Genomic DNA, 230,686 nt, shown 5'->3' with positions numbered 1-230,686 from the left:
AACAGGTCTGGACAGCGGCTGCGGATTGCGTCCACCACCATGAGGGAAATTCTGGCTCGGTTTTCCAGGCTGCCGCCGAATTTATCGGTGCGGTGGTTATTAAGCGGGGAAAGGAACTCATGAAGCAGCCATCCGTGGCCTCCATGAACCATAACCATCTCCACACCGCCCAGATATGCGATTTCCGCAGCATCGGCAAAACGTTTTACTATGTAGTTTATGGTTTCCTCGTCCAGGGCAGTGTAATCCTTGCCAAGGTGTCCGGGGGCATCGCTGGGAGCCCAGATGGGACCGTCATAATATTCCGGGTTGGCACGGCCGCCGGGATGAAGGATCTCGATGGCGGGAATTGCATTATGGCGTTTGATGGCATCGGTAGCCAGGATTAAGGATGGCATAACCTCCGGATCGTCCAGAGCCAGGCACAGCAGATGGGAGATACCGGTTTTCAGATCGATGCGGGCCTCACCCATGTTGATAATGGCGGCTCCGCCTTTTGCCTTGCGTTCAAATATGGCAATATTGTCCGGGGTGAAGTGAGCCTGTGGCGTCAGGTTAGACACCGATACAGGAGCCGCTTCAATTCGGTTTTTTAATACGGTGCGGCCTAGCCGCAGAGGCTGGAAGAGCTGTGGATATGGACTCATATCAGTTCTCCTTTCACGTGACCCTCGTTTCATTGGCCGAGGGTATATTGGAATAATTTGATTGCGGCACAGAAAAAAGCTTATTGATATTATAATTGGGTAAAGCGAAAAAGTAATTCAACAATTCTGACGAATAATTTAATAATTTTGACATTTGGAGGAAGGCTGATAGCCCCCCCTCCACCCCCCCGTCCGCTGATGTACAGAGCCGCCTTCCCACCACAACAATCCGATAAGCCCCTCTATGGGCTTGTGTTCACATCTAAAATTTGATAAAATTTAAACAAATAGATTGATTTAAAAAAACTGTAACCCAGATGCCGGTTTTACCGGGAAAGGTAGGTAGATGTTGTGGATAAAACAAAAATGATTCCCATGTCACTGGACTATTGGAAAGGTTATATCACGCTGTACCACGTGCTGGCCTGCGAGCTGTCTTACAGCCTGATCTACAACAATATCCGCCCGGACAAGGTGGGAGATGCCCTGGCTACCGTAGGCCTGGACACGCTCCCGAACCGTTTTCTTTTGATCCAGGTGGATGACTACTATAATTTCAGCAGCAAGATGCATATCACTCAGGAATTTTTTCAAAAGACCGCCCTTATCAACATGCTTCGGGAAAGTATGGACCATATGGGCCTGAAGGGATTTATGGCCAATCTGGTAGGCCTTGACAAGCTGATCTGTTTTTTATGCTGCCCGGAGTGGGAGGGGGCGGAGATTTATTCTCACCTGTCCCGCGTGGCGGAGGCATTAAAGAAAGAGATCAGGACCAGGAGCGCCTATACCATTTCGGTCTGTATCAGTCAGCAGTGCTGCCGGCTCGGACAGTATTCCCAGATGTATCCCCGTATGGATCTGGCTCTGAATAAGAGCTATTTTTCCGGTAAAGAGGTCACAATGCTGCTGGAAAACATGGAGTTGGAGATGAAGGAGCCTGAGGAGGTTGACTTAAACCGGTATTATCCCGAACTGCTGGCTGCTTTTGCCAGGCGTAACCGTGAGCAGCTGGAAGGGGTGCTGCAGGAGATGGTGCGCGCCCTTCTGGAAGGAAGGACGCGGCCGCAGAAAGCAAAGGTGGAAATGCTCCGTCTGGTGCAGCGTATCGGAGATTACTGTGTGCGGTGCGGCGTGCCGGAGAACTGGATGCAGCGCAGAAGTGATACGGCCATGTCCCGTATTCTCTCATGCAGCTTTGTGGCGGATACGAGGAGCTGCTTTCTGGAGTTTTATGACGAGGTGACCCAGGCATTGGAGGAACACGGCTCCGACGAGGAATATTCGTTCAAAATACCGGTGTCCGAATACATAGACACTCACTATATGGAGAATATCAGGCTGGGATATCTGGCGGACATGATGGGATTCAGCGAGGGGCATTTTGCCCGGATTTTCCGGAAAGAGTTCGGCGTGACATTCGTCCAGTATCTGACGGAGTGCAGGATCCAGCGGAGCAAGGAACTGTTGGCCGATACCTGTATCCCCATTGAACAGATTGCCTACCGGGTGGGGCTGAACAGCTACAGCTATTTCTGCACCTGCTTTAAACGATCCTGCGGCATGTCCCCCGGCGCGTTCCGGGCCAGCGCGGCCTTACAGGGTGAGAGAGAAGAAACAGAGGAGGACGAGACAGCTTGTCAGCCTATTAAAAGTTGATTTTTTGAAATAAAATGTTTGAAAATTGAATAACATTTGATGCGGTAAGTTGTTAGTATGTACATATTGGCACAGAGAAAAAAGCGAATTTTTAAGTACAGAAAATTTGACGGGGCGGATTTTATCCGCTCCTGGATTATGATGCTTCAGACTGATACCCTGAAGAGAAGAGGAGGCCATTATGTCCAATTATCCGCATCTTTTTGCGCCCATCCGCGTGCGCAATGTTTACATTAAAAACCGTGTTGAATCGGCTCCCATGTCCGCCAGCGGCGAAGTTCCGTTCTATACCCGCGAGGCCTATGAGATGTACAATTCCATCGCCAAGGGAGGCGCCGGTATCGTCACTCTGGGCGAGGCAGGCGTTCACAGCCTGACGGATCATGCCCATCCCGCTATGCCGCATTTGGATGACGAGAATCTTCTTCCGACCCTGATTCAGACCGTGGATACCGTACATAAGTGGGGAGCGCTTGCATCGATTGAGCTGACCCATTCCGGCTGCCGCGCCAAAGGAGCGTTCCTGGCCGAGGGCGGTTATGTCATCGGGCCGAGCCCCATGGAGGAAAACCTCTATGGAGATAAGGTCATTGAGATGGATGAAGACATGATGAATGAGATTGCCGACGCCTATGCGCAGGCCGCCTATATGGCCGAATTTGCAGGCTGTGATATGGTAAATATCCATGGAGGCCACGGCTGGCTCATCAGCCAGTTCCTGTCCGACTTAAATAACCACCGGACCGACCAATACGGCGGTTCCATCGGGAATAAAGCCCGTTTCCCACTGATGATCGTAGACCGCATCCGGCAGAAATGCCCGAACCTGATCATCGAATTCCGCTTAAGCGGCGTTGAAGAGACAGAGGGTGGCATTACCATTGATGAGACCGTGGAATTTGCCAAAATGCTGGACGGAAAGGTAGATATTATCCACGTTTCCGCAGCCACCTTCCACGATACGGGTTCCGCAGCCCGCATGTTCCCGACCGTGTTCTATCCAAGAGGCTGCAACGTAGAAAATGCGTCAAAAATTAAAGCCGTAGTGAAAAATTCACTGGTGTCCGTTGTGGGCGGAATCAACGATCCTGAATTTATGGATGCGGCCCTTGCCGAGGGTAAGGCCGACTTTGTAGTAGTGGGACGTCAGTTTATCGCCGATCCCGACTGGGTTGTGAAGGCGCGTACGGGCAGAGCCGATGAGATCAGCAAATGTATCCGCTGCGAGACATGTATCAGCGCCGGATTCATCCCTCATGTTCCGTTCTCCTCCGGTGTACTCCGCTGCAGCGTTAATCCTACATGGGGACGCGAGTATGAGAACACCCGCAAAGAGGAAAAACCGGAACGGCTGAAAAAAGTACTGGTAGCAGGCGGAGGCCCGGGAGGCATGGAAGCGGCGATGACGGCGGCACGGCGCGGCCATACGGTGATTCTCTGTGAGAAGAGCGATCATCTGGCGGCCAATCTGGACTACGCAAAACAGATTTCATTTAAACATGACATTGTGGATTTCCTGAAATCCATGGTGGTAAGAATCCAGCGCACCCCGAATCTGGAGATCCGTCTTGATACGGAAGTGACCGAGGAACTGATCCGCGCCGAGAAGCCGGATGTAATTATTGCGGCCTGCGGTTCCGAACCTGTTACGCCGCCTATTCCAGGACTGGACCGCCCGATTGTCCACCACATTACCGACCTCTACAGAAAACATCTTTCCATAGGGAAAAAGGTTGTAGTGATCGGCGGCGGCCTGGCAGGATGCGAAGAGGGCCTTGGCCTTGCCTGGGAAGGTCATGACGTCACCATCGTGGAAATGAAGGATGGCCTGGCAAAAGACGCTCCTTACATCCACTGGCGCCATCTGCTTACCAAGCTGAATGAATCCGTTCACTCCTACTGCTCCGCCAGGGTTCTTTCCGTGGAGGAGAACGGTGTGAAAATCGTGGATGCCGAAGGTACGGAACAGCTTTTAGAGGCCGACACCGTCCTGGTTGCCGCCGGTATGCGCGGCACTTCCGAGCGCTTCGACAGCTGGCACGAGCTGGCCGATGAAGTGATTGTTGTGGGCGACTGCCGCAAAGCTTCCAAGATTCTGGAGGCCATGAGAACCGGTTACTGTGCCGGAATGACAATATAAAAATCTTTTGAAATAACCCGTAGGTACCGCATATAAGCGGCGCAGATGATGATGAAAGGGCCGGACTTTGTTTAACCGCAAAGTCCGGCCCTTTTGACGGCTGTCAATGAAGGTCTGCTAATGAAAGTCCACCAATGAAAGTCCCCAATGAAAGTCCCGGCCATCCCAACCGGCAAATCAAAGAAATTCCCTAAATAATATCCAAAAAAATTGCTAAAAATCAAAAATATATCTTGACAAATCTGTACAATGCATATAATATAAAAATACATTAACGTTAATGTGAACGTTAATGTTGGGTGTGGCAGAACACCAAAAAACAAATGTATGGGAGGAAAACAAATGAAGAAATTAGTTGCGGCATTATTAGTATCAAGTATGGTACTGGCTACGGCAGGGTGTTCATCTAAGACAGAGGCACCGGCACCGACAGAGGCGCCTAAGACAGAGGCACCGGCAGAAGCCGGCGGCGAGACAGAAGCAGCAGAGAGTAAAGAAGCAGGAAAACAGTACGAGATTGCTTTCAGTTTAAAGACAGTTACCAACGATGCATTCCAGAGCGGAATTGCAGATGCGATTAAGTCGAATGTTGAGGCAGCAGGCCACAAGTTCACACTGGTTACGGCCGGTGACGAGACCGCAGTATCCGCACAGGTAACACAGATTGAGGATTTAATTGCTAAAAAAGTGGATGCCATCATCGTTAACCCAATGGATGCCAATGCAGTCGTACCGGCTCTCCAGAAGGCAAAAGACGCAGGTATTCCGGTTGTCCTTGTAGACAGCACAATCGCTGAGGGCAACGAAGATTTATATGTCACATATGTAGGTACGGACAACTATGCAGCAGCCAAACTCGGCGCAGAGAAGCTGACGGAGAAACTTGGAAACAAGGGAAAAGTTATTATCGTCAGAGGCGCTAACGGTAACTCCGTAGGCGATGCCCGTGTCAACGGATTCAAAGACGGCCTTGGCGACGGAATCGAAATCGTAGGCGAGCAGCCAGGCGACTGGAGCAACGACGTGGCAAAACAGGTTACGGAGAACATGCTTCAGGCAAACCCGGAAGTAGACGGTTTATTCACAGCATCCGACGTTATGCTGGACGGTATCCTTCAGGCAATGGACGATGCAAAACGTGAAGGCATCCAGATCATGAGCTTCGACGGTTCCGACGATGGAAAAGCGCTGATCGAAGAAGGCCTTGTACTTGGTACAATGGCACAGTTCCCGGATCATATGGGCAAGATTGCCGTTGATACCCTGGTTGGCGTATTAGACGGAACAACCGATGCGGCAAGCGTTGACAAATACATCGACTCCGGTACAGAGTGTGTTACCGCAGAAAACCTTAAATAATAAAGGAACGAAGTAAGTACAGGAATGAAGTAAGTACAGGATAGAAGTAAGTACGGGATAGTGGAGGAGGTGCTGCAAAATTCTCAGGGAAGCAACAGGCTGAAGAATTTTACAGCACCTTTTCTTAAAAGCAGCGGTTGCAGAGTGAACCATAACTTTGCAAGGACTCTGCATTAATCAGGGTAACAGTTCATGCTGTCTGAACTGTTACGAATCAGGAAAGGTATGGGAGTAGTGAAGGATAAAAATCTGAGAATTTCAAAGAAAACAATGCTTATCATTGGTGCAGTCTTACTTTTTTTATTGTTGGGTCGCAGATTCCAAACTATCTTACAGTCAGAAACATTTTAATGTAATAAGACAGAGTTCCATTGTCTCACTGGTGTCTTACGGTATGACCATGGTTATCATTGTTAAGGGAATCGACCTGTCGGTCGGTGGGATTATTGCATGCTGCGCTATGATAAGCGGATTAATGATGAAGGGCGGATGCCCGATATGGCTTTCGATTGCCGCAGGTTTACTGGCGGGCGCCCTGATGGGATGGTTTAACGGCGTTATGGTTGAAAAACTGGAAGTGCCGGCTTTTATTACAACTCTGGTGGTTGGACAGGTGGCAAGCGGAATTGCCCTTATGTTAAATGGAGGCGGCTCCCTGGGCGGCTTCCCGAAAGAATATGTCAATATCGGAAACGGAACACTCTTAGGAATGCCAATTTCTAATTATATTACATTTATCTTCTGTATCGTGTCGGCCCTGATCATGGGACGGACCCGCCTGGGAACTTACATCTATGCCCTCGGCGGCAATGATATGGTGGTGAAGCAGCAGGGAATCAGCACTGCGAAAATCAACTATTTTGTCTTTGCATTTTCCGGCTTCTGTGCGGCGGTGGCGGGGATCCTCCTGAGCGCGCAGATGAATACGGTCCACCCGACACAGGGAGGAACTTATCAGCTCGATGCCGTTGCGGCCTGTGTCATCGGCGGCGTCAACATGGCAGGCGGGGAAGGCAAGGTTTATCTGTCTCTCGTAGGCGCCCTTCTCATCGGTTTCCTGAGGAACGGCCTGAACCTTTACGGACTTCATCCGTTCTACCAGAACCTGGTGATTGGATTTATTATCATCGTGATTGTGGCTGTATCCATTTACAGCCGTAACCGGAAGATAGAAGCTGCCAAGGTATTCTAATATAGATTGCGAAGGGAAGAAAAATGGGTAAAGAACAAAAAACTATGGAAAATAATAAACAGGCGCTGAGGATGTTTGTGAAGAAGAATGGCAGCGTTGTTGTTTTTGCAATTCTCTGCATCGTGGCTGCCATATTTGTTCCCAGATTTGCTTCTGTGAACAACTTTCTTCTGATTATCAAGCAGTCGGCCATTCCGGTTATTGCCTGTATCGGTATGACGATGGTACTGATGACCGGCGGCATCGACCTGTCGCTCGGCTATACGATAGGACTCAGCTCCACGATTGTCGGCATGCTTGTAAAGACTCATGAAATGGCGTATCTGCCGGCGATTCTCATCACTTTGGGAGTCGGAGTGGTCATCGGCCTTATCAACGGTTTCTGTGTGCAGGCCATTAAAGTACCGGCATTTATCACGACCCTGGGAACCGGATACATCATTTATGGAATAGCAGAAATCGTAAGCCACGGCGAATCGGTAAACCGTCTGCCGAAGGGATTTCTGGCAATCGGTAAAACAGAGGTGCTTGGAGTTAATACAACGGTAGTGATTACCGCAGTAATCTGTCTCGTATTTTTTTACATATTGCATATGTCCACATTCGGCAGGAACCTGTCGGCATTCGGACTCAGTGAACCGGCCAGCCGTCTGAGCGGCGTGGCGACGGCGAAAATCAACGTGATGGTTTATGTAAACTGTGCAGTGCTCGCCAGCCTCGTGGGAATCCTCCTTTCCATCGACGTCAACTGTGCCCAGCCGACCATGGGCGGCGGAAATTATACGTTCGAAGTCATCACGGGCGCGGTGCTTGGAGGCGCCAGCCTGTTTGGCGGTGTCGGTTCCGTTGTGGGCGCGCTCTTCGGAGTCATGACGATTAAGGTAATCGGTAACTGTATCAACCTGATGAATGCGGCTTACTACCTCTATGACGCAATCATGGGAATCATCATATTAGCTGCGATTGTTTTTGAGAATATCAAGAACAGAAAGCTGTAAGGAGTCGATCAGATGAGTAAAACCATTTTAAGAATGGATCATATAACAAAATATATTTTTGACGCCTACGGAAAACCGATTCGGGGGACGGATGTAAAGATTCTGGACGACGTGCATTTTGACATGTATGAGTCAGAGGTGCATATCCTGATTGGTGAAAACGGCGCGGGCAAATCCACCCTGATGAAAATTCTGGGAGGCATCATTCCCCAGGACGGAGGGGAGATGGAGCTGTTCGGGCAGAAGGTAAACTTCTCTAACCCAAGGCAGGCCGAGGCCATGGGCGTCGGCTTTATCCATCAGGAACTCAACCTGTGCCCGAACCTGAGCGTTGCGGAGAACCTGTTCCTGGGAAGGGAAATCACAGGCAGGGGAAATATCTTCAGCAACAAGAAGGAGATGTATGCCCAGAGCCGGAAGATGCTGATGAAACTGGGATTTGACATTGATCCTCAAATCCTGGTGCGCAACCTTTCCACGGCGCAGCAGCAGATTGTGGAAATTGTAAAGGCCATCTCCTATGATTCGAAGATTATTATCATGGATGAGCCGACGGCCAGCCTGACGCAGGCCGAGATTGACCATTTGTTTGAAATTATCAGGGATATGAAGAAACAGGGAATCAGCATTATCTATATTTCCCACCGTTTCGAGGAGTTAAAAGAGATTGGGGACAGGCTGACGGTGCTCCGCGACGGCTGCTATGTCGGAACGATTGATATGGCAGAGTTCAGCCATGACAAGGTAATCGGCATGATGGTCGGAAGAACTTTAAACCAGATGTATACCTGCGCCCACGTGCCGCAGGACGAGGAAATCCTCAGAGTGGAAAACCTTAAGATCGCTCCGAACACCGAGCCTCTGAGTCTCTATGTGAAGAAAGGCGAGGTTGTGGGAATCGGAGGGCTGGTGGGAGCCGGAAGGACGGAAGTGGCCAAGAGTATTTTCGGCGCACGCAAATTCTACGGCGGTAAGATTGTCTATAAGGGGGAGGAAGTAACAAAACCGGCCCCGAAAGAGATGATTAAAAAGGGACTGATGTACCTGACCGAGGACCGCAAGATTGAAGGCCTGGTTCTGCGGATGGATATCGAACAGAATATTACCCTGGCCTCCCTGTCGGAAATGTTTAAGAACGGATTTATAAAGAGGGGACAGGAGCACGAAGTATCCGAGGAAAAAATAAAGGAACTGAATATCGTATGCACGTCCGGCCATCAGCTTGCCAACACGCTGAGCGGCGGAAACCAGCAGAAGGTGGCCCTGGCGAAATGGCTGGCCAGCCATCCGGCTCTGCTGATACTGGATGAACCGACAAGGGGGATCGACGTCAATGCGAAGTCGGAAATTTATCAGATCATCGACGATCTGGCGAAAAAGGGCGTTGCCATTCTCATGATATCCTCCGAACTGCCGGAACTGATTGGCATGAGCGACAGGATTTATGTGATGAGGCGCGGAACCATCTCTGCGGAGCTGACCGAGCGTGATGATTTCCAGCAGGAAAAAATCTTATCATACACAATTTGACGGGCCATGCGAAAGGAGCTTAAAAATGAAAAAACTGATGGTTAAAAATATATTGGACAGCGATTTTTCCGTTTATGGAAGATGCGTGAATCTCCTGTCTCCGTCTTCTCCCTGTATCGGCGAGAAACCGATCCGGTTTTACAGGGATATGATGCCCCTCGGAGGCAATGAGACACTCTCACTGTCCGTGACGGCGGTGGAGCCGATGAAAATGATCGTGGATGTGCTGGAGTTCCATTCCAATACAGGAGAATGTTTTCTGAGTTTGGATGGGGACACCTGTATCTGCGTTGGAGCTGCGACCGCGGACCCGTACCCGCAGGCAGAGACGCTGGAGGCATTTTTTGTACCTTCCGGGACCGCGGTTTACATCCATCCCGGCGTATGGCACTATGCACCGTATCCGGCCGGAGAGCATCCGATCCACTCCCTGGTGATGCTGCCTCAGAGAACCTACGCCAATGACTGTTATAAGTGTGAACTTAAGGCGGATGAGGTAATGGAACTGGAGATTTAAAGACGGAATGGAAAAAACGGGCGTAATATTTGATATAAAGCAATTTGCGGTATTTGACGGACCGGGCATCAGAACCACCGTGTTTTTAAAGGGCTGTCCTCTGCGCTGCATGTGGTGCCACAACCCCGAGGGGCTGTCGTTTGCCCCCCAGCTTATGGTGTCGCCAAACGGCTGTACGGACTGCGGGAGCTGCCGCCTGGTCTGTAAGCACCCGGACGGCTGTATTCTCTGCGGAGACTGTGTCAGAGCCTGCCCGGCGCGGCTCAGGAAGATCTGCGGGGAGCGCATGACCGTGGAAGAGCTGACCGGAAAGCTGCTACGTGACCGGGAATACCTGGAAATGCAGGGCGGAGGGGTTACTTTTTCCGGCGGGGAGCCGACGGGGCAGCCGGAATTTCTTCTGAATTGCCTGAAAGAACTGCGTACAATGCACCGTGCGGTTGAAACAAGCGGATACTGCAGGACCGATATTTTTAAGAGTATTATGGATGAGCTGGATTATATCATCATGGATATCAAGATTGTGGATGATGAGAAACATAAGATTTACACCGGAGTGAGCAACCGGATGATCCTTGAGAATCTTGAACAGGTTAAGAAAAGCGGGAAACCGTTCCGGATCCGGATTCCTGTCATTCCCGGGGTCAATGATACAGAGGAAAACTACCGTCTGACGGCGGAGCTTTTAAAAGGAGCCGAAAAACTGGAAATGGTGGAACTTCTACCCTATCACAAAACGGCAGGGGCCAAATATGGCATGGTGGGGCGCGCCTACGCCCCGGATTTTGATGTCGACAGGGAACCGGTCCTTGAGACATCGGCTTTTGAAAATGCGGGAATCTGCTGCCGTAAGATGTAGACCGGACAGCGGTTACCGATGAAGTTAGGAGGAAAAGATGACAGCATATATAGAAAAATTGCTGGAACGTTTTATCGTAGAAAAGGATCAGAAAAAATACCGCGACACTCCGGACGATCCGAGGGCCCTTGCAGCCGGTTTTGAGGAGGAAGGACTCCCGGATCTGGAACGGGCGGTGAGAAGACTGGCCTTTATGCTGAAAGAGGAACGTCCAATTGTATATCCCGATGAAAAAATTGTCCTGCTCCGCACAAGAACCACAGTGCCGGAAATCTTTACGGAATGGGAATATGAAGAGATAAAAAAAGAGCATTATATCCACGAGCAGGGGAAGGTGTGCAATATTAACCCCTCATACAGCATGCTGATTGACGCCGGTTTCGACAAAAAACGGGAGGAAATCAGGGAGGCTCTGGCAGAACCGGAGCTTTCACAGGATAAAAAAGAGTATCTGAACGCGCTGATGACGGTTCTTAACCTCATTGAAGAATTTGCAGGGCGGTACAGGGAAGAGGCCGAGCGCGTCGGAAACACAGAAGCGGCAAAGGTATTTGAAAGAATCCCCTCCAAAGGGGCGGAAAATTTCAGGGAAGCGCTCCAGTTTCTCCGTCTGCTCCATTACTGCCTGTGGTGCAGTTTTAACTACCACAATACCTTTGGCCGGTTTGACCAGTACATGTATCCCTATTTTAAAAAAGATATGGAGAGCGGGCTGATTGACAGGGAGCAGGCCCTCGAGCTGGTGGAGGAATTCTTTATCTCCTGTAATAAGGACAGTGATCTCTATACGGGGATGCAGCAGGGAGACAACGGGCAGAGCATTGTTCTTGGAGGGTTGAATCCGGACGGCACGGAGAGCTATAATGAACTTTCTGATCTCTGCCTTCAGGCCAGCCTGGAACTGAAACTGATTGACCCTAAAATCAATCTCAGGGTAAATAAGAATACGCCTCTCGATATGTATGAAAAAGGTACCCGCCTGACCAAACAGGGACTGGGATTTCCGCAGTATGCCAATGATGATGTGATTGTGCCTGCCCTGAAACGCTGGGGATATGAGGAGGAGGACGCCTATAATTATGTGGTTGCCGCCTGCTGGGAATTTATTATACCGGGAACCGGAATGGATATTCCCAATATAAACGGCCTGTCCTTTGCCCATGCGGTGATTTCCAGCATGGAAAGACTGCCGGAATGCAGTACGTTTGAGGAATTCATGGAGTTTGTAAGGGAGAAAATCATGGCTCAGGCGGACGAACTGATCGCCGGGGTTAAGGATGTTTATATGGAACCTGCGCCGCTTATGAGCCTGATGATGAAGGACTGCATCATCACAGGCCGCGATGTGTCGAAGGGCAATAAATACAACAACTATGGCTTTCACGGCACCGGCCTCTCCACCGCGGTGGACTCTCTGGCCGCCATCAGGAAGTACGTGTTCGAAGAGCGGAAATTTACCGCGAAAGAGCTTAATGAGATGCTGGCCGTTGACTTTAAGGGATATGAGACGGTGCAGAATATGCTCCGTTATGAGGCTCCGAAGATGGGCAATGACGATGACCGGGTGGACGGCCTCGCCGTGACGCTTCTGGACTGGTTTGCCGATTCCCTGGAAGGGAAAAAGAACGACAGGGGCGGCATTTTCCGGGCAGGAACCGGTTCGGCCATGTACTATATCTGGCATGCAAAGGACGAAGTGACGACTCCCGACGGAAGAAAGAAGGGGGAATCCCTGGCCTGCAACTACTCGCCAAGCCTGTTTACCCGCCTGGACGGTCCGGTATCCATCATTAAATCCTTTGCTAAACCGCACCTGGTACGGGTTGCCAACGGCGGACCGCTGACCATAGAGCTTCATGATACGCTGTTCCGTAACGACGACAGCATCCGCAAGGTTGCCATGTTTGTAAAGAGCTTCATGGACATGGGAGGCCACCAGATGCAGATCAATGCGGTCAACCGCGATAAGATGGTGGACGCTAAAAAACATCCCGAAAATTACAGGAACCTGATTGTCAGGGTCTGGGGATGGAGCGGATATTTTGTGGAGCTGGATGAGGTTTATCAGGATCACATTATAGAGCGTATGGAACTTTCGATGTAAAAAGCAGCAGGGATAAATTAAATGAATGAGGCGCTTGTGCCCGTCCGGAGGAATTCATTAACTTGATGTTCCGGGTGAGAACAAGCGCTTTTTTGCGTGGAGTGGAAGAGAATGGTATAGAAAATATCAGAGTTACTTACGGCGTTTCAGAAAATAATGTATGGATTGGCAGCAGCTCAGTCTATAATAGTTCCTGAAGTACTTTTGATACGTTTTATCCGGCGAAGAAAAGAATCTCAGCAAGTAAAATCAAGCGGCAGCTTTCCCGCTCCATTATAATAAACGCAGAGCAGTTGAAACAGGGAGAACAGACAAATGTACGAGTGGCAGAAGCAGATACAGATAATCGTGGATGAAATTGACCGGTGTATTAAGAATTATAACGACGAAGCTTTAACGCTGCGTTTCCTTTCCAGAAAGCTGGGGTATTCCGAATTTTACACCACAAGAAAATTCAAAGAAATATCGGGGATGCAGTTTCGGGATTATCTGAGGCTCAGAAAACTGGCCTTTGCATTAAAGGAGATCCGGGACAGTGAAAAGAGCATTTTGGATATTGCTTTTGACTATGGTTTTTCATCACATGAAGCTTTTACAAGAGCTTTTAAGGGAACATACGGCGTGACGCCGAGCGAATATCGTAAAAAGCCAAGGCCTGTTGTCCTCCGTACAAAAATCAACCTTTTCGACCGCTACTTTTTAGGATTTGGAGAGATTGGCATGATAAGACCGGACGAAGATATCAAAACGTATTTTGTAACGATCCCCGCACACAAATTTCTGTATATTAAGAATTATGAGAGCAACGGATATTGGGATTTCTGGGAAAAGCAGAGCCGCATTCCGGGGCAGGACTACGAGACGATCTGCGGTCTGCTCGACAGCATTAAGGGCAAACTGGATGATGACGGCGGGAGCGAGGCAAACAGCGGCAGCGGACAGATTATGGCGTATATGAATGATCCGGAGGGCAGGCTCTGCGACTGGGGATTCCCGCGTACGGAGTGCTTCGGCGCGCGTCTTCCCGCCGACTATAAGGGTGAAGTGCCGCCTCAGATGATTCTGGCGGATATACCCGAGGCCGAGTATGTCGTTTTTGAACACGGGCCGTTCGATTATGAGCAGGAAAACCGCAGTGTGGAAGAAAAAATTGAAAAGGCCATGGCGGAGTTTGATTTCAAAGGCACCGGATATTCCTTTGATACGGACACTCCCGGCAGATTACTTTATTTCTATCATAACCCGGAACAGTTTTGGAAGTATATCAGGCCGGTGCGTCACCGGTAAAAAAGGGCCGATTGGAGCGGTTATATAAAGCCGTTCCAATTGGCCCTTCTGATTCTTTTTCTTTCTTTTTATCCTTCCGGAATGTGAAAAAACATACCGCAGAGTTTTCTATTCTGACTCTTTCACGTCGCTGTCTCTATTTTTCCCTTCCATATACGGCGTGATATCATGGCAGGAAAGGAGACAGGCATCCCCTGATTCCCAATGGATAAAGGAGGCGTCCGCCAGTGACCAGACATTGAGTAACGGGTTGAACACTTCCATCGTGCGGTTAATCGTCGTACGGATATCGCGGGCCGGACAGCGTTTACACGGCTCTTTATGATTAAAAAATGCCTCATAGCAGGGAGTGCCCAGCGCCGACTCGGGTGCAAGCGTGCGGGTCTTTGCGTTAATGTATTTGAGCGCATAGGTGTCCGGATCGATCACATAGATCCAGGAGTTCTGGTTATCGAGCACCATCTGGAGGTTTTCAGCCATAGTCACCGCCCGGTCCTGGGCGCGCATTTTTAACAGGAAGGTGGATAAAAGCTCTGATATAAAGGTCAGAGCGTCAATCTGAGCCTGTGTCCAGATCCGTTTTTCACTGCAGTCGTCAAAGCCCACAAAACCCGAAAAATGGCCGTCATTGCGGATTGCGCATTGCAGCAGGGACTGGATGCCCTGGACGTTCAGCATCTCAAAAAGCCTGGGCGGCAGGATAGAGACATCGGGGCAGTAAAAAACGCCGTTCTCGTTAAAGAGATCGCTGTACTTTCCGTCCAGATAAGAGTCATAGACAACATGCTGCAGATTAGCGATCTCGGGAGAGATCCCTTCATTGCACCATTCAAAGGTATTAGCGCAGCAGAAGCCGTCACCGAATTCCTCGAAAATATAGACACGGCTGACATTATATTTGCGGCCGACCATTTCGAGGATGGAATAGATCGCCATCTCCAGGTCTCCGGCGGCATAGAGCATTTTAAATGCCTGCTGGATAATGCCGTATGTGACCAGGTTCGGGGAGTCGTCCGACTCGATCCGGGTGCTGGCCGTCATGCCCTGTCCCGAGCTACGAAGGAATGCGTTTGTGACAACCGATTTGTCAAACATGGAAAACCGGTTTTTCCCCTGCAGCTTGGCATGGTAAAGCGCCTGGTCGCAGGCCTGGAACAGCGTCTGGTAATCTGTGCCGTCGTCCGGGAAACAGGAGATGCCGATGCTGCAGGAAAGGCGCGTATCCTGCAATTCCTCGGTGAGGCAGTTGTGAAATGCCTCGATGACTCTCCGGGCCCGCGCCTGTATGGCCGGGACGTCGGAAAAGTTGTAGACAAACACGAGGAATTCATCTCCGCCAATCCGGGCCACAATATCTTTGGTACGGAACAGGCGAAGAAGCTGGGATGAGATCTCCGTCAGTACGGCATCACCGAACATGTGGCCGTAAGAATCATTAATCTGTTTGAAGTTGTCCAGATCGATAATCATCATGGCCGATCGCTCCGCCTGGCTGTGGTTATCCAGAAGATACTGTATTTTACGCCAGCCGGCGCTCTTGTTATACAGCCCGGTCAGCGCGTCCCGCTCCGCCTTATCGGTCAGTTCCTGTGTCCGGCGTTTTTCGGCGTCGATATCGAGTATAACGCCGACCGCTGTAATTGGCTCGCCGGCGCGGTTAAACTGGGTGGTTGCGCGCACACGGCACCAGATATAGCGGCCTGCCGAATTGGCTATGCGCAGCTCCGTCTCGCCGTAAGGGGTACCGTTTTCGATACTCGTAAGCAGGGACAGAAGCTTTGGAATGTCATCCGGGAAAAAGTGGGAGGCCTGCGGAATCTGTGTGCGGACACTCTCGGCTATCGGTTTATAGCCAAACTTTTTCTCCCAGTTGGGTGAATAGTTAATATTGCTTCCCGCGACATCCCATTCAAAAATAATGTCATTAGTCTGATCAAGGATAATCTGGTGGCGTTCCATGGTCAGCCGGAGCGCTTCCTGGGCCTGCATTACCTGGGTCATATCGGTCAGGACGCAGTTCAGGTATTCTGTTCCATCTTCATCAATGGACAGTCGGCATTTATCCAAAACCCAAATAATGCGGCCGTCCTTTGCCGTGACACGGTATTCCAGTTCAATCGACTGTCCGGCCAGGAGCTGTTCTTTAAAACGTGCCATTACTGCTTCCCTGTCGTCGGGATGAATCATGGCAACATAGCGGCTGTGGAACCGGTCACGGATCTCTTCACGCGTGTAACCCATCAGATTCAGAAAACCCTGATTGACGTCACGTATCGTGAACCAGCGGTCGTTGATACACTGAGTTATGGCGACCATCAGGTTCTGGATGGCGTCAATCTCCTTGGAGTTACCTTTCTGGCACGGAGTTTTTAGTGTCTCGCTGCCTGTCTCCTTCCAGACGATTAAAATTCTGTGAGAATGAGGGGACTGAATATTTACGCGGAGGATCACCGCCTCATACCACAGATAAGTTCCGGTGGCGCGGTGGAGCACCCGGTATTTCCTGGTGCGTTTGAGCAGGCCGTTGTCGACAAAATCGTGTATGTATTCCGCACTTGAACTCGAAACAATGGCCCTGTCGTCCGGATGCACAGATTTTTCTATGAAGTTGCGGAGGGAATCGCGGTAATTGTCACCGTGGCGCAGTGAGTCGAAGTCTTCGCCGGCTATGTACACCAGATGGTAGATTTCCGAGCTTAAATCTACCTCCATGACTGTGGCGCCAAGGCAGCGCAGCATGGCGGCATATTTCATCTGGCCGAACTGCTGGGTGTCCTGTTCCTCCGTCTGCTGAAGCTGAGGCGGCGTCTCCAGTTTTTTCAGATCCATTTTAGGGGAATGGCCGTCGGCATAGCTGTGTGTCAGCTCTACAAACTGTTCCCTTGAGCTTTTGAAGCATTCCAGCAGTCTGGGAGAAAAAGCGCCGCATTCTCCATTCAAAATCATCGTATAAGCTTTTTCAGGCGTAAATGCCTTTTTGTATACACGGTCGGTCGTCAGGGCGTCATAGGCATCGGCGATGCCGGCCGCCTGGGCGCAGATAGGGATGCTGTCTCCCTTCAGCCCGTCGGGATAGCCGCGGCCGTCCCAGCGCTCATGATGGTAGCGGCAGATTCTGTAGGCGTAGCGCAGATATTCCTTGTCATCCATGCGATCGAGCCCCTCCAGAATTTCACAGCCCTTTTCGGAGTGGGTTTTCATAATCCTGAATTCCTCTGCGGTGAGAGGTCCCGGCTTATTCAAAATGGCGTCGGGAATCGATATTTTACCTATATCGTGCAGCGCCGATGCGCTGGCGATCACATTGATGATGCGTTCATTTAACGAATATTCGGGATAGCTGCGCATGATGTTTTCAAGAAGTATCTTGGTGAACATACGGATGCGCAGAATGTGCTGGCCGGATTCCACATTCCGGTGCTCCACGACGGAGGAGAGAGCATCCATCAGGACATCCTGTGATTCGCGCAGCTTTATGGCCTGGCGTTCTACAAGATCTTCAAGGTGCTCTCTGTGAAGGTTCAGCTCTATGGCATTCTGTACCCGCCGTTTGACGACATGCGGTTCAAACGGCTTCATCACAATATCCGAGGCGCCGAGATCAAAGGCGCGGACCTCGCTCTCCATAGAATCTTCTGCGGTGATGATTATGACAGGGATATTTTTTAAAAGGCCGGCTCTGCTCATGTCCGCCATAACCTCAAAACCGTCTTTGACCGGCATAATAATGTCCAGCAGCAGGGCGGTAATGGAATCACGGTACTGGTGCAGCAGAAGCAGGGCCTGTTCCCCGTTTTCAGCCTCCAGAATATTGTAGTCCTTTTCGAACAGGTTCCGGAGGATGGCACGGTTTATCTCTACATCATCCACAATTAAAAGTGTGTTACGGTTCATATGGAGTTTCTCCTCTTTAGCCCCGCCTTCTCTTAATCACTTTCAGACGGGTAAATTCTTCACGGTCTTTTTCTTCCAGTGAGTTCGTAATGTTACGGACGAGACTGCTGTAAGACGGGATGGTAATATTTTTCAATGCGTTGGCCCGTTTCTGGGTTTTCTTAATGCTGGCGGCCAGGCGGTAGGCGGAATTCTCCACCATGGACAGCCGGATGGTCAGCTCTTTTACCCGTTCGAATGCGGCGCGCGCCTGATCCAGGGATTCTTTTGTGCTGTAGAAGGCATAGGAGGGAGGTTCTCCCTCCGCCTTGTGAAAACGCACAAGGGGAATCTCCGTTCCCATAATGCTGCGGGCCTTTATCTCGATGGAGTCCTCAACCGGGATAGACTCCCCGGCCTCCTGGACATAGCTGATGCCCAGCTCGATATTGGCCTTCTGCAGACACTTATAGGCGGTCTGGAAGGTGACGTCGATTTCCGACTGGATGTCTTTGGCCTGGTCGATCAGGGCCATCAGCTCCCGGATCAGGATGTTCCTCTTTTTATCCATCAGCTCATAACCCTGGCTTGCCAGGGCCAGGGAATTTTTGGCCAGTATGAGGTTTCCCTTTGTGGGGAATGTATTTGGATTCATAATTAATACCTCCTGTGAGCTGCAGTGCGTTTATTACTGTCCGCTGTCGGCCGGTTTGTAGTACTGATCCAGCACCTTGGTGTCGATACGGTCGAGTTCCGTTCTCGGAAGCATGCCCAGAAGTTCCCAGCCGATGTCCAGTGTCTTTAGTATGGTCCTGTTTTCATGGGGATCCTGGCCGATAAACCGGGTCTCAAACTCTTTACCGAATTTCAGATACAATTTATCAATCGGCGACAATTCGTCCTCGCCGATAACCGAAGCCAGGGCTCTTGCATCGCCGACTTTGGCGTAGCAGGAGAACAGCTGGTTGGCCACGTCCTGGTGATCGGCCCTGGTAAATCCTTCGCCGATGCCGTCCTTCATCAGTCGGGAGAGGGACGGGAGGACGCTGACGGGAGGGTAGATGGACTGTCCCTGAAGCCCGCGGTCTAAAACAATCTGACCCTCGGTAATATAGCCGGTCAGATCGGGGATCGGATGGGTGATATCATCGTTCGGCATGGTCAGAATCGGGATTTGCGTCACGGAGCCGCTGATGCCCGCCACAATGCCTGCGCGCTCATAAATGGAGGCCAGCTCGCTGTACAGGTATCCGGGATAACCTTTACGCGACGGGATTTCTCCCTTGGAGGAGGATACCTCTCGCATGGCCTCTGCAAACGACGTCATATCCGTCAGGATAACCAGGATATGCATATGCTTTTCGAATGCCAGATACTCCGCCGTGGTCAGGGCGATCTTTGGTGTGATCAGACGTTCCATAACGGGATCATTGGCAAGGTTGATAAAGGTGACGACATGATCGGAAACGCCGCTCTCCTCAAAGGTCCGGCGGAAGTAGTCGCCGACCTCGTATTTTACGCCCATGGCCGCAAATACGATGGCAAATTTCTCTTTGGAGTCATCTCCGAGGGAAGCCTGCTGTACGATCTGTGCGGCAAGCTGGTCGTGGGGAAGTCCGTTGCCGGAGAAAATCGGCAGCTTCTGTCCGCGGATCAGGGTAGTCAGGCCGTCGATGGCGGAGATTCCGGTCCTGATGTAGTTTCGCGGATATTCTCTGGAAACCGGGTTAAGCGGTTTTCCGTTGACGTCCAGCCTGACGTTGCCTGGTACGGGACCGAGCCCGTCGATGGGCTGGCCGATTCCGTTGAAGGTGCGTCCCAGCATCTCCTCCGAAACGATAATTTCCATCGGATGGCCGGTCAGTCTGGTGTGGGTATTGCGGAGGGCCATATTTTCCGTGCCTTCGAATACCTGTATGATGGCTTTTTCGCCATAGAGTTCAATGATTTTTCCGAGTTTGCGTTCCTGCCCGCCGACGCTCATCTCCACGATCTCATCGTAAGCGGCATTCTCAACGCCATCCAGTATTACCAGAGGTCCGTTAATGGAACTGAGCCCTAAATATTCAATTGCCATAATAAAGTCCCTCCTTAAGCGTTCCGCTCCACGACGTCGTCGTAGAATTTGTCGATTGCCTCGCGGTATCCGTCAAAAAGATCGAGGCGGTTGTTGGGAACGTCGTATTTGATTGATATGATTTTTTCAAAAATATTATCCTGTTTTAAGATGGACATCGGCATCCCCATCCCTATCAGGGCGCGGCAGCGCTTGAAGAGATAGAGGATGATTTCCATCATCTTAAACTGCTTTTTCATCGGCACGCAGGTGTCCTCGGCATGAAACGCATTCTGCTGTAAAAAGCCGAGGCGGATGACCTTGGCGATTTCCAGCACCAGTTTCTGATCGTCCGGCAGGACGTCGCTTCCGATCAGCTTGACGATTTCCATCAGGCTGTTCTCCTGGGTCAGGATGTAGACGAGCTGGTTCCTGTAGTCGATAAACCGCTTATCCACGTTTTCCGTGTACCAGGGAGCCAGATCGGTCAGATACTCCGAATAGCTGGTCAGCCACTGGATAGCCGGGAAATGTCTGGCGTACGCCAGGTTTTTATCGAGTCCCCAGAAGCAGCGGACAAACCGCTTGGTGTTCTGGGTGACGGGTTCCGAGAAATCTCCGCCCTGAGGGGAAACCGCTCCGATAATGGAGACGGAACCCTCCGTACCATTTAAGTTTTGCATCATTCCGGCCCTCTCATAGAAGGCGGAAAGACGGGATGCCAGATAGGCCGGGAAACCTTCCTCGGCAGGCATCTCTTCCAGACGGCCGGACAGCTCTCGAAGCGCCTCGGCCCAGCGGGACGTGGAGTCGGCCATAATCGCAACGTGGTAGCCCATATCGCGGTAATATTCCGCCAGGGTAAGTCCCGAGTAGAGACTGGCCTCACGGGCCGCTACCGGCATGTTGGAGGTATTGGCGATCAAAGTGGTCCGGTCCATCAGAGGATTGCCGGAACGGGGGTCGGTCAATTCCTGGAATTCCTCCAGAACCTGGGTCATCTCATTGCCGCGCTCTCCGCAGCCGATATAGATGATAATGTCCGCATCGGACCATTTGGCAATCTGATGCTGGGTCATGGTTTTTCCTGTACCGAATCCACCGGGGATACAGGCCGTACCGCCTTTTGCAAGGGGAAACAGGGTATCCAGGATACGCTGGCCGGTGATAAGCGGCCGGGATGCCGGATAACGCTTGCCTACGGGCCGCGGAATACGGATCGGCCATTTCTGCGCCATCGGGAGTTTGAGCTCCGAACCGTCCTGACGCCTGAGAGTGACAAGCGGGTCGTGTATCGTGTATTTGCCGTCGGGAACAACGTCTATTACCGTTCCTTCTATGCCCGGAGGGATCATGACTTTGTGGACAATGGCCCTTGTCTCCGGAACTTCGGCGATGATGGAGCCCTGATACAGCGTGTCGCCTTTTTTTACCGTAAGGCGGGTATCCCACAGTCTGCCGCCGTCCAGCGATTCTACGCTGACGCCGCGGTCGATGTAGGCGCCGCCTGTTTTTTTGATTTCCGTCAGTGGGCGTTCGATTCCGTCGAAAATATTGGTGAGGATGCCGGGAGCCAGGATGACCGATACGGGAGAACCGCTTCCGCTTACGCACTCGCCCGGTTTGATGCCGGATGTTTCCTCATATACTTCGATGGTGGTCCTTTCGCTGGTGAGGCCGATGACCTCCCCTACGAGCTTTTCGGTCCCGACATAGACCAGTTCGTTCATTTTAAAGCCCGGATCGCCCTTCAGGTAGACGATGGGACCGTTGATTCCGTATATAATGCCTGTGCGTTCCATCTTATCTGCCTCCTAACCGGAACTGGAATTTCTCGGAGATCTCTTCCAGTTTCGTTTTAAATGAATTGTCTATCAGGATGTTTTTGGACGGAATGACGGCGCGGATACCACCCAGAAACGTGGTATCGCTCAGCTTTATATCCGCCCCGGTATGAAGCGCGATGCGGTTGAGCTTGTCGGCGTCCGACGGATCGAGATAGACGGTCATCGGAGCTTTCTGGGCGAAATCCATCGCCTTTTTTACCTCCGACTCAAGAAAATGCTGATAGTCGGCGGAATCCATGAAGAGAGCCAGGCGGTTGCGCAGCTCGCTGATCAGCATGGTCTTAAGCTCTTCCTGCTTTTTGCTGTATTCGCGTTTGATGTTAATCTGTTCAATGGACAGCTGTTTGTTGATGTCGTGTTCGATTTTTTCAGCCTCGGCGGCCACCTGCATGTCGGCCTGACGGCGGGCGTCCCTTTTATGTTCCTCCAGAATGGATCTTAAGGAGGCGGTATAATCGGCCAGCATCCTGTCGCTGCGCTCTGTGGCATCCCCGTAACAGAGGGATTCAAAATGTTCCAGTTTTTCTTCTATGGTCAAGTATGTTCACCTGCTTTCCAAGTACTGCGCTAGAGTTTAAGACCAATGGCCTCATTGACATAGGCAGTGATAAAGTCCGGCTTGCGGCCGGTTCCGTGACGATCGGGAATTTCCACAAAGAGCGGGAAATTATGTTCCAGCCTGACACGGTTGATAAGGTCGGGAAAATCGCGCCCGAATTTTTCGGTCAAAAGCACGATGCCGATCTCCTTATCGGCGAGGACTTTATCAAGCGCCTCTTTTACTTCCTGCTGTTCATGGACAACAACACCCTCCACGCCGGCAAGGCGCATTCCAGTGAGGGTGTCGATGTTGTCGCTTATCAGGTACATCTTCATTATAATTTACCCAGGATCATGAAGGAGATGATCAGTCCGTAGAGGCAGACACCTTCGGCAAGGCCGGCGAAGATGAGGGATTTACCAAAGATGGAGGAATCCTCACTGATAGCGCCCAACGCGGAGGAGGCAGCGGCGGAAACGGCGATACCGCCTCCGATGCCGGAAAGTCCGGTGGAGAGAGCGGCTGCGATGTAGCCCATACCTGCGGCAGCGCCTGCAGCGGTCCCGGCGGCTTCCTCAGCGGCATATGCGTTGCCGGAGAACATCAGGACGGACGCGGTGATGAGTGTTCCGAAAAACAGTAATACATTGACGCCAAGGGCTCTTTTGTACCTGCCCCTGGTCTTTTCACCTGCGGCAAATGCGCCGAAGGGAACGGCAATACTTAAGATGAGTGCGGCGGCTAATAAGATTTTGACTGTTAATGACATAATAGTAATCCTCCATTATTTTTATATTACCGGTGAAGGGCTTTCTAAGGGCATCCAGCACCGTTTTCAGTGTTCAGGCTTTTCTTTTACCGGCCTCAGGCTTTTCCGTAAGGGCGGAATTCACGTCCGCTGCCCTTGTAGAAACGGCTGAAGATTTCATAGTATTCCAGTCTCAGTACCTGGATTCCGACAATCAGTCCCTCCATCGCGCAGACGAACAGGTTGCCAATAATGACGACGGCCCAGTTTGGAGCTCCTGATTCGGCTCCGGCCAGCATCATGACGACTTCCATCATGGCCGCATGGCTGACGGCAAACGCGCCGACACGGACAAAGGACAGGGTGTTGGAGAAGTAGCTGAGCAGCATCTCAAACATTTCAAAGAATCCCTGGACAAAGAACATGGCACGGGACTCCGAATGTTTTCCGGCCTGTTTTTTGACGAGCGCTGCCAGCGGTTCCTTCAGGAAAATGATAATTAACGGTATTCCGAACATGACAGCCAGCACGCCGGCGGCGGGAAGTGTTTTTCCCATCATGAAGAGAACGACAACGGCCAGAACGCTTCCATAGAAGACAAGGCCGGCCAGACCGTTGGTATCGAACCAGGATTTTTCCGGATCCTTAAAACGGATCGAATTAATGATGTTCAGTATCATGGTCAGCACGATAATTCCCATTCCCAGGGCGACTGCGACGATAAATACGGTGTTGAGCTTTCCAATAAACGGCAGGTTCATCATCTGGGCGGCAGGCCGCAGCCAGAGCGGATGGAGGATATCTTCAAATCCGAAGATACTGCCAAACAGGAAACCGAATATGGTGGAAAAGAATCCGCAGCAGGAAATAACGGCGGCCAAATCCATCTTTTTCACGCGGTAGAGCGCATATCCGCCGCACAGGAGGAGCAGTCCCTGCCCAACGTCGCCGAACATGAAGCCAAAGAGGAAGGAGTAGGTGACGGCAATCAGGATCGTGGGATCGAGTTCTCCGTATGCCGGAAGTCCGTACATCTTAATAAACATCTCAAACGGGCGGAACAGTTTCGGGTTCTTCAGCTTCGTAGGCGGAGGAGTGAGCAGGTTGTTGTGATCATCCTCCACGAGGCAGAATGTCTTATCATCCAGCTCTAATTCTTTACGGAACTGATCGGCATCCCGTTCCGTCATCCATCCGCAGAGGATGTAGAACGTGTTGACGTCGTGGTTTGTACATGCGGCCAGTTTCCTCACGTTAAAGTTCGTGTTGTAGGAGTTGAGCTTTGTGTAAGCGTCCAGGATGTCCTGCCTGTTGTCTTCCAGGATCCGGTTGATTTGCTGATTCGTTTCCGCAAGTTCGGATTCTGCTTTCCGGATCTCTTCCTCCAGGGCGTCGATGGCCTCACCCGGCGTTCCGTTATATTCATCCGGCACGATAAAACGCTCAAAGTGAAGCGATGTGTAAATGGCGTCGATTCGTTTGGAGATGACGGCCGGTACAAAGTAGACGATGGAAACATAATTTTCATCCTCATGGCATTTGTAGAGGATGGTATCTAACGATTCATAGACGACCTTCTCAAATTTTGCATAATATTCCCGCGGGATCCGGCCGAACCGGAACCTGATGTGCTGGAAATGCAGAATCGACCTGATATCGTAATCCAGTTCCCTGAACGGAAGGATTTTATTGTGGGAAGTCCGCAGCGTATCCAGTTCCCCTTCCAGTTTTGTCTTGTTCACCATAAAATCCGCCAGGGCTTTATCGACCCGGATGACCGTCTCAGACGCCTTTTCTATGGAAATATCCCTGCTGTCCGGCAACAGAGTTCCCTTTGCCGGTGTTTCCGCGGTTTTGGCCGGACCACTCGTTTTCAGGGAGCCGACCAGGCGGGAGGCTCTTGTAAAGAGCTCTTTGTAGGGATTGATTTCAATATAAGGGCGGAGGTCTTTTACGGTTTTCAGCTCGGACAGAGCATTCTCAATCTGAATCTCATATTTACTGAGATACTGATTGACAACCCGGTCAATATCTTCTTTGGGACCGGTTATGCTTAGAAATTTCATTTTTTCTATCACGTCGCATTCCCCCCTGTTTCATGTTTTTCTATAATATCCAGAATTTCTCCGGCATCAAGGCGATAGCGGATTCCTTCTATAACTGTAATGATTTTCCTCAGCTCTTCCTCTTTGAAATACAGGTAGGAGTAGAGCGAGGCAATGGAGTACGGATTCCTGGCGGCGGCCGTCCTGTGGATGTGGGCCAGTATCACGTCGTAGAGGATTTCCAGGTTTGGCTTTTCATCTAGCGCGGCCTGTTTGGTCTGGGAACCGTACCATGTTTCCGAAAGCGCGGAAAAATATTCATCCATGCTTTCGGCGGCAATCAGCTGTTCAAGCTGGCTGTTTCGCAGGCGGTAACGGATGGGGATGAGAAGCTTTTTCACTTCCGCCCCCGGGATGGTGTAATACCGCTTGGTCCTGTAAATCCACTGAAGGTTCAGCAAATCCAGTTTTGTTCCGAATCCCTGCAGGATGGTCTCCTGTTCCCTCTTCGGAATATTCTTTTTAATCGCTTTCCAGGTGACATTGAAGTAATAGAGATCCAGCGCCATCTCATAATCAAAGTGGCCCCCGTCACCGGAATCGCGGATGCGCGCCAGCAGCGGGTAATAAACCGTGCCCTCCAGGCTGTCGATGAACTCATCCGTTGTGGCGGCCGTGCCGATGGCTGCCAGATCCAGTTTGGAATGGGAACGGAAAAATTCCTCGTATCGGGACAGGCCGACCGGAACCGGCTGATGGGCCGCCGCATTCCTCAGGCAGCTCTTCATGATATCTATCTCGAAATGCATAAAATACAGCTTGAAAAAACGCCTCTGTTTTATGTTTGAAAAACGGTACAGCCTGGCGTAATCCCTGTACAGGGAACCGGCCAGGAGCCGTTCAATGGTTCCCCGGTGCAGATCCTCACTGTCCATATCGGGGAACACGCCCGAATAGGCCGGAAAGCCGCGTAAAAATTCTACCGCTTCCGGTACGCTTTCCAGTCCGGCCATGGCCTGGTACTGATCCCTGGTGAGGAGCTGTCCCGTCATGGCCCGGACCTTGGTAGTCAGCCCGCTGTAGGCCAGAAGTCCTCTCATAAGAATCACGCTCCTGTCATTTCTTTAAATAGCTGTTCCACATAGGTCTGGCTCTGGCACTTATAGTGGTTCTCCAGTTTCTGAATCATATGTTCCGCCCGGCTTCTCTGGCAGGACAGCTTCTTCTGCATCTCGGCTTCCATGGAAGTCCGGACTTCGGCAATCCGCGCCTCGGTCTCAGCTTCCAGAGCCTGATTAAATTCTTCCGTCTCTTTATGGATCTGATCCGCAATATCCTTTTTCCGGGCAGCGGCATCTTCCATAATTTTTACGGCTTTATTTTCGATTAAAGATATTTTTCCTATAATCCGGTCCATTTAAGGCACCTCCTGTGGTTATTATAAACTTGTGCCACGTTATTGAAACTATTATACGCATAAATGCAGGAAAGAATCCGGCAGGAACAAAGGATTCTCACCGTTTCCAACAACAAAAAGCACGCCTGGCGGACTTTTCATTGCCACTCAATAAAAAAACCATAGCAGAATCGGGAAATTCCGCTATGGTTCTTGGACAATCAAAATAAAGAATCAATATCAGCCAATGGAATCCTGTCTTCTGTCATTCAGTTATTGGGTGACAGGTGCGAGGTATTCCTTTGCAACGTAAGCGTCCTGGCCGTTGTATCTGATAATACACCATCTGTCATCATGATCACGCACATATTCAACTTCTGCATCCCTGGCCAGCTGTACAACGATTCTTCCGTCTGTAGCAGGAGTGGCCCGAACATTTAACGTGTCGGCATTGACTTTGTATTTTACAGTTGCAGCCTCTGTTGTCGGTTCTTCAGTTGGGGTCTCTGTTTCGGTCGGTACCGGATCCGTCATTTCTGTCGAGACAGCCGGTGCAGTCGTTTCCGGGGCCTTTTCTTTTCCCGGGTGAATCATCTTGATGATAAAAATTAAAACTACAATAATAGCAATCAGTAAAAGTGGTTTGATAATGCTTCCGGCATCGAAGGAAGGACCGGAAGACTGCACCCTGCGCCGGCTGCCTGTGCCGCTTCGGGAGGATGACCGCCTGTGCTGGGGTTCGTCGCTGCGCCGTCTTGCAGATGAGGCCTGCGCCGGTTTGCGCCGTTTCTCGCTGTAATCGTTGGCGAAGGTGTATACCTCCTGTGAAAGAAGATGGTGGGCCTGGTTGGCATTGTAGGCGCTGTTGTCTTCCTCGTGGATGGCCTTGTTGCCAATGGTCCTGATCTTGTGGTAATGTTCGCAGGTGGTCTTACTGATAATTCCGTCATCGTACAGGGCGTCAATCATATCAATGAGATTGCCCTCCATAACACCCGATTTGTCACAGAGGCACTTTACCATAAACTCAAGTGTCTGGCGGGCTTTCACCATCGCCATGTTATATTTTTTCTGCCCGATAAGGCGTTCCGTATCCCGTACTCCGCTTTGGATCTTATCCCAGCTGTTTGTGCCTGGATTGTCTGTATTGTTCATAGGCCGTCTCCTTTGTATCAGTAATGCTTAAGTCTTAATTAACCCTATTATAATATATAGGAAAATTTTATGCACCTATATTTTGAAATAAATTTATAAAATTAGGAAAAATGTAATATATATCTTAGAATTATTGGAACAGTAGCAGAATTTACAGATTAACTTGCATAAAAATGACTGAAATGGTAAGATAGTAAAATAAAAAGAATGAAAAAAACAGGAAAAAAAGATGTAAAGAACACCGGGAGGAAACAGTATGAGACTACGCCATATACCGGGCGCAGAGCAGATGATAGAGGAAAGCCCCTTCGTAATTCAGAAACCGGAAGAGCGGAAGGGAAAGTGGCATGAGGTTTTTGGGAATCACAATCCGATTTATATAGAAGTAGGCATGGGCAAGGGAAAATTCATTATGGAGCTGGCCCGGACAAACCCCGAGGTTAACTATATCGGCATAGAGCGGTATTCGACCGTAATGCTGAAAGCGCTCCAGAAGAGGGAGCAGCTTCAGCTGTCCAATATTTATTTTATGTGCGTTGACGCTAAAAATATGGCTGAAATTTTTGAGCCGGGCGAGGTCGCCAGGATTTATCTGAATTTTTCCGATCCGTGGCCCAAGGACAGACATGCGAAGAGAAGACTTACATCGCCTCAGTTTATGGAGGTATACGATAAAATTTTGAGCAGAGACGGCAGAGTGGAATTCAAGACGGATAACAGGGGACTTTTCGACTATTCCCTGGAATCGGTGCCTGAAGCGGGATGGAAGATCCTTGAATCTACATTCGATCTTCATCACAGTGAGATGGCGGAAGGAAACGTAATGACCGAATATGAAACAAAGTTTGCGGCAGAGGGAAAACCAATCTGCAAGCTGACGGCTGTCAGATAGTATACGAACCAGAGAAAGCGCGCCATAAGAGCTGACGGTAATCTGCATGCGGTGAATCAGCATATAATGTAGCAAACAGCAGACGGCAGGTGTGCAGAATGAGTATGAAGGCCAGAATTACCCGTGAATTGTCGAAGGCGACCAGTGATAAAACGGAGCTTAATAAAACCGTTTTGAAATGGAAAAAGCATTTTGACGAGGTGGGTAAAGTGATAGACACTGACAGAAAAAAGAAGAAGTAGGAGGAGCTGCGAATGGAGACAAGATTTACGAGTGAGAATTTTGAAACAGAAGTTTTAAAATCAAATATACCGGTGCTGGTAGATTTTTATGCAGACTGGTGCGGCCCATGCAAACTGATGGCGCCCGTAGTCGAACAGCTGGCCAGTGAATATGATGGCAGGATAAAGGTCGGTAAAGTAAATATAGACGAGAGCGCGGATCTGGCTATGAAATACGGAGTCATGTCAATTCCTACCCTGATCGTATTCGGCAAGGGCCAGGTAATCCGGAAAGAAGTCGGAGTACAGACAAAAGCGACCATCGTGAAGGCGATTAACCAGGCTATCTGATGACTGCGCCGGCCGGTACGGCCGCGATTGGAATGATAAAACTGAATAAAGACCAATAGAAAGATCAATTTTGGAGAGGGTGTTACGAGATCACTTGAGAAGAGTGGAGGAGTGACACCTTCTTTTGTGTGAGGGATTGACCTTGTTTTAGTGAGGAGGAGGAACTGATTTATGACACTGATTCAGTTAAAGTATGCGATCACAGTCGCCGGTGCGAATTCAATGAATGAGGCATCCCGGCTGCTTTTTATCTCACAGCCCAGCCTGTCGGCCGCCATCCGGGAGCTGGAGGACGAGATAGGCGTGGAACTGTTCAAAAGGACGAACCGCGGCGTTTTCGTTACGCCGGAGGGGGAGGAATTTATCGGCTATGCCAGACAGGTGGTCGAGCAGTACCAGCTGATTGAGACAAAGTATGTGTCCAGGGAGAGTACGAAAAAGAAGTTTAGTGTTTCCATGCAGCATTATACATTTTCCGTCAATGCCTTTGTGGAGATGGTCAGGCAGTTTGGAATGGATGAGTATGAGTTTGCGATTCATGAGACAAAGACGTATGAGGTGATCGAGGATGTAAAGAATTTTAAGAGTGAAATAGGAATTCTGTATATCAACGATTTTAACCGCAAGGTTCTGACAAAACTGTTCCATCAGTTTGATCTGGGATTCCATGAGATACTGAAATGCAGCATTTACGTCTATATGTGGAAGGGACATCCGCTGGCAAAACGGGAGCTGATTACGCTTCAGGAGCTTGAGGAGTATCCATGCCTCTCATTTGAACAGGGCAGCTATAATTCCTTTTATTTTGCGGAGGAAGTTCTCAGTACTTACGATTATAAACGGTTGATCAAGGTCAACGACAGGGCTACAATCTTAAACCTGATGGTGGGGCTGAACGGTTACACGCTCTGCTGCGGCATTATCTGCGAGGAATTGAACGGCACGGATTTCTGTGCGGTGCGGCTGGACAGCGACGAGGTTATGTCGATTGGGTATCTGGCGCGGAAAGGGATGGCTATCAGCCCTTTGGGGCAGAAATATCTGGAGGAGATTGCGAAGTACAGAGATAAGGCGCTGCGGTAGGCGCAGGGCAGAAGAAAATAAAAAATCGTGGTAACAGGCAGCTGGCTATAGGATTATCCTATAACTGGCTGCATTTTTTATGAATTAGCGCAACGATCAGGGAGGTGATATACTGTGATGCATCAGAAGAGAGACGGTTTTTTGGAAAACGTCTCAGGGCAAGAGGGGGAATGGAACGTGATACGGTTTGAACATGTCAGCAAAGAGTATTCCTCGCGGAGCAGCGAGGTTGTGGCGGTGCGGGATGTGTCTCTGGAAATAGAAAAAGGTGAAATATTCGGTATTATCGGATTCTCCGGCGCCGGTAAGTCCACACTGGTGCGTTGTATCAATCTGCTGGAGGTACCAACCAAGGGAAGCGTTTATTTCGCCGGCGTGGATTTGACAAAGGTGAGCGCCGGGGAGCTGCGGAATTACCGCCGTAAGATTGGAATGATTTTTCAGCAGTTCAACCTCCTGGAGCAGAGAAATGTCATAGACAATGTCTGCTATCCTCTGGAGATTGCCGGAGCCAAACGGAACCAGTGCAGGGAACGGGCAAGGGAACTGCTGAAGCTGGTGGATTTGGAGGAAAAGGAAAACGCCTATCCGGCGCAGCTTTCAGGAGGGCAGAAGCAGAGAGTGGCGATAGCAAGGGCTCTTGCAACCGAGCCGGAAGTGCTCCTCTGCGATGAGGCAACCAGCGCGCTGGACCCCATAACAACGAGATCAATTCTGGAACTGCTGAAACAGATTAATGAGCGTCTGGGTGTCACAATTGTGGTAATTACCCATGAGATGAAGGTGGTGCAGCAGATTTGCACAAGAGTGGCCGTAATGAACGGCGGGAGCATCGAGGAGACCGGCACGGTCCGGGATGTCTTCCTGAATCCGAAGACGGAGACGGCCCGCAGGCTGATTCTTCCGGACAAAACGGGCCTGGAGGAGACAGATGGGAAACATGTGCTCCGGATTGCATTTGACGGCCAGTCGGCGTCGGAACCCGTTATCTCGGCTCTCAGCCTGAACTGCAATGCAATGGTAAGCATTCTTGGGGCCAACACGGAAAATATCGGCGGCAAGGCCTACGGCCAGATGCTGATTGAGCTGCCGGAGGACAGGGAAAAAGTAGAGAAGATACAAAAGTATCTGAAGGGACATCATATTTATTTTGAGGAAGGAGGTGCAGAGGCATGAGCCGGGAAATGATTCTGCTTTTATTAAAAGGAACGGGGGAAAGCCTGTATATGACATTATTTTCTTCCGCTATGGCCTATCTGTTTGGAATTCCTCTTGGAGTCCTCCTCTATGTGACGGACAGCGGGGGGATTTGCAGAAACAGGAAGATAAATGCCATTGTGGGCGTTGTGATCAACTTACTGCGTTCGGTGCCTTTTCTGATTCTGCTGGTAGCAATTCTGCCGTTCACGCGGTTTGTGGCAGGAACGTCGATAGGTTCTACGGCTACGGTGGTGCCGTTAATAGTTGCGGCTACGCCCTTTGTGGCACGGATGGTGGAATCTTCGCTGAAAGAAGTTAACTCCGGCGTGATTGAGGCGGCCAGGGCCATGGGCTCCTCGCCAATGCAGATTGTACGCAAGGTACTCATTCCCGAAGCGGGACCCTCCCTGCTGGTGGGAAGTACAATAGCCGTTGCCACCATTCTCGGATATTCAGCCATGGCGGGATTCACCGGAGGCGGAGGCCTGGGGGCAATCGCCATCAACTATGGATACTACCGTTACCAGTCGGGGACAATGCTCGTCACAGTTGCGCTGCTGGTTGTTATCGTCCAGCTGTTCCAGGAATTTGGAATTCGGCTTGTACAGCGGGTGGATAAGAGGAGCCGGTGATAAGGCGGGACAGCAGAGACCGAGCAGCAGGAACAGAATAGCTGAGGCAAAAGAACAGAGATAGAGCAGCATAGAAAGAACGGTAAAAGTAAAGAGAATTAGTCAGAAGCCATACAACAATAAATCATTAAAATAAATGAACAATTTAGAGGAGGAGAAAGATTATGAAAAAGGGATTAATTGCAGTATTAGCAGGAGTTTGCGTAGTATCAACAGCTTTGTCCGGCTGTGGAAGGCCGGCCGCCGCAAGTGAGAAGGATACGGTCATCAAAGTAGGGGCAAGCGTAACGCCCCACAGTGAGATTCTTAATGCCGCAAAGGAAGAATTAAAATCCAAAGGCTATGATTTGGAAGTTGTGGAATACAATGATTATGTTCTGCCAAACACGGCTCTGGAAAACGGAGAGCTGGATGCCAATTATTTTCAGCATCAGCCTTACCTGGACAATTTCAATGAGGAAAATAAAACACATCTTGTGTCGGCTGTAAAAGTGCATTTTGAGCCATTTGGCATATACGGAGGAAAGACAACCGATTTGAAGGCGTTAAAAGAAGGCGCGATTGTTGCCGTTCCCAACGACACCACCAATGAGGCCAGAGCGCTGCTGCTTCTGGAGGCTCAGGGGCTGCTGACACTTAAGGAAGATGCCGGTCTTACGGCGACGGCAGTCGACATCAGGGAAAACCCGCTGAACCTGGAAATCAAGGAACTGGAAGCGGCACAGTTGGCCCGCTCCCTGCAGGATGTGGATATTGCCTGCATCAACGGAAATTATGCTATGGAAGCCGGGCTAGAAACAAAAGATACTCTGGCCGTTGAGGCATCCGACTCACTGGCAGCCCAGGCTTATGCCAATATTCTTGCGGTAAAAGAAGGAAACGAGAACACGGAGAAGACAAAGGCTCTGAGCGAAGCGCTGACTTCGGATACGGTTAAGAAATTTATCAATGAAAAATATGACGGAGCGGTGGTGCCGGTATTCTAAATAAAAGGATAGTGAAATATGGCACAGAAGATGATAAAGAGCAGCTGTAAAGAGGGAGGGACGAGTGTTTCCTGCCCTCTTTACAGTTGTAAGGTTCAAGAGCCGAAAATGGGAGAGATTTAATTTAATATATAATTTGGACATGTTTTTTACAAAATTTTTAAAAAAGAGGTTGACATTTTATGATGATTGAGATAGAATAATTCATGCGTCACAAAAAGTGACAAAACAACAATAAATACGCGCCTTTAGCTCAGTTGGTAGAGCAGTAGACTCTTAATCTATTTGTCCAGGGTTCGAGTCCCTGAAGGCGCACTGAAGAGTACTGATTTTGTAGACTGAGAGCTACGGGGTCGGTGCTTTTTTTTGCGTTGTAATAGCAAGGGATTTGAGGGATTATGGGAATTGTTACTATTTATAAAATAAATGGTTAAGTAAAAAGCAGAACAGCAATTTAGCGATTTAAAGTGCGTGTGTTGCAAATATGTTGCAGATTTAAAAAAACTTATTGAACCTTTATTGCATTCCTAGCTATTATGTACGAAACCAGGGATGCTTGTAAAGAATTCTATCACGACATAAATATCATATTAAAAGTTCTGGCTAAAAATGTTTTAAAATAGCAGATTAATATCACGCATCCAGTAAACAAGTGAGAACCCCCTAGTTTACGGTAGCTCAAGAACGCGGAGTGTACAGGCTATCGTTTCTTGCATAACTAAGATAAATAGCATATAATATAGATAGAAAGATGTGTAAAGCAAGTATCAAATGGAAAAACTAATGTAGAGGCCTGATTTGTGGAAAGGAGCAAGATGTTTATGACACAATTACGAGAACAGGCAATAGAAATGATAAAGGAAATACCGGAAGACAAAATTATATATGTAGTAAATATATTAAAAAATGTTCGGGATTTATCAGAGCAGCCGAAGAAGGATCAGACGCTGGAAAATGATAGACAGATTCTAAGGGAGCAGTTGGAACAGTATCGGGGAAGGCTGCCCAAGGAGTTTGATTACAAAAAGGAGTTGGCAGAGGCGAGGGATGAAAAATATGCAGATTTTGCTTGATACGAATGTTCTTATAGATTATCTGATGGCGAGAGAGCCATTTAAAGCAAGCGCTGAATATATTTTGAATGCCTGTATTGCAAATGAGATAGAAGGATGCATAGCCGCACATAGCATATCAAATCTTTTTTATATTTTAAGAAAATCATATACGGTTGATGAAAGACGAGATATGCTCAGTGTGCTGTGTAAGATACTTCCAGTGGCGGGCATTGATGACGCTATGATTCAGCGCGCGCTGCAAAACAAAGCGTTCGATGATTTCGAGGACTGCTTGCAGATGGAATGTGCTATAAGTGTTAAAGCTCAATTTATTATTACAAGAAATCTTGCAGATTTTAAATACTCTACGATTACTGCCATATCGCCGGATGAGTTTGTCAGTAAATATATGCGGAAGTAGGTTAAAATTTTTGCTAATTTCTTTGCAAATTAAAAGTATTAGATATAGAAAAAGAACATTTTATAGAGAGTATCTGAAGAAAAGGGGCTAAAAAAACTGATTTGGAGAAGAAAAATCCGATGACGGAAATTTTAAGCTATTTGTCCAGGGTTCGAGTCCTTGAAGGCGCACTGAGAAGTGTTGGTTTTGCAGAATGAGAGCTGCGGGGGGCGGCGCTTTTTTTATGCGTGTAATATCAAGGGTTTTTAGAGAACACGAGAATAGCTACTGTTATTTGCTCGCTGACTGCAATATATTAACCTGTCTATTATTCTAGGGCAGAAGTATGCAGTGACGGAGTATTGCCCTGAAAGGTTGACCGACTATATAAAAAGAATGTTGGATCAATATAGGGATAATCCTCAGGGGAGAATCTCGCAGCGGATGAGACAGGAGGCTCTAAATAAGATTAGCGATGCCCCGAAAAAGCAGATATTATGCCAGTTGAGTATGTGAAAACCAGGGAACTGCTGTGGAGGAGTGAAAGTAAGGAGATCCTGTCCGAATAAAACATATTTGCACATCTCATTTTGGACGGTAATACAAGGAACCACAGCAGAAAAATGTTGCAATCTTGTTGCAAATTAAAAAATAATAATACGAAATCAAACGGATTATATGGCCGAAGCTGAGAAAAAACACGGAAAAATACGGTAAAAAAATATGTCAGAACTCTTAATCGATTTGTCCAGGGTTCGAGTCCCTGAAGGCGCATTGAAAGTACTGGCTTTGTAGACAGAGAGCTACAGGGGCGGTGCTTTTTTTATGCTGTAATAACACGGAATTGGGGAAAAGTGAGAATGGTTCCTGTTTACAGAAAACACCAATGCAGTCGACCGGAAGAGTTGATCGATTATACAAAAAGAATGCTGGATCAATATGGAGAGAATCCGTAAGAGAAAATCTTGCAGCAGATGAGACAGCAGGACTCTGTATGGGCATCTTTAGCGGTGTGCTGAAAAAAGCCTGTATTATACCGGCGGGTATGGACAGCTATGACAAGAACCGTGTAAGTATCCGCATGAATATCACAGTATCTTTCCGGCCATCCTGAACGTATATCAACAAATCTAAAAATTCCAGACAAAAAATCATATTCTCACAACCAGACGAAAATGGTATAATGAACCGAAAAGGCGATAAAACACTCGGCTCCGAAGGAGGAATGCGCCTTTGTTACAGGGATAAAAGTTTGGGAAGGAGGCCCCCCATGAATATTGTATCAGGTGAAGGCGAGAGCCGGGAATTGCAAAAGTCTTCAAAAACGGATACCGATGTTTTAACCGGGACGATTTTAATTGATAAAGATTACCGTATCATTTACTATAACGACTATGCAAAAGAAATTCTTTCTGCCGAGGATGATGCAATTTCGCATCAATCGGTAAAACGTTTTCTCGGCAAGTCATTTTTTCTGCCGGACGAGCCGGACGGAGAAAAGACGTTCCACTATGAGATACAGGGCCGGCAGGTATTTGTCACCGTGTCCAGGTGGGCCTGCGGGGATGAAAAAGACGGGCCGACCTATCTGATTCTGCTGCTTCTGGGAGCAAAACCGTCACAGAACGAGATGGAGGAGTACGCCAAAAAGCATGTGCTTCAGGACTTACAGGAGATCATAGAGGCATCCTTTGACGGAATTCTGGTGACGGATGCCGAGGGGAATGTGGAGATCGTGAACCAGGGATATGTACATAATACGGGCATCACGCGGGAGGAGCTTTTGGGGCGGAACATCCTGCATCTGGTCAATCCCGTATGGATGAAACAGTCGGTGGTGGGAATGGTGCAGGAGAAAAAGGAAACCGTCTCTCTCCAGCATATGACCAGGAACGGGAAATCAATTATCGTGACTGGCACGCCGATCTTTGACGAGCAGAAGAATATCAGGAAAATAGTTGTAAACTCCAGGGATATATCGGAAATTTATGCCCTCAGTGAGAAACTGGAATCAGCCAAAAAGATGGAAGAGATCTACATGCAGAGGCTGAAACAGCAGGAGGAGCGAGGCGAAACGGCCGACGATGTGGTCATCGTCAACCAGGACATGCAGAATGTGTTCCGCCTGGCCAAAAAACTGGGGAATTTTAACACAAACGTTCTGCTTACCGGGGAGTCCGGTGTGGGCAAGGACGAGGTGGCAAAATTCATTCATAAAAACGGCCTGCGTTCCACAAAGCCCTATGTAGCGGTTAACTGCGGGGCGGTACCGGAAAATCTGCTGGAATCTGAGTTGTTCGGATACGAAAGCGGAGCCTTTACAGGAGCCCTCAAATGCGGCAAAAAAGGTCTTTTTGAGCTGGCGGACGGCGGCGTGCTGTTTCTCGACGAGGTTGCGGAGATACCGCTGAGCCTGCAGGTTAAACTGCTGCGGGTGCTGGAGAACCGGGAAATCATGCGCCTCGGGGGAACGAAGCTGCTCCCCCTGAACGTGAGAATTATCGCCGCAACGAACCGGGATCTTCCCGCTATGATTAAGAATGGAAGTTTCCGCGAGGATCTCTATTACCGTCTCAATGTGGTAAATATCCGGATACCTCCCCTCCGCGAGCGTAAGGATGAGATTCCGCTTTTCTGCCTGAAATTTGTCCACCATTATAACAGGCAGTATGGGGAAAATAAGAAGCTGACCTATCCGGTTATTGATGAATTCCAGAAGTACTCCTGGCCGGGCAACATAAGGGAATTAAAGAATGTGATAGAGAACATGTTTGTGCTGTCCGACGGCGAGTATCTGCAGGTCAAGGATATCCCGTGGAACTGCAGGAGGCAGAAGGTCCAAAACAGTTATGAAGGCGTATCGCTGGAGGAGGCGGTAGAGGAGGTGGAGAGAGCGCTTCTGAAAGAGGCCAAAGAGAAATTTCACACGACCCGCCAGATTGCCGAGTATTTAAAGGTGAATCAGTCCACGGTAGTCCGGAAGCTGAAAAAATACCGGCTGTGATGCCTTCCTGCCTGTAAAGTCCGCCAACAGAACCAAAAGAAGTACGGACGGAGCAGAGATACCATCCAACAGAATAAAAATTCCAATTACCAGTATGCCGTTAGGCGTCTTTATGCAAGAATGCATCAAAGATGCAAAACGGCATCATTTTTTTACCTTTTTTCTCTTTTAGAACATGTCTTATAAGAATATTTTATTCAAAACAGGCCCACAATCCATTTTTTACGTTTCCTTTTGTCCCAATACGGCTCTATTTTAAGGAGTATTTAAGACGAATAAACAAATAAAAAGCAGAAAACCAAACTAATTTATCAAAAACTGTAGATTCCGGCACCGAAAATGAAACAGATGGCACGGAAATTGCTTTTAAGTAAAGCAGAAAAGGGAAAGGAGTTTACAGTATGACGTCAAAAGAAATGCTGAACCAGCTTTTGGAACAGCATTATCAAAACGCGATGGAGGCAAAACGGCAGGGGCGGCTCGTAGCCTGGGCAACTTCGATATCACCCCAGGAGCTGTTGGAGACTATGGATATCGCCGTAGTTTACCCGGAAAACCACGCGGCTGCCATCGGAGCCAGGAAATGTGCTCTGGATTTGCTTGAACATTCTGAGGCCAACGGCTACTCGGTGGATATTTGTTCCTATGCCCGGGTGAACCTGGGCTACATGGAGGTACTCAGCAGCCCGGCGGGAGACATTCCACTGCCGGATCTGATCTTCTGCTGCAACAATATATGTAATACAGTGCTGAAATGGTATGAGAATATTGCAAGGGAACTGAATATCCCGATGATTATCTTCGACCTTCCGTTCAACCATGAATATGAGGTGACGGAACAGAACGTGCGTTATATAAAAGGCCAGCTTACGGATGCCATCCGGAAACTGGAACAGCTGACGAAAAAAAGTTTTGACTATGACAGATTCCACGAGGTTATGAAAATATCATCGGAGACGGCCAGATGGTGGAAAAAAGCTTCGCTGATGGCCAGGGCGAAACCATCCCCCCTAAATGGGTTTGATTTATTCAACTATATGGCGGTCATTGTCTGTATGCGGGGCCGGAAAGAGGGACTGGAACTTTTTAAACTGTGGGTTAGGGAATTAGAGGAAAAACAGGCGGCCGGGCTGGGGCCGTGGAAGGATCAGGAAGAGAAGATCAGGATCTTGTGGGATGGAATCGCATGCTGGCCGTATCTCTCATCCACCTATAAGACACTCAAGAAATACGGTATCAACTTAGTGGCGTCCACGTACCCGGACTCCTGGACTATCCTGTATGAAGCCGGAGACTTAGACGGAATGGCCCGCGCCTACAGTTCGAATTATGTTAACCGGAATCTCGATTTTGGAGTGGACAACCTGTCGGAACTGGTGAAAGAGTTTTCAGTAGACGGCCTGATTTTCCATTCCAACAGAAGCTGTAAACTGATGGATTTCAGACAGTTTGAAGTGGAGCGCCGTGTAGTGGAACGAACCGGAGTGGCTGCGGTGGTTTTTGACGGCGACCAGACGGATCCGAGGGCCTTCTCCCTGGCACAGTTTGAGACCAGGATTCAGTCCCTGGCGGAGACCATAGAGGAGAAAAGGAAAGGAGGTGTGCAGAATGGGGGAGTTTGAACAATTGATTCATAAGCTGTGCCGGGCGGCCGATCATCCGAAGGAGGCCATTCTGTGCGCCATGGAAAGGAGAGGGAGAAAGGCAGTGGGCTGTTTCCCGGTCTACACGCCGGATGAGCTTGTGGACGCCGCGGGTTTCCTTCCGGTCGGAATGTGGGGAGGCGGGGAAGAGACACCGCGGGTGGGGCAGTATCTTCAGCCCTTCTGCTGCTCTGTCATGAAGGCAAACATGTCCCAGGCTCTGAGCGGATCCTATGACATGCTCTCGGCTGTCCTGATTCCCACATTTTGTGACACCCTCAAGTGTGTCTGTGAGAACTGGAAAGCGGCCATACCGCATATTCCCGTTTTCCCCATGGTCTACCCGCAGAATATTGAGAGCGCCGTCTCTGCGGAGTATCTGGAAAACGAACTGATGAGAATCAGGGGAAAGCTGGAGCTTCTGTCGGGCCGGATAATCAAAGAACAGGAACTCGTGGAAAGCTGGAACAGGTTTGAGGCATGCCGGGCTGAAATGAGGGAGTTTACCGCATTAGCTGCGTTACATCCGGACGTGATTGGCATCGGCACCAGGCATAAGATTCTGAAAGCATACTATTTCATGGATAAAACGGATTACAGTGAGACGCTGGCCGCTATTAATGATAAGCTACGTCAAAGAGCAGCGCCTCCTGCCGGGGATTGGATCCGGGTGGTGGCAACCGGTTTGATGCTGGAACCGGATGCGGTTATCAATGCGCTGGAGAAAAATGGGATCTGCATCGCGGCAGATGATTTGTCTCAGGAGTCCAGAAGTTTCCGCATTCCCGGAACAGGGGAGGGCACTATTCTGCAAAGGATGGCCGCGCGGTTTCTGGCACAGAGGGGCGATCCGTTCCTCTGTGAACAGCAAAAGAGCAGGGGAAGCCGCCTGACTGAACTGGTAAGGCGAACGCAGGCGGATGGGGTTCTGATTGCCATGATGAAATTCTGTGAACCGGAGGAGTTTGATTTTCCCGTCTACAAAAAAGAGCTGGAACGGGAGGGAATTCCTTACCTGTATATCGAGCTGGAACAGTCGATGAGCTCCGCGGAAAGTGTCGGGACAAGAATAGAGGGATTCGTGGAAGTGTTGAATGAAAAGCGGGAGCAGCAGGGAGGTGTGAAATGAAGATAAACAATGTAACTGTGATTGGATGCGGCACGATGGGAAACCAGATTGCCATGCAGGCCGCTCTGTGCGGATACAGGGTCAAAAACTACGACTTAAACAGGGATATGCTACAAAAGGCCGAAAAGTTCGCAGGTGATTGGTTTGCCTCCAGAGTTCTAAAAGGAAAAATGGCACAGGAGACCGCGGAGGAGGCACAGAGCCGGCTGGTATTTACCGACTGCCTGGAGGAAGCGGGGGCGGGGGCCGATTTGGTGATTGAGGCGGTTCCCGACATCCTGAAGATTAAAAAACAGGTTCTGGGTGCGATAGACCGCTATACGCCGGAGCATACAATCTATGCAAGCAACAGCTCCTATATCGTGAGTTCCCTGTTTGCCGATGCGGTACAGAGGCCGGATAAGGTTGTAAATTTCCATTTTTTCAATCCGGCTCTGGTAATGCAGCTTGTTGAGATTGTAAAAGGGCCGCATGCGTCCGGGGAGACAATCGACACCATGATGGAGTTTGCGGTCTCGATTAAGAAAACTCCGGTACTGGTGAAAAAAGAGATTTACGGGTTTGTGGTGAACCGCATATTCAGCGCCGTGACAAAGGAAGCGTGCTATCTGCTGGATCAGGATATCGCATCGGCGGAAGATATTGATCTGGCGGTAAGAAAAGGGCTGAACCACCCGCTCGGGCCGCTGGAACTGCTGGACATGACGGGAATCGATTTGGAATACCACGTTCTGATGGAACGTTACCGGATGACCGGGAATCCCGCGGATAAACCGTCCGCCGCAATCGTGGAGCATTTTGCAAAGGGAGAGTACGGCAGAAAGACGGGAAAAGGTTTTTACCGGTATGAAGCAAACGAGGAGGACGGTTGAGAATGGGGCGGTTTATCAGACTGGAAATAAGGGAACATATCGCCTGGCTGTCAATCGACCGTCCTGAGGCATATAATGCGCTGTCAAGGCAGGTGGTGGACGAGCTGGACACGGCTCTCGACCGTGCGGCGGCAGACCGGAATATCAAAGTTCTGGTGATAAAGAGCAGGAAAAATTTTGCATCGGGAGCCGATATCAGGGAGATGGCGGATTTGACTCCCGGGGAAGCGCTAAACTTCTCTTTTGGCAGCACATTCGACAAGCTGGCCCGGATGAAAATCCCAACAGTGGCGGCCATTGAGGGATTTGCCCTGGGCGGCGGCATGGAGCTGGCCCTGGCCTGTGACTTTCGGATTGCCTGTGCGGATGCAAGGATGGGATTTCCGGAAATTACGCTGGGAATTATGCCGGGAGCCGGAGGAACCTTCCGTCTGCCGCGGCTTATCGGCGAGGCAAAGGCAAAAGAACTCATTTATCTGGGAAAGCAAATCACCGCGAAAGAGGCTCTGGATATCGGCCTTGTGAACCGGGTGGAAAATCGGGACTGCTTCTGTGATTCGGTGGAAAAGCTGGCGGAATGTTTAAGCGCCCAATCCGGTGCGGCATTGGCGGCGGTCAAACAAACGATAGAAGAAAACCTGCGGGAGCCGGATTTCGGGAAAGCGTCGGACAGGGAGCGGAAGAACTGGGCCGCGTTGTTTGCAGGGCCTGATCAGAAAGAGGGAATGAACGCTTTTCTCGAGAAGAGGGCGCCGGAATTCCGGTATTGAAAGAAAACGAGATAAGAGAGGGGAGGACGAAATGAGAAGTGTAGTAATTGTGTCGGCGTGCAGAACACCGATCGGAGCGTTGGGAGGAGCCTTCAGGAGCCTGGGAGCGCTGGATTTGACAATCCCGGTGATGCAGGCCCTGATTAAGAGGAGCGGCCTGGATGCGGCACTGCTTGACGATGTGATCTGGGGATGCAACTACCAGAAGACGTATAAGGAGAACAATCTGGCCAGGGTGGCTGCGGTGAAGGCCGGACTTCCGGTCACAGTGCCGGGAATTACGGTACACCGCAACTGTACCTCGTCGATGTCCTCGGTGCAGCTTGGATTTTATCAGATTATGGCCGGTGAGGCGGATTTTATCATGGCCGGAGGCACCGAAGTGATGAGCAATGCCCCGCATATTGTTGAGGGCGCGCGCTGGGGGAAAAAACTTGGCAACTTTGAAATCCGTGATTCCATGTGGGATTCACTTACCAACCTGGGAGTCGGGCCTGCCATGGGAATTACCGCGGAAAACCTGGCGGAGCGGTATGGCATCACCCGCGAAGAACAGGATGAACTGGCCCTGCTCAGCCAGCAGAGGGCGTGCCGTGCCATCGATGAAGGGAAGTTTCAGGCTGAGATTATCCCCATCGAAGTAAAGGGGAAAAAGAAGACGGTTCTGGTGGAGCAGGATGAATATCCGAAGAGGGACGCATCCCTGGAAGGGCTGTCCTCACTCCGGGCCTCCTTCAAGGAAGGGGGAACCGTGACGGCGGGCAATGCGTCGGGAATGAACGATGCCTCCTCCGGCGTTATCCTGGCATCCGAAGAGAAGGCAAGAGAACTCGGCCTCCCGCTCCTGGCCCGCGTCCTCTCCACGGCTACGGCCGGGGTGGAGCCCGACATTATGGGAATCGGGCCTGTCGGAGCCGTGGCAAAAGCGCTTGGAAAAGCCGGACTAACGCTTCAGGATATGGAACGGGTGGAGATCAATGAGGCGTTTGCGGCCCAGTATCTGGCCTGTGAGAAGGAGCTTAAGCTGAACCGCAATATTACCAACGTAAACGGCAGCGGAATATCACTGGGCCATCCGGTGGGAGCCACAGGTACGCGGATTATCACATCGCTTGTCTATGAACTTCTGCGGGAAAAGAAACGTTACGGCCTGGCATCGGCCTGCGCCGGGGGCGGCATGGGAACCGCGGTGGTTCTCGAAGCACTGAAAAATGAGGATCCGGGCCGCTTAAAAATGAAGAGCAGGAGGAGTTTTTAAATGTACAAGATGAGCGAGCTTAACGTCCGCTATCGGGAAAAGCTTGTAACGGCAGAGGAGGCGGTGAGAGCCGTCAAATCGGGAGACCGAGTCCACTACGGGCTGTTTGGTGGAATTGTGCGGGAGCTTGACCAGGCGCTGGCCCTGAGGACGGAGGAGCTTACGGATGTCACGGTCTATGCCACGATATGGGGAAACGGATACATACCGGCCATTTTACAGGCGGATCCGGGGGCGGAGCATTTTCACTACTGTAATACTCATTTCAGCGCATTGGACAGGAAGATGAATAAGGAGGGGGTATGCTGGTTCGTCCCGGTGCAGTTCCGTGAAAATCCGAAGCTGTTTGCCGAAAATGTGGACGGCGGAATTGATGTGGCCATGTTCCAGGTGGCTCCGATGGATGACTACGGTAATTTTAATTTCGGGCCGCAAATCGCGGAGTACTGGGGAATTTTAAAAAAAGCAAAAACCGTGATTGTGGAAGTAAACAAAGACATGCCGGTCAACCATGGGATGCAGAATGTGATTAACCTGAGCCGGATTGATTACGTGGTGGAGGGCAGGGGCTATCCGTTAAACTACCTGGAAGCGAAACCTGCGACGGATGTGGAACTGAAAATTGCGGAACACATCGTGCCACATATAAAAAGCGGAAGCACGCTGCAGCTTGGAATTGGTGGGATCCCAAACACCATTGGAGCCATGCTGGCCGAATCGGATGTGGAGGATCTGAGCGTCCATACGGAAATGTTTGTGGAAGCCTATTTAAAGCTTTATCAGGCCGGCAAAATTACCGGCAGTAAAAACATTGACAAAGGAAAAATGGTATACACCTTTGCCAGCGGCAGCAGGGAGCTGTTTGAATTTATCGACAACAATCCCATCACATGCGTGGCTCCTGTGGACTACGTCAACGACATAGGGGTAATCGGGAGCATCGATCGGATGGTATCCATCAACAGCTGCCTGCAGGTGGATCTCTTCGGCCAGGTCAACTCCGAGTCATCCGGCTGGCAGCATATCGGCGGCACGGGGGGACAGCTCGACTATGTTCTGGGAGCCTTCCACTCAAAAGGCGGGCAGAGCTTTTTATGTACTCCGTCGGTCCGGATTTCAAAGGACGGAAAGAAAGAATCCCTGATCCGGGCGAGACTTCCGGAAGGCAGCATTGTATCGGTACCGAGAAGCGCGGTTCATTATGTGGTGACCGAGTATGGGGCGGTCAATTTAAAGGGAAAGACCACCTATGAGAGGGCGGAGCTTCTTATATCCATCGCACACCCTGATTTCAGGGAGGAACTGGCTAAGGAGGCAAAACGTATGGGGATCAGCCGGGTGAGCAGCCGGGTTTTGGCATAAGGAAGAGTATTTAGTAACATTATTTATCGGCAAATCTATTACAGGGGGTAAAAGATATGACAGTTTACACAGTTTTAACAGATTTCGCATTGGCATCCTTTTTAATCTTGATCGGACAGCTTATCCGTGCAAAGGTGCCGTTTATCCAGAAGTATTTTATTCCGTCCAGTCTGATGGCAGGGTTCCTGGGACTGTTTGCTGGCAAGGAAATGTTGAACATTCTGCCATTCTCCGACTCAATGGGTTCTTATACCAGCGTCCTGATGATTGTAATTTTTGCTGCAATCGGCATTAACGGATTTACAATCAACAAGGGCGTTTTGAAGAGAGAAGCGGAACGCGTGGTGGGATACGGCCTGTACAAGGGGGCGCAGAGCGCTCTCCAATGGTGGCTTCCAGCGTTAGTAGGGGTGCTGGTCATCTCCAAAATCTGGCCGGATATTAACTACGGTTTTGGGCTGCTCCTGGCGGCAGGCTTTTTAGGCGGACACGGCACGGCGGCCGCGGTCGGGACAACGATGGCCGAACTGGGCTTTGCCGACGCCCCGGATCTTGCGATGACATCGGCTACGGTCGGCATTCTTGCCGGCGTGTTCGGCGGACTGATTTTTATCAAGTGGGCGACGGCAAAGGGCTATACCCAGTATATAAAAAGCTTTGCCTACCTGAGCGGTGATTTGAAAACAGGCATGGTCAGCAGGGAGAACCAGGAAGAGATGGGAAGAGATACGGTTTCCTCGATCGCGCTGGATCCGCTGTGCTGGCACTTAAGCCTTCTGATGGTTCCTACGGGACTCGGCTACCTGTGCAGCAAGCTGGTAAAAAGCTATTTTGCCGTCAATATTCCAAACTACGCCTGTGCGTTTATCCTGGCTCTGCTCTTCTTCTGTGTAGCCGGAGGGCGGACGGACAGCGGAATCTATAAATATATAGATAAACGTGTTAATACGCGAATCAGCGGAACATGCACCGACTACCTTGTATTTTTCGGCGTAGCCGGAATCAAGATACCGATTATTGTAAAATATGCGGGACCGCTTCTGGTTCTGATGCTGTTAGGTATTTTTATTGTCTGGTTCATTCTCCGCATCCTGGGGCCGGCTATGAACCGCGACAGCTGGTTTGAACGCTCCATCTTTGTGTACGGATATGCAACCGGCGTATTTGCAATCGGTTTCCTTCTTTTGCGCATTGTGGACCCGGAAAATGAATCCAAGACACTGAACGATACGGCATTCACCACCCCGTTTCTTACCCCGGTGGAAACCTTTGTATGGGCAGCGGGCCCCGCAATGCTGATGGGAGGCCAGCACTGGCTGTTTATCGGAATCTTTGCCGCCATGTTCTTCGGCCTTATCTTTGCCGCGATGGTAATGAAGTGGTGGTATATAAAAATTCCATTATCCGAGAGAAAGGCAATTGTGAATTACAGCGTTGATGAGAAGGATCAGGAAAGCGCGGAAGCTTAGCAGGCTGTGCTGCCGGATGCGGGGCGGATTTCCACCCGCGTCCGGCGGCATCTGTCATGGAAAAATAACGGAACAGTTTTAAGATACAGGAGGAGCAGCTATGAGAATTGAAACACATCCGATCATTGGAAAAATAGAGAAAGGCCGGATGGTTGAATTTGAATTTGACGGTAAAAAGATAAGCGGCTATGAGGGTGAACCCATTGCAATGGCTCTTAAGGCCGCCGGAATTCAAATTCACAGGTATACGTCAAAGAAACATAAACCGCGCGGAATCTTCTGCGCCATTGGAAGGTGTACGGACTGTGTCATGATCGTGGACGGAAAACCGAATACCCGTACGTGTGTGACTCCACTGGAAGAGGGAATGAAAGTACAGACACAGTACGGCGTCTCAGCGAAACCGGAGGAGTGAAATTATGAAGAGATATGAATTAATTGTAATCGGAGCCGGCCCTGCCGGCCTTTCCGCCGCGATTGAGGCGGCCAAACAGAACATGCAGGTGGTTGTGTTTGACGAAAACGCCCGCCCCGGCGGCCAGCTTTTTAAACAGATCCACAAGTTTTTCGGCTCGAAAGAGCATAAGGCAAAAACGAGAGGTTTCGTCATTGGGGAAGAACTGCTTGCACAGGCGGAGGAATCGGGGGTGGAAGTGGTTTTGAACGCCACCGTAATCGGCCTTTACAGGGAAAAAGAAGTCTGCGTCATGCATGACGGGCAGATTGTACATTATAAAGGAGATAACATTATTGTAGCAGCCGGGGCGGCGGAAAACATGGTGACATTCCGCGGATGGACGCTGCCGGGAGTCATCGGGGCAGGGGCTGCCCAGACGATGATGAATCTTCACGGCGTCAAACCGGGAGAACGGGTCCTGATGGTGGGTTCCGGCAATGTGGGGCTGGTTGTCAGCTTCCAGCTTCTTCAGGCGGGATGCAGGGTAGTGGGCGTCATCGATGCGGCAAAGAGAATCGGCGGCTACGGCGTCCATGCGGCAAAACTGGCCAGAACGGGCGTACCATTTTATCTTTCCCACACAATAGTGGAGGCGGAAGGGGATGATCATGTCACGGGAGCCGTGATAGCGGAAGTGGACGAAAAGTGGCAGACCGTGCCGGGAACGGAGAAACATCTGGAAGTGGATACAATCTGCATCGCTGTAGGGCTGTCCCCAATGTCCCAGCTCGTACGCATGGTGGGATGTGAGACGGTGGATGATCCTGGCAGCGGAGGAATTGTGCCGGTATGTAACGAGTACGGTGAAACCTCAATTCCCGGAATTTTTGCGGCCGGTGATGTGGCGGGAATCGAGGAGGCCAGCTCTGCGATGATACAGGGAAGAATAGCGGGGCTTGGGGCGGCCGAGAGAAGCGGCTACCTGGACAAAGACAGGATGAGCAGAAAATTCGAGGAGGCCAACGGCTCCCTTTACCAGCTCCGCCAGGGAATGTTCAGCCATGCCAATAAGGGACGGACCGATCTTACGGAGACGGATGAGGGGTATCCGCTTTCCTCATGCCTGTTGTCGAAGGGATATGTAGATGATTCTGAAATAACGAAATTTCCCGGCGCGTCCTATAAAACCTCCGGGATTCATCCGGTTATTGAATGCACGCAGAATATTCCCTGTAATCCGTGCCAGGATGCCTGCCGGATTGGGTGTATCAAGGTGGGAGAGACCATCACATCGCTGCCGGAGGTGAGGAAAGACGTCAAATGCGTGGGATGCGGAATGTGTGTCGCCAACTGTTCCGGCCAGGCAATTTTCCTGGTTGACGAAGATTATGACAATGTTCATGCCAGTATCACAATTCCCTATGAATTTTTACCGCTTCCGGAGAAGGGCGCGGTGGGAACGGCTCTTGGAAGGAGCGGGAATAAGTTGTGCCGGGCTGTGGTGTCGGAGGTCAGGGCCGTAAAGGCGATGGATCACACGAACCTGGTTACAATGCTGGTTCCAAAGGAATTTGCGGGCACGGCGCGGTTTATCGAATTTGAGGAGGTGTAGCAGGATGGAAACTATCATGGATCGTTCAATTGATTTAGGGGAATTGATTCCGCAGCCGGATGACGATGTCATTGTCTGCCGGTGCGAGGAAGTGACAAAAGGTGAAATCCGGCAGGCGGTTCACGACGGCATGCGCACATTGAATGAGATCAGACGGTATCTGCGGACTGGCATGGGACTCTGCCAGGGACAGACCTGCGGAAAACTGGTGCAGTCCATTGTAGCGCGGGAACTCGGGGTAAGACCGAGGGACCTGGAGATGAATACCGCAAGGAGTCCGGTGCGGCCGACGGAAATGGGCGTATACGGGAACGAGGTAATTGAACAGGAGGCGGAGTATGAAGCATAATGCACAAGTGGTAATAGCCGGAAGCGGCCTGGTGGGCTGTTCCGCGGCCTATTATCTCTGTAAACAGGGCATCAAACCCATTGTTCTTGAGAAAAAAGAAATTGGACACGGCGGCTCCAGCCGCAATGCCGGAGGCGTCCGCCAGTCGGCCAGAGATCCCAGGGAACTGCCGATGGCAATGTACGCGGTACAGCATATCTGGCCCGGCCTCTCCGAGGAATTGGGAATCGATATTGAATATAAGCAGAAAGGAAATCTCCGGCTCGCCAAGACGAAGGAGCACATGGCCATACTGGAAAAAACGGCTGTAAAGTGCCAGGCGCTGGGACTGGAGATGACCATGCTGTCGGGGGAGGAAACGAGAAAAATTAACCCCTTCATGTCCGATGAGGTGATTGGATCCAGCTGGTGCCCGACGGATGGACATGCTAATCCGCTCCTGACTACACTTGGATATTATAAAAAGGCCAGGGAGATGGGAGCCAGGTTTATTACCGGGGAAGAAGTTGTTTCTCTTAAAAAGGAAAGAGGGAAAATATCCGGCGTGGTTACAAAAGGCAATGAATATGGGGCGGAGCAGGTGATCGTTGCAAGCGGGTTTGAGAGCAGGGAGATTCTGAATACGGTGGGAATCGATATCCCAATGCGCAAAAAGCTTCTGGAGAGTCTTGTGACGGAGGAGATGCCTTATATGTTTGACGAGATGCTGGGCGTGGCCACCTCAGATTTTTACGGCCATCAGACGAAGCACGGTTCCTTTGTCTTTGGCGGCGGCGCCGGCTTTGGCAATTACTTTGATTTTCAGAAGGAAACAATGGCTACCAGCATGACCCCGCCTGTAATCTGCCGCGGCGTCCTGCGATATTTCCCCATGCTGAAGGAACTGAAAGTGGTGCGCGTCTGGGCCGGGTGGAAGGATGAGAGTTCCGACGGCATTCCGGTGATTGGCCCGGTTGAGGAAGTGCCGGGACTCTATACGGCCTGCGGTTTTTCGGGACACGGTTTCGGTATTGCCCCGGCGGCGGGAATGGAACTTGCTAACCTGATTGCCAGCGGAAAAAGCGTTCTTGATTTGAGCGAACTCAGATATAACCGTTTTCTGCCGGCCAAATAGAACGGAGGAAACATGATGAAAGAATTTACATTTAACCTTCCTGTTAAAATCTTCTTCGGGGAGGGAATCAGCCGGGATTTATCGGATCTGGCACGCCGTTACGGGGCCTCCAGGGTTATGCTGGTAACCGACCGGGTAATCGGTAAGACAAAAGGATTTGCCGCAATTGAGGCAGGCCTGAAAGAAAATGGAATACAGACCGTGGTTTACGATGAAACGGAGCCGGAACCGCCGGTGGATGCGGTGGACAGGGCGGCTGCCGTCATGAGGGAGAGCGGCTGCCAAATGGCCGTTGCAGTGGGCGGAGGAAGCGCCATAGACAGCGCCAAGGCAATGTGTATGCTGTGCACCAATGAAGGCTCCGTAAGGGAGTATCTGTTCGGTGGAAACCGCACAGTGGAAAACCGTCCGCTTCCGCTGGTCTGCGTCCCTACAACGGCAGGGAGCGGCAGTGAAGTGACGGCATCCAGCGTGATTTCCGATCCGGAAAGGGGAATTAAGCTGTCCATTACCCACGAATGGCTGATTCCACTGGCCGCGGTAATCGATCCCGTGATGCATAAGGATATGCCTCCCGTCATAACGGCTTCCACGGGTATGGACGCTTTGACACATGCCATAGAAGCGTATGTTTCCAGGAACGCGGAGCCTCTGTCGGATGCGCTGGCCCTCGCCGCCATCCGCCTGATAGCCGAGCATATCAGGACCGCAACATACCAGCCGGACTGTATGGAGGCCAGGTCGGGTATGGCTCTTGCAAGTGTGATGGCCGCCGCATCGTTTGTGAACGCCGGACTGGGGGCGGTCCACGGAATTTCCCAGGCCATGGGCGGAGTCGCCCACGTTTCCCACGGGATCGGCAATGCCCTGCTCCTGCCGTTTGTCTGCGAGGCGAACCTGCCGGGCAATATGGAACGGTATGCACGGATCGCCGCTCTCCTGGGAGAAAAAACGGAGGGACTGCCGGTCCATCAGGCTGCTGGACGGTGCGTGGAGGCAATTCACCGCATGCTCAGGGAACTGAGACTGCCTGCGGCGCTGCACGAGGTAAAGGTGACGAGGGAGATGTTCCCGGAGATTGTAAAGGGAGGCATGGCATACCGGCTGATGCCGTTAAATCCGGTGCCTTTAAAGGAAGAGGATATTTATTCGATTCTTGAGAAGGCTTTTTAGGGTTTAATTGAGATGCGGGGACGCCTCTGTAAGACGGCGGACGGGGGAGTGGGGTGGATGGATGAGTCTTCAGTCCCGGCGGTTGGTTGTGGTGAGGGGGAATCCGGAGAAAGACTTTCCTGCGGGGACACGCTTTCGCTTGTGAAGCGCACAGCGGATGCTAAGCTCGAAAGGACCTCGCTAAGCACCGGCGGGCTTCAAGGTCTCCCTCCGGAAAGTTTTTCTCCTCCTTCCCCCGGCAGGTTATCGATGGGACTGAAGACTCAGCGAAGGGGGTTGCCCCGTCCGCCGGCTTCAGGGGCTGATTGTCTCTTTCGTCAAGTGTGGAGGGAGGTCTTGTCACGGCCACTATGTAGTCGTGAACCTTTTACCTTTTGAAGGTATTTTGGGCTGAATTCAGAGAGAAATCCAAAGCTAAATTTTACGATTGCTCTAAAAATTCAATGGTTATTCCAGGATAGGTCAGGCGCTAAAGTTTAGACTCATCAATTTAATACCATACAGGAGCATTTTCCTGGAATCCGGGGAAATGTAGTGGCAGCGACAGTACCTCCCCTCTTGAAGGGATAGAACAAATCAGCGGCCGCAGGCCGGGATTCGGGATGGCGAAAACCATCGCGTCTTCAGTCCCGGTCCATAACCTTCCCGGATTCCCCACCCGCGACAACCTACAGCCCGGGACTGAAGACTCATCCCCTCCCTCTCACCATCCCGAATCCCGGCCATCCCGGCGGCGTTCTCATTCCTCAATTACCCCCCTTTTTATAATCCCGCCATCTTCTCCATCGGCTTTTTCAAGAAATGATTAAACAACGCGATAAACCGCCCCACCCCGACCATGGCCAGCAGGGTACCGACCCCGATTGCCGCAATCTCTCCGGCGGCCAGATAGCCGAGGAGGGAGGACAGAATGACACAGGCTCCGTCGAGCACGTTCTTGCCGAAACCGACACCGCGGTGCAGGGCATAGCCGGTTGCCTGGGCCATTCCGTCGCCCGGGTTGGGAACCAGCTTCATGTTGACAGTCATAACAACACCCAGGGCGGTGATGATAATGGCCGCCAGAAGCAGAATGAGATTCTGCCACAGGGTGGAGTAAGTGATGTTCAGGATATCACTGAACAGATTCAGAAGCATGCTGAACAGGAAACTGACCGGAATCTGCAGTAAATCCAGCCATGTTCTGGCGCTGCCCTTAAGTAAAAATTGAAGACCCACAAAAACGGAGTAAACCGCAAAGGTCATCATTCCGAAATTCAGGTTCCATATGTAGGAAATGGTAAATGGGATGGAGATAATTGGGGATACTCCCAGACCGGTTTTGGTATTCAGCGTGATGCCGGCGGCCAATACCACCATTCCTATGGCGTAGATAAGGATACGGAAACACCACGCATGTTTCTGATTTGTGTTCATAATAGTTCGTTCTCTTTTCCTGCTATTCTTTTGTGCGGAGCGCGGATCGGGAGGCTTTTTCATTAGAATTTTGTCCCGAACAGCGCCCTTTTCCCTTTATTCTAGTATCTTCCGCATGATATTTCAAGATGTTAATCTCACGGTTTTAAAAAACGGCCCGCGGTGACCGGCAGTGTGTTTCACAGGCAATAAATGCTTAGCGCGATATTACCTGTGAAACATAACCGGATTGCTTCGGATTCTCTACGTAAAATAAAGAAAGGCTTGACATTGTCATACCGTATTGTTATCATTAAAGTATAAAATAATACAATTAAAATACAAAAAGAGCGGAGCTGAGACAATGGAGACGACCAGTAAGAAAAAAGGGCCTTTATATTATACTGTGAAGGAAGCGATAAAAGAGCAGATCCGTAAGGGGGAGCTGAAAAAAGGGGAAGTGATCCCGACTGAAAAAATGCTCTGTGAAGAATATCAGGCAAGCCGGGTTACCATCCGCAGGGCGATAGAAGAGCTGATAGAGGAGGATGTCCTGGAGCGGGGGTTTGGCAAGACGGCGACGGTGAAATTTGATAAGGTGCCCAGAAAAGTGAATAATCTTACCAGCCTCCAGGAGGAGATGGAAAAGATCGGGGTAAAATGCACCTCCTTTATCCTGAATTCCGAGATAATGGAGGCCCCGCTGGAGGTGGCGGAGGAGATGAAGCTGCCGGAAGGCGAAAAAGTGATGAAGATTGAACGGCTCAGATATGCCAATGAAAAGCCGCTCTGCTATCAGGTGCTTTATCTATCGGAGCGCCTGTGCGGCGCGCTGGAACCGGCCAGGCTCGTTTCCCAGTCACTGTACAGAATTCTTGAGCAGGAGATGGGGATACGGATTAAGAGGGCGGATCAGGTCATCCAGGCCGTGATGTCGACATACCGCATTACCGCGCTTTTGGAGCTGCCGGCACAGACAAGCATGCTGTTTGTCAAAAGAATCGCCTATACGGAAGCCGAGGAATGCCTGGAGTATTCGGAGAGCTTTTATGTGGGTGACAGATATAATCTGACGATGTCGCTTTTCAGGGAGATATAACCCGGGAGGTTTGAAGATGAGGACGATACTGGTTGTAGATATCGGAACAAGCTCGGTGAGGACGGTACTGACGGGGGAGGATCTGGAAATCCGGTCCATGGTGCAGCGGAAGCGCACCGCCGGAATCTGTATGGATGCCGAGGTAGAATGGGAGTTCATCCGCAGCATGATAAAACAGCTTTCAGAAGAAAACAGGGAGATGCTGGAAGTGAATCCGATATCTGCCGTTGCCGTATCCGCCCTGGTAGGCTGGGTTGGGGTGGATTGCAACGGAGGGGCGCTGACACCCTGCTATACATACATGCACCGGGAGCGGAGAATGTTCGAGGAAATGGCGCCACGGATTGATGTAAATGAAGCATTCCAGATCTGCGGCAGAGCGCCTGCGCCGGAATGGCTGGCCTATAAGCTGCGCCGCCTGAAGCGGGAGCAGCCTGCGCTCTATGGAATGATAGCATCGGTAATTTCACTTAAGGATTTTATTAATATGAAGCTTTGCGGGCAGACGGCTCTTGATCATACGTCGGCCGGCTATACGTTTCTGTACGATATCAGGAAAGGCGGCTGGAGCGAAAAGCTTCTGGAAAACTTCCAGGCCGATATGGATAAACTTCCGGGACTGAGAAGACCGTGGGAGCGGCTGGGAACATTGAAACGGGAGCTGGCGGAGCAGTTTGCATTTTCCGGTGAAATTCCCGTAGTCACGGGGAGCTGTGACGGCTCCACGGCGGTTCTGGGAGCCGGGGGAGTGCGGGAGAAAACCGCGGTGAGTGTGATGGGCACGACAGACGTATTTTTTCTGGTGGCAAAACAGTGGAGTTGCAAGGAGAGCAGGGGACTGATAGTCAATCCCCACGTAATTCCAGGATACTGGCTGATTGGCGGTCCTATGGGAATGTATGGAGGCACAGTTGACTGGTACATGAACCAGATTATCGGGGAGCGGTTGAGCCTGGATGAGATGACGCTGCTGGCGGAGCAGCTGGAGCCGGGATGCTCCGGACTGACCGTGCTGCCGAACCTGGCCGGCGAGCGGGCGCCTTATTGGCATCCGGAGAGTGTCGGAACCCTTGTGGGACTTACCAGGGAACACCGGGCAGAACATATTTTCCGTGGAATTATGGAGGCAAATGGATATGACTGCCGGGAAATTCTGGAGCGGGCGGAAGAGATGGGGGCGGAATGCACGGAGATAGCCGCCATCGGCGGAGGCGCGTTGAATTCCCTGTGGCTCACAATAAAGTCGGAAATCACAGGAATACCCGTACGGAAATCGGAGGTGACGGAAGCAACGGTTGCGGGGAGCGCAATGCTGGCGCTGTATATGCTGGACGGAAAGCTGCCCGAAGGAAGGCCGCACAAAAAGGAGTGGTTTGAGGGAAACGGGAAGCAGAGGGAACAATACCGGACGGAGTATTTAAAGTTTAGGGAAAGACGGGAATTGGTGGAAAAATTATATAGTATATAGACTAAGAAAGACCGACGGAAACGCCGGAATGCATCTAAAAGCTCCTGTATGGAAAGATACAGAGAGCTTTTTTTAATATCAGATGTAATATGCCGCTATGCTGCCGCGTTCGACGCGCGAATCTGGAATGGAGCGCGCTGCGATGAATGGGAATTATGCCTCTTGATGCCTGAAAGTTATTGCTTTTCAGGCGTCAAGAGGCATAATACTTGACATGATAGTACAAATACAATATAAATACAAAGAGCTGTTTCGCATCGTCAAAACAAAAAACATATAAATACAAAAAGAAAACAAAATTGGAGGTATTGCACAAAAATAAAAAGAATATATATTAATATTGTATATTTACACGAGGCAAAAAAGAGGATATTATATACAATATAAATACATTTTGAAGGAGGAATCGAATGGAGACAAATAATGTATGGAGAGATATTACAGATCCAAGGCTTGCAGAGACTATGGACGATCTGGAAGAAGGGCTGAAAGACCCAAAATTTGAGAATATCACAATTCCGGAACATTTTGGTCCGGTGCGGGAGATGATCGACGACCATAAGATAAAACGGTATGCATTTGAACTGGATGATTATCTCCCCTGGTCAATGGAAGAGAAAGAGAATCCGTTCGGAAAGGAGAGGATTGCACAGGCGGGCCTTCTCACGAACGATATTGTCCAGCTTTTTACACTGGCATACCGCGGGAGCAAGGTAATTGGGCTCCATACCGAGGCACAGCTCTGGTTTAAGAACCCGGCGAAACTCAACGAGGTGGTAACGCTGGAAGGAGCTTACACGGATGCCTATGAACGGCGGGGACAGGGGTATGTGGTTCTGGAGGCCGGGGTAAAGGGAGAAGACGGCCGGGAGATTGTACGCTACCGCGGAGTGGAGATTTTCCAGACGACGCCGGGCAATATTGCCGGAAGGGCGTCGGCTTCACCGGATAAGAAGGTGAGCGGTGATGTGCCGGACGGCTCCAGATATATCCTGGAGGCTCCGGAAGACTTGAAGTGTGGAGACGCGCTGGAGCCGTTGAAGAAGACGATAACCGCGGAGCAGGCGGCGGTGTTTTCCAGGGTTGGGGAATTTGTCATTAATATCCATAACAATCTGGAGACGGCGAGAGTCGGAAACCTGAGAATCCCGATTGTGCAGGGAGCTCAGTTCTTCTGTACGCTGACGGAGCTGATGACACACACATTTGGCGCTGACTTTTTTACGGACGGCTGGCTGAGAGCCAAGTTTATCGCCCCGATCAAAGTGTTTGAACCGTTTGAAGCGGCAGGAATTGTGACGGGAGTCTATCCGGCGGAGGACGGAAGGAAAAAGGTGGAGCTGGAAGTTTGGGTGAGAAGAGGTTCCGACAACCGGCTGGCGGCAATAGGGTGGGCCAGTTGTATAATCTGACGGAAGATAAGAAAGGGGCAGAATATGGGAGAAATGTTGCGCGGAGGAGAACTGGTAGTTAAGGTTTTGGAAGAGTTCGGGGCAAGAGTGGTGTTCGGGGTGCCGGGAGGACAGACGCTGTTTGTGACCGATCCGCTTATGGACACGCCAATCCGCTTTGTACACACAAGACACGAAAATGGGGCGGCCTGCGCGGCCGACGGATGGGGAAGGATGACCGGGGAGCCGGGAATTTGCCTGGCCACCACGGGGCCGGGAGCCACAAACCTGATTACAGGAATCGGGGGAGCGCTCAGGGACTCCAGCCCGATGATAGCGCTGATATTCCAGAACCGTCTGCCGGATGCGGGCAAGGGAGATGCGCAGGAATGCGATCACGAACTGGTCTTTACCGGGATTTGCAAAAAATACATTCCGGTGCGTGACGTCACATCGGTCCAGTGGGCAATGCGTGAGGCATACAGGGTGGCAAAAAGCGGAAGACCGGGGCCGGTAGTAGTCGATCTGTACAGAGATGTAATTGAGAGCCAGAGGGCGGAGTACGTTCCCGAACGGCCGGAGCAGTATTGTATCAAAGCAGACTCGGTGGCAAACGGGGAGACAATTCGACGTGCGGTGGACGAGATGAAAGCGCATAAAAGGATATGCATCTGGGTAGGAAATGGTGTAAAACTTGCCGGCGCATCAAGGGAAGTCATGGAATTATCAAGGCGGCTCTGCGCCCCGGTGGTCTGCACCTATAACGGAATCGGTGCGATTGACAGTGGATTCGAAAACTTTGCAGGCCCCAGATCCAGGCATGGAAGCAGGGTGGCCAGGACGGCAATTGAAGCGGCGGACTGTGTAATTGTGGCAGGTTCCTCTTTGACCGCAATCAGCACAAACCGCTGGGAGATTTCTGCAAAACATGTGATCCAGTTTGACATTATACCGGAGAGCATCGGCAGGCATTATCCGGTGGAAGTCGGGGTGCCGGGAGACGCTGCACGCTCCATCAGAAAAATCCTGGATTGTCTGGAGGAAGAGGGATACCATGGGGATCCGGCTTTCCTGAATGAGATACTGGCCAAAAAGGAGGCGTGGACGAAAGAGGTATACAGCGGCAGTATCACGGATACCGCCGCGACACCCGTACCGCCCATCGCTCTTCACATGGAACTGGAGAAGGTTCTCCGTGAGGGCGGCGTGTTTGTCGTGGACGCCGGCAATCCGGGAGCCTGGACGCATCTGACCAGATTTCCCAAAAACACCACATACATGAAACCTGTCAATTACGGCAATATGGGATTTGCCCTGGGAGCCGCCCTTGGATGCAAGGAGGCGTGTCCGGAGAAAGAGGTGATTGCCCTCCTGGGTGACGGTTCCCTGGGAATGACACTGGGAGATTTAGAGACAATCGGAAGGGAAAAGCTGCCGATTATCATTCTTCTGGTCAACGATTCGGCATACGGAAATATCCGCCAGGAGGAGCTTTATAAAATGGGGGAGAACCGGTATACAGGGGTGGATTTCCCGGATATCGATTATCTGGAAGTGGCGAAAGCCCTTGGGGTGGATGGATGCATTGTCAGAAAGGCGGAGGAAATCCCAGATGCCTTTAAGGCGGCCAGGGAGTCAGGGAAACCTTACATGGTCGAGGTGAAACTGGACGGTTCCTACTCGGTGTGGCCGGAGGCATTTTAAATAAGTAACACTGAAAAGAAGGTAAGATAGAGAGGAGAAGGTACATGATGAAAAAAAGAATGGCGGCAGCGGTTATGGCGGCGGCACTGGCGGCAGCGGTGCTCGGCGGATGTGGGGCAAAGGGGTACCCGTCCAAAAATGTTACGGTAATATGTCCGTATTCGGCAGGGGGAACAACGGATTTGACTATACGCGGAATGTTGGATGCAATTCCGGAAAAAACGCTCCCTTCCAACGTGAACATGGTGGTTTCCAACGTGGCCGGAGGCAGCGGGATCGTGGGGACGAGCCAGCTTTTATCAAAGGAATCCGACGGATACACAATCGGTGTGGTAAACTGCGACCTGATTTTAAACAATGTACTGGGAAATACGGATATTACCTATGAAGACTTTACACTTTTAGGCTGTATCATGGATGACATCAACATCCTGATTGTACGTGCGGATGCCCCTTACCAGACGTTTGAAGAATTTGTAGCTTACGCAAAGGAACATCCCGGCGTAGCGATTGGGGACAGCGGCGCGGGAACCATTCCAAACCTTGCGACAAAGGCGCTGAACCGGCATCTGGGAACGGAATTTAAGTCGGTCTCTTATGACAGCGCGGCTCCCAGTGTAATTGCGGTGGTGAGCGGGGAAATCCCGGCGGCTATCTGTGCGACACCGGCCGCCATGGGACAGCTCCAGGCCGGAGAGATCAAGGCCATTGCCGTGACGAGCACGGAGCGCAGCGGCTACATGCCCGATGTTCCCGCATGGAATGAAAGCTTTTCGGAGCTGGATGGAATCGAGGTACCGGTGTGGGTGTTTATGGCGGCCAAAAAGGATATCCCGGATGAGGCCAAAACCTTCCTGTCGGATGCCATTGCAAAGGCAGTCATATCCGACAAATTTGCCGAGACGAGAAAGAATTTCTATATGGAGGCCTCTGATTTTGACAGTGAGCAGGAGATGCTCGATTTCGTTAAGGAACAGTACGAGCTGTACAAATCTCTGGTGGAAGACTGACGGGCAGGATAACCTGTTCTTACAGAGTGCCGGATAGGACGGGGCTGGTTTTCCAGCCCCGAAACTGAAAATGCGGGGTGACTGAATGAAAAAATATAACTTGATTGCCGCGGCTGTCTTTGCACTGATTGGCATGGGGATGATCGTGACTATCAGAGGATTTGAATATAACGGCCTGTCTGAAATTGGAGCCGGATTCTGGCCGCGGGTCCTGGGAGTACTGATGATACTGCTCTCGGCGGCATATGCGGTGGAAACGCTATGTGATAAAGAGGAACCGGTGGTTATTGATTTTAAATCGGAGGGGCTGCGGCGCGTCTACGGCATGTGCGGGATTCTGCTGGGCTTTGCAGTCCTTATTAAGGTCCTGGGATTTTTCTGCGGGGCTGCATTTTTTATTCCGTCGTGTATGTGGGTGTTTGGAGAGAGGAGTAAAAAGAAGGTTTTTGTAATCACGGCGGGGGTGGTCCTGTTTGTGTATGTGGTCTTTGTCGCGCTGCTGCAGATCGGGCTGCCGCGCGGTTTTCTGATGTAGAGGAGGGATAGAATGGAGTTTTTTATTTCAGCGCTGGGGGAAGCGGTTCAGCCTCTGAACCTGCTTGTCATGCTGGCGGGAACCTTTGTCGGAATCGCGGCAGGAGCCATGCCGGGGCTTTCGTCGGTTATGGCTCTGACAATCATGACGCCTTTTACATTTTCCCTGGGAGGAAATTCGGGGTTTTTAATGCTGCTCGGTATCTTCTGCGGCAGTATTTATGGAGGTTCAATCACCGCAATCCTGATTAACACACCTGGAACTGCCAATTCCGCCGCCACTTGTCTGGACGGCTATCCGATGGCGAATAAGCTGGGGCAGCCGGGCAGAGCCCTTGGGATTTCCACAATGGCCTCTACCTTTGGAGGTCTGTTCAGCGCGGCGGCCCTGTTTTTTACGGCGCCCCTCCTCGCAAAAGTGGCGCTTCAGTTCGGTTCTCCCGAGTATTTTGCCATTGCGGTGTTTGGAATCAGTATCGTGACGGGAATCTCATCCAAATCGATTATTAAGGGGCTGATTGGAGCAGTAATCGGGCTGGCTCTGGGAACAGTGGGGATCGATGCCATCACGGGTACGCCGCGCTATACATTCGGCAGCGCTTATCTGACGGGCGGAATCAGTTTTGTACCTCTCCTGATTGCACTGTATGCCTTTTCCCAGGGACTTAAAAATATGCAGTCCGGGGAGGACAGCGTCTCGGTGGGAAAAAAGGTGAAGCTCGATCACGTCCTTCCAAATAAAAGAGATATTAAAAGGACATTTCCTACGATCCTCGGGTGCAGTGTGATCGGTACCATCATTGGGGCAATACCGGGAACGGGCGGTGATATTGCCTCCTGGTTCGGATATACACAGGCAAAACGTTTCTGCAAACACAGGTCAGAATTCGGTAAGGGGGCTCCTGAGGGGATAGCGGCGCCGGAATCCGCCAACAACGCAGTTTCGGGAGGCGCGCTGATTCCGCTCCTCACTCTGGGAATTCCGGGGGACGCAGGAACTGCGGTCATGCTGGGAGCGCTGATGATGCAGGGAATTATTCCCGGGCCGCTGCTTTTTAAAGAGCAGACGGAGAAGGTCTACATCATTATTATCGGCCTGATTTTTGCTAATATTATGATGTGCCTCCTGGGATATGGAGGCCTGAAGCTTTTTGCGAAAATATCCTCCATCCCATCGGTGATTCTAACTCCGGTTGTGTTTATTTTCTGCTTTGTCGGGACCTATGCGCTCAATAACAATATTAACGATATTTATTTTATGATGATTGCGGGGATAGCCGGATTTATCCTTCTGAAGCTGGACTTTGCCATGCCTCCGGTGATATTGGGGCTGATACTGGGAACCAAGATCGAGACAAATCTGGCTAAATCGCTGGCAATCTCGGACGGAAGTTTCGCAATCTTTTTTACCAGGCCGATTTCCTGCGTTCTTTTGGTTGTTGCAGCCATTTCTCTGCTATCACCACTTTTGGTGCCGCTTATCAGGCGGGCGGCGGGGAAGACGGGAGTTGATAAGGCGGGTTAACGGGAAAAAACAATAAAAGGGAGGAAGTACTTATGAAAGGTGCATTGGACGGCATACGCGTGATTGACCTGTCTAGAGTGATTGCAGGACCTCATTGTTCCATGATCCTGGGTGACTTTGGCGCGGATGTCATCAAGATAGAGAAAAAAGGCGAGGGGGATATGGCCAGGGGCTATGCACCATATTTTAACGGTGAGAGCACGTATTTTATGACCCACAACAGAAATAAACGGAGCATCACCCTGGATTTCAGGAAACCGGAGGCTCATGGAATTCTCATCGGACTTCTGGAAGGGGCCGACGTGCTGGTGGAAAACTTCCGCGCAGGAACGCTGGAAAAGATGGGACTGGATCCGGAGGAACTGCTGAAAATAAATCCCCGGCTGATTATTACAAGGCTATCCGGATTCGGCCAGGACGGCCCATATAAAAACCGTGTCTGCTTTGATGCCGTGGGCCAGTCGATCAGCGGCCTGATGGATATCACAGGGGAACCGGATGGAAAACCGACGATGGTAGGGACTTATATCTGCGATTTTACCTCCGGGCTGTATGGGGCGATCGGGACTCTGGCCGCCCTTCAGGCAAGGCAGCGGACCGGGAGAGGGCAGGTGGTGGATGTATCCCTGCTTGATGCGGCCAGTTCGCTGACGCATTCCGCGGTAATCAACTACTTTGAACTGGGGGAAGTGATGAAACGTAACGGAAACCAGGACCGAGCCTCCTATCCCGCCAATTTTTACGGGACAAAGGACGGCAGGATGGCATTTATTCATGCGGGTCAGGATGGGGCCTTTGCCGGATTGTGCAAGATGATTGGCAGGGAAGAAGTCCTTGAGGATCCGGAATACCGCCTGCTTGCAGGGCGGTGCCGCCACATCAGGGAGTGCGATGAGATGGTAAAGGAATGGGCGAAGACAAAGGAAATGGATGAGATCCTCCGGTGCTGCGAATCGTATGGGATACCGGCGGCGAGGGTGAATACAATCGAGGAGATGGTCCAGGACGAGCAGCTCCATTACAGGAAAGTAATACGCCAGGTGGAACATCCCGATTATGGTACGATCACGATGAACGGGCCTGTGGTAAAAATGTCTGAGACACAGCCGGATATATACCGGGTGCCCCCGGCGCTGGGGCAGCATAACCGCGAGGTTTACCGGGAACTGCTGGGACTTACGGAGGAAGAGATTGAAAGGCTTGAGGAGGAAGGGGTTATTTAGGAGGATTTATTTCCTGGAAAATACAGCCTCCATGGGCAGTGTGTTGCTGCGCGGGCCCTGCAAATTCAATTGTACGCTTAATAAATTCAATGTAAAAGGCCCTGTTTTGCCTGGTTTTCCCCACTTGTATAGAAAAAAGTTATTGAAAGCAGCCTGAATCAAAGAAAATACCGTTTCTCCGAAAAAAACATCGATTTGACGAAGGGAAAGCGTTGTAATATGCTTGAGACAGAATCGTTCCTGTATGGGAAAAGGAGAAAAATTACCTGGTTACCAGAACCGCATACAGAGTCAGAAGTTAGTTTAGAAACCGGAAATACATAGAGGACAGGAGGAACGTATGAAAGCAGCAATTGAAGAATTTAGAGTAAGACCGGCGATTTGTAAATACAGGACCGCAGAGGAATTTGCCGCCGGCCTGGAACTTGGGGAAGGGGATCTGATCCTCACAAATGAACCGGTCTACCGCCCTTATTTTGAAAAACTGAAGCTGAACTGCGACGTATTATATCAGGAACGGTATGGCGCGGGAGAGCCGTCGGATGAGATGGTGGAGGCCATGGCCCGCGACCGGAAAGGGGAGTATAAACGTATCATTGGAATCGGCGGGGGAACCGTAATCGATATTGCAAAACTGTTTGCCCTGAAAACGCTGTCTCCTGTCGCGGAGCTTTATGATGGCATAATCCGGCCCGAAAAGGCCAGGGAACTGATACTTGTTCCTACAACCTGCGGTACGGGGAGCGAGATGACCAATATCTCCATACTTGCGTTAATCTCGAAAGGAACGAAAAAGGGACTGGCAAACGATGCAATGTATGCGGATCAGGCAGTGCTGGTGCCGGAGCTGTTGGAAAAGCTGCCGCCCTATGTGTTTGCAACCAGTTCCATTGATGCCCTAATCCATGCGGTGGAGTCGGCGCTGTCCCCGAAGGGGAATGAGTTCACCCGGCTTTTTGGATATAAGGCAATGGAAATGATTTTGAAGGGATATAAAAAAATCCTCGAGGAAGGAGAGGGAGCCAGGACAGAGTTGACGGATGATTTCCTGACGGCAAGCTGCTTTGCCGGAATTGCATTCGGAAATGCAGGCTGCGCCGCGGTCCATGCGCTGAGCTATCCTCTGGGAGCCGCCTTTCACGTTGCACATGGGGAGTCCAACTACGCTGTTTTCACAGGGGTCATGAATCATTATATGGAACGCAGGACGGATGGAGAGATTGCCGTGCTGAACCGTTTCCTGGCCAATATTTTGGACTGCCGGGAAGGGGAGGTATATGAGGAACTGGAAAAACTGCTGGGATTGCTTCTGCCCAAAAAGGCCCTGCATGAATACGGCGTACCGCGTGAAAAACTGGCCGAATTTGCCGACTCCGTCATGGAAAACCAGGGCAGGCTGATGGCCAATAATTTTGTGGAGATAAACCGGGAGCAGGTTCTGGAGATTTACAACAGACTGTATTAGGGAGAGAGAAATGCTTTATTCCCAGAACTCTCTATCCCCAGAATCCTTTATCCGTAGAAAACCACTACCCCTTGCATATTAGAAGGGAATCCTGCTATGATTTAGACAGAGGATTCCGACAACAAAGGTTGATGTAAACAACCTGAACGATCTGTAAAAAAGCGGATGTCTGAACATGGGCACCCGCTTTTTATTGATTGGCAATGAAAAGTCCGCGAAGCGTGCTTTTCGTTGTTGATTATTACAAGATTCCTACAATATTACTGGCAGCAGGAGGTAATGGCCTATGGAGCCGATAGAACGAATTATAAAACTCTCAGACGAACTGGAAAACAACACAATCTCCATCCGGCGCAGGATTCACCGGAACCCCGAAACGGCCTTTGAGGAGTACGAGACGAGCGCACTGGTGGCAAAAGAGCTTAAACGCATGGGAATACCCTATGAAAAAAGTCCCGTGGAACCCGGTATTGTGGCGTGTATCGACAGCGGAAGGCCGGGAAAACTTCTGATGCTGCGGGCGGATATGGATGCGCTGCCCATCGGTGAGGAGACAGAACTGCCCTTTAAATCGGAAAAGGAAGGAATCATGCACGCCTGCGGGCACGATGTGCATACGGCCAACCTTCTGGCCGTGGGAGAAATTCTCAGCAGAATGAAGGACTTCTGGTCTGGCCGGGTAAAACTCGTATTTCAGCCGGGGGAAGAACGGGGCGGAGGCGGACGCAGAATGATAGAACAGGGACTGATGGACGAACTGCCGGATGCCTGCTTCGGCCTGCATGTAAATCCGACCGAACCAGGACAGTTTCTGGTTGGTACCGGGTATCTGACCTCCTACTCGGACGGCTGCCATATCACGGTCCACGGAAAGGCGGCTCACTCTTCCGCGCCCCAGGACGGAGTCGACGCGATCCAGATTGCCGCCAATATTGTAATGGCGCTGAATACCATCGTGTCGAGAAACATAAGCCCCATGCAGCAGTCAACCCTGAATGTGGGCCGGATTTCCGGCGGCCGGGCAGGAAATATCGTGGCCGACCGGGCCGAGCTCTTCTGCATGATGCGGAATGCGAGAGAAGAGACAAGAGAAGTCATGTTCCGCCAGATTCGGGACATTTGTACGGGGATAGCGGCGGCCACCGGCGGAACATGCAACGTGGACATCAATCCCGGCTATCCGGCCATTTACAACGACGGCCCCCTGACGGAATTCGTCACGTCGCTGATGGGTAAGTATACCACCGAACTCTACGGCGGAATCATGGAGCAGATTCCAGAGCCCGCTGTGTTGACGGGAAACCGACAGGCGCTGACAGCCGAAGATTTCGGTTTTTATTCCCGAAAAGTGCCTTCCTGTTATCTGCAGCTTGGCACGGGGAACTTCGCCCCGGCCCACAGCGGACAATTCATGGTGGATGAAACCTATATCAAACTGGCAACCAGGGCAATGGCGCTGGCGGCATATGAGTTTCTAAGTTAAGAAGAGAGGACGCCTCTGAAAGACGGCGTACTTATTCCTCCCGTAACAGTTCAGACAGCACGGTCAGCGCAGTAAATGCGCAGACCTATCTGAACTGTTACTTCCTCCCTCCTTCCACACAAAGTAGTTGCGATAACCGCTTGTCTATTCCCACCATTAACGTTAAACTAATAATAAGAATTGTTTGGGAGGTGTCATATGGCATACACAATCTATGCAAGGATGAAAAGGGCGGGAAAACAGAAAAAAGAAGATCTGCTTCCGGTCCCTTTCGAACTGGGAAGAAAGCCGGACACGGTGCGGGAACTTCTCACGGAGCTGGTGAGTCTTTCCGTAAGACAGTATAACGGGCGGAAGGATGAGGGGCAGGTACTTTCATACCTGACAAAGGAGGAAATCGGCGGACAGGCCGCGGCGGGGAAGGTTTCCTTCGGCCTTCGGGGAGGCAGTGACGCGGATCCCGGGAAAGCGGTGGATAATGCGCTGCAGTGCTTTGAAGACGGAATATACCGTGTGTTTGCCGGCGAGGAGGAACTGACCGGCCTGGAGCAGGCGGTTCCGTGGGGAGCAGGCGAAGACGGGGAACCTGTATTCACATTCATAAGACTTACGATGCTGTCGGGCTGGTAAGGAAAGGGGAGGATTAGATGGCGGAATATACATATCAGACAAGACGCAAAATGACGGAAAACTGGATCGACGGAGCCAAGGCGAAGGCGCACGCCCTTTCCGACAGGGAGAAACAACTGCTTCCCGGAATGGCATATTATTCCGTGCCCCAGGAACCGCAGAGATGGATGAGGGAACAACTGCAGAGCGGCAGATACGGAACCCTCAGCGAGCTTTATAAAAGTGAACTTCGGGGACTGGTGTCGGTCTGCGTGCCGGAACATCTGACCGAAGAATTTTATTATGCCCTGGATCAGATGAACCAGTTCCAGATGACGGCCGGGTGGTACAGGCGCAGCGTGCGTTCAAAGAGCTATGTGCCGTTTGTATTCCAGAGCATCAAGCTCCTCTGGGCCTATTCGAGGCTGGATTTTTATGGGGCATCACTTGCCGGGGTCCTGACCGGACAGGTGGATCCGGAGATTTACGACCATGCCAGATCGGAGCATTTCAGTTACGCGGGAATGCTGGCGGCCGGAATTGACCGGGGAGATGCGGACATAATCCGCGCTGTGGAAGATATTCTGATGGGGGAAGGAAATACTTTGATGATCAGCCATGAGCTGATCCGCGGAATCGTCATGAGCAAAAGCAGCAAACTCTATGAGGTGCTCGGCAAATTTCTTTTGGCGGCGCGGCTTCAGGAGGGAGCGAGGCAGGCGGTTTGTGAAACCATGGATGCCGGCCGCCCCGAGGCATTCCTGCATCTGTTTGCGGTAATTGAGGAAAATGATCTGGTCCGCTATTCTTCCATCAAGCGGGCCGTCAGCACCTGGATCGGCATTTTCGATGAAAAAAGCATCGATCGCATTACGGAAAAGCTGGTGCGCCTGATGGGGCGCTGTCTGAGAGATGAGGCGGCTTGCAGGGAACAGCTCGAAAGCAATGATTCCGTGGCGATTAGCTGCGGTCTGTGGGCGCTTGGATTCTACGACGCGGACCGGGCGGTCGAAGCGATGCAGAAACTGATCCGGGAGGGAACGAAGAACCAGAAGATGACGGCCTCCTATTTTAACCGCTCCCTGCAGTATGCACATCTGAAGAGAAAAGCGGCGAAAGAGGCTATTTTAAGCTGGCCGGAGGATCTGGAACTGGTGGCCTGTTTCCTTCCGGGCTTTATGGACAATACATACGGCGATTTCCGGGCGCTGATCGAGGAGAAGGACGGGAGATCCTATTTCCAGCTCCGCGACGGCAAAGTCAGAAAACCGGACGTAAAGCCGGTAACCGATCTGTTTGAGAATGAGGAGGAGGCCAGAAAGATTTACGGCCTGTTCCGGGACATTCTGAAGCGGATTCCAAAAAAGGGGCTGGATTTAAACCCGTGCATCTTTCCATGGTACCGTGTAACCATGACACAGTCCGACATTGCGGTCAGGATGTGTCTGATTGCCTGGATGCTGCAGGATGAGGCGTATCTGGACGAGGCGGCGGGCCTGATCCCGATGGTCGGCCAGGGCGGTTCATCCGGAGCTTCCCGCGCTGCGGCCGCCCGCGTGCTGTTATACCGGCCCAAGTCCCAGGTGAGGCGGGACATCCTCTTTGAACTGCTCCACAACCCGGAGGAGTATACGATGCAGTCGGCGTTTCTTCTGGTGGAGGATATGAAACTGGCGGCGGAGGATTACCTGAAGATCGAACAGAACCTGAAATATAAGAAGGGGAGGGCCGGAGTGCTGAAACTTCTCAGAAAGCAGGAACCGGCCGCGCTGCAGGCCTCCGTCGGCAGGCTGATTAAGACAGGGTCTGAAGAATGCCGTATGGGAGCTCTCGACCTCGCCCTGCAGATCAAGAAAGAACAGCCCGCGGAGTTTCCCGCCGTCAAACCGCTTTTGCAGGAGCTTACGGAGCCTACGGGGCGCGAGCAGGTGCTGCTCAGCGAACTGCTGGGGGAGAAAAGTGAAGCTCAGGATATCTTAAACACGCCTGGATACGGGCTCTACGATACGGACAAAGAATGGATTCTGCCGCCCGTGGACATAGATGAAAAACAGGCATCAACGCTGTTTGCAAATGGAGAAGGCGCCTGCATCCGTATTCTGAACCGGTTAAACGATCTGATCGAGGAAAAGAAGGAGCTGGAATACACCAATGCCTGGGGCGTGGAGATGCTTCTGGGCACAAAGCTGGAAAACTGCCGGTGGATCCACGGGGATCCCGATGCAGAACCCCTGGATGCCCTGCCGTTCCGGGAAATGTGGGAAGAATTTTACAGGAATGAAATTAAAACCCCGGAAATGCTGCTGGAGCTTTACCTTTACCAGAAGTGCCGCGCCCAGAGAGGATCTTATGAGAGGAACATTGAGCTCTATAAGAAGGTTTTCGGCAGCGGCCTGATAAAGAAACCGCCGTTTAAGGACCTGATCCAGGGACTGAGATGCGGCGCGCAGGCCAGGACGGTGATTGACGCACTGTATTCCCAGTTTGTGCCGGACGGACTCAAAGCCCGCTTTGGCCTTATCGGGACGGCGAAGTTTCTTTCTGTCCTGGATAAATCCAATGCCCTTTACGAGTGCGAGGAAAAAGCGTGGAACGGCACGAAAGAAAAGTATACGAAACGGGCCGCGGATCTCCCTGTGTTTGAGGAAATGCGCTGGTGGCTGTCCCTGGTGGATGAAAAGGACTGGGGAAACGCCTTCACGCTTCGTTTTAAGCTTCAGGAATTCTACGGAAAGATCAAAGACAGAGAAAAGTTCCGCCGCTACGACAGGGGGAGGACCGGCTATCTGGGCCTGTCTGACTATGTACAGTGCTATGTGAAGGGAATTTGGGATAAGGACCTTTTCTATAAATCCGTATTCAGTTTCCTGGACATGAAGAGCCTGCTGGGGCCGGTCAGCACGGTGGAGCAAAAAGGAGCCGTGTCGTCGAGGGATGCCCGTGTGGGGGAACTGAACGCATTCTTCGGGCAGGGTGTAATAAAGCCGGTGGACGGAAAATATCACTTCGACCAGATTGGGGATGAAGTCCCGGCAATGAAGCTGGCGCATGAGATTTACCATGAGACGGTTCCTCTGGTTCTTAAGGTGGAGTTAAAACGCGGGGAGCAGGAGACGCCGTTTTCCGGGTATGTCTCCTCGATTCGTGTGATTTACGGCATAGATTTGATGATTCAGATTCTGACAGCGCTGGGCAAAGAGACATTACAGAGAACCGGAGGATATTATTCCAATATCGGCGACCGGAAGATGGTTTTAAGCCATCTGCTTAAGGTATGCCGCCCGAAACCCGGGGAGACGGCAAAGGATCTGAAAAAGGCGCTGAAGGGAACAGATATCACGAAAAAACGTCTGGTGGAGCTGGCGATGTATGCCCAGCAGTGGATACCGCTTTTAGAGGAGTACCTGGGACTTCCGGGATTCCAGAGCGGATGCTATTACTTTATGGCCCATACCGGCGAACGTCTGGATGAATTTACCACATCCATGATTGCGAAATACACTCCCCTGACGCCGGAGGAGCTGAGGGACGGGGCCTTTGACATCCACTGGTTTTTTGAGGCCTATGATAAACTGGGTGACAAAGAGTTTAAACTTCTGTACGATGCGGCAAAGTATTCCTCCACGGGAGCGGCCCATGCCCGCGCCAGGAAGTATGCCGACGCTGCGCTCGGAAAAGTGGATAAAGAAACGCTGAAAGCGGAAATTACGGACAAGAGGAATAAAGATCTGCTGATGAGCATCGGCCTCCTGCCACTGGCCGGAAATGAAAAGAGCGCCAGGGGGAAAATCTCAGAACGCGATAAAAAGAAACGGGAAGAAGATCTCCTGGACCGCTACCAGTTTATCCAGAAATTCCACAAGGAGAGCAGGAAGTTCGGCGCGCAGCGCCGGGCCAGTGAGGGACGCGCCGTGGCACTGGCGCTTCAGAACCTCAGTGTAAATGCGGGATTCACGGATGTGACACGCCTGACGCTCAGGATGGAAAACCGTCTGGTAGAGACGATGGACCGTTATTTTGACTGGAACAGCCTCGATGATGTGGAACTGAGGATCCTGGTGGATGAAAACGGCAAGAGCAGCCTTCAGTGCGGAAAAGGCGGGAAACTGCTCAAATCGCTCCCTGCAAAATATAAGAAAAATGAGACGGTTCTGGAATATCAGGAAGTCAACAAGAAGTTAAAGGAGCAGTACAGCCGCACCAGACAGATGATGGAACAGGCCATGGAGGACAGGACGTCCTTCGAGGTGTGGGAGTTTTTGGAGCTGGCTAAGAATCCGGTGGTAAGGCCGATAGTAACGCCTCTTGTGATGATGGCCGCAGAGGATGCCGCCGCAGGAGACGGAGGAAATCCGGATGCGGGAATCCGGCTGGGCTTTTTGAAAGAGGAGGGGCTGGAGGACTGGTCCGGCGCCATAACGCCTTTGAAACCGGATGAGAAGATTCTGATTGCCCACCCGTCCGATCTCTACAGGGAGGGGCACTGGCACGAATACCAGAAGATGCTGTTCGACAGGCAGATAAAGCAGCCGTTTAAGCAGGTGTTCCGCGAGCTGTATGTGAAGCTCACGGAGGAACTCGATAAGGATGATTCCAGGATGTTCTCGGGCAATCAGATTCAGCCGCAGAAGACGGTCGGCGCGCTGCGGAGCCGCCGCTGGGTTGCCGATTATGAGGATGGGCTGCAGAAGATTTACTATAAAGAGAACATCGTAGCCAGGATTTATGCGATGGCCGACTGGTTTTCACCGAGTGACGTGGAGGCTCCTACCCTTGAGTGGGTGGTGTTCTCCGACAGGAAAACATTCAGGCCCCTCAAAATCAGGGAAATTCCCGACGTGCTTTACAGTGAGGTTATGAGAGATGTGGATCTGGCGGTCAGCGTTGCCCATGCCGGAGGCGTGGATCCGGAGACCAGCCACTCTACGGTTGAGATGAGAAAAGCCATTGTGGAATGCAATCTGGAGCTGTTTAAGATTAAAAATGTGCGCCTTGAGGGCAGCCACGCCTTGATCGACGGAAAACTGGGCCAGTACACGGTACATCTGGGAAGCGGCGTCGTCCATCAGATGGGCAACGCCATGCTCTTTGTCGTACCGGTCCATTCACAGCAGAGAGGCCGTATTTTCCTTCCGTTTATTGATGATGACCCGAAAACGGCCGAGATTTTGTCAAAGATACTGTTATTTGCCGAGGATACGAAAATTAAAGACCCAAGTATTTTGGAACAGATCCGGTAGCGGCTGCAGTCTTATTCCAGCCATGGTCTCAGAACAGGGCCGGCCAGTACGATCAGGGGAAACAGGATTCCGATTATGTGGAAATAAACAATAAACAGAGTCGGTGGATTTTCATAGCCCGGAACATAGATGTACGATGGCAGATCCGGTGTAAAAAAAAGATCAACATGGTCTCCGGCTTTCAGCGGACATTTTGAAAAGGAGGAGGGTGAGGTCACCTTAAATACGGAGCCTTCGGCAAAGAACTCATATACGGGAGCATAGGAAACGTGCCCATCACTGCTCGCCTTTCTCTCAATAGAAACCACCTCTGCGGAGGCCGGGGCCGTTGCAAGCCGCCGTCTTTTGTCATAACTGTATTTCATGGCGGCGCCTATGGCGAGAAACACCGGCGGTACAAGAACGGCTGCGATGTCCGCATAATACCGGTTGGGTATTCCCTGTCCGGCCTGACGCAGGATGATGGCTCCGATGACGCAGTAGAAGATGGGCCAGAACAGAATCATAGGGCCGGGACGCACTTTCAGACGGGGATCCGTCCATCCTGCCCTGCGGATGACTCCGCTGTTCATTTTTCGCTCGCGTTCCCTTTTACGCCTGAAAACAAAGGCTAAAATAAAAGCGGAACCCGCAAAACATAAGATTGTGACAACTGCGATAAAGATAATTAGTGTTGTTTGACTCATAAAACCCTCCGGTATGCAGGAAGTATACCAAAACTCAGCGCTCCCAGCTTTCTGCTACAGATATAGTAGTTACTTATTTGGACATAACTTCTGTTTCTGATTTTTATTTATATTCTATCTTAACATACTGGTTAATGCTGATAAAAGGAAAATTTTTTACAGTTGGAGATTGAATTACTTAGCAGATAGAAGATATATGATAATAACTGAATGCTGCCAGGATGTAATATTGAGTAGTTTACTATGGACACTTGGAAAAATTTGTTTAACCTAATAAATAATAAGATAACAATGACGGGAGGAGAAGGATGAAGGTAACAATTGCAATTGATTCACTGAAGGGCAGCCTGACTTCCATGGAAGCTGGAGAGGCGGCCGCGGAGGGCATCAGGAGAGTATACAGGGATGCCGATGTTTGTGTGCGTCCCCTGGCCGACGGAGGAGAGGGGACCGTACAGGCCCTGGCCTGCGGAATGGGCGGAATGCTCAGGAAAGTCACCGTTACCGGGCCATTAGGGGAGCCGGTGGACTGTGAGTACGGGATTATTAAGGAGAGCAGAACTGCGGTTGTCGAGATGGCCGGAGCAGCCGGAATCACCCTTGTTTCAGACGCGGAGCGCAATCCACTCTATGCGACTACATACGGAGTCGGGGAAGTAATCAGGGATGCAATTGCAAACGGCTGCAGGAGATTTGTCGTGGGAATCGGAGGAAGCGCCACCAATGACGGAGGCGTGGGAATGCTGCAGGCGCTGGGATACGGTATCCTGGACGGAGACGGCGCACAGGTACCCTTCGGCGCCGCCGGTCTTGAAAAAATCACATCCATCACCGATGACAATGTGCTGCCGGAACTTTCCGAGTGCACGTTCCGGATTGCCTGCGACGTGACGAATCCCCTCTGTGGGGAACAGGGATGCAGCGCCGTGTTCGGCCCCCAGAAAGGTGCTGATCCGGATATGATCCGCCGTATGGACGGGTGGCTGATGCGGTTCGCCGCGCTTGCGCAAAAGAAATTTCTGAATGCGGATCCGAATTATCCGGGAACGGGAGCAGCCGGAGGCCTTGGGTTTGCATTCCTCGGCTTCACAAACGCGGTTCTGGAATCGGGAGTAAAGATTGTGCTCGATGAAACCAGGCTGGACGAATACGTCAGGGATGCCGATATCGTCATCACCGGCGAGGGCAGGCTGGACGGTCAGACCGTGATGGGAAAGGCTCCCATCGGAGTGGCCCGGACGGCAAAGAAGTACGGAAAAACGGTTATTGGATTGTCCGGTTGCGTGACCAGGGACGCGGTGGCCTGCAATGCGGAGGGAATCGACGCATTTTTCCCGATTCTGCGGACCGTGGTGAGCCTGGAAGAGGCGATGGAGACGGAGACGGCAAGGCGGAATCTGGCGGATACGGCGGAGCAGGTGTTCCGGCTGATTCATGCCCTGAAAGATTGGTAGTCGATATACTGCATACGGGGTGCCGCGGATGTCCCATGCTACCGTAACAACTGTTACCACCATAAAAGCCAATACCGGCCGCTGCTGTTACGCAGGGCCGGTACTGGCTTTTATGGGTTCAAAGTTCAGTGAGTTTGGCTGCCCCGGTATTCGAGGGTCCATGGACAGCCTTAATAAGGATAGGTTGAATATAATGTAAAGGCTTATAAAGCCAGTTTACCAACAGCTTTTTCTGCGGCTTCAACAAATTCGCCGTCTTTTAATAATTTGAAGATCTTGTTCATGTCTTTGTAGATAGCGCGGTCTGTTTCCATGAAGGATACTTCGCTGCGTACCAGGTCATAAACAGCCTTTGTGCCCTTGCCGAGTTTGTCAGCGCCCTTGAAATCAGCAGCCTGTGCGGCACAGATAAGCTCGATAGCCAGTACATGCTCCGCATGGTCGATGATGGTTGCTGCCTTACGGGAAGCGATGGTACCCATACTTACATGGTCTTCCTGGTTGGCGGATGTCGGGATGCTGTCAACGCTGGCCGGATGAGCCAGAACTTTATTCTCGGATACGAGAGCTGCCGCAGCGTACTGTGCAACCATGAATCCGTCGTTGATTCCTTCTTCTACACATAAGAAGCCAGGAAGTCCGCTGAGCTGCGGGTTAACAAGGCGCTCAATTCTGCGCTCTGCAACGTTTGCAAACTCTGCCATAGCGATTCCCAGAGTATCCATAGCGATAGCAACAGGCTGTCCGTGGAAGTTTCCACCGGAGAAGATGTCGCCGTTATCCGGGAAGATAATTGGGTTGTCTGTTACGGAGTTGATCTCTGTCTCGATTACGCCTCTTACATAGTCGAGGGCAAGGCGGCTTGCGCCGTGAATCTGAGGCAGGCAGCGTAAGGAATAAGCATCCTGTACACGGATCTGTCCCTGTCTGGTTGTCAGCTTGCTGTCCTGTAAAAGCTGAAGCATGTTGGCGGCAACATCAACCTGGCCCTTGTGAGGACGAACCATCTGGATTCTTGGATCGTATGGGTCGATAATGCCTTCCAGGGAATCTACGGTAAGGGCAGAAGTGATATCTGCCATCTTTGTTAAAATTTCAGCGTCATGGATTGCCAGGCTGGCTACGCCAAGCATAGCGCAGGTACCGTTGATTAAAGCCAGGCCCTCTTTTGCTTTTAATGTAACTACGGGGATTCCGGCTGCTTCCATTGCTGCGCGGCCTTCCATTACTTTACCCTCGTATTCTGCTTCGCCTTCTCCGATCATCGGAAGAACCATATGAGCCAGTGGGCACAGATCGCCGCTGGAACCTACGGAGCCTTTCTCCGGGATAACAGGATGAACGCCCTTGTTGAGCATGGCAATCAGAGTCTCTACGGTAGATAAACGGATACCGGAAAATCCTTTAGCCAGAGCATTTACACGCAGCAGCATGATAGCTCTTGTAACGTCCTGCTTAAATGGATCGCCTACGCCAACGGCGTCGGATAAGATCAGGTTTAACTGCAGTTTGTCCAGTTCATTTTCAGATATTGCCACATTTACGAATTTACCAAAACCGGTGTTAAGTCCGTAAATAACTTTCTTTTCTTCAATGTTTTTCTCTACGATATCACGGGAGATCTGAATGTTTTTTTTGGCCTCTTCGCTTAAGCCCACTTCTGCCTTATTGCGGGCAATTTCTACTACCTGATCAATTGTCAGGCTGTTGCCGTCCAGAAAAATCATAATATGTAAACCCTCCAATCACATAATTTGCCGCTTTGGCGGCCGTTCGTTGTTTTGATGTTTTTAGTCTACACCCTGGCTGTCGATAAACTGTCGATGCCGGAGCCTGTACTAGATTATATTCTATTTTTTTCTAAAACAGAAGCAAATATTTTATCGTCGTTATTCAGGCGGTTAATGGAAAGTTTTACTTCGTAATTCTTTACAAAAATAAGTTGTGTTTTGTTGCGAATTTGTGAGATATGCTTTAATATTGTATAGGGAACATTCAGACACGACTTGGGGAGGGCTTACTTGATGAAGGACGTTACTGTAGTATTAATGAACACACCATCAGTGATGGTGGATGGAGAGAAGAAAGTATTTCCATACAGGAAAGTCGAAGGCCTATTCTATTACATATGTGTAAGAAAAAGAATAACGAGGGATGAAGTGATCGGGATTTTCTGGGCGGATTGCGATGAGACCAGCGCCAGGAAAAATCTGAGGGATGCGCTGTACCATATCAAAAAGATTGTAGGCCCGGATATTATCAGCATGGACGGCAATGTCTTTATTTCGCTGAATCCGGAACTTCATATAAAAGTGGATGTGGACGAGGCCAGGGCGAATATTCTGGAACATTATGACGGGGAGTTTATGAGCTTCTTCTATGTAAAGAACTGTCTGGAATTTGAGAACTGGATGGATGATTATAGAAGAGAGCTGAAGGAACATTATATTAAAGCAGCTGAGCATAAAGCAGAGCAGGCCATTCACGACGGCGATACTTCAGAGGCGCTCCGCTATGCGGGAAAGCTGGTTGAAGTTTTGTTTCTGGATGAAAGCTTTTACAGAAAGATGCTGACATTCCTGATGGGGGAGGGGGAGTATTCCTCGGCAATATCCCTGTACCAGAAGTTTGCACTGGCGCTTAAGCAGGATCTGGAGGAAGAGCCGGAGGCGGAAACAAAGGCTCTGATGGATAAGATTCTCAAGCTGCGTAAGAAGATTGCAGAGCATCCGGTGAAGGAACAGCAGCTTTTCATGGGACGCCAGAAGGAACTGTACGGAATATATGAGAGTATTCAGAAACACAGGGTGAGGGGCAAGGATTCCGGAGAGAATTTTGTTCTCATCTCGGGAGAGGCCGGAGTTGGGAAGACGGCCCTGATGGGGCAGCTGCGTATGCTTCTGGAGGAGGAAAACCATACCGTATTTTCTTACTGCTGCTGTCCGTCGGAGTCGGATCTGTATCTGAAACCTTGGAACGATATTTTAAACCAGGTGCGGGAATTCTGCTTAAAGCAGCGCAAGGATTTGAAGACTCTGGAATATTTTATTTCCAAAGAGGTGACGGATTACAGAATTTTCGCCACCCAGTACGGAATACATATGGAAGATATGCTCCGGACCTTCTGCCGGGATTTCGGCAACTCGGAGATTATTATTTTCCTGGATGATATCCAGTGGATGGATTCTTCGAGTATCCAGCTTCTGAACAATATGCTGTTCCATCTTAGGGACTGCCCAATTTTTATTGTAGCGGCCAGCAGGCTGGAGACGGGGAAAGAGATTCAGGATATGGAAGTTTCCCTCATGAGGGAGGGCCTGATCCGGGAACTGAAATTAAAACGGTTTACCCTGGAGGAGACGAGAGAGCTGATTGAGGCGCAGGCCCATGAGCTTCTGGGAGATCCGGATAAACTTGATAAAATATATGAGTATACGGATGGAAATGCACTGTTCCTGACCGAGCTGCTCAAGATATTGAAGGATAATGACGGGGGTATGATGACGGATAATCCGCTGACTTCCAAGATGGTCAGCATCATCCAGAGCCGTTTGATGAGGCTGACGGACGAGGAGCAGAATCTGCTTAATGTGATGTCTGTTTTCTACCATGAAGTGACGATAGAAGATATTCAAATTCTGTATCCCGAAGCAGAACTCCGGATCTACGATCTTCTGGAAGGTCTTCTGGCGCGCCAGATTATCTATGAGAAGGTGGAAACGTCGGCTATTACCTATCAGTTTACCCACAGCCTGATCCACAACTATGTCCAGTCGAAGATTTCGGCGGGCAGAAAGCAGATTTACCACAGGCAGGTTGCCGGATATTACGAGCAGAAATATAAGGAGACAGGGGATATCACCCTGATGCCGGAACTGATCTACCATTTCGAAAATGCAAAAGACTTGTACAAAAAATACGAGTACAAGCTGGAATACTTTAAAGAGTTTTTCTCCGGCACCCAGGAGATCTATCCGGTGATGTCATCCAGCTTCACCGACAAATTCTTCTTCCCGGATCTGGATTCCAGTGAAAACGTGCTGATTCCTCTGGCGGAGGAAATCAGGGCATTGCCGAACCGGGATCAGAAATACCAGGAACTCCGTATGAAGGTGGAATATCTGATTGGAAGGTATGATCTTTCGAGCGGAGACTACCAGTATGGCCTCCGCAATATGAATGCCTGTATTGAGGCGGCCAAGATACTAAAAAGTTCCAGATATCTGATGGACAGCTATCTTCAGATGATTTATTATGCGATTCAGGTATATGACTTGGATATGATGAAGGAATATGTCGGGTACTGTTCGGAGCTTCTGGATGAATACCATTATCCGGAGTCCACATCCTATATGATACAGCGCCTCACCGCGCTGTACTACAGCAAAACCCAGCAGTACGATAAGGCGGCCGAGCTTCTGGAAACCCTGATTCCAAAACTGGAAAGACTTCAGATGGATCCGTCCTGTATGGCGGGACTGATCGCCTGCTATAATTACCGCGGTGAAATCTATATGAAGCTGGAAGACTGGGAAAACGCACATACCTATATCAGCAAAGCCCTCTCCTTCAGCCATGCGGCGCCCCCGACGGCAGGACTGGGAATGTCGTTTACCAATATGGGAATCATCCTGTACAGAATGGATAATTATGACAAGGCCTCTGAATACTTCGACAAGGCCAGGGGATGTTTCCAGAATCTTTCCATCCAGTGGGGACGCGCGAAAGAAGAGGCATACTCTGCGCTGCTGGAACTGAAACTGGGCAAAACAAAGAGTGCGCTGGTTCGTTATAAGTCGGCATGTAAATATACAGACAAAGACTACAGCCCGAATACACTGCTTATGCTGCAGACCGTTTACGACCAACTGAAAGAAATACCGGCTTTGGACGTTCCGGAACCGCCGAAGATTCCGGCAAAGAAAGTTAAAACGGTATAACCATACCGGCCGGATATACCCGGCATTGTAAAAACAGAATCATCTAAAAAATAGAAAAAAGAGGAAATTCAGTCTGACCAGGCAATGGTCTAACTGGATTTCCTCTTTTTTCTAGTACTATAATACCACAAAAACGCCTTTTTTTCAAGACTTGTAATGCATCTGCACCGGGCGTATAATGAGCAGCTACAATACATTTTGCCAGATCCGGACCAAAAAGAGAGCCAAATCTGGAACCGTTAAGAGAAGAGGAAAGGGGGACATATGGAGGAACGGATTTTTGAGGTAATGCAGCTTAAGAACGCGGAGGAAGAGATTGCCGGACTTCTGGCATGCAGTGAAAAGACAGGGGAGTACGGCCTGACTCTGACCAGAGAGGAGGCGGCGGAGCTGGTGGCAAGCCGCAATGACAGTCTGAAGAAATACCGCCGTGTGGAGTTTGGCAGGGGAATGCTGGATAAGCTGGTATATACATTCTGCGATTCCGAGTATATAAACAGCGACAATTACCTGGAAACTTTGGAGGAGCTGCAGGAACTGTTCTACGAATTCAGGAACGAATCGGGCGACCAACTCAGTGACGACGAACTTCTGACATTCATGAAAGAGCAGTTTGAGGGCGTCTGTTACGGCGATCTGGAATATCTGGGCGGAACCTGCCTGGAACGTTTCGCCGCGTCGGTGAGAGCCGGATATACCGGATTTCGGAGCACACAGGGGAAAGGAGAGTATGAGGCTCTTTCTTCAGAACAGAGATGGGACAACGAACTGTATATGAAAGTTTTAAAAGAACAGTTCTGGGAGTAATGGCAGCGGTTCTGCCATGGTTAATTTTGTTGCAGTTTGGCCGAAGGCTGGACTGTAACGAGTAACACGAAAGGAGTATGGTATGGAATATGAGATGGCGCAGCTTCTGGAGCTGACGAAACAACTGACCGAACAGTACACGTCAAAAGATATGAGTTCAATTACGTACGAAACAGCGGGAAGACTGATGGAGGCGGTCCTATACTGCATCAGGGAAGACAAATACCGGGAAGAATCCGCGCTCCCGGGAAGACAGATGCCCGCAGAACAGGGAATATTGGATGCCGCAGCCTCTTATGCAAGAGGCTACAAAGCCGTATTGGGCAAGGTGAACCGTGCAAGGGGAATCTACGGAATGTTGATCGGCGGTTTCGAAGACTACGGCTGCATCAATTACAGAGACACGATAACCAGAGGAATCCCCGGATTCTTCGTAAAATATGACGCCAAATACTGTCCTCAGGATCATATCCTGACCCTGGACTATCCCGTCATAGGAGGCAACGCCATCAAAAGAGGAGAGCACACACTCTGCGGAATCGATTTAATCTACGAATACCTGAAAGGTATATGGTCGGAAAAGCAATTCATGGCCCACTTCGGCAGACAGGAGATCATAAACCTGATGCATTCGCTCTACGGCGAATACGAATCCCTCTATCTGGACAACCTGTGCGAACCGGTCCTCCTGAACGCCGCAGGCTGCCTGATTGCCCAAAAACCGGTCCAGACCCTGGAAGTAGGCCGGGACGGCCTCTGCCTCCTGGAAAACTACTTCGAAAACTGCACCACCGTCCAAATAGCCGCCAAACTACAACCCTACATCCTGGCCCTGACAGAAAACACAGAATGGTTCCGCCAGACCCCCACCCTCTACGCCCACAGCATAGAAAACGCCATAAAACACAAAAATCTGGAATCACTCTTCCAGATTTAAATCTCCCCCGGAAAAACGAGGCAGCCAGCCGTTTCAGGAACAGGGCGGGCCGATCCCTTCCCTGGTCTTCAGTCCCGCCGACACGCTGCCCGGGGGGAAGAAGGGTGAAAACATTCCGCAGGGGACCTTGGAATCCGCCGGCGCTTAACGAGGTATTCCACGAGTTTAGCACCGTTGTGCATTCCACAAGCGGAAGCGAGTCCCCGGAGGAATATTTTCAGCCCTGATTCCCCCTGCCGATACCCTTCCCAGGACTGAAGACCCGCCAACAAACTCCCCCCGCCTGTCCCCCTCCTGTAAACAGCCCTCATTTTTCCCCACACAAAACGGGGAGAGAAACCTATCACAATTTCTCTCCCCATATATAATCACCATTTTAAAGAACTGCAGCTTTCCGGCTCCCGGTACGCCGCATTGTATTTATCACCAAAGAGGGTTTTTAGAAATATAACTGATCCATTGAGAAGGTATGTGTTCTCAGATAGAACTTAAGAACTTCTTCCAGAGCGTAAACAGGAACCGGTCCTACCAGCTCGCAGTCCTCAACCAGGATGCCGTACTGGGATGCCTCGGATTTGATGGTCTCAAATACGCGGTGGATTGGTGTCTTCTCATAGTTTGTCAGGTTCATGGAAACCTGAACGATTCCGCGCTCTTCCAGAGGAAGGGCGATGGCGCGTACGTTCTGATATCCGCCGGCAGCGCCTCTGACCGCTTTTACAATCTGTTTTGCGATAGCGATATCAGCTGTTTTTAAGTTTACGTTGAAAGCTACAAGCGGGAAACGTACGCCGGTAACGGTAGCGCCGCTCTTGGCATTGAAGTCCTTAGGTCCTTCATCCGGAACCCATGCGGGATCTTTCATACGCTCACAGAGAGCCTCATATTCGCCCTTACGGATGCGTACCAGGTTCTTTCTCTCTTCGCAGGTAGCTGCGTCTTCGTAGTAATATACCGGAACGCCCAGTTCGTCACCCAGGTATTTTCCGAATGCTCTTGCAACAACCAGAGCCTCGTCGATCGATACATCTTTTACAGGGATAAATGGAACAACGTCAACAGCGCCGATACGTGGATGGCTTCCGATGTGTTTTGTCATGTCGATCAGCTCGATTGCCTTTGTTGCCAGGCGTTTTGTGCCGGCTAAAACAGCCTCAGGGCTTCCCTTGTAGGTAAATACGGTACGGTTGTGGTTTGCATTGGAGTTGATGTCCATTACATCAACTTCTTCTCCGTCCAGAAGAGCGGCTTTAACCTGCTCGACCAGATCCAGATCCTTGCCTTCGCTGATATTAACTTCAGCCATTAAAACTTTCATTACTTTTCCTCCTGATTTCTTTAATTCATGGCGTATGTAATTACACACATCTATTTCAAAGGGGCATTACGCCTCTGAAATGACTTTTACATCATTCCCTTTCCGAGATCTGCCATTGCGTCTTCCATTTCCTTTGTTCTGGCTTCGTCCTTAATCATGGACAGGTTGGCCTGAATATTTAAAACACAGCCCTTCACGCCGGATTCGGACAGATATTTTGCGCTCATAAGGTCGGAGAGGCAGGCAGGGTTGGAAGAACCTTCCAGGCGGCATACCAGATCGTAAACTCTCTTATTGTTATATCCGTTGTTCTTCGGAACAAGTGCAGCCTGGTAAGCGGCGTCACGGACAGCCTGTTTTCTCACTTCTTTTTCTTCGTCTGTGGATTTTGGAAGAGCGAAAGCGTCTTTAATCATGCAGTAAGCTTCCGTGTCCTGCTCGGATCCTTTTAAAAGAGTCTGGGCGAGTTTATCCAGTTCCTCGGACATAGCCGTGTATTCTTCTACGGTGAGATTAACCGGTTTTGCCATGGAAAGTTTTGCAACCATGGATGCCATACCGGCAGCCATAGCTCCGGCCAGAGCGGAAGCGGAACCGCCTCCTACGGTAAAGTCATCTGAATCAACAACCTTGTTAAATACATCTAAATACATAAAATGCCTCCCTGAGCCGCTACTTTGCCTTTTTTGATGATCGTTTCGATCGGATTGCGGCCATATTTGTAAATTAAATCTTCGTAGGTGTCTGTGTCGAGAATTAAGAGATCCGCCATCTTACCAGGGGTAAGAGAACCTCTGTCTTTTAAGCCCATTGCCTTGGCGGCGCCTTTTGTTGCGGCGCGCAGCGCTTCTTCCGGAGTAAATCCATGCTGCCTGCAGGCAAGCACAAGAATAAAGATCATGGATTCGCACCAGCATCCGGGACAGCAGTTGGTAGCAAGGCCCAGATCCATTCCAATTTCTAACATTGGGCGCGGGTTAACCTGTTTTGCATGGTTTACGGCAAAATCGGTGCCTACCAGTAAAACTCCGGTAACATCGGCATCCTTCAGCTTCTGGAATACGCTCACCGGTGTGTAGTTCAGATGATCGGCTGACAGCATATGCATATCGGCAGCCAGATCGGAACCGCCTATATAAGAGTAGGCGTCGGTGTGAATTCGTGGAGCCAGTCCATAGTCGCGGCCAGCGACCAGCACAGTTTCACATTCCTTTGCCGTATAATGTCCTTCGTCACACCAGATGTCGTTGCAGCCGGCCAGTTTCTCTTCGGCCACGCGCGGAATCATCTCTTTGCAGAGAAGATCTATGTAATCCTCTTTTTTCATTCCTTCCGTCCAGCCATGGGCTCCAAGGAAGGTGGAGAAGATATCCAGAGGCAGTTCTGCGTTTAACTCACGGTTTACCTCCAGCATGCGGATTTCGGATTCCATTGTCAGGCCGTATCCGCTCTTTCCTTCAAGAGTAGTGGTTCCGTTCATGAACATATTTTCCAGACGGCGTTTCGTCTGTGCCTTTAATTCTTCTTTCGGAAGGTTCACCGTCATGTTGACGGAGGCATAGATACCGGTCGGGATTCCTTTTTTAACCAGAGTTTCCGGATTGTCATCCGTAACGGAAATGGAATAAGCGGCTACTCTGGAACCGCCGAATGTCACGTGGGTATGGCAGTCGATAAAGCCTGGCAGTACGACCTTCCTGGAAGCGTCGATGGTTTCCACATCGGTGCCTTCGGATTTCAGTTTTTCAGCCAATTTGTCAATCTCCGCCGCTTTGCCGGCGGCCTCGATCAGACCGTCACGGATCAGGACGCTGCCGCCTTCGATCAGGCCAATATCGTTATTACGATCGCCTTCCATGGTCAGAAGCTGCCTGGCGTTTCGGATCAGGAGAACTTTTTTACTGTTATCCATTGTGATCTCCTTTCATAAATAAAACAGTTTACATAAATCAAAGGTATAAAAAAACACAATCAGGAGGGCACATAAGTACCCTTATGAACCCTCCTGCAATGTACATTTCTGTACGATTATCTGATATATTCGCCTTCTGGAGCAAATGTAACCTTATCGGCCGGCTCCCACCAAAGCGGAATCTTGATGCTTTCGCCGCCTGCAATCTTGCCGATTCCGTTGCAGACATCTTTTGCAGCCTGGTATCCGGACTGAGCGTGACGTACAACACCGATACCGGAGTCAACTGTCAGAGCTGCGTCAAGTCTTACATCAGCTTCTTCTGTACCATCAGCGATCATGGTAACACCTGTATGTACAGCCTCACCCATGGAGTAGTTAGCCTGGATAGCGATCAGGTCGCAGCCGGCTGCACAGTTTAATAAACCATTTAAGTATGGCCAGTCAGAGATGTAGTCTCCGCCATCTGGCATGTTCTCGGACTCGAATGTCGGGTTAACGATAGAACCGGAGTCTAAGTTATCTCTGGAGAATGCTACCGGGCCCTTTACCTCGCCCTTCTTGATTAATTCGTTAACAGCAAGACCGAAACGTCTTCTTTCGCCAAAGCCCATGTAGCAGATACGTGCCGGAAGAGCCTCGATCGGAAGGTGTTTTCTGGCCAGGTTGATCCATCTCTCAACGAGTTTGTCACCCTTGCAGATTTCAAGTGCCAGGTCATCCAGACGAGCAAGGTCAGATGCCTCACCGGAGATACAGGTCCAACGGAAAGGTCCACGGCCTTCGCAGAACAGTGGTCTGATGTATGCTGCTACGAAACCTTCAATCTGTTTTGCTTCTTTCTCAGGCATACCTGCATCGATACACTCTTTACGAATGCTTGTGCCGTACTCAAATGCTTCAACGCCGCGTTTTTTGAACTCGATCATAGCGCGTAACTGACGCTGCATTGTCTCACGTGCTGCTGCAAGATAAGCTTTTCTGTCTTTTCCTCTGAATACGTCAGCCTCTTCTCCTGTGTATCCTGATGGGATATAGGAAATCGGGTCGTGGCAAGGACACATTTCTGTAACTACGTCAGGAAGGAAGTTCTTAGCAAGAGCCTCTTCGTAAACGTCTGCAGCGTTTCCAACAACACCGATGGAGATCGGGTCATCTTTCTCTATATGCTCTTTAGCGATAGCGATAGCTTCGTCTAAAGAACGAACCATCATATCCATGTAGTTCTTCTCGATACGTCTCTTGATAACTCTCTCGTCAGCATCAACAAGGATAACTACTGCGCCATGCATCTTGCCAGCCCATGTCTGGTTTCCACCCATGCCGCCTGCACCAGCTGTTAAGAAAATCTTGCCGTGCATGTCATTATCCCACTCTTTTTTAAGAGCGATAGCTGTCAGAGTCTCAAATGTTCCTTCGATAACGCCCTGTGTACCAATGTACTCCCAAGGAGCAGCTGTGTACTGTGCGAAGATTGTAAGGTTCTTATCCTGGAGGTCGTAGAAACGCTCCCAGTCAGCTTTCATAATATTAGTAGTAGCCATAACAACACGTGGAGCTAATTTGTGTGTTTTGAATACTGCAACCGGCATACCGGACTGGATAACCAGTGTCTCATTGTCTTCAAGGTCTTTTAAAGACTGAACGATTGCATGGTAGGATTCCCAGTTTCTTGCACATTTTCCGTTGCCGCCGTAAATAACTAACTGCTCTGGAATCTCTGCGTTCTCCATATTGTTCTCAAGCATTCTTAAGATGGTTTCCTGTTTCCAGCCTTTACATCTTAATTCGCCACCTCTCTGAGCTTTTACGGAATAGTAGATTTCCGGTTTTCCTTCCTTTGGTGCATACATGTTTCCACCGTTCATTGACATAGCTAAATTCCTCCATTTCTTTTTGTTTGTTTTTTGATTTCTACACCCTATGTAGTATTGTTTCTTTCTGGCCGTTTACGCTATTGGCATTTCGTAAGCGGCGCTTGTTTGTATCTGATGGTTCAAGTATATGTACAGGCAGTCGAGGAAATGTCGATGTTTTGGGGGAAATAGCAAGATGTTAAAAAAAATTTTTAAATTGGGGTATTCGACACTTTATCGGCGGACTGACACTATACTGGACGTAGTTTTTTAAAACCTTGTTTTCCCTTGATAATAAAAGGGTAAGACATAATCCTCTTAATGAATTGTGGATAGGAACGGATGACTGCTTAAAAAAAGAAAGCGGGGCTGTTGCCGTTCCGGCGTTCTATTTCAAGTATCTTCTTAATATAAAAAATCGAAATAACGGATGTTTACTGAGGCTGTAGGGAGCCGACGGTAACAAAGGGGATCCGTTCTTTCTATTAAATGGAAGTTTACGTTGAATTAAATTTTGCTTTTTGAGTGTGAAAAAGGAAAAGCGGATTAGTATGAAAGCCGGATCGAGATAGACACAGTTTAAGAAGAGGTGTAAAGAGGGAGGTGTTCTTAAAGAAAAGTGAAAAGAATAAACTGATACAAAGGGGTTAGCTGCAAATACACGGATGCCGTACAAGCGGCACGCTGGTGGCCGGGTTTAAACGGTATTTGAGCCTGGTGAGATTCTGTTGATGAAAAGTTGACGAAGTAATGAAAGAGGGGTATTCAGTTATGGCTGAAAATGAAAAGAAGAAAAGATTCCAATTACCACACATTTATCTATTATTACTTATCATTATTTTTGCCTGTGCAATTGCAACCTGGATTTTGCCGGCAGGTGAATTCGAACATACGATTAATGATGCCGGAATCGAAGTAGTAGTTCCCGGAACATTCCATATTGTTGAGTCTACACCGGTAGGGCCTTTTGCTGCTTTAAAATCGCTCTACGGCGGCATGCTGAACGGCGCGGGCGTTATCTTCTTCGTATTTATTTCCTATGCATCAATCGGACTTATTATTCAGACCGGTGCTTTTAACGGTCTTGTCGCATTCCTTCTGAGGGTTCTCAAGGGAAATATGAGAGCGGTTATTATACCAATCTTCATTACAGTGATTGGTGCGGCCTCCTCAACGATTGGTATATTTGAGGAGACGCTGCCCTTTATCCCTATTTTTGTCGGCATCGCGATAGCGATGGGGTACGACGCCCTGGTGGGAACCGCCATCGTAGCACTTGGAGCCGGGCTTGGTTACAGCGGGGCATTTATGAACCCATTTACCGTTGGTATGGCACAGAGTATTGCGGGACTTCCCCAGATGTCGGGAACCGGATACAGAATTTTCTGCCACGCCATGATGATCGCGGTGGCTTCCATATACGTTATACGATATGCATTAAAGATACAGAAGGATCCGACTCAGAGCCTCGTTTATGGAGACGATTTCAGCCATATGACTATGGACACTTCGGATCTTGAAAACCATCCTTTCGGTATCCGTGAGAAGCTGGTACTTTTCACACTGGTAGCCGGTATCGCAGTCATTGTCTGGGGGTCTAAGACACAGGGATGGTATTTTGAGGAGTTAAACGTTATTTTCCTTCTCATGGGTGTTATCAGCGCGATTATTATGGGCTGGAAACCAAACGATATTGCCGACAGGATTGCCCATGGATTTACAGATATCGCCATGGCATGTCTTATGATTGGACTTGCACGCTCAATTCTTGTTGTGCTGCAGTCGGGCCACATTATTGACACAGTGGTATATGGCGCATCGATTCCGCTGTCCTATCTGCCGAGCTGGCTGTCATCGATTGCCATGCTGCTTGTGCAGACGGTACTGAATTTCCTGATTCCGTCGGGTTCAGGCCAGGCCGTAACCAGTATGCCTATCATGGCTCCGCTCTCGGATCTGATCGGCGTTTCACGCCAGACGGCGGTTCTTGCATTCCAGTTCGGCGATGGTATTTCCAATATCCTCTGGCCGACCGGTTTTGCTCCAATCCTCTGCGGTATTGCAGGCCTTAAGCTCGATAAATGGTGGAAATGGTTTGTTCCGCTGTTCCTGCTAATCCTGCTCACTCAGGCGGTTCTGATGGCGCTTTCAGTAGTAGTTTGGGCATAAAAGACGGTTGACACATGATGTACAGCAAATAACAGAAGTTTTATTTTAATTTAAGGATACATATTCAGGAGGTATAGATGTGAACGACATTTTAAAAGAAGCCCAGGAGCTGCAGCATAAAATAGTAGAGTGGAGAAGAATTCTTCACCGTTACCCGGAAACAGGATTGGTGCTTCCAAAAACAGCAGATTTTGTGACAAAGCAGTTAACGGCGGCCGGTATAGAATACCAGACATATAAGAACCACTCGGGAATCACGGCGGTGATTGGCAAGGGTACGGGGAAAACCATTGCGATCAGAGCCGATATGGACGGTCTGCCAATCAAGGAAGAGACGGGACTGACATATGCTTCCGCGAATGAAAATATGCATGCCTGCGGCCATGACGCCCATACGGCGATGCTCATTGCAACGGCAGTGATGCTTAAGAATCATGAGGATGAACTGAAGGGGAAAGTCAAACTCATATTCCAGCCGGCCGAGGAGGGTCCGGGAGGAGCCGAGCCAATGGTAAAGGACGGAGTGATTGAGGACGTGGACGCAATTCTGGCGCTGCATGTCGGCTCCATGTTCGGGGCCTTTACAAACGGCGATATAGCAGTAAGCTACTCCAATACTACGGCGGCGGACGATCAGCTTTTGATCAAGATACAGGGCTTTGGAGGCCATGGTTCCGTACCTCATGAGTGTATCGACCCAGTAGCAATTGCCGCACTCATTATAAACAACATTCAGTATATTATCAGCCGTGAAGTGGCGCCGGCCGAATCTGCGGTAATTACTCTTGCCAGCGTCGAAGCGGGCAGAGGCGCCTATAATATTATCCCGGAAACGGCAGTGATCAAGGGGACGATCCGCAACGGTTCACCGGTGGTAAGAGAATTTGTACTGAAAAGAATCGAAGAGATAGCCAAAGCAACTGCCCAAATGATGAGGGGAAGCTGCACGGTTGAGGTGCTGGACGGATACCCGGCTCTGGTGAACGACCGGGCAATGGTGGAGAGCTTCTTAAAGTCGGCTAAAAAGCTTGTTCCAGAAGAGGAAATCCACATCGCAAGTCATGGAATGATGGGAGGGGAGGATGCGGCATTTTTCTTCCAGGAAGTGCCCGGCTGTTACTTTTTCCTGACAAACCACGCTCCATGTCCAGCTGACGGCAAGGAGTACGGGGCTCACCATCCAAAATTCTGTCTGGATGAGGATGTATTCTACAGGGGACCGGCATTATTTACACAGGCAGCAATGGACTGGCTCGAAGAAAACTAGATTTTAATACTTAGATTCTGCCTAAATTCTTTTAAAATGGAAAGCACCGCCGCGGTGTGGATAAACAGGGCGGCGGTATGAGAAATTATTTATAAAGGCGTCGTGCCCCCGGAACAGGGACATGGCGCCTTTAAGAATTCAGGAATATAAATACCGGAAATATCGTCATAAGGAATATCAACTTCAGAGTTTCCGTCATCAGAAGTTTTCCGCAGCTTTTGATGTATTCTCGTCACCGGGTCCCGGTTCGGTGCTGAGATAATCAAACTGTTTCATATCGATGTCTGTAAAAGCCAGATCGAACTTAAATGTGATGTTGTCTCCCCTGAATTCGAGGCGTCCGGGACCTTTATCGAGGCTGATTACGGTATTGATTCGTATCTTTTTCTGGCGTGTACGGCTGGTATCCAGGATTACGGCCTCTTCGCCCCCGGAGTTCACATATACAATCTGGACGGCTCCGGAAAGGGAACTTAATTTGCCTTTGAATGTAACCTCCGTATTTTCTGAGGGAGTCATGTAAAGAATATCAGAGGCGCCGCTTACCCTTGCCTTACCTGTAAGTGTGTATTTGGCGTCCTCGCCCTTTGCCGTAAAATCGTTATAATAGCTTCCCGTGCTGAGCGTAAGGCCGCTGCAGGAGGTGAGACAGATAAACAGGATGAAGCAGGAAAACGACATAACTACGTGTTTCATAATGGATTCTCCTTTCTGAAGAGGGAAATGCGGAGGCGGATGTGTACTGCTTAATTATTTTAACGAGGTACACTTTTGTTTTCCTTCATAATCGTATTATGTACGGGAGTGAAAGGGCTGAATCATGTAAAATGCCAGAAAATCATAATTGGTTGTAAATTTATTTTCCCCGTGTTACACTATGATTTATCAGGTCTTTTCGGGGTATAATAGGAAAAACGTTATTGTCCGCACCATTGATGGGGAACGGCATTCCAGCGGACGGTGACCAATAAACAACGATACGGGAGATGGCGCCATGACAGCAGAAGATAAGACAGGAATTAAGAAAAAGAATGATATGATAACAGGACATCCGGGAAGGAGCCTGTTGTTTTTTGCCCTTCCGATGATACTGGGCAATCTGTTCCAGCAGTTTTATAATATTGTGGACTCGATTGTGGTGGGAAAATTCGTCAGTGAAGAAGCGCTGGCGTCGGTCGGAGCCTCCTATGCAATCACCAACGTTTTCATCGCGGTCGCCATAGGCGGAGGCGTGGGAAGCGCGGTGATTATATCCCAGTTTCTGGGAGCTGGAAGAAGCGGGAAGATGAAAACAGCGGTTTCCACAACGCTGATTAATTTTCTCGTTATCAGCCTGATTTTAGGCACGGTAGGACTCATTGGGAACGACTGGATTCTGCATCTTCTGAAGGTACCGGCCAATGTATTCAAAGATGCCGCCGACTATCTGAGAATTTATTTTATCGGACTGCCTTTTCTTTTTATGTATAATGTGCAGGCTTCCGTATTCAATTCCCTCGGCGATTCGCGTACACCGCTGTATCTGCTGATTTTTTCATCAGTTTTGAATATCGTGCTGGATTTGGTGTTTGTGATCCGGTTCGGATTGGGCGTGAAAGGCGTGGCTTATGCGACTTTGATCGCGCAGGGCATATCGGCCGTGATTTCTTTTGGGCTTCTGCTGCGTAAAATTAAAAAATATCCTCATGAACGGCAGGAATTCCACTTTTACGACGGAAAAATGCTGCATTCCATGACCAGAGTCGCAATACCGTCGATATTGCAGCAGTCGATTGTCAATATGGGAATCCTGCTGGTCCAGTCGGTAGTTAATACATTCGGTTCGGCGGTTATGGCCGGTTACTCGGCGGGAACCAGGATAGAATCCCTGGCAATCGTCCCGATGACGGCGGTCGGAAACGCCATGTCCACGTTCACGGCCCAGAATATGGGAGCCGGCAATGTAAAGCGCGTCAAAGAAGGTTACCGCTTCTGCTATATTATACTGGGATGTTTTGCGGTGATACTGTGTGTATCCATCCAGCTTTTCGGGCACTCCTTTGTGTCCGCTTTCCTGGACGCGGATGCCAGCAGCGCGGCCTTTGAGACTGGAATGTCTTACTCGGATTTTATCTCGTTTTTCTTTATTTTTATAGGTCTCAAGATGACGACCGATGGACTTCTGCGCGGGTCGGGCGATGTGGTGGCTTTCACAATTGCCAATCTGGCCAACTTAAGCATCAGGGTGTTTGTCGCCAATTATTTTGCTCCGAGGTATGGAGTCGCATTCGTATGGTATGCCGTGCCGATCGGCTGGGCGGTTAACTATATCATTTCTTTTTCCTGGTATCTGACCGGACACTGGAGCCGGATACGGCTGGTCGGCAGGAAGGGCGCCGAAGCAGGGGGCAGCGAAGGATAGCGGTGTGTCACAGCAGACAATTACAAATGAGAGGAACAGGAGGTACAAGATGAAAGAAAAATCGTATATGCTGGCAATACCGGGACAGCAGGAACCGGAGGGCCGGATGGAAGTACTTGGACGGCTTAAAAATGCACCCGACTTCCGGGTGATCACGGCGGACATGGAGGACGAGGGGAATATCGGACTGACGGTTGAATATGGCGGCAGCCGGTACAGAGCCCTGATTTATCCGACTGATTTCGAGCTGCCGGAATTCTACCGCTGCCAGCACCTTTTCCCTGATGTGGATATAGAGGCGATGGAGAATGCCGAGGGAGGCCTGGCCGTGGAAATGATGTTCGGGGAGGATGCCCTGGCGTCCTATCATCTCCAACTGAAGATCATCCACGCCGTTCTTCCCGATGCTGTGGCGGTTCTGGACGACAGCTCGGAGAAGATTCTTTCCGGCCATTGGGTGGCTTTGGCGGCCGTGTCTTCCGTGCCCCCTGCGCCGCGTTATATTTATACGGCTCAGGCCGTGTCGGGAGATGAGCCGATTGTCTGGCTCCATACGCATGGGCTGAACCGCTGCGGGATTTCGGAGCTGGAAGTCCTGAATTCCACGAAGGAAACCTACAACAGCCATTACAATGTTCTGGAGACAATGGCAAACCGTCTTCTGGAACTGGAAGAGCCGCTGGAACCGAAGGAACCGTTGTACCTCGCCAGATTGACCGACCGCGCGGCGCTTATTACGACACTGGTTCCCTGGAGCGAGGCAGTGGAGCTGTATGATGATGATATGCTGGGAGGCAAAGACGACAGAGCCGAAGGACATAATGAGAATACCAGCGCCATCTTTACATATAAGACGAAAGACGACTATGAGGAGGGAAAATACTCACCGATTTCCATATACGACGAGATTCTTGAGAAAAATCCGATCTACTGGATCTCCACATCGGAGACGGAGCGGATGAAAGCGCTGGCGGCCGAGCGGATCCCTTACATGCTCCGCGCCCTTCAGGATAAGGAAAACCACATCCTGATTAAGATTGGCCTCACCATTGACGAGGAGTATCAGGAGGATAATAACACAAAGGAACACATCTGGTTTGAGCTGCTTGAAGCGAAGGACGGAACACTGACGGGCAAGCTGACGCAGGAGCCGTATTATGTAAATGGTATGCATCAGGATGATATCGGGACTTATACGCTGGATGATTTGACGGACTGGATTATTTTCACGCCCAAGCGGAGAATCACACCAGATGATGTGTATATTATGGATTTGGAAGAGAAAGAGTAAAAGGTAATTGCCATGGAATTCTGGACGGCAAGTGCAGAAAAGTAGCGATAAAGAAGCTGTCATATGACAATAAATAATGGAAGAAATGGAAAAAAGCCGGCGTCCACTCCGATCTTTACGGGGGGACGCCGGCTTTTAGCAGTTTTATTTGCTATTTACTAATACGATAAATAGTAACAAAGTTATTTTATTCCGGAAGGCAGTTATCCAGGCTCCTGTTTAGAACGCTCCGGGCGCCAGTTTCATCATATCTTCAGGAATTCTGCCCTGTTCCCGTTCCACCACCTCATAAACGACCACATCCGGTTTATATTCCTCCAGCATGGAGGTGTCGAATGCCTGCCAGTGGTAGAAATCCGTATATTGGAAGTATTTGTTCAGCGTCTGTGAAAGAGAGTATCCGAAGGAGTCACGGTACACTGCGACCCGGCGCGGATCGGGCGCTCCCGGTGTGACCAGGTGGGTGATGTTGCCGTCTCCGTTTACGTCCTCCCTGGTTGTTTCCAGTTCGTCATAGTAACCACTTATGGCGGCAAAAGTGTCGTCGGTCCGCGATGCAGGCATGTGGAACAGTTTTCCCAGATCTCCGACACCGGAGGGGAGGTAGGATACGGTCACATCATCTATGGATACCGGAGTCCCTCCCAGCGCCTCGATCAGCATCTGGTTTGTCACAAAACCGGCGGCATCGTTCCAGTGGGTGTCGGTCTTAAAGTACCACTTATAATCCCTGTTCTCCTGAAAATAGGGAGCCGGGTCAATGACTGTCACGCTGCTGTGCTCCTTAATATAGGAAATCAACTCTTCGGAACGCGTGGGAGAACTGAGCTGACGGCAGCTGTCGGGAAGATATTCCCTGTATACAGACTCCTTGCTGGGCGGGAGTACGAGCAGAAATTCGATCCCCTGCGATTCGAAATAGTCGGCTGCTGTCTGAATGTGCGCAGTGATGGATTCCAGAACGGGCTGTGGATACCGGTTGATGCCGAGACAGTCGGCTATCGACGAACCGGCCGTATAGAAATACCATCCGTCTTTTCCCTTCAGCACCTGCGTGGAATCAGGATAATCGAACAGATCCAGATTCAGCCTGGCATTGAGAGACAGAAAACGGTTCCGAAAGGCGGCGTGGTCATTGATATAACTGTCCATTTCGGATGGAAAACGTTCCAGATTCTCAGCGGACAGCACCGGAAATTCTGCAAGCGTACGGTTCTCATCACTTCCGGCGTCCGATTCATTTTTCATAAGTGGAAACAGCAGGTTGGGGGCCAGAAGGCACAGCCAGAACCCGGCAATCATTATGATCTTTTTGTTCATAAACAAAACTCCTTATATCAGAACTTATCAGAACTGGAAATAAATAAACGCGGTATAGGTGCTGCTTACAACGACCAGAGTGGACAGGAATAAGAGCACGATCATCACGGCAATATCTCCATAGGATACGGATTCTTCATCAAAAATATGGGCCTTAAACCGGGGAAACAGAGCCTGTACCGGTCCGCACAGGAGAATTCCCAGGGCGGCGAGGAACAGAATCTTGTTGTTGGCAAAGAGTCCCGCATTCCAAAGACCCCGGGTGGGGCGGATCATGGCTTTTGCAAGGTTAACGGCAACGGTCATGCTGGGAGCGCGGAACAGGAGCCAGCCGAAGACAACCACGATCATTGCATACAGATGGTTAAGAAATTTAAGCGGGTTTTTATCCAGCAGCTTTTTCAGCCAGAGCCGTTCCGACAGGATAAAAATACCGTGGTAGATTCCCCAGATAATAAACGTCATGCTTGCGCCGTGCCAGAGGCCGGTTGCCAGGAATACGATAAAGAGGTTTACACAGGTTCTCGGAAGTCCTTTCCGGTTGCCGCCGAGAGGGATATACAGATAGTCCCTGAACCAGGTTGACAGGGAGATATGCCATCGTCTCCAGAACTCGGTTATCGAAGAGGAGAGATAGGGATAATTAAAGTTTTCCTCATAGTAAAAACCAAAAATCCGCCCCAATCCGATTGCCATATCCGAATAGCCGGAAAAGTCGTAGTAAATCTGAAGGGTGTACAGAATCACGGCCAGCCAAGCAGTGACGGTCCCCATCTGCTCCGACGGTACGCCCATAATATAGTCGACGGACTGGCCGAATGTGTTGGCCAGCAGAACTTTCTTCGCAAGGCCGTATACAAACCGTTTGATTCCGTAAAACTGCATGGAAAGCGTCTCCGTGCGGTCCGTAAGCTGTCCGGCGATCTGGTGGTATTTTACAATGGGTCCCGACAGAATCTGCGGGAACAGGAAGATGTAAAGCGCCATGTGAAACAGATTTTTCTGCGCCGGGCTTTTGCCGCGGTAGACATCGACCACATAGGAGATGGCCTGGAAGGTATAAAAAGAGATACCGAGGGGAAGGACGATATTTCTCAGAGGGAAAAGTTCCGTTCCGGCAAGGCGTCCCACCGTTGTCACAAAGAAATTATAATATTTAAAATACCCGAGGATACCCAGGGTAATTAAGGCAAATACCGCCACGGTCAGTTTCTTAAGACCGGTGCGGCTGCCTGCAGCGTCCAGGCATAGTCCGGCCGTATAGCACAAAAAGACTGTAAGGAGCACTAAAAGCAGATAACGCGGTCCGCCCCATCCGTAGAAGATGAGGCTGGCCGCGAAAAGGACAATATTTTTAGCATTCCTGCCCGGAACCAGGTAGTATAGAAACGCTGTGGCCGGCAGGAAGAACCAAAGAAATACAAGGGAACTGAATAACATAATAATACCGCCTTTTGTATATTATCTCAGAATGTTTTTGTTACGGGTTGTCCGCCGGAGGCTCCGGCGTCTTAGCGGGTTTCGGAGGTTTGGATTTTTCCTTGATATCGAAAGATAACTGTGCTTTAAACAGATCACCATCAATATAAATTTCAAAACTGCCTTTCTGAAGCTCGGTCAGGCTCTTGGCAATGGACAGGCCCAGTCCGCTTCCTTCCGTCGCTCTGGCCACATCGCCGCGTACAAAACGTTCCGTCAGCTCATCGCCGCGGATATTCAGCGGATTGGCCGATATATTTTTAATGGTGAAGACAACCTGTGGGGGAAGTATCAGTCCCTCCTCGTTAATACGCAGATTATCCTTCGTAATATCGATGTAAATACGGCTGTTTTCCATCGCATACTTAAACGCGTTGTTATAGAGGTTTTCCAGAACGCGCCACAGCCTGCGTCCGTCAGCTTCTATCAGCAGTGTTTCCTCGGGGGCGGTGGTGATGAGTTCCAGATGACGGCTGGCAAATTTCTCCTCAAACTCCCCGTTTGTCTGATAGACCAGCTCGATAAAGTCAATATCACTGATTTCCAGCTTCAGATTACCGGAACTGGCCTTCGACGCCTCCACCAGATCTTCCGTCAGCGTCTTCAGACGGTTGGATTTCTGTTCCAGAACGTCCAGGTAGCGGAGGATTTTTTCATCCTGGATATTTTCACGCCGTATCAGTCCTACATAATTGATGATGGAGGTCAGAGGCGTCTTGATATCGTGGGATACATTGGTAATCAGGTCCGTTTTCAGGCGTTCGCTTTTAACCTTTTCCTGAAGTGCGGATTCCAGGCCAAGACTGATATTGTTGATATTGGCTGCCAGCTCGAATTCCCTGCCGTCAAAGTCATCCAGATTTACCTGATAACTCGTCTCACCGGCGGCCAGGCGCTCTATGGCCGTGCTGATCATATCGTGTTCCACCGCGTGTTTAAACAGCAGGTAGAAAATCCAGAGATTGAATGCGACACATGCAAGAATTACCATTCCCGTCAGGGCGTAAATGGTAGTCTTGCTCAGGTAAATTCTGTCCCACAAAAACCATGCAAGGCTGATGAGGGAGGTGTTGATGGCCGCGTAGGCCAGGAAACTGACAACCATACGGGTCGTAAAGCTCTGCCCGGTAAAAAAGATGGACATGCGCTCACTCCACCGGCAGATAAAACTTCCGGTCCAGATGGTTCCAGCCTTATATCTTCTGAGCAGGCTGAAGAACAGAAGCAGCGCTCCCAGATAGAAGACCGCCGTGTAAAGCACGCGTTCCGACAGCGCCCAGGATTCTTCCGGAAGCACCAGATGGGCAATCCGCACAAGGGCCAGACGGCAGAAGGCGAAGCCCGCAATGGTTAAGAGGGAGAACATGACAATGCCTGTCTCCGTGCTCGTTTTGTCAAATCCGTGCAGGGTGATGGTCTTGTCACCGGCATTTTTGTGCCCTGATACCTTGAGCAGGAACAGGAGCGTGAGCAGGGCAATCATGCCTCCGGTCACCAGGAGAACAAATCCGCTGATGTAATAGTGCTGCATGCTCCGGAAAGCATCCCTGTTATTCGAATAGACATCCTGCACCGGATAGGTGGTATCCACTCCGGCCAGCAGATAAAATGTATTCGTATCATAAGGATTGTTCGCCGCCAGGGCGGACACGGTATTTAACGCAATTGATTTCAGGTTTGTATCATAGAATACGGAGTTTCCCGGAAGGTATGCATATTTGCCGTATGTTTTTAACGTGTCTGAAGTTAAATCACGATCGTTGGCATAAATGGTCGCTCTTTTCGTGCTGGATTCATCGTCATAATATTCCACCTTAAAATGCAGGTTGCTGGGATTGACAAGCAGCCGGTTGTAAGTGGAATAATACTGGTGGAGCATTTCCATAATCTCCAGTGAAACCTCTTCCAGGGAGGCTCTGCGCGTTCCGGGAATCAGGTAACTGTAATGCTTTTCAGGATCACTGGCCGCCCAGTCGATGTATCCTTCCCGGGTCCTGGCGTCGATGGCCGGTGTGGAGACCTTTGTGCACTGGAAATCTTCATTCAACTGGTAGCCCATGGACTGCAGATAGGAAATGATATCCGCCAGGCTGAAGCTCTCCGTCTCGTTTGGGCCAAAGGTCATCTGCAGCATTTCTTTGGAAACATCGATGGCTCCGCCGCTCTCAAACGTGGAATTGTACTCAATGTACTGGAAAATGTCATTTAAATCACGATTAAACTGTCTTGTAAATTCATCGGTATCCTCATAAGCCATATTTTGGACACGCGTGATACCGACGCCAAAGTTATCATTCAGATACATGGTGCCGATGCCCGCGAACATAACAGTCAGGAAAATGAGGTGCAGGGCGCTGGCAATAAGCTTCTGGGCCTGCATGGATAGTCGCGAATATTTCATATTATTTATCACCTGTTTTCTGCATTAGAGGATGAAAGACAGCCGTCGCCGATTGCTTCTTAATTCTTTAGCTGACGCCTATCGCTTCTTAATCCTTTAGATGACGCCTACTGCTTCTCAATCTTGTAGCCGACGCCCCATACTACCTTGAGGTAACGCGGCTCCCTGGGATTAATCTCAATTTTCTCCCGGATGTGGCGGATATGGACAGCCACCGTATTGTCGGCCCCGATAGCCTCCTCATTCCAGATTTCCTCATAAATCTGGTCGATGGAGAAAACCTTCCCCGCATTCTTAACGAGCAGGAGCAGAATATTGTATTCAATCGGGGTCAGCTTAATGAGATCGCCATCCACGGTCACTTCCTTATTTTCATCATTAATCAGGAGACCACCGCATTTAAAAATATGGCCGCCGGCCTGGGTGTTCATATTGCCGAGCTGGGTGTAGCGGCGAAGCTGGGATTTCACCCTTGCCACCAGTTCCAGCGGATTAAACGGTTTTGTGATATAGTCGTCGGCCCCGATATTAAGTCCCAGAATCTTATCGGCGTCCTCAGACTTCGCGGACAGGATAATAATCGGGATACTGCTGGTTTCACGCACCTTAAGAGTCGTCCTGATACCATCCAGGCCCGGCATCATCACATCAATAATCATCAGGTTTACATTGTGGGACTGCAAAAGTTCCAGCGCCTCGAACCCATCGTAGGCCTTAATCACCTCAAAACCTTCCCCGGTGAGGTAAATGTCAATCGCTTCCACAATTTGTTTATCATCATCACAGACAAGAATACTCTGCATAAGTAAACCTCCTTCTCCATTCTCATTATCGGTAAAAAAGCATAGTTTTTTTCATTATACAACGAAAATGGATAAAAAGGGTATTACTTTTTCTTAAGCTTTTTTCGGGGAGGGGGATTTGGTTGAGATGTGAGGACGCCTCTGTAAGACGGCGGACGGGGGAGTGGGAGGGTGTTTATGAGTCTTCAGTCCCGGTTGGTAGGGTGTGGTGAGGGGGAATCCAGGAGAAAAGATTCCTTCCCCGGGCAGGTTGTCGACGGGACTGAAGACTCAGGGAAGGTGACTGCCCCGTCCGCCGGCTTCAGGGGCTGATTGTCTCTTTCGTCAAGCAATTTGGTGAAATGTCAAGAGGTAAATGAAAAAGATTTTCTATAAGAAAGGTAACTTTAATAGACCTACGATTCAAAAGAAACGTAAGTTCGGTATATACTATGGATTACCTACTCTTTTCCACAGAGTAGAGTTGGCTTTTGTCCAGCAGTCCAAAAAGCATACGTATCAGTTTACGGGAAGTCAACGCGAGTGCTCGTTTGTGCCGATGGGTTCTCACCTCAGCAAATTTTTTGTCATAAAAGGCCTTGTATTCCGGACAGTGATTCATGACACTGCCTGCGGCCTCTATCATGTAATAACGCAGATAACGGTTGCCGGCTTTATTCATAGGCGTGTCTTCTGCATCAAATATCCCGGACTGGTTTTCCTTCCAGACAATGCCACAATACTTGGCAAGTGCATCGTTGTTTTTGAAACACTTGATTGTGCCGATTTCAGCAAGGATACCACTGGCATAAACCTTGCCGATTCCGGGAACGGAGTTGAGGATCTGGTACTCGGTAGGGTTCAGCCCCTTCACCGTCCTTAAAATGGCATCATCAATTGCTTTGAGTTCTTTTTCAAATGCATTGATACAGTTAAAAGAACACCCGATGGAGACCGTCAGCGGTTCATAAAGACACTTGTCCAGCCGGTAGGAATTAGTGGCCGCCTTTTGAAGCAGATAAGTGGTCTGCTCCGGATCGGAGATTCGTCCACGGCTCTTGGAGCTGATGAATGCAACCAGCTCATCGACCGAAGCATTTACAATGGCCTCGGTCGAAAGGTATTCCGTAAGGACTGCTTCTGCGGTGGCACCATATTTGTCAGAAAAAGGATGTTCCTCCTTGTTCAGCATGGCAAACTCACTGAATTTGAGGAAGATGTTGTTGAGCATGTAGGTTTTCTCCTTGGCCATACATTCCGTAATGTGAAGCCGGTGCCTGGTAAGGCGCTGGAGGGCAAGATACTGTGCCCCACGCCACGGCTGGGTTTTAATCCGCCCTACCCTGGCGAAATCGGCAATGACAAAGGAATCGATCCCATCGTTCTTATCAAGGGAATTGAAGGATCCTTTGTACTTTGCCACTTCCTTGGGGTTAAGGCAGTAAACCTTCGTGCCGAAAGGGGCCAGCCTTTCGCAGGTGGAAAGGTAATTGGCAATGTGGACGCCATAAAAACCGGTAGACTCCAAACCGATGATAACGGAAAGGAACTCATGGTGCTGTTCCAGAACTTCCACTATCATCTGCCCCATCCTCTCAGCGCCATACTGGGCGTTAGGGATGGGGACCATGCGGATAAGGAAGTCCTGCTCGAAATTCAAAGCAGAGATAACGTTTAAGCGGGAACCAATGTCGATTCCAACAAAAAGCGTTGACAGGTAATCGGTTTTCTTCATGTGTAATCACCACCTTTCATGTAAGAATGGGGAAACATAGCCAAAGCTTATCCCGATTCGGTGTACCGGCTGCAACCTCGCGATATCAGCATTGAACCAGTAGAAATACCCTGCTGGAGGCTGGAACTGGTGATGCAGCATTTGTGTAAGCAGTCATGGCACACCGTCTGGGCTGCAAGCTTGATAAGCAATAGCCAAAGGCTTTGCATGCGGGGGCAGCAGTGACCTTAGCTAAGATTCCACTGAGAACCATTATAGCACCGGGAGGCTTTGATAGAAAGTAACCAGTAAACAGTATAGATGAGAAAAGGATGGACCAGCACTCCTGGAGGAGACCCCTCCTGATATGACAACATAGAAATTCCTTACATCTATACTAGAAAAAAATAAGTTTACAGCCTATGTTAACTGGCTATAAACTTATTATACGAGTAAGGGGGAGGTATTGTCGCTACCACTATGTAGTTGTGAACCTTTTACATTTTGAAGATGTTTTAGGCTGAATTTGGAGATAAATTCAAAACTAAATTTAATGAGTAAACAAAAAAATGCATGGTTATTCAAGGATAGGTCAGGCGCCAAAGCTCAGACTCATCAATTGATACCATGCAGGAGGCATTCTTCTGGAATTCGAGGAAACGTAGTGGCAGCGACAATACCTCCTCCCTTTGAAAAAATAAGAACAATTCAGCGGCCGCAGGCCGGGATACGGGATGGCGATAACCTTCGCGTCTTCAGTCCCGGTCATAACCTTCCCGTGGGAAATCCGGGAGAAAAAGATTCCGGAGGGAACCTGGGAGTTCATCGGCACTTACCGAGGTTTTTCACGAGGTTAGTACCGTTATGCACTCCAAAGAGCGCAAGCGTTTCCCGCAGGAACTTTTTCTGCCCGGATTCCCCACCCGCGACAACCTGCAAACCGGGACTGAAGACACATAACCTCCCCCTCACCATCCCGAACCCCGACCGTCCCGGCGGCGTTCTAATTTCTCAACCTACCCCCCTAAATACGCCTGCTGCACCACCCCATTAGCCCGCAATGCCTCAGCGCTGTCTTCCAGAATAATCTTTCCGGTTTCCAGCACATAGCCGCGGTGGGCGATTTTCAGCGCCTTGTTGGCATTCTGTTCAACCACGAGCACCGTGATTCCGGTTTCGTTCAGATCTTTGATAATCTTAAAACAGGTGTTAACCATAATCGGCATCAGCCCCATAGAGACCTCGTCGATAAGAAGCAGCTTCGGTTCGAGCACCAGTGCGCGGCCGATGGCAAGCATCTGCTGTTCGCCGCCGCTCATTGTCTTGGCGAGCTGGTTTTTCCTCTCTTCAAGTCTTGGAAAGAGTTCATATACCTTTTTAATGTTGGGCTGGATTCTGGAAGTGTCCTTTACACGGTAACATCCGGTGCGCAGATTTTCTTCCACGGTCAGGCTGCCGAAGACGCGGCGTCCTTCCGGAACGTAGCCAATCCCCATTTCCGCCCGTTTCCAGGCCGGAACGTGGGTGATGTCCTCGCCGTTGTAGGAGATGGTACCCGATTCAACCGTTTTAAGGCCCATAATCGACCGGATCAGGGTAGTTTTTCCGGCTCCGTTTGGTCCGATTACGCTGACCAGCTCTCCCTCGTCTACCTGGAGGCTGATTCCTTTTATGACTTCCATTTTATTGTAATTCACTTTCAGGTCTTTGATCGTGAGCATCGTCCTCATCCTCCTCTCCCAGGTATGCCTCGATCACCTTCGGATCCTTCTGGATTGTTTCCGGACTGCCTTCGGCGATCTTTTTTCCGTAGCTCAGAACTACAATTCTGTCGCACACCTTCATAGTAATAGGAAGGTTGTGTTCGATCAGGACAATGGTTTTGCCCTCCTCTTTCAGGCGGCAGATCAGGTTTGTCACTTCGTTGATAGCAAAATTGCTCAGACCGGCGCAGGGTTCGTCAAGCATAATGAGAAGCGGATCGGTTGCCAGCGCCCTGGCGATTTCCAGACGCCTTGTGTATCCGAGGCTTACGTCCCTGGCAAGAGTGTCTTTATAGTCGGAAAGTCCCACCAGCTCCATCAGTTCATCCGAACGCTGAAGCGTTTCCTTTGTATGGCAGTTTTTGAAAAAAGAACGGACTCCCGTATATTCCCGGATTCCCAGGGCGGCGATTACATTATCCCGGATTGTCAGGTCACCGAGCGGTTTGGAGATCTGAAATGTTCTCGCAATCCCCATTTTGGCGGCCTCATAGGGAGCCATGCCCTGTATTTCCTTGCCGTCCAGGCAGATGGTTCCTTCATTCGGCTTATAGACTCCGCAGATGGTATTGAAGAGCGTCGTCTTTCCGGCGCCGTTGGGTCCGATAATGCCCAGTGTTTCATTTTCATGGACCACCATGTCAAAATCGTCGATTGCCTTCAGGCCGCCAAAATACATTTTTAATCCTTTGACCTCAAGAATTTCACCCATTTGTCTCACCTGCCTTATGCCCCCGAACTATTTTCAGGAAATTTCGTACGATAAAGCTGTCGTTGCCCAGGAGTCCCTGTGGCTGGAAGCGCATCATCAGGACGAGGATTCCGCCGTACAGAATCATTCTGTAGTTGTCTGCAAAACGCAGAAGCTCCGGTGCGGCCCCGAGAATCAGAGCGCCGAGCAGCGGCCCGCGGATCGTTCCTATGCCGCCCACAACGACCATGGACAGGATGCTGATCGACACCGTGAAGGCAAAGCTGCTGGAAAAGATAAAGGTCATACGGTGCACGTAAATGGCGCCCGTAAGTCCCGCAATGGAAGTCCCTAAAAAGAATGCCAGGATTTTGTAACGGTTGACGTTAATGCCCAGGGACATGGCGGCGCCCTCGTCGTTTCGGATGCTGGACAGGGCGAGGCCAAACCAGGAGCGCGTCATCTTCCGGATGAGAAGACACACAATCACAATCAGGATTACCAAAAGAACGAGAAAGTGAAGCGGTGTCATTTTCTGGCCGAAAAAGGTCGGCGTTTTTACGGACATTCCCAGGGAAGCCCCGAAAATCTCCATGTTCTGAAACAGAGCCACCATAACAAAGTTGATGCCGATCGTCGTGATGGCGAGGAAATCATCCTTCAACCGGAGGCTGATAATTCCTAAGACCCCTCCTGCGGCGCCGGTGATAAGAAGCGCGGCGGGCAGAGTCAGCCAGAAATTGATTCCCGCATTTGTCATAAGAGCCGATGCATACGCTCCGATTCCGAAAAAGGCGGCGTGACCCATGGCTGACTGGCCGGCATAGCCTGTAATAATATTGAGGCTCAGGGCCAGCAGGGCAAAAATTGCTATATTTACCGCAACTGTTATAATATAACTCATGCCTTTTTCCTCCTCTACGCTGTTTTTTTGCTCATCAGGCCGGATGGTTTGATCAGCAGTACCAGAATTAAGACAATAAATGCGATGGAATCTTTTGGAATAAAGGAACCCATATAAACGGAAATCAGGGTTTCCGCGAGGCCGATTACAAGACCGGCGACAACGGTGCCGGCCGGATTGCCGAGTCCTCCGAGGACGATAATAGCCAGCATTTTATAGGAAGGAGTCTCGCCCAGGGCGGGGGTGATGGAGTTGTAGAGCATCCCCACCATCATTCCTGCCGCTGCCGCGAAGCTGTATCCGATAATATAGCTGAGCGCCGTTGCCGAGTTCGTATTGATTCCCATGGCCCGGGCGATTTCGGGATCCTCCGCTGTGGCCTTCCAGGCCAGCCCCATTTTCGTCCGGTTGAGTACAAACCACAGAACGAGGAAAAGCAGTACGGTCAGGAAGAGAACCAGCAGCCATTCGGGCGCGAGAACCACCTTGCCCAGATGGATTGCGCTAAAGCCCAGGTCGGCATTGTACGCCTTGGTCCCTGCTCCGCAAATCAGGCGGACCAAATCACCGGTGAGTGTAAAGAGCCCTACACTGGTGATAAGCGGGATAATTGGAAGGATATGCGGTTTTGCCAAAATAGGGCCGTAGAGAAATTTATGTATCAATACACCGATCATCCCGGTAACCACCATGGAACAGATGAAGGTCAGGAGCAGGTTGTGGGTGGAGGAATAGATATAAAATCCGATATAAGCTCCTGCCACATAGGCTCCCGCGTTGGCGATATCGAGGATTCTCATGATTCCGTAAATGAGAGTGGCGCCCATAGCGGTGAGAGCGTAGACACTTCCAATTACGATTCCGTTAATGATTTGCTGTAATAGCATACATTTACCTCCCGCAGTTGTGATAGTTAAGGTTCGGGTGTGATAACTGCCGGATCGTCAATGATATCGTAGTAATGATAAGCTGCATCCTTTATAATCTGAATCTGTACCGGCTTAACGGCCTCTCCTTTTTCAGAATAATACAGAAGTGTTCCTGTAACGGTCGGGAAATCTTTTAAGGATGCAATGGCGTCTCTGACTGCCTTCGGATCCGTAGAACCGGTAACTTCGATGGCCTTGAAAATAACTTCGAATGCATCATAAGCAGAAGCGCCGACCATATCAGGTTCCTTATTATAGGTTTCCCTGTATTCCTTCATATATTTCTGGGTATTCTCGTCCTTGGTGTCACGGTCCATGTTGGTTGTCAGGTAAAGTCCGTCCGCATTCTTGCCCGCGGTTGCAAGGAACTGCCAGGAGTCTACGCCCTCTGTGCCGATAACCGGTACGTTGAAGTCCAGAGTCTTGCACTGCTTCATGATTTCTGCGGCGTGTCCATAATAGTTAGCCATATAAATCAGATCCGGTTTTACTTCTTCTTTCAGTTTGGTGATAATGGAGGTAAATTCATTATCGCTCATAGCGACTTTGTCATAGGAAACAATTTCTGCTCCGTTGGCCTCGGCATATTCGGAGAATGCACCTGCCAGCTCAGAGCCGTAATCGAGATCCACGGCAATGATGGAGATCCTCTTGGCGTTCAGTTTATCAACCGCCAGTACGGCGCCTGCCTTGCCCTGAATTTTGCCGGAGAAGGATTGAGAGAAAATATAATCGCCTGCATTTACGACATCCGGGTGAACCGCATAAGCAGATACCATCGGAATTCCGGCCGCCTGGATAATCGGAGCCGCCACACGGGTAGGACCGCTGTAGCTGCCGCTGACAATTGCAACGACGTTATCTTTGGTAGTCAGTTTTTCAGCAATGCTCACGGCCTGGTTTGTATCCAGCGCGTCATCATAATCAACCAGCTCAACCGGGCGTCCGAGCAGGCCGCCTGCCGCGTTGATATCGGAAACCGCCAGCTTGGCGGAGTTCAAGGTACTCTCGCCGTCCGCCGATGCGGCCGCTGAAGTCAGGGGTGAAAAGAATCCGATTTTGATGGGATCGCCGGAAGGCTGCTGTGCAGAGTCTGCCGCTTCGCCGCTTTCACCAGATGCGGGCGCCTCGGTTGACGCAGGCGCCTTGGTTTCCGCGGGTGTAGAACTTCCCGACGAACCGCAGCCCGCCATCGAGAGAGCCATGACCATACTCAGTGTTACTGACATTACTTTTTTTGCTCTTTTCATAAAATTGCTTCCTCCTATAATATTTTTATGCCAGAAAACAGGAAACTGTCGAAATATAAGTCGAATTTTGACAGATAATAACAGAATTTACTCATAGTTTTCTGACACTTCACTAGATTATATCGCCGGGACGTCGAGAAAATGTCGATGTAATTGCTTAATTTTCCTGCAAGTGGGGATTTAACTGAGGTGAGGAGGACGCGTCCGGAACGGACCATGTCCGGTGTGGTGAGGGGGCTGGCTGAGTCTTTTGTCCCCGATTGGAGGTTGTTGTGAGGGGGGGAATCCGGCCGGAATGAATTGTTACGGGGACCGCTCGCGCTTTTTGGAGTGCGCAGCGGTGCCAGGCTCGAAAAGACCTCGCCAGGTACCGGCGGACTCCCATATCCCCTGCACAATTGATTCCGCCTCCTTCCCCCGGCAGATTATCGCCGGGGACAAAAGACTCAGGCGGAGGTTTTCGCGGCACCGGACATGGTCCGCTCCGGACGCTGATTGTCTCTAACCTTAAATGGGGAGGACCCTGTCGCGGCCACTACGAAGCTGCGATACTTTTACGGTCTGACGGTATCTCACCAAACCAATCAGAGACCGGACAGCAGATATTCTGAAGCATTCGGAGAAACATAGTGGTTGCGACGATCCTCCTCGCCCTTTGAAGGAATAAGAACAATTCAGCGGCCGCAGGCCGGGGTTCGGGATGGCGAAAACCTCGGCGTCTTCAGTCCCGGTCCATAACCTACCGGTGGGGAAGAAGGGAGAAAAAGATTCCGGAGGGAACCTGGGAGTTCATCGGCACTTACCGAGGTCTTTTCGAGGTTAGTGTCCGTTATGCACTCCAAAGAGCGCAAGCGTTTCCCGCAGGAACTTTTTCTGCCCGGATTCCCCACCCGCAACAACCTGCAAGCCGGGACTGAAGACTCACAACCTCCCTCTCACCATCCCGCCCCCCGACCGTCCCGGCGGTGTTCTCATTCCTCAATTAAATCCCTATATTCGACATAGTTTCGCGAAAACTTATTCTTGACAAACGGAAGGAGATTGGATACACTGTGAATAGTTTGAATATCAAAGCATTTGAAACCAACAGTAAATCGGGGATAAAATATGACTTCAAGAATAATCGGAACCGGCTCTTATCTGCCGGAAAATATTGTTACAAATACAGACTTAACGGAGTATATCGACACGAGCGACGAGTGGATCCGCGAGCGGAGCGGAATCTGCTACCGCCGGATTTCCACCGAGGAGGGCACATCGGCCCTGGCGGTCCAGGCGGCTCAGAGGGCCATCGAGGATGCGGGCATCGCCCCGGAGGAGATTGAAATTATCGTTTTGGCCACTTCCTCACCCGACAGGAGCTTCCCCAGCGCGGCGACGGACGTCCAGGCGGCAGTTGGGGCGCTGAACGCGGTTGCGTTTGATATCACTGCGGCCTGCTCTGGATTTATCTATGCTATGCACATTGTACAGGGATTTATCCAGTCAGGTATTTACAAGACGGGCCTGGTGATTGGCGCGGAGACCCTTGGCAAGGTACTGGACTGGACGGACAGGGGAACCTGCTTCCTGTTCGGCGACGGAGCCGGAGCCGCAGTAGTGAGAGCCGATGAGAAAGGCCTGATAGACACCCTGGTAGGCAGCGACGGAAGAAAAGGCTGGGTATTGGAATGCCAGTCCAGAAGTCTCGGCAACTGCCTGACAAAGGTAAAACCGGAACTCGGCTTTATGAAGATGGACGGCCAGGAGGTCTTCAAATTCGCGGTCCGCAAGGTGCCGGAGATTACGAAACAGATTATGGAAGACAACGGTCTGGTTCAGGAGGATATCCGCTATTTCGTGCTTCATCAGGCGAACATCCGGATCCTGGAGGCTGTTTCCAGAAGACTGAAGATCCCGATGGAAAAGATACCCGTCAACCTGGATCAATACGGCAATACATCCGCAGCGTCGATACCGGTACTCTTAGACGAGATGAAACGGGACGGCCGTTTACAGCGCGGTGACAAAATTGTTTTATCGGGCTTCGGCGCGGGACTCACCTGGGGAGCCATGCTTCTGGAATGGTAAGGTAAAAAGCCTCGGACCGGCCGGGCCGGCTGAATGGCTTTATAATAAAGAAACAATATCAAAAATAAGAAATAGTAAAAGGAGACAAAGAGTTATGTTAGAAAGAATGAAAGAGATGATTGCAGACCAGTTAAGCGTAGATGCGGAGAGCATTACAGAGGTTTCCACATTTAAAGAGGATCTTGGCGCAGATTCACTGGATCTGTTCGAGCTTGTAATGGCGCTCGAAGATGAATACTCCGTTGAAATTCCAGCAGAAGACTTACAGAATCTCTTAACCGTTGGCGACGTAATGAACTATTTAAAAGAAAAAGGTGTTGAGGCATAATGAAAACAAGAGTGACAGAACTCTTAGGGATTGAATACCCGATTATCCAGGGCGGAATGGCCTGGGTGGCAGAACATAATCTGGCGGCGGCCGTTTCAGAGGCAGGCGGTCTTGGACTCATCGGAGGCGCAAGCGCTCCGGGAGAGGTAATCCGTGATGAGATCAGAAAAGCCAGAGCATTGACGAATAAGCCCTTCGGCGTAAATATTATGCTGATGAGCCCCTATGCCGATGAAGTGGCAAAGGTGGTTGTGGAGGAAGGCGTCAAGGTGGTTACAACCGGAGCCGGAAACCCGGGCAAATATATGGAAATGTGGAAGAACGCAGGGATTAAGGTGATTCCGGTTGTTGCTTCCGTAGCCCTTGCCAGAATGATGGAAAAGGGCGGAGCCGATGCCGTAGTGGCAGAGGGCACAGAGTCTGGCGGCCATATTGGCGACCAGACGACGATGAGCCTGGTTCCCCAGGTAGTGGACGCTGTTTCCATCCCGGTGATTGCAGCCGGAGGAATCGCAGACGGCAGGGGAATCGCAGCGGCATTTATGCTGGGCGCCGAAGCGGTCCAGATGGGAACACGCTTTGTAGTGGCCAGGGAATCCATTGCCCACCAGAACTACAAGGACAGGATTATTAAGGCGAAGGACATCGATACAGCGGTTACGGGACGCAGCCATGGCCATCCCGTGAGAGGCCTTAGAAATAAGATGACCAGGGAATATATCAAACTTGAGCAGGAAGGAAAGTCCTTCGAAGAACTGGAATACCTGACCATGGGTTCCCTCAGGAATGCCGTAATAGAAGGTGATATCATGACCGGAACCGTTATGGCCGGCCAGATTGCAGGAATGGTAAAAAAAGAACAGACCTGTAAAGAGATGATCGATGAGATGATGGCTGAGACAGAAAAACTGTTGGGAAGAAAATAAAGATGAGAAGCACGCTCCGGGGCCTTTTCCCGCCGCTTGATGAGAAGGCGGCAGAAAATGTACAGAGCGGCTTTTTACCGCCCGGACGCCGGAGGTAAGGCGAAGCGGCGGATGGTAAATCAGTAAAAAGTAAGTAAGGATAAGTTGGGAGCGAGGTAACGCTATGAGCAAAATTGCATTTATTTTCCCGGGACAGGGAGCGCAGGCCTGTGGTATGGGTCAGGATTTTTATGAGCAGACGAACGACGCAAAAGAGATTTTTGACAGGGCATCCGAAATACTCGGATTTTCCATGCAGGAGCTCTGCTTTGAAAAAAATGACAGATTGGATATCACGGAGTACACACAGCCGGCTATGGTTACGGCCAGCATCGCTATGATGAAGGTTTTCATGGAGCGGACGGGGATCAAACCCGATGTGGCGGCCGGTTTAAGTCTGGGAGAATACCCTGCAATGGTAGCGGCAGGCGTTATGTCAACTGAAGACGCAATCCGGACAGTAAGGCAGAGAGGAATCCTGATGCAGGAGGCGGTTCCGGCGGGAGTCGGGGCTATGTCTGCCGTACTGGCCATGGATGCGGAGAAGATTGAAGAAGTGATTGCCGATATCAGCGGCGTTCAGATTGCCAACTACAACTGCCCGGGCCAGATTGTAATATCCGGTAAAAAAGAGGCGGTTGAAGAAGCGGCGGAAAAATTAAAAGCGGCTGGAGCCAAGAGGGTTCTTCCGTTAAATGTAAGCGGTCCGTTCCACTCCTATCTGCTGGAAGAAGCAGGGGAGAAGTTATACGGAGTGCTTAAAGAGGTGGAAGTACATACGCCGGCTATCCCTTATGTGGCCAATGTGACGGCGGAATACGTCACGGACAGCCGGGATGTGAAAACGCTCCTTAAGAAACAGGTATCCTCATCGGTGCGCTGGGAACAGAGTATCAGAAAGATGCTGGAAGACGGAGTGGATACATTTATAGAGATTGGGCCGGGCAGGACATTGACCGGTTTCATGAAGAAAATCGACAGAAACGTGAAAGCGATGAATATAGAAAAACTGGAAGACATTGAGAAGGTAAAGGAGGCGTTAGGATGTTAAACGGTAAAATTGCAGTTGTGACGGGCGCCAGCCGCGGGATCGGCAGACAGATTGCCCTGACCATGGCAAAAGAAGGCGCAGCCGTAATTGTTAATTATAACGGCTCCGCTGCGAAGGCAGAGGAAGTGGTAAAGGAAATCTGTGAGGCAGGAGGCCAGGCGGAGGCGGTTCAGTGCAACGTGTCCGACTACGCAAAGGCGGAGGAATTCCTCAAATATGTCATTGGAAAATATAAGAGAATCGATATTCTGGTAAACAATGCGGGAATCACAAAAGATAACCTGCTGATGAAGATGAGTGAAGAAGAATTTGATTCTGTGATTGATATCAACTTAAAGGGCGCATTTAACTGTGTGAAACATGTGTCCCGTCAGATGTTAAAGCAGAAGGGCGGACGCATTATCAATATTTCTTCCGTATCGGGCGTAATGGGCAATGCGGGCCAGGCAAATTACTGCGCATCCAAGGCAGGCGTGATTGGGCTTACAAAGTCGGTGGCGCGCGAGCTGGGAAGCCGCGGCATTACGGTCAATGCGATTGCGCCGGGATTTATTGAAACAGAGATGACGGATGTACTCCCGGACAGTGTGAAAGAGACAATGGGAGCTCAGATTCCGTTAAAAAAATTCGGAAAAACAGAGGATGTGGCGAATATGGCGGCGTTTCTGGCATCCGATAAGGCGGGATACATTACAGGCCAGGTTATCTGCGTAGACGGCGGAATGGCAATGTAGGTTTTCAGGTATAGCGAGAAAGGCGGTCGGATTATGAGCAATATGACAAGAGTAGTTGTAACAGGAATGGGTGCCATCACCCCAATCGGTAATGATGTGGAGTCCTTCTGGGAAGGGCTGAAAGAGAAGAAAATCGGCTTTGGGCCAATCACATATTTTGACACGGCGGATTATAAGGCAAAGGTAGCCGCCCAGGTAAAGGATTTCAATGCGAAAGACTATATGGACCCAAAGGCGGCCAGGAGAATGGAAACTTTTTCCCAGTATGCGGTAGCGGCGGCCTCACAGGCAATTAAACAGGCCGGACTGAATATGGAAAAAGAGGATCCGTATAAGGTGGGTATCAGCATCGGCTCCGGTATCGGCAGCCTTCAGGCGATAGAGAGGGAATATACAAAACTTCAGACCAAGGGTCCGGGACGCGTAAACCCGCTTCTCGTTCCGCTTATGATCAGTAACATGGCGACAGGCAATGTTTCCATCCAGTTCGGGTTAAAGGGCAAGAGCATCAACGTGGTAACTGCCTGTGCAACGGGAACACACTCCATCGGTGAGGCGTACCGCTCTATCCAGCATGGCGAGGCCGATGTGATGGTGGCAGGCGGCGCCGAGGCCTGTATCACACCTCTTGGCGTTGCGGGATTTACCGCTCTGACCGCTCTCTCCTCCAATGAGGATCCGCAGACGGCATCCAGACCGTTTGACAAAGACCGCGACGGTTTTGTCATGGGAGAAGGCTCCGGCGTGGTAGTTCTGGAATCACTGGAACATGCGCAGAAGAGAGGGGCGGTGATTCTGGCCGAGTTGGTCGGATACGGTTCCACCAGCGATGCATTCCATATCACTTCCCCTGCAGAGGACGGAAGCGGCGCTGCGAAGGCAATGGAATTTGCAATGAATGACGCAGGCATTAAACCGGAGCAGATCGATTACGTCAATGCTCACGGAACAAGCACCCACCACAATGATCTTTTTGAGACAATGGCCATCAAGCTGGCGCTCGGCGAACATGCATATAAAGTAAAAGTGAATTCTACCAAATCCATGGTCGGCCATCTTCTGGGTGCGGCAGGCGGAGTGGAATTCATCACCTGCGTGAAATCCGTTATGGAGAATTACGTCCACGCGACGGCCGGTTTAAAAGAAGCTGACGAGGGCTGCGACCTGGATTACACTATGGGAGAGGGCGTATCGATGGATGTCAATTACGCCATCAGCAACTCCCTGGGCTTCGGCGGTCATAACGCCAGCCTGATTGTAAAGAAATTTGAGGCATAGAATCCAACCGGAATTTAAGAATCAGGAATATGATTCAGGATATGCCCGTCCGGCCGCATAGATACGCCTGACGGAGACGGATATAAATCAGAGATAGAATGAGGTTCAATATGGAAATAAATGATATTATAAAGTTAATCGAGGCAGTTTCCGAACACGGCCTTACGAGCTTTGTCCTGGAGGAGAACGGTTCCAAAATCTCCATGAAAAAAGAAAAAGAGATTGTCACCGTTTCAGCTCCTGCAGTCCAGACCGTAATGGCACCCGGAACGGCCATGTCCCAGGATGCAGCGCTGGCCGGCCTTGCGGTACAGCCTGTATTTTCAGCCGCCGAGGCCGTTCAGGGTACTGGCGCCGCAGCCGAGCCGGGTTCCATCGGTTCCGATAAGATTGTGACATCCCCGCTTGTGGGAACGTTCTACAATTCACCGTCACCCGAGGCAGGAGCATTTGTCAGCGTAGGTGATACAGTGAAGAAGGGCCAGGTACTCGGAATCATCGAAGCAATGAAGCTGATGAATGAGATCGAGAGTGAATATGACGGCATTGTGGAAGCGGTTCTCGTAGACAATGAAGAAGTTGTGGAGTACGGCCAGCCATTGTTCAGGATTAAATAAACAGAACGAACGGAATAAGTGGTTCACGGGCATTGTCCCGGAAAGAAGGTAAAGCATGTTAGGAATCAAAGAAATCCAGGAAATCATTCCTCACCGTCATCCGTTCCTCCTCATCGACTGTATTGAGGAAGTGACACCGGGTGAAGGCGCGGTAGGATATAAATCAGTGACTTACAATGAGCCGTTTTTTGCAGGCCATTTTCCGCAGGAACCGGTTATGCCGGGCGTACTGATCGTGGAGGCGCTGGCACAGGTCGGTGCGGTGGCTATCTTAAGCCAGGAAGAGAATAAGGGCAAGGTCGCTTATTTTGGGGCGATCAACAGTGCGAAATTTAAGAAAAAGGTAATTCCGGGCGATAAGCTTAAGCTGGAATGCCATATTATCAAGCGCAAAGGGCCGGTGGGAATCGGCAGCGCAACCGCAACGGTGGACGGCAAGGTTGCCGTTGCAGCGGAATTAACATTTATGATTGGATAGGTGAGGGCCGATGTTTAATAAGATTTTGATCGCAAACCGGGGAGAGATCGCAGTTCGGATCATCCGGGCCTGCAGGGAAATGGGAATAAAAACGGTAGCCGTTTATTCGGAAGCCGACAGGGATGCGCTCCATACGTTTCTGGCCGACGAGGCCATCTGTATCGGGCCGGCTGCATCTACGGAAAGCTATCTGGATATGGAGAGAATTATCTCCGCCACCGTGGCGATGAAAGCGGATGCGATTCATCCGGGTTTTGGTTTTCTCTCTGAGAATGCCCGCTTTGCAGAGCTATGCGAAAAGTGCAATATTAAATTTATCGGGCCGTCCGCAGAGATTATCCATAAGATGGGCAACAAGTCGGAAGCCAGAAAGACCATGATGGAGGCCGGAGTTCCGGTTGTTCCGGGCAGCAAGGAGCCTGTTTTTACGGCGGAGGAAGGGCTTAAGCTGGCAGAGGCCATCGGTTTTCCTGTTATGATCAAGGCGTCCTCCGGAGGAGGCGGAAAGGGAATGAGAATTTCCCGGGGAGCCGATGATTTTGAGGCCAACTTTAACCAGGCCCAGATGGAATCCGTCAAAGGTTTTTCAGACGACACCATGTACATCGAAAAATATATTGAACAGCCAAGGCATATCGAGTTCCAGATTCTGGCCGATTCATACGGCAATGTGGTCCACCTGGGCGAGCGCGACTGCTCGATCCAGAGAAGACATCAAAAGGTATTGGAAGAATCACCTTCCGTCGCCATCTCGGCCGACTTGAGGAAACGGATGGGTGAAACCGCAATCAAAGCGGCGGAGGCCGTAGGCTACGTCAATGCGGGAACCATTGAATTCCTGCTTGATAAGAGCAAAGAGTTTTATTTTATGGAAATGAACACCCGCATCCAGGTGGAGCATCCGGTCACGGAAGCGGTCACAGATATGGATTTGATAAAGGAACAGATTAAAATAGCGGCGGGAGAGAAGCTTTCCTTCACTCAGGAAGACGTGGTCATCCGGGGCCATGCCATCGAATGCCGGATTAATGCGGAAAATCCTGAAAAGAATTTCATGCCGTGTCCGGGGCGCATTACCAACGTCCATGTGCCGGGAGGAAGAGGAGTCAGGATTGACACCGCCATTTACAATGATTACATGGTTCCGCCGAACTATGATTCCATGCTCTTAAAGCTTATCGTTTACGATAAAGACAGGGAGTCCGCCATTGCCAAGATGCGCAGCGCCCTCGGCGAGCTGATCATCGAGGGAATCGAGACCAACCTGGATTTTCAGTATGAAATCATGAGCAGTGAGGCCTACCAGAGCGGGGAGGTTGACACGGACTTTATTCCGCGTTATTTCCCTCAGTACTGTAAATAGGTTACTGTTCACACCGCATTGCGCTGTGAACAATAACGTAAATAGTGACAATAAAAGTGCAAATAAATATTTCCGTCTAAGAAGGGGAGAATGCCTATGTTAAGAGATATGTTTAAGAAAACGTATACCTTAATCGATACAAAATATGCGGACAGGAACGGGGAAGACCAGCCGGAAAACGGGGAAGAACCCAATATCCCAAAAGGATTATGGCGCAAATGCAACAAATGCGGCCGTCCGATCTATACAGAGGATGTTAAGAATAATTTTTATGTCTGCCCCAAGTGCAGCGGTTACTTCCGTATCCATGCCCACAGGCGTATTGAAATGCTCATAGACGAGGGAACCTTCGAGGAATGGGATAAGGAAATGGAATTCGTAAATCCTCTCGGATTCCCGGGATATGAGAAGAAGATTGGGGCTGCGAAGGAGAAATCGGGCCTCAATGAAGCCGTCATTACGGGTCAGGGAAAGATTTACGGACAGGATACCGTGATTGCGGTCTGCGATTCCAGATTCCTGATGAGCAGCATGGGGCACAATGTGGGTGAAAAAATCACCAGGGCCGTGGAACGCGCTACCTGCGCAAAGCTTCCGGTCATTATCTTTGCCGCTTCGGGCGGGGCCAGAATGCAGGAAGGGCTTGTTTCCCTGATGCAGATGGCGAAGACTTCGGCTGCCCTCAAGCGCCATCACGATGCGGGCCAGCTCTATGTCAGCGTCCTGACCGATCCGACAACGGGAGGCGTGACGGCCAGCTTTGCCATGCTGGGCGACATTATCCTTGCCGAGCCGGGGGCCCTGATCGGCTTTGCAGGCCCAAGGGTGATTGAACAGACGATTAGGCAGAAACTGCCGGAAGGATTCCAGAGAGCCGAATTTTTACTGGAACACGGTTTTGTGGATCGGATTGTAGAGCGTAAAGATCAGAAAGAGGCGCTTGCGCGGATTCTCCGGATGCACAGCGGAAAGAAGAGCTGGCGGAAGGATATGGACGAAGACGAGCGTAAACGCGAGTTGGCGGCGAGAATCTGCGCCCGGGAGGCGGCAGGCCTCGCAGCGGGAAAACCGCGGGGACCGATTGCGCCATTCTCAGGTGAGATGAGGATGAAGACGCTTGATAAGATAGCGAACCGGCAGCAGGATGCCTGGGAGACGGTGCTGAAGTCCAGAAGCAGCGACCGCCTTGTGGCCAGTGACTATATCCGCGTTTTATTTGACAATTTTATGGAAATGCATGGCGACCGCTATTATGGTGACGACGGTGCGGTGCTTGGCGGTATTGCAACTTTCTATGGTATGCCGGTGACGGTAATCGGACAGGAGAAAGGCAAAACCACCAAAGACAACCTGAAGTGTAACTTTGGAATGCCCTCCCCGGAAGGTTACAGAAAGGCGCTCCGCCTGATGAAACAGGCAGAGAAATTTAACCGTCCGGTCATCTGCTTCGTAGACACGCCGGGAGCGTTCTGCGGGCTGGAAGCGGAGGAAAGAGGACAGGGCGAAGCCATCGCAAGAAACCTGTTTGAAATGTCCGATTTAAAGGTTCCGATTCTGACCATTGTAATCGGCGAAGGCGGAAGCGGCGGGGCTCTGGGCCTGGCTGTAGCCAATGAAGTGTGGATGATGGAAAACTCCGTTTACTCCGTCCTGTCGCCGGAGGGGTTTGCTTCGATTCTCTGGAAAGACAGCAAGAGGGCGAGCGAGGCGGCGAAAGTGATGAAGATGACGGCAAAAGATCTTTATGAGCTGGGGCTTGTAGAACGCATAATAGCGGAAGATCTGCCTGCTACGGCCGAGACGGCTGAAATAGTTGGGGAAATCATCGACCGCCATATGAGAGAGTTCTTTAAAACCTGTGAAATTATGACCCCTGAAGAGATAATCAGTCAGAGATATGACAGGTTCAGAGGCTTTTAACATTGTTTTCGTAAAACCCCGGGTTAGCGGCGGTTGACGGTATTACTTCAGAAACAGGATAGGAGACATAGAATGTGTAATTTAAAACCGTTGAAAATAGGTGAGCTGACGGCGAGACTTCCTATTATTCAGGGCGGGATGGGAGTAGGCATCAGCCTCTCTTCTCTGGCGGGAGCCGTGGCAAAGGAAGGCGGAGTGGGAATTATATCCACAGCACAGATTGGTTTTCGGGAGCCGGATTTTGCCGGGGATTCCCAGGCGGCCAACTTAAGGGCCATCGGAACGGAATTTAAGAAGGCGAGAGAAATATCGCCGGACGGGATTATAGGATTTAACATCATGGTTGCCACCCGCAATTACGCCGAATACGTGAAGGCGGCGGTAAAGGCGGGAGCTAATCTGATTATTTCCGGAGCGGGGCTTCCCATCAACCTTCCGGAGTATGTAAAGGGTTCCGCGACAAAGATCGCGCCCATCGTGTCTTCCGTAAAATCTGCCATGGTCATCTGTAAGATGTGGGACAGGAAATATAAGACGGCCCCGGATCTGGTAGTGGTGGAGGGACCTCTGGCAGGCGGCCATCTCGGTTTTGACAGGGATAAACTTCATGATCTGGGAGCCGACACGGAGCACGCCGCAGATACATTCAAAAAAGCGGAGTATGATGACGAGATCAGGGGGATTATCGCCCTAGTCAAAGAATATGCACAGAAATATGAAAAAGAGATCCCGGTAGTAACGGCAGGAGGCATTTATTCCCACGAGGACGTGATGTACCAGCTTGAACTGGGAGCCGATGGTGTCCAGGTTGCCACACGCTTTGTAACCACGGAAGAGTGTGATGCGCCGATGGCATATAAGCAGGCATATCTGGATGCCAGGGAAGAGGATATCATCATCGTAAAGAGTCCGGTCGGAATGCCGGGACGTGCGATCAGGAACCATTTCCTGAAAGAAGTGGAAAAAGGAAAGCAGGCGATTACTCATTGTTACCGTTGTCTGGAGAAATGTGACCAGGCGAAGATACCGTACTGCATTACAAAGGCCCTTGTCAATGCGGTGAGCGGCGATGAAGAAAATGCCCTCATTTTCTGTGGAAGCAATGCATGGAGGGCCGATAAGATTGTGACGGTGCATGAGGTGATGCAGGAGTTGTGCGGCAGCGGACAGGCTGTAGCCGTAACGGAGTAATTTCGACATGGCCGGAGAGGGAACTGCCCGGTGGATTGATGATACAGTAGACGGACGTACTTAACTGAGGAAGCTAAGTACGTCCGCTTTTTTGTGCATATCTTACTAAGAACCGGTCGTTGTATTAGCCGTTTTGTATATTGACGACGAATTGTTTGTATGCTAATATATGAACAGTGAACAAAATAGTATTTTGGTCACAGAATGCCTTACTTGCTTTTGCATACTCTAAGTGGTAAAATTATTGTAATTATCGTAACTGTTCAGAAGGTACTGAATATTTGCGGTTATCCAATCATTAGACTATGCATAAGAAAGAAGGGGACCTATGCCGAAACCGTTTTCTCCTGAAGAACGAAACCAGATACAACAACTGATTCTTGAAAAGTCGAAAGAGTTATTTGTACGTTATGGGTTTGAAAAAATTACGATTGCCGATATTACTGAGGCAACAGACATCGGAAAAGGAACTTTTTATCAGTTTTATAAATCAAAAGGAGAGCTTTTCGTCGATGTTTATGCCAGAGAATGGCGTAGGCTGCAAGAGGAATTATTGCAAAAATATAAGGGATATACCGGCGATATTGCTGAAATTGTCCTTTCCTATATCAGGGATAACCGAAAGAACTTACTGGGCAGTCCCGTACTAAGCATTATATACCAGCGTGGGACGCTGAAACATATCAGTGATAAATATGGAACTCAGGGATTGAAAGAGTTCAGTGAACTGAATAAATCAGTTCTGGAGGAACTGATTAACAGCTGGTCACCGGGATACAATTACGAACTGAAGATGGATTCACGGATCCTTTCCGGAATGATGCGTTCTCTCAGCTATCTGACTTACCACAGGGATGAAATCGGTGAAGATATATTTGAGGATGTCATTAACACGTTTATGGAGTCGATGGCTCTGGAAATAAAAGCAAATATTGCAGTTAAAAACGAATAAAAATACGATAGGTTATAATCGATAGTCTACCATAAGATGTGGGAACAACTGACACAACATCTTATGTTTTTATAAGTTACATTTCATACCCGGATGGATACCGAGCAATTTAAACGGGGATATTCCGGACGAGCTGTAACAGGTAAAATGCCGTTTTCAGGCAGCTATTGAGGATAGCCTATTTTTTTGCGCCTTTTTTACCGTCGATGCAGGCAGCGAAGATTCATTTTCCTGTTTTTATCTTTAAAATTGTTGTTGGCCACACAATTGAAATAAACAGAGAAACACGATAACACACACGTAAGGAGGAAAAAAATTGCAAATTACCGACTTAAAAAAATATCTTGTCATTCTATCCACAATTTTATGGTGCGCTATTACAGTGCTTGGCTGGAAAAATGAAAACTATTTAATCTGTCTCATTCTCAGTGTTTTTATAATGGGATGCTATCTGATACTCGGCGCAGCAAACAAAGGAGTATTGAAACAAAGATTTCTTATTTATCCGCTTTTATCCTGGGCGGTTGTCTGGATTGCGGCATTTGTCTGTGCCGCATACTTTGCGGATAGTTATGCAGGCGTGGTTCCTCCCCTGATTCTGGGCCTTCATCCGTCCCTTGCCTGCATTATCGGCGGATTTTGGTTTGGCGGCCTTTTGACGCTTCTTCTTGGCTGGCGCGTGAACAAAAGTGACTGGATGTCTTCGGAAGACTGGGATGAATTTGTAAGCTTAATAAAAGAGTTGGATGTACAGGAACAGAAGGAGGCCGGACAAAATGGACATTAATACGATTATTATTCTTGGAGTTGCGATTGCGATTATTCTCTCATCATTTGTAATTGGATGGCTCGGCATGAAAAAACTGAAAAGCAACCAGGATTATTTTGGGGCGACCATGCAGTTTGGGCCTTTTTCAACCGGCATGTCCGTTATGGCGGGCACGGTCAGCGCGTTTGCCCTGGTGGGCGTAAACGGACTCGTCTACGCGAACGGAACTTCTATGGCTCTCTGGATGCTGACATCCTGCGCCGGTGCGTTTGCCATGCTGCTTTTGGCTAAGAAAGTGCGTGGAATGGCGGAGCTTGGGCCGGTTTCCTCCCTCGGCGATTTAACGGATTTGAGATTTGCCAACAGCCGCGTGATCAAAGGATTTATGTCATTTGTACTGATGCTGGGCTGTCTGGCTTACCTCTCTTCACAAATCACTGCAGGCGCTGCGATGCTCAGCCATCTGATGGGATGGAGCCAGATTGTTTCCGGACTGGTTATTTTCTCGGTGGTTGCCCTTTATATGTCTTTCTCGGGAGAGATTGGAGGCATGCTCACCCAGGCCTATCAGGGAGTCGTTATGTGTGTTGCCGTAGTCGTACTGCTGATTGCAGTGCTGGTCACCACCGGCGGTATGGGAGGCGTTATGGAAGCTGTCGCTTCAGCCGGAACGGTCACCTCGGCAGATGGAAGTATTACGAAAGCATTTTCTCCCGACCTTTTAAACGCCTGGGGAACCAGCGCTAAGGCGACCTGTTTTGCATGGATTTTTATTCCGATAGTCGGCACAATCGGCCAGCCCCAGTGTATCAGCCGAATGTATGCGCTGAAGGACCCCAAGGATGTACCCAAAACCGCAATCATCAACTGTCTGAGCCATATTATTGTCGCCGCCGGTTCGGTGTTCATCGGTTACGGCGTCCTTTATCTGGTTGCATCGGGGAAAATCCAGCCTCTGGCCAAAGCAGACGACGCGATTTTCGTTTTTGCCGATTACTGCGGGCTGGGAGTCCAGATCGCCGCTTACACCGCGGTTTTAGCCGCTTCGATGTCCTCAGCCTCACTCTACCTTTCGACCTCTGCAATCTGTCTGTCAAAAGACCTTCCGTCTGCTCTCGGCGTTCACTTTAAACCCGAGACGCAGTTGAAGGTGTCGCGTATCACCATGCTGGCAATGGGATTCGGCGCAATATTCTACTCCCTTTACGCCAGTGAGAGTGTTGCTATCCTGGGAACCTTCGGCTGGGGAACCCTGATGTCGGCGACCTTCCCTCCCTTTATTCTTGGTTTTTTGTGGAAGGGAATCAGCCGCCGCGGCGTTGAAGCCGGGCTGATTGTATCTGCGGTCTTAAATGTACTGTCTCTGTCTGTTATTAAGTGGCCGGGCGCTCTTCCGTGGTACATCAATGTCATATCACTGACCCTGGCGGTTACCGTAATCGTTTCACTGCTTGTTCCCGACAGGGACAAGAATTCTATCCGTGCAAAGAAAATTGATGCTGTAATTAATTTATAAAACAATACCGGTTGCTGTCGCAGCAGATACTGCTGTAAAAAGTAATACCGGTATATAAGGAGCGTAACAATAGAATGGATCATACAAGAATTTATCTGAACGGACACATTCTTACCGTAGATAAGAATGACAGCTTGGCCGAAGCACTGGTAACTCAGGGGAAGCTCATTAAATATGTCGGCACGCGGGAAGACGCCATGAAGTATTCCGGTGGTGAGGCAGAAATAATTGATTTAAAAGGAAGGGCTTTGGCTCCCGGATTTATTGACTCCCATATTCACCTGGGCCAGATTGGGATGGGGCAGGTATCCGCCGACTGTCGGCGAGCCACATGTATCGCGGATGTGGTGGAGCTGATTCGCAGGCAGGCGAAGAATACCCCGAAGCACGAGTGGGTCCGGGGCTGGGGCCTTAACGAAATGAAGCTGGCTGAAAAACGGATGCCCACCTGTGAAGAACTGGATCAGGCGACAACGGATCATCCGGTCATGATTACGAGAGCCTGCTACCATGTTTCTGTCAATAATACAATGGCGCTCCGTCTTGGCGGCATATCCGACGGCACGCCTTCTCCAGAGGGGGGCCTGATTGAAAAAATTAATGGACACATAACCGGAACGCTTAAAGAGGCTGCACACAACAATCTTTTAAAGGTGGCCATGCCCGGAGAGGATATGCTTGAAGACGCTATGGCATCCGCCTCAGACAGTCTGATACGCCAGGGTATCACATCGATCCATGTAGCAGGCTGTTACGGATATCCGCAGATGCGGGCCATGCGGAGAGGAGTTCAGAGCGGCAGAATTAAAAACCGCATTTATGCAGTTTTATTCACCTTTATCGACTGTGAACAGTTTATCGACGATTATATCAAATGCGGCATCGTAACCGGATTTGGTGACGAACATTTCCGTATCGGTCCGGTCAAGCTGATGATTGACGGATCCACGAGCGCCCCTACCGCGGCCATGTTTGAACCTTATGATTCACGTCCCGGTGATACGGGCATCCTCTGTTACACCCCGGAGCAGGTGGAACGCATGATGATTAAAGCCAACCGGGCCGGTTATCAGTGTACCGTCCACGCCGTGGGCGACCGGGCTGTGGAAGTGATGGTAACAGCAATCGAAAAGGCTTTAGAGGATACCCCCAGGACAGACCACCGGCATCGGATTGAGCACTGCGGCTTTATCAATGAAAATCTGGTAGAGCGCATTAAAAAACTGGGCATTGTTGTTGTTCCCCAGCCGGCTTTCTTTTATGAATTCGGTGATGGCTATGTAATAAACTATGGAAAACGGATCGACTCAATGTTTCCCTGCCGCACATGGTTTGACAATGGCGTTGTCGCCGCCGGAAGCTCCGATTGCCCGGTCACCAGTTCCGATCCCCTCTTCGGCATTTTTGAAGCGGTCAACCGTGTGACGGGCAGCGGCAGAAAAGTTTCCCAGTGTCAGAGGATTAATATAAAAGAAGCGTTGCGGATGCATACATACAACGGTGCCTACGCCAGCTTTGAGGAGCAGATAAAAGGTTCCCTCGAGGTTGGAAAATTAGCCGATATGGTAGTTTTGTCCGAGAACCTCTACGAGGTTTCTGCAGAAAACATCAGAAATGTTCGTGTGGAACGTACAATTATTGACGGCGAAGACGTTTTCATTGCCGAATAAAAAAAAGCCTCCATTGGTGCTGTCCGGTGGAGGCTTTTTGGAGATTTCCGTGTCTTCTATGATCCTGGATATTGTTTTTATCCCCGGAAACGGTTAAGACATGCGTAAATTTCCTGTATGCGGGGCATGCATAATCCCATCGCCGTATAGGAGGAGCTGCTAAATGCCGCCAGTCCTTTTTTCTCATATTCCTTCATAAGGAGGGACACGGTTTCCTGCAGGGTATAACGTGACAGCAGATCGCGTTCCAGGCAGAACCGGACCATCTGCGCCAGAGCCGCGGTCTGTTCGCTGTCGGCCAGCTGCTCAACAAAACGGAGATCAACCGGCTCTTTTGCAACCTGGAAGGAATCCTTACCGAAAACTTTAACCTTAATTCTGTCGTCGTCTCTGCGGCCGTCACCACGCTCATCCCTTCCGCCTCTGCGGCCGTCACCACGGTCGTTCCTGCCGCCTCTGCGGTCCCTACGGTCATCTCTGCCATTGCCCCAGCTTTTACTGAGGTCTTCACTGGGCTCGATATCTCTTCGTCTGCAGGAACTTGAGCCGCTGTTCCTGCAGATCAGTTTCCTGTCGGCTGCAGGCAGATTAAATCCGGGCGCCGTCGTTGCGGGAGCTGAGGAGGCACGGTATTCATTGCAGGCCTTTTTGACCTGCTCCGTGATATCGCAGGGGCGGTAAGAATCCATCTGGATTACCGTGTCGGCAATATAGAAGTAGGCACCGGAGCTTCCGGCCACCAGTATGGTAGAAATTCCGGCTTTCTCATAGAGTTCCCGGGCCCTCTCAATAAAGGGAGTAATAGGTTCCTTATCACGGCTTACAATCTTCTCCATCAGTTCGTCACGGAGCATGAAGTTTGTGGCGGACGTATCCTCATCGATCAGAAATGCCGCTGCACCGGCTTCGATTCCCTCAATGACGGCCGCCGCCTGCGATGTGCTTCCGCTGGCGTCTTCGGAGGAGAAGCGGGAGGTGTCCCTGCCGTTCGGCAAATCATTGATGAACAGGGAAATATCCACATTATTGATGCTCCGTCCATCCTCAGCGCGCAGTTTAACCGCGGTTTGGTCCGTTATCACATATTCGCGTCCGTCTCCGGCAATATGGTTGTACACGCCGCTTTCCAGAGCCTTCAGCAGGGTGGATTTGCCGTGATAGCCTCCTCCGACGACCAGGGTAATTCCTCTGTGGAGCGCCATGCCGTGGATTGGGCCATGGTGCGGCAGGTTAAGGGTGATGCTTAATGAAGCGGGAGACATAAACGGGACACTGTCCTTCATAGGCCGATCCGAAATACCCGTTTCTCTGGGCAGGACAGAGCCGTCGGCGGCAAATGAGACAAGGTTAAGCCGCTTCAGTTCATTCCGTATAAATTCCTGATCCTCTGCGAGTTCGATCACGCTGCGGACCTGTTTCGGATCCCTGTTCCTATAAATGAAAACATTTCTGACGCAGCCGGGAAGGAAATCAAACAGTATTTTAATCAGTTCGCCCGAGTTGATAGTCCTGCCAAAAGCCGGAAATCCCACCTCGAAACGCGCTGTGATTCCGCTGTCCGTACATTCGCATGCCGTGCGCTCCAAAACCTCCTGCCCCGGCCTGCTGGTAGCAATAAGGCCGCTTTTGCCGGAGCCTTTGGCCTTGAAGTTAAAACGTGAGATTTCCTGGCTGAAACAACGCAGCAGATAATCCTCCAGGGCGGTTTTCTTCCATGGCCTGTCGGTATATTCGGAGGGAAATGCGTTTATTTTGCGGGGAACAAACACACTGACTTTGGACGGGGAGGCAAACGGATCTCCCTGAACGTGGTCGATCGATAAAATATAGTCTTTAAAATCATAGGAACCCTGAGCAGATTTATAAGCGGGATAGCTTTTGTGATCAACGGATTCCAGAAGTCTTTTTAAATCCTGGGACTGATTCATGGTTTTTTCCTTTTCTGCAGATACATTTGGGTCTGCAATTGATAATTGATGGTGGTAAACCGGGCTCTCTATCTTTAAAGGCCGGCAGGATACGGAAGGAGTATCTTGCAATCCGTACCAGAATATTTTAATTCATCCATACCAAAATGGCAAGAGATCCATGCGGTTTGAGTGTCAGTACTTACCTGGTGCACTGTAATTCGTTTCACAAGGATAGAAACGAAAAAATGCCGTTTCGTTTTTTAGGTCCAGTAAAGCCGGGAGATGGTTCAGACAGCTGTCATACAGCTGCGGCCTGCCGGGATATTGAATTTCCTTTTTTCCTGTGATATTATTGGCATAGATATAATAATGCTCCCAGCAATTGTAGAGGGCATGTACGGAGGAAAAGGATGGGACATTTTGAAAATGATTTATCTAAGGGAAATGTGGTGAAGCAACTTATCATGTTTGCAATTCCCTTTCTGATATCCAGTATTGTTCAGTCGCTGTACAACGTGGCGGACATGCTGATTGTAGGTAATTTCAGTGGTACTGCCAGCATGTCCGGTGTAAATATTGGCGGACAGGTGACATTTATCCTGACGAATATCGTGGTGGGGCTCTGTTCGGGCGGAACGGTGCTGGTGGCTCAATATCTGGGGGCCAAAAAGAGAGACGATATGCAAGACACGGTAGCGACCCTGATGAGTACGCTGCTGGCTGCGGCTGTTGTCATAACAATTATGATGCTGTTTCTGAAAAATCAGGTCCTTCACGCGATCAACACACCGGCTGAATCTTTCGAGGAGGCCAGCCGTTACCTGACCGTGACTGTAACAGGTGTCATATTTATTTTCGGCTACAATGTGTTGAGCGCGGTTATGAGGGGAATGGGAGACAGTAAAAGACCGTTCTATTTTGTTCTTATTGCCTGCGTAACCAACATATTTCTGGATCTTCTGCTGGTGGCGGTATTCGGCATGGGAGCGTTTGGAGCCGCCGTGGCGACGGTTATATCACAGGCGGCCAGCATGATATTCTGTATCATCTACATGGTGAGGAATGATTTCATTTTCGATTTTAAGCCGTCTTCATTCAAGTTTCACAAAGAAAAGCTTTCACTGATTATTAAAATTGGACTTCCGGCGGCGATCCAAAACGGAATTACCAGTTTCTCTTTCCTGATTATTACAACACTTGTCAATACGATCGGCGGGGTGAATGCTTCGGCGGCCGTAGGTGTGGTGGGAAAGGTCAATGGGTTTGCCATCATGCCGGCCATTGCAATGGGCAGCTCCATTGCCACAATGTGTGCACAGAACATCGGGGCTGGGCAATGGGAACGTGCCGGAAAAACCTGCAAGGCGGGCACGCTGATAGCGGTAGGGTGCAGCTATCTGATTTTTATCCTGGTGCAGTTGTTCCCAAGACAGATTCTGGAACTGTTTGACAGTAATCCGGACATGATACAGAGTGGGATCCAGTATTTCAGGACATTCAGCTTTGACTATTTGTTTGTACCCCTCTGCTTTTCGATAAACGGCCTGTTTATTGCATCCGGCCATACGACATTCTCGCTGATCAACTCCGTAATGTCCGCATTGGCCCTGAGAGTTCCGGCTTCCGTCTTATTCGGCATGGTCTTTGGAATGGGCTTAACCGGAGTGGGGCTGGGAGCCCCGATAGCTTCTTTTGGGAGTCTGATACTGATTATCTGGTTCTATCTGTCGGGAAAATGGCGGGAGAATGTAGTGAAGCAATAAAATTTTCAGACGGCAAAGACAAAGAGAGAAACAGGGATGGAAGAGCGACCTCCGCCTGCTTCTCTTTTTTGATGCCGGTATGGTTATGCGTATGGCATCCTGTTTTCTGGTGGTTTTATTACAGATGATAGTATTCCATCATTTCAGCGAGAAAGTCAGGCTCATTCTGCAGTTTTGCCAATTCTGCCGTACGGTGATCGGCAATCATGGCGTTTACCAGATCAAGCATTAACTTTTTACCCTGAAGTTGCCCCTCTTTAAGACCTTCCTTTTGCCCTTCCTCAAACCTCACATCCAGCGCATCTTCCATATTGAATTCCGTAAACAGCATATTTACCGCCTCCGTTCCATGCTCCTTCAGAAAACCAGCCATAATACCTACACGCTCGCAGTCTGCCATAGCCTGAATAATGGCCTCATCGCGGTTTTTTCCCTTATTTATGTAATCCCTTATAGTTTGTATAAAAAAGGAATATTCATAAAGCGGTCTGCACCGCTCCAGAATTGGGTGGTTGACCGGCAGATTGATATTGATTACCTTTACAATTAATTCTAACATAGGCGGATCGGCTTTTTCAAGATAGGCGTCGGAAAGTTTAAGGATTTTTTCACCGGGGAAATCTTTGCTTCCGTTATAGAATACAAAGAATTCGGGAGTGGGAACCGGAATCTGGCCTGTCCGGTAAAGTGCCCTGGGCTCAATGAGCTTTTCCATCGTCCGGCCATAATAAATAGCGTCCCGAAGCGGCATATTCGCATTGACTGTGGACTGGTGTTCACTGATTACTAATACTTTGTTTTTCACTGTAAACGCCATGTCATTTTTTCTGGCCATAAAAAGTACCCCGCTGAGAGTGGTAAATGTAATATCTTCCGGACGTACCATATCGGCTCCGTCCAGGGCCGAATAAAGCCTGGCCGCGTTTTCGGGGTCGCTGAAAAATGCTGTAAATGCGCTGGATTTTACTTCTCTGTTTGTAAGGCGGCTTTCAGTGTCCGTAGGGTGATTTTCAGGGTTTGTAAGACGGTTCCCAGTGTTTGCGCGGCTTTCGGGGCCAATAATCTGATATCCGGAGCGGGTGATGCGACTATCGGAGTCAGTGATATGATTTTTAGAATTTTCCATAAGAATCCCTCCCATATGAAGTTGTTTTGAGATTAAGAAATGATTTGCAGAGACTGCAGGAATTTAAGAATGTTCAGATTTATTCTGATTGGTTGTTTTATAGTAACACAGAGCCGGAGAAATGTCTATTGCCCCGCGGCCTTTTTCGTACGGAATATCTGTCTGCTGTGGCACATACATTAATAACAATCGACTGTATCAGGGAGTATATTTCATGCTGAATTATCTGTGGGCATTTATGATGCTTGTTGGAATTATATGGGCGGCTCTGCACGGCAATCTGGCTCTCGTGACTGCCGGCGCTCTGGATTCGGCCAGGGAGGCTGTGACCCTCTGCATTACCATGCTCGGCGTCATGTCATTCTGGACCGGAATTCTGGAGGTTGGCAGGCGGGCCGGGCTGATTGAGCAGTTATCAAAGAAAATGACCCCCATTCTGAGGTTTCTCTTCCCGAAGATCCCCAAGGGGCATCCTTCCCTGGAATCCATTTCCGCCAATATGATTGCCAACATGCTGGGACTTGGCTGGGCTGCGACGCCGGCCGGACTGCAGGCGATGGAAGAACTGGAAAACCTGGAGGAAGACAGAAGACGGGAGGGAAAAAAATCAGTTCCGAGGGGAGTTGCCAATAATGAGATGTGCACATTCCTGATTATCAACATATCTTCTCTGCAGCTGATCCCAATCAACATGATTGCATACAGGACTCAATATGGCAGCATCAACCCTACGGCAATTGTGGGGCCCGCACTGGTGGCTACAACAATCAGCACGATTGTAGCGGCAATATTCTGTAAATGGAAAAACAGGAAAGCCGGAGAGCACGCTTAATACATATATGCTGGTACACTGGCAGCAATATTCTATTCCGGGAAATCATGATACACTGATGGCGGATGGAATGAGAGACGGGACGGCAGAGGAGGCAGGGCAATAGAGGAGGCGGGACGGCAGAGGAAGCAGGGCGGTAAAAAAGCAGGATGGCAGACTAATAGAAAAAGAAGAAGCATCAAAGCGCCGGATAACATAAAATCCGGCGCTTAAACAATATATCCACGATAACAATGGATGGACAAACTGTAATATCACTTCAGCTTCTCTGCCCACTCATCTTCTTTAAAACCAACCAGCACAAAATCTTCTGCTATAATAAGAGGACGTTTTACAAGCATCCCGTCTGTGGCCAGCAGGTTATACTGTTCCTCCTCGCTCATAGACGGCAGCTTATCCTTCAGTTCCATGCTCTTATAAAGCAGCCCGCTGGTATTGAAAAATTTCTTGAGCGGAAGGCCGCTTCTTTGGTGCCACTGTTTCAGTTCGTCGGCCGAGGGATTATTCTCCTTGATATGACGGGCCTCGTAAGAGAGGCTGTGGCCGTCCAGCCATTTTTTTGCCTTCTGACAGGTGGAACAGGGGGGATATTCTAAAAATAATACACTCATGATAGTCTCCTTTCGCTTGTCTGTAATTTAACCTGTAATCGTTTCGAGTCTCGACTACTTTCAGCTCAAATTGTACCAAATTTTTATGCTGCTGTTATCATATCATAAAAATTGCGTTCTGCCAGCCCCCTAGAGCGTGTTTGTAAATTGCTCACAATACATCCAATATTTTTGATACACCATTTGGAATCCGGCCGGACCGGGACCGGAGGTCCGTTTTATCGGTTTTTTAACCTGTTCAAGCAGCATGGGCCTTATTTCACAGTATGGTCACAATTCCCATATATAATTATTCCGATAAATGACGGGTAATCAGAATGGAAGGAGTGGTATACGAATAAAATAGTAATGATAACGGCTTCGTCAGGAGCGTCCAATGAAATTTATTCTTTATCTATCGGAATATCTGGTTCCGATCATCATTTTTTATATTGCCGGTTTTGCCTTTCTTTCAAAACGTCCGGTTTTTGATGATTTTATAGAAGGTGCAAAACAGGGAATGAAAACAGTCGCAGACATTCTCCCCACCCTGATAGGCCTGATGACGGCCGTGGGAGTGCTCAGGGCCTCCGGCTTTCTTGATTTTTTGTCCGGCGTGCTGGAAAAACCGGCCGGACTTTTACATATACCGTCCCAGATCGTTCCGGTCATTCTGGTCAGGCTCGTTTCCAGTTCGGCCGCCACGGGGCTGCTGCTGGATATTTTTAAGACCTCGGGGCCGGATTCCTTTGTCGGGATGATGGTTTCCATCCTGGAAAGCTGCACGGAAACCGTCTTTTATACAATGAGCGTTTACTTCATGACGGCGAAGGTAACAAAGACAAGATGGACATTTGCCGGGGCAATGCTGGCCACAGCGGCGGGCATCGCAGCCAGTATTTTCCTGGCGTCGGTCGGATAAAAACATAAGAAAATACTGGAAAAATGCCATTTTTTGTAAGAATTTTGACGGTTGTCTTGACAGGGAGAATATTGTATAATCAGTTAGTACGCGGATGAGTACGCGAAAACTATGAAATGAAAGGGATTGCCGTGGATCATTACGAGACGCTCAATGAAGTACTGGTAAAGCTGTTCCGTGATATTATGGATATTGAACAAAAGGCCATAATTACACCGGAATATAAGGATATCACCAATAACGATATGCATGTAATCGAAGCGATCGGGATTGAGGCGCCAAAAAACATGTCCTCTATCGCCAGAGAGCTGTCTGTTACGGTGGGAACCCTTACGATTGCCATGAACAGTCTTGTGAAGAAAGGCTATGTGGAGAGAACTCGCGGCCAGGAAGACAGGAGAGTCGTGTATATATCCCTTTCAGAAAAAGGCAGGGGAGCTTACGAGCACCACGCCCAGTTCCATAAGGAAATGATAGACAGCGTTACCAGTGAGCTTACCAAAGAAGAGCTGGAAACTTTAATAACGGCACTGTCCAAGCTGAAAAAATGGTTTGACCGCTGGAAAGAGTAGAATATGAGGAGGCATCACGCAAATATGAAAAGATTTATGGTAGTATTAACCGGAGTGATTATAGCAGCAGCCCTTGTTGCCTGTACCCCGACCAAGCAGAGCAGCGAGAAGAGACAGAATCCGCCCGCAGGAGCCACACAGGAATCCACGGTGGACGGAGCCCTTGAGAAGCAGGAAATGGTGGTAGATGCAGATCCAACTGTAACAGTCTGCGTTTATTCTTTAAATGATGATAAGACAGGCCTGAAACAGAATATCGATGCGATTGACGGTGAGGAACTGGATGCCCAGCTGCTGGTTGATAAGATGGCGGAACTGGGAGTAATCGAAGAAGGAATCAAAGTAAAGAGCTTTGACAATAAGGACGGCGTGATTACACTTGATTTATCAGCCCTGGCAGGCGCTAAGGATGATAAGACGGTAACGGCTGTTGTCAATACCTTTATCCAGAACTACGAGGCAGAGGAATTGGCTCTGAGCGTAAATGGAGAGAAAATCGGCAGCGGAAATTATAAGTTTGTCAAAGAATATAAGAAGATGAATTAGTAATAAAGAGCAGTGAAAATAAGTCAGAAGCCGCAAAAACAGGGTTTCGCTGAATTAGAATTCGGCGGAACCCTGTTTTTTAGAACGGTACCATTACCACTTACTCAGAAGCCTGTTGCCTTGCTTGTGCAAGCGATTTCCCCTCCCTTAATAATTCCGCAACCAGGTCTTCCCTGGCTGTAATATGGGAAGCGATTTCATAGACTTCAGCAATTTTCGCGGCAGGAACTACCATTACCCCCGTCCGATCCATAACCACCAGATCGCCTGGAATAATTTGTACCCCGCCAATCACGACCGGAACGTCCAAAGCTGTTGTCTCGATGTCGAAAGCGCTTTTGACAGGCACGGTACCGGCGCAATAGACCGGAAACTGCATGGCTGCAATCTCGTCTGCATCACGAAGGCAGCCATTTGTCAGTTCTCCTGTGACGCCTCGCAATTTTGCCCGGAGCGACAGCAGATCGCCGCCGGTTGCGACGTCTGTGATGCCATCCATATCAATGACTAACAGATCACCCGGTTCCGTGCGGGTATCAATGATATTTCCCTGTTTTGCCAGGTTTTGGCCGTCCCATGGCGTCTGCCGGCGCTGCTGCCGGATCGTTCTTGCGAACCCCGCAGCCCGCGGCTGATGAGATTCCAGGGGCCGGAGCCCCTGCACTGCACCCCGTTTCAGCCCCAGGCTGTCCATGGCATCCGATATGGCGCCCGTTGCAAGCGCTCTGTATTTTTCTGTCCATATAAGTTTTTCCTCAACGGTCATTTTAGTTTCCTCCCTCTTTCCTGAGTTTTCCGGGTTGGTTAATGCTTATTCTACACAAACACATGGTAAAAACCGAGTATTGCAAATACGGCCAGGACTGCCAGCGCCAGGAAAGAAACGGCAAAAAGCTCGATAAACAGCCTGTTTTGAGGAAACCGCTCCTCTGAATCCTGCTGCTGGGCCACACCGGCCATTATGAGAGCGCCCGTGGTGGAAATCGGTGTAAATCCGGAAACGGTTCCTCCGATTACAATGACGGCAACCAGTTCCAGCGCACTGGTTCCCAGGCCGGCCGCGAGTTCACCGGCAGCAGGAATCAGAGTTGGGAATACGACTCCAAGGCCGGAACTGAAAAAGGACATCAGGCCGGCAGCCACCGCCATAACCATAGCAGCTGATTTTGGCCCCATAATTGATTCCAATGCAGATACCATGATATCAATCCCTCCGGACAGGGAAATCACATTCATCAGAATGCCGACGCCCAGAACCATCAGAATGACACTCCAGGGAATGGACTGTATGGCTTTCTTTTCGTCTCCGCAGTCCAGTATAATCAGAAGAGTTCCCACTAAGAATCCCATAAGTCCCACATTCCAGGAGAAAAACAGGACACCCACGGCCAGCACGGCGAGGCCTGCCAGAGAGAGGAGCTGTTTTCCTGAAAACCCCGGAAGTTTTACTTCTATGGAGGATGTGGATTCTTCCACTATCCAACCCTTATAATAGATATATACCACCGCAACTACGACCAGGGCAGTGGCCGCCAGGCAGAACATAATGGGCACAGTATTACCGGCCAGCCCCTGCTTTTCCATCAACTCGCGCACGACAGCGCTTTCCGGCGTCAGCGGGCTCATACGGCCGGACATCACACCCAGGTCTCCGATGATCGCTGTCATAATCGGATTGATTCCAGCCGACAGGGCTACCGGAATGGCGATTACCGGAATGATGGCCAGGCTTGGGATGGCTCCGGGGCCTACGGCACAAATGATAAAGCCAAGAATGTAAATAACAAAGGGAATCAGCATCTTTTTATTTCCAACAAGGGATACCATTTTTCTTGCCAGCAGCTCCAGTGTTCCATTTCCGTTAATAATCGCAAACAGATAAGTTATGCCTATCATCTGGATACAGAGGGAGGAGCTGAATCCCTTTATAATATCAGCCGCCCTGATACCGTAAACCACGCCGAGAACTGCGGCTATTCCCATACACAAAATTCCCACGTTACATTTTCTGATGAAACCGACTGTGATAGCGGCCAGAAGACCTATCAGCGATATAAGACCTAAGTTCATTTCGTCCCTCCCTCTATTTAAACGTAATGCAGACTGGACTTTCCGTATGCAGAATTCTGCCCGTATAATCCATTCTGCCGTTTTCTTCATCCAGCTTCATTTCAACTATCGTGTCGCTGTCTTCATTAGCCGCATAAAACAGGCTGTAGTCCCGGTTAAATGAAATAAAGCGGGGCGTCATCCCAAGCGTGGGATAATAGCCGATTTCCTTCATGTAGCCGGTGTGCTGGTCGATGTGGTAAAGAACGACGGATTCATGGATTCGGTTGGAACCAATGAGAATTTTTCCATTCTTACTCATAACAGAGGCGCTGGCCTGTCCCTGCCCCGTGTAAACATCGGGCAGCGTCGGAAGAATTTGACGGGCCGTGAGCTTTCCCCTTTCATCATCAAATTCAAGAAAGGTCATGGTGTTTCCCTTTTCATTGATTAAATAGACAAAGCGATTACCGGGGTGAATGGATAGATGCCTCGGTTCATCATATTCCCGGCCGCGGTAACAGTCTGTTTCCGTAAGCGTTCCGTCTTCCGGACGAAAACGGTATACTATAATCTGACCGTAACCCTGAAGCCTGGCCTGGCATACGACAAATAAAAACTGTTTTTTCTGATCCCAGATGCACTGATGGGCAAAAGAGACGGTTCCCTCCTCTTTGCCTTTCATATGGATCGTATTTACAATTTCACCCAGAGAGCCGTCCTTCTCTTTCCTGATAACATAGACGGCGCCTCCCTGGAGAGCAGCGACAATAAGATAACGGTTTGTACGGTCCGGAGTAATGTAAACCGGATTTCTGCCTCCGATGTCAATGGTATTCAGAGGGCACAGGGTCCCGTTGCCATTGATTCTGAAGCTGGAGACACAAGATATGTCCCCGTGGACTGAATAAAGAAAACGTTCTTCTAAATCCATTGTCTGATAAGAGGGATTTGGAAGCGTTTCCAGACACTGAATCTCTTTAAAGTCTCCTGTCGTTTCGGAAATTTCATAGACTTTAAGCCCCTTTCCCCTGGCGTTCCGTTCCCTCGTTGTGCGGCATCCCACATAAGCATAACCCATCCTGATTCCTCCTCAATATGATTCTGCCGGTTCTGTACCGGCTTTTACTTTTGATAAAATTATAACAGTTATGCCGGGGGGACGGAAATTCAGTCTGGGACTGAAAGAGCCATTCCGAAACGGAATGGCTCCTAATTCGCTTGATAGTAATTTTCGGTAAATGTGACAAAATCCATGATGTCCTGGCTCTTGCAGCAGGAATCCGACAACATCATCCAGACATTTCTGGATACAGGTGTCCCCTCTTTATTATAGATCGGGATTAGCTGGAAGCGTTCCCTGTCAATGTTCCATCCGGAACCGAAGAGAAAACAGATTCCCAGCCCGTTTTCTACCATTTCGATCGCAATATCAGGATAGGGGACGTAGTGGGCCGTATGCATGACCTCACCGAAGTGATCTTTCCACCACTGAATCAGGAGAAGCTTTACCATGGGATTCAAAAATGATTCAATAATGGGAAGGTGTTCCACATCATCCAGGTTGAAACCCACGGGAGCCATGATATACAGTTCTTCCTCAAACAGGCGGGTCTTTTCGCCCAGGAACGGATAATCTCCGCAGACAATGGCGATATCCAGAGTCCCGTCCGTGATTTGGCGTATCAGCATATCACTGGAGTTGGGAATGGTCTTAAACTGAAGCTGGTTGTATTTGTCGACATAAGCTTTTAATAGTTTTGGCATATGAAGCCTGGCAAAAGAATTGGGAACGCCAATCCTGAGAAGTTCTTTTGTCCCGTGGCGTTCAGAAAAATGCTCCCGTATTTCGCCGAAGAAATCCAGCATAATACCGGCTTTCTTCACCAGATATCTGCCATCCTCCGTAAACGTGACCCCCTGGCTGCTTCGTTTTACAATCTCCACGCCCCACTCCTGCTCGATGGAGCGCAGCCGCTTGGTGAGGGCTGACTGGGTAAGGTAGAGATCTTCGGCCGCTTTACTGATGCTTTTTTTCTCATAAAGTTTCTTCAGAACAAGCCAATCCAGATCCTTCATTCGTTATATCTCCTTTCATCGGTTGTCTGGAAATGCCTGCTTTCTTTCAATATAGCGTATAAACTGTTCCAGAGAATCGGACAGCCTCTTGCTTTTAGGGTAAAAGAACCAGGTATTCCGTATAACCGGGAGTCCGTTTGCGTTTTTGAGAGGGGTCAGGCAGAGGTTATATTCATTTACAAAATTTTCCGGCATAAAACAGAGGGCATAACCAAATCCGCGGTGGATCATCTGCCAGGCAACATCAATATAGCCCACCGCCATTCCCGGGGACAAAGGCTCCCCATAATGCTCCTGCCACCAGCCGGAAAGCAGCTCCATCGTCCTGTCATTCGTTTTATAATCGATCCGCTGCATGGCTGGGAGGCAGCCGAAATCCACGGGTTCCTTTGTTACGAGACAGGCTTCACTGTGCCCCACCAGAATACGGTTGACGCCTCCCTCATAATCACCGCGGATAAAACCAACATCCACAGAACCGTCCAACACCTTACGGAACAGGTTGTCGCTCTGATCCGTGAGTACATTGAACTGGATGCCGGGATGTTCATTCCGGTATTGGAAAAGAATATCTGACAACATGTATTTGCTGTAAGTATAAGAGGAACCGATCGTGATCGTTTCACCGGAATTTTGTCTGAACAATGCCAGACGGTCCCTCGTTTCTTTTATAAACTGAAGATAGAGCCCGGCCTGCTCGGACAGATAGGCGCCTTCCGGCGTAAATTCAAGGCCATGGGGAGTGCGGTTAACGATGGTAACCTGGAACTCCTCTTCCATCTGTTTTAAACGTTTTGTCAGGGCGGGCTGGGTTATATAAAACAGATTAGCCACCTTTGTCATATTCGGATTCTTGTAAAGTTCACTCAGAATTTCCCAGTCCGTATCTCTCATAAAAAATATTCCTCCCTGCTTTCTTCTCTTTATCTTAGCAAAAGGGAGGAAGAAAAACAAGGAGGAGGCGGGACTCATCGGATGATGCCGTTTTGTGATAGCTTCTTTTTTAATGTTCTCAGCTGTCCACCGTTTAGGATGACCTCGATTTCGTTATCCGAGAGATCCAGCACGGTGTGGAACGTAATGCCTTTTGTCGTATCTTTAACCTGAATCCGTTTGGCAGGGATTTGGCCAATTAGATCTTCGATGACCAGTTCATCTCCCTGCTCCAGGCTGTCGTATACGGAGGCGTCGCCGAAGAGCATCGGTATGATTCCGTGGTTAACCAGGTTCCCTTTGTGAATTCTGGCAATACTCTTTGCGATAACTGCCTTTACGCCCAGATACATTGGATTGATGGCGGCATGTTCACGTGAGGAGCCCTGCCCGTAATTTTCTCCGCCTATGATAATACTCTGCCCCATCTCCCTGGCTCTGGCTGCAAAGTCCGGATCATAGCGGTGATAGCAGTATTGTGACATCAAAGGAATATTGGAGCGCATGCTGCTGAATTCCGCGCTGGCCGGCGTAATGTCGTCTGTGGAGACATTATCGCGCGTTTTCAGGCTGATGGGGGCGCATAAACGGGTTGCCGGCGGCTCCGGAACCGGAAGAAATTTAATATTGGGGCCGCGCGTAATTTCGATTTTCGCCGCCTCTTCCCTCGGCAGCGGTGCGAGAATCATTGAATCGTCCACGTCATAACAATCAGGTTCCCTGATTGCCCCCAGTAATGCGACATCGGCACCCATAATATCTTCTGCTGTGGCAAAAGTCCCGGCAATTGCGGTGGCGGCGGCGCTCTCCGGACTGACCAGATAGATTTGGGCCGAGGGGTTGCCCGCCCTGCCTTTAAAGTTCCGGTTGGAGGTACGGACAGCAACACCGTCGGTGGCCGGTGTCTGGCCGATGGCACAGCAAGGGCCACAGGCAATTTCCAGCATCCGTACACCGGCATCCAGAAGGATTTCGATATAACCGTCACGCATCAGCTGGCGGTAGGTCTGCCTGGAGGCGACGGCACAGGTGCAGCTGACATCTTCGTGGACATGGCGTCCTTTGAATACGAGAGCGGCCTTCGCGAGATCGGCGTAACTTGTGTTGGTGCAGCTTCCGATAAATACCTGCTGCACCCTCTTTTTTTCGGCCTCATGGAGCGGTATTACGTTGTCTGGCTGGTGGGGACATGCGATGAGCGGTTCCAGGCTGCTCAGGTTAATCTCGATTGTCTCATCGTACTCGGCATCTTCATCAGGAAGAAGTTCGAGGTAGGCATCCGGCCTGCCCTGTGCGGAAAGAAATTTTTTCACCTGACCGTCGGCAGGAAAAATGGAGGCGGTGGCGCCCATTTCGGCTCCCATATTGGCAATTGTCGCCCGGGCAGGCACTTCCATCTCCGCAACGGCAGGACCCGTGTACTCATAGACATTTCCAAGTCCGCCTTTAATTGTTACCCGTCGGAGCATTTCCAGGATGACTTCCTTGGCATTGCAGCCTGGATTCAGACTTCCGGTCAGATTGACGCGGATGATCCGAGGCATAATCAGGCGCATGGGTACTCCCGTCATGGCTGTCGCCACGTCCATTCCGCCAACACCGATGCTGAGCATGCCGACGGCGCCGCCGTGCGGGGTGTGGCTGTCGCCTCCCATGGATATTTTGCCGGGAGCGCCGAAACGGGCCATATGGACGGTATGGCAGATTCCATTGCCGGGCCTGGATACATAGACGCCAAACCGTTTTGCAGCCGACTGCAGATAGATGTGATCATCTGGCGTTTTATTGTCCACGTACAGCAGGTTATGATCCAGATAGCTGACACTGCACTCTGTACGCACCCGGTCAAGGCCCGTTGCCTCAAACGCCAGATAAGTCATAACCGCATTGATATCGTGAGTCAGGGTCTGATCCACTTTGATAAAGACTTCTTCGCCCGGTGTCAGGATTCCGGACACATAATGAGCTTCCATGATTTTTCTTGTCAGTGATTTTCCCATAAATAATCCCTCCGTTTTCTGGCTTCATTTTACAGCCGGAAAGCGGAGGGATACCAATTCATTATAAGAATGTTGGCATAACTTTTTTTTATAACATTAAGAAAGTGCTGCTATGATATAAAAAGCACTCCGGGGCAGGACTGGTTGCCCTGCATTATCGGGTATGCACATTCACCCAAAGATGTAATTTGCCGCTATGCGGCCGCCCCTGGCGCAGAGACCGGCGGAATCAACTGTTTACATCATAAGTCAGCAGCCATGTCTCAAAATACGGTTTAATCACCCGGAAGGAGGCGCCTTCCATATCCAGGATAAACTTATGGAATGCTTTTGCCGAATACCGGCTGCCCAGAGCTTTCTGTGCGGCATCCCTCAGGGTGCAGATTTCCAGGTAGCCGGTGTAATATTTCAGGTAGTTGCCCGGATTATCAACAATGGAGTTAAACATTTCCTCGCAGACCTCGGGATCGCTGATCCCGTAATATGTGCTTAAGAAACCCGAGATCTTATCCCGATCCCAGCCGTCGTAATGGATATGGATATCCAGCAGTGCATACAGCGCGTAAATGGATGCCTGGCTGCGGGCCATCAGTTCCTGCATATCGGGGGAGAGGCCGTTGTCAAATGAATAGCTGTACAGTTCACAGTATAATCCCCATCCCTCATCATATCCGCCGCAGGAAAGGACGTGCCGCAGAGGACAGCTCTTTTTCCGGTTAAAATATACAGACTGGTAGAGATGGCCGGGATATCCCTCATGTGCAAGGACAGAATAAAGATCCGCTCCTTCTTCCCTGGATTTATCATTGATATAGATCACATTGGTGGTGTCAGAATCAAGGGGAGGAATCAGGAAAAATGCCGGTGACAGCGAAGATTCCAGCGCTTTCGGAACATGCTTTACCTCGTAGGAGGAATCGGTGAGTTCCGGGAAATCCTTTTTAATCTGTTCACGCAGATGATCCAGAATTTCAACCGGTTCGGTCAGGGAAACGCTGGTCCTCTCTATCTCGGTCGCCAATTTTGGGTTGTTCTGCAAAAGCCTTGCAGTTTCGGCCATATCACGCCCGAACTGCTTCTCAATCCGATCTCTGAGCTCGGGAATGGCGCTGTCGGTACCGGTGAGGGTGGCCACGAGATATTCATAATATTCTTTGCCCTTATCATAGTAACAGAGCCCGTTATTGTTGGTCCCCCGTCCCTTTAACTCTTCCAGGGATTTGGACAGATTCGTGTAGGCAGGGATGAAATGCTCTTTTAAAATCTGAAGATGTTTTTTCTTGTATTCCGCCTTCTCCTCATCGGTCAGCCCATCCACCTCGTCCAGACGGCTGCTGAAGGTCTCCGTAAGGAAGCTGTTCTCCGGCCGGATCAGATAATCCTTGCAGGACTGCAGCATGCGGTCGATTGTAACGTCGCTGGGCGCCAGCCCGGCATCGGCCTGTTCCTTCTCATAGGAGGCCAGCTGGCCGTAGTAAACATCAATCTGGGAGAGCAGTTCCAGATAGTGGTCAATGTCGTTCTTGTCATAAAATGTGTACTCGGCAAGCAGTACAGGAAGCTGGGCCTGGGTTCCGATTAACGGACTCAGCGGCTGGCCGTAGAGCTCCAGTCCCTTTGACGCCATCCCGATTTCCAGGGAGTCCTTCAACATTTTATAGGTAAAAAGCTGATCAGCCGTCAGGAGAGAGGGATCAAACGCCTTAAGCTCCGTGAACAGTTTCTCATTATCCGCAGTATCTTTTTCCAGTTCCGCTTTGGAAATGGCCTGGAATTTTATCTCGGGTGTATCGATGCCGTAGTTTTCGGGATTCCTGAGCATAAAGTGAAGACTCAGAGGGTCGGAACCGACAATCTCCCGGAAAATACGAGCCGTAAAAGTATCAAATTCAGCCTGGACAGCCGCTGCATCTTTACCACTGCCAGGATTTTCTGTACTCTGCTCGGAACCGCTCTGTGCGGGCTGTGACGACGCCTCCGATGCCTGATATGATTCCACAGGCGGGTTATAACGGGAGCAGCCGCAGAGCATAATCGTGGCCATAAGGACCAGCAGATAGTATAAACAGGTTTTACGTGCCTTCATTTTTTACCTCCAATTGCCTACTATTATAATTTATATTAGAGGAGATTACAACTTATCAATGAAAATTGAAAAGATGGGGCCGCCGGGATCGCTGTAGGGGGTTATGGGGGGAGGGGTGAGTCTTCAGTCCCGGGGGGAGGTATGTCGTGGGGGGGGATTCCGGGAGAAAAAATTCCTACGGGGACTCGCTCCCGCTTGTGGAATGCGCAGCGGGTGCTAGCTTCGAAAAGACCTCAGCAAGCACCGGCGGATTCCAATGTCCCCTTCGGAAAATTTTCACCCTCCATCCCCCGGGTACGCTATGGCGGGACTGAAGACGCGGAGTGCATCGGCCATAACAATCCTTCGGCAGATCCCTTTTCATGGAAAAAAGCGGGTGTACCTTTATATATAGGTGTCCTGGGAGAATATAATTGAATTTGAAGTTTACTATATTATAGCTTTTACTATTTTAATGATAAATAAAAGGAGCTGCAGTTATAAACAGAGGATATCCAGTAATAAGACACTGATACAATGGAGCCTGAAGAATTCACTGACTTAACCCTGCCGAAACAAACCTACCGGTTGCCTTCTCTTCCCTCTCCCTTTTGAAAAATCAGGACAATCAGCCGGTGTCAGGATGGCGGACGGGGGCGAGAACCTACCCGGTCTTCAGTCCCGGCGACGCACTGAACGGGGAAGTAGGGCGAAAACTTTCCGAAGGGGACATTGGAATCCGCCGGTGCTTGCTGAGGTTTTATACGAAGCTAGCATCCGCTGCGCATTCCACAAGCGGGAGCGAGTCCCCGTAGGAATTTTTTCGGCCCGGATTCCCCCTTGCGACATACCTCCCCCCCGGGACTGAAGACCCTCAAATACCTTCCCACCCCGCCCTTCATCCCGACATAGGCGTCCTCATTTTTCAATCCATTTGCCACTCCCTTTATAATGTGATAAAATATAGTGTCCCGAATCGAAAATAAGAAAAGGAGCCGTAATGCAAATGAAAAGAGAACATCTATTCCCGCTGGATTTTGTCCGTGTCCTGGCTGCCGTGTCGATTGTTGTTTTCCATTATAATGCAGTGACCTTCATGGAACCCATTGTTGATAAACCGATCCTTTTATTTTTTAATTATGCCAACGGAAGTATGGGCCATATCGGCGTTTCCCTGTTCTTTATTCTGGCGGGGGCGTCGCTGATGTATTCGTCGATGGAAAAGCTGGATCTAAAGACGTATTTTAAAAAGCGTTTCCTTGCGATTTATCCGCTTTACTGGACCGTATATGCCGCTTTTTTTGTATATAATTATCTGATTAAGCATAACTTTGCCTTTGATAAACCATTGTCCAGGCTGCTTCTTACGGCTGTTGGCATGGATGGGTATCTGAATTACCTGATTCCGAACTACTATCTGTTAGGCGAGTGGTTTATCGGCTGTATTCTTTTGATTTATCTGATGTTTCCGGTGCTCCGGGCATGTATGCTCCGCTGGCCGGTGCTCACTTTAATTGGAACGGCGCTTGTTTATATTCCGCTTACGCTGTTTTATCCGTTTCAGATGGATATTCAGTTTTTCTTCCTGCTCAGGGTGCCGGAAGTGCTGTTTGGCATGTATTTTATAAAATATCTGTATGGAACTAGGCAGCAGCGGGAAAAATATGACTGGAAATGGGGACTGGCGTCGTTTATCGGCGTTTTTACGGTTATGACGGTGAAAACGACACTGCCGGTTCCGTTTAAAATCCTGTGGACGGGAATACCGCTGTTTCTCTTTCTCGTATGGGTGGGGCAGTTTATTAAAAATATGGTTGTGAAGAAGGGAATTTCCATTTTCTCTTCCTATACCTTTGCCATCTATCTTGTACATCATATTCTGGTCGGAAAATTCGTGTTTCCACTGATCGGACGGCCGGTGGGAAGAGTGGAAAACTACCTTGTTTTCTGGAAGTATTTTGTATTCATCAGTGTAGCCGGTGCGGTATTTTACTGGCTGAGCCGTATTTTAACCGGAATTGCCGCTCTTTTGTGGGGCAGCTGGGTTTCATGGCTGCACAGCAGGAAGGATACACCGGCACGGTAATAAGAGCGCTTCACGCCGCGGGTACCGGGCTCCGGCAGTTCTATTAAAAGCGTGCGGAAATGCCCTGCGGGATATGTCATGGCTGGACTTTTGCCGGTTTGTGCCATATTTTGAGGAATCCTTCTTGACAAAAAGAGTTGAAAACGCTAGACTAAACTATATCTTTTAGAAAGTAACAATATAAAACAAAGGCTGTGAAGAGAAGAGTACGCAGAAGGAATGATTACAGAGAGTCCGGGCTGGTGGAAACGGATTGTCAGGGGAGCTGCCGAAGATGGTCTCAGAGCTGCGCTGCCGAAGTATGGATGGAGTGCCTCCGTAAGCGCCGGGTCCGTTAATGACGACGAACCGTGTGGGAGTGTGCAGGCTGTCTGTTTTAAGCAGTGACGGAGCAGGTCCGTTAACACCGCAGGCTGTGAACACGCAGTGGGCCGGCAGAAATGCCGGAACAGAGACGTTTTTTCAGCCGCAGAGGCATCCGTTGTGAGACGGCATGCAAATTAAAGTGGTAACACGGGAAAATAACTCTCGTCTTTAATGGTGATCCAATCATCTTTAAAGGCGATTTTTTTATATCATTAGGAAGTTTTTCCTATGATATAAAAAGCCCTCCGGGCGGGATTCCTTGTTTTTTTCTTCAACTATAAAACGATTATTCATAACAGGAGGAACGATTTATGTGTCAGAATTGCAAAAAACCATATTATATAACTACCGCAATCGCCTACACATCAGGCAAGCCGCATATCGGCAATACTTATGAGATTGTCCTGGCGGACAGTATTGCCAGATATAAGAGGGAACAGGGCTTTGATGTGCGTTTCCAGACGGGAACCGATGAGCACGGCCAGAAGATCGAGCTGAAGGCCGAAGAGGCCGGCGTAACGCCGCAGGAGTTTGTTGACGGGGTGGCAGGCCAGATTAAGTCGATCTGGGATTTGATGAATACTTCCTATGACAAATTTATCCGTACAACCGATAAGGATCATGAAGAACAGGTACAGAAGATTTTCAAAAAACTGTATGACAAGGGCGATATTTATAAAGGCCACTATGAGGGACTCTACTGTACGCCGTGTGAGTCCTTCTGGACCGCTTCCCAGGTAGTGGACGGCAAATGTCCCGACTGCGGCCGTCCGGTTATTCCCGCGAAGGAAGAGGCATATTTCTTCAAAATGAGCAAGTACGCCCAGAGGCTGATTGACCATATCAATGAGCATCCGGAATTCATCCAGCCGGTATCCCGTAAAAACGAGATGATGAATAACTTCCTGCTCCCGGGACTTCAGGACCTCTGTGTGTCCAGGACTTCCTTTAAGTGGGGAATTCCCGTATCCTTTGATCCGAAGCATGTGACATACGTATGGCTGGATGCCCTGACCAACTATATCACCGGTTTAGGCTATGACTGCGATGGAAACCACGGCGGATTATTTGAAAAATTCTGGCCGGCCGATCTCCATCTGATTGGTAAAGACATCATCCGTTTCCATACGATTTACTGGCCAATCTTCCTGATGGCTCTGGATCTTCCGCTGCCGAAACAGGTATTCGGACATCCATGGCTTTTACAGGGCGATGGCAAGATGAGCAAGTCCAAAGGAAATGTGCTTTATGCAGACACTCTGGTGGATTTCTTTGGTGTGGACGCGGTGCGTTACTTTGTACTTCACGAGATGCCATTTGAAAATGACGGAGTTATTTCCTGGGATCTGATGGTGGAGCGTATGAACTCCGACCTGGCAAACATCCTTGGAAACCTGGTAAACAGGACCATTTCCATGAGCAATAAATACTTTGGAGGCGTTGTTACAGATACCGGCGTATCCGAGGAAGTCGATGCGGATCTGAAGGCAACCGTACTGGATGCCGTGAAGAAGGTGGACGAAAAGATGGATAAGCTGCGCGTAGCAGATGCCATTACGGATATCTTCGGAATATTCAGAAGAAGCAACAAATATATTGATGAGACCACGCCGTGGACACTGGCAAAGGATGAGGAAAAGAAGGACCGCCTTGCAACCGTTCTCTACAACCTGACGGAGGCTATCACAATCGGCGCATCCCTGTTATACTCTTTCATGCCTGAGACGTCTGAGAAGATTCTGGCTCAGCTCAACACACAGAAGAGAACCCTGGAAGAGATGGGCACATTCGGCCTCTACCCATCGGGCGGGAAAGTGACCGAAAAACCGGAAATTCTTTTTGCACGTATGGATGTGAAAGAGGTAATGGAGAAGGTTGAAGCAATGAGGGCGGCCGAGGCGGCCGCGTCCGAACAGCCGGAAGAAGAAAAAGAGGATGAGAATGTGATCGATCTGGAAGCAAAGCCGGAAATCACATACGACGATTTTGCAAAGCTCCAGTTCCAGGTTGGCGAAATTATTGCCTGCGAGGCGGTTCCGAAGTCCAAAAAACTGCTTTGCTCCCAGGTAAAAGTGGGAACAAAGGTACGCCAGATCCTGAGCGGAATCAAGGCAAACTACACACCGGAAGAGATGGTTGGCAAAAAGGTTATGGTTGTAACCAATTTAAAACCGGCTAAACTGGCGGGAATGCTGTCCGAGGGAATGCTGCTCTGTGCAGAGGACAGTGAGGGCAATCTGGCGCTTATGAAGCCGGAGAAGGATATGCCGGCCGGCGCTGAAATCTGCTAAATCCGTAAGATTTACGATGCGGCCCGGCAGAATAGGCTGCCTTTTATATAAGACGAAATCATACAAGTCGAAATCATATTAGACGAAATTCGGGTTGAACCCCGCCTGGAAACGCAGTGTTCCCGGCGGGGATTCTTGTTGAGTGGCAATGAAAAGTTCGCGAAGCGTGCTTTTCGTTGTTGAGCGGTGAAAGGAGATGGAACGGATGGCAGATAAAAAGACACCTCTGGAAAAGGAATGGGATTCCTTTCTGAAACGTGAAAATAAGACCCTTAAAAAGTATGGAACCAGAAAGGAACCTTTCTGGGAGAAAAAACTGCATAAGGCGGTGCCGGACGGACTGAGGGAAAAGCTGGAAGATGCATTTTACAAAGCATTCTGCGTGATTTTGGAAAATGGCACCGGGGTGATTGAGAAAACATTTCCCAAGGAAAAGCTGGAGGCAGAGTTCAAGACGCGGGAGTATGCAGGCAGGCTCTATCCGGTCAGGAAAAATCTGGCGGCGGGCAGAAAGCTGGCGGCCCGCCAGGCAGCGGCCGGGGTGGCCGGAGCCTGTGCAGAGGGGGCGGTCCTGGGGCTTTTGGGAATCGGTCTTCCTGACATTCCGCTCTTTCTGGCTGCGCTGCTCAGAGGCCTGTATACACAGGCACTGCATTTCGGCGTAGATTACAGAAATCCGGAGGAACAGGAACTGCTTCTGGAACTTCTGGCGCTGTCCCTGTACAGCGGGGAAGATTTTAAGGAACGGGATGCGGCGATGAACCGGAAACTGTACCGGATGGCCCGCAGGCCGCACGGAGACGCACCGCCTGAGGAGGCTCCGGCAGGGGTGGATGCGGCCGCTCTTGACGCTTCCCGGGCACTTTCCGGAGAACTTCTGTATATGAAATTCCTGCAGGGAGTTCCCATTGCAGGCGTAATTGGCGGACTGTATGACGGCATTTATATGAAAAAAGTGACCGGCTATGCGGCGATCAAGCTGGAGAGAAGGTATCTGCTTGGTAAATCAGAGGAAAAACGTGGATAAAAGGCGTAAAAACGGAAGTAAAACCCCGATAGTCATTGTCTTTTCGCGGGAGATTGGCTATAATGGTGCGTGAGTAACGGATAAATACCAAAACGGATAAGAAGACCGGAGGAAACAAATGATTTTTGATACACATGCCCATTACGATGATGAGGCATTTGACGAAGACAGGGAAGAACTGCTGCAGGGCCTTACCGAGCATGGAATTGAGGCAATTGTAAATATAGGAAATGATATGGCCAGCACCGAACACACGCTGGAGCTGACAAAACGCTATCCCCAGGTATACGGGGCGGCGGGAGTCCATCCCAGCAGCAGCGCGGAGCTGGATGAAGAAAAATTTGCCAGGCTTAAGACAGCGGCGATGGATCCCCAGATAGTGGCGGTGGGAGAAATTGGGCTTGACTATTATTGGGACGAGCCTGCCCATGAGATCCAGAGGTACTGGTTCGGCCGCCAGCTGGAGCTGGCGAGAGAGGTCAATAGACCTGTTGTCATTCACAGCAGGGATGCGGCCAAAGATACACTTGATATTCTGAAGGAACATAGAGCGGAGGAAATCGGAGGAGTTATCCACTGTTTTTCCTACGGTAAAGAGATGGCCAGAGAATTCCTGAACCTGGGATTCTATCTTGGGATAGGCGGAGTTCTGACCTTCAGCAACGCAAAGAAGTTAAAAGAGGTGGTGGAATACGCGCCGCTTGACAGGCTGGTACTTGAAACAGACTGTCCTTATCTGGCGCCGGTCCCAAACAGAGGGAAGCGGAATTCTTCCCTAAATCTGCCGTACGTGGTGGATGCCATGGCAGAGATAAGGGGCTTAAGCACGGAGGAAGTAATCCGGGCAACCAACCTGAATGCCAAACAGCTTTACCACCTGGCTCCGGGGAAATCAGAAAGGAACTGATATGCGTATAGATTTGGGAAATCCCAAAAACACAATCGAGATTATACAAAAGTACGGCTTTGCCTTCCAGAAAAAATTCGGCCAGAACTTTCTCATCGACACTCACGTCCTCTCTAAAATTGTAGATGCGGCCGGGGTGACGAAGGACGACATGGTTCTGGAGATAGGACCGGGTATCGGGACGATGACCCAGTATCTGGCCGACAGCGCCGGTAAGGTTGTCGCTGTTGAGATAGACAGCAATCTGATACCGATTCTGGAAGAAACGCTGAAAGATTATGAAAATATTACAGTGCTCAATGAGGATATCCTGAAGGTTGACATAAAAAAACTGGCAGAGGAATATAACGGGGGAAAGCCGATTAAGGTGGTGGCTAACCTTCCTTACTATATTACGACGCCGATCATTATGGGACTGTTTGAAAGCGGTGTTCCCATCGACAATATCACGGTTATGGTTCAGAAAGAGGTGGCCGACCGAATGCAGGTCGGGCCGGGAACGAAAGATTACGGCGCCCTGTCCCTGGCGGTCCAGTACTACGCGGAACCGTATATTGTGGCCAATGTGCCGCCTAACTGCTTTATTCCGCGCCCTAACGTGGGCTCGGCCGTAATACGCCTTACACGCCACAGGACGCCGCCGGTGGACGTGGCCGACAGGGAGCTGATGTTCAAACTGATCCGCGCCTCGTTTAACCAGAGGCGGAAAACTCTTTTAAACGGTTTAAACAATTCACCGGAAATACAGATACCCAAGGAAATCATTGCAGAAGCTATCGTGAAACTGGGTGTGCCCGCCGCAGTCAGAGGAGAGGCCCTCACGCTGGAGCAATTCGCGGCGCTGGCCAATATCCTTTCCGAAAACTAAAACCGGGAGCCGGCGGCAAGCTATGCCGCCGTTTCCCGATTTACAAAACGGTACGAATGAAATAAAAGAGCGCTGGAAAAAAGAATTTACGTTCATGACTAAAAAACGTGGAACAAACCCGTGAAACAACAAAAAAACTCCTTGACAAGACGGTGAAAATTTAGTAAAATTATTTACGTTGCTGGTAACGCCAGTGCAATGAGAGAATCAACAATTTCTCAGGAGGCCCAGATAGCTCAGTTGGTAGAGCAGAGGACTGAAAATCCTCGTGTCGCTGGTTCGATTCCGGCTCTGGGCACTTTAATTGAGTGGCAATGAAAAGTTCGTGAAGCGTACTTTTCGTTGTTTCATATTTACACATTATGCGGGTGTAGTTCAATGGTAGAACACTAGCCTTCCAAGCTAGATACGTGGGTTCGATTCCCATCACCCGCTTTTTTGCTGCCCGGATTTCGGGAGGAGAAACCAGTTGAATACGGGACGAGGAGTTTTGGAGGCGGTATATGATGCTCCTGCGTGTTGCATTTCGTGTTGCACCTGTTCCTGTAAGAAACGAACTGGACAAAAAAGCTGGCGATACAAATGATAAGAACGATACAAAAAGACCGGCGTCCGCCGAGCTCAGAGCTCAATGGACGCCGGCCTTTTTCAATTCATAGGAAATTACGTCCTATGAATTGAAAAACGTTCCGTGAGGATGCGCTGCCGGGGATCAGGTACGGTGCGTTGGGACCGCTCTGTTACCGCTTAATTCCTCGCGAATTCATCTTTCCTGAAGAGAGAGCGCAGCAGCACCATCCATCCCCATGAGATGGAGACGGAAGGCATGCAGGCCAGGAATATCGCTTTCACGGGCGGTATGGCCGAGAAGCAGATGGGGCCGAAAAAAATGACGAAGGTGACCACCAGCATGGCTAACAATGTGATTTTTTCTTTTCTTGTATTAGGAGGTGTGAGAAAGATTCTTGTAAGATCCATTTCCACCTGTCTTTTTTCTGCGCTTTTCATCTGCTTTTTCTCCTTTTTTATCATTCTTAATTCAGTTTCCCGGTAACCGATTCCACGATACGGATCAGCTCTCCCGAGTGGATTAACTCCCTGAGATACTCAATATAGGGATGGAGGAACATATCCTGTTCCATGACAGGAATGTGTTCGCCGATCTCTTTCATGACTGCGTCTGTAGCAGGAGCACGGTTTACGCCGGTATCTAAAAACTGCTGTGTCTGGTAAGCGGAAAGCAGCTCGATGGCCAGGATGTATTCCAGCTTTTCGGCCGTGTCCCCCGCCTTTTTACAGGCATTGTAGCCCATTGCAACATAGTCCTCCTGGTTGCCGCAGGTGGGGGTGTTATCAATGGTAGCCGGGGTGGCAAGGCCGCGCATCTCGTTTAACAGACCGGCCTGGGTGTACTGAGGGATCATCAGTCCCGAATTCAGTCCAGGGGTCTTGATGCAGAACCATGGGTTTCCCGACAGGCTCTCGTCAATCAGACGGTTGTTTCTGCGCTCGGACATCTTTGCCATGCCTACGGCGGCAATGCAGGCGCTGTCCATCTCCATGCCTACATAGGAGGAATCCGGGTTGCAGGCGGAGATTACGTCCTGGTTTCCCTCATCCGGCCAGATGACGGGGTTATCACAGCAGGAGTTCATTTCAATCTCAATCGCTTCCCTGGCATCCTTAAGCGTCTTTTTCGCGGCGCCGTGGAGCTGCGGGATGCAGCGGAGGGAAAGAGCATCCTGGACACGGCTTCCCTTATATTTTTCAATAATGCCGGAGCCGTTTAAAATTTTTCTTACATTTTCCGCCGTTTTTCCCTGTTCGCTGTGCGGACGGATGGACATGACACGCTCGTCAAATGCATTCATAACGCCCTTGCAGGCCTCCAGGGTTGCGGAGCCGACGATATCGGCGGATTTTGCGGCGTTTAAAAGGTCATAAACAGCCAGCGCCGCCATTGCGGTGGGAGAAGTGGTTCCGGATACCAGAGCAAGCCCCTCCTTGGAACTGAGTTCCAGAGGCTCCATACCGGCTCTCCGGAGCGCTTCGCTGCCGGAAAGCAGTTCCCCTTCATACCAGGCCCTGCCTTTGCCGAGCAGCACGAGGGCCATATGGGCCTCCGGGGCCAGATAGCCGACGCTGCCGCTGCCGGGCGCCCATGGGGTAACGCCTTTGTTTAAAAAGTCTCTGTAGTATTCCAGAAGAGTAAGGCGCACTCCCGAGTATCCCTGTCCCAGGTTCTGGAGAACCATAAGCATGGTTCCCCTTACTCTCTCGACGGACAGCGGCTCGCCTACGGAAACAGAGTGGGAGAGAATGATGTTTTCCTGAAGCTTTGCCGTTTCATCTTTGCCGATCGCCTTGGTGCAGAGGGCGCCGAAACCGGTGGTGACTCCGTACATGACTTTTTCTTCGGCGACCCATTTTTCCACCAGTTCGCGGGACTTTTTAACCCTGCGGCAGTATTCGTCGGAGAATTCGACCCTGGCGCCGTATCTGACGACTGCGATAAAGTCTTCCAGGGTTATGGGGGTCCCCAGAATTATATTTTTGATACTGATATCCATATTGCTTTCCACCTTTTATTTTGTTTCTGATGATAATAAGATATTTTGTTCATCCTGTTTGGCCTGTTCGGCCGTGTTTTCAGGCTTTTGCTTCTTCGGCCGTTACTTCGGTTGCTTCGGCGTCCGTATAATCGGCGCAGGCTTCAATGTCTTTTTTCGTCTGCGGATCGAAGAAGAACACTTTAATACTTGAAATTAACTGAAGGATGAAGATGGCCAGCACGACGAAACCACCGCAGGCTGCCAGATACTTAACTCCGTCCACACCCTGTGAACCGCCGCCAAAGGCAACCATGATGCAGGCGATGAGACCGATGGAAACGCCCCATACGACTTTCTGCCAGAGTGCAGGCTCTTCGTCGTGGCGTGCGCCTTCGGTACAGAGCGCTGCGATTGTGGTGGACATGGTGTCGGCTGTTGTGGAGAAGGCCGCAATCAGCGTAACAATGATAACCGGAATCAGGATAGCGCCTAACGGTACATGTTTTAAGAACTCCCAGATACCGGATACGGCTCCGCCTTCATTGATGGCTGCGATAATATCTGCTTTGCCGCTGATCTGCCAGTTGAGGGCTGTGCTTCCCCATACGGAGAACCATACGAAACCAAAGGATGCAGGCAGAATCCAGTTGATAATCAGGAACTGCCGGATGGTTCTTCCGTAGGCGATGATAGCGAAGAAGATACCCATCAGAGGAGCGTAAGCAATCCAGATAGCCCAGTCATACATGGTCCACCAGGTTACAAGTGCGTCGCCGCCGACTGTGGATGGGTCAAAGCCCCAGGTCCAGAAACGATCCAGCCAGTAGCCCAGACCAACGTTAGCCATATTGAGGATGTAAACGGTCGGTCCTATAATGAAAAGAAGGATTAAAAGCACGTAGAAAATTTTGGATGTTAAACCGGCCAGCCATTTGATACCTTTGTCGATACCGGCAACCGATGCGGCAGTAAATGTTACGGTGATAATTGCAGTCAGGATAAACCATACGATCGGGCCCTGAGCGATGCCGTAAGCTGCGGAAAGTCCCGTTCCGATTAAAGCGAGGCCGGCGCCAAGTGAGGAAGCCAGACCGAGTGCGATTGCCAGAACGGATAAAACGTCCACCAGCGCTTTCCAGAATCCTTTTGTAATCTTCTGGCCAAACAGCGGTGTCAGAGATGCGGAAACGGATAATTCCTGTTTACGGTTAAAATACATGTAAGCGATGATAACGCCGGAGAGGGCATACATGGCATATGGAATTACCGTCCAGTTGTAGAAGCAGCGTCCAAGTGAGAAGTATGCGGCTTCGTTGGTGTACGGCTGGACGCCGTAACCGTTCAGCTCTCCGTATACGTTTCCAAAATAAATCAGAACCTCGTTAACGCCGTAAGTAATCAGTCCGGTCGCGATGCCGCCTGTCAGTGTCATGGCGAACCAGGAACCGAAAGAATATTTCGATTTTGCCTGAGGGCCGCCGAGACGGATATTACCGATTTTTGAGAAGCAGAGGAGGGATACCAGGACCAGTGTCACCATTGCGACGATCTGATAGAGCCAGCCGAAGTTTCCAAGGGACCATGTAAAGATTGCTTTGGTGACGTCCGTCAGCCAGGCATTGTTTACAACGCCGAGGATGGCGGCTCCGCCGACAACCAGGAAGCAGGGAATAAACACGCTCCAGCGGATCGGTTTTGAATTGGAATTATTTTCACTCATGTTTTTTGTTTGTATGGTAGTACGTTTTATGCGTCTCCATACTCTCCTTTCCGTTTTTCTGACTTTATATAAAGCAAAACCCGTGCCAACTTTTTGGGATTCTGCAAATGTAGTTAAAAATATATTATAGTATTACACAATTTTTGCTGTATTTAATAGTATTTTGAGAGAATTTAAAAAATAAACAAAAATCATCGGAGGACTTTACAAATTAATTGGAATGGCACAGGGCGGCAGTCTTTTTAGTAAAAAACGCATAATGATTTGGCATGCCGCATAATGATTTGGCGCTTGTCTTGACGCGAGCTCTTTTTATGTGTTACACTTTGTTTATAAAGTGATAATATTGCACAGGAGAAAGCGGGGAAAGTAATGAAATTTTATGATTTTTACTTTGTACTGGACGAAAATCAGGTAATGCTTCGCGTAGAATGGGGGACTCCGCAGGCGGAGAGCATGTACAGACTGCTTTTTTCCAACTGGATTCTGAGGGGAGAAAAGCCATCCGGGGTTTTTGCCATGAAGGATGATGAGAGAGAAGGCGAGATATTCTGGGACGAAGATCATTTTAATTTTGAAAAACTGGAGGCGGCAGACGGGCATTCCTATCTGTTTTTTAAGAAAAGAGACGATCAGGGATATCTGTTTGCGAAAACGCTGGATCATATTGCGGAGGGAATCCAGATTTATGATAAAAATGCCTGTGCCGTATTTTTTAACAAGGCCAGCAGGGAGATTGCACACATTCCCAATGATGTTCCGATAGAGGGGCGTCATCTGCTGGATATGTATAACCTGGATGAGAATATCAGCACGATTATGACATGCCTGCGGACCCAGTCTCCGGTAATCAACCGGGTGGATCACTATAAGTCCAGCGACGGTATTTCCATTGCTACGGCAAACACCGCTTACCCCATCAGAATGGGGAAGGAGCTTTTAGGTTCCGTCGTGTTTGAGCAGAACAGCGATATCGTAAAAACGTATAATAAGAAAATGGGAGAGATCGACCATGCTCTGAAACTCTATGAGGAGCACTCCCACTATACCCGTTTTACGGGCTATTCTTTTGACCATATTATCGGCCACGGAGCCAAGCTGAAAGAGGCGGTGAATATAGCCAGGAAGGTGGCGCATCAGAACAGCTCCATTCTTCTGGTTGGGGAGACCGGGACCGGCAAAGAGATTTTTGCCCAGAGCATCCACAGGGCCAGCGGCCGGAAGGACAAGAAATTCGTTGCGCTGAACTGCGCGGCCATACCGGAGTCCCTGATTGAGAGCCTGCTGTTCGGAACGCAGAAAGGCAGCTTTACGGGCAGTGAGAATAAAGCCGGTTACTTTGAGGAGGCCGAGGGCGGTACTCTGTTTCTGGATGAGTTAAATTCCATGAGCCTGAGCATGCAGTCCAAAATTCTGAGAGCGATACAGGAGAATACATTCCGCAGGGTAGGCGGACAGAAAGACATCAGGATGGACGTTCGTATCATCTCCTCCTGTAATGAGGATCCCTTCCATGCGATTGCGGAAAACCAGTTCAGGAAGGACTTGTTCTACCGGCTGTCGACGGTTATGATTGAACTGCCGCCGCTGAGGGAGCATAAGGAAGATTTGGAGGAGCTGATCGAGTACCGGCTGAATGCCACGGCGTTTCAGTATGTACATTCTTTTTCCGGTATTACCCAGGAGGTAATGGAAGTATTCCGCGCCTATTCCTGGCCGGGAAACGTCAGAGAGCTGTTTCATGTGCTGGATTACGCGCAGAACGTGGCGGATGGGGAGGTGCTGAAACGGGAGCATCTGCCGGGCTACCTGCGTAAATTCGGGGAGGAGAGGAATGAGTCAAGGCCCAATGCGCCATTTGGCGGAGACGGCGCCTCCGGTTTTACACCGGGCGTGGAACTTCAGGGAATTATGGATGCGTACGAGCACCAGGTAATACAGAAGGCGCTGGAGCATTACGGATACAATATCACAAAGACTGCGGATGCCCTGGGACTCAGGAGGCAGAGTCTTCAGTACCGGATTAAAAAGTACGGCATCATCATTTAAAACGGCCGAATCTTTTTTGTCCGGAGGAAGTGAAAAGGAAAACAGAGGGGCAATAGGAGAAATTAAATAAAAAATTTGAAAAAATCCGCAAAAACCACTTGCCATAGCGCATAAGTTATGATAGAATATTTTTCGTTGACAGGTTATTATAAAACCTGGGAACAGAAACAATTTATACAACGTATGCGCGAGTGGCTCAGTGGTGGAGTATCGCCTTGCCAAGGCGAGGGTCGCGGGTTCGAATCCCGTCTCGCGCTCTTTTTTATGGCTGGAATTTCCTTGATTTAAAGGGATTTCAGCCTTTTTCATTCTTTGAAAAGCTTTAGACAATTGCAGACAGTGTATAAAGTTCTGCTGTTCGGTCTCGTTTTGTTTGTAATCGGATTACGGGCTTTTTACAAATGAAATACAGATGGTTGATGTATTTGACAGTAGTATTTGTCATAAAACAAAAAGCACGGTCGAACATGGCATCAGTTTAATAATAGGTCTAGAAATGAGCGAAGAGTACAAGAATAGAAGTGAGGATTTAATTGAGGAATGAGAACGCCGCCGGGACGGTCGGGGGGCGGGATGGTGAGGGGAGGTTGTGAGTCTTCAGTCCCGGTTTGAGTTTGGTCGCGGGTGGGGAATCCGGGCAGAAAAAGTTCCTGCGGGAAACGCTTGCGCTCTTTGGAGTACATAGCGGACACTAACCTCGAAAAAACCTCGGTAAGTGCCGATGGACTCCCAGGTTCCCTCCGGAATCTTTTTCTCCCTTCTTCCCCACCGGTAGGTTATGGACCGGGACTGAAGACGCGTTGGTTTTCGCCATCCCGAAACCCGGCCTGCGGCCGCTGAATTGTTCTTATTCCTTCAAAGGGGGGAGGGATTGTCGCTGCCACTACATTTTCTCGAATTCCAGGAGAATGCCCCCTGCATGGTATTAAATTGATGAATCTGAGCTTTGAAGCTTTATCTGTCCTTGAATAACCATTGAATTTTTTGATTCATCATTAAATATAGCTTTGGATTTTTCTCTGAATCCAGCCCAGAATACCTTCATAAGGTAAAAAATTCACGACTACATAGTGGACGCAACAATACCTTCCCCTTACTTGACGAAAGAGACAATCAGCCCTGAAGCCGGCGGACGGGGCAACAACCTTCCCTGAGTCTTCAGTCCCGTCGACAACCTGCCCGGGGGAAGGAGGAGAAAAACTTTCCGAAGGGTGACCTTGAAGCCCGCCGGTGCTTAGCGAGGTCCTTTCGAGCTTAGCATCCGCTGTGCGCTTCACAAGCGGGAGCGTGTCCCCGCAGGAAAGTCTTTCTCCGGATTCCCCCTCACCACAACCTACAAACCGGGACTGAAGACTCATCCACACCCTCCCACTACCCCGTCCGCCGTCTTACAGAGGCGTCCTCGCATCTCAACTAAATCCCTATTTGATTGAGCAACACGACGAAAAAGTTCAAAATTGGAAAGAGTATTGTCAGAAAAAACTTGAAAAAAGCGTATTGAAAAATTTCTGTACAAAACAATATCATAATATATTAAATGATGATAATGCATTCCAATTTGTACTTACCCGTCAACAGACACGATATAGACAGAAGAATTATATTAAAACTTCTTATAAGGTTGATACAGTTGACAGTCAATTTTCATGCAGCTATCTTTATTTATATAATCGCTATGAGCAACTCAAAGAGATTAATTAAGAGTGCACACTTAGGGAATATCATAGCAAAAATCAAAGAAGTTGGATTACATATCGACCATATTATACCGATTTCTAAAGGCGGTAAAACAGTTATATCAAATCTTCAAGTTCTTTGTTCCAAATGTAATGGTCATAAATCAGATACGTTGTAGTGCAGGATTCAATAATCTTTGGATGTTCTTTTGCAGATTTTAAAAAGCAGAAAGGCCGTTCTCCGGGAGCAAATCAAAGCTCCTTCGGAAACCGGCCTTTTATATTTCCTTTAAAAAGAATCAATTGAGATTTGCAATAGCATAATCCGCCTGTTCCCTGGTGAATTTTTCACCATACTCGGAAATAAGCTGGTCGTGAATGGCGCTGTTACTTAAGCGCCTTCTCCCACTCCTCCTTCAGCCGTTCCAGCGTAAACAATGCATTGGCCGGGCTGGTGGAGGGGCACTTGACCGCCTCTCTTCCGGTTTGTTCCTGGCAGTATTTTCGGTAAAGATGAAAGGCGGAGTCGCCGTTGGCTATGATTTTTTCAATGTTTGCCGAGCGCAGGATCCGGTTGATATCCGTCGGAATGATATTGCGGATGCTCTTGTCGCTGGACCCCTTGATATCGCAGGCGGCAACCACATCCCACACCGCGATTCCATGGCGCAGCAGCAAAGCTTTTTTCTCCTCGATGGTTTCGGGAACCGGTTCTCCGGTCAGGCGGGCGATCAGTTTCCAGAACCGGTTCTGGGGGCGTCCGTAGTAAAAATTCGTTTCCCTGGATTTGACGGATGGAAAGCTGCCGAGGATTAATATACGGGAGTTTTCATCATATACCGGTTCGAAGGGATGGGATACCCGGACGTATCCGGGAGGAAGTTCGTCTTCAATATATATTTCCTCATCCAGCCTCTGCCTGCGCCGGCTCAGGGGGGCGGCCACGCCGCCGTCCTTGGCGAAGGCCACCACGAATGCATTGATGCGCAGTTTATTTTCCTCGTACAGGTTCATGCTCTGATACAGTTCTTTATAAACTTTCAGCAGATAGAATTTGAGCAGCAGCGCATTGGCTTTTTTCCAGTCTGTGCTGACAAGGCTCCCTTTCCGCTTCATGTAGTAGTAAATCGGCGTCTGGATCGCGGTAAAACGTTCGGCGTACCGGATAAAGCTGAGATTGAACAGAAAATCCTCACACCAATGGAGCTTTTCCTCCATTTTCAGACGATGTGTTTCAATAATGCTGCGCCGGTATAATTTATTCCAGAGCACTCCGTAATAGAAATCCGCCGGGTCCTGCATCATATATTCCGCATACGTCTCACGGCTGAGCAATCCCCGTTCCCGGATATGCTGCTTTTCGGTGAATACGGCTTTGTCTACACGGTAGAAATCCGCAATGACCAAATCGCAGTCGTATTTTTTAGCTGCATGGACAAAGCTTTCCGTTGCATCCGGAGTCAGCCAGTCGTCACTGTCCATGAATTGGAGATAGGTCCCGACGGCGGCCGAAATGGCCTGGTTACGGCTGTCCGATACACCGGTATTTTCTTTATCGATAATCCGGAACCGGCTGTCCAGTTCCCCGTATTCCCGGCAGATATCCAGGCTGGCATCCTCGCTGCCGTCATTGACCAGGATGATTTCCATGTCCTGAAAGGTCTGCTGCATTGCGCTGTCCAGACATCGGCGAAGGTATTTTTCCGCATTGTATATGGGAATAATCAGTGAAACAAAAGGCATAATCAGACTCCTTTAAATCGGTTTGTAAGATGGTTTCTGTATTTTATGATAACTGAAGTGAAAAAATAATTCAAGATAACAAAGAGGGAGGTATCATCCTTTCCGCCCGTGTCTTTCACTCAGAGACAGTTTGAGCGGGAATTAATCTTTTGTAAAGACAATATTGTAATAAAAATGACGCAAAATATTAATTAAATGGTAAATATAGACAATTGTCCGCCACACAAATAAATGCTATACTTCTATTATACTTTCTGGTAAACAATTTAGTATTACAGTAAGAAGTATAAAGAGAGAGGAAAAAGGAGTAACACTATGAAAAAAATGATTAGAACAGCAGCAGTGATCCTGTCTACCATGATGGTATTTTCCATGACAGCCTGCGCTAAGAAAGCAGACCCGAAAGAGGTTTTTGACACAGCAGTGAAAAAGAATTCAGAACTGACTTCCATGGACATGGATACAACGATGAAGATGACCATGACACAGGGGGAAGAGAATATCGACGTAACCGTGGATATGAAGATGAAGATGAGCGATGTCAGCAAGGATACCATGCAGTACCTGGCTGAGACAAAGACATCCCTGATGGGCCAGACCCTGGATGCAACGATCTTCTATAAAGACGGATACTATTACATGGACAGCATGGGCCAGAAGATCAAATATCCAATGGATCTGACAGCTCTTATGGAATCCGTAAAACAGAGCACGGAGAGCACCAATCTTCAGTCCGATCAGCTTAAGGATCTTACAATGGCGAAAGAGGGAGACAACACAATCCTGACTTTCACCGCAGATCCTGACAAGATGAACGAGTACTTAACCGACGTTATGGGCAGCATGAGCGGAATGGGCGCTATGGGCGACACACAGATGTCATTCAAGGAAGCCAGCGGAACTTATATAGTTAACAAAGACGGATATTACACAGACATGACAATGAAGATGACTGTAGACATGGATCTTCAGGGCGAAGCCGTTACCATGGTAATGGATCTGACCGGTAAAGTAAACAATCCGGGACAGGAAGTTACAGTGGAACTGCCTGATACGGAAGGATACACAGAAGTGGAAATGCCTGCAGCACAGTAGTGCGTACGGTATAAAATATCGGACAGCATAAAAATAAAAGAAGAAATAAAAATGGGAAACCTGTATGGGCAGTCATCGCCTGTACAGGTTTTTTTGATTCATAGGAAATTACGTCCTATGAATCAAAAACGCTCCGCGAGGATGCACATGCCGCGCAGAGGTAAATGGTTGCAGAAGCAACCGCGCGGCAGCGCAAAAGTTCCGCAAGCGGAACTCTTTATTCTAGAAAATGTAAATTATATGTAAAATATGTATACAATAAACAAAGTACTTAAAAAAGAACTTGTGCCGGCATGGAAAAAGAGTGTAAGATGGATGTATCTTTGCAGGATTTTAACAGTTCTGCGGAGAATTACTATTTAAGGGGTGTTTTATTGATTATGAAAGAGCTGAAACCACAATTCTTTTTATCCATGAAAGGCTATTCCGGCAAACAGTTCGCCGGGGATCTGACGGCAGGCGTTATCGTTGCGATTATTGCGCTGCCGCTTTCTATTGCCCTTGCGCTGGCCTCGGGTGTCACGCCGGAACAGGGACTTTATACGGCAATTATCGCAGGATTCATCATATCATTCTTCGGTGGCAGCAAGGTACAGATTGCCGGACCGACGGCCGCATTTGCATCCATCGTAGCCGGAATCGTGGCCCGCAACGGGATGGACGGGCTGATTATTGCAACCGTGATGGCCGGTATTCTTCTGGTTGCCATGGGACTTCTCCGGCTGGGCAGCATGATTAAGTTTATTCCCTTCACGATCACGACCGGGTTTACGGCGGGTATTGCGGTGACCATCGTCATAGGGCAGATTAAAGATTTTTTGGGGCTGACCTTTGAAAAGACGCCGCTTGAGACCATGGAAAAACTGGAACAGGTGATTGCCTGCATTGGCACTGCAAATCTGCAGGCGCTTGGAGTGGGACTGATCGCCCTCGCCATACTGATTGTGTGGCCAAAGCTTAATAAAAAAGTGCCGCCGTCCCTGATAGCGGTGCTTGTATCGGCGGTGCTTGTAAAGGCGCTGGCGCTTAAGGTCAATACGATTGGCGATCTCTATACGATTTCCTCCTCCTTTCCGGCCTTCCACCTCCCCGAGGTTACATATGAAACCGTGAAAACCGTTTTGCCGGATGCATTTACCATTGCAATTCTGGCTGCGATCGAATCCCTGCTCTCCTGTGTGGTGGCGGACGGCATGATCGGCAGTAAACATAACTCCAACATGGAGCTCGTTGCACAGGGATTGGGAAATATTGGTTCCGCCCTTTTTGGAGGAATCCCGGCCACGGGCGCCATTGCAAGGACGGCCGCCAACATTAAAAACGGAGGAAGTTCCCCTGTCGCAGGCATGGTCCATGCAGTAGTCCTGCTTCTGACACTGCTGCTTCTGATGCCGTATGCGGCGCTGATCCCAATGCCTGCCATTGCGGCAATTCTGTTCATGGTGGCCTATAATATGAGCGGCTGGCGCACCTTTTTAGAGATTGCAAAGACTTCGCCGAAGAGCGATGTAGTGGTGCTGGTCCTGACATTTTCCCTCACGGTGGTCTTTGACCTGGTGGTTGCCATCGCGGTCGGCCTGATTCTGGCATCCCTTCTTTTCCTGAGCAGGATGGCCGATGTTGCCGATGTACAGGAATGGACCTACCTGGATGAGTATGAGGAAGGAAAAGACACCAGGGACTTAAAACCGGTCCCCGGCCATACAATGGTATTTGAGATTACAGGGCCGATGTTCTTTGCCGCGGCGGATAAGATTCTGGAAGTGCCGTTCCATGAGGAAAAGAAAGTTATGATTCTGAGAATGAGGAGTGTCCCGGCCATGGACATTACGGCGCTGAACAGCCTGAGAAAATTAAACCGGGTGTGCCGGGAGAAGGGGATCAGACTGATGCTGTCACACGTCAATGAGCAGCCAATGAAGGTAATGAGGAAAGCCGGCTTTTGTCAGGAGGCCGGGGAAGATAATTTCTTCGGATGCATTGATGAGGCTCTGGCAGAGGCGGAGAAGCTGGCGGAGAGCTGCCGGCGCTGACAAATTATGCTTTGAGGTTAAAGGCGGCTATTCCGCCATTTCTTTATTGTCAGAAATATAACGAAATAAAATATATTTATGAAACAGGCAGGAAGAAAAACGAATGTTTTCTTCCTGCAAAGATAGTGATAAAAAAAATTCAAATATCTTGACAAGAATTTTACAAGATGATACTATTTTCAATAGAGAATAACATTTTGTAATGTTATATAATGAGCTGGATGAAAGCGGCCGCTTTAAGGCCGGAGCCAGTTTTTCATTGTTGGGACAGTGACCTGTGTGCAGAGCGCGCAGGTTATCGTTTTGAACCAACATATTATATAATGATACATAATAACTTGCAAAATATTATACGCAATCGGGGTAAAGCTGCGGTGGGAACGCGGATCAATGGAAACGGCAGCCGGGGAGCAGAAAGACGGCACCGGAACGGTGCAGAGCAAAGAGAAGAGAGTGAGAGCGGATGGGAGAAGTTTTACTGAAAGTTAAAAATCTTAAAATGGTGTTTCAGAATAAGAAGTCTTCATTTGCCGCAGTAGAAGGTCTTACCTTTTCGGTAGAGCGGGGAAAGACTCTTGGAATAGTCGGGGAAAGCGGAAGCGGAAAGACGATGGCATCCCTTTCCGTGCTGGGATTACTCCCAAACCAGGGGAGGGTGGCGGAAGGTGAAATTCTGTTTGACGGGAAAGACCTTCTGGAATTGAGTGAAAAAGAAATGCAGAGTCTCAGGGGGAATGAGATGGCCATGATCTTTCAGGATCCCGTCATGTCGTTAGATCAGATTTACACGGTCGGCGATCAGATTATCGAGGCGATACGGACACATAAAAAAATATCAAAAGACGAGGCGAAGAAGAGGGCGCTCGCCCTGCTGGAGGACGTGGGGATTCCCAATCCGGAGCGCGTGTACCGTTCCTATCCGTTCGAGCTGTCGGGCGGCATGTGCCAGAGGGTTATGATAGCGATTGCCCTCAGCTGCAATCCGAAACTGCTGTTTGCCGATGAACCCACGACGGCACTCGACGTGACGGTGCAGGCCCAGATTATGGAACTGCTCAAAAAAATTCAGAAGGAATACGACATGGGAACTGTTCTCATCACCCACGATCTGGGGGTGGTGGCCGACGTGGCGGATGATATTGTGGTGATGTATGCGGGAAAATCCATGGAGATTGCGCCGAAAGAGGTGATTTTCAATTCTCCCTGTCATCCTTACACCCATGGCCTGATCCGTTCGATCCCCCAGCTTGACACAAAGGAGGAGCGGCTCTACAGCATTCAGGGAATGGTGCCCGACATCAGGAATTTCCCTCCCGGATGCCGTTTCTGTACGCGGTGTCCCCTGGCGCTCGATGAGTGCAGGGAGAAGGAACCGCCGTTTATAGAGCTTAATGAGAAACATTTTGTCAGATGCCACAGGGCAGAGGAAATTGCGAAGGGAGGGCTGGCCCATGGATGATGTAATTCTGAAAATCGACCACCTGAAAAAGTATTTTCCCGTCAAGGCCAGGATGTTCTCCGGGGGTAAAGGCACGGTCCATGCGGTGGATGACGTCTGTTTCGAGATAAAAAAGGGAGAGACGTTCGGCCTGGTAGGAGAGTCGGGATGCGGAAAGAGCACCCTGTCCAGGACAATTCTGAATCTTGTCCCCGCCGATGGGGGAACGATTACATTTAACGGAGAAGATATAACTGGCTTAAAGGGCAGGAAGATGGAAAAGATACGGTGGAAGATGAGAATGATTTTCCAGAAGCCGTACGGTTCCCTGAATCCCAGGGAGAGGGTGAAGGACATTATCGGCGCGCCGCTGAAAATCCATCATGCGGTGCCGGACGGTGAGATTGAAAATGAGGTTCTCAGGCTGATGGACATGGTGGGGCTTAACAGGGAATGGCTGAACCGCTACCCCCATGAATTCTCAGGAGGACAAAGGCAGAGGATCGGGATTGCAAGGGCGCTGGCCGGCAATCCGGAACTGATCATCTGCGACGAACCCGTCTCCGCTTTGGATGTATCAATCCAGTCACAGGTTTTAAATCTTTTAAAGGATCTGCAGAAAGAATTTGAACTGACGTATCTGTTCATTTCACATAATTTATCCGTCGTAAAATTCATGGCGGACAGAATTGCCGTCATGTATCTGGGAGTGATAGTGGAGCTGGCGGACAGCGATGAGATTTATGAAAATGCCGTCCATCCCTATACAAAAGCCCTGCTCTCGGCAATTCCAGAAGCAAAGACAACACAGAAAAAAGAAAGAATCATATTAAACGGGGATATTCCCAGTCCGGTAAACCCACCGGAGGGCTGCCGGTTCTGTACCCGATGTCCCTTCGTGGAGGAGCGGTGCCGGACGGAACGGCCGGAGCTTGCGCAGATAAAGCAGGGACACTATGCAGCCTGTTTCCTGGCCGGGAAAGGGGGCGGCGACCATGATTAAATTTATAGCAAAAAGACTGGCCATATCGGCGCTTTTACTGTTCATCGTGACCACACTGGTATTTGCATTTGTACATATGATGCCCGGCGATCCCGTTCTGACGATGCTGGGAGTGGACAGCAACCCGGATCCGGTCACCGTTGAAAAAATCCGTACGGAACTGGGGCTGGATCAGCCAATCCTGGTTCAGTATGCCAATTATTTAAAAGGAATAATCCACCTTGACCTGGGAAAATCATATTCAGAGAAAATCCCGGTCGTACAGGCAATTGCTTCCCGTTTTCCAAGAACACTGGAACTGGCTTTTGTATCGCTTGTGCTGGCCTGTCTGTTCGGAATTCCATTTGGAATCATTGCCGCGGTGCGGAGGGGAAAATTTTCCGATCTGGCGCTGACGACGATGGCGTCGGTAGGTACATCGGTTCCGGTTTATGTTATGGGATATCTGCTTGTGGTAATCTTCGCCCTGAATATTTTCAACCTTCCGATTGCGAAACTGCCCGCCAGCGGATTTACCGCATTTTCAAAGAATCCGGACCTGCATATACAGAAAATCATACTTCCGGCCATTACGCTGGCCCTGGGAGTCGCCGCTTCCATCATGAGGACGACGCGTTCCTCCATGCTGGACGCAATGGCCGCGGAATCGGTCAGGCCGCTGCGGGCCAAGGGACTTTCAAACGGGAAGGTGATCAGAAAACACGTGATCAGGAATGCAATGATTCCCGTCATCACGATCATCGGCCTCCAATTGGGGAACCTGATCGGCGGAACCGTCCTCTGTGAGACCGTGTTTAACTGGCCGGGGGTGGCGTCCCTTCTTGTAAAGGCCATCAACCACCGTGATTATCCCCTGATTCAGGGGTGTGTACTGCTGATCTCCGTAGTTTACATATTTACGAATATGATAGTTGACATAATATATGGAATTCTTGATCCAAGAGTCAGATAGGGGGGGATACAATGCTTAAGAAATGTTTCAGCAATAAAAAGTTTGTTGTTGGCTTTATTATTCTGGTCCCTCTGATTATTGTCATGATATTTGGCAATTTCCTGATACCCAATGATCCCTACGCGCTGGATACGGCCAACATGCTGCAGAATTCATCGGTTAAATACCCGCTGGGAACCGACGAGTACGGACGGTGTATCCTGACCCGTCTGATACTGGGAATCAGGCCGTCCATGATGGTGGCGCTGGGGGGAACGGCCATCGCCTTTGCCGGAGGAACCGTCCTGGGAGTCGCGGCCGGTTACCTGGAGGGAAAAATCGGAACGGTCATCATGAGGGGAATTGATATCATCCTCTGTTTTCCGCCCATCCTGCTGGCGATGATTATCGCGGGCCTCTGGGGAGCCGGAGTCATCAATCTGATGCTGGTAATCGGGATTCTGTACATACCGCACTTTTCACGTATTGCCTACTCTTCCACGCTCCAGGTCAGAAAAATGGAGTATGTGGAGAGCGATTTATCCATTGGGGCCACACCGGCGGCCATCATGAGAAAGGCAATTTTTCCGAACATTATATCAGTTCTGATTGTCCAGGTGAGCACGACGATTTCCAATGCGATCCTTTTGGAGTCCGGACTCAGCTTCCTGGGACTGGGCGTTCTGCCGCCCACACCGTCCTGGGGCCAGATGATCGGTTCTGCAAGGGGATATCTCAATGTCAATGTCATGTATCTGTTCTGGCCCGCGCTCTGCCTGTGCCTGACTATTCTGGCGGTGAACCTGATGGGCGATGCCATAAGAGATATTCTGGATCCGAAGCTTAACAACAGTTTTTAATGGCTGGCGCCGGGTGACAGAAAAAATACAGCGCCGGGTACCGTTAACAATAAAAAAGGAGGAAATTTCATGAAAAAAAGAGATTTGAAAAAAGTAGCGCTTACATTGGCGGCCGCCCTGGCGGCATCCGTAGTGTTGACGGCCTGCGGCAGTTCTCAGACGGGCGGGGACACACAGCCTGCAACAAAGGAGGAAGGCGGTGCAGCGGCAGGAACCGAAAAAGCGGCAGACGCCGGAACGGGTAACAAACGCGATACCTTAAACGTGGGAATCAGCGCCGAGCCGGCCACCCTGGATCCCCATCTTCAGTCGGGACAGGCGACAAGGCTGATTAAGCAGCAGATTTACCGCGGACTTATGACTTATACGGCAGATTCCGGCATTGCCACAGACGTGGCCGATTCCTATACCGTATCGGACGACGGGCTGACCTATACCTTTAAATTAAAGGATGCCACCTTCCACGACGGTTCACCGGTTACGGCCGGGGACGTGAAGTTTTCCGTGGAGCGTGTCATGGACGAATCCGTGGCGGCTACATTCGGAAGCGATTTCCGATCGATAGTGGACCATGTAAATGCACCGGACGAAAAGACGGTGGAAATTGTCCTGAAACAGCCCTGCGCACCGTTCCTGGAGTACCTCTGCCTTCCCGAAGCGGCAGTGGTTTCAAAGGCATTCTGCGAGGCGAACAACAACGATTTAAGCACAGTTGCCATGGGATGTGGGCCTTATGCATTTGACGGATGGGAGAACGGACTCTCCATCAGCGTCAGTGCGTATGACGGCTGGTATGGAACTCCGGTACAGACTCCAAACATTGATTTCTTCTTCTACACAGACGAGACAACGAGGGCCAATGCGCTCCGTACGGGCGAAGTGGACATCATCGACTATGTTCCCTCCAAAGAGGTTATCGCATTTGAGGGTGCCGATGACGCCAATGTGGAAGTGTCGGTGGCGCCGTTTATGTGCCTGCAGATTAACTGCACCGAGGGCAGCCCGCTGGCCGATCCGAAGGTGAGACAGGCCATCTCCTACGCAATAAAGAGAGACGATGTAATCAACGCGGCGTTTATGGGGCGCGGCGAGCCAATCTTCGGTTTCCCGACCATCGTGGGCCAGAACGGCTATGACGGCAAATACGACAACTATTTCTCCTATGACGTTGAAAAGGCAAAGGCACTGCTGGCGGAAGCGGGTTATCCGGACGGTTTCTCCTGCAAGCTCTTATCCTCCTCCACCTACGCAATGCACGAGCAGACCGCAGTATGCGTACAGTCCAGCCTTGCCGAAATCGGTATCAAGGTAGAACTGGAGCTTCCGGACTGGGCAACGCGAATCGAGCGTTCCAACGTGGGCGACTACGACATGATGGTATCGGGGACAACGGGAAACATCGTGGATATGGACTGGGCGACCAACTACTATGAGAGCGGAGACGTGCGGATGAACAGCTGTCCGGGATTTGCCGACGACAAGATCGATGAGCTTCTTGCAAAGGGCAGAACAACTCTGGATGAAAAAGAAAGAGCGGAAATCTACGATCAGTTCAGGGAGAGGGCGCTGGAGCTTTCACCATTCGTATTCATCAACTTCAGGGAACAGGTATTCGCAACAGCCAAGAACGTTCACGGATTCCAGAACCTGGACGGCATCCTTACCTACCTTTCCGGACTTACATTACAGGACACTTACGTAGAGGAATAAGAAATGGAATAAGAAACCGGCGCGGGGGAAACACCGCCAATCTAAAAATAAGTTTTATCCGGGGCAGTGCAGAAACTGCCCCGGAATAAAAGATATAAACATATTGGAATGATATATAATGACATGGCAATTATGGTTACGGACGACAGAAGCCTGAATGATGCGGCGCCGCAACACCGCCGCACGGGCAATTGGGCATGCGGAGGCAGAACAGAGTGAGAGTAATAGGGATTGGCGACAATGTATGCGATAAATATGAACATTTAAAGACCATGTTTCCGGGGGGCCAGGCGCTGAATTTTTCCGTCTACGCCAAAATGCTGGGCGCGGATGCCTCTTACATGGGGGTGTTTGGAACGGATGAGGCCGCAGACCACGTGATAAACACGCTGGATGAACTGGGAATCGAACATGGCAGGTGCAGGCGGTATGAGGGTGAAAACGGCTGCGCCAGGGTGACCCTGGTGGACGGGGACCGTGTTTTTCTCGGAAGTAATAAAGGGGGAGTTACGAAGGAACATCCTCTGGAACTTACGGAGGAGGATCTTATATATATAAAGACATTTGCTCTGGTGCATACCAGCAACAACAGCTATATGGACGGCCAGCTTGAGAAAATCCATGGGGCCGGAGTTCCCATTTCCTATGATTTCTCCGGACAGTGGGTAAACGGGAGCCTGGTGTCGAAGGTGGCGCCCTATGCCTCTTATGTATTTTTATCCTGCGGTTCCGTGACAGAGGAAGAGGGAAGGCGCATCTGCCTTGATATGCATGAAAAAGGGTGCCGGTTTATCGTGGCGACAATGGGAAGCCGGGGAGCGCTCGTTTACGATGGCAAAGAATTTTACAGCCAGCCGCCCCATCTGGTGGAGGCGGTGGATACGCTGGGCGCAGGGGACTCCTTTGCAACGGCATTTCTGCTTTCCATGATAAAGGAGGACGGAAGCGGGCAAAAAGCGGACGGCGATAAGCCGGACAGAGACGGGGAACCGTATAAGAAAAAGTTAAAAACGGCAATGGAAAATGGAGCGGCATTCGCAGCCGGAACCTGTCTGGTGCGGGGAGCATTTGGCCACGGAAAGGTTTTCAGCCGCTAAAGCGACCCGCCGCAGGCGGAAATTCCTGCACTTAAAAGACGAAAATACGAGGTGAAAATATGAGTTATATGATTGGCGTAGACGTCGGCGGTACGTTTACAGACTTTTCAATATTCAACACAGAGACCGGGAAATTAAAACATTTTAAGCACAGCTCCACGCCGGATGATCCGTCGAGAGCGATTGTAAACGGCATCCTCCATGTGCTCTCAGAGGACTGCATCGGCCCGGAGCAGGTGAGTTACCTGGCACATGGAACCACGGTTGCAACCAACGCCCTGATCGAAAAGAAAGGCGCGCGCCTGGGACTGATTACAACAAAAGGATTCCGCGACCTGATGGAAATCGGCTGGCAGAAACGGCCGTCCCTCTATGATTTATCAAAACAGAAACCCGAGAGCCTGATCCCGGACGGCATGAAATGCGAGGTGGAGGAGAGGATTTTATACGACGGCACGGTTAAAACGGCGCTAAACGAGGACAGCGTCCGTGAAGCGGTGCGCTACCTGAAGGAACAGGGCGCCCAGACGATAGCCGTCTGCACTCTCTTCTCCTTTATCAACCCGGAACATGAGGTGAGAATCAGGGAAATCATAGAAGAAGAGTATCCGGAGGCCTATGTTTCCACCTCCCATGAACTGGTTCCCGAATTCCGGGAGTATTCCAGGATGAGCACGACCGTGCTCAATGCCTATCTGGGACCGGTTATGGAAAAATACGTACATAACTTTGAAAAATCCATTCTGGACTCCGGGATCACCGTGGCCCCTTATGTGACACAGTCCAACGGTTCCGTCATCTCCATTGCGGAGACCATCGACTGCCCGATCAAGACTGCCGTGTCGGGACCCAGCGCCGGTGTCATCGGCGCCGTCTATATCGGAAAGCAGTGCGGAATCGATAAGATAATCACCTTTGATATGGGAGGCACCAGCATCGACGTCAGCCTGATTGAGAACGGAAAGGCATCCCTGTCCAACGAGAGGCTCGTGGAGGGGTATCCGGCCAGAATTCCAATGATAGATATTGTAACGGTAGGCGCGGGCGGCGGTTCCATCGCCCGGATTGACGCAGGAGGAGCCTTAAAGGTGGGACCCGACAGCGCTGGAGCGACGCCGGGACCAGCCTGCTATATGCGCGGCGGCACCGAAGCATGTGTCACGGATGCCAACATCGTACTTGGCAAACTGAACCAGAAAAAGATTCTGGGCGGCCGGATGGACGTGGATCTGGAATTGGCTGAAAAAGCCGTCAAAGAGAATATCTGCGACAAGTCCACACTGGATTTGAAGCAGGCGGCAGCGGGAATTATCTCGGTTGTGAACTCCAACATGACGCGCGCCATCCGTGTTGTGTCCGTGGAGCGTGGATATGACGCCCGGGAATTCACACTGATGGCCTTCGGCGGCGCAGGCCCGCTCCATGCGTGCGAGGTAGCGAGAGATATGGGAATTACCTCCGTGCTGCTTCCGCCGTCTCCGGGAACGCTCTGCTCCCTGGGACTTCTGATGGCCGATACGAAGTTTGACATCAGCCGCTCCAACGTCATGATTGCGGAGGAGGAGAACCTGGGCAAAGTACAGAAGATTTTTGATACGCTGACCGAAGAGGGCAATGAGCTTCTCGACAAAGAGGGTGTTGCGGAGAAAGACAGGAGTTTTACCTACCTGATCGAGTGCCGGTACGAGAGACAGAATTATGAGATTGGCATCGAGGTGGAAGGCCGTTTCACAAAAGAGGTGATGGAGGAGATGATCGAGAATTTCCACCAGGAACACAACCGTTCCTACGGCTATTTCAACAGAAACATGAAGCTTCAGATGGTCAACTACCGCGTCAGCGCCATCGGAGACATCATCAAACCGGATCTGGTGGAAATGCCGGTGGATCCGAACGCGGAGCCGCCGAAGCCGTTTACCACCCGCGACGTCCTGTTCGATCGGGAGAAAGATTATATAACGACCAATATTTACAACAGGGACGACTTCAAACCGGGCTGCACGGTTATGGGACCGGCAATCATTGAACAGATGGACTCCACCTCCGTCATCCCGCCTGACTGGAAGGCGTACACGGACGGATACCAGAATATCATCGTGACTTACGAGGGAGGTGCAAAATAATGAAAAACCAGGTTGATGCAGTAACGGTGGAAATCGTGGGAAACCTTCTCTTATCCATCGCGGAAGAAATGGGAGTGGCGCTAATCAAGAGCGCCTATTCCACCAACATCAAGGAACGGCGTGACATTTCCACAGCGGTGTTTGATCCGGAGGGAAATATGGTGGCGCAGGCCGAGCACGTCGCCATGCACCTCGGCTCCCTGCTGGGAATTATCAAGGAAGTTTACAAAAAACATGCCCCGGAGGACATAAGGCCCGGAGATATGTTTATGGGAAACGACCCGTATAACGGCGGCGGGACCCACCTGCCGGACATCACGGTGACGCAGCCGGTGTTTGTCGGGGAAAAGCTGATTGGCTGGGTAGCCAACCTGGCCCACCACAGCGACGTGGGCGGCAAGGTGGCCGGTTCCACCTCGGGCGATGCGGTGAGCATTTTCCAGGAAGGACTTAAAATTCCGCTTGTCAGAGTGTGCCGGAATGATGAGGTCAACGACGATATCATCAGTTTCCTCATGGCCAACAGCCGTATCCCCGGGGAACGCTACGGGGATCTCCAGGCCCAGATTGCTTCGAACCGTGTAGGGGCAAAGCGTCTGACTGAGGCATTCGACCGCTATGACGACCTGCTGGTGGACAGTATGCACGAGCTTCAGAACTATGCAGAGAGAAGACTGCGGGCCGGTATCCGGAATCTGCCGGATGGGGAGTATGAATTTACCGATTACATGGACGATGCGGGTGTGGGCCATCCCGAGCCAATCCGGATTCAGGTCAGGGTCACCATCAAAGGGGACGATATGCATCTGGACTTTGCGGGAACCGATCCCCAGGTGAACGGACCGAACAATGTGACAAAGAACGGGCTTCTTGCCACGGTATTCTATTCGTTAAAAGCGCTGATAGATCCGGGAATTCCGTCCAATGCCGGAATATACAGGGCATTCAGCGTGGAGGCGGAGCCGGGAACCATCATCAATGCGACAAACCCGGCGCCCGTGGGAGCGCGTATCGATACGTGTATGCGTGTCGCGGACGTTATCTTTGGAGCGCTTGGACCGGCCGTGCCGGAGCGCGCGCTGGCAGGCTGCAACTCTTCCTGTACCTCCGCGATCTTCAGCGGAACCGACCCGGAGGATCCGGAGCATTTCTACGTATACCTGGAAACCATTGCCGGAGGATCCGGGGCGCAGAAATCAAATGACGGCCTGAGCGGCGTCCAGGTACATATGACCAATACCTCCAATCTTCCAATCGAGGCCCTGGAGATGGAATTTCCGCTTCTGATTGTCCACAAGTACGGGCTGCTTGAGAACAGCGGAGGAGCCGGAGAATACAGGGGCGGACTCGGAATCGAGCGTATTTTCGAGGCGATGTACGACAACATCAATTATACCGGATTGGGAGACAGACAGATTTATAAACCCTGGGGGCTCTACGGCGGCATGGAGGGGGCAGGCGGTGAATATTTCATCACCCGCACCGACGGCACGGTGGAAAAGCTGATTTCCAAATGCACCGATGTACCGCTGCATAAAGGTGATATTGTCACGGTACACACGCCGGGAGCAGGCGGCTACGGGGATCCGAAAAAGAGGAAACCGGAGTCGGTGCTGAGTGATGTAATTGAACATAAGGTTTCAATCGATAAGGCGGAGGAGCTTTACGGAGTAAAAATCAGAAAGGACGGCGGCAGCTACAGGCTGGCCTGACAGGAGGGATACAATGAGCGTTAAAGAAATTATCAGTGAGATTAAGGTAAAAATGGATGCGGCCGGCGGCCTGAAACATGTTTATTTTGTGGCCTGCGGAGGTTCTAAGGCGGCGATATTCCCGGGACTTTACCTGCTTCAGAGCGAGGCAAAGACATTCGGATCAACCACCTACACCAGCAATGAGTTCGTACACGCGACGCCGAAGGAGCTGGACAGCCGCTGCATCGCCGTCGTATGCTCCCTGAAGGCGACGCCGGAGACCGTGGAGGCCGTGAAGACCGCTAACGCGGCAGGAGCCGTGACAATTGCGATGACGGGTTCCATGGAAACGGGAATGGCGAAGGTGGGACAGTATGTCGTGACATATTCAAACGGCGATGACCAGGTGTACAGCGACTCCAACCAGGCCAATGCACTCAGAATCGGTTTTGAAATTCTGAACCAGTTTGAAGGTTATGAAAAGTATGATATGGCGATGGAGGCATACCGGTATATTGATGAAATCGTCGCCGAGGGTAAGGAGAAGTGCCTGCCAGCGGCTAAGGAATGGGCTGGTAAATACAAGGATGAGCCGGTATTCTACGTCCTGGCGTCGGGACCGAACTATGGGGTGGCCTACTCCATGTGCTGCTGTCACTTCATGGAAATGCAGTGGAAGCACGGCGTATGCCTGCACACGGGAGAGTATTTCCACGGCCCGTTCGAGACGACGGACAAAAAACTTCCGATGGTGCTTCTGATGAGCGAGGGCCGTACCCGCGCCCTTGACGAGAGGTGCCTGACATTTTTAAAACAGTATGCGGAAAACTATATTGTGATTGATTTTAAGGAACTGAATGCGGGAAGGATTAACCCGGAGATCGCCGAGTTCTTCAACCCGGTTGTGATGATCCCGGTGGAGCGGTATTATGTGGCACAGATGGCCGAGGTAAGGGATCATTCCATGGATTACAGAAGATATATGTGGAAGGTGGAGTACTAAAGTTTGTTTGAAAAATAAAAGTAGTTCCTCCTGAAAAACCGAACCGGCCTGACCGTCCACCCAAGGATAACCGTACGATGTCAGGTGCCATGGTCTGGATTGCCCGCAGTGGCGCGCACTGGCAGGACCTGCCAGTGCGCTGCGGTCCTTGGGTGGCGGTTAATAACCGGCAGCATCCGCTTTTGCTGATGTGCAGTGATGACGCTATGTCCTGTAGAGAAATATGCTCCGCATAGTGCTGTTGGATATAAGACATTATTTTTTTGATTTCTTCGTGGCGGAAGACGGAAAATTCCATTCGGCCTGATAGGTCCGTATTTAACACCAGCTCTTTCCACAGGAACATCAGCCGGATATAAACCTCCAGCTCATAACCCCGCTCCTTTTTCTCAATCAGGCCGGAGATGATATGCTGGCATTTTAAAATTTCACACTGCCATTCCACATCCGGGCACAGTGAAACGGCGAAAAAGCTCCCGCTTTGTATATACGGCAGAAAATACTTTTGTTCCATCAGGCTGCCACGGAAAAAAGAAAACATAACCGGATGGATATTAATGCAAAGATACCTTGCTTTATGCCCCTGCGCCGGACGGGTCATATGCAGAAGCCCAGCATTGATAAAAATTCCTTCTCCCTCTCTCAGCAGGTATTCCTTTTCCTGCACGGTCATACAGATGATTCCCTCCTGCACAACACAAAGCTGGAATTCATCGTGCCAGTGCCATCCGTTATATCCACAAGGTTTTTCCTGCAGGTTTGTCTCATACACCCTGAGGGAAAATCACAGGGCAGGGAGAAATTGGCTTTTTGGTTTGCATCTATTATAATATTATGATTCATGGGATCTCCGGCTGAATGTAAGGCAGCAGATCTATCTTTGACTCTTTTTATGTGTCTTTTTTAGTGTAAGGGATTTGTGGAAAAACATCAAGGGAGGATAAAAATGTTTAAAACTCTTTGCCTTTTGGCTAAGGATAATATATAATCATTTTATAATGATATATCAGGAATATAATAAAAATTCAAAGGGATGATACGGCGATGTTGGATGGAAAGGCAGTTACACCACTATATGTTCAATTGATGACGGAGATTGAAGGAAAGATTTTAAAAGGCGTTTACCAGCCTGGAGAACGGCTTCAGTCTGAGAGTGAGATGGCGAAAACCTTCGGCGTAAGCATAATTACCGTTAGAAACGCTGTCAGCGCCCTGGTTGAGAAAGGCCTGGTTGAGAAGAAGCAGGGTAAGGGAACCTTTGTCTCCAAACCCAAGTTTACAAAGGACATCAAAAAACTTCAGAGCTTCACCGAGATGTGTGAGCATATGGGAATGAAGTCCGGTGGACGAATGCTTGAAAATAAGCTCGTTGTGGCGGACGAAAAGACAAGAAAGCTTCTGGGACTTGAAAAAGGAAGCCAGGTGGTTTATATTTCCCGGGTGCGCTATGCTGACAATGAACCGGTTGCGATTGAAAACAACTATTATCCGCTTAAGTATGCATTCCTTTTGGGAGAAACCTTTGATGACAATTCACTGTTTGAATTTATGAAGAAAAAGGCGAAGGTGATGGTTGCCGTATCAGAGAAATGGATCGAACTGTGCAGAGCCACTGCGAAAGAGGCGGAGCTTCTGAGGCTGACGAAGGGGACACCCCTGCTCTACATAAAAAGCGTTGCTTACACCCAGGAAAAAGAACCAATTTATGTGGGGACACAGATATTTAACGGAGACCGGTGTTCATTTTATGTATGCGAGTCAACCGGCATATAAAACCGAAACGGAATATGAAATTGCAAAAGGAATCCCTGACAGGCGGAGGCCCCGGCCGGGGATTCTTCTTTTAATTTACGCAATCCGTTGCACATGTGGGCCGATTCCGGGGGAAGGGAAAGGAAATATGAAACATTTTTGTTATTTTCTGACAAATAAAACGTAATATAGTAAAAACACGATATTTTTATTGAAAGTTAGTCTGGAAAGTCCTATACTTATAGTATTGGAACAGAGGATTAAAAAAATTGTCAGGAGGAAAAAGGATATGAAGAAATTAATGACCGCACTGCTTGCTGCTGTGATGACCGTGGCGATGACGGCCACTGCATTTGCTGCCGAGGATCCGGCTGCCCTGCTCGACAGGGTTACCCAGAAATCCAATGAGATGGATTCGATGGACTGTGATATGGGAATCCATGCCGTACTGGTTATACCGGATCCGGAGACGAAAAAGGATTTGACTTTAAATCTGGATATGCTGATGAAGATGAAGATGGATCAGATTAAATCGGGGAATCTCCGCTATAAAGCAGAGATGGCGATGGATTTCCTGGGCCAGAGCGAATATGCCACCGTTTTCTATAAAGACGGCTATTATTACATGGATGCCGACGGAGAGAAAATCAAATACCCGATGGACCTGAACAGTATGATAGCGTCCGTAGAGCAGACTACGTCTGCAGCGGAACTTACTTCCTCTCTGATGAAGAGCCTTGCAGTCAGGGAAGAGGGAGAGAACAGAATTCTTTCCTATGTTGCGGACCCGGCCAAGATGAATGCATACGTGAATGAGGCTCTCAGCTCTCTCATGGGGGATATGGGCGTAACGATGACGGTCCGGGAAGTAAAGGGTGAGTATGTTATCAATAAAGACGATTATTACACCAGCATGAATATGAACATGTCCATGGATATCAGTATGTATGGTGAGACGGTCAGAGTAATCATGCTGATCGAGGGAACCATCAACAATCCGGGACAGCCGGTGACGGTTGACCTTCCTTCCACGGACGGATATACCGATCTGAATACATACTACAAATCACTGTATGGCGGCAGCGGAAGTGGAAGCGGATACGGTCCGGCATCAGAAATCTGGTAAATCATTTTAGAAAACACCGGAATAATGGGATATCGGAATAACAGGATATGAAAGGCGGATGCGGCATGGGTATGAACACCCATGCCGCATCCCTTTTATCGTCTGTCCCAGTTGGCCTGGTCAGGGTTGCGGACATGCTGTGGCTGTTTTATAATGGATAGGAAAAGGGGGGAGCGTGTGATGAAAAGTGTTCATGAGGAAGGCAAATTCCAAAAAAATCTTCAGAAGCTGGCGGCCAGGCGGATTGCGCTTTTGATCCTGGTCAGTTCCCTGCTTTTTCTGGCCGGACAGTTTCTGGCTTCACTGGCGGCAAATGAGCTGGATGCGGCCTCCCATCTGAAAAAACTGGAGGAGGTTTTTCTGCGGTTCGACATGCAGAACCGGGAATTCCTCCTGAATGACAGGACGGTGTCGGCGGTGGAGAAAATCATATCCGGAGAAGAGCCTGAAGCAATCGATGAATTTAAAAACTATTTCCGCCAGTTTGATGAAAGCTGTGATGTCCATAACCAGGTAATGATCACGGACAAAGACGGGGACGTGCTATTCACCTCTTTCAGCGAGAGCCAGCTTTCATCTTATCTGGTGAACTATAATAACGCGGTCTGCTACAACGCGAGAAACTGCGGGGAGGGCGAGGTTTACCGGGCCGTATACTATGACCGCGGCGACTATGCCGACGCCCTGTTTGTCAAGCCGATATTTCAGAATGGGGAAGTCAGCGGATATATCACACTGTTCTTATCGGGCAGCGGATGGAATTTTTACCTGTCGGAAAGTAATTTTGACGGTGTGATTACGGATCTGAGGCAGAACGTAATGTATATCAGTAAACCGGGTCTGGCCGACAGCAGTAACAAATTCTATGGTACCGAACACGGAAGCTGGATGCACGGGCATGCCCGCTACTGGGTAGTGTCGAAGGAGATTCCGGAGTATTCGGCCGTAATCTATTCCCTGGTATATTATCCGAGGAACGAGGCCGTCCATATCGGACTTTTGGCGCTGCTGGTGATGGGGGCCGTGTGGTACTGGATCGCAAGATGGATGGCAAAATCCATGGCGGAGAACAACGCCGCGTCGATCGAGCGGCTGGTCAGTGAGATTAGAATTATACGCAAGGGAGACTACGACCACAGAATCCAGATGAACACGGATGATGAGTTTAATGAAGTAGGATATCAGGTTAACAACATGCTCGACAGTATCCAGGCATTGAACGGCAGGAATACGGAGCTTTTGAAGCTGAACAGCAGAATCGAAATGGATCAGCTTACGGCCCAGATGAATCCACATTTCCTGTATAACACCCTCGAAATCATCAGAAACCTGGTGGCCTTTGATGCCGATAAGGCGGAAGAACTGATAGTAAAACTGACCGAAGTGCTCCGCTACAGTGTGGATACCTCCAGAAAGGAGGTTACGCTGGAGGAGGACATGCGCTATATCGACTGCTATCTGGATATCCAGAACTGCCGTTTCGGAAGCCGGTTTAACTGCCAGATCGATTTTACTCCGGAATGTTTCGGCTGCATTGTGCCGAAGCTGCTTTTACAGCCGTTGATTGAAAACAGCATTAAGTATGGATTCCAGAAGAAAATGGATCTTAATATCACGATCCGCGGTACAATGGAGGGAAATATCCTTTATATCAGCGTCCTGGACGACGGCCTTGGAATGGAGGCGGAAAAGGCGGAGGAGCTGAGAGAGCAGCTCCGGACACATGACAACAGTTCGCCCTCCATCGGCCTTAGAAACTTATCGCGCCGTCTGTACCTGAAATATGGGGACGGCAGCGGCCTTCAGATCAGGAATATGGAGGGCATCGGCTTTGAGGTGCTGGCGAGGATAGAACAGCAGAAAGGGGAGACATAATGTACAAAGTAATCGTTGCAGAAGATGAGGACATTATCAGAAAGGGTCTGGTATACTCGATCCCCTGGGCGGATATGGACTGTTCGGTAGTCGGGGAGGCAAGGAACGGGGTGGAGGGCGTGGAGCTGATAAAACGCCTGGAACCGGATATCGTTATGGCCGATATCAACATGCCGGTGTTAGACGGACTGGGGATGATCCGGGAGACATATGAAGATTATAATTATTCCGCCATTATACTGTCGGGCTATTCGAACTTTGAATATGCAAGAACCGCTATCCGCTACGGCGTGACGGGGTATCTGTTGAAACCGCTTAAAAAGGAGGATTTGTTGGAAGCGGTAAAAGATGCAAAGGAAAAGTGCCTGCTCCGGCGCACCTGGCTCAACCGCAAACAGGAACAGGAAAAGTGGAAGAATATCCAGCTTGTTTCAAAGGAGGAGAACAGCCGGGAAGACGATGCGGTGGTGAGGGATATGCTGGCCTTTATCGCGCAGCATTACAGGGAAAAAATGGTGCTGCAGGACGTTGTAGACGCCCTGAACTACAGCGAAACCTTTCTGAATAAAAAGTTTAAAAAGCAGATGGGGACCACCTTTATTGAATACCTGAACCGTTATCGGATCCAGAAAGCGCTTGAGCTGTTAAAGGACGGAAAAACTGCGGTCCAGGATGTTTCCTGGATGTGCGGGATCGGTGATTACAAATATTTTAATATGGTATTTAAGAAATATATCGGGTGCAGCCCGAAAGAGTATGTCTCCGGGATCAGGGGACAGCAGGAGTAAACCGGGGATGTTTCATTTTAAGCATCTCCAATTTAAACTTCACAGAATAAAGTCTGGACAGCCGGAAGTAAGATTCCGGCTGTTTTTTGTTGAGTGGCAATGAAAAGTCCGCGAAGCGTGCTTTTCGTTGTTATGGGAAATTTATATTGAATGGCTGGAAAAAGAGCACGCAAAATGAATGGAGGAGTGAAAAATACAAAAAACAGCAGAAAAGCATCGGACTGTTTGGTATTTTTACCTTTTGAACGGTATTTCAGGTAGAATGGAATGTCTAAAATGTATAGTATTATAAATAAGAAAAGAGATTTATATACAAAATAGATAAAAAAACAGGGGCGGTGATGGATGTGAGCGTGGTAATTTCAATTCAAAATGCAGTAAAAAAATATGGGGAAGTGACAGTCATCCCCGACTTATCGGTCACAATAAGAAATGGGGAGCTTTTTACTCTGCTGGGGCCGTCCGGATGCGGCAAGACCACCCTGCTGAGAATGATAGCCGGATTTAACACCATAGAGGGCGGCAGCTTCCGGTTTAACGACAAAATCATCAATGACATGGAGCCGGGGAGACGCGGAATCGGAATGGTATTCCAGAACTACGCAATCTTCCCCAATATGTCGGTCAGGAAAAATGTGGAGTTCGGGCTGAAATATAAGAACATGCCCAAAGAGCAGATGAGAACACAGGCCCAGAAGTTTCTGGAGCTGGTGCATGTGGATCAGTATGCGGACCGGATGCCGGAACGGCTGTCAGGAGGACAGCAGCAGAGGGTGGCGCTGGCCAGGGCGCTTGTGATACAGCCGGATGTGCTCCTGATGGACGAGCCTTTATCCAACCTGGATGCCAAACTCCGTGTGGAGATGAGGACGGTCATTAAAAGCATTCAGAAGGAAGTGGGAATCACCACGGTCTATGTCACACATGATCAGGAGGAGGCAATGGCAATCTCCGACCGGATTGCGGTTATGAAAGACGGCGTGATCCGCCACTGCGGCGAACCGAAGAATATTTACCAGAGACCCGCCGACCTGTTTGTGGCAACTTTTATCGGCAAGTCGAATCTTCTGAGCGCAAGACTGACGCAAAACGGATCGGAAACAGTCCTGGTATTCCCAAACGGATACAAAGTCGTGATGGATTCCGTCCGGGAGGAGGAGAGCTATGACAGGGACGTAACACTGTCGGTAAGGCCGGAAGAACTGTTTGTACACTTATATAAAGAGGGGGAAGATACGGACGGTATCAGCGCCAGGATTCAGGACAGCGTATTCCTCGGTTCCAATACCCATTACTTTGCAGAGCTTGAGACGGGAGAGACGGCTGAAATCATCCAGGAGTCGGAGATTGATGAGATTATTCCTCCGGGAAGCAGGGTAATACTCACCCTGAACAGCCGTAAAGCCAACCTGTTTGACCCGGAGACAACTAAGAGCCTGATGAGGGGGATTAAAAACAGCACGGCTCTTCCCGCAGAGACAGTTGGACGGGAGGTGGAGGGATGAGCCGTTCAAAAGCAAGAAAGGACTTCTGGAACGTCATTTCCTGGATTCTGATGGGGCTTTTCATGATATTTCTCGTTTACCCCATTGGAAAGTTGCTGAAAGAGGCGGTATACACGAATGGAGAGTTCACTCTCGACGCATTCCGGATGTTTTTTGCCAAGTCCTATTACTATGATTCTATTTTCCACAGCGTAAAAATCGGAGTCTGTGTCATGGTGACAAGTCTGCTTCTGGGCATCCCGTTTGCCTATTTTTACTCATTCTACAGGCTGGGAGGGCGTAAGGTATTGTTTGTACTCTGCCTGCTCTGTACCATGTCGGCCCCGTTTATTGGAGCTTACGCGTGGATTCTTCTGATGGGTAACTCGGGGCTGATAACCGGTTTCCTGAAATCAATGGGGATTTCAGGAGTTTCCATATACGGTTTTGGCGGGATTGTCTTTGTTCAGACATTAAAGCTGTTTCCGCTGGTTGTAATCTATATGAACGGTGCATTCCGGGATATTGACAACTCCCTGCTGGAGGCGGCGGAGAGCATGGGATGCAAGGGCGTGGACCGTTTTAAGAGGGTGATTATGGCGCTCACAATGCCGACGATCCTGGCGGCGGCCCTGCTGGTGTTCATGCGTTCCTTTGCCGATTTCGGAACCCCGGTTTTGATAGGCCGCGGTTACAGTACGTTTCCGGTCCTGATTTACAACCAGTATCTGGGAGAAAACGGGACCAATTATCACTTTGCGGCAGCCATCAGCGTCATTGCCGTACTTGTGACAGCCGCTATTTTCATCATTCAGAAGGTGGCGTCAAACCGGTTCAAATTTACCATCAACGCCCTGCACCCGGTAGAGCCGAAAAAGGCATCGGGCATCGGCAATTTTATGATGCATGCGTACTGTTACCTGTTGGTGGGCATTTCACTTCTGCCGCAGATATACATCGTCAACATGTCGTTCAGGAATTATAAAAACAGCATTATTAAACCGGGTTATTCTCTTGTGAATTACCAGAAAGCAATGGAAAAGATGCTGGCGCGTTCGATTGGTAATACACTGATTGTCAGCGTCGTGACACTGGCCGTAATTATTGTGGTGGCAGTCCTGATTGCTTACCTGGTGGTGAGGAGAAGCAGCCTGTTCAACAATGCGATTGATACGATTTCCATGATGCCTTATATTATGCCGGGCGCAGTAATCGGTATCGCACTGGTGGTGGCTTTTTCCAGAAAACCGTTTTCCCTCACAGGAACGCTGGTGATTATGATAATCGCCCTGGCCATACGCCGTATGCCGTTTACCAGCCGTTCGGCGACGGCCGCGATGATGAAAATTCCGGTTAATATCGAGGAAGCCGCTCTGAGCCTGGGAGCCTCCAAGGCGGCTGCGTTTACCAAAATTACGGTTCCCATGATGTCCAGCGGAATTATATCTGGCGCGGTCCTAAGCTTTGTTTCTATTATAACGGAAATGTCATCGGGGGTTATTCTTTATAATAACAGGACGATCACGCTGACCATCAGCACCTATTCGGCAATTACCAGCGGTATTTACGGCGTGGCTGCCGTGTTTGCAACCATCACGATGCTGCTTACCGTAATCTGTCTGATTATCTATCTGAAATTTACGAAGCTGGAAGATGTGAGGATGTAGGAGGTAAATTTATAAAAATTAAAAATATATAAGCAAAGGGAGAGTGTATTTTATGAAAAAAAGAAGATTGACAGCAGCATTTATGGCAGCGGTAATGGTATTGTCGATGACTGCATGCGGAGGAAAGGAAGCTCCGGCCGAGACCAAAAAAGCGGAACCGGCAGCCGAGAACACTCAGGGACAGGGGGAATCTGAAGCAAAAGAGGAGAGCAGCGAGAGGCCGTATTACGTGAGGCCGGAGGGCGAGATATCGGGGAAAATCACCGTTTACACGACAATGGAAGAAACACAGCAACAGGTTCTGAGCGACATATGGAAAAAATATTATCCCGACTGTGAACTGGAAATCCAGGCCGATTCGGTCGGAACACTGGCTACGAGAATCAGAAGCGATGAATCATGTGATGCGGATGTGGTAATCGGCGGCATGTTTGCCGCGGACGGCGACACCTATCACGATATCCTGCAGCCATATACGGGCGCATGCGACAAAGAACAGCTTTACCACGACGAGTCGGGATACTACAACTTCTATGATGTACAGGTTATGTGCCTCGTAGTGAATCCGGCGCTGAGGGACGAGCTGGGAATCGAAATCAACGGATATGAGGATTTGTTAAATCCGGCCCTGGAAGGAAAAATTATCCTTGCAGCTCCTGATTCCACATCTTCAGGCTGGCGCCAGCTCCAGACGATTCTGGCGGTTATGGGAGACAAGTTCGACGATGATAAGGGCTGGGATTATATTAAACAGCTGATTCCCGCAAGCTTCTCCACAACATCTTCCAAGGACGTTTATAACCTGGTCAGCAATGGGGAATATGTGGCGGGTCTTTCCTATGAATCGAGTGTAGTCGCCCTGATTAACGACGGCGCTCCGATCGAATGTATTTATATGGAAGAAGGCAACACAGCCATGGCAGGCGGCGCGGCAATCGTTAAAAATGCCCCGAACCTTCCGGCAGCCCAGGCAATGGTGGATCTTCTCACCTCAGCCGAATTCCAGGACGCCCGTGCGGAAGTATCGGCAGGACGCGGTTCCAACGGCAACTGCAATTTAAGCGGCCTTCCGGCGGAAGATACACTGGGAATGAAGGAACTGGATTTCACTTATCTGAAAGAGCATAAGGAAGAGATCCTGAACCACTGGAACGAGTTATATGCGGAGTTAAATTAATATCCGGCGGATCGTCCGCCCCCGGTGGGGAAGAAACAAAAGTTAAGAGAGGCAATGAACAAGTTACAGCTCTATAATTTTATAGCTATTACAGACAAAAAGATAAGGCAGCAGGATTTTCCTGTTGCCTTATCTGTCTTATAGTGATGATTCACGTAAATGAGCAGATCGATGAGTTACTCTCTGCGCCCTAATTTCCCGCCTCATCCTCCACCATACGGTATCCGATGCCGATTTCGGTAAATATGTACTGCGGTTCCGCTGGGTTCTGCTCCAGTTTCCTTCTGATGTGGGCCATGTTCACACGGAGAATGCTGTTGTCATCATCCGCGTACGGTCCCCATATATTAGAAATGATGGCATCGTATGTCATGACGCGGCCTGAATTCTTGGCGAGCAGGGCAATAATCTTAAACTCGATCTGTGTCAGATGAATCTCTTTATCTCCCAGCGTTACAAGATGTTTCTCAAAATCAATCGTCAGGTCCTTGGTATGGAACGGCCTCTTGTAGAGCGGGGAGTCCGTATTCAGCCGGTTGCTGTGACGGAGCGCGGTGCGGATTCGCGCCAGCAGCTCGGAGGTACCGATTGGTTTTGTCAGATAATCATCGGCGCCCAGATCCAGGGCCTTTACTTTCTCCTGTTCCTGGGTACGGGCAGAGATGACAATGATGGGAATACTGGCCCAGGTACGCACCTGTTTGATAATCTCCATTCCGTCCATGTCGGGAAGACCCAGATCGAGAAGAATAAGATCGGGACACTGCGATGTAATGATAGGCAGCGCCTCCTTACCTGAATGTGTTTCTGTGATTTTATAATCCTGGGCGGACAATGAGGTTGAGATAAAGTCACAGATATTTTTTTCGTCTTCTACAAGAAGAATAGATGTTTTATGAGTCAATTTTTGAGCCCTCCTTTGGCAGTGTAAAGTAAAATTCGGCGCCGCCGTTATGGTTGGCCGCCTTGATATCGCCTCCATGGGCGATAATGATTGTCTTACAGATGGATAAACCGATGCCCATTCCTTTTCTTCCGTCGTTGGATGTACTGGTGGTGGAAGAGGAACCGTCAAAAATCGTGTTCAGTTTCTCCGGAGGAATTCCGATTCCGTGGTCCTGTACATGGAACGTAACGAATTCATCTCCGCTGTCCACATAGCATTCCACCGGTTCGGTGGTTTTGGAATGGACAAATGCGTTCTCAATCAGATTGATTAAAACCTGCTCGATCAGAACGGCGTCCATTGGAATCATCAGCACCTCATCAGGGACACATACGTTAACCCTGGCATCCGGAAGTCTTTTTTTCAGCCGGATTACGGCTTCGGCCACTACTTCCTCCACGGGTTCCAGAGATTTATTGACTTTTGCGGTTTCATTGTTGATACGTGTGACGGATAAGAGATTCTCCACCATATTTAAAAGCCAGTTGGAATCCTCCAGAATATGGGAGACCAGATCGCTCTTCTCCGTCTCGGTCAGGTACTTGCCGTTCTCCAGATAGACGGTGCTGGAACCGATGATGCTGGTCAGCGGAGTCCTCAAATCATGGGAAATGGCACGGAGCAGGTTGGCTCTCATCTTCTCCTTTTCCGCTTCCATCAAAAGCTTCTCACGCTCGGAGAGAATACGCGCCTGCTCCTTCATATTCGTGGTCAGGGCGCTGGTGGCGATGGAGATGGAGAACATGGCGATAAAGGTAATCGGATATCCCGTCAACGTAAAATCCAGTGCAAAATAAGGATATGTAAACAAAAAGTTGACGCAGACAACACCGACAAGCGAGGCAAACAGTCCAAAAAAGTATCCGGTTGTAAAACGCGCTGTCAAAAACAGGGCCAGAATGTAGCATAGGGCGATGTTGGCGGTAGGATTCTCCATAATATGAAAGAAAACGTAGGAGAGACAGGTGGCGACGGCAAGCAGGGCGCCTGTCACAAACCAGTCGTTGATGGTTCCGTATTGCTTGAAAGGTGTATGGTGTTTGACTGTAGCTTCATTATCCTGACTGCTCATCATCGGGTATTCCTCCTGCACATGCTGTTACTGCTTTGTTAACATTATACAATCTTTCGTGCCAAAAGAGCAATGAAGATGTGTTAAAACTTTGATAAGGATGCTGTCATTGATTTTTTTACCGCCTTGTGCTACACTCCAATGCAGTGGAGATTGGGAAAACAGGAGCCGTCCGGCATTTAAGGCGGTCTGTAACCCGTAGATATATTAGTAGTCAGAAAGGAAAAATATGAAAAAGTTAGGAAGAAATGATGCCTGCTGGTGCGGCAGCGGAAAGAAATATAAACATTGCCATGAGATGATAGATGAGCGTCTGGCGGCAGAGTCCGACAGGGGCCATATTGTCCCGACGAGAGACCTCTTAAAAACACCGGAGCAGATAGCGGGAATCAAAGAGAGCTGCGCGATTAATATCGCGGTCCTGGACTATGTGGCGGAACATATTAAAGAGGGCGTGACGACGGAAGAAATTGACAAATGGGTCTACGACGAGACGACAAAGCGAGGAGGAATCCCGGCGCCGTTGGGTTATGAAGGATTCCCGAAGAGCGTGTGCACCTCAATCAACGAACAGGTATGCCACGGAATTCCTTCCGAAGATGTAGTATTAAAGGACGGTGACATCATCAATGTGGACGTTTCTACTATATACAAGGGATATTTCTCCGATTCCTCCAGGATGTTCTGCATCGGCAATGTAAGCGAGGACAGACGGAAGCTTGTGAACGTCGTAAAAGAGTGCGTGGAACTGGGACTTAAAGAGGTAAAACCATGGGGATTCCTGGGCGACATGGCCGAGGCGGTGAATGCGCATGCGGTAAAGAACGGATATACCGTTGTGCGTGAAATCGGAGGCCATGGAGTCGGCATCGAATTCCATGAAGAGCCGTGGGTCGGCTACATTGGAAAACGCGGTACCGATATGATGCTGGTTCCGGGTATGATTTTCACAATTGAGCCGATGGTTAATATGGGAACGAGCGACATTTATGTAGATGACTCGGATAACTGGTCGGTCTACACGGCCGACGGGGAGCCGTCCGCACAGTGGGAGATTATGGTGCTGGTGACGGAAGACGGGCATGAGGTGCTGGCGTATTAAGGAGTGCGGAAGGGACGGAAGATGGGGACAATTGAAAAGATTGTAAAAAAAGTTGCGGATTTTAAAGCAGAGCTGGAAAACATGCCCGTGAACAGGGAGGCAGCGGCAGTCGGACGCGAGGAATTTACCCTTCTGCTGAGCGGGATATCCACGTGCCGGAAGGCGCCTGGAATACCGGAACATATGGGGTATGAGAAACTGTATCACTGTAAAACCAGGGAAGATGCAGAAGAGACGCGGGAACATTTGCAGAGACTGTACGGCATACACGACGAAGAATCATTTCTGGAAGCCTGCCGCAGGGAATATTCCGGGAGTGATCAGTATGAGCAGTTCATGACCTTCTGGGCGGGCGCGCCGCTGTTTGATATGAGCGAACTGTCACCGGAAGGAAAAGAGGCATTCAACGAGTGTTTTGAGCTGTCGGAGCAGTTCTATCCGATTTTGAAGGAGAAGGGCTATTATGCCTGGGATATCAGTGAAAAGATTGGGCTTTTGAGAAAGGCCGCCGCCTGTGGGATTGTGTCTGATGAGCGGTTCTGGGAGCTGGCGGATCCGTGGGTGAGGCAGGCGCAGGTATTTTACCATTCCTACAGGGAATATGCGGTTAGCTGCCTGTGCGGAGCAGTCTACTTTATGTATCGTGACAGCCCGGATCTGGAAGGATTTTACCAGCTCAATGAGAATCTGGTACGCCACTTATTCGAAGAGGGCGGCGCATGGCAGAGAAACGGCTGGTATGAGCCGGAGGAGCGCGAATGGGCCGATTTGATGGCCGGATCAAACCCCGGCTGCATTATCACGAAGAAGGCCATAGACAGCGGTGAAATCGGCTACATGTACCGGGAAGAGCCGGTGGAAGGATTTCCTGACTGCGGCTGGCGTTTCTTTGTGGGAGATGAGCCGGAAGAGTATGTCAACCAGGTGGAAAACAGCACCGTCTGCAGTTACAATACGGTCTGCAACCTGGATCCGACGATACTGGCGTACTTCTACGCGGACTGCGGCCGTAAGTTTGGGAAGACAGAGGATGGGTGGTCGGAAGAATTCTGATCAGCCAAATATGCAAAAAACAGGAGCCAGGCATCTCAAAATGCCTGTGCTCCTGTTTTTTTCTGAAAACGGAAAGGGGGAAGTGAAAAAGTTTTCAGAATCTATATAAAGGAAAATTATTGTTAGTCGAGCCCAATGACCATTGCGCGCTGTGTAATATCATTGGCCTCATTGATGTTATGTACTTATCATACAGGAGAAGTGTGTCTATTGTTTGACCAACATATAAAAAGAGTCTAAAATAATTAAAAAAGGGGGAGGATTAGTTGAGGGGCGAGGACGCCTCTGTAAGACGGCGGACGGGGGAGTGGGAGGGCGTTTATGAGTCTTCAGTCCCGGGTTTATAGGGTGTGGTGAGGGGGAATCCAGGAGAAAAGATTCCTACGGGGACTCGCTTCCGCTTGTGGAGCGCACAGCGGATGCTAAGCTCGAAAGGACCTCGCTAAGCACCGGCGGGCTCCAATGTCCCCTTCGGAATCTTTTCTCCTTCCTTCCCCGGGCAGGTTGTCGACGGGACTGAAGACTCAGGGAAGGTGACTGCCCCGTCCGCCGGCTTCAGGGGCTGATTGTCTCTTTCGTCAAGTGTGGGGGAGGGTATTGTCGCGGCCGCTATGTAGTCGTGAACCTTTTACCTTTTGAAGATGTTTCAGGCTGAATTCGGAGATAAATCCAGAACTAAATTGAATGAGTAAATAAAAAATTGCATGGTTATTCAAGGATAGGTCAGGTGCTAAAGTTCAGACTTATCAATTGAATACCATGCAGGAGGCATTCTTTTGGAATTCGAGGGAACGTAGTGGCAGCGACAATACCCTCCCCCCTTGAAGGAATAAGAACAATTCAGCGGCCGCAGGCCGGGGTTCAGGATGGCGACAACCTTCGCGTCTTCAGTCCCGGGTCATAACCTTCCCGTGGGGAATCCGGGAGAAAAAGATTCCGCAGGGAACCTGGGAGTTCATCAGCACTTAGGCGGCGTCTTTCAGACGCCTTAGTACTGTTATGTACTCCAAAGAGCGCAAGCGTTTCCCGGAGGAACTTTTTCTGCCCGGATTCCCCACCCGCGACCAAATTCAAGCCGGGACTGAAGACTCACAACCTCCCCCTCACCATCCCGCCCCCCGACCGTCCCGGCGGCGTTCTCATTCCTCAATTAAATCCCCTAATGACAGGCAATATATTCCTCCAGCGTATTATGATAAACATCGATTCTCATTTCCTGCAGCTCGGTCTCCTCGCCCAGGACAAGATCGGCCATGTGATGCGGCGTTTTTCCGCCGATTGCCATGGATTTGATACAGGAGACGCAGTATACGGCGACGTCCTGGCAGGGCATCTGGGCAGCGCGTTTTTTCTGAAGTTCCGTCACCTTCTCAATCGGAAGACGCGGGTAGAAGGTGTCTCCGCAGCAGATGGACTTTGTGCCGCTGAACTCCGAATCAATGACCTTAATATTCATCTTTCCGAGAAGGCTCCGCACCGCGGCATGGACCTGTGGCTTCGGGCGGTAGGAGCAGGAATCATGGACCGAGAGCGTCAGCCCGGCATAATCCGGAAGAGGCAGATCTTCTATGCTGTCCAGCACCTCCCACAGGGAGATGGTCTGAATCCCCTCATACAGGGAACGGAACCTCCTGTCGCAGCCGGCGCAGTTGTTGATGATGGTGGAACCCTGGGGCAGTCCCGGATCGTGGTGGCAGCAGATATTGTGCATCTGCACCGGTCCGAAGTAGCGGTTTAAAATGTCCAGGAGTTTGTGCTCGGAGGACGGCTTATAAACACTGAGCGCACATCCGGGGTTAAAATAACATTTTTCCATATTGATATCCGATATTTTAATACTGGGTATGATATATTCTTTCATTCGTGTTTTCTCCTTCTGATTTTTCATTCGCCGGTTCAAACATCATCCGGCCGGTAATCGGAATGTATTTATTCCTTTAACAGTCTCCAAAGTGTAGTTCTGCTGATTCCAAGTCTCTTTGCCGCTGCGCTCTGGTTGCCGCCCATTTCCTCCAGAACGGCGTGGATAATGTCATGGTTTATCTCGTCCAGCGTCCGGTTCAGGCTAAGTCCCAGAAGAGGTGAGGAAGATGGGCCGCGAGCCATGTCTGATTCGGTACTGCGCTCCTGTTCCAGGCATCTTGCAACGGTGGTTTCCAGGATATACGGGGTCGTGGTGACTGCCGTCAGTTCGCTTAAAATCCTTTTGAACTGAGTGTAATTGCAGGGCCAGTCATAAGCGGCCAGAAGTTCCATGGCTCCTGTTTCCAGTCCCAGGATCTCTTTGGCCAGGCTGATATTTAAAGAGCTCAGCGAAAGATTGGCGAGAACCGGGATTTCTTCCTTGCGTTCCCGCAGCGGGGGCAGGTGGATGGTCAGGCAGGAAAGCATATTGACAAATTCCATGCACTGCTTAGGAATAATGCCGTCCCTGCCGCACACGCAGGAAAAGAGAAGGCGGTTGCGGCGCGCCAGGTTCATATCCACGATGAGGGAGAGTAACTGCCGGTGGCGATCCTCCGGGAGCGAGTCCACATTTTTCAGGTAAATGGTATTGTTGTTATCATTGAAGGGAGAGTTATAGTGGTTTGTCAGGAAGGTCCAGCTCTTGTCGTTCATCATTGCAAAATTGATGACGACCATGGGATTGTGCTGAAGCGGGCTCTGGGTGTAGATGGCTCCGGCCACGCGCTCCTTACCCGTCCCCTCCTCGCCGATGATCATAATGGGAAAATCGGTCTGGGTCATCTGTTCCACCGTGGCCTGAAGTCCCCCGATGGCTCCGGTTACATTATAAAAACTGTTGTAAAATGTATTCTCAACGTCATTTTTACTAAGATACTGAACACCGTACTTGCTGCTTGCAAATGGCACCTTATTGGAGGAAAAGTAAAAGACCACGTAAGCCCTTCCGTAAAACGGGATCTGACGGCTGGTGATGGAGTACAGCGTGCCGCCGATATTTTTAAACGAGCGGTGTGTGTCGACGGTGAGTGCAGCAGGGATTTCACGTCTCAGCACATCGATGATAGGCGTATCGGCGCCCGCCTCCAGCGTGGAGAAAAATACCTCCTCCTTTTCATTAAAGACGACGGTTTCATGGCTGTCCTTGTGAATGACATTCTGAAGGAATTTATTCTCCTCCCGCAGGAGGGAGTGGCTCCTGCATAGTTTTACCGCCTGATCGAAGGCATTGCCGATGCTTTCGTTGCCGGAAGTGATTAAGATTGCATTTAATCCAAGCTTTTTAGCCGTCGTGTTTGCGATCATATCACAGAGCACCATGCGGTAGCCCTTCTTCTTAAGAGATAACAGGACGTCCTGGACCTCATCCCCGCTGTGTATCGTGCAGATTTCCACTTTATACTGGAGAAGGTCGCAGAGAAGCTGGGCGCTGCTTGTGATGCCGGGGAAACCGACGATTGCATAGCGGGAAGAAAAGTTCTCCGCCATCTTGATTGCACGCAGGATGTCGTAGACTGAGAGTGCGATCTCAATGACCGGCAGAGGTGTGATTGCCCCGATCAGTTCCGCCGTGCCGCCGCGCGAGATGATAATGTCAAAATCTTCATGGAAATTCTTCTGGGCGATTTCCGCGCCCTTGTGGAGATCGCCGACAAATACATTTAAATCAATGTCGTCGCGCTCTTTGGCCAGTTTTTGCATGATGGACTTCATGCCTTCATATGGCGCAATTCCGAGTATCCTGATCTTTCCCTGGTTCATAAAATCCCCCTCCCGGCAAATCCGGTTCTAAAATGGTTTCTGTTCACTCTGTGTCCATACTGCTGCTGCATGATTAACGGCTGCACGGGTGTTTTCAAATACACCATGCCTGAATACTGAGATTTCTTCTTAACACGCTCTTGTTTCATTCTGAAACGATTGTATCATATTACAACAAAAAAAGAAAGAAAAAATTAAAAGTGTTTCAAATATAAACAATAAAATGGATAAAAAAGGTTGAGGAAAGAGAGAATAGCTAGTAAAATTAAACACAACAAAGGAAAAGAAACAGTTATCGACAATAAGCCATAAAATCAACCGGTCAATCATGCAGGATATATGTTTAAAAATGAAACAGTTGATATCGGGCAGGAAAGGAAACAATATGGTGAAATTACTGATAATCGCAGATGATTTCACGGGCGCACTGGATACAGGAGTACAGTTCGCGGCAGGTGGAGCAGAGACAAGAGTAGTGACCAATACGGAATATAATTTCGACAGCGTGGACGGGCAGGTACAGGTTCTGGTTCTGGATGCCGAGACAAGGCATCTGGGCCGGGAAGAGGCCTATCAGGTTGTTTTCCATATTACAGAAAGAGCATATAAGAGCGGGATTCCATTTATATACAAGAAGACAGATTCTGCACTCAGAGGAAACGTTGGAAGCGAACTCAAAGCAGTTCTCGATGCCACCAGGCAGACCTCCCTCCAATTTCTTCCCGCGTTTCCGAAAATGAACCGGGTGACCAGAAATGGAATCCACTATATCGACGGGATTCCGGTTCACGAGAGTGTATTTGGAAAGGATCCGTTTGAGCCGGTTCTGTATTCGGGCATACCGGAGATTATCGGAAAAGATGTTCCCTCCACGGTGGTGCGGAACATGAATGATTGGAGCAGGGTTCCGGGGATCATGATATATGATACTTCCACTGAGGAGGAGATGAGAGAGCAGGGAAAATTCCTGATGGAGAAAGACGAACTTCACATCATGGCCGGATGCGCCGGTTTTGCGGGGGTTCTCCCCTCGCTGCTGGGACTGAAAGGCAGCGGGCAGAGGAAGGTGGTAATGAACGGAAACTTTCTCGTCGCATGCGGAAGTGTGAACCCAATCACCAGAAAGCAGCTTGATTACGCCGAGAAACACGGTTTTAAGAGAATCAGGATGACGCCGGAGCAGAAGCTGAAAGCCGGATATTATCAGACGCCGGAAGGAAAAGCAGCGCTTTTGCACTGGAAAGACATCTGCAGCCGGAACGCCTGCAGCATCATAGACACCAACGACCTGCCGGGGCAGAATGAAACACTTCAATATGCAAAAGAGCAGGGGATTACGATGGAGGAGCTGAGAGTCAGGATTTCATCCACCCTGGGATATGTGGTGAAGGAACTGATTCAGATGGGGCTCGATACCACGCTTTTAATAACGGGAGGCGACTGCCTGACCGGTTTTATGAAACACATCGGCCGCGATGAGATCGCGCCTGTGCGCGAGATGGCGCCGGGAACGGTGCTTTCGGGCATTGAGATAGGAGACAAAACATTTGCAGTCATATCCAAGTCGGGAGGATTCGGAAGCAGCACCCTGATGTCGGATTTAGCCGGAATTATCACGGGAAACGCGGAAGAGGCAGGACGGGATAAGAAAGAGGAGAAAAAGTATGTTAACACAGTATACGCTTAAAATGCCGCACGCAGTGTACAGCGGTGAGAATGCCTTAAATCATATGGCCGCCCTCATCGGCGCCGATACAAAGAAAATCGCCGTATTTACCGATAAAGGAATTATCGGGGCGGGGCTTCTCAGGCTGCCGCTTGAAAAAATCAAAGAAACCGGCAAAGAGTTTGTGATTTTTGACGATCTGGCGGCGGAACCGACCTACGGACAGGTTCAGGCGGTTGTAGACGGGTTTAAAAAATCAGGAGCCGACTTTATCATAGCGGTCGGCGGAGGCAGTGTGATGGACACGGCCAAGCTGGCTTCCGTACTGGCAACCGATGAGTACGGTGTAAAAGAACTTCTCGACAACCCGGGAATGGCCGGGAAATGCGTAAAGACCCTGATGATACCGACCACGGCCGGCACAGGGGCGGAGGCTACGCCGAACGCCATCGTGGCGGTGCCGGAGAAAGAGCTGAAGGTTGGAATAGTCAATGATAATATGATTGCCGATTACGTCATCCTGGACGCGGTTATGATTAAGGAGCTGCCGAGAAAGATTGCAGCCTCCACCGGAGTGGACGCCCTGTGTCATGCAGTCGAATGTTTTACTTCAAATAAGAAGAACCCGTTCAGCGATATTTTCGCTCTGCAGGCATTCGAAATGATTATGAAGAACATCGAAAAAGCCTGCGATGACCCGGAAGCGCTGGAGGAGAAGAACAACATGCTGATTGCATCCTTCTACGCGGGAGTCGCCATCACGGCGTCGGGAACCACGGCGGTCCATGCGCTTTCCTATCCGTTAGGCGGCAAATACCACATTCCCCACGGCGTTTCCAATGCAATCCTGCTGGCCCCTGTCATGAAGTTCAACGAACCGGTCTGCCGGGAGCTTTTTGCGGAGGCATACGACAGACTTGCACCGGATGCCGGTGCAAAGACGGCCGGAGAAAAATCGGCGTGGGTCGTAAACAGGATGAATGAGATTGTGGAGCACTTAAACATCCCGAAGAGCCTGAAGGAATTCGGCATTGGAGATGAGGACCTGGATACCCTGGTTTTAGCGGGAATGGACGTTCAGAGGCTCCTTGTCAACAATATGAGAACGGTAACGGCGGAGGACGCCAGGAAATTATATCTTGAAATTATGTAGTGGATAAAGATAAACCGGGCGGAAGCAGTCCGGGCACCGTCCGAGGCGCAAACGGCATTTTACCGGAGCCGACGACGTGAGGAATAAGCAGGAGACCAGGAGGAAATCAGGAAATGAAGAAGGTAGAGATTAAAGGAATTATCCCGCCAATCGTGACGCCGATGAACGAAGACGAGTCCATCAACGGACAGGAGCTGCGCAATCAGGTAAACCGGCAGATTAAAGGCGGCGTACACGGCCTGTTCCCATTCGGAACCAACGGTGAGGGCTACATATTAAACGAGAAGGAAAAAGAGGAAGTTTTGAGTATCGTGATCGATGAGACGAAGGGCCGTGTCCCGGTCTATGCGGGAACGGGCTGCATCAGCACAAAGGATACCATCAGACAGTCACAGATGGCAAAATCCCTGGGAGCGGATGTACTCTCCATCATCACACCGTCGTTTGCGGCGGCTTCCCAGAATGAACTTTACGATCACTATAAGGCGGTGGCCGAGGCCGTGGATATGCCGATTGTATTATATAACATCCCGGCCAGGACGGGAAACGCCCTGGCTCCGGCAACCGTGGCAAGGCTCAGTAAAATAGAAAATATCGTGGGAGCCAAGGACAGCTCCGGCAACTTTGACAATATGCTCCAGTATATCGAGCAGACAAGGGACCGCGGCGACTTCGCAGTGCTTTCCGGCAACGATTCCCTGATTCTATGGAACCTCCTGGCGGGAGGAACCGGCGGCATCGCAGGCTGCGCGAACGTATTTCCGGAGGTTATGGCCTCCATCTACAATTACTTTGTGGCAGGCGACCTGGAGAACGCAAGAAAGGCACAGGACAGCATCCGCTCCTTTCGGGGATGTTTCAAATACGGTAACCCCAACACCATCGTAAAGACGGCGGTAAACCTGCTGGGATATCCGGTGGGAAAATGCCGCGCCCCGTTTAACCAGGTTCCGGAAGAAGGAATCGAAGCTCTTAAGAAGGTCCTGGCCGAAAACCACGAAAAGGGAATGTGCTGACGTAGTGGAAATAGGAATGACAGACCGGAAAGGGAGAGCAATGGCTGAGAGATTAATTCTTGGAATTACAATGGGAGACCCGGCCAGCATTGGACCGGAGATTACCGTTAAAGCCCTGGCAAAGAAAGAAATCTATGACGAGTGCCGCCCTCTTGTAATCGGTGACGCCTCCGTCATGGAGGAAGCCGTTAAGATTGTGGGGAGAGAAGATATCAAAATCCGCGCGGTGCAGTCGGCCGGAGAGGCACGGTATGAGTTTGGAACCATAGACGTCTATGATATGAAGCTGGTGGATATGACTACCCTGGAGCGCGGCAAGGTGTCCGCGGAGGCGGGAGACGCGGCGTTCCAGTATGTAAAAAAGGTGATAGAGCTGGCCATGGCCGGTGAAATAGATGCAACGGTTACGAACGCATTTAACAAAGAGGCGGTGAATCTGGCGGGCCATCATTATTCCGGCCACACCGAAATCTATGCGGAGTTCACCGGAACAAAAAAATATACGATGATGCTGGCCCACGAGAATTTGAGAGTGGTCCACGTATCCACCCATGTTTCGCTCAGGGAAGCCTGCGACAGGGTAAAAAAAGACAGGGTGCTGGAAGTGATAAGGATCGCCCACCAGGCCTGTAAAGACCTGGGAATTGAGAATCCCAAAGTAGGGGTGGCGGGCCTCAACCCGCACAGCGGCGAGAACGGAATGTTCGGCCGCGAGGAGATTGATGAAATCATACCGGCCATCAAAGAAGCGGTGAAAGAGGGAATCCGGGCGGAAGGCCCCGTGCCTCCGGACACAGTCTTTTCCAAAGCGAGAGGCGGATGGTATGATATCGTAGTGGCTATGTACCACGACCAGGGACATATCCCGTTAAAGGTTGTCGGTTTTGTTTATAACGAAAAAGAAAAAAAATGGGATGCGGTTGCAGGGGTCAACATCACGTTGGGACTTCCGATTGTGAGGTCATCCGTAGACCATGGGACTGCCTTTGATCAGGCGGGTCTCGGCATAGCAAATGAACTCAGCCTGGTAAACGCCATTGACTACGGCGTAAAACTGGCAAAGGGCAGTAAGGAAAAAAAAGGAGAATAGTGGAGGAAAAACTATGAAAAAGAGCATGAAAAAACTGTTATCCGTAGCATTAGCAGCTACAATGGTACTGGGTCTTTCGGGATGTAACGACGGCAGCAGCCAAACGGCGGGAACGACGGCTCCGGCAGCGGAAGCGGCAGGAACGGCAGCTCCGGCGGCAGACGGCGCTGAGACGGAAGCGGCGGGGGCATCGGCAAAAGCAGAACCCGCGAACGCTGGTTTAAATGCAAATATCTTATTCGCAACACATGAAGTTGGAACCAGCAACTATAATCTGTCCGCAGAGCTTGCCAAGCTGTGGGAGGAGAACGGAATCGGCACGGTAGACGTACAGCCAATCTCCCCGGGAGGAATGGGCGCTCCTTACCTGTTTGAGCAGGGCAAGACGGATGTTTCCTTTATCAACGGCGCTCCTGCAAAATGGGCGTTTGAAGAGGGGACGCTCGGCAAACCTCCTGTAAAGGGATACAAAGCCATGATTGGCGGACTTACAAACGTGTCGGCCGTAAACTTCATGACAAAGGCATTTATGGATAAATACAATGTGCAGACAGTGGAAGAAGCCATCAGACAGAAACTTCCAATCCGCATCGGCTGCAGCCCGGTGGGTTCCATGGATAATGAAGTGGTTCAGATTTTACTTCAGTACCTGGGCGTAACGGAAGACGACATCAAATCCTGGGGCGGCGATGTAGTGCACGGCGGCGGTTCCGACCTTTCCGCAATGGTAAAAGACGGCAAGTTAGACTTTATGCTTGACCATACATCCATCAACTCTTCCACAATGACGGAAATCGCCATGACATGTGACGTTCACTTCAACCAGTGGGAAGAAGCGACACTCGACTACTTTGTAAACGAAAAAGGATTCCAGAGGATTGAAATCCCAGCCAATTCCTGGAAGGGACAGACGGAAGTGATTATCAATGCCGGAACACCCGACTGCTTATTTGTAAAAGAAGACCTCGACGAGGATGTTGTTTACTGGATGACGAAGACAATGTGTGAAAACAGGGATTACCTTGTATCCGTACTGGCCTCCATCGAACCATTCGACCCTGCAACATGCTGGGAATCCGAGAAGGTCGGCGGACTTGAGCTTCATCCGGGCGCAGAGAAATACTTTAAAGAAGCAGGATACATTAAATAAACAGTGAAAAGCATGTTTAGCAGACTTTTCATTGCCAGTCAATAAAAAGCTCGGAGGGGAGCTTGCCAAAGCCGGCTCCCCTCTCTGAAAGATAGTGGAGGAATGAATTATGAGTGAAGCGAATGCCTTGAACCAGGATACAAAGCCAGTTAGCAAATTCGCAAGCCTTCCAAAGTGGAGATATGCATCCTTAGTTGTACTTTCCGTAGTATTGATTGCTTTCCAATTGTATATAGCATTGGTGAGACCGCTTGATAAATGGATTCAGGTGCCGATTCACCTTTGTCTGGCTCTGGCAATCGCCTTTATTCACAAACCGGTTGCGGATAAGTGCAAAACTCCGGCGACGAAAGCGCTTGGATGGGTCTATGATATCTTCCTGCTTGCGGGAGTTGCGTTTTGTGCCTATTACTTTATTTCAAATTTAAGCTACCTGCAGAACCGCATTTACAACGTGGACATTATGACCACAGCCGATTTAATCTGCGCGTACTGGCTCCTGTTTATCGTCATGGAAGCGGTGAGACGGTTTATGGGTATGAACCTGTTTATCTTCATCTGTGTATTTATTGCATATGCATTCTTAGGACAGAAAATCAGCGGCATTTTCAAATTCCGCGGCATGTCATGGCAGAGTTTCGGCGAGGTTATGGTGATGGATCCGAACGGCATCCTGGGTTCACCGCTGTCGTCATCTGTTAACACCCTGTTCTATTTCCTGCTGTTCGGCGCATTCTTCTCGGTGTGCGGCGGCGGCCAGGTACTGATTGATTTAGGTATGAAACTCAGTGACAAGACGGCCGGGGGTCCGGCAAAGGCATCGGTAGTGTCTTCCGGACTGATGGGAATGATTTCCGGTTCGGCCGTTGCAAACGTAACAAGTACCGGTGTTATGACCATCCCGCTGATGAAGAAATCGGGCTATGAGCCTCATCAGGCAGGCGCCATCGAGGCGGTAGCCTCCACCGGCGGCCAGATTATGCCCCCTATCATGGGTGTCGGCGCCTTCATCATGGCTGAGATGATTGGCATCAGCTATACGAGAATTGCCATGGCGGCCATTATTCCCGCTCTGGCCTACTACGGTTCCGTCTTCCTGCTGGTTCATTTCCTGGCAAAGAAGAAAAAGATGAACTCCCACGACGAAGCGGTTGTATGCAAGACAGCGCCGATTATGCCGAGATTTTATCAGCTCGCCCCGATTATTGTGCTGGTAGTCATGATATTCATGGGAAGCTCCCTGACAAGGGCGGCCCTGGTGGGTTCGGCCCTGGCTATTATCGTAAGCTTTATTTCCAAAGACACCAGGATGAACTTAAGCCAGTTTATCGACGCCGTACTGGACGGTACGAAACAGGCGTACGGAATCGCCATTCCGACCGCTGCCTGCGGCATCATGACGGGTATCGTGGTACAGTCCGGCGTGGCCAACAAACTGACAAAGATTATTGCGGCAACGGGAAGTTCCAGCCTGGCTCTGGCTTTGATTATCACTATGCTCGGATGTATGCTCCTCGGTATGGCTCTTCCAACCGTAGCGGCTTACCTGATTGCCAACATCCTGTTCTGCTCCACACTGATTTCACTGGGAATCGATCCGCTGCCGGCCAACATGTTTATTTTCTACTTTGGCGTTATCGCACAGATTACACCGCCGGTATGCCTGGCATCCTTTACGGCCGCCGGTATCGCGGGGGCCAGCTCCTGGAAGACGGGCTGGACGGCATTCGCCTATGCGCTTGTGTCCTTCCTGACACCTTACGTGTTTGTGTTCCATCCGGCGCTCCTGCTTCAGGGAACCGTGACGGAAGTAATCGTCAATACGGCGATTATGGCATACGGCATCATCTTCCTGGCAGGCGGTATTGCGGGCTACCTGTTTGTGCCGATTAAGAGCCCGGTTGTCCGTATTCTCCTTGCATGTGTTGCTATTTTCATCATCATTCCTGAAAATATCACAACACTGATTGGTATTCCGATGGGAGTCGCAATTCTGGTTTATTTCTACATTCAGGGCAAGAGGCATAAGGAAGCAAAAGCCTCGGCAGGTACAATGGCGAAAAGCTGTGTCTGATGGGGTAAAGGAGAAATAAAGAGTATGATTATCGATAAATTTGACAACATCCGGTTTTACAGTTGTATGCTTAACAATCTGGAGAACGGACTGCAGGCCGTGGAGGCCCTGCGCAATCCTGAATCCGGTAAATACGAGTTTGACGGCGGATTCTTCATGGTCCAGAAGGGCGATACAAAGCCGATGGCCGAGGGGACGTTTGAGGCCCACAGGAAGTACGTGGACGTTCAGATTGTCCTGGAAGGCAGCGAGGAGATTGCCTGGGCGGATCTGGAAGACTTGAGGGAAGAAGGGGAGTATGACGGCGATAAAGACAAAGCTGCTTATACAGGCTCCGAAGAAAATACAATGAAAATTACGGCAGGAATGTGCTACATTGCTTTCCCACACGACGGGCATAAGGCAGTGCGCCATACGGCGGAGCAGCAGTCCTATACGAAGATTGTAATGAAACTTCCGGTGGTTAAATAAAAAAATGTATATGGCGCGGCTGAGAGGACTTATTAAACCTCCGGCTGCGCCAAATTTTTTGTGTTTCGGGACAAGTGCACGGAGGAGCACTCGGACTGGGAGGAGGCCTGGAAGTGGCCGGCCGGAACAGGGAGCGGGTTTATCCACTGTTTATATAGAACAAGCTTTAGTAATTTTAGTATCTTTAGTAAGATTTGTAAGTACAATTGAGAATAAATGTTTGAAAAAGTTTTTTATGTATACAAATTATTTCATTTTTATAACATATATTCAAAAGATGTTAAAGAAGACTGAAAACAGTTGCAAAGAATCTCACATTCGTATATTAATATTATAGCAGGCATGCCAAGTGAACATTATTAAAAGTGGGAGGAAATTTTATGGGATTTGATGCAGCAACCTCAACATTAACCCTGGATCTGCTGGCTACAACGGGATTCGGATGTCTTATGGTCTTTTTGGGGAAGGCCATTGTACGTAGAGTGAAACCCTTTCAGGACTGGGGGATCCCGGCGCCGGTGGTCGGCGGACTTCTGGTGGCCCTCATTCTTAGTTATCTAAAGATAACAGGGCTTTTTACGGTCCAGTGGACGCCGACACTGGGCAGCCACCTGATGAATCTGTTTTTTACCTGTGTGGGATTTGGATTCAGCAAGACACTGTTGGAGCGTGGAAAGAAATTCTGTGCCGGAATAGCGCTGTCGGTGCTGCTCCTCGTACTGCTCCAGGGCTTTCTGGGGATGTTCCTGGCCCAGATGCTGGGGCTTCATCCTCTTTTGGGAATCCAGATTGGCACGGGAGCATTGGCCGGAGGCGTGGGTACGACATCCGCGTTCGGTCCTGTATATGAAAAAATGGGGGCTGTGGGAGCAACGGAAATCGGTGTGTCGGCAGCCACGGTCGGCATGATTCTCGGGAGCCTCACCGGAGGTCCTCTCGCCGTAATGCTGATTAAGAAGCATAACCTGAAAGCCGATCCAGGGGATAATGTGCTGCAGGCGGGAAGCGGGGAGGAAAAAGTGGCCCTGGAAACAGGGAAGCTTTTAAACACGGTATGTATGATTACAATCATCGCTGCCTGCGGAATCCCGATTTATATGCTGCTCAGTCGGATTCCGTATATTGAGATGCCCTATTTTATTGGCTGCCTTTTTGCCGGAGCCATTGCCCGGAACGTGCTGGAGGCCTGTCATGTGGAAATCCATCTTCCCGAAGTGGAAACAGTGGAGCATATTTCCCTGGATATTTTCCTGGCGATCACGATCATGACGATGGATTTGAGCCGGATCACAAATGCGGTAGGGCCGATGCTTATCATTCTGTTCGTAGTTACGGCAGCGACGCTTGTCTTTACCTACTTTATCGGCTTTAAAATGTATCACAGCGATTACAACGCTGCCTGTATGTGCGCCGGACTGATTGGCATGGGAATGGGTTCGGGCTCCAATGCGGTCGCCAATGAGAGGGCCGTCATGGATAAATATGGATATTCCCATATTGCATGGATTCTGTATCCTGCTTTTTCCGTACTGTGCGTGGATATATTTAACCCGCTGTTCATGTCCCTTGTCCCGGGATTTATGGGACTGGGAGGCTGAGCTGACATTCTGTAGGATTCATGGCATATGCCATAAATTCTAGTCACCGAAGGAAGAACTGCCGATATAAGGAAAAAATAGTTTGTCTGAGGCGCCCGGAGAAATTTTTGGGCGCCTTGTGCGGTTAAAACCGAGAGAATCTGACCGGAGGGAGCCTGACCGGAAAACACCTCCGTCCTCTGTGTCCTGAAATTTGGATACAGTATTCTCAAATTTTCGGCAAAGTGTATAAAAACTGAGACTGATTTTCAGCACTTATGTGCAAAATATTAGAAATGTCTTGACTTTTATCCCTAAACTGTTATACTGAAAATAATCCAAAATGGGAGAGGTTCCAAAATCGGAATTTCTATTTTTAAGCTGAAATGTGTAAACGATTACACATTTACAGAACCACAGGCACTAAGCGCCTGTTAAATCAGGGGATGGCTGAGAAGCCTATGATACATAAAGGTTGTTGGAAACACTGATTTCCGAAAAGTGCTTGCTTGTTTTCTCATTCCAAAGTATAATTTATGTGTAAAGTGTAATCGATTACACATAATCACCGACCAGGGAGCAGACAAAAGAGAGTATGCTGTTGTCCGCAGTGCGGCCGGTTACGGCCAAAGTGAACGGCAGCGGCAGAAGGGAATGAGGAAATTATGATTACGATAGCAGATGTAGCAAGAGAAGCGGGAGTATCGGTCGCCACGGTCAGCAGGGTGCTGAATAAGAACGGCCCGGTATCGCCTGCGGCACATGAAAAGGTCAATCTGGCCATTGCAAAGCTCAATTATCAGCCCAATGTGTGGGGACGCAGGCTGAGGAGAAAAGAGAGCAGGATGCTTTTAATCCTTGTGCCAACCATCAGTAACCCGTTTTACTCATCGATTGTGGCGGGAATTGAGGACGAGGCAAGGCGGTACCGGTTCGGCACCATGCTCTGCATTACCAATGGCGATGAAGGGCGTGAACGGGAATTTATCGAGCTTCTGTTTGACGGCCAGGCCGACGGCGCAGTGATGCTGTGCGTAGATAAAGATGACAAAGATGTAAAGGAGATTGCGGACAAGGTCCCGATCGTCCAGTGCTGTGAATTCTGCAAGGATGCGGATATCGCGCACGTTTCCATAGATAATTTTGCAGCGGCCGCACAGGTGGTGAGATATCTCCGCAGCCTGGGCCACGAAAAGATAGGCTTTGTAGGAAGTGTCAACCAGTTTGTCAGCAGTGAAGACCGCCGGAAGGGATATGAGGCGGAGATGGAAAAGCTGGGACTTCCTGTACGAAAGGAATATATGGCGTATGCAGACCGCGATTACAGTTTCCAGAGCGGTATTGCGGCGGCAAGGGAGCTTCTCAAGCGCCCTGACAGGCCGACGGCCATATTCTGCATCTCTGACGTATTGGCAATGGGGGCCATCAGAGCCGCCGGAGAACTGGGACTTTCTGTTCCTGGTGAACTCTCGGTGGTGGGATTTGACGACGTCGAGTATGCGACGATGATGAATCCGATGCTGACAACGGTGTCACAGCCGCTCTACCCACTGGGCAAGACCAGCGCCCACATGCTCATCGAGCAGATAGAATCCGGGGAGGGAAAGGGGAAAATCTACCTGGAGCACAAGCTGGTAATTCGTGATTCTACGGCTCAAACAGAGTCTTAGGATAAAAAATGGAGAAGTATCCAAAAAAGCAAAAACAAGGAGGAAGAAACATGAAAAAAGTTTTGGCAGTAGTACTCGCATCAGCAATGGCAATGTCCCTTACGGCGTGTTCCAGCCAGAAACCGGCGGAGACGGCAGCAGCTACAGTAGCAGAAACACAGGCCGAGACCAAAGAAGCGGCAGAGGAGACAGCGGCTCCGGAGAGCGCAGCAGCCGAAGTAACCGATTTAAAAGGTAAGATGATGGGTGTTGTTACACCGGCAGCCGACCACGGATTTACAGCAGAATCCATCCAGCACTGCGAGGCAGAAGTTAAATTACTGGCTGAAAAGTACGGATTTGATTACAAATTCATGACGGCAGCAGAGTCAGGCGAACAGAGCAACGCAGTAGAAACAATCTTAGGACTTAACCCAGACGTTATGGTTCTCTGGCCTGTAACAGGCGACGAGCTCAGAAGTGCGGCACAGCAGGTACAGGACGCAGGCGTTCCGTTAATCATCTATGACCGTCTGATCGAAGGTTTTGAGCCGACAAGCTGGATCATGGGCGACAACGATGCAATCGGCGAAGGCGCAGGCAAATACTTCAGCGAATACTTCAAAGATGAACTGGCAGCAGGCGAAGTAGGAATGCTTGAATTCAAGGGTGACTCTTCTACCGTTCCAATGCAGCGTTCCAACGGTTTCTGGAAGACGGCAGACAAGAACTTCAAGAAGATCCAGGAATTCTCCACAGACTGGAGCCAGCAGAAAGCAATGGAGCAGATGGAAGACTTCTTAAACACAAAGAGTGTGGAAGAAATCGAATCCGTACAGGCTATCTTCACACATGACGACGAGATCGTATTCGGTATTGTTGAAGCGTTAAAGAACTACAACGGACCGGCTAAACTGAACATCAAACTTATCTCCGGCGTATCCGGTGGAGAGGGCTTCATGAAATTATATGAAGGTTCCGGACTTGAGGGCATCGACTTTATGACCTATACATTCTCCCCATCCATGGTACGTGACGCCGTTGACCTTGGACTTGACGTACTCGAAGGGAAAACTCTGGATGCAAGCTATCTGATCCCGACCGAGATGATCGACAAGAGCAACTACAAAGAATACATGGAATCTGACTTATACAAGATTCGTTACAGCTTACAGTAGTGATGAAAGCGCGCTGTTACTGTTCACAGGTAGTATTCCGCGAGGTGTTTTTTTGTGAGTGGAGCGTAGCGAAAGTCACAGAAAACCCGAGGGTTGCGGCGCGAAAAGGCGTTTTTTGCCGTTTCTGTGCATCGCGCAGCGTGTTACTGGGCACGGAGTGAACAGTAACAGCGCGCTTTGCGCAGTTTTACCGTAATTAACGATGAAAAGCACGCTCCGCGGACTTTTCACCGTCATCAAGGAGTGATAAGCCGGTCGGTTATTAACCGGCCGGCTTTTCCTGTAGAGGAGGTTCCAACTATGAAATTGGAAATGCAAAAAATCAGCAAGGAATTTGGTCCCGTCCTGGCGCTTCAGGATGTGGATTTTCAGATAGGAAGCGGAGAAATCCACGGCCTGCTGGGAGAAAACGGGGCAGGCAAAACCACATTAATGAATATTTTATCCGGCAATTTTCCTCCCACCTCCGGGAAAATAATAATTGACGGCAATGAAATTACAAATATGACTCCTCAGAAGTCAATGGAAATGAAAATCCGGTTCATTCACCAGGAACTTAACCTGTGTAATGATTTGAAGGTTTATGAAAATATGTTCCTGGGCGAAGAACTTACGAATAAAGCAGGAATGGTAGAGAAGAAGACGGAGATTAAGAGGGCGCAGGAAGTGCTGGACAGCATGAATGTAAAGATTGACGCCACGGCTCTGGTAGGGGAGCTGGAGACGGCCAAAAAGCAGCTGGTCGAGATAGCCAAAGCCCTTCTGTTCCAGTCCGAGCTTATCATCATGGATGAGCCTACCACGGCCCTGAACAACCAGGAAATCGAAAACCTGTTTACAATCATGAGGCGCCTTAAGGGGCAGGGAGTAAGTTTCATTTATATTTCCCATAAGATGCCGGAGATTTTTACAATCTGTGATAAATACACGGTTCTCAGGGACGGCAAGTTTATCGAAACCGGCTTTATAAAGGATATCAATGAACATCAGGCCACCGAGCTTCTGATTGGAAAGACCTTTGTCAACGCGAACCTGAAAGAGCAGCAGGAATCGTGCATGGAGGAAGAGGTCGTACTGTCGGTGAGCGGGCTGACCGGGGAGACATTCGAAGATATTACCTTTGATCTCCACAAAGGCGAGGTAATCGCGATTACCGGCCTTCAGGGAGCCGGAAGCGGAGAGCTGGCCACGGCATTATTCGGAGCCACGCCGTCGAAGGGCGGCACGGTTGCGACACGGAACGGCAAACTGAACACCAGGAGCATACTGGATGTAATGCGCCACCGCGTGGCAATGATTCCATGCAACAGGAAGGAGAGGGGAATCCTCCCGGACTTAAGCATCAGGGACAATAACTCAATGGCATATTTCACACTGCTTCATAAAAAGTGTGTCATCAGCAATAAAGAAGAAAACGACCGCTTTGAGAAGAACAGAAGCAAGATGGAGATTAAGGTCGGGAGTGAGAAAGATCCGATCACATCCCTTTCGGGCGGAAACCAACAGAAGGTAATTGTGGGCAGATGGCTGGAGACGGACGCCGACGTCATGATTATGGATAACCCGACCCAGGGTATCGATGTGGGCGCAAAATACGCCATTTACAAGCTGATACTGGAACTTGCCTCACAGGGTAAGGGGATCCTGGTATTCAGCACGGAATTCCCGGAAATCTATCAGATTGCCGACCGGTGTATCGTAATGTATAAAGGAAAAATAAACGGGATACTCGAGAGAGAAGAACTGAATGAGGCGGGCGTGATGGCTCTTTCGACAGGAACGAAAACGGAGGTACAGGCATGAGTACAGCAAAGACTTCAGACAAAGATTTTAAACAGATTTGGTCCAATATAACGACAAACTACAGCCACTGGCTGAGCTTTATATTACTGCTGATTGTAGCGGTGATTATTAATCCGTCCTTCCTCTCAATCACAAACCTGACAAACCAGTTTGTACAGGGCGCGATTGTGGGAATCTGTGCCATGGGCATGAGCCTTGTTATCTCGGCCGGCATGATCGACCTTTCCGTCGGATCCTCCGTAGCCCTGATATCAGGACTGGGGGTTTCCCTGTTAAACAAGACACACAGTATCACGCTGTGCTTTTTATTCTGCCTTGGATTCGGCCTTTTACTGGGACTGATCAACGGCGTGTTCATCACGAAGGGAAATATTGCCCCGTTCATCGTTACACTGGCAACTTTTTCGGCCTACCGTTCCATTATCACACAGCTTGGACAGGGCGGACCTTTCACCGTTGACAAGAGCATGTACGATGCATTCCGTTATGTTGCGTCCGGCAAGATTTTCGGAATTCCGCATTTGATGATTATCTTTATCCTGATTACCCTGCTGACCGGTTTTATCATGGCCAAGACGAAATTCGGCCGCTATGTTTACGCCGTTGGTTCCAACCAGCAGGCGGCCAGGCTGACCGGTATCAAGGTAGGCAATGTAAAAACAATGATTTACTGCTATGCAGGCATTCTTTACGGCCTTGCGGCATTTCTTTTGGCAAGCCGCCTGACTTCCATCCAGGCAGCCAGCGCCGGAGACGGTTATGAGATGGATGCCATTGCCGCGGTTGCCATCGGCGGAACGGCCATGGAAGGCGGACGCGGAAAAATCATCGGAACGTTTTTGGGCGTCCTGATGCTGCGGATTATCCAGACTATCCTGATTATGGCAAACGTGCCGCCATTCTTAAACGGCCTTGTAAGAGGTATCGTTATCATCGTGGCCGTGCTTGCACAGTCTAAGAAAAAGAATAAATAACGGCGGCCGCAGTATTCGGCCGGCAAAGACAGTTAAGATACAGATGCGCAGAATACATAACATAATTTAAGGGGGATTTGTAATGTTTAAAATCGGTATTATCGGTTGCGGAAAGATTTCTCAGGTCAGGCACATCCCGGAATATGCAGATAATGCAGATGCTAAGCTGGAAGGATATTATGACTTAAACAGGGAGAGGGCTGAGAAACTGGCCGCACAGTATGGCGGAAAGGTATTTGATTCTTATGAGGAGCTTCTCGCCGACAAAGAGATCGATGCAGTCAGCGTCTGCGTCGCAAACCATGCCCATGCCCAGATCACAATCGAGGCCCTGAGGGCGGGAAAACACGTGCTCTGTGAAAAACCGATGGCAATGAGCCTGAAGGAATGTGAGGATATGGTCCGCGTGGCAAAGGAGACGGGACGTTTCCTGATGGTGGGCCACAACCAGAGACTCGCAAAGGCCCATGCCGAAGCGCGTAAGCTGATTAAAGAGGGGCTGATTGGGGATATTGTGACCTTTAAAACGAATTTTGCCCATGGCGGTCCGGAGACATGGAGCATTGATCCGGGAAGCAGCGTTTGGTTTTTTGACAAGGAAAAAGCGGTAATGGGCGCCATGGCCGACCTGGGAATCCACAAGACGGATCTGATACAGTATCTGACCGGCTCCAGAGTGGCCGAGGTGATTGGCTTTCTGGGCACTCTCGACAAGAGGGATTCATCCGGCAGGCTGATTGGCGTGGACGACAATGCCATCTGCATTTATAAGATGGAGAGCGGCTGCATCGGCACGATGACGGCGAGCTGGACCTGCTACGGAGCCGAGGACAACTCCACGATTCTCTACGGAACAAAGGGAGTCATGAAGATTTACAGCGATCCGGCCCATTCGATTGTCGTGGAACTCAAGGGCGGAGAGAAAATCTGCTATGACCTGGATAAGATACAGACGAATGACAACCAGACCAAGTCGGGAGTAATCGATCTGTTTATGGAATGCCTGGTGAACAATACGCCTCCCGAGATCAGCGGAGAGGAAGCTCTGTCGGCCATGAAAGCAGTATTTGCCGCCGTGGAAAGCTCTGAGACGGGCAGGAGCGTGAAAGTGAACCAGTAAGAGACGTGATAATGCGATACGGGAGGTAGAATGATGAAACTGGGACTTGTGAGTGCAATTCTGGACTGGATGTCCTTTGAGGAAATGATTGACACGATAAGCGGACTGGGATATGAATGCGTGGAAGTGGCCTGCTGGCCGAACGGCAAGGCGGAGCGCCGCTATGCGGGCGTCAGCCACATCGATGTGGATGAACTGGACGATGCGAAAGCGGAATATATCCTGAATTACTGTAAAGAAAAGAAGGTGGAGATTTCTTCCCTGGCCTTCTATCCGAACACGATGGACGGAGATCTGGAGAAGAGGGCGGCGAATATAGAACACCTGAAAAAAGTAATCCTGGCATCCGAGAAACTGGGAATCGGGATGGTTACCTCCTTTATCGGCCGTGATCAGAATAAAAGCGTCGAAGCAAACATGGAGCTGTTCGGTGAAATCTGGCCGGGACTGATCCGTTTTGCCGAGGAGCACAAGGTGAAGGTGGCAATCGAGAACTGCCCGATGCTGTTCGACGAGACACAGTGGCCGGGAGGACAGAACCTGGCGACGACGCCGGAGATCTGGCGCAGGATGTTTGAGATGATTCCAAGCGATTACTTTGGCCTGAATTACGATCCCAGCCATTTTATATGGCAGATGATGGATTATCTTAAACCGATGTATGAATTTAAGGATAAAATCTTCCATGTGCATTACAAAGACATCAAACTGTACAAAGATAAGCTGGATGAAGTCGGCACAATGGCATATCCGCTTCAGTACATGGCGCCGAAGCTTCCGGGACTGGGAGACGTGGACTGGGCAAAATATGTCAGCGCCCTGAACGATATCGGGTATAAGGGATACACCTGTATTGAAGTGGAGGACAGGAGCTTTGAGGATACACATGAAGATGTGATTAAGAGCCTGGTACTCAGTGAGAGATATATGAGACAATTTGTGATTTAAGGCTGAGACAGTTTACAGTTTAAGATTTACACGGGTTGTGTTCTAAAGTTTGACACTCCGTAATCTGACGCCGTGCGGTTTGTAATACAGGGCTGAGCGGCGGATAATCATACAGGATTCAGAACCAGCAGGGGGCAGGAAACCATTTTATTGGTTTCCTGCCCCCTCCTGTATGCTCCGTCTACCATAATGTATTCCTTTTTACCACCGTCTTTATCTGATGCCGGAAATGCAGATTCCGAAAAAGTCTTTCCGGATTTCTGCCTGGCTGAGTTTGGATTTGGCCAGCAGTTCCTTAAGTTCAGAAACCGTATAGGCGGCATTCAGGGAGGTTACGAAACCGGGCCGCATCTCTTTCGGGCTGGTGCCGAGGTAGATAAATGCTTTTTTCCACAGAGCGGCATCCCTGCGCAGATCGGTGATGCAGTAGCGGCCGCCCGGGCGGAGAACGCGGTGTATTTCATTGAAAATACGCACGGGATCTTCCCACTCGTGCAGGGAGCCGTTGGAAATCACGGCGTCGAAACTTCCGTCGGCAAATGGCATTGCCATTGCATTGGCCCGGACATATTTGGCGTCAATCCGGTACTCGGCGGCATTCTTCTCGGCGAGACGTATCATGGCCGGGCTGATCTCACAGCCGGTCAGGGAGCGCGGGTTCAGCTTTTTGGCCAGTTCCAGCCCTACATATCCCGGGCCGGGGCCGACCTCCAGGATATCGCCGCCCTGAATGCCGGAAGCGATCATGCCGTCGACGCCATTCCAGCCCTTATCGCGCATTCCGCGGGCAAATACGTCAAATACTTTTGTTGTCACTTCATCCTGGATTCCTGAGTTGGTTTCAATGACTCTGGCTTTCGTCATGTTTTTTTTCCTCCTTTATATTGCTGACTGCCTGTTCCGCCCAGCCGATCTCCGCCTGGTAATGCCGGATGTGATGTTCAAAGATAAGGTTGGCCGATATCCGCATATCGTGCGGAAGGAAAGGCAGCGTCTCTTTCTTGTGCTCATCGATCCGGGCCAGAGATGCGTTCAGTTTTCCGATATGCTGTTCCAGTGCGGCCAGAAAATCTCCGCGGTCAATGGAGTCTGAGAAGAAAAGAGCGGAATCCACCTCAAAGGACGGGCGGTAGCTGATATCCAGCGTGCGGTAGAGAAGCTGCTTAAAATGGTCTTTACCGGTTTCGCTGATGTGATAAACCATCTTTTCGGGGCGAGATCCATCTTTGACGCTCTCCGCTTCGATATATCCCGCGGCCTCCATCTTCTCCAGGTGGTAGTAGATGGTTGGGAGCTTGATGTCTGTAAAATCCGCCAATTGTTCGCCGATCAGTTTCTTAATTTGATACCCGTGCTGCGGCCCGAAGCGCAGCAGCATTCCAAGGATGTAAAGCGGGATCATAAAATCACCTCCTGATTTATAATGGTAAATAGTCAGTGCTGACTATAATTATACTCAGCGCTGACTATTTGTCAATCTAATTTTTTAGTATGATAGACATGACCGTTCAGAGGCTGATATCCTAAAAGTGTCCGAAAAGATATAGTAAATACAAATACAGATATATGAAAAACCAATATTATGTTGCTTTGCTTCTATGTTAATCTTATAATTATAGAATTAAAAAAGATATACAAATGGGACAGGAGAAAAAGATGAGAAGTTTTATGATTGCAGTCAATGCGGTAGTGCCGTTTTTAATTTATATCGTATTTGGATACGGGGTGAGACGCAGCGGCCTGGTCGATGAGGGATTTATGAATAAGCTGAACAAGATGATTTTCACGGCTTTTTTCCCGCTTCTGATGTTCAATAATCTTTATAACGTCGATCACGGGCTGGTGTTGAACTGGAAACTTGTTATCACGGCTGTTGTGAGCATCCTGGCGCTTCAGGCCATTCTATTGCTGACGGTTCCGCGCATTGTCGCGGAGGATTCCAGGCGCGGCGTTATTATCCAGGCGATCTACAGAAGTAACTTTGTACTGTTCGGCATCCCCCTTACATCCAATCTCTTTGGAGACCGCGGAGGCGTGCTTGCATCGATGATGGTAGCCATTGTCATTCCCATCTACAATGTAACGGCGGTTATTATTCTGGAAATGTTCCACGGAGGAAGGGTAAAGCCGTCGGTGCTGATGAAAAATGTGTGTACTAACCCGCTGATTATGGGCGCAATGACCGGACTGGTTTTCTATCTTCTGAACATCAAACTCCCGGCCAGCGTGGAGACGCCTATTGCCCAGTTTGCCGCGCTGAGTACTCCGCTGGCTCTGTTTGTACTGGGAGGAACCCTGCATTTTTCGGCTATCCGAAACAATCTGAAGTATGTTGTCCCGTCCATGACGCTGAAACTGCTGGTATTGCCGGCAATTATCACGGTGATCGCCACTGCGCTCGGGTTTAACAACCTGGAACGCTTTATTCTCTTTGAGCTGTATGCGACGCCGGTGGCTACGGCATCCTACTCCATGGCCCAGAACATGGGAGGAGACGGGGAACTGGCAGGGCAGTTTGTCGTACTCAGTACGGCGGCGTCGGTTGTGACTATCTTTTTATGGGTATTTTTATTCACCGGTATCGGATTTATCGGATAGAAGATTTATTGGATCAAAACAGTACATCGCACGGGGAAGGAGGCAGACGGACATGGGCAGCGCGGACAAACAGACGGGAAGGACTACTCTGTACGGCCGGATTGCGGAGGAGCTGTACGGAAGAATAGAATGCGGGGAATTAAAGCCCGGCGGCAGGCTGCCGTCGGAAGCGGTCCTGGCAAAGGAGAAGGGCGTTTCCGTGGGCACGGTCAAAAAAGCCTACGATACCCTGAAAAAACGTGGCTGCATCTATAAGGTCAGGGGCGGAGGTGCCTACGTCCAGAGGGAGGAGGGCAGGGAAATCAAGAGAACGCCACAGGAACTGGTGGACAGGACGGTCGAAGCGGCTGCATCAATGGGAATCCCGATGAACAGGATGTTCCTCCTTCTGCGCGGCCAGCTGGAACAGGCCTTCGGCGGGGACAGGCAGATTAAGGTGGCCCTGGTGGACTGCAATGCGGAAACACTCCACCATGTCATGCTGGATTTAAAGAAAAAAACGGGGCTGGAAGTGGAACCCTATTTGTTAAACGACCTCTTTTCCGGGGAAAGCGTAATAAGCCCCCAGTGCGTTCTGACGCTGGTGGCCGAGAAACACTACAATGATTTTGTCCGGTATGCCGATTCCATGCACCTGTGGACGGATAAAGTGGCTCTCCGGGAAAGCCGCAAAACCATCTCAAGGCTCACCGTCCTTCCGGACTGGCAGGATATCTGCATTCTGTACCGGTCGAGGGAATTCCTGGATTCGGTTAAGTATACGCTGAAGATTCTCGGGAAAAAGGGGCGCCTGGTCTGTGTAAATGAACAGCAGATCGGAATAAATCAGGAGAGGCTCACGAAAGAGCCTGTTTCTTTTATCATTCCTCCCGATTATACGGATTACAGCAGCAATCTTGCATTGCAGCTGATAGAGAGGGCAAAGAAAATGGGGTGCGTCATCGTGCCCTTTGAATTTGAGATTGACAGCGGTTCCCTGTTTCATTTAAAACAGGTCTTTGAGCAGATAGAGGAAAACGGGCATGGGGAGGGGATATAGATGCCGGAGATAGAATTTCGTCCGGGAACTCCGGTCTACCGTCAGATAGCCGACTGGATAGCCGGGCAGATCGAAAGCGGCGCCATAAAGGAAGGGGAACGCCTTCCGACGGAGAGAAAGCTTTGTGAGGAGTTATCGGTATCCAGGGATACCGTAAAACGGGCGTATGAGGCCCTGGAAGGACCGGGGTTTATCAGAACGGTCCAGGGAAGCGGAAGCTATGCCTGCAGGCCGGACTTTTCGAGTGAGCGTAAAAAGGTGGAGAAGATGCTCAGGGAGGCCATCTACGAGCTGAACGGTTCGGGCCTTACCTGGCATGAAATAGAAAATCTGTTTCTGGAGCGGATTTGGAGCCGTCTTCCGGAACGTGAGAAGGTCAGAATAGCCTGGGTGGACTGCAGCCAGGAGATTCTTAAGGCATGTGCATCGGAGCTGGCCGCTTCCTGCAATGCGAAGGTAATACCGGTGCTGCTGGATGATGTGCGCGAGGATGCAGGCATTTTGATAAATGGCGGATACGACATGGCAGTGACCACAATTAACCATGTGGACGACGTAAAACGCCTTGTCAAAAAGAAAAATGGGGGAAAGCTGCCCTTTGAAGTGGAGATGGTGGTTATGTCCCCAAACCGTATGACTATCAGCCGGGTCGCGAGAATCGGCAGGGAGCAGAGGGTGGTCCTGGTCTATCAGGAACAATGGTATCTCTACAGCATGAAACGCTACCTGAAAGAGCTGGGATTGAAAGGCAGGGGAGAATATATCCCAATCGACAGGGCGTTTAAGTATCTGGAGGGCGCCGGGGAAAATACCGTGGTGATCATGCCCCAGGATCTGGAGTTTATGGAGGGCCTTCCGGGAAAGCTTCTGCAGTACTGCGAAGAGCATAAGCTGGACTGTTTCCAGTTCTGCCAGGCCATAGACGAGGGATCCCTGATGCATCTAAAGAGAAAAATCCAGGAATTCTGGATTCGGAAATAAATGGAAAAACGTCCGGAACATCCGCTGACCGTTGCAGCTGCAGTAAAAAACTCTGTTCACTTGCGAATCAAAATTTCTTGTTCTGATAATCATACCATGATATAATGGACAATGGCGGTAACGGACATTACCGCCGGTTTTCCGGGAGATATTATGAATGCGAATTACCGGAAAAGAGAGGAAATAAGATGAAGAAACGGCTGAATCGGGGGAGCATCGCGGCGGGGGTTCTGGCAGCCGGAATTTTGGCTGGATGTTCCCAAATACAGGAACAGAATATCGTTTACAATTATACCCAGAAGGAAGAGCAGCCACAGACGAATCTGACCTTTTTCGGCTATAAATATGAAGCGCTCAATGTCATGGTGATTGAAGACGCACTTCACGGTTTTATGGATGAGTACCCTGACATCTCCATTACCTATGACGGCATTAAAGGGTCGGATTACTATGAGGTGTTGAATAAGAGAATTGCTACCGGGAACGGAGACGATATTATTATGGTTGATCATGAGCGCGTCCTGGAATTGGGGGAACAGGGGAAGCTTGCGGATCTCTCCGGTATCTCCACGCTGGACAATTTCAGCGATTTGGCATTGAGTCAGATAGATGCGGGCGGAGAAGTATACTATCTGCCTACCTCTATATCGGCTTTTGGCCTGTATTGCAATCTGGATCTATTAAAAGAACATAACCGGGAGATTCCCGGGAATATAGCGGAATTCGAGGCTGTGTGCGATTACTTTGTTTCACAGGGGATTACCCCGATTATCGCGAACAACGATATCTCGCTGAAGACGGCGGCAATTGCGAAGGCAATGTTTCCTGTTTATCAGCGGGGGGATGTTGTGACGGAACTGAAACGCTATAACAGCGGTGACGCAGATTTGGCGGAGGCGTTCCGGCCCGGTTTTGAGCTGGTGGAACAGATGTTGGAACGCGGTTTTGTTAATCGGGAAGAGACCCTGAATACCACAAAAACAAAAGACGACCTCGTCCTGTTTGCAAGGGGAGAGAATCCTTTTATGCTGACCGGCGCCTGGGCGGTACCCAGGGTGCGTGATTTGAATCCCGGCTTTGATTTTATAGTGACGCCCTATCCGATTATGGAGGATGGAAGCGCTCTGGTGATTAATACCGACACGCGCATCAGCATCAATGCAGACAGTCCGCATCAGGAGGAAGCGAAAAAATTCGTAGAGTACCTGACGCAGAGCGATGTCATGTGGGAGTTTGTAAACAGTCAGAGCTCCTTCAGTCCCCTGGCGGAGAACAGGCTGGCCGAAGATGAAGCCATACAGTCCATCGGGCCGTATCTCACCAACGGACGCAGTGTGATAGGCTCTGACGACAATCTGAATTTCCCGATTTGGGAGATTTCCCGTCAATGTATTGTGGGAATGATTGAAGGAGATAATGCAGACGCCGCCGTATTGCGCATGAAGAAGCTGATGGGTGAGTGGGTGAGCGGCCGGTAGGGGGACACAGCATGAAAATAAAGCAAAAATTGAATATCTTTATTCTTGTAATCCTGTCTGCGGCAGTAGTCCTGATTGGCGGCGTTTACTATATCAACAGCGTGCAGAATGCTCTCTGGAATAAATCGGTGACCGATATCCTGGAAGTGACTACCCAGGGAGGCCATGCACTTGATACATATATAGAGAAAGACAGAGAGATGCTCCACTGGCTGGCTACGGAGCTTTCTGTGGAAGATTCGCGGGATGAGGAAACGCTGCAGAACATAATAGGACTGTCCGGCGCCGGCGGGGGGGCTTATTTATGCGTAAATCTGGAAAACGGTATGGTCTATACGGGAACGGCGGAAGACGCTGTGAAACTGGAGCAGGATCAGCTCGCTCTTCTGCTGAGCATGGAGCCGGTGGGAGTAAGGGAACCATTTCTGGAGGGGCGCACCGGAGTCTGGACGATTGGATATTATGAAGAGTTTAAATGGTCCGACGGAGCCAGGGGGCTTGTACAGAATACAAAACCTCTGTCAGAGATATCGGAGCGCTTTTCTCTGTCGTTCTATGAAGATACGGGCTTCTCATACGTAGTGAACCGTGATGGGGATATCCTGCTCCGCTCACGCCACCGCAACAGCAACAGAACCTTCCGGAATCTTTTCGACATAATCGATTTGCAGGGCAATAATGAGCAGGAGGTAAAGGAGTTTGAGAATTCCCTGAAACAGGGAATGAAGGGTGTGGCCAGGTTTAATTACCAGAAAGAGGAGTACGTCTTCTGCTACGTGCCGATGAAGAATGCCCAGGACTGGTATATTGTGTCGATTATACCGAACCGGGTTATTATGGAGCAGGCGGACCGTATTGTACAGAATTCCCGGCTGTTTTTGGGTCTGCTTCTGGTCAGCGCATTGCTGTTCGGGGCATTTGCCATTCTCTACAGGAATTATACCAACCGGGTGCTTCAGGCAGAAGAAGAGGCGCGCAAGGCGGCGGAGAGCGCCAATCAGGCGAAGAGCCGTTTCCTGTCCAATATGTCCCATGATATCCGAACGCCGATGAATGCGATTATCGGTATGACTGAAATCGCCGCGGCACACCTGGATGATAAAGACCGGGTGAGAGACAGCCTGGAGAAAATACGCATATCAGGACGCCTGCTGGTTGGGCTGATCAATGATATCCTGGACATGTCGAAAATCGAGAGCGGAAAGATGACACTGAGTAACCGGGATTTTTCGATGGCGGAGTTTTTGACTAATATAGTTAACATAATATATCCGATGAGCTGTGATAAGGCTCAGACCTTCCGGTTCCGCGTGCATGGGCTGCGCCATGAGATGATTTGTTCCGACTCTCTCAGGCTCAACCAGATTCTGATCAACATTTTGAGCAATGCATTAAAATTCACGCCAAAAGGCGGGACGATAAACGTCGATGTGACAGAACTGGATTCCGATCAGGCGGGCTGCACCCACTTCCGGTTCCGTGTAGCTGATACGGGAATCGGAATGAGGCAGGACTTTATGGAAAATCTCTTCACCGCATTTACCAGGGAACGTGATCAACGTGTGGAGAAAATCGAGGGAAGCGGCCTTGGGATGGCAATCACTAAGATGATTGTAGACATGATGGAGGGGAAGATATCGGTCGAGAGTGAGCCGGGGATTGGTACGACGTTTACGGTTGACCTCGAGCTTTCCCCTGCCCGGGAGGAGGCGCAGGACAGAACCCTGCCTCCGGTGCGTGTCCTGATTGTCGGAAGTGATAAAGAGGCCTGCATCTCTGCAGCGGAATTGTTAAAGGACATGGGAGCGTCTGCCGATACGGCTGAGGATGGAATGTGTGCCGCAGAGATGATTTACAATGCCCGCAGAGAGGGAAATGCTTATGGAATGGCAATGATCGACTGGGATACGGAAGCTGCGGGAGGAGCGGCTTCCGTCCATCTGATTAAGGAGCGGCTGGGGGCGGATGCTCCGGTTCTATGCGCCGCTTCATACGGCTGGTCCAATATCGAGGCCGATGCCGTGGCGGCAGGGGTGGACGGCTTTGTGCAGAAACCATTCTTCCGATCCTCGCTTTATGGCAGTATTATGCGGTATGTATTCGAGGAGCGGTCCGGAGCGAATGAACAGACGGGCGCGGCGGATCTTTCGGGAAGAAGAATTCTGCTGGTGGAGGATAATGAGCTCAACCGGGAAATTGCCGCGGACATTCTGGCCATGTCGGGAGCTGCGGTCGATACCGCATGTAACGGCAGAGAGGGCGTCGAGGCGTTCGCCGGTTCTCAGCCGGGATATTATGATTTGATTCTTATGGATATCCAGATGCCGGTGATGAACGGATACGAGGCGGCCCGGTGCATCCGGAATATGGAGCGGCCCGACGCAGGGACCATACCCGTCTTTGCAATGACGGCCGACGCATTTGCTGAGGATATTGAGGAGGCGGAGCATTCCGGCATGAACGGGCATCTGGCCAAGCCGCTGGACATCCCGGCTATGATGCGTGAGATTGGCAGGTATATTGGGAAAAAATAGAGAAACCGTAAGTAAAATAGTAAAATTGATATGCCTTTTGGGAGGCCATGAGCAAAAATGAGATATAGTTTGCCCATGGCCTCCTTTTTTGACGGCGGCGGACAGGACGTTCCAGGCAAGGTGGTATGTATTAATATTGTAAAATGGTATGTACTGATATGGCTGAGCTGAGAAAAGATATACAAAATGCATAAAAATAAAAGCGAAAAAGATAAAATACAATGAAAAAATTAGTGCATATTGTAAAAAAACTTACAAAATAGTATAATTAAATCAAATCAATTCCATCAAACTGCGCGCATTTGGATTTGAGAAAATAATTAATACATACCAATTTAAACCCGGGCTCAGAATTGCCTGCGGTAATTCTTTAAGGAGAAGAGAAATGAACAAGTATTATCCTAATTTGTGGAGTCCCGTTAATATAGGCGGCCTGACCGTGAAAAACAGGATCGAGGCTGCTCCGGTGGGAATGTCGGATCTGACGCCGGAGGGTTATCTGACACCGTTAAACATAGCAGCCTATGAGGTAAAAGCCAGAGGCGGAGCCGGAATCGTAACCCTGGGCGAGAGCAGTGTACATACAAAGACGGGAAAGGCCCACGGGAGAATGATTCCGCTCGACGACCAGGAGATTCTTCCCTATTTGATCCAGTGTACGGATGCAATCCACCGTCACGGAGCCTTTGCCAATATAGAACTGCTGCATCCAGGCAGAAGGGCCAATCCCCTGTATTACGACGGAGTGACCTGGGGACCGTCGGACGGAGTGGGAGTGGCGGGGCAGCCGGTGAAGGCAATGTCCCGGGAACTGATAGAGGAAGTTGTATCTGCATATGGCGATGCGGCGGAGATGGCAAAGCTGGGCGGCTGCGATATGGTTATGGTACATATGGGGCATGGATGGCTGGTACATCAGTTTATGTCTCCGCTCAACAACCAGAGGACGGATGAGTTTGGCGGCAGCCTTGAAAACCGCTGCAGGCTGGCCATGATGATTATCGACGACATCAAGAAGAAATGCGGTGAAAACTTCCCGATTGATTTAAGGATCAGCGGCTCCGAGCTGACGGAGGGCGGTTTCGATCTGGAAGATATGAAACAGTTTGCAAGATGGGTGGACGGTAAGGTGGCCCTGATCAATGTGTCGGACGGAACCTTCCACGTGCCGTCCACAAACACCACGATGGTGCCGTCCATGTTCCTGCCCCACGGGTGTAACGTCTATCTGGCGGAGGCCATCAAACAGGTTGTGACAAAGACAAAGGTATCGGCCCTGGGCGGAATCGGGGATCCCGATATGATGGAGGCAATTATCGCAGACGGAAAAGCCGATATGGTTACGGTAGGACGCGCCCTGATAGCGGATCCCGACCTGCCGGTTAAAGCCAGGGACGGAAGAGCCTCCGATATCACCCCGTGCCAGAGATGCATCGTCTGCATGAGCGGTTCCTTTGTCCCCTATGTGAAGTATGCCACCAGGGCGGCAAAATGTACGGTGAACCCACAGATTGGAAAAGAACTGGAAGCGTTCAATCCTCCGGTTACGGCCGGAAGGAAAAAAGTCCTGATTGTGGGAGGCGGTCCTGCCGGAATGGAAGCGGCCGTCCGGGCCTGCGACAGAGGCCATCAGGTGATTCTCTGTGAGAAGACGGACAGCCTCGGCGGAGCCATCAAGTATGCAAAGCACGTATCCTTCAAACAGGATCTCGACAAATATATGCATGTGATGGAACAGAGGGTTCTGGATCGGAAAGAGATTACCCTCCTGTTAAATACCGAGATGACGCCTGAGTGGGCGGAGGAGATAAAGCCCGACGTACTGATTATGGCGATCGGAGCCGAGGCGGTAATCCCGCCGATTCCTGGAATCGATGGGAAAAATGTGGTTCCGGCCGTGGGAATGTATGAAAACCATGCGGTAATCGGTAAAAAAGTCGTGGTCATCGGCGGCGGACTGATTGGCTGCGAAGAGGCGCTGGAGCTTTCCAAACACGGCCATGAGGTGACGGTACTGGAAATGCGTGAAAATGTGGCGATCGACTGCGCCTACCTTCATCGGGAAGCGCTTCTTCTGGAACTGGAAAAACAGAAGGAACATGTGAAACTGCTCTGCAACATCAGTTGTTCCGAGATCAGGGAAGACGGAGTGACGGCAGTGACAAAAGATGGAGAGCAGCAGTTGTTTGAGGCGGATACGGTACTGGTTGCGGCAGGCATGAGGCCTCTGTCGGCGGAAGTAGAGCGGTTCAGGTTCTGCGCTCCCGATTTTCAGGTTATAGGCGACTGTTACAGGCCGAGGCGAGTGCTGGAAGCAGCCAGAATGGGGTACGACGCGGCCATGCATCTGTAGGAGGGTACGGAGATGGAATTTGGAGAGGTTTGCAGAAAATATGAGGAATATGTAATTGGGATGAGGCGCGATTTTCACCGCCATCCGGAGTTGTCCAAACAGGAAGGCAGAACGTCTGAGACAGTCCGAAAGGAGCTGGAACGCATGGGAATTCCCTATGTGACAGTGGACGGATATAACGTGATTGGAACGGTGGGCAAAGGAAGGTCGGGAAAGACACTGGCCATCCGGGCCGATATGGACGCGCTGATGGTGACGGAAAAGACGGATCTGCCTTTTAATTCCGAGAATGAAGGCGTGATGCACGCCTGCGGCCATGACGGACACACGGCTATGCTGCTGGGCGCCGCCGCAGTACTGAAGGAGTATGAGGGAGAGATAGACGGTTCCGTAAAACTGTGTTTTCAGACGGCCGAGGAGGAGAACAGCGGAGCACAGCAAATCGTGGCATATCTGAAGGAGAACGGAGGAGTGGATCAGGCAATCGGCCTCCACATCTGGCCGAATGTACCGGTGGGGCAGATTGTCCTGATGCCGGACCGGTGTATGGCCGGCTGTATCGGGTATCATGTGGATCTGCTCGGCGAGGGCGGCCACGGTTCCAGGCCGGATCTGGTGAGGGATCCGGTGAAGGCGGCCTGTGATCTCGTTCTCAAATTTGCATCAATACCGGGAAATTATTATGACATTACGGATCCGTGCGTCGTATCGACCGGTTACGTGAACGCCGGAACCTACAGCAATGTATTTCCGTCATCAGCCTATATTGAAGGTTCCTGCCGTTACTTTAAGGTCGGCGGGGAAGTACAGATTATCGAAAAAATGCAGATGATGGTGGACGGCGTGTCAAAGGCATACGGTGTGGAAGGAAAGATGAACATCTGGCCTCCCTACTCACCGGTTGTAAATACACCGGAGCTGGTCGGCCGGGCTGGAAAGACGGTGGACGAGGTGGAAGGGCTTGAAGTGAAAAAGACGGCCGATTTGATTATGGCATCGGAGAACTTCAGCGAATTTCTGAAAGAATTCCCGGGATTTTTTGCGATTCTGGGAGGGGGGAACGAGGCTGCGGGCAAGTGTTACGAGCTGCACAGCGACAAATTCGACTTTGATGAGGATGCGCTGAGAATGGGATATGAGTTCATGGCCCGCTACGCTTATGAGTACGTGAAGAGATAAGGATGGAGGTATTAGTATGGAAAATCAGGCGACTGAAAACAACGGCAAACTGAAGGGCGTACTGGCAAAGGTGGAGTACTGGGGAAACAAGATGCCCCATCCCCTTCTCCTGTTCACCTACCTGCTTGGAATCGTATTTGTACTGTCATTTATCATGTCCAATCTGGGCATCACGACGGTGCATCCCTCCACAGGGGAAACGATCAGTGTAATCAATATGCTCAGCATCGAGGGGCTGATTGATTTCATGAAAAACTTTGTATCTAATTTCCAGGGATTCGCAGTTCTGGGAATCTGTCTGACCATCGGTGTTGTGACCGGCCTGTGCGACAATACGGGATTTTTTACAAGTGCAATCCAGATGTCGCTCGGCAATGTAAAGGGCAACATCGTAGTCTTTGTAATCGCAATCATCGCATGTATTGCCAACCAGACGAGTGAGGCGGCATTTGTACTGATTCCGGCCATTGCGGGCGCCATCTTCTACGGCATGGGAAGGCATCCCCTGGCGGGCGTATTCCTGGGTTATGCATCGGCCTGTTCCGGATTTTCAACCTCAATTCTTCCGGGTTCCGCCGAGGTGTTCCTCACACCGCTGATTAACGAATCGGCGCACATGATCGACGAGAGCTATAATATGTCCATCCTGGGAAGCTATTTCTTCCTGTTTGTATCCGCGTTCCTGGTGGCCGGAGTGGCGACCTTCGTGACTGTAAAGATCGTGGAACCGAGACTCGGAACCTACAGCCAGCCTGGAATGGAGGTGAAAACCACCGATCTGACGGACGTCCAGAAATCCGCCACGAAAAAAGCAGGGATCGCCGTTCTGGTTTATCTCGTCATCCTGATTGGAATCTGCATCCCGAAGAGCAGTTTCCTGAGAGGAGCGGGCGGCTCCCTGATCGACGGCGCGCCGCTGATGGACTGCCTTGTATTCTTCCTTCTGCTTCTGTTCTTCATCCCGGGCATTGTCTACGGAAAGGCAACCGGGCAGATTAAGAAGGCGGGCGACGCGGCCAACTTCCTCTACGACGGAGTAAAACCGTTTGCACCGTTTATTGTAAATGCAATGATTATCGCGCAGTTCCTGAAAATCTTCGACAAGAGCAACATCGGAAAGGTAATCGCCATCAACGGAGGCCAGTGGCTGAAGACGCTCCCGCTTCCGTCCTGGATGATTGCAATCGCATTCCTTCTTTTGATTGCCCTTATTAACCTGATGATTGCCAGCGTTACGACAAAGTATCTAATTTTCGGGCCGATTTTCATCCCGATGCTGATGCAGATTGGCATGAACCCGGCATTCACGATCGCCGTTTACCGTCTCGGCGACTGTGTAACCAACAACCTGACTCCGATGATGCCCGCCTTTATCATTCTCCTCGGCACCTGCCAGAAGTATGATAAGAAATGCGGCATGGGAACCATATTCTCCAATATGCTGCCCTACACAATCGGACTGTTCCTCATTTTCGTGGTTCAGATCGTGCTTTGGGTCGTATTAAATCTTCCGGTCGGCGTTGGAACCGGTGTTTGGCTGTAAGGAATAATTAAAAAATCAGGCCGTGAACGACAGGGCAAGTTGAGCGTTCACAGCCTGATTTTCTGATCTGCGGGCGGATTCCTTTTAGAACGGACCGAAGCCGGTAACGGTGGCATAGGTCAGGAATACAAAGGCGGCAACCCACCAGAGGGCAAGCAGCGGGAGCATGAATTTTAACCACTTGTTATACGGTACGCCTGCAATTGCAAGGCAGGACATGGTCATGCCGCTGGCCGGGGTGATTGGGTTTGTAAAGGCGTCGCCGAACTGGAATGCCAGGACGGCCGTCTGTCTCGTAACACCTACCAGATCCGCAAGAGGGGCCATGATCGGCATCGTGATTGCAGCCTGGCCGGAACCGGACGGAACGATGATGTTAAAGATATCCTGTACCACAAACATGCCGAAGGCGGTAAATGTGGACGGCACCTTATTCAGTACGCTTGCAAGCGCATGGATGATGGTATCCATGATGTTGGCGTCGGTCATGATGATGGTCGTGGCCTTGCAGAGACCCACCATAAGGCAGGGGAGCAGCATATTGGAGCAGCCTTTTACAAAGCTGTCGGCAACCTGGGCCGGTTTCAGTCCGCCGATGACGCCTGCGACGATTCCCATAATCAGGAAGAGTGCGGCCAGCTCGTCAATATAAAAGCCGAGTTTCGTGACGCCGATTACCAGACAGACGATGGTGAGCAGGAAAGTGAGGAGCACCAGCTTGTGGCGTCCGGTCAGACTTTCCACCGTATTCACGTCGAGATCCAGGACGCGGTGGCTGTCGTACTCATACATTGGGCTGGACTGCGGATTTTTCTTCACTTTCAGTGCATAACGCATCACATAACAGATATTGATAACCAGGAGAACTGCGAAAATCAGCAGGCGGTAGCCGATGCCGGAGAAAATGGGCAGACCCGCGATCCCCTGGGCTACGCCGACGGTAAAGGCGTTGGTACATCCTGCGCCGTAACCCGCGCCGACGGAAGCAAAGATAATCGCTACGGCGGTCATGGAGTCAAATCCCATGGCAAGGCAGATGGTGAGAACCAGGGGCAGGAATGCCAGATATTCCTCGTTGTTGGCTGCAAAAGCAGCGCCGCAGCCGAAGACGATCATACAGACGGGAACCAGAAGAAGTTCCCGGCCCTGCATCTTTCTGACGAGGGCAGCCATGCCCGACTTAATTGCTCCGGTGGCTTCCATAATACCAAAGGCGCCGCCGATGATAAACAGGAAGGAGATAATGCTGCTTCCGCCCTGGATTCCCAGTGTAACCGATTTGAACACGTCAAACAGGCCGATGGGGCTCTGGGCAATGTAATGGAAGGTGCTCGGATCCACTACCATACGCCCGGTGCCGGGATCCTCGATCCGGTCAAACAGGCCGGCCGGTACGAAATAGCTGGCCAGGGCGCTGACAAGGATAATACATGCAATAATAATGATTGGGTTGGGAGCCTTAAAAGCTTTTTGGCCTCCGTCACTTTTTTTGGCAGTGATAGAAGTGGGTTTACTCATGTTTTTCCTCCTTTGTAAATTCATCTGTTTCCATAATAACGGCGGTAATCAGCGCGGTGCGCTCAAAGAGTGAAGCGACCTCGGCGCATTCTGATTTGGTGTGCGCCCCGGTTCCCTTGACGCCGAAGGAGCAGACCGTCGGAGCGCCCGCCAGCGCCAGATATGCCGCATCGGAGTTGCCTCCGAGAAAAGCGCCCTCCATCGGGGTGATTCCAATGTCCTCTGCAACCCGGTTGACGAACCTGAGCAGCGACCGGTTGGCCGGAGTGTCTTCGAAGGCCGGGATGGAGGAGATGAACTCCGCTTCCGTCCGCGTCCCCTCTATGTAAGTTTCACTGCATATATCGAGTATCTTTTTGCGGACCGGTTCCTGATCGCTGATCCGGTTGAAACGGATATCCAGCTCGGCCGTGCACCGGTCGGGAATCGCATTTGATACAACGCCGCCATGGATGACATTGACACTGACCACAACGCCCCTGTCGTACTCGGTAAGAGCCTGGAGCTTCGGAATCTTGAGCGCCATCTCGGCAATGGCGTTGCGTCCTTTCAGGAAATCGTTTCCGACGTGGCTGGCGACTCCGTGTACCGTGATATGGCAGTCCATGCCCCCTTTGCGCCCAACGGACAGGGTGTTGTCGGGACGGCCGATTTCCAGGTTCAGGGCGTACAGGGCGCCCTTTGCTTCGTCGAGGAGAATCTGGCCGGTGACGGCACCGGCATGGCCGATTTCTTCATCTCCGCAGAGAATGATCTTGATCGGCCGTTTTTCAAACCCCAGATGATGCAGGGCCTTAATCACATACAGCATAATAACTACGCCGCCCTTCATGTCGATGACGCCCGGGCCGTAGGCGGTGCCATCCTCGATGTAGAATGGGTTTTCCGGAAAACTGCCCTCCGGAAAGACGGTGTCGACATGGCCGCTCATGATAATCGGAGCGCCCGGGCGTTCCGGTCCGTCTTCGGCGACAAGCACATCCGAATTGCCCTTCGTATCAATCAGACGGCACCGGAGTCCCTCGGCCTCAAAACGATCCCGCAGAAAGTGAATCACGCGGTTAACCCGTTCTGTCTCTTTGGAATAGCCTTGCATGTTGACAAGCGTTTTCCACAGTTCAATCATTTCCTCCCGGCGTTCCGCTATAAATTGTTCGACGGCAGGCATATAGCTCTTCAATATAGAATCCCCCTTATAATGTCCGAAAATAAGGCCGAAAATTTTTCTTCCGGGAATTATCAGCATTCCCGCAGTAATCTTGAAAAATCGGCTGTTCCGGATTCGATTTTTGTGATAGGATTATTATAAAAAAAGACAAATGTCCATAAAACTTCCAAAATTTGTCTTAAATTAAAAAGTGAGCGGCGGGGAGGAACGGTATGAAAATTGGTTTTATCGGAACCAGCATCAGAATGGATATTGTAAGAAAAATACTGGCTGAATATTTTCCCGAGGTGGAGGCGGAGATTTATGTGGATGAGGGATATATTTTCTCCTCCAAGACGGCGGATTATCTGGTCAGGATGCGCGAGAATATAGATGGAATGGTGTTTGGCGGTGAACTTCAGTATGAAATCTATCAGGATATTTTTTCGGGGCGCGTACCGTGCACCCATATCAGGAAAGATTCTTCTTCCCTGATCAATGCGCTGTTGTCACTGGCGCAGAAAAAGGTGGACATTACGAAGATCAGCGTGGATAATTTCTCTTATGCCACAATCAGGCAGATTATGGAGGACGCCGGAGTGGAGAAGAACGATATTATCATTCTGCGGCGCCGGGCGTTCCGCAGCAATGAAGAAAAGTACTATGAGGATTTGTTCAGGCAGCATATGGAGCTTTACCGGGCGGGCAAGACGACCGGATGCGCGACGACCCTGAGCTTTGTCTATGACAGGCTCTGCGCGGAGGGGATTCCGGCCACCTATCTGCGGCCCACGACGGACAATATTGTCAAAACCATCAACCGGATCCATGAGCTTTACCGGGAGAAGCTGCAGAAAAAGGACGGAAGGCTGGCCGTTCTGCTGCTCAGGCTGACGCCCAGGGATGAGGTGGCCTACCAGTTTCAGAGCGAATATATCGAGAGCCATGAAAAGCTGAAGGCGGCGGAGGAGATCCATTATTTTGCCAAGAGCGCAGGCGCAACGGTCATCACGCAGTCGGACGATCAGTTCACGATCATCATGAACCGCAGCGCCCTGATGGAATATACCAATGAGCTGCAGGCATTCCCCCTGCTCCACTTTATCAGGGATAACAGTGAGTGCGATTTCAGCCTGGGAATCGGCTTCGGCGATACGCCGGGGGATGCCAGGATGAACGCGGTGATGGCGCTCAAAAAGGCATGCCAGGTCCCGAAGAGCGGAACCTACATTGTCTATAACAATAAATCGGTCACCGGCCCCGTGGAGTTTGTCAGCCAGTCCGGCGGCAGCTCCGTCTGGGAGCGGGAACTCTTTTCCAGCCTGTCAAAATCCACCGGTATTTCCGAGGATAAGATAAGCCGCCTCTATATGATGCTGGAACGCAAGAAAAAGCCGTTCTTTACGGTAAATGAGCTGTCCGCCTACCTGAACATCTCGGTGCGGGCAGCCAACCGCATTGCAAATGCACTGGAAGAGAATGGGCTGGTGAAGGTGGTCGGGCAGACAAACAAGGGGAAAGTGGGACGGCCGGGGAATTTGTATGAGTTTTTGTTTGTGGAGAAAGAGTGAGAAGCGAGTTAGTTACTGTCCACAGGCAGAATCAGAGGGACGGAAGCCGTGATCCGTCCCTCTGATTCTGCCGTGATGGCATAAGATATTACATAACGTGCTGCCTGTGCGCCGCAGGGGCTCCTATCGTCTGGAGAACAGGCGGATTTTCTCCCGGACCAGTTCTTTGACGCAGCGTTTTCCGTTGTTTGTCATGGTATAGTAATCTTCACTGCGGGACTCTGCGTTCAGACCCTTCACATAGGACAGCCGGACTTCGGTTGCCACATTAATTTTGCGGATGCCTATCTCAATGGCGGTCTTAATCATATCTGCCGGTATGCCGGAACCTCCGTGCAGCACGAGGGGGGCGGGGCATACTTCCGCCACTTCCCGGAGCCTGTCGAAATCGAGGTTTGGCCGTCCCTTATAAAGACCATGGGCATTTCCGATTCCGACAGCGAGAGCGTCTACGTCCACTGCGGAGGTAAAATCAACGACATCCTGCACTTTGACCAGAAACGGTTTTGAATCGTCGTGGGAGATGTTATCCTCGGAGCCCAGTATGGCACCCAGCTCGGCTTCCACCGAAGCGCCTACGGCATGGGCGGCCTGTACCGTCTGTTTTGTCACGGCGATATTATCTGCCAGCGACAGCGTGGAACCGTCGATCATGACGGAGGAATAACCGGCCCGCAGCGCCTTTATGACCTGTTCGAAATTCTGGCCGTGATCCAGATGCAGGACAACTGGCGTTTTCATCTTTCCGGCCAAAAGAGTGACAATAGAAGCCAGCGCTTCCAGTTTGCCGTCCTTGATAGCGGCCTGCCCGACGGCGATGATGGAGGGGGCATTTTCCTCCTCAATTGTTTCTAATACAGCCTGGGCGATTTCAAGAGTATCTACATTAAAAGCCGGTATGGCAATCTTTTTTTCTTCCGCAATTGGAAAAACTTCATTCATTGTAACGAGAGACATATGTACTTCCTTTCTATATTTCCTGCAAAGAGCGGGGCGGCGTTACGGCCGCTTTGTTTTTCATAAACTCCATGACTTTTTCCATCGGAGGGATCGCCGCGCGTCCTCCCAGACCTTCGCAGGACAGGCTTGCAAAAATATTGGAAAATCTCATACTGCGTCCGTAGTCCCATCCTTGGTTGATGCAGTAGAGGAAAGCTCCGTGGAAATTATCACCGGCGCCGGTTGTGTCCATAACCCGGACGGGGATGGTTTCTTCCTGGTAGAAGGTCTTCCCATCGCAGGCGCAGGAACCGGATTCGGCCGAAGTTACGCAGGCGAACCCGGCGCCCTTTTCCACATAGAAATAGCAGGCCTCTTTTGGAGGCAGACCGAGAGTTGACATCGCCGTTTTGTTGTCCGGAATATAAAAATCCGCATAGGGGAGCAGTTCCAGGGCGAGATCCTTTGGAATGTTTCCCCCGTCAATGGAGATCAGGGCCTCCGTATGTTTTTTGCAATATGCGCACAGTTCCAGCATGGTTTCCGGGTTCATAACGCCGAGATGGATGATCCTGCTGGATTTCAAAATGTTTTTGTCAATCATGGGGAAAGTCAGCTTTTCAATACAGCCGCCGAAGCAAGTAAGACAGCGCCTGCCATCCTGTTCTACCTGAATCATGCTGGTAGATGAATAATGATCTTTTATGGCAAACAGCTTTAAATACTGAAAATTCTGTCTTTGTAAATCATTCCTGATGAAATTGCTGGTGTCGTCATCGCCGACGGCGGTGATAATTCCGGTAATTCCTCCAAGACTCTGGTGTGCTGCCGCCGCGGTGCTGGATACACCGCCGCACGCGGTGGTGAAGTAGCTGGCGGCAATACGCTGGTCACTTGCCGGAGGCGCATTGACAAGCATTAGGATGTCCTTGGTACTTGAACCAATGAACAGACTGTCAAGCGAATGCATAAATCCTCCTAAATATAAAGTTGATTTACAAATGAAAACGAATATCGTAATAGGATGTGATAAGGTATTGATTAACTTGATTGTAAAACCGGGGATGGAAAATGTCAAACACTTTTTGCAACAATTTTAAAATAAAATGTAAACGTATTATAGTGCAATGTAAAAACATATCAAGAAAAATGAAACATGTTGCATCTCGCCATTGACTTTTTGTCCGGCTGTGCCTAAAATAGAAAATAAGTAAACGACACAGATTAAAAAGTAAACAGGAAACGAAAAACCGATGCGCAAACCGCAAGTTCTGCGGCCGGGGCATTGCTCTGCGCGCATGGAAGGACAGTATGAGGAGGAATCCCATGGTAACAATGAAAGATGTTGCAAAAGCTGCAGGCGTCAGCGTTGCAACGGTTTCCAGAGTGATAGCCGGCGCGTCTTCCGTATCTCCGGCTACTCAGAAGAAAGTAATGGACACGATAGAGGAGCTTCAGTATTGCTCGAACAGCCTTGCAAGGGGACTCAGGCAGCAGCAGACAAATCTGGTGGCGGTCCTGCTCCGGGATATTTCCCACCCCCTCTATGGAGATATGCTGCGGGGGATTGAGGACGTCCTGAACACCAACGGATATATCCCGCTGTTTTTCAACTCGGACAACGACAGCTCATGCCAGGACGAGGCGTTCCAGTCGGTGCTGTCCATGGGCGTGGCAGGAGCATTGGTAGCTCCCTGCAGCGATTATGAGGCGATTTACCAGAGGAGTTCGGCCCAGGATTTTCCCACCGTTTTCATATCGGAGGGAAGGAATAAAGGGAAAAAGGAAAGCGCCTCCGGCAAGGTGTACTGCGATACGTATAAGGCGGGCTGTATTGCGGCCGAGGCCTTTGCGGTGTCGGGCGTCAAGCGCTGCATTTACATAAGCGGAAAAAATGCGCCTGCGCTTAAAAAGGACTACCTGTACTCCGGCTTTTCCGAAAAATGCCGTGAAACCGGGATCATTTACAGCGCCGCGGACGGGTTTTACAGGGAGGAAGCGGCGGAGCTTACCAGGCAGAACGGCAATTCCCTTGGGATACTGGCACGCAGTAACTTCCAGGCTGTCGAGATTATCAATGCCATGAGGGAGGAAGGATTCGGGATACCCGATGAAATCAGGGTTATAAGCTTTGAGAATACGATTCTGGCAAAAATGACTTCTCCTGCCGTTTCCGTTCTCGGCGCGACGGGATACCAGATTGGAATGTCGTCGGCCCAGCATTTAATTGGAATTATTCAGGGAAACAACAGGAAAGAACCGGTGGTGCTGGAACCGAAATTAATACGGAGGGGGTCGTTGTAGAATGGCGTTAAAAGACAGGACAGATATCCTGGTAATTGGAAACCTGAACCTGGATTTGATTTTTGAACAGCAGAACATACACCAGGATGCCAGAAAGAAGATCGGCGAATCTTTTTGCCTGGCCCCGGGAGGCAATGCCAACAACCAGACAGTGGCCGCGTCCAGATGTGGAGTGCCAGCCCGGCTGGCCGGAATGACGGGTGACGACTCATTCGGGCAGCAGCTTCGGGAGTCCCTTGAAAAGGAGGGGATTTCCACGGAGCTTTTAAGAACGGTGGAAGGCGTAAGCACCGGCGTTTCTCTGATCATCACCTCCAGCAACCGGGAAAACCAGTATTGGGATGTGCTGGGAGCCAATGCACAGATGGACACGGACTGTATCGAGCAGTTAAGGCCGTATATCAGTGAGGCGAGGATTCTGCTGATAGGTCTGGGAATTCCTGAAAAATCCATGATCCGTGCGATTGAGATAGCGAATGAAGCGGAAACAACGGTAATGTTTGTAGCTTACCAGTCCAAAACCTTTTCTTCTGATATTCTTGGAAGGATTGATGTGATGTTTTTAGACAGCTCAGAAGCCGGGAAACTGTCCGGCTGTGAGGTGACAAACTTAAAGAGCGCCCGGGTCGCGGCCAGTATGCTGCTGAAAGGCGGAGTGAAGCAGGCCGTGCTGATCCATATGAAGTCAAAATTCCTGCTTCTTGCGGGCAATGACGGCTTCAGTCTTTTTGATGCTCCGAAGGAACCTATGGTGGATGCGTCCACGATGGACGATACCTTCTCCGGAGTGTTTGCCGCCTGCATTGTTAGAGGGATGGAGCTGGAAAAAGCGGCGGAGATTTCTTATGCGGCAGCAAATCTTTGCGGCAGCCGTTTTGGGGCGCAGACATCGATTCCGACAAAAGAGGAGATGCAAAAGATATTCGGCGGATAAAAGAGGAAATAAAATGGATGATTTTATCTGTAAGATTGTGGTTCTGGATGATGATCCGACGGGAATCCAGACGGTTAACGGGGTTTCTGTATATACAGACTGGTCGGAAAAAAGCATTCGGGAAGGATTTAGAGAAAAGAATAATCTCTTCTTTCTGCTGACCAATTCAAGGGCAATGACGGAAGAAGAGACAATCGCCACGCACCGCCTGATAGGGGAGCGTGTTGTTAAGGCATCGAGGGAATCCGGCATACCGTTTCTCGTTATCAGCAGGGGGGATTCAACCCTGAGAGGACACTATCCCGCCGAGACGGAGACACTGCGCCGTACCATAGAACAGGTTTCGGATATCCGCTATGACGGAGAGGTGATCTGTCCGTTTTTCCCGCAGGGAGGAAGATATACGTCCGGCAATATCCACTATGTTTCAGACGGCGGCAGGCTCATTCCGGCCGGTGAAACGGAATTTGCCCGTGATAAGACGTTCGGCTATAAAAATTCCCATCTGGGAAAATGGGTGGAGGAGAAGACCGGGGGGGAATACGCCTGGGAACAGCAATGTTATATTGAGCTTGAAACACTGCGAAGCAGAGATTATGACCGGATAGAGGGGCAGCTTAGACAGGTCGGGAATTTTTCGAAGGTAATCGTTAACGCGATGAGCTATGAGGATCTTTATGTATTTAAGACTTCGCTGCTCCGCGCTATGAAGTCCGGGAAACATTTTCTGTTCAGGACCGCCGCTGCCTTTGTACAGGTGATGGGAGGAATTGAAGAACGCAGCCTCCTGACCGCAAAAGAACTGGTGGAAGAGGGCGACCACCGCGGGGGGCTGATTGTAATCGGTTCCCATGTAAGTAGGACTACCGAACAGCTGAATGAACTGATGACCCTGGAAGGGGTAATCCCCGTGCCGTTCTATTCCGGGCTTGTCGGCCGCGCGGGTGAATTTGAGGCAGAGCAGGCCCGTGTACAGGAGCGCATAGAGGAAGAACTGGAGGCCGGGCATACGGTTGCGGTATATACGG

The 230,686-nt window shown here is 50.0% G+C and carries 179 protein-coding genes, 4 tRNA genes, 2 pseudogenes and 1 other annotated feature (2 of these 186 running past the window's edge); of the genes and pseudogenes, 129 read left to right on the top strand and 56 right to left on the bottom strand.

Translation table 11 applies throughout. The features are described from left to right. A protein-coding gene (locus V3C10_23360) for an FAD-dependent oxidoreductase (protein WVP62204.1) crosses the window boundary here: on the bottom strand, positions 1-647 show its beginning. It extends 1,303 nt beyond the left edge of the window; the window shows 647 of its 1,950 coding nt (coding positions 1-647); it begins with the start codon at positions 645-647; its stop codon lies off the left edge, out of view. Positions 648-998: 351 nt separating this feature from the next. Here V3C10_23360 and V3C10_23355 point away from each other — a divergent pair, with 351 nt between their 5' ends. The 10 genes from V3C10_23355 to V3C10_23310 all read left to right on the top strand — a co-directional run bounded on the left by V3C10_23355 (position 999) and on the right by V3C10_23310 (position 14,292). Next, complete coding sequence (locus tag V3C10_23355; protein WVP62203.1) at positions 999-2,306, top strand: AraC family transcriptional regulator; 1,308 nt, start codon at positions 999-1,001, stop codon at positions 2,304-2,306. Positions 2,307-2,487: 181 nt separating this feature from the next. After that, positions 2,488-4,446: an FAD-dependent oxidoreductase gene (locus V3C10_23350; GenBank protein WVP62202.1), complete on the top strand. Its 1,959-nt coding sequence runs from the start codon at positions 2,488-2,490 to the stop codon at positions 4,444-4,446. A gap of 342 nt (positions 4,447-4,788) precedes the next feature. Next, positions 4,789-5,805, top strand: coding sequence for a sugar ABC transporter substrate-binding protein (locus tag V3C10_23345; GenBank protein ID WVP62201.1), 1,017 nt, complete (start codon positions 4,789-4,791; stop codon positions 5,803-5,805). 283 nt (positions 5,806-6,088) lie between these two features. Further along, positions 6,089-6,997: an ABC transporter permease gene (locus V3C10_23340; protein ID WVP64692.1), complete on the top strand. Its 909-nt coding sequence runs from the start codon at positions 6,089-6,091 to the stop codon at positions 6,995-6,997. A gap of 23 nt (positions 6,998-7,020) precedes the next feature. Then, complete coding sequence (locus tag V3C10_23335; protein WVP62200.1) at positions 7,021-7,995, top strand: ABC transporter permease; 975 nt, start codon at positions 7,021-7,023, stop codon at positions 7,993-7,995. Between the two features lie 12 nt (positions 7,996-8,007). After that, a complete protein-coding gene (locus V3C10_23330) occupies positions 8,008-9,525 on the top strand; it encodes a sugar ABC transporter ATP-binding protein (GenBank protein WVP62199.1) in 1,518 nt (505 codons plus the stop codon). Positions 9,526-9,550: 25 nt separating this feature from the next. After that, positions 9,551-10,042, top strand: a complete 492-nt coding sequence (locus V3C10_23325) for an ureidoglycolate lyase (protein WVP62198.1) — start codon at positions 9,551-9,553, stop codon at positions 10,040-10,042. Between the two features lie 7 nt (positions 10,043-10,049). Further along, complete coding sequence (locus V3C10_23320) at positions 10,050-10,901, top strand: glycyl-radical enzyme activating protein (protein ID WVP62197.1); 852 nt, start codon at positions 10,050-10,052, stop codon at positions 10,899-10,901. 37 nt (positions 10,902-10,938) lie between these two features. Next, entirely contained in the window at positions 10,939-13,005 is a 2,067-nt protein-coding gene (locus V3C10_23315; GenBank protein ID WVP62196.1) for a pyruvate formate lyase family protein, read from the top strand. Positions 13,006-13,320: 315 nt separating this feature from the next. Beyond that, positions 13,321-14,292, top strand: a complete 972-nt coding sequence (locus V3C10_23310; protein WVP62195.1) for a helix-turn-helix transcriptional regulator — start codon at positions 13,321-13,323, stop codon at positions 14,290-14,292. Between the two features lie 108 nt (positions 14,293-14,400). Here the strand turns inward: V3C10_23310 and V3C10_23305 are convergent, their stop codons facing one another. From V3C10_23305 to V3C10_23255, 11 genes are all read right to left on the bottom strand, one after another. Then, a complete protein-coding gene (locus V3C10_23305; protein WVP62194.1) occupies positions 14,401-18,186 on the bottom strand; it encodes a diguanylate cyclase in 3,786 nt (1,261 codons plus the stop codon). Between the two features lie 16 nt (positions 18,187-18,202). After that, entirely contained in the window at positions 18,203-18,820 is a 618-nt protein-coding gene (locus V3C10_23300) for a V-type ATP synthase subunit D (protein WVP62193.1), read from the bottom strand. A gap of 33 nt (positions 18,821-18,853) precedes the next feature. Continuing rightward, the gene (locus tag V3C10_23295) at positions 18,854-20,242 is read right to left on the bottom strand and encodes a V-type ATP synthase subunit B (GenBank protein ID WVP62192.1); all 1,389 of its coding nucleotides are present in this window, start codon (positions 20,240-20,242) and stop codon (positions 18,854-18,856) included. Positions 20,243-20,256: 14 nt separating this feature from the next. Then, the gene (locus V3C10_23290; GenBank protein WVP62191.1) at positions 20,257-22,023 is read right to left on the bottom strand and encodes a V-type ATP synthase subunit A; all 1,767 of its coding nucleotides are present in this window, start codon (positions 22,021-22,023) and stop codon (positions 20,257-20,259) included. A gap of 1 nt (position 22,024) precedes the next feature. Beyond that, positions 22,025-22,606 (bottom strand): V-type ATP synthase subunit E, encoded by a 582-nt coding sequence (locus V3C10_23285; protein WVP62190.1) that lies wholly within the window; start codon positions 22,604-22,606, stop codon positions 22,025-22,027. A 29-nt stretch (positions 22,607-22,635) separates the two neighbouring features. Then, positions 22,636-22,944, bottom strand: coding sequence for a V-type ATP synthase subunit F (locus V3C10_23280; protein WVP62189.1), 309 nt, complete (start codon positions 22,942-22,944; stop codon positions 22,636-22,638). Continuing rightward, entirely contained in the window at positions 22,944-23,378 is a 435-nt protein-coding gene (locus V3C10_23275; GenBank protein ID WVP62188.1) for an ATP synthase subunit C, read from the bottom strand. The genes V3C10_23280 and V3C10_23275 overlap by 1 nt, the downstream gene beginning before the upstream one ends. Before the next feature lie 95 nt (positions 23,379-23,473). Continuing rightward, positions 23,474-25,435: a V-type ATPase 116kDa subunit family protein gene (locus V3C10_23270; protein WVP62187.1), complete on the bottom strand. Its 1,962-nt coding sequence runs from the start codon at positions 25,433-25,435 to the stop codon at positions 23,474-23,476. Then, positions 25,432-26,502: a V-type ATPase subunit gene (locus tag V3C10_23265; GenBank protein ID WVP62186.1), complete on the bottom strand. Its 1,071-nt coding sequence runs from the start codon at positions 26,500-26,502 to the stop codon at positions 25,432-25,434. The genes V3C10_23270 and V3C10_23265 overlap by 4 nt, the downstream gene beginning before the upstream one ends. Before the next feature lie 5 nt (positions 26,503-26,507). Beyond that, on the bottom strand, positions 26,508-26,819 hold the full coding sequence (locus V3C10_23260; GenBank protein ID WVP62185.1) for a hypothetical protein: 312 nt from the start codon (positions 26,817-26,819) through the stop codon (positions 26,508-26,510). Positions 26,820-27,071: 252 nt separating this feature from the next. After that, positions 27,072-27,953 (bottom strand): DUF4145 domain-containing protein, encoded by an 882-nt coding sequence (locus tag V3C10_23255; protein WVP62184.1) that lies wholly within the window; start codon positions 27,951-27,953, stop codon positions 27,072-27,074. Positions 27,954-28,209: 256 nt separating this feature from the next. Here V3C10_23255 and trmB point away from each other — a divergent pair, with 256 nt between their 5' ends. From trmB to V3C10_23140, 23 genes are all read left to right on the top strand, one after another. Beyond that, positions 28,210-28,845, top strand: coding sequence for a tRNA (guanosine(46)-N7)-methyltransferase TrmB (gene trmB / locus V3C10_23250; GenBank protein ID WVP62183.1), 636 nt, complete (start codon positions 28,210-28,212; stop codon positions 28,843-28,845). A gap of 98 nt (positions 28,846-28,943) precedes the next feature. Next, positions 28,944-29,087 (top strand): hypothetical protein, encoded by a 144-nt coding sequence (locus V3C10_23245; protein ID WVP62182.1) that lies wholly within the window; start codon positions 28,944-28,946, stop codon positions 29,085-29,087. A gap of 12 nt (positions 29,088-29,099) precedes the next feature. Next, positions 29,100-29,417 (top strand): thioredoxin, encoded by a 318-nt coding sequence (gene trxA, locus V3C10_23240; protein ID WVP62181.1) that lies wholly within the window; start codon positions 29,100-29,102, stop codon positions 29,415-29,417. 171 nt (positions 29,418-29,588) lie between these two features. Further along, positions 29,589-30,500 carry a LysR family transcriptional regulator gene (locus V3C10_23235; protein ID WVP62180.1) on the top strand — a complete coding sequence of 304 codons (912 nt, stop codon included), beginning with the start codon at positions 29,589-29,591 and terminating at the stop codon, positions 30,498-30,500. 117 nt (positions 30,501-30,617) lie between these two features. Next, positions 30,618-31,676 carry an ATP-binding cassette domain-containing protein gene (locus tag V3C10_23230; protein ID WVP64691.1) on the top strand — a complete coding sequence of 353 codons (1,059 nt, stop codon included), beginning with the start codon at positions 30,618-30,620 and terminating at the stop codon, positions 31,674-31,676. Further along, positions 31,673-32,332 (top strand): methionine ABC transporter permease, encoded by a 660-nt coding sequence (locus tag V3C10_23225; protein ID WVP62179.1) that lies wholly within the window; start codon positions 31,673-31,675, stop codon positions 32,330-32,332. The genes V3C10_23230 and V3C10_23225 overlap by 4 nt, the downstream gene beginning before the upstream one ends. 164 nt (positions 32,333-32,496) lie before the next feature. Continuing rightward, positions 32,497-33,318 carry a MetQ/NlpA family ABC transporter substrate-binding protein gene (locus V3C10_23220; protein ID WVP62178.1) on the top strand — a complete coding sequence of 274 codons (822 nt, stop codon included), beginning with the start codon at positions 32,497-32,499 and terminating at the stop codon, positions 33,316-33,318. A gap of 242 nt (positions 33,319-33,560) precedes the next feature. Continuing rightward, positions 33,561-33,633: transfer RNA gene (locus tag V3C10_23215), tRNA-Lys, on the top strand. Positions 33,634-34,139: 506 nt separating this feature from the next. Then, a complete protein-coding gene (locus V3C10_23210; protein ID WVP62177.1) occupies positions 34,140-34,391 on the top strand; it encodes a dihydrodipicolinate reductase in 252 nt (83 codons plus the stop codon). Beyond that, positions 34,366-34,794, top strand: a complete 429-nt coding sequence (locus tag V3C10_23205; GenBank protein WVP62176.1) for a PIN domain-containing protein — start codon at positions 34,366-34,368, stop codon at positions 34,792-34,794. The genes V3C10_23210 and V3C10_23205 overlap by 26 nt, the downstream gene beginning before the upstream one ends. A gap of 1,249 nt (positions 34,795-36,043) precedes the next feature. Then, the gene (locus V3C10_23200) at positions 36,044-37,777 is read left to right on the top strand and encodes a sigma 54-interacting transcriptional regulator (GenBank protein ID WVP62175.1); all 1,734 of its coding nucleotides are present in this window, start codon (positions 36,044-36,046) and stop codon (positions 37,775-37,777) included. Positions 37,778-38,178: 401 nt separating this feature from the next. After that, complete coding sequence (locus V3C10_23195) at positions 38,179-39,399, top strand: 2-hydroxyacyl-CoA dehydratase family protein (protein ID WVP62174.1); 1,221 nt, start codon at positions 38,179-38,181, stop codon at positions 39,397-39,399. Then, the gene (locus V3C10_23190) at positions 39,386-40,549 is read left to right on the top strand and encodes a 2-hydroxyacyl-CoA dehydratase family protein (GenBank protein WVP62173.1); all 1,164 of its coding nucleotides are present in this window, start codon (positions 39,386-39,388) and stop codon (positions 40,547-40,549) included. Before V3C10_23195 ends, V3C10_23190 begins: the two co-directional genes overlap by 14 nt. Next, the gene (locus V3C10_23185) at positions 40,546-41,421 is read left to right on the top strand and encodes a 3-hydroxyacyl-CoA dehydrogenase family protein (GenBank protein ID WVP62172.1); all 876 of its coding nucleotides are present in this window, start codon (positions 40,546-40,548) and stop codon (positions 41,419-41,421) included. The genes V3C10_23190 and V3C10_23185 overlap by 4 nt, the downstream gene beginning before the upstream one ends. A 2-nt stretch (positions 41,422-41,423) precedes the next feature. Further along, positions 41,424-42,191, top strand: coding sequence for an enoyl-CoA hydratase-related protein (locus V3C10_23180; GenBank protein ID WVP62171.1), 768 nt, complete (start codon positions 41,424-41,426; stop codon positions 42,189-42,191). A gap of 31 nt (positions 42,192-42,222) precedes the next feature. Beyond that, entirely contained in the window at positions 42,223-43,449 is a 1,227-nt protein-coding gene (locus tag V3C10_23175; GenBank protein WVP62170.1) for a thiolase family protein, read from the top strand. Beyond that, positions 43,450-44,811 (top strand): acetyl-CoA hydrolase/transferase C-terminal domain-containing protein, encoded by a 1,362-nt coding sequence (locus V3C10_23170; protein ID WVP62169.1) that lies wholly within the window; start codon positions 43,450-43,452, stop codon positions 44,809-44,811. A 56-nt stretch (positions 44,812-44,867) separates the two neighbouring features. Next, on the top strand, positions 44,868-46,280 hold the full coding sequence (locus tag V3C10_23165) for a sodium/glutamate symporter (GenBank protein ID WVP62168.1): 1,413 nt from the start codon (positions 44,868-44,870) through the stop codon (positions 46,278-46,280). 100 nt (positions 46,281-46,380) lie between these two features. Continuing rightward, positions 46,381-46,695: a (2Fe-2S)-binding protein gene (locus V3C10_23160; protein ID WVP62167.1), complete on the top strand. Its 315-nt coding sequence runs from the start codon at positions 46,381-46,383 to the stop codon at positions 46,693-46,695. 4 nt (positions 46,696-46,699) lie between these two features. Beyond that, positions 46,700-48,289 carry an FAD-dependent oxidoreductase gene (locus tag V3C10_23155; GenBank protein WVP62166.1) on the top strand — a complete coding sequence of 530 codons (1,590 nt, stop codon included), beginning with the start codon at positions 46,700-46,702 and terminating at the stop codon, positions 48,287-48,289. Between the two features lie 4 nt (positions 48,290-48,293). Next, positions 48,294-48,638 (top strand): (2Fe-2S)-binding protein, encoded by a 345-nt coding sequence (locus tag V3C10_23150; protein WVP62165.1) that lies wholly within the window; start codon positions 48,294-48,296, stop codon positions 48,636-48,638. Further along, entirely contained in the window at positions 48,628-49,752 is a 1,125-nt protein-coding gene (locus tag V3C10_23145) for an FAD-binding oxidoreductase (protein WVP62164.1), read from the top strand. The genes V3C10_23150 and V3C10_23145 overlap by 11 nt, the downstream gene beginning before the upstream one ends. Positions 49,753-49,764: 12 nt before the next feature. Further along, positions 49,765-50,925, top strand: coding sequence for an iron-containing alcohol dehydrogenase (locus V3C10_23140; protein ID WVP62163.1), 1,161 nt, complete (start codon positions 49,765-49,767; stop codon positions 50,923-50,925). 762 nt (positions 50,926-51,687) lie between these two features. On the opposite strand, the gene V3C10_23135 is transcribed toward V3C10_23140, so the two are convergent. After that, positions 51,688-52,341 (bottom strand): DUF6198 family protein, encoded by a 654-nt coding sequence (locus V3C10_23135; protein WVP62162.1) that lies wholly within the window; start codon positions 52,339-52,341, stop codon positions 51,688-51,690. Between the two features lie 343 nt (positions 52,342-52,684). Between V3C10_23135 and V3C10_23130 the strand changes: the two genes are divergently transcribed. From V3C10_23130 to V3C10_23075, 12 genes are all read left to right on the top strand, one after another. Beyond that, positions 52,685-53,419 (top strand): GntR family transcriptional regulator, encoded by a 735-nt coding sequence (locus V3C10_23130; GenBank protein WVP62161.1) that lies wholly within the window; start codon positions 52,685-52,687, stop codon positions 53,417-53,419. A gap of 16 nt (positions 53,420-53,435) precedes the next feature. Continuing rightward, positions 53,436-54,887 (top strand): FGGY-family carbohydrate kinase, encoded by a 1,452-nt coding sequence (locus V3C10_23125; protein WVP62160.1) that lies wholly within the window; start codon positions 53,436-53,438, stop codon positions 54,885-54,887. A 410-nt stretch (positions 54,888-55,297) separates the two neighbouring features. Then, positions 55,298-56,299 (top strand): hypothetical protein, encoded by a 1,002-nt coding sequence (locus tag V3C10_23120; protein WVP62159.1) that lies wholly within the window; start codon positions 55,298-55,300, stop codon positions 56,297-56,299. A 24-nt stretch (positions 56,300-56,323) separates the two neighbouring features. Then, positions 56,324-57,982: a thiamine pyrophosphate-binding protein gene (locus V3C10_23115; protein ID WVP62158.1), complete on the top strand. Its 1,659-nt coding sequence runs from the start codon at positions 56,324-56,326 to the stop codon at positions 57,980-57,982. 44 nt (positions 57,983-58,026) lie between these two features. Further along, positions 58,027-58,992, top strand: a complete 966-nt coding sequence (locus V3C10_23110; GenBank protein ID WVP62157.1) for a tripartite tricarboxylate transporter substrate binding protein — start codon at positions 58,027-58,029, stop codon at positions 58,990-58,992. A gap of 85 nt (positions 58,993-59,077) precedes the next feature. Beyond that, positions 59,078-59,527, top strand: a complete 450-nt coding sequence (locus V3C10_23105) for a tripartite tricarboxylate transporter TctB family protein (GenBank protein ID WVP62156.1) — start codon at positions 59,078-59,080, stop codon at positions 59,525-59,527. A gap of 12 nt (positions 59,528-59,539) precedes the next feature. Then, a complete protein-coding gene (locus V3C10_23100; protein WVP62155.1) occupies positions 59,540-61,051 on the top strand; it encodes a tripartite tricarboxylate transporter permease in 1,512 nt (503 codons plus the stop codon). 32 nt (positions 61,052-61,083) lie between these two features. Further along, positions 61,084-62,274, top strand: a complete 1,191-nt coding sequence (locus V3C10_23095; protein ID WVP62154.1) for a CoA transferase — start codon at positions 61,084-61,086, stop codon at positions 62,272-62,274. Between the two features lie 340 nt (positions 62,275-62,614). Next, the gene (locus V3C10_23090; GenBank protein ID WVP62153.1) at positions 62,615-63,739 is read left to right on the top strand and encodes a 4-hydroxybutyrate dehydrogenase; all 1,125 of its coding nucleotides are present in this window, start codon (positions 62,615-62,617) and stop codon (positions 63,737-63,739) included. A 286-nt stretch (positions 63,740-64,025) separates the two neighbouring features. Continuing rightward, positions 64,026-65,222, top strand: a complete 1,197-nt coding sequence (locus V3C10_23085) for a M20 family metallopeptidase (protein WVP62152.1) — start codon at positions 64,026-64,028, stop codon at positions 65,220-65,222. A gap of 198 nt (positions 65,223-65,420) precedes the next feature. Further along, on the top strand, positions 65,421-65,852 hold the full coding sequence (locus tag V3C10_23080) for a hypothetical protein (GenBank protein ID WVP62151.1): 432 nt from the start codon (positions 65,421-65,423) through the stop codon (positions 65,850-65,852). A 17-nt stretch (positions 65,853-65,869) separates the two neighbouring features. Beyond that, entirely contained in the window at positions 65,870-71,071 is a 5,202-nt protein-coding gene (locus V3C10_23075; protein WVP62150.1) for a DUF4132 domain-containing protein, read from the top strand. Between the two features lie 11 nt (positions 71,072-71,082). Here the strand turns inward: V3C10_23075 and V3C10_23070 are convergent, their stop codons facing one another. Then, positions 71,083-71,757, bottom strand: a complete 675-nt coding sequence (locus V3C10_23070; GenBank protein ID WVP62149.1) for a DUF3592 domain-containing protein — start codon at positions 71,755-71,757, stop codon at positions 71,083-71,085. A gap of 308 nt (positions 71,758-72,065) precedes the next feature. On the opposite strand from V3C10_23070, the gene V3C10_23065 reads away from it, so the two are divergent. After that, positions 72,066-73,211 carry a glycerate kinase gene (locus V3C10_23065; protein ID WVP62148.1) on the top strand — a complete coding sequence of 382 codons (1,146 nt, stop codon included), beginning with the start codon at positions 72,066-72,068 and terminating at the stop codon, positions 73,209-73,211. 203 nt (positions 73,212-73,414) lie between these two features. Here V3C10_23065 and hutH read toward each other — a convergent pair whose 3' ends face one another. After that, entirely contained in the window at positions 73,415-74,938 is a 1,524-nt protein-coding gene (hutH, locus tag V3C10_23060) for a histidine ammonia-lyase (GenBank protein ID WVP62147.1), read from the bottom strand. A 297-nt stretch (positions 74,939-75,235) separates the two neighbouring features. On the opposite strand from hutH, the gene V3C10_23055 reads away from it, so the two are divergent. The 3 genes from V3C10_23055 (at position 75,236) to V3C10_23045 (ending at position 79,895) form a co-directional block, all read left to right on the top strand. Then, entirely contained in the window at positions 75,236-78,151 is a 2,916-nt protein-coding gene (locus V3C10_23055) for an AAA family ATPase (GenBank protein WVP62146.1), read from the top strand. A 264-nt stretch (positions 78,152-78,415) separates the two neighbouring features. Beyond that, on the top strand, positions 78,416-78,958 hold the full coding sequence (locus V3C10_23050) for a DUF6323 family protein (GenBank protein WVP62145.1): 543 nt from the start codon (positions 78,416-78,418) through the stop codon (positions 78,956-78,958). Positions 78,959-79,040: 82 nt separating this feature from the next. After that, complete coding sequence (locus tag V3C10_23045) at positions 79,041-79,895, top strand: DUF6179 domain-containing protein (GenBank protein WVP62144.1); 855 nt, start codon at positions 79,041-79,043, stop codon at positions 79,893-79,895. A 439-nt stretch (positions 79,896-80,334) separates the two neighbouring features. Here the strand turns inward: V3C10_23045 and ftcD are convergent, their stop codons facing one another. The 4 genes from ftcD to V3C10_23025 form a co-directional block, all read right to left on the bottom strand. Next, entirely contained in the window at positions 80,335-81,213 is an 879-nt protein-coding gene (gene ftcD / locus V3C10_23040; GenBank protein ID WVP62143.1) for a glutamate formimidoyltransferase, read from the bottom strand. A gap of 86 nt (positions 81,214-81,299) precedes the next feature. After that, on the bottom strand, positions 81,300-81,866 hold the full coding sequence (locus V3C10_23035; GenBank protein WVP62142.1) for a cyclodeaminase/cyclohydrolase family protein: 567 nt from the start codon (positions 81,864-81,866) through the stop codon (positions 81,300-81,302). After that, positions 81,857-83,125, bottom strand: coding sequence for an imidazolonepropionase (hutI, locus tag V3C10_23030; protein ID WVP62141.1), 1,269 nt, complete (start codon positions 83,123-83,125; stop codon positions 81,857-81,859). The genes V3C10_23035 and hutI overlap by 10 nt, the downstream gene beginning before the upstream one ends. Positions 83,126-83,241: 116 nt before the next feature. Then, positions 83,242-84,999, bottom strand: coding sequence for a urocanate hydratase (locus V3C10_23025; protein WVP62140.1), 1,758 nt, complete (start codon positions 84,997-84,999; stop codon positions 83,242-83,244). 753 nt (positions 85,000-85,752) lie between these two features. Between V3C10_23025 and V3C10_23020 the strand changes: the two genes are divergently transcribed. Further along, a complete protein-coding gene (locus V3C10_23020) occupies positions 85,753-87,150 on the top strand; it encodes a TIGR00366 family protein (GenBank protein ID WVP62139.1) in 1,398 nt (465 codons plus the stop codon). A 79-nt stretch (positions 87,151-87,229) separates the two neighbouring features. Beyond that, positions 87,230-88,417: a M20 family metallopeptidase gene (locus V3C10_23015; protein WVP62138.1), complete on the top strand. Its 1,188-nt coding sequence runs from the start codon at positions 87,230-87,232 to the stop codon at positions 88,415-88,417. A 198-nt stretch (positions 88,418-88,615) separates the two neighbouring features. Here V3C10_23015 and V3C10_23010 read toward each other — a convergent pair whose 3' ends face one another. Further along, positions 88,616-89,113, bottom strand: coding sequence for a hypothetical protein (locus V3C10_23010; GenBank protein ID WVP62137.1), 498 nt, complete (start codon positions 89,111-89,113; stop codon positions 88,616-88,618). 298 nt (positions 89,114-89,411) lie between these two features. On the opposite strand from V3C10_23010, the gene V3C10_23005 reads away from it, so the two are divergent. Beyond that, complete coding sequence (locus tag V3C10_23005) at positions 89,412-90,818, top strand: MATE family efflux transporter (protein ID WVP62136.1); 1,407 nt, start codon at positions 89,412-89,414, stop codon at positions 90,816-90,818. Positions 90,819-90,867: 49 nt separating this feature from the next. After that, complete coding sequence (locus V3C10_23000) at positions 90,868-92,109, top strand: DUF4026 domain-containing protein (protein WVP62135.1); 1,242 nt, start codon at positions 90,868-90,870, stop codon at positions 92,107-92,109. Positions 92,110-92,328: 219 nt separating this feature from the next. Here the strand turns inward: V3C10_23000 and V3C10_22995 are convergent, their stop codons facing one another. From V3C10_22995 to V3C10_22950, 10 genes are all read right to left on the bottom strand, one after another. Further along, positions 92,329-93,429: an alginate O-acetyltransferase gene (locus V3C10_22995; GenBank protein ID WVP62134.1), complete on the bottom strand. Its 1,101-nt coding sequence runs from the start codon at positions 93,427-93,429 to the stop codon at positions 92,329-92,331. A gap of 27 nt (positions 93,430-93,456) precedes the next feature. Then, complete coding sequence (locus V3C10_22990; GenBank protein ID WVP62133.1) at positions 93,457-94,869, bottom strand: MBOAT family O-acyltransferase; 1,413 nt, start codon at positions 94,867-94,869, stop codon at positions 93,457-93,459. Positions 94,870-94,909: 40 nt separating this feature from the next. Further along, positions 94,910-97,309, bottom strand: a complete 2,400-nt coding sequence (locus tag V3C10_22985) for a HAMP domain-containing sensor histidine kinase (protein WVP62132.1) — start codon at positions 97,307-97,309, stop codon at positions 94,910-94,912. A 107-nt stretch (positions 97,310-97,416) separates the two neighbouring features. Then, complete coding sequence (locus V3C10_22980; protein WVP62131.1) at positions 97,417-98,112, bottom strand: response regulator transcription factor; 696 nt, start codon at positions 98,110-98,112, stop codon at positions 97,417-97,419. A gap of 436 nt (positions 98,113-98,548) precedes the next feature. Further along, positions 98,549-99,826, bottom strand: coding sequence for an IS110 family transposase (locus tag V3C10_22975; protein ID WVP62130.1), 1,278 nt, complete (start codon positions 99,824-99,826; stop codon positions 98,549-98,551). A 995-nt stretch (positions 99,827-100,821) separates the two neighbouring features. After that, complete coding sequence (locus tag V3C10_22970; protein WVP62129.1) at positions 100,822-101,526, bottom strand: ABC transporter ATP-binding protein; 705 nt, start codon at positions 101,524-101,526, stop codon at positions 100,822-100,824. Then, complete coding sequence (locus tag V3C10_22965) at positions 101,489-102,280, bottom strand: ABC transporter ATP-binding protein (protein ID WVP62128.1); 792 nt, start codon at positions 102,278-102,280, stop codon at positions 101,489-101,491. The genes V3C10_22970 and V3C10_22965 overlap by 38 nt, the downstream gene beginning before the upstream one ends. Continuing rightward, a complete protein-coding gene (locus tag V3C10_22960) occupies positions 102,273-103,163 on the bottom strand; it encodes a branched-chain amino acid ABC transporter permease (protein ID WVP62127.1) in 891 nt (296 codons plus the stop codon). Before V3C10_22960 ends, V3C10_22965 begins: the two co-directional genes overlap by 8 nt. Before the next feature lie 14 nt (positions 103,164-103,177). Beyond that, on the bottom strand, positions 103,178-104,050 hold the full coding sequence (locus V3C10_22955; GenBank protein WVP62126.1) for a branched-chain amino acid ABC transporter permease: 873 nt from the start codon (positions 104,048-104,050) through the stop codon (positions 103,178-103,180). A 26-nt stretch (positions 104,051-104,076) separates the two neighbouring features. Further along, entirely contained in the window at positions 104,077-105,342 is a 1,266-nt protein-coding gene (locus tag V3C10_22950) for an ABC transporter substrate-binding protein (GenBank protein ID WVP62125.1), read from the bottom strand. 1,107 nt (positions 105,343-106,449) lie between these two features. Here V3C10_22950 and V3C10_22945 point away from each other — a divergent pair. The 15 genes from V3C10_22945 to V3C10_22875 all read left to right on the top strand — a co-directional run bounded on the left by V3C10_22945 (position 106,450) and on the right by V3C10_22875 (position 122,244). Beyond that, positions 106,450-107,412, top strand: coding sequence for a beta-ketoacyl-ACP synthase III (locus V3C10_22945; protein ID WVP62124.1), 963 nt, complete (start codon positions 106,450-106,452; stop codon positions 107,410-107,412). Positions 107,413-107,506: 94 nt separating this feature from the next. Continuing rightward, positions 107,507-107,740: an acyl carrier protein gene (gene acpP / locus V3C10_22940; protein WVP62123.1), complete on the top strand. Its 234-nt coding sequence runs from the start codon at positions 107,507-107,509 to the stop codon at positions 107,738-107,740. Further along, positions 107,740-108,666, top strand: coding sequence for an enoyl-[acyl-carrier-protein] reductase FabK (gene fabK, locus V3C10_22935; GenBank protein ID WVP62122.1), 927 nt, complete (start codon positions 107,740-107,742; stop codon positions 108,664-108,666). The genes acpP and fabK overlap by 1 nt, the downstream gene beginning before the upstream one ends. A 163-nt stretch (positions 108,667-108,829) precedes the next feature. Continuing rightward, entirely contained in the window at positions 108,830-109,756 is a 927-nt protein-coding gene (fabD, locus tag V3C10_22930; GenBank protein ID WVP62121.1) for an ACP S-malonyltransferase, read from the top strand. Then, complete coding sequence (gene fabG / locus V3C10_22925; protein WVP62120.1) at positions 109,750-110,490, top strand: 3-oxoacyl-[acyl-carrier-protein] reductase; 741 nt, start codon at positions 109,750-109,752, stop codon at positions 110,488-110,490. Before fabD ends, fabG begins: the two co-directional genes overlap by 7 nt. Before the next feature lie 33 nt (positions 110,491-110,523). Beyond that, positions 110,524-111,768, top strand: a complete 1,245-nt coding sequence (gene fabF / locus V3C10_22920; GenBank protein WVP62119.1) for a beta-ketoacyl-ACP synthase II — start codon at positions 110,524-110,526, stop codon at positions 111,766-111,768. 110 nt (positions 111,769-111,878) lie between these two features. Further along, positions 111,879-112,385: an acetyl-CoA carboxylase biotin carboxyl carrier protein gene (gene accB, locus V3C10_22915; GenBank protein WVP62118.1), complete on the top strand. Its 507-nt coding sequence runs from the start codon at positions 111,879-111,881 to the stop codon at positions 112,383-112,385. A gap of 55 nt (positions 112,386-112,440) precedes the next feature. Next, a complete protein-coding gene (gene fabZ, locus V3C10_22910) occupies positions 112,441-112,863 on the top strand; it encodes a 3-hydroxyacyl-ACP dehydratase FabZ (GenBank protein WVP62117.1) in 423 nt (140 codons plus the stop codon). Between the two features lie 10 nt (positions 112,864-112,873). Beyond that, a complete protein-coding gene (locus V3C10_22905) occupies positions 112,874-114,226 on the top strand; it encodes an acetyl-CoA carboxylase biotin carboxylase subunit (protein ID WVP62116.1) in 1,353 nt (450 codons plus the stop codon). A gap of 96 nt (positions 114,227-114,322) precedes the next feature. Further along, a complete protein-coding gene (gene accD / locus V3C10_22900; protein ID WVP62115.1) occupies positions 114,323-116,146 on the top strand; it encodes an acetyl-CoA carboxylase, carboxyltransferase subunit beta in 1,824 nt (607 codons plus the stop codon). Between the two features lie 72 nt (positions 116,147-116,218). Next, on the top strand, positions 116,219-117,337 hold the full coding sequence (locus V3C10_22895; protein ID WVP62114.1) for a nitronate monooxygenase family protein: 1,119 nt from the start codon (positions 116,219-116,221) through the stop codon (positions 117,335-117,337). 328 nt (positions 117,338-117,665) lie between these two features. Then, complete coding sequence (locus V3C10_22890; protein ID WVP62113.1) at positions 117,666-118,289, top strand: TetR/AcrR family transcriptional regulator; 624 nt, start codon at positions 117,666-117,668, stop codon at positions 118,287-118,289. Positions 118,290-118,605: 316 nt separating this feature from the next. Beyond that, positions 118,606-119,076, top strand: a complete 471-nt coding sequence (locus tag V3C10_22885; GenBank protein WVP62112.1) for a hypothetical protein — start codon at positions 118,606-118,608, stop codon at positions 119,074-119,076. Further along, on the top strand, positions 119,066-120,574 hold the full coding sequence (locus V3C10_22880; protein ID WVP62111.1) for a hypothetical protein: 1,509 nt from the start codon (positions 119,066-119,068) through the stop codon (positions 120,572-120,574). The genes V3C10_22885 and V3C10_22880 overlap by 11 nt, the downstream gene beginning before the upstream one ends. A gap of 74 nt (positions 120,575-120,648) precedes the next feature. Then, positions 120,649-122,244 (top strand): amidohydrolase, encoded by a 1,596-nt coding sequence (locus tag V3C10_22875; protein ID WVP62110.1) that lies wholly within the window; start codon positions 120,649-120,651, stop codon positions 122,242-122,244. A 77-nt stretch (positions 122,245-122,321) separates the two neighbouring features. On the opposite strand, the gene V3C10_22870 is transcribed toward V3C10_22875, so the two are convergent. Continuing rightward, positions 122,322-124,172: an ABC-ATPase domain-containing protein gene (locus V3C10_22870; protein WVP62109.1), complete on the bottom strand. Its 1,851-nt coding sequence runs from the start codon at positions 124,170-124,172 to the stop codon at positions 122,322-122,324. Between the two features lie 392 nt (positions 124,173-124,564). Between V3C10_22870 and V3C10_22865 the strand changes: the two genes are divergently transcribed. Next, positions 124,565-125,917 carry an MATE family efflux transporter gene (locus tag V3C10_22865; protein ID WVP62108.1) on the top strand — a complete coding sequence of 451 codons (1,353 nt, stop codon included), beginning with the start codon at positions 124,565-124,567 and terminating at the stop codon, positions 125,915-125,917. A gap of 118 nt (positions 125,918-126,035) precedes the next feature. Here V3C10_22865 and V3C10_22860 read toward each other — a convergent pair whose 3' ends face one another. Then, positions 126,036-127,043, bottom strand: coding sequence for a hypothetical protein (locus V3C10_22860; GenBank protein WVP62107.1), 1,008 nt, complete (start codon positions 127,041-127,043; stop codon positions 126,036-126,038). A gap of 214 nt (positions 127,044-127,257) precedes the next feature. On the opposite strand from V3C10_22860, the gene V3C10_22855 reads away from it, so the two are divergent. After that, the gene (locus tag V3C10_22855; protein ID WVP62106.1) at positions 127,258-127,875 is read left to right on the top strand and encodes a nucleoside recognition protein; all 618 of its coding nucleotides are present in this window, start codon (positions 127,258-127,260) and stop codon (positions 127,873-127,875) included. 254 nt (positions 127,876-128,129) lie between these two features. Here V3C10_22855 and V3C10_22850 read toward each other — a convergent pair whose 3' ends face one another. Beyond that, the gene (locus V3C10_22850; GenBank protein WVP62105.1) at positions 128,130-128,486 is read right to left on the bottom strand and encodes an arsenate reductase family protein; all 357 of its coding nucleotides are present in this window, start codon (positions 128,484-128,486) and stop codon (positions 128,130-128,132) included. A gap of 376 nt (positions 128,487-128,862) precedes the next feature. Here V3C10_22850 and V3C10_22845 point away from each other — a divergent pair, with 376 nt between their 5' ends. The 3 genes from V3C10_22845 to V3C10_22835 all read left to right on the top strand — a co-directional run bounded on the left by V3C10_22845 (position 128,863) and on the right by V3C10_22835 (position 130,505). Continuing rightward, a complete protein-coding gene (locus V3C10_22845) occupies positions 128,863-129,387 on the top strand; it encodes a spore maturation protein (GenBank protein ID WVP62104.1) in 525 nt (174 codons plus the stop codon). A gap of 116 nt (positions 129,388-129,503) precedes the next feature. After that, entirely contained in the window at positions 129,504-129,959 is a 456-nt protein-coding gene (locus tag V3C10_22840) for a MarR family transcriptional regulator (GenBank protein ID WVP62103.1), read from the top strand. Between the two features lie 24 nt (positions 129,960-129,983). After that, a complete protein-coding gene (locus V3C10_22835; GenBank protein WVP62102.1) occupies positions 129,984-130,505 on the top strand; it encodes a GerMN domain-containing protein in 522 nt (173 codons plus the stop codon). Between the two features lie 100 nt (positions 130,506-130,605). Here the strand turns inward: V3C10_22835 and V3C10_22830 are convergent, their stop codons facing one another. From V3C10_22830 to V3C10_22800, 7 genes are all read right to left on the bottom strand, one after another. Beyond that, entirely contained in the window at positions 130,606-131,271 is a 666-nt protein-coding gene (locus V3C10_22830; GenBank protein WVP62101.1) for a hypothetical protein, read from the bottom strand. 50 nt (positions 131,272-131,321) lie between these two features. Beyond that, on the bottom strand, positions 131,322-132,575 hold the full coding sequence (locus V3C10_22825; GenBank protein ID WVP62100.1) for an SLC13 family permease: 1,254 nt from the start codon (positions 132,573-132,575) through the stop codon (positions 131,322-131,324). A gap of 13 nt (positions 132,576-132,588) precedes the next feature. After that, positions 132,589-133,635 (bottom strand): beta-propeller fold lactonase family protein, encoded by a 1,047-nt coding sequence (locus V3C10_22820; GenBank protein WVP62099.1) that lies wholly within the window; start codon positions 133,633-133,635, stop codon positions 132,589-132,591. 131 nt (positions 133,636-133,766) lie between these two features. Next, positions 133,767-134,633, bottom strand: a complete 867-nt coding sequence (locus tag V3C10_22815) for a LysR family transcriptional regulator (protein WVP62098.1) — start codon at positions 134,631-134,633, stop codon at positions 133,767-133,769. A gap of 15 nt (positions 134,634-134,648) precedes the next feature. After that, entirely contained in the window at positions 134,649-135,527 is an 879-nt protein-coding gene (locus V3C10_22810; GenBank protein ID WVP62097.1) for a LysR family transcriptional regulator, read from the bottom strand. 74 nt (positions 135,528-135,601) lie between these two features. Continuing rightward, entirely contained in the window at positions 135,602-137,566 is a 1,965-nt protein-coding gene (locus V3C10_22805; protein ID WVP62096.1) for an aconitate hydratase, read from the bottom strand. A 229-nt stretch (positions 137,567-137,795) separates the two neighbouring features. Then, entirely contained in the window at positions 137,796-139,652 is a 1,857-nt protein-coding gene (locus tag V3C10_22800) for a DUF885 domain-containing protein (protein ID WVP62095.1), read from the bottom strand. 985 nt (positions 139,653-140,637) lie between these two features. Between V3C10_22800 and V3C10_22795 the strand changes: the two genes are divergently transcribed. The 7 genes from V3C10_22795 (at position 140,638) to V3C10_22765 (ending at position 147,611) form a co-directional block, all read left to right on the top strand. Next, positions 140,638-141,717, top strand: coding sequence for an acyltransferase (locus V3C10_22795; GenBank protein WVP62094.1), 1,080 nt, complete (start codon positions 140,638-140,640; stop codon positions 141,715-141,717). A gap of 185 nt (positions 141,718-141,902) precedes the next feature. After that, positions 141,903-142,256 (top strand) — a binding site (T-box leader). 138 nt (positions 142,257-142,394) lie between these two features. Further along, the gene (metG, locus tag V3C10_22790; GenBank protein ID WVP62093.1) at positions 142,395-144,374 is read left to right on the top strand and encodes a methionine--tRNA ligase; all 1,980 of its coding nucleotides are present in this window, start codon (positions 142,395-142,397) and stop codon (positions 144,372-144,374) included. A gap of 205 nt (positions 144,375-144,579) precedes the next feature. Then, the gene (locus V3C10_22785) at positions 144,580-145,401 is read left to right on the top strand and encodes an EcsC family protein (protein ID WVP62092.1); all 822 of its coding nucleotides are present in this window, start codon (positions 144,580-144,582) and stop codon (positions 145,399-145,401) included. A 118-nt stretch (positions 145,402-145,519) separates the two neighbouring features. Then, on the top strand, positions 145,520-146,308 hold the full coding sequence (locus V3C10_22780; GenBank protein ID WVP62091.1) for a TatD family hydrolase: 789 nt from the start codon (positions 145,520-145,522) through the stop codon (positions 146,306-146,308). A gap of 1 nt (position 146,309) precedes the next feature. Next, positions 146,310-147,176 carry a 16S rRNA (adenine(1518)-N(6)/adenine(1519)-N(6))-dimethyltransferase RsmA gene (gene rsmA / locus V3C10_22775; protein WVP62090.1) on the top strand — a complete coding sequence of 289 codons (867 nt, stop codon included), beginning with the start codon at positions 146,310-146,312 and terminating at the stop codon, positions 147,174-147,176. Positions 147,177-147,401: 225 nt separating this feature from the next. Continuing rightward, positions 147,402-147,474, top strand: a tRNA-Phe gene (locus V3C10_22770). 66 nt (positions 147,475-147,540) lie between these two features. Continuing rightward, positions 147,541-147,611: transfer RNA gene (locus V3C10_22765), tRNA-Gly, on the top strand. Positions 147,612-147,923: 312 nt separating this feature from the next. Here the strand turns inward: V3C10_22765 and V3C10_22760 are convergent. The 3 genes from V3C10_22760 to V3C10_22750 form a co-directional block, all read right to left on the bottom strand. Further along, positions 147,924-148,184 (bottom strand): hypothetical protein, encoded by a 261-nt coding sequence (locus tag V3C10_22760; protein ID WVP62089.1) that lies wholly within the window; start codon positions 148,182-148,184, stop codon positions 147,924-147,926. Positions 148,185-148,210: 26 nt separating this feature from the next. Beyond that, positions 148,211-149,758: an aromatic amino acid ammonia-lyase gene (locus tag V3C10_22755; GenBank protein WVP62088.1), complete on the bottom strand. Its 1,548-nt coding sequence runs from the start codon at positions 149,756-149,758 to the stop codon at positions 148,211-148,213. Between the two features lie 67 nt (positions 149,759-149,825). Beyond that, entirely contained in the window at positions 149,826-151,448 is a 1,623-nt protein-coding gene (locus V3C10_22750; protein ID WVP62087.1) for a BCCT family transporter, read from the bottom strand. A 372-nt stretch (positions 151,449-151,820) separates the two neighbouring features. Here V3C10_22750 and V3C10_22745 point away from each other — a divergent pair, with 372 nt between their 5' ends. Then, a complete protein-coding gene (locus V3C10_22745) occupies positions 151,821-153,497 on the top strand; it encodes a sigma 54-interacting transcriptional regulator (GenBank protein ID WVP62086.1) in 1,677 nt (558 codons plus the stop codon). 185 nt (positions 153,498-153,682) lie between these two features. Beyond that, positions 153,683-153,754 (top strand) — tRNA-Gly (locus V3C10_22740). Positions 153,755-155,472: 1,718 nt separating this feature from the next. Here V3C10_22740 and V3C10_22735 read toward each other — a convergent pair. Both V3C10_22735 and V3C10_22730 read right to left on the bottom strand, forming a co-directional pair. Next, positions 155,473-155,568: pseudogene (locus V3C10_22735) on the bottom strand (Ltp family lipoprotein). After that, complete coding sequence (locus V3C10_22730) at positions 155,561-156,916, bottom strand: DNA-deoxyinosine glycosylase (GenBank protein ID WVP62085.1); 1,356 nt, start codon at positions 156,914-156,916, stop codon at positions 155,561-155,563. The pseudogene V3C10_22735 and the gene V3C10_22730 overlap by 8 nt, the downstream one beginning before the upstream one ends. Before the next feature lie 315 nt (positions 156,917-157,231). Here V3C10_22730 and V3C10_22725 point away from each other — a divergent pair, with 315 nt between their 5' ends. The 12 genes from V3C10_22725 to V3C10_22670 all read left to right on the top strand — a co-directional run bounded on the left by V3C10_22725 (position 157,232) and on the right by V3C10_22670 (position 172,139). Continuing rightward, the gene (locus V3C10_22725; protein WVP62084.1) at positions 157,232-158,011 is read left to right on the top strand and encodes a DUF6612 family protein; all 780 of its coding nucleotides are present in this window, start codon (positions 157,232-157,234) and stop codon (positions 158,009-158,011) included. Positions 158,012-158,391: 380 nt separating this feature from the next. Beyond that, complete coding sequence (gene sulP, locus V3C10_22720) at positions 158,392-160,044, top strand: sulfate permease (protein ID WVP64690.1); 1,653 nt, start codon at positions 158,392-158,394, stop codon at positions 160,042-160,044. Between the two features lie 463 nt (positions 160,045-160,507). Next, a complete protein-coding gene (locus V3C10_22715; GenBank protein ID WVP62083.1) occupies positions 160,508-161,503 on the top strand; it encodes an ABC transporter ATP-binding protein in 996 nt (331 codons plus the stop codon). Continuing rightward, positions 161,496-162,485, top strand: coding sequence for an ABC transporter ATP-binding protein (locus V3C10_22710; GenBank protein WVP62082.1), 990 nt, complete (start codon positions 161,496-161,498; stop codon positions 162,483-162,485). Before V3C10_22715 ends, V3C10_22710 begins: the two co-directional genes overlap by 8 nt. Further along, complete coding sequence (locus V3C10_22705; protein ID WVP62081.1) at positions 162,478-163,437, top strand: ABC transporter permease; 960 nt, start codon at positions 162,478-162,480, stop codon at positions 163,435-163,437. The genes V3C10_22710 and V3C10_22705 overlap by 8 nt, the downstream gene beginning before the upstream one ends. Positions 163,438-163,448: 11 nt before the next feature. Then, positions 163,449-164,276, top strand: coding sequence for an ABC transporter permease (locus tag V3C10_22700; GenBank protein ID WVP62080.1), 828 nt, complete (start codon positions 163,449-163,451; stop codon positions 164,274-164,276). Between the two features lie 69 nt (positions 164,277-164,345). Further along, complete coding sequence (locus tag V3C10_22695; protein ID WVP62079.1) at positions 164,346-165,986, top strand: ABC transporter substrate-binding protein; 1,641 nt, start codon at positions 164,346-164,348, stop codon at positions 165,984-165,986. 215 nt (positions 165,987-166,201) lie between these two features. Beyond that, a complete protein-coding gene (locus V3C10_22690; protein ID WVP62078.1) occupies positions 166,202-167,083 on the top strand; it encodes a fructoselysine 6-kinase in 882 nt (293 codons plus the stop codon). A 59-nt stretch (positions 167,084-167,142) separates the two neighbouring features. Next, the gene (locus V3C10_22685; protein ID WVP62077.1) at positions 167,143-169,206 is read left to right on the top strand and encodes a hydantoinase/oxoprolinase family protein; all 2,064 of its coding nucleotides are present in this window, start codon (positions 167,143-167,145) and stop codon (positions 169,204-169,206) included. Further along, positions 169,206-170,918, top strand: coding sequence for a hydantoinase B/oxoprolinase family protein (locus tag V3C10_22680; GenBank protein ID WVP62076.1), 1,713 nt, complete (start codon positions 169,206-169,208; stop codon positions 170,916-170,918). The genes V3C10_22685 and V3C10_22680 overlap by 1 nt, the downstream gene beginning before the upstream one ends. Positions 170,919-170,931: 13 nt before the next feature. Next, on the top strand, positions 170,932-171,903 hold the full coding sequence (locus tag V3C10_22675; GenBank protein ID WVP62075.1) for an SIS domain-containing protein: 972 nt from the start codon (positions 170,932-170,934) through the stop codon (positions 171,901-171,903). Positions 171,904-171,980: 77 nt separating this feature from the next. Further along, a complete protein-coding gene (locus V3C10_22670) occupies positions 171,981-172,139 on the top strand; it encodes a hypothetical protein (protein ID WVP64689.1) in 159 nt (52 codons plus the stop codon). 311 nt (positions 172,140-172,450) lie between these two features. Here the strand turns inward: V3C10_22670 and V3C10_22665 are convergent. Further along, a pseudogene (locus V3C10_22665) lies at positions 172,451-172,675 on the bottom strand (AraC family ligand binding domain-containing protein). A gap of 272 nt (positions 172,676-172,947) precedes the next feature. On the opposite strand from V3C10_22665, the gene V3C10_22660 reads away from it, so the two are divergent. The 7 genes from V3C10_22660 (at position 172,948) to V3C10_22630 (ending at position 181,772) form a co-directional block, all read left to right on the top strand. Beyond that, positions 172,948-173,676: a GntR family transcriptional regulator gene (locus V3C10_22660; GenBank protein ID WVP62074.1), complete on the top strand. Its 729-nt coding sequence runs from the start codon at positions 172,948-172,950 to the stop codon at positions 173,674-173,676. A 268-nt stretch (positions 173,677-173,944) separates the two neighbouring features. Continuing rightward, positions 173,945-174,781: a DUF6612 family protein gene (locus V3C10_22655; GenBank protein ID WVP62073.1), complete on the top strand. Its 837-nt coding sequence runs from the start codon at positions 173,945-173,947 to the stop codon at positions 174,779-174,781. Positions 174,782-174,961: 180 nt separating this feature from the next. Continuing rightward, complete coding sequence (locus V3C10_22650; protein ID WVP62072.1) at positions 174,962-176,656, top strand: histidine kinase; 1,695 nt, start codon at positions 174,962-174,964, stop codon at positions 176,654-176,656. Further along, positions 176,656-177,444, top strand: coding sequence for a response regulator (locus V3C10_22645; protein WVP62071.1), 789 nt, complete (start codon positions 176,656-176,658; stop codon positions 177,442-177,444). The genes V3C10_22650 and V3C10_22645 overlap by 1 nt, the downstream gene beginning before the upstream one ends. Positions 177,445-177,791: 347 nt before the next feature. Next, positions 177,792-178,949 (top strand): ABC transporter ATP-binding protein, encoded by a 1,158-nt coding sequence (locus V3C10_22640; protein WVP62070.1) that lies wholly within the window; start codon positions 177,792-177,794, stop codon positions 178,947-178,949. Next, on the top strand, positions 178,946-180,595 hold the full coding sequence (locus V3C10_22635) for an iron ABC transporter permease (GenBank protein WVP62069.1): 1,650 nt from the start codon (positions 178,946-178,948) through the stop codon (positions 180,593-180,595). Before V3C10_22640 ends, V3C10_22635 begins: the two co-directional genes overlap by 4 nt. Positions 180,596-180,647: 52 nt before the next feature. Then, the gene (locus V3C10_22630) at positions 180,648-181,772 is read left to right on the top strand and encodes an extracellular solute-binding protein (protein ID WVP62068.1); all 1,125 of its coding nucleotides are present in this window, start codon (positions 180,648-180,650) and stop codon (positions 181,770-181,772) included. A 190-nt stretch (positions 181,773-181,962) separates the two neighbouring features. Here V3C10_22630 and V3C10_22625 read toward each other — a convergent pair whose 3' ends face one another. Together V3C10_22625 and V3C10_22620 are read right to left on the bottom strand one after the other, a co-directional pair. Further along, the gene (locus tag V3C10_22625) at positions 181,963-182,676 is read right to left on the bottom strand and encodes a response regulator (GenBank protein ID WVP62067.1); all 714 of its coding nucleotides are present in this window, start codon (positions 182,674-182,676) and stop codon (positions 181,963-181,965) included. Beyond that, positions 182,666-183,790, bottom strand: coding sequence for a DUF4118 domain-containing protein (locus tag V3C10_22620; protein WVP64688.1), 1,125 nt, complete (start codon positions 183,788-183,790; stop codon positions 182,666-182,668). Before V3C10_22620 ends, V3C10_22625 begins: the two co-directional genes overlap by 11 nt. A 229-nt stretch (positions 183,791-184,019) precedes the next feature. On the opposite strand from V3C10_22620, the gene V3C10_22615 reads away from it, so the two are divergent. Both V3C10_22615 and V3C10_22610 read left to right on the top strand, forming a co-directional pair. Further along, on the top strand, positions 184,020-184,892 hold the full coding sequence (locus V3C10_22615; protein ID WVP62066.1) for a methionyl aminopeptidase: 873 nt from the start codon (positions 184,020-184,022) through the stop codon (positions 184,890-184,892). 21 nt (positions 184,893-184,913) lie between these two features. Beyond that, the gene (locus tag V3C10_22610; protein ID WVP62065.1) at positions 184,914-185,945 is read left to right on the top strand and encodes a DUF2185 domain-containing protein; all 1,032 of its coding nucleotides are present in this window, start codon (positions 184,914-184,916) and stop codon (positions 185,943-185,945) included. 1,159 nt (positions 185,946-187,104) lie between these two features. On the opposite strand, the gene V3C10_22605 is transcribed toward V3C10_22610, so the two are convergent. Beyond that, positions 187,105-187,806 carry a (Fe-S)-binding protein gene (locus tag V3C10_22605; GenBank protein WVP62064.1) on the bottom strand — a complete coding sequence of 234 codons (702 nt, stop codon included), beginning with the start codon at positions 187,804-187,806 and terminating at the stop codon, positions 187,105-187,107. Between the two features lie 68 nt (positions 187,807-187,874). Further along, a complete protein-coding gene (locus V3C10_22600; protein WVP62063.1) occupies positions 187,875-189,671 on the bottom strand; it encodes a PrpR N-terminal domain-containing protein in 1,797 nt (598 codons plus the stop codon). 385 nt (positions 189,672-190,056) lie between these two features. Here V3C10_22600 and V3C10_22595 point away from each other — a divergent pair, with 385 nt between their 5' ends. The 14 genes from V3C10_22595 to V3C10_22530 all read left to right on the top strand — a co-directional run bounded on the left by V3C10_22595 (position 190,057) and on the right by V3C10_22530 (position 207,540). Further along, entirely contained in the window at positions 190,057-191,358 is a 1,302-nt protein-coding gene (locus V3C10_22595; GenBank protein WVP62062.1) for a four-carbon acid sugar kinase family protein, read from the top strand. Then, positions 191,336-192,490, top strand: coding sequence for an iron-containing alcohol dehydrogenase (locus V3C10_22590; protein ID WVP62061.1), 1,155 nt, complete (start codon positions 191,336-191,338; stop codon positions 192,488-192,490). Before V3C10_22595 ends, V3C10_22590 begins: the two co-directional genes overlap by 23 nt. A gap of 113 nt (positions 192,491-192,603) precedes the next feature. After that, positions 192,604-193,506: a 4-hydroxy-tetrahydrodipicolinate synthase gene (dapA, locus tag V3C10_22585; protein ID WVP62060.1), complete on the top strand. Its 903-nt coding sequence runs from the start codon at positions 192,604-192,606 to the stop codon at positions 193,504-193,506. Positions 193,507-193,546: 40 nt separating this feature from the next. Then, a complete protein-coding gene (gene pdxA, locus V3C10_22580) occupies positions 193,547-194,596 on the top strand; it encodes a 4-hydroxythreonine-4-phosphate dehydrogenase PdxA (protein ID WVP62059.1) in 1,050 nt (349 codons plus the stop codon). 13 nt (positions 194,597-194,609) lie between these two features. Next, a complete protein-coding gene (locus V3C10_22575; GenBank protein ID WVP62058.1) occupies positions 194,610-195,746 on the top strand; it encodes a TAXI family TRAP transporter solute-binding subunit in 1,137 nt (378 codons plus the stop codon). Positions 195,747-195,855: 109 nt separating this feature from the next. Next, positions 195,856-197,820: a TRAP transporter fused permease subunit gene (locus V3C10_22570; GenBank protein WVP62057.1), complete on the top strand. Its 1,965-nt coding sequence runs from the start codon at positions 195,856-195,858 to the stop codon at positions 197,818-197,820. 24 nt (positions 197,821-197,844) lie between these two features. Beyond that, the gene (locus V3C10_22565) at positions 197,845-198,291 is read left to right on the top strand and encodes a YhcH/YjgK/YiaL family protein (protein WVP62056.1); all 447 of its coding nucleotides are present in this window, start codon (positions 197,845-197,847) and stop codon (positions 198,289-198,291) included. Between the two features lie 380 nt (positions 198,292-198,671). Beyond that, complete coding sequence (locus tag V3C10_22560; protein ID WVP62055.1) at positions 198,672-199,889, top strand: sodium/glutamate symporter; 1,218 nt, start codon at positions 198,672-198,674, stop codon at positions 199,887-199,889. A 644-nt stretch (positions 199,890-200,533) separates the two neighbouring features. Next, a complete protein-coding gene (locus tag V3C10_22555) occupies positions 200,534-201,538 on the top strand; it encodes a LacI family DNA-binding transcriptional regulator (GenBank protein ID WVP62054.1) in 1,005 nt (334 codons plus the stop codon). Between the two features lie 50 nt (positions 201,539-201,588). Beyond that, positions 201,589-202,695 (top strand): substrate-binding domain-containing protein, encoded by a 1,107-nt coding sequence (locus V3C10_22550; GenBank protein ID WVP62053.1) that lies wholly within the window; start codon positions 201,589-201,591, stop codon positions 202,693-202,695. A gap of 300 nt (positions 202,696-202,995) precedes the next feature. After that, positions 202,996-204,498 (top strand): sugar ABC transporter ATP-binding protein, encoded by a 1,503-nt coding sequence (locus tag V3C10_22545; GenBank protein WVP62052.1) that lies wholly within the window; start codon positions 202,996-202,998, stop codon positions 204,496-204,498. After that, positions 204,495-205,472: an ABC transporter permease gene (locus V3C10_22540; GenBank protein ID WVP62051.1), complete on the top strand. Its 978-nt coding sequence runs from the start codon at positions 204,495-204,497 to the stop codon at positions 205,470-205,472. Before V3C10_22545 ends, V3C10_22540 begins: the two co-directional genes overlap by 4 nt. Positions 205,473-205,554: 82 nt before the next feature. Next, entirely contained in the window at positions 205,555-206,592 is a 1,038-nt protein-coding gene (locus tag V3C10_22535; protein ID WVP62050.1) for a Gfo/Idh/MocA family oxidoreductase, read from the top strand. A 33-nt stretch (positions 206,593-206,625) separates the two neighbouring features. Next, positions 206,626-207,540: a sugar phosphate isomerase/epimerase gene (locus V3C10_22530; protein WVP64687.1), complete on the top strand. Its 915-nt coding sequence runs from the start codon at positions 206,626-206,628 to the stop codon at positions 207,538-207,540. Between the two features lie 213 nt (positions 207,541-207,753). Here V3C10_22530 and V3C10_22525 read toward each other — a convergent pair whose 3' ends face one another. Beyond that, complete coding sequence (locus V3C10_22525) at positions 207,754-208,404, bottom strand: methyltransferase domain-containing protein (GenBank protein ID WVP62049.1); 651 nt, start codon at positions 208,402-208,404, stop codon at positions 207,754-207,756. Next, on the bottom strand, positions 208,382-208,942 hold the full coding sequence (locus V3C10_22520) for a helix-turn-helix transcriptional regulator (GenBank protein ID WVP62048.1): 561 nt from the start codon (positions 208,940-208,942) through the stop codon (positions 208,382-208,384). The genes V3C10_22525 and V3C10_22520 overlap by 23 nt, the downstream gene beginning before the upstream one ends. A 254-nt stretch (positions 208,943-209,196) precedes the next feature. Here V3C10_22520 and V3C10_22515 point away from each other — a divergent pair, with 254 nt between their 5' ends. The 8 genes from V3C10_22515 to V3C10_22480 all read left to right on the top strand — a co-directional run bounded on the left by V3C10_22515 (position 209,197) and on the right by V3C10_22480 (position 221,245). Further along, positions 209,197-210,138, top strand: a complete 942-nt coding sequence (locus V3C10_22515; protein ID WVP62047.1) for an AEC family transporter — start codon at positions 209,197-209,199, stop codon at positions 210,136-210,138. 52 nt (positions 210,139-210,190) lie between these two features. Then, positions 210,191-211,177 carry a winged helix-turn-helix domain-containing protein gene (locus V3C10_22510; protein WVP62046.1) on the top strand — a complete coding sequence of 329 codons (987 nt, stop codon included), beginning with the start codon at positions 210,191-210,193 and terminating at the stop codon, positions 211,175-211,177. Next, entirely contained in the window at positions 211,178-212,158 is a 981-nt protein-coding gene (locus V3C10_22505) for a GntR family transcriptional regulator (protein ID WVP62045.1), read from the top strand. Between the two features lie 188 nt (positions 212,159-212,346). Then, a complete protein-coding gene (locus V3C10_22500; protein WVP62044.1) occupies positions 212,347-213,636 on the top strand; it encodes an extracellular solute-binding protein in 1,290 nt (429 codons plus the stop codon). An 11-nt stretch (positions 213,637-213,647) separates the two neighbouring features. Next, positions 213,648-216,170 carry a response regulator gene (locus tag V3C10_22495; protein WVP62043.1) on the top strand — a complete coding sequence of 841 codons (2,523 nt, stop codon included), beginning with the start codon at positions 213,648-213,650 and terminating at the stop codon, positions 216,168-216,170. Between the two features lie 385 nt (positions 216,171-216,555). Then, a complete protein-coding gene (locus tag V3C10_22490) occupies positions 216,556-218,523 on the top strand; it encodes an FAD-dependent oxidoreductase (protein ID WVP62042.1) in 1,968 nt (655 codons plus the stop codon). Positions 218,524-218,535: 12 nt separating this feature from the next. Further along, positions 218,536-219,702 carry a M20 family metallopeptidase gene (locus V3C10_22485; GenBank protein WVP62041.1) on the top strand — a complete coding sequence of 389 codons (1,167 nt, stop codon included), beginning with the start codon at positions 218,536-218,538 and terminating at the stop codon, positions 219,700-219,702. Between the two features lie 16 nt (positions 219,703-219,718). Further along, positions 219,719-221,245 (top strand): AbgT family transporter, encoded by a 1,527-nt coding sequence (locus V3C10_22480; GenBank protein WVP62040.1) that lies wholly within the window; start codon positions 219,719-219,721, stop codon positions 221,243-221,245. Between the two features lie 84 nt (positions 221,246-221,329). Here the strand turns inward: V3C10_22480 and V3C10_22475 are convergent, their stop codons facing one another. Both V3C10_22475 and V3C10_22470 read right to left on the bottom strand, forming a co-directional pair. After that, the gene (locus V3C10_22475; protein WVP62039.1) at positions 221,330-222,763 is read right to left on the bottom strand and encodes an AbgT family transporter; all 1,434 of its coding nucleotides are present in this window, start codon (positions 222,761-222,763) and stop codon (positions 221,330-221,332) included. Beyond that, on the bottom strand, positions 222,756-223,943 hold the full coding sequence (locus V3C10_22470; GenBank protein ID WVP62038.1) for a M20 family metallopeptidase: 1,188 nt from the start codon (positions 223,941-223,943) through the stop codon (positions 222,756-222,758). The genes V3C10_22475 and V3C10_22470 overlap by 8 nt, the downstream gene beginning before the upstream one ends. A gap of 200 nt (positions 223,944-224,143) precedes the next feature. On the opposite strand from V3C10_22470, the gene V3C10_22465 reads away from it, so the two are divergent. Next, positions 224,144-225,481, top strand: coding sequence for an HTH domain-containing protein (locus tag V3C10_22465; protein WVP62037.1), 1,338 nt, complete (start codon positions 224,144-224,146; stop codon positions 225,479-225,481). 123 nt (positions 225,482-225,604) lie between these two features. Here V3C10_22465 and V3C10_22460 read toward each other — a convergent pair whose 3' ends face one another. Together V3C10_22460 and V3C10_22455 are read right to left on the bottom strand one after the other, a co-directional pair. Next, positions 225,605-226,438: a class II fructose-bisphosphate aldolase gene (locus V3C10_22460; protein ID WVP62036.1), complete on the bottom strand. Its 834-nt coding sequence runs from the start codon at positions 226,436-226,438 to the stop codon at positions 225,605-225,607. Between the two features lie 13 nt (positions 226,439-226,451). Then, positions 226,452-227,390, bottom strand: coding sequence for a carbohydrate kinase family protein (locus tag V3C10_22455; protein WVP62035.1), 939 nt, complete (start codon positions 227,388-227,390; stop codon positions 226,452-226,454). 356 nt (positions 227,391-227,746) lie between these two features. Here V3C10_22455 and V3C10_22450 point away from each other — a divergent pair, with 356 nt between their 5' ends. The 3 genes in view from V3C10_22450 to V3C10_22440 are tightly spaced (at most 13 nt apart) and all read left to right on the top strand, a layout consistent with a single transcriptional unit that may run on beyond the window. Continuing rightward, positions 227,747-228,724 carry a LacI family DNA-binding transcriptional regulator gene (locus V3C10_22450; protein ID WVP62034.1) on the top strand — a complete coding sequence of 326 codons (978 nt, stop codon included), beginning with the start codon at positions 227,747-227,749 and terminating at the stop codon, positions 228,722-228,724. A gap of 1 nt (position 228,725) precedes the next feature. Further along, on the top strand, positions 228,726-229,658 hold the full coding sequence (locus V3C10_22445) for a PfkB family carbohydrate kinase (GenBank protein ID WVP62033.1): 933 nt from the start codon (positions 228,726-228,728) through the stop codon (positions 229,656-229,658). A gap of 13 nt (positions 229,659-229,671) precedes the next feature. Then, positions 229,672-230,686: the 5' portion of a four-carbon acid sugar kinase family protein gene (locus V3C10_22440; GenBank protein ID WVP62032.1), read on the top strand. It continues 329 nt past the right edge of the window; only the first 1,015 of its 1,344 coding nucleotides appear in the window; its start codon is at positions 229,672-229,674; the stop codon falls past the right edge of the window.

This window comes from [Clostridium] symbiosum (genome assembly GCA_036419695.1).
GTDB lineage: Bacteria > Bacillota > Clostridia > Lachnospirales > Lachnospiraceae > Otoolea > Otoolea symbiosa_A.
This window is presented reverse-complemented; position numbering and strand designations above follow the sequence as displayed.

Excerpts from the sequence above, each read along its gene's own strand:
- V3C10_23350 (WVP62202.1), top strand. The coding sequence starts at position 2,488 with ATGTCCAATTATCCGCATCTTTTTGCGCCCATCCGCGTGCGCAATGTT.
- V3C10_23345 (WVP62201.1), top strand. The coding sequence starts at position 4,789 with ATGAAGAAATTAGTTGCGGCATTATTAGTATCAAGTATGGTACTGGCT.
- V3C10_23335 (WVP62200.1), top strand. The coding sequence starts at position 7,021 with ATGGGTAAAGAACAAAAAACTATGGAAAATAATAAACAGGCGCTGAGG.
- V3C10_23330 (WVP62199.1), top strand. The coding sequence starts at position 8,008 with ATGAGTAAAACCATTTTAAGAATGGATCATATAACAAAATATATTTTT.
- V3C10_23325 (WVP62198.1), top strand. The coding sequence starts at position 9,551 with ATGAAAAAACTGATGGTTAAAAATATATTGGACAGCGATTTTTCCGTT.
- V3C10_23320 (WVP62197.1), top strand. The coding sequence starts at position 10,050 with ATGGAAAAAACGGGCGTAATATTTGATATAAAGCAATTTGCGGTATTT.
- V3C10_23315 (WVP62196.1), top strand. The coding sequence starts at position 10,939 with ATGACAGCATATATAGAAAAATTGCTGGAACGTTTTATCGTAGAAAAG.
- V3C10_23310 (WVP62195.1), top strand. The coding sequence starts at position 13,321 with ATGTACGAGTGGCAGAAGCAGATACAGATAATCGTGGATGAAATTGAC.
- V3C10_23305 (WVP62194.1), bottom strand. The coding sequence starts at position 18,186 with ATGAACCGTAACACACTTTTAATTGTGGATGATGTAGAGATAAACCGT.
- V3C10_23300 (WVP62193.1), bottom strand. The coding sequence starts at position 18,820 with ATGAATCCAAATACATTCCCCACAAAGGGAAACCTCATACTGGCCAAA.
- V3C10_23295 (WVP62192.1), bottom strand. The coding sequence starts at position 20,242 with ATGGCAATTGAATATTTAGGGCTCAGTTCCATTAACGGACCTCTGGTA.
- V3C10_23290 (WVP62191.1), bottom strand. The coding sequence starts at position 22,023 with ATGGAACGCACAGGCATTATATACGGAATCAACGGTCCCATCGTCTAC.
- V3C10_23280 (WVP62189.1), bottom strand. The coding sequence starts at position 22,944 with ATGAAGATGTACCTGATAAGCGACAACATCGACACCCTCACTGGAATG.
- V3C10_23275 (WVP62188.1), bottom strand. The coding sequence starts at position 23,378 with ATGTCATTAACAGTCAAAATCTTATTAGCCGCCGCACTCATCTTAAGT.
- V3C10_23265 (WVP62186.1), bottom strand. The coding sequence starts at position 26,502 with ATGAGAGGACTTCTGGCCTACAGCGGGCTGACTACCAAGGTCCGGGCC.
- V3C10_23260 (WVP62185.1), bottom strand. The coding sequence starts at position 26,819 with ATGGACCGGATTATAGGAAAAATATCTTTAATCGAAAATAAAGCCGTA.
- V3C10_23255 (WVP62184.1), bottom strand. The coding sequence starts at position 27,953 with ATGAACAATACAGACAATCCAGGCACAAACAGCTGGGATAAGATCCAA.
- trmB (WVP62183.1), top strand. The coding sequence starts at position 28,210 with ATGAGACTACGCCATATACCGGGCGCAGAGCAGATGATAGAGGAAAGC.
- V3C10_23245 (WVP62182.1), top strand. The coding sequence starts at position 28,944 with ATGAGTATGAAGGCCAGAATTACCCGTGAATTGTCGAAGGCGACCAGT.
- trxA (WVP62181.1), top strand. The coding sequence starts at position 29,100 with ATGGAGACAAGATTTACGAGTGAGAATTTTGAAACAGAAGTTTTAAAA.
- V3C10_23235 (WVP62180.1), top strand. The coding sequence starts at position 29,589 with ATGACACTGATTCAGTTAAAGTATGCGATCACAGTCGCCGGTGCGAAT.
- V3C10_23230 (WVP64691.1), top strand. The coding sequence starts at position 30,618 with ATGCATCAGAAGAGAGACGGTTTTTTGGAAAACGTCTCAGGGCAAGAG.
- V3C10_23225 (WVP62179.1), top strand. The coding sequence starts at position 31,673 with ATGAGCCGGGAAATGATTCTGCTTTTATTAAAAGGAACGGGGGAAAGC.
- V3C10_23220 (WVP62178.1), top strand. The coding sequence starts at position 32,497 with ATGAAAAAGGGATTAATTGCAGTATTAGCAGGAGTTTGCGTAGTATCA.
- V3C10_23210 (WVP62177.1), top strand. The coding sequence starts at position 34,140 with ATGACACAATTACGAGAACAGGCAATAGAAATGATAAAGGAAATACCG.
- V3C10_23205 (WVP62176.1), top strand. The coding sequence starts at position 34,366 with ATGAAAAATATGCAGATTTTGCTTGATACGAATGTTCTTATAGATTAT.
- V3C10_23200 (WVP62175.1), top strand. The coding sequence starts at position 36,044 with ATGAATATTGTATCAGGTGAAGGCGAGAGCCGGGAATTGCAAAAGTCT.
- V3C10_23195 (WVP62174.1), top strand. The coding sequence starts at position 38,179 with ATGACGTCAAAAGAAATGCTGAACCAGCTTTTGGAACAGCATTATCAA.
- V3C10_23190 (WVP62173.1), top strand. The coding sequence starts at position 39,386 with ATGGGGGAGTTTGAACAATTGATTCATAAGCTGTGCCGGGCGGCCGAT.
- V3C10_23185 (WVP62172.1), top strand. The coding sequence starts at position 40,546 with ATGAAGATAAACAATGTAACTGTGATTGGATGCGGCACGATGGGAAAC.
- V3C10_23180 (WVP62171.1), top strand. The coding sequence starts at position 41,424 with ATGGGGCGGTTTATCAGACTGGAAATAAGGGAACATATCGCCTGGCTG.
- V3C10_23175 (WVP62170.1), top strand. The coding sequence starts at position 42,223 with ATGAGAAGTGTAGTAATTGTGTCGGCGTGCAGAACACCGATCGGAGCG.
- V3C10_23170 (WVP62169.1), top strand. The coding sequence starts at position 43,450 with ATGTACAAGATGAGCGAGCTTAACGTCCGCTATCGGGAAAAGCTTGTA.
- V3C10_23165 (WVP62168.1), top strand. The coding sequence starts at position 44,868 with ATGACAGTTTACACAGTTTTAACAGATTTCGCATTGGCATCCTTTTTA.
- V3C10_23160 (WVP62167.1), top strand. The coding sequence starts at position 46,381 with ATGAGAATTGAAACACATCCGATCATTGGAAAAATAGAGAAAGGCCGG.
- V3C10_23155 (WVP62166.1), top strand. The coding sequence starts at position 46,700 with ATGAAGAGATATGAATTAATTGTAATCGGAGCCGGCCCTGCCGGCCTT.
- V3C10_23150 (WVP62165.1), top strand. The coding sequence starts at position 48,294 with ATGGAAACTATCATGGATCGTTCAATTGATTTAGGGGAATTGATTCCG.
- V3C10_23145 (WVP62164.1), top strand. The coding sequence starts at position 48,628 with ATGAAGCATAATGCACAAGTGGTAATAGCCGGAAGCGGCCTGGTGGGC.
- V3C10_23140 (WVP62163.1), top strand. The coding sequence starts at position 49,765 with ATGATGAAAGAATTTACATTTAACCTTCCTGTTAAAATCTTCTTCGGG.
- V3C10_23135 (WVP62162.1), bottom strand. The coding sequence starts at position 52,341 with ATGAACACAAATCAGAAACATGCGTGGTGTTTCCGTATCCTTATCTAC.
- V3C10_23130 (WVP62161.1), top strand. The coding sequence starts at position 52,685 with ATGGAGACGACCAGTAAGAAAAAAGGGCCTTTATATTATACTGTGAAG.
- V3C10_23125 (WVP62160.1), top strand. The coding sequence starts at position 53,436 with ATGAGGACGATACTGGTTGTAGATATCGGAACAAGCTCGGTGAGGACG.
- V3C10_23120 (WVP62159.1), top strand. The coding sequence starts at position 55,298 with ATGGAGACAAATAATGTATGGAGAGATATTACAGATCCAAGGCTTGCA.
- V3C10_23115 (WVP62158.1), top strand. The coding sequence starts at position 56,324 with ATGGGAGAAATGTTGCGCGGAGGAGAACTGGTAGTTAAGGTTTTGGAA.
- V3C10_23110 (WVP62157.1), top strand. The coding sequence starts at position 58,027 with ATGATGAAAAAAAGAATGGCGGCAGCGGTTATGGCGGCGGCACTGGCG.
- V3C10_23105 (WVP62156.1), top strand. The coding sequence starts at position 59,078 with ATGAAAAAATATAACTTGATTGCCGCGGCTGTCTTTGCACTGATTGGC.
- V3C10_23100 (WVP62155.1), top strand. The coding sequence starts at position 59,540 with ATGGAGTTTTTTATTTCAGCGCTGGGGGAAGCGGTTCAGCCTCTGAAC.
- V3C10_23095 (WVP62154.1), top strand. The coding sequence starts at position 61,084 with ATGAAAGGTGCATTGGACGGCATACGCGTGATTGACCTGTCTAGAGTG.
- V3C10_23090 (WVP62153.1), top strand. The coding sequence starts at position 62,615 with ATGAAAGCAGCAATTGAAGAATTTAGAGTAAGACCGGCGATTTGTAAA.
- V3C10_23085 (WVP62152.1), top strand. The coding sequence starts at position 64,026 with ATGGAGCCGATAGAACGAATTATAAAACTCTCAGACGAACTGGAAAAC.
- V3C10_23080 (WVP62151.1), top strand. The coding sequence starts at position 65,421 with ATGGCATACACAATCTATGCAAGGATGAAAAGGGCGGGAAAACAGAAA.
- V3C10_23075 (WVP62150.1), top strand. The coding sequence starts at position 65,870 with ATGGCGGAATATACATATCAGACAAGACGCAAAATGACGGAAAACTGG.
- V3C10_23070 (WVP62149.1), bottom strand. The coding sequence starts at position 71,757 with ATGAGTCAAACAACACTAATTATCTTTATCGCAGTTGTCACAATCTTA.
- V3C10_23065 (WVP62148.1), top strand. The coding sequence starts at position 72,066 with ATGAAGGTAACAATTGCAATTGATTCACTGAAGGGCAGCCTGACTTCC.
- hutH (WVP62147.1), bottom strand. The coding sequence starts at position 74,938 with ATGATTTTTCTGGACGGCAACAGCCTGACAATTGATCAGGTAGTAGAA.
- V3C10_23055 (WVP62146.1), top strand. The coding sequence starts at position 75,236 with ATGAAGGACGTTACTGTAGTATTAATGAACACACCATCAGTGATGGTG.
- V3C10_23050 (WVP62145.1), top strand. The coding sequence starts at position 78,416 with ATGGAGGAACGGATTTTTGAGGTAATGCAGCTTAAGAACGCGGAGGAA.
- V3C10_23045 (WVP62144.1), top strand. The coding sequence starts at position 79,041 with ATGGAATATGAGATGGCGCAGCTTCTGGAGCTGACGAAACAACTGACC.
- ftcD (WVP62143.1), bottom strand. The coding sequence starts at position 81,213 with ATGAAAGTTTTAATGGCTGAAGTTAATATCAGCGAAGGCAAGGATCTG.
- V3C10_23035 (WVP62142.1), bottom strand. The coding sequence starts at position 81,866 with ATGTATTTAGATGTATTTAACAAGGTTGTTGATTCAGATGACTTTACC.
- hutI (WVP62141.1), bottom strand. The coding sequence starts at position 83,125 with ATGGATAACAGTAAAAAAGTTCTCCTGATCCGAAACGCCAGGCAGCTT.
- V3C10_23025 (WVP62140.1), bottom strand. The coding sequence starts at position 84,999 with ATGTCAATGAACGGTGGAAACATGTATGCACCAAAGGAAGGAAAACCG.
- V3C10_23020 (WVP62139.1), top strand. The coding sequence starts at position 85,753 with ATGGCTGAAAATGAAAAGAAGAAAAGATTCCAATTACCACACATTTAT.
- V3C10_23010 (WVP62137.1), bottom strand. The coding sequence starts at position 89,113 with ATGAAACACGTAGTTATGTCGTTTTCCTGCTTCATCCTGTTTATCTGT.
- V3C10_23005 (WVP62136.1), top strand. The coding sequence starts at position 89,412 with ATGACAGCAGAAGATAAGACAGGAATTAAGAAAAAGAATGATATGATA.
- V3C10_23000 (WVP62135.1), top strand. The coding sequence starts at position 90,868 with ATGAAAGAAAAATCGTATATGCTGGCAATACCGGGACAGCAGGAACCG.
- V3C10_22995 (WVP62134.1), bottom strand. The coding sequence starts at position 93,429 with ATGAACAAAAAGATCATAATGATTGCCGGGTTCTGGCTGTGCCTTCTG.
- V3C10_22990 (WVP62133.1), bottom strand. The coding sequence starts at position 94,869 with ATGTTATTCAGTTCCCTTGTATTTCTTTGGTTCTTCCTGCCGGCCACA.
- V3C10_22985 (WVP62132.1), bottom strand. The coding sequence starts at position 97,309 with ATGAAATATTCGCGACTATCCATGCAGGCCCAGAAGCTTATTGCCAGC.
- V3C10_22980 (WVP62131.1), bottom strand. The coding sequence starts at position 98,112 with ATGCAGAGTATTCTTGTCTGTGATGATGATAAACAAATTGTGGAAGCG.
- V3C10_22975 (WVP62130.1), bottom strand. The coding sequence starts at position 99,826 with ATGAAGAAAACCGATTACCTGTCAACGCTTTTTGTTGGAATCGACATT.
- V3C10_22970 (WVP62129.1), bottom strand. The coding sequence starts at position 101,526 with ATGCTCACGATCAAAGACCTGAAAGTGAATTACAATAAAATGGAAGTC.
- V3C10_22965 (WVP62128.1), bottom strand. The coding sequence starts at position 102,280 with ATGGGTGAAATTCTTGAGGTCAAAGGATTAAAAATGTATTTTGGCGGC.
- V3C10_22960 (WVP62127.1), bottom strand. The coding sequence starts at position 103,163 with ATGAGTTATATTATAACAGTTGCGGTAAATATAGCAATTTTTGCCCTG.
- V3C10_22955 (WVP62126.1), bottom strand. The coding sequence starts at position 104,050 with ATGCTATTACAGCAAATCATTAACGGAATCGTAATTGGAAGTGTCTAC.
- V3C10_22950 (WVP62125.1), bottom strand. The coding sequence starts at position 105,342 with ATGAAAAGAGCAAAAAAAGTAATGTCAGTAACACTGAGTATGGTCATG.
- V3C10_22945 (WVP62124.1), top strand. The coding sequence starts at position 106,450 with ATGACTTCAAGAATAATCGGAACCGGCTCTTATCTGCCGGAAAATATT.
- acpP (WVP62123.1), top strand. The coding sequence starts at position 107,507 with ATGTTAGAAAGAATGAAAGAGATGATTGCAGACCAGTTAAGCGTAGAT.
- fabK (WVP62122.1), top strand. The coding sequence starts at position 107,740 with ATGAAAACAAGAGTGACAGAACTCTTAGGGATTGAATACCCGATTATC.
- fabD (WVP62121.1), top strand. The coding sequence starts at position 108,830 with ATGAGCAAAATTGCATTTATTTTCCCGGGACAGGGAGCGCAGGCCTGT.
- fabG (WVP62120.1), top strand. The coding sequence starts at position 109,750 with ATGTTAAACGGTAAAATTGCAGTTGTGACGGGCGCCAGCCGCGGGATC.
- fabF (WVP62119.1), top strand. The coding sequence starts at position 110,524 with ATGAGCAATATGACAAGAGTAGTTGTAACAGGAATGGGTGCCATCACC.
- accB (WVP62118.1), top strand. The coding sequence starts at position 111,879 with ATGGAAATAAATGATATTATAAAGTTAATCGAGGCAGTTTCCGAACAC.
- fabZ (WVP62117.1), top strand. The coding sequence starts at position 112,441 with ATGTTAGGAATCAAAGAAATCCAGGAAATCATTCCTCACCGTCATCCG.
- V3C10_22905 (WVP62116.1), top strand. The coding sequence starts at position 112,874 with ATGTTTAATAAGATTTTGATCGCAAACCGGGGAGAGATCGCAGTTCGG.
- accD (WVP62115.1), top strand. The coding sequence starts at position 114,323 with ATGTTAAGAGATATGTTTAAGAAAACGTATACCTTAATCGATACAAAA.
- V3C10_22895 (WVP62114.1), top strand. The coding sequence starts at position 116,219 with ATGTGTAATTTAAAACCGTTGAAAATAGGTGAGCTGACGGCGAGACTT.
- V3C10_22890 (WVP62113.1), top strand. The coding sequence starts at position 117,666 with ATGCCGAAACCGTTTTCTCCTGAAGAACGAAACCAGATACAACAACTG.
- V3C10_22880 (WVP62111.1), top strand. The coding sequence starts at position 119,066 with ATGGACATTAATACGATTATTATTCTTGGAGTTGCGATTGCGATTATT.
- V3C10_22875 (WVP62110.1), top strand. The coding sequence starts at position 120,649 with ATGGATCATACAAGAATTTATCTGAACGGACACATTCTTACCGTAGAT.
- V3C10_22870 (WVP62109.1), bottom strand. The coding sequence starts at position 124,172 with ATGAATCAGTCCCAGGATTTAAAAAGACTTCTGGAATCCGTTGATCAC.
- V3C10_22865 (WVP62108.1), top strand. The coding sequence starts at position 124,565 with ATGGGACATTTTGAAAATGATTTATCTAAGGGAAATGTGGTGAAGCAA.
- V3C10_22860 (WVP62107.1), bottom strand. The coding sequence starts at position 127,043 with ATGGAAAATTCTAAAAATCATATCACTGACTCCGATAGTCGCATCACC.
- V3C10_22855 (WVP62106.1), top strand. The coding sequence starts at position 127,258 with ATGCTGAATTATCTGTGGGCATTTATGATGCTTGTTGGAATTATATGG.
- V3C10_22850 (WVP62105.1), bottom strand. The coding sequence starts at position 128,486 with ATGAGTGTATTATTTTTAGAATATCCCCCCTGTTCCACCTGTCAGAAG.
- V3C10_22845 (WVP62104.1), top strand. The coding sequence starts at position 128,863 with ATGAAATTTATTCTTTATCTATCGGAATATCTGGTTCCGATCATCATT.
- V3C10_22840 (WVP62103.1), top strand. The coding sequence starts at position 129,504 with ATGAAAGGGATTGCCGTGGATCATTACGAGACGCTCAATGAAGTACTG.
- V3C10_22835 (WVP62102.1), top strand. The coding sequence starts at position 129,984 with ATGAAAAGATTTATGGTAGTATTAACCGGAGTGATTATAGCAGCAGCC.
- V3C10_22830 (WVP62101.1), bottom strand. The coding sequence starts at position 131,271 with ATGACCGTTGAGGAAAAACTTATATGGACAGAAAAATACAGAGCGCTT.
- V3C10_22825 (WVP62100.1), bottom strand. The coding sequence starts at position 132,575 with ATGAACTTAGGTCTTATATCGCTGATAGGTCTTCTGGCCGCTATCACA.
- V3C10_22820 (WVP62099.1), bottom strand. The coding sequence starts at position 133,635 with ATGGGTTATGCTTATGTGGGATGCCGCACAACGAGGGAACGGAACGCC.
- V3C10_22815 (WVP62098.1), bottom strand. The coding sequence starts at position 134,633 with ATGAAGGATCTGGATTGGCTTGTTCTGAAGAAACTTTATGAGAAAAAA.
- V3C10_22810 (WVP62097.1), bottom strand. The coding sequence starts at position 135,527 with ATGAGAGATACGGACTGGGAAATTCTGAGTGAACTTTACAAGAATCCG.
- V3C10_22805 (WVP62096.1), bottom strand. The coding sequence starts at position 137,566 with ATGGGAAAATCACTGACAAGAAAAATCATGGAAGCTCATTATGTGTCC.
- V3C10_22800 (WVP62095.1), bottom strand. The coding sequence starts at position 139,652 with ATGAAGGCACGTAAAACCTGTTTATACTATCTGCTGGTCCTTATGGCC.
- V3C10_22795 (WVP62094.1), top strand. The coding sequence starts at position 140,638 with ATGAAAAGAGAACATCTATTCCCGCTGGATTTTGTCCGTGTCCTGGCT.
- metG (WVP62093.1), top strand. The coding sequence starts at position 142,395 with ATGTGTCAGAATTGCAAAAAACCATATTATATAACTACCGCAATCGCC.
- V3C10_22785 (WVP62092.1), top strand. The coding sequence starts at position 144,580 with ATGGCAGATAAAAAGACACCTCTGGAAAAGGAATGGGATTCCTTTCTG.
- V3C10_22780 (WVP62091.1), top strand. The coding sequence starts at position 145,520 with ATGATTTTTGATACACATGCCCATTACGATGATGAGGCATTTGACGAA.
- rsmA (WVP62090.1), top strand. The coding sequence starts at position 146,310 with ATGCGTATAGATTTGGGAAATCCCAAAAACACAATCGAGATTATACAA.
- V3C10_22760 (WVP62089.1), bottom strand. The coding sequence starts at position 148,184 with ATGAAAAGCGCAGAAAAAAGACAGGTGGAAATGGATCTTACAAGAATC.
- V3C10_22750 (WVP62087.1), bottom strand. The coding sequence starts at position 151,448 with ATGAGTGAAAATAATTCCAATTCAAAACCGATCCGCTGGAGCGTGTTT.
- V3C10_22745 (WVP62086.1), top strand. The coding sequence starts at position 151,821 with ATGAAATTTTATGATTTTTACTTTGTACTGGACGAAAATCAGGTAATG.
- V3C10_22730 (WVP62085.1), bottom strand. The coding sequence starts at position 156,916 with ATGCCTTTTGTTTCACTGATTATTCCCATATACAATGCGGAAAAATAC.
- V3C10_22725 (WVP62084.1), top strand. The coding sequence starts at position 157,232 with ATGAAAAAAATGATTAGAACAGCAGCAGTGATCCTGTCTACCATGATG.
- sulP (WVP64690.1), top strand. The coding sequence starts at position 158,392 with ATGAAAGAGCTGAAACCACAATTCTTTTTATCCATGAAAGGCTATTCC.
- V3C10_22715 (WVP62083.1), top strand. The coding sequence starts at position 160,508 with ATGGGAGAAGTTTTACTGAAAGTTAAAAATCTTAAAATGGTGTTTCAG.
- V3C10_22710 (WVP62082.1), top strand. The coding sequence starts at position 161,496 with ATGGATGATGTAATTCTGAAAATCGACCACCTGAAAAAGTATTTTCCC.
- V3C10_22705 (WVP62081.1), top strand. The coding sequence starts at position 162,478 with ATGATTAAATTTATAGCAAAAAGACTGGCCATATCGGCGCTTTTACTG.
- V3C10_22700 (WVP62080.1), top strand. The coding sequence starts at position 163,449 with ATGCTTAAGAAATGTTTCAGCAATAAAAAGTTTGTTGTTGGCTTTATT.
- V3C10_22695 (WVP62079.1), top strand. The coding sequence starts at position 164,346 with ATGAAAAAAAGAGATTTGAAAAAAGTAGCGCTTACATTGGCGGCCGCC.
- V3C10_22685 (WVP62077.1), top strand. The coding sequence starts at position 167,143 with ATGAGTTATATGATTGGCGTAGACGTCGGCGGTACGTTTACAGACTTT.
- V3C10_22680 (WVP62076.1), top strand. The coding sequence starts at position 169,206 with ATGAAAAACCAGGTTGATGCAGTAACGGTGGAAATCGTGGGAAACCTT.
- V3C10_22675 (WVP62075.1), top strand. The coding sequence starts at position 170,932 with ATGAGCGTTAAAGAAATTATCAGTGAGATTAAGGTAAAAATGGATGCG.
- V3C10_22670 (WVP64689.1), top strand. The coding sequence starts at position 171,981 with ATGTCAGGTGCCATGGTCTGGATTGCCCGCAGTGGCGCGCACTGGCAG.
- V3C10_22660 (WVP62074.1), top strand. The coding sequence starts at position 172,948 with ATGTTGGATGGAAAGGCAGTTACACCACTATATGTTCAATTGATGACG.
- V3C10_22655 (WVP62073.1), top strand. The coding sequence starts at position 173,945 with ATGAAGAAATTAATGACCGCACTGCTTGCTGCTGTGATGACCGTGGCG.
- V3C10_22650 (WVP62072.1), top strand. The coding sequence starts at position 174,962 with ATGAAAAGTGTTCATGAGGAAGGCAAATTCCAAAAAAATCTTCAGAAG.
- V3C10_22645 (WVP62071.1), top strand. The coding sequence starts at position 176,656 with ATGTACAAAGTAATCGTTGCAGAAGATGAGGACATTATCAGAAAGGGT.
- V3C10_22635 (WVP62069.1), top strand. The coding sequence starts at position 178,946 with ATGAGCCGTTCAAAAGCAAGAAAGGACTTCTGGAACGTCATTTCCTGG.
- V3C10_22630 (WVP62068.1), top strand. The coding sequence starts at position 180,648 with ATGAAAAAAAGAAGATTGACAGCAGCATTTATGGCAGCGGTAATGGTA.
- V3C10_22620 (WVP64688.1), bottom strand. The coding sequence starts at position 183,790 with ATGAGCAGTCAGGATAATGAAGCTACAGTCAAACACCATACACCTTTC.
- V3C10_22615 (WVP62066.1), top strand. The coding sequence starts at position 184,020 with ATGAAAAAGTTAGGAAGAAATGATGCCTGCTGGTGCGGCAGCGGAAAG.
- V3C10_22610 (WVP62065.1), top strand. The coding sequence starts at position 184,914 with ATGGGGACAATTGAAAAGATTGTAAAAAAAGTTGCGGATTTTAAAGCA.
- V3C10_22605 (WVP62064.1), bottom strand. The coding sequence starts at position 187,806 with ATGAAAGAATATATCATACCCAGTATTAAAATATCGGATATCAATATG.
- V3C10_22600 (WVP62063.1), bottom strand. The coding sequence starts at position 189,671 with ATGAACCAGGGAAAGATCAGGATACTCGGAATTGCGCCATATGAAGGC.
- V3C10_22595 (WVP62062.1), top strand. The coding sequence starts at position 190,057 with ATGGTGAAATTACTGATAATCGCAGATGATTTCACGGGCGCACTGGAT.
- V3C10_22590 (WVP62061.1), top strand. The coding sequence starts at position 191,336 with ATGTTAACACAGTATACGCTTAAAATGCCGCACGCAGTGTACAGCGGT.
- dapA (WVP62060.1), top strand. The coding sequence starts at position 192,604 with ATGAAGAAGGTAGAGATTAAAGGAATTATCCCGCCAATCGTGACGCCG.
- pdxA (WVP62059.1), top strand. The coding sequence starts at position 193,547 with ATGGCTGAGAGATTAATTCTTGGAATTACAATGGGAGACCCGGCCAGC.
- V3C10_22575 (WVP62058.1), top strand. The coding sequence starts at position 194,610 with ATGAAAAAGAGCATGAAAAAACTGTTATCCGTAGCATTAGCAGCTACA.
- V3C10_22570 (WVP62057.1), top strand. The coding sequence starts at position 195,856 with ATGAGTGAAGCGAATGCCTTGAACCAGGATACAAAGCCAGTTAGCAAA.
- V3C10_22565 (WVP62056.1), top strand. The coding sequence starts at position 197,845 with ATGATTATCGATAAATTTGACAACATCCGGTTTTACAGTTGTATGCTT.
- V3C10_22560 (WVP62055.1), top strand. The coding sequence starts at position 198,672 with ATGGGATTTGATGCAGCAACCTCAACATTAACCCTGGATCTGCTGGCT.
- V3C10_22555 (WVP62054.1), top strand. The coding sequence starts at position 200,534 with ATGATTACGATAGCAGATGTAGCAAGAGAAGCGGGAGTATCGGTCGCC.
- V3C10_22550 (WVP62053.1), top strand. The coding sequence starts at position 201,589 with ATGAAAAAAGTTTTGGCAGTAGTACTCGCATCAGCAATGGCAATGTCC.
- V3C10_22545 (WVP62052.1), top strand. The coding sequence starts at position 202,996 with ATGAAATTGGAAATGCAAAAAATCAGCAAGGAATTTGGTCCCGTCCTG.
- V3C10_22540 (WVP62051.1), top strand. The coding sequence starts at position 204,495 with ATGAGTACAGCAAAGACTTCAGACAAAGATTTTAAACAGATTTGGTCC.
- V3C10_22535 (WVP62050.1), top strand. The coding sequence starts at position 205,555 with ATGTTTAAAATCGGTATTATCGGTTGCGGAAAGATTTCTCAGGTCAGG.
- V3C10_22530 (WVP64687.1), top strand. The coding sequence starts at position 206,626 with ATGAAACTGGGACTTGTGAGTGCAATTCTGGACTGGATGTCCTTTGAG.
- V3C10_22525 (WVP62049.1), bottom strand. The coding sequence starts at position 208,404 with ATGACGAAAGCCAGAGTCATTGAAACCAACTCAGGAATCCAGGATGAA.
- V3C10_22520 (WVP62048.1), bottom strand. The coding sequence starts at position 208,942 with ATGATCCCGCTTTACATCCTTGGAATGCTGCTGCGCTTCGGGCCGCAG.
- V3C10_22515 (WVP62047.1), top strand. The coding sequence starts at position 209,197 with ATGAGAAGTTTTATGATTGCAGTCAATGCGGTAGTGCCGTTTTTAATT.
- V3C10_22510 (WVP62046.1), top strand. The coding sequence starts at position 210,191 with ATGGGCAGCGCGGACAAACAGACGGGAAGGACTACTCTGTACGGCCGG.
- V3C10_22505 (WVP62045.1), top strand. The coding sequence starts at position 211,178 with ATGCCGGAGATAGAATTTCGTCCGGGAACTCCGGTCTACCGTCAGATA.
- V3C10_22500 (WVP62044.1), top strand. The coding sequence starts at position 212,347 with ATGAAGAAACGGCTGAATCGGGGGAGCATCGCGGCGGGGGTTCTGGCA.
- V3C10_22495 (WVP62043.1), top strand. The coding sequence starts at position 213,648 with ATGAAAATAAAGCAAAAATTGAATATCTTTATTCTTGTAATCCTGTCT.
- V3C10_22490 (WVP62042.1), top strand. The coding sequence starts at position 216,556 with ATGAACAAGTATTATCCTAATTTGTGGAGTCCCGTTAATATAGGCGGC.
- V3C10_22485 (WVP62041.1), top strand. The coding sequence starts at position 218,536 with ATGGAATTTGGAGAGGTTTGCAGAAAATATGAGGAATATGTAATTGGG.
- V3C10_22480 (WVP62040.1), top strand. The coding sequence starts at position 219,719 with ATGGAAAATCAGGCGACTGAAAACAACGGCAAACTGAAGGGCGTACTG.
- V3C10_22475 (WVP62039.1), bottom strand. The coding sequence starts at position 222,763 with ATGAGTAAACCCACTTCTATCACTGCCAAAAAAAGTGACGGAGGCCAA.
- V3C10_22465 (WVP62037.1), top strand. The coding sequence starts at position 224,144 with ATGAAAATTGGTTTTATCGGAACCAGCATCAGAATGGATATTGTAAGA.
- V3C10_22460 (WVP62036.1), bottom strand. The coding sequence starts at position 226,438 with ATGTCTCTCGTTACAATGAATGAAGTTTTTCCAATTGCGGAAGAAAAA.
- V3C10_22455 (WVP62035.1), bottom strand. The coding sequence starts at position 227,390 with ATGCATTCGCTTGACAGTCTGTTCATTGGTTCAAGTACCAAGGACATC.
- V3C10_22450 (WVP62034.1), top strand. The coding sequence starts at position 227,747 with ATGGTAACAATGAAAGATGTTGCAAAAGCTGCAGGCGTCAGCGTTGCA.
- V3C10_22445 (WVP62033.1), top strand. The coding sequence starts at position 228,726 with ATGGCGTTAAAAGACAGGACAGATATCCTGGTAATTGGAAACCTGAAC.